This window comes from Methanospirillum lacunae (genome assembly GCF_003173355.1).
Classification (GTDB): Archaea; Halobacteriota; Methanomicrobia; order Methanomicrobiales; family Methanospirillaceae; genus Methanospirillum; species Methanospirillum lacunae.
The window spans coordinates 115,343-346,028 of record NZ_QGMY01000002.1; the positions used below are offsets into that span (position 1 = coordinate 115,343).

At 43.6% G+C, this 230,686-nt stretch carries 223 protein-coding genes, 3 tRNA genes and 1 pseudogene (2 of these 227 cut by a window edge); 118 read left to right on the plus strand and 109 right to left on the minus strand.

Features of this window, described 5'->3' with window-relative positions; translation table 11 throughout:
- The 6 genes from DK846_RS00865 to lonB all read right to left on the minus strand — a co-directional run.
- On the minus strand, positions 1 to 521 hold the 5' end (the start) of the coding sequence (locus DK846_RS00865) for a hypothetical protein (protein ID WP_109967034.1). 1,120 nt of this gene lie to the left of the window's left edge; only the first 521 of its 1,641 coding nucleotides appear in the window; its start codon is at positions 519 to 521; its stop codon lies beyond the left edge, outside the window.
- A 16-nt stretch (positions 522 to 537) separates the two neighbouring features.
- Positions 538 to 1,365, minus strand: a complete 828-nt coding sequence (locus DK846_RS00870; RefSeq protein ID WP_109967035.1) for a tetratricopeptide repeat protein — start codon at positions 1,363 to 1,365, stop codon at positions 538 to 540.
- 71 nt (positions 1,366 to 1,436) lie between these two features.
- Entirely contained in the window at positions 1,437 to 2,189 is a 753-nt protein-coding gene (locus tag DK846_RS00875; RefSeq protein WP_109967036.1) for a type I 3-dehydroquinate dehydratase, read from the minus strand.
- Positions 2,189 to 3,475 (minus strand): TldD/PmbA family protein, encoded by a 1,287-nt coding sequence (locus DK846_RS00880; RefSeq protein WP_181391562.1) that lies wholly within the window; start codon positions 3,473 to 3,475, stop codon positions 2,189 to 2,191. The genes DK846_RS00875 and DK846_RS00880 overlap by 1 nt, the downstream gene beginning before the upstream one ends.
- A complete protein-coding gene (locus DK846_RS00885; protein ID WP_109967038.1) occupies positions 3,465 to 4,799 on the minus strand; it encodes a TldD/PmbA family protein in 1,335 nt (444 codons plus the stop codon). The genes DK846_RS00880 and DK846_RS00885 overlap by 11 nt, the downstream gene beginning before the upstream one ends.
- Positions 4,799 to 6,844 (minus strand): ATP-dependent protease LonB, encoded by a 2,046-nt coding sequence (gene lonB, locus DK846_RS00890; protein WP_245926419.1) that lies wholly within the window; start codon positions 6,842 to 6,844, stop codon positions 4,799 to 4,801. The genes DK846_RS00885 and lonB overlap by 1 nt, the downstream gene beginning before the upstream one ends.
- A gap of 85 nt (positions 6,845 to 6,929) precedes the next feature.
- Between lonB and DK846_RS00895 the strand changes: the two genes are divergently transcribed.
- From DK846_RS00895 to DK846_RS17940, 7 genes are all read left to right on the plus strand, one after another.
- A complete protein-coding gene (locus DK846_RS00895; RefSeq protein ID WP_109967039.1) occupies positions 6,930 to 7,775 on the plus strand; it encodes a ribose-phosphate diphosphokinase in 846 nt (281 codons plus the stop codon).
- Positions 7,759 to 8,295 (plus strand): NOB1 family endonuclease, encoded by a 537-nt coding sequence (locus DK846_RS00900; protein WP_109967040.1) that lies wholly within the window; start codon positions 7,759 to 7,761, stop codon positions 8,293 to 8,295. The genes DK846_RS00895 and DK846_RS00900 overlap by 17 nt, the downstream gene beginning before the upstream one ends.
- 22 nt (positions 8,296 to 8,317) lie before the next feature.
- A complete protein-coding gene (locus DK846_RS00905) occupies positions 8,318 to 8,914 on the plus strand; it encodes an orotate phosphoribosyltransferase-like protein (protein ID WP_109967041.1) in 597 nt (198 codons plus the stop codon).
- Positions 8,915 to 8,993: 79 nt separating this feature from the next.
- On the plus strand, positions 8,994 to 10,583 hold the full coding sequence (thsA, locus tag DK846_RS00910; protein WP_109967042.1) for a thermosome subunit alpha: 1,590 nt from the start codon (positions 8,994 to 8,996) through the stop codon (positions 10,581 to 10,583).
- Positions 10,584 to 10,665: 82 nt separating this feature from the next.
- Positions 10,666 to 10,748 (plus strand) — tRNA-Ser (locus tag DK846_RS00915).
- 153 nt (positions 10,749 to 10,901) lie between these two features.
- Entirely contained in the window at positions 10,902 to 12,611 is a 1,710-nt protein-coding gene (locus DK846_RS00920) for a histidine kinase N-terminal 7TM domain-containing protein (RefSeq protein ID WP_109967043.1), read from the plus strand.
- Positions 12,612 to 12,756: 145 nt separating this feature from the next.
- Positions 12,757 to 17,550: a PKD domain-containing protein gene (locus DK846_RS17940; RefSeq protein ID WP_109967044.1), complete on the plus strand. Its 4,794-nt coding sequence runs from the start codon at positions 12,757 to 12,759 to the stop codon at positions 17,548 to 17,550.
- 48 nt (positions 17,551 to 17,598) lie between these two features.
- On the opposite strand, the gene corA is transcribed toward DK846_RS17940, so the two are convergent.
- A complete protein-coding gene (corA, locus tag DK846_RS00930; RefSeq protein ID WP_109967045.1) occupies positions 17,599 to 18,651 on the minus strand; it encodes a magnesium/cobalt transporter CorA in 1,053 nt (350 codons plus the stop codon).
- A gap of 50 nt (positions 18,652 to 18,701) precedes the next feature.
- Positions 18,702 to 20,258, minus strand: coding sequence for an amino acid permease (locus DK846_RS00935; RefSeq protein ID WP_109967046.1), 1,557 nt, complete (start codon positions 20,256 to 20,258; stop codon positions 18,702 to 18,704).
- A 507-nt stretch (positions 20,259 to 20,765) separates the two neighbouring features.
- On the opposite strand from DK846_RS00935, the gene DK846_RS00940 reads away from it, so the two are divergent.
- From DK846_RS00940 to DK846_RS00950, 3 genes are all read left to right on the plus strand, one after another.
- Positions 20,766 to 21,827 (plus strand): RMD1 family protein, encoded by a 1,062-nt coding sequence (locus DK846_RS00940; protein WP_109967047.1) that lies wholly within the window; start codon positions 20,766 to 20,768, stop codon positions 21,825 to 21,827.
- A 73-nt stretch (positions 21,828 to 21,900) separates the two neighbouring features.
- A complete protein-coding gene (locus tag DK846_RS00945; protein WP_109967048.1) occupies positions 21,901 to 22,809 on the plus strand; it encodes an ABC transporter ATP-binding protein in 909 nt (302 codons plus the stop codon).
- On the plus strand, positions 22,806 to 23,594 hold the full coding sequence (locus tag DK846_RS00950; RefSeq protein WP_109967049.1) for an ABC transporter permease: 789 nt from the start codon (positions 22,806 to 22,808) through the stop codon (positions 23,592 to 23,594). The genes DK846_RS00945 and DK846_RS00950 overlap by 4 nt, the downstream gene beginning before the upstream one ends.
- Positions 23,595 to 23,612: 18 nt before the next feature.
- Here DK846_RS00950 and DK846_RS00955 read toward each other — a convergent pair whose 3' ends face one another.
- Together DK846_RS00955 and DK846_RS00960 are read right to left on the minus strand one after the other, a co-directional pair.
- Positions 23,613 to 24,314, minus strand: a complete 702-nt coding sequence (locus tag DK846_RS00955; protein WP_109967050.1) for a hypothetical protein — start codon at positions 24,312 to 24,314, stop codon at positions 23,613 to 23,615.
- 192 nt (positions 24,315 to 24,506) lie between these two features.
- Positions 24,507 to 26,537: a M13 family metallopeptidase gene (locus DK846_RS00960; RefSeq protein WP_109967051.1), complete on the minus strand. Its 2,031-nt coding sequence runs from the start codon at positions 26,535 to 26,537 to the stop codon at positions 24,507 to 24,509.
- A 157-nt stretch (positions 26,538 to 26,694) separates the two neighbouring features.
- Here DK846_RS00960 and DK846_RS00965 point away from each other — a divergent pair, with 157 nt between their 5' ends.
- Positions 26,695 to 27,150 carry a hypothetical protein gene (locus DK846_RS00965; RefSeq protein WP_146201089.1) on the plus strand — a complete coding sequence of 152 codons (456 nt, stop codon included), beginning with the start codon at positions 26,695 to 26,697 and terminating at the stop codon, positions 27,148 to 27,150.
- A 96-nt stretch (positions 27,151 to 27,246) separates the two neighbouring features.
- Positions 27,247 to 28,611, plus strand: a complete 1,365-nt coding sequence (locus DK846_RS00970) for a P-loop domain-containing protein (RefSeq protein WP_109967053.1) — start codon at positions 27,247 to 27,249, stop codon at positions 28,609 to 28,611.
- Positions 28,612 to 28,654: 43 nt separating this feature from the next.
- Here DK846_RS00970 and DK846_RS00975 read toward each other — a convergent pair whose 3' ends face one another.
- The 3 genes from DK846_RS00975 to hcp form a co-directional block, all read right to left on the minus strand.
- Positions 28,655 to 28,930: an aldolase gene (locus tag DK846_RS00975; protein WP_109967054.1), complete on the minus strand. Its 276-nt coding sequence runs from the start codon at positions 28,928 to 28,930 to the stop codon at positions 28,655 to 28,657.
- Complete coding sequence (locus tag DK846_RS00980) at positions 28,923 to 29,306, minus strand: cupin domain-containing protein (RefSeq protein WP_109967761.1); 384 nt, start codon at positions 29,304 to 29,306, stop codon at positions 28,923 to 28,925. The genes DK846_RS00975 and DK846_RS00980 overlap by 8 nt, the downstream gene beginning before the upstream one ends.
- A 115-nt stretch (positions 29,307 to 29,421) precedes the next feature.
- The gene (gene hcp, locus DK846_RS00985; protein ID WP_109967055.1) at positions 29,422 to 31,038 is read right to left on the minus strand and encodes a hydroxylamine reductase; all 1,617 of its coding nucleotides are present in this window, start codon (positions 31,036 to 31,038) and stop codon (positions 29,422 to 29,424) included.
- Between the two features lie 85 nt (positions 31,039 to 31,123).
- On the opposite strand from hcp, the gene DK846_RS00990 reads away from it, so the two are divergent.
- Together DK846_RS00990 and DK846_RS00995 are read left to right on the plus strand one after the other, a co-directional pair.
- Positions 31,124 to 31,483 (plus strand): winged helix-turn-helix transcriptional regulator, encoded by a 360-nt coding sequence (locus tag DK846_RS00990; RefSeq protein WP_109967056.1) that lies wholly within the window; start codon positions 31,124 to 31,126, stop codon positions 31,481 to 31,483.
- Positions 31,484 to 31,548: 65 nt separating this feature from the next.
- Positions 31,549 to 31,809 (plus strand): hypothetical protein, encoded by a 261-nt coding sequence (locus DK846_RS00995; protein WP_245926420.1) that lies wholly within the window; start codon positions 31,549 to 31,551, stop codon positions 31,807 to 31,809.
- 1,094 nt (positions 31,810 to 32,903) lie between these two features.
- Here DK846_RS00995 and DK846_RS01000 read toward each other — a convergent pair.
- The 11 genes from DK846_RS01000 to DK846_RS01050 form a co-directional block, all read right to left on the minus strand.
- Positions 32,904 to 34,589: a serine/threonine protein kinase gene (locus DK846_RS01000; RefSeq protein ID WP_181391563.1), complete on the minus strand. Its 1,686-nt coding sequence runs from the start codon at positions 34,587 to 34,589 to the stop codon at positions 32,904 to 32,906.
- 20 nt (positions 34,590 to 34,609) lie between these two features.
- Positions 34,610 to 35,383 (minus strand): FHA domain-containing protein, encoded by a 774-nt coding sequence (locus DK846_RS01005; RefSeq protein ID WP_109967058.1) that lies wholly within the window; start codon positions 35,381 to 35,383, stop codon positions 34,610 to 34,612.
- 134 nt (positions 35,384 to 35,517) lie between these two features.
- A complete protein-coding gene (ppdK, locus tag DK846_RS01010; RefSeq protein ID WP_109967059.1) occupies positions 35,518 to 38,268 on the minus strand; it encodes a pyruvate, phosphate dikinase in 2,751 nt (916 codons plus the stop codon).
- A 47-nt stretch (positions 38,269 to 38,315) separates the two neighbouring features.
- Positions 38,316 to 38,513, minus strand: a complete 198-nt coding sequence (locus DK846_RS01015) for a hypothetical protein (protein ID WP_109967060.1) — start codon at positions 38,511 to 38,513, stop codon at positions 38,316 to 38,318.
- A gap of 149 nt (positions 38,514 to 38,662) precedes the next feature.
- A complete protein-coding gene (locus DK846_RS01020) occupies positions 38,663 to 39,970 on the minus strand; it encodes a CAP domain-containing protein (RefSeq protein ID WP_181391564.1) in 1,308 nt (435 codons plus the stop codon).
- Positions 39,971 to 40,115: 145 nt separating this feature from the next.
- A complete protein-coding gene (ruvB, locus tag DK846_RS01025; protein ID WP_109967062.1) occupies positions 40,116 to 41,147 on the minus strand; it encodes a Holliday junction branch migration DNA helicase RuvB in 1,032 nt (343 codons plus the stop codon).
- Positions 41,140 to 41,748, minus strand: a complete 609-nt coding sequence (gene ruvA, locus DK846_RS01030; RefSeq protein WP_109967063.1) for a Holliday junction branch migration protein RuvA — start codon at positions 41,746 to 41,748, stop codon at positions 41,140 to 41,142. The genes ruvB and ruvA overlap by 8 nt, the downstream gene beginning before the upstream one ends.
- Entirely contained in the window at positions 41,745 to 42,284 is a 540-nt protein-coding gene (ruvC, locus tag DK846_RS01035; RefSeq protein ID WP_245926421.1) for a crossover junction endodeoxyribonuclease RuvC, read from the minus strand. Before ruvC ends, ruvA begins: the two co-directional genes overlap by 4 nt.
- Positions 42,285 to 44,462, minus strand: a complete 2,178-nt coding sequence (gene ppk1 / locus DK846_RS01040; RefSeq protein WP_109967064.1) for a polyphosphate kinase 1 — start codon at positions 44,460 to 44,462, stop codon at positions 42,285 to 42,287. It lies immediately after the preceding gene.
- Between the two features lie 475 nt (positions 44,463 to 44,937).
- Positions 44,938 to 46,779, minus strand: a complete 1,842-nt coding sequence (locus DK846_RS01045; RefSeq protein ID WP_109967065.1) for an ASKHA domain-containing protein — start codon at positions 46,777 to 46,779, stop codon at positions 44,938 to 44,940.
- An 11-nt stretch (positions 46,780 to 46,790) separates the two neighbouring features.
- Positions 46,791 to 47,663, minus strand: coding sequence for a tetrahydromethanopterin S-methyltransferase subunit H family protein (locus DK846_RS01050; RefSeq protein WP_109967066.1), 873 nt, complete (start codon positions 47,661 to 47,663; stop codon positions 46,791 to 46,793).
- 534 nt (positions 47,664 to 48,197) lie between these two features.
- On the opposite strand from DK846_RS01050, the gene DK846_RS01055 reads away from it, so the two are divergent.
- Together DK846_RS01055 and DK846_RS01060 are read left to right on the plus strand one after the other, a co-directional pair.
- A complete protein-coding gene (locus tag DK846_RS01055; protein ID WP_109967067.1) occupies positions 48,198 to 48,833 on the plus strand; it encodes a cobalamin B12-binding domain-containing protein in 636 nt (211 codons plus the stop codon).
- 6 nt (positions 48,834 to 48,839) lie between these two features.
- Positions 48,840 to 50,096, plus strand: coding sequence for a uroporphyrinogen decarboxylase family protein (locus DK846_RS01060; protein WP_109967068.1), 1,257 nt, complete (start codon positions 48,840 to 48,842; stop codon positions 50,094 to 50,096).
- 98 nt (positions 50,097 to 50,194) lie between these two features.
- Here DK846_RS01060 and DK846_RS01065 read toward each other — a convergent pair whose 3' ends face one another.
- The 4 genes from DK846_RS01065 to DK846_RS01080 form a co-directional block, all read right to left on the minus strand.
- A complete protein-coding gene (locus DK846_RS01065) occupies positions 50,195 to 50,743 on the minus strand; it encodes a hypothetical protein (protein ID WP_109967069.1) in 549 nt (182 codons plus the stop codon).
- Positions 50,744 to 50,862: 119 nt separating this feature from the next.
- On the minus strand, positions 50,863 to 51,801 hold the full coding sequence (locus DK846_RS01070) for a DUF7544 domain-containing protein (RefSeq protein WP_109967070.1): 939 nt from the start codon (positions 51,799 to 51,801) through the stop codon (positions 50,863 to 50,865).
- Positions 51,791 to 52,534, minus strand: a complete 744-nt coding sequence (locus tag DK846_RS01075; RefSeq protein WP_109967071.1) for an endonuclease III domain-containing protein — start codon at positions 52,532 to 52,534, stop codon at positions 51,791 to 51,793. Before DK846_RS01075 ends, DK846_RS01070 begins: the two co-directional genes overlap by 11 nt.
- 23 nt (positions 52,535 to 52,557) lie before the next feature.
- A complete protein-coding gene (locus DK846_RS01080) occupies positions 52,558 to 52,794 on the minus strand; it encodes a hypothetical protein (protein WP_146201090.1) in 237 nt (78 codons plus the stop codon).
- Positions 52,795 to 52,974: 180 nt separating this feature from the next.
- Here DK846_RS01080 and DK846_RS01085 point away from each other — a divergent pair, with 180 nt between their 5' ends.
- A complete protein-coding gene (locus DK846_RS01085; RefSeq protein ID WP_109967073.1) occupies positions 52,975 to 53,727 on the plus strand; it encodes a coenzyme F420-0:L-glutamate ligase in 753 nt (250 codons plus the stop codon).
- Here DK846_RS01085 and DK846_RS01090 read toward each other — a convergent pair.
- Positions 53,724 to 53,885, minus strand: coding sequence for a preprotein translocase subunit Sec61beta (locus DK846_RS01090; RefSeq protein ID WP_109967074.1), 162 nt, complete (start codon positions 53,883 to 53,885; stop codon positions 53,724 to 53,726). The two genes, DK846_RS01085 and DK846_RS01090, sit on opposite strands and share 4 nt — an antisense overlap.
- A 52-nt stretch (positions 53,886 to 53,937) precedes the next feature.
- On the opposite strand from DK846_RS01090, the gene DK846_RS01095 reads away from it, so the two are divergent.
- The 9 genes from DK846_RS01095 (at position 53,938) to DK846_RS01135 (ending at position 62,201) form a co-directional block, all read left to right on the plus strand.
- Positions 53,938 to 55,017 (plus strand): amidohydrolase family protein, encoded by a 1,080-nt coding sequence (locus DK846_RS01095; RefSeq protein ID WP_109967075.1) that lies wholly within the window; start codon positions 53,938 to 53,940, stop codon positions 55,015 to 55,017.
- The gene (locus tag DK846_RS01100; RefSeq protein ID WP_109967076.1) at positions 55,010 to 55,438 is read left to right on the plus strand and encodes a universal stress protein; all 429 of its coding nucleotides are present in this window, start codon (positions 55,010 to 55,012) and stop codon (positions 55,436 to 55,438) included. Before DK846_RS01095 ends, DK846_RS01100 begins: the two co-directional genes overlap by 8 nt.
- 26 nt (positions 55,439 to 55,464) lie before the next feature.
- A complete protein-coding gene (locus DK846_RS01105; RefSeq protein WP_109967077.1) occupies positions 55,465 to 56,301 on the plus strand; it encodes a CBS domain-containing protein in 837 nt (278 codons plus the stop codon).
- 94 nt (positions 56,302 to 56,395) lie between these two features.
- A complete protein-coding gene (gene psmB / locus DK846_RS01110; RefSeq protein WP_109967078.1) occupies positions 56,396 to 57,025 on the plus strand; it encodes an archaeal proteasome endopeptidase complex subunit beta in 630 nt (209 codons plus the stop codon).
- A 46-nt stretch (positions 57,026 to 57,071) separates the two neighbouring features.
- The gene (locus tag DK846_RS01115; protein ID WP_109967079.1) at positions 57,072 to 58,961 is read left to right on the plus strand and encodes a beta-CASP ribonuclease aCPSF1; all 1,890 of its coding nucleotides are present in this window, start codon (positions 57,072 to 57,074) and stop codon (positions 58,959 to 58,961) included.
- 16 nt (positions 58,962 to 58,977) lie between these two features.
- Positions 58,978 to 60,123 (plus strand): MFS transporter, encoded by a 1,146-nt coding sequence (locus DK846_RS01120; protein ID WP_146201091.1) that lies wholly within the window; start codon positions 58,978 to 58,980, stop codon positions 60,121 to 60,123.
- Between the two features lies 1 nt (position 60,124).
- The gene (locus DK846_RS01125) at positions 60,125 to 60,793 is read left to right on the plus strand and encodes a class I SAM-dependent methyltransferase (protein ID WP_109967081.1); all 669 of its coding nucleotides are present in this window, start codon (positions 60,125 to 60,127) and stop codon (positions 60,791 to 60,793) included.
- A gap of 220 nt (positions 60,794 to 61,013) precedes the next feature.
- Positions 61,014 to 61,469, plus strand: a complete 456-nt coding sequence (gene nikR, locus DK846_RS01130; protein WP_109967082.1) for a nickel-responsive transcriptional regulator NikR — start codon at positions 61,014 to 61,016, stop codon at positions 61,467 to 61,469.
- Positions 61,470 to 61,607: 138 nt separating this feature from the next.
- Complete coding sequence (locus DK846_RS01135; protein WP_181391565.1) at positions 61,608 to 62,201, plus strand: tetratricopeptide repeat protein; 594 nt, start codon at positions 61,608 to 61,610, stop codon at positions 62,199 to 62,201.
- A 31-nt stretch (positions 62,202 to 62,232) separates the two neighbouring features.
- Here the strand turns inward: DK846_RS01135 and DK846_RS01140 are convergent, their stop codons facing one another.
- Complete coding sequence (locus DK846_RS01140) at positions 62,233 to 63,456, minus strand: DNA-methyltransferase (protein ID WP_109967084.1); 1,224 nt, start codon at positions 63,454 to 63,456, stop codon at positions 62,233 to 62,235.
- A gap of 157 nt (positions 63,457 to 63,613) precedes the next feature.
- Here DK846_RS01140 and DK846_RS01145 point away from each other — a divergent pair, with 157 nt between their 5' ends.
- From DK846_RS01145 to DK846_RS01155, 3 genes are read left to right on the plus strand one after another with little or no spacing between them, the layout of a single operon-like run.
- Complete coding sequence (locus DK846_RS01145; RefSeq protein ID WP_181391566.1) at positions 63,614 to 66,133, plus strand: ATP-binding protein; 2,520 nt, start codon at positions 63,614 to 63,616, stop codon at positions 66,131 to 66,133.
- A complete protein-coding gene (locus tag DK846_RS01150) occupies positions 66,114 to 66,596 on the plus strand; it encodes a response regulator (RefSeq protein WP_245926422.1) in 483 nt (160 codons plus the stop codon). The genes DK846_RS01145 and DK846_RS01150 overlap by 20 nt, the downstream gene beginning before the upstream one ends.
- Positions 66,593 to 67,159, plus strand: coding sequence for a CheB methylesterase domain-containing protein (locus tag DK846_RS01155; protein ID WP_109967086.1), 567 nt, complete (start codon positions 66,593 to 66,595; stop codon positions 67,157 to 67,159). Before DK846_RS01150 ends, DK846_RS01155 begins: the two co-directional genes overlap by 4 nt.
- Before the next feature lie 39 nt (positions 67,160 to 67,198).
- Here DK846_RS01155 and cbiQ read toward each other — a convergent pair whose 3' ends face one another.
- From cbiQ to DK846_RS01175, 4 genes are all read right to left on the minus strand, one after another.
- The gene (gene cbiQ, locus DK846_RS01160) at positions 67,199 to 68,017 is read right to left on the minus strand and encodes a cobalt ECF transporter T component CbiQ (RefSeq protein ID WP_109967087.1); all 819 of its coding nucleotides are present in this window, start codon (positions 68,015 to 68,017) and stop codon (positions 67,199 to 67,201) included.
- A complete protein-coding gene (locus tag DK846_RS01165; RefSeq protein ID WP_109967088.1) occupies positions 68,014 to 68,856 on the minus strand; it encodes an ATP-binding cassette domain-containing protein in 843 nt (280 codons plus the stop codon). The genes cbiQ and DK846_RS01165 overlap by 4 nt, the downstream gene beginning before the upstream one ends.
- Before the next feature lie 410 nt (positions 68,857 to 69,266).
- Positions 69,267 to 71,120: a response regulator gene (locus tag DK846_RS01170; RefSeq protein WP_109967089.1), complete on the minus strand. Its 1,854-nt coding sequence runs from the start codon at positions 71,118 to 71,120 to the stop codon at positions 69,267 to 69,269.
- A 68-nt stretch (positions 71,121 to 71,188) separates the two neighbouring features.
- Positions 71,189 to 71,557 (minus strand): winged helix-turn-helix transcriptional regulator, encoded by a 369-nt coding sequence (locus tag DK846_RS01175; RefSeq protein WP_109967090.1) that lies wholly within the window; start codon positions 71,555 to 71,557, stop codon positions 71,189 to 71,191.
- A 98-nt stretch (positions 71,558 to 71,655) separates the two neighbouring features.
- On the opposite strand from DK846_RS01175, the gene DK846_RS01180 reads away from it, so the two are divergent.
- From DK846_RS01180 to tpiA, 4 genes are all read left to right on the plus strand, one after another.
- Positions 71,656 to 72,471 (plus strand): nitroreductase family protein, encoded by an 816-nt coding sequence (locus DK846_RS01180; protein WP_109967091.1) that lies wholly within the window; start codon positions 71,656 to 71,658, stop codon positions 72,469 to 72,471.
- Between the two features lie 12 nt (positions 72,472 to 72,483).
- Positions 72,484 to 73,137, plus strand: coding sequence for a flavodoxin family protein (locus DK846_RS01185; protein ID WP_109967092.1), 654 nt, complete (start codon positions 72,484 to 72,486; stop codon positions 73,135 to 73,137).
- Between the two features lie 129 nt (positions 73,138 to 73,266).
- Entirely contained in the window at positions 73,267 to 74,112 is an 846-nt protein-coding gene (locus DK846_RS01190; protein WP_109967093.1) for an ATP-binding protein, read from the plus strand.
- A gap of 60 nt (positions 74,113 to 74,172) precedes the next feature.
- Positions 74,173 to 74,856 (plus strand): triose-phosphate isomerase, encoded by a 684-nt coding sequence (tpiA, locus tag DK846_RS01195; protein WP_109967094.1) that lies wholly within the window; start codon positions 74,173 to 74,175, stop codon positions 74,854 to 74,856.
- Between the two features lie 12 nt (positions 74,857 to 74,868).
- On the opposite strand, the gene DK846_RS01200 is transcribed toward tpiA, so the two are convergent.
- Positions 74,869 to 76,509 carry a response regulator gene (locus DK846_RS01200; RefSeq protein WP_109967095.1) on the minus strand — a complete coding sequence of 547 codons (1,641 nt, stop codon included), beginning with the start codon at positions 76,507 to 76,509 and terminating at the stop codon, positions 74,869 to 74,871.
- Positions 76,510 to 76,745: 236 nt separating this feature from the next.
- Here DK846_RS01200 and DK846_RS01205 point away from each other — a divergent pair, with 236 nt between their 5' ends.
- From DK846_RS01205 to DK846_RS01255, 11 genes are all read left to right on the plus strand, one after another.
- Positions 76,746 to 77,441, plus strand: coding sequence for a hypothetical protein (locus DK846_RS01205; RefSeq protein WP_109967096.1), 696 nt, complete (start codon positions 76,746 to 76,748; stop codon positions 77,439 to 77,441).
- A gap of 34 nt (positions 77,442 to 77,475) precedes the next feature.
- The gene (locus DK846_RS01210; RefSeq protein WP_109967097.1) at positions 77,476 to 77,937 is read left to right on the plus strand and encodes a TIGR00725 family protein; all 462 of its coding nucleotides are present in this window, start codon (positions 77,476 to 77,478) and stop codon (positions 77,935 to 77,937) included.
- Between the two features lie 160 nt (positions 77,938 to 78,097).
- Positions 78,098 to 78,727 carry a DUF47 domain-containing protein gene (locus tag DK846_RS01215; protein WP_109967098.1) on the plus strand — a complete coding sequence of 210 codons (630 nt, stop codon included), beginning with the start codon at positions 78,098 to 78,100 and terminating at the stop codon, positions 78,725 to 78,727.
- Between the two features lie 5 nt (positions 78,728 to 78,732).
- On the plus strand, positions 78,733 to 79,911 hold the full coding sequence (locus DK846_RS01220) for an inorganic phosphate transporter (protein WP_109967099.1): 1,179 nt from the start codon (positions 78,733 to 78,735) through the stop codon (positions 79,909 to 79,911).
- A 240-nt stretch (positions 79,912 to 80,151) separates the two neighbouring features.
- Entirely contained in the window at positions 80,152 to 81,651 is a 1,500-nt protein-coding gene (locus DK846_RS01225) for a DUF2193 domain-containing protein (protein ID WP_109967100.1), read from the plus strand.
- Between the two features lie 9 nt (positions 81,652 to 81,660).
- Positions 81,661 to 81,870, plus strand: a complete 210-nt coding sequence (locus tag DK846_RS01230; RefSeq protein WP_109967765.1) for a DUF2180 family protein — start codon at positions 81,661 to 81,663, stop codon at positions 81,868 to 81,870.
- A 5-nt stretch (positions 81,871 to 81,875) separates the two neighbouring features.
- Positions 81,876 to 82,616 (plus strand): MIP/aquaporin family protein, encoded by a 741-nt coding sequence (locus tag DK846_RS01235; protein WP_109967101.1) that lies wholly within the window; start codon positions 81,876 to 81,878, stop codon positions 82,614 to 82,616.
- A gap of 134 nt (positions 82,617 to 82,750) precedes the next feature.
- On the plus strand, positions 82,751 to 83,359 hold the full coding sequence (locus tag DK846_RS01240) for a 5-formyltetrahydrofolate cyclo-ligase (RefSeq protein ID WP_109967102.1): 609 nt from the start codon (positions 82,751 to 82,753) through the stop codon (positions 83,357 to 83,359).
- Positions 83,356 to 85,749, plus strand: coding sequence for a CDC48 family AAA ATPase (locus DK846_RS01245; protein ID WP_109967103.1), 2,394 nt, complete (start codon positions 83,356 to 83,358; stop codon positions 85,747 to 85,749). Before DK846_RS01240 ends, DK846_RS01245 begins: the two co-directional genes overlap by 4 nt.
- 243 nt (positions 85,750 to 85,992) lie before the next feature.
- Positions 85,993 to 88,710, plus strand: a complete 2,718-nt coding sequence (locus tag DK846_RS17945; RefSeq protein ID WP_109967104.1) for a CDC48 family AAA ATPase — start codon at positions 85,993 to 85,995, stop codon at positions 88,708 to 88,710.
- 15 nt (positions 88,711 to 88,725) lie between these two features.
- Positions 88,726 to 89,241 carry an Hsp20/alpha crystallin family protein gene (locus tag DK846_RS01255; RefSeq protein ID WP_109967105.1) on the plus strand — a complete coding sequence of 172 codons (516 nt, stop codon included), beginning with the start codon at positions 88,726 to 88,728 and terminating at the stop codon, positions 89,239 to 89,241.
- On the opposite strand, the gene DK846_RS01260 is transcribed toward DK846_RS01255, so the two are convergent.
- Positions 89,232 to 89,624, minus strand: coding sequence for a thioredoxin family protein (locus tag DK846_RS01260; protein ID WP_109967106.1), 393 nt, complete (start codon positions 89,622 to 89,624; stop codon positions 89,232 to 89,234). The genes DK846_RS01255 and DK846_RS01260 overlap by 10 nt on opposite strands.
- Before the next feature lie 54 nt (positions 89,625 to 89,678).
- Here DK846_RS01260 and DK846_RS01265 point away from each other — a divergent pair, with 54 nt between their 5' ends.
- From DK846_RS01265 to DK846_RS01275, 3 genes are all read left to right on the plus strand, one after another.
- Complete coding sequence (locus tag DK846_RS01265; protein WP_109967107.1) at positions 89,679 to 89,870, plus strand: hypothetical protein; 192 nt, start codon at positions 89,679 to 89,681, stop codon at positions 89,868 to 89,870.
- Positions 89,871 to 89,971: 101 nt separating this feature from the next.
- Entirely contained in the window at positions 89,972 to 90,874 is a 903-nt protein-coding gene (nifB, locus tag DK846_RS01270; RefSeq protein WP_109967108.1) for a nitrogenase cofactor biosynthesis protein NifB, read from the plus strand.
- Between the two features lie 87 nt (positions 90,875 to 90,961).
- Entirely contained in the window at positions 90,962 to 92,335 is a 1,374-nt protein-coding gene (locus tag DK846_RS01275; RefSeq protein WP_109967109.1) for a tetratricopeptide repeat protein, read from the plus strand.
- A 27-nt stretch (positions 92,336 to 92,362) separates the two neighbouring features.
- Here DK846_RS01275 and DK846_RS01280 read toward each other — a convergent pair whose 3' ends face one another.
- Positions 92,363 to 92,686 carry a hypothetical protein gene (locus tag DK846_RS01280; protein WP_109967110.1) on the minus strand — a complete coding sequence of 108 codons (324 nt, stop codon included), beginning with the start codon at positions 92,684 to 92,686 and terminating at the stop codon, positions 92,363 to 92,365.
- A 35-nt stretch (positions 92,687 to 92,721) separates the two neighbouring features.
- Positions 92,722 to 93,879: an NAD(P)/FAD-dependent oxidoreductase gene (locus DK846_RS01285; protein WP_109967111.1), complete on the minus strand. Its 1,158-nt coding sequence runs from the start codon at positions 93,877 to 93,879 to the stop codon at positions 92,722 to 92,724.
- 85 nt (positions 93,880 to 93,964) lie between these two features.
- Here DK846_RS01285 and pth2 point away from each other — a divergent pair, with 85 nt between their 5' ends.
- Positions 93,965 to 94,327, plus strand: a complete 363-nt coding sequence (gene pth2, locus DK846_RS01290) for a peptidyl-tRNA hydrolase Pth2 (protein ID WP_109967112.1) — start codon at positions 93,965 to 93,967, stop codon at positions 94,325 to 94,327.
- Positions 94,324 to 95,598 carry a tRNA pseudouridine(13) synthase TruD gene (gene truD, locus DK846_RS01295; protein WP_109967113.1) on the plus strand — a complete coding sequence of 425 codons (1,275 nt, stop codon included), beginning with the start codon at positions 94,324 to 94,326 and terminating at the stop codon, positions 95,596 to 95,598. The genes pth2 and truD overlap by 4 nt, the downstream gene beginning before the upstream one ends.
- Positions 95,599 to 95,610: 12 nt before the next feature.
- Here the strand turns inward: truD and DK846_RS01300 are convergent, their stop codons facing one another.
- A complete protein-coding gene (locus DK846_RS01300) occupies positions 95,611 to 96,291 on the minus strand; it encodes a RibD family protein (protein WP_109967114.1) in 681 nt (226 codons plus the stop codon).
- A gap of 95 nt (positions 96,292 to 96,386) precedes the next feature.
- On the opposite strand from DK846_RS01300, the gene DK846_RS01305 reads away from it, so the two are divergent.
- Positions 96,387 to 96,719, plus strand: coding sequence for a cupin domain-containing protein (locus tag DK846_RS01305; protein ID WP_109967115.1), 333 nt, complete (start codon positions 96,387 to 96,389; stop codon positions 96,717 to 96,719).
- 133 nt (positions 96,720 to 96,852) lie between these two features.
- Positions 96,853 to 97,485 (plus strand): CDP-alcohol phosphatidyltransferase family protein, encoded by a 633-nt coding sequence (locus DK846_RS01310; protein WP_109967116.1) that lies wholly within the window; start codon positions 96,853 to 96,855, stop codon positions 97,483 to 97,485.
- Here the strand turns inward: DK846_RS01310 and artA are convergent.
- Complete coding sequence (gene artA, locus DK846_RS01315; RefSeq protein ID WP_109967117.1) at positions 97,457 to 98,266, minus strand: archaeosortase A; 810 nt, start codon at positions 98,264 to 98,266, stop codon at positions 97,457 to 97,459. The genes DK846_RS01310 and artA overlap by 29 nt on opposite strands.
- A gap of 146 nt (positions 98,267 to 98,412) precedes the next feature.
- Here artA and DK846_RS01320 point away from each other — a divergent pair, with 146 nt between their 5' ends.
- Positions 98,413 to 98,727 carry a transcription factor S gene (locus DK846_RS01320; RefSeq protein ID WP_109967118.1) on the plus strand — a complete coding sequence of 105 codons (315 nt, stop codon included), beginning with the start codon at positions 98,413 to 98,415 and terminating at the stop codon, positions 98,725 to 98,727.
- A 137-nt stretch (positions 98,728 to 98,864) separates the two neighbouring features.
- The gene (locus tag DK846_RS01325; protein ID WP_109967119.1) at positions 98,865 to 99,653 is read left to right on the plus strand and encodes a tetratricopeptide repeat protein; all 789 of its coding nucleotides are present in this window, start codon (positions 98,865 to 98,867) and stop codon (positions 99,651 to 99,653) included.
- 93 nt (positions 99,654 to 99,746) lie between these two features.
- On the opposite strand, the gene DK846_RS01330 is transcribed toward DK846_RS01325, so the two are convergent.
- Positions 99,747 to 101,813: an acetate--CoA ligase family protein gene (locus DK846_RS01330; protein WP_109967120.1), complete on the minus strand. Its 2,067-nt coding sequence runs from the start codon at positions 101,811 to 101,813 to the stop codon at positions 99,747 to 99,749.
- A 231-nt stretch (positions 101,814 to 102,044) separates the two neighbouring features.
- On the opposite strand from DK846_RS01330, the gene acs reads away from it, so the two are divergent.
- The 3 genes from acs to DK846_RS01345 all read left to right on the plus strand — a co-directional run bounded on the left by acs (position 102,045) and on the right by DK846_RS01345 (position 105,011).
- The gene (gene acs, locus DK846_RS01335) at positions 102,045 to 103,913 is read left to right on the plus strand and encodes an acetate--CoA ligase (protein ID WP_109967121.1); all 1,869 of its coding nucleotides are present in this window, start codon (positions 102,045 to 102,047) and stop codon (positions 103,911 to 103,913) included.
- Positions 103,914 to 103,955: 42 nt separating this feature from the next.
- Complete coding sequence (locus DK846_RS01340) at positions 103,956 to 104,516, plus strand: TATA-box-binding protein (protein ID WP_109967122.1); 561 nt, start codon at positions 103,956 to 103,958, stop codon at positions 104,514 to 104,516.
- An 81-nt stretch (positions 104,517 to 104,597) separates the two neighbouring features.
- Complete coding sequence (locus tag DK846_RS01345) at positions 104,598 to 105,011, plus strand: hypothetical protein (protein WP_181391567.1); 414 nt, start codon at positions 104,598 to 104,600, stop codon at positions 105,009 to 105,011.
- Between the two features lie 3 nt (positions 105,012 to 105,014).
- Here the strand turns inward: DK846_RS01345 and rpiA are convergent, their stop codons facing one another.
- Together rpiA and surE are read right to left on the minus strand one after the other, a co-directional pair.
- The gene (gene rpiA / locus DK846_RS01350; RefSeq protein ID WP_109967123.1) at positions 105,015 to 105,716 is read right to left on the minus strand and encodes a ribose-5-phosphate isomerase RpiA; all 702 of its coding nucleotides are present in this window, start codon (positions 105,714 to 105,716) and stop codon (positions 105,015 to 105,017) included.
- Between the two features lie 27 nt (positions 105,717 to 105,743).
- Positions 105,744 to 106,544, minus strand: coding sequence for a 5'/3'-nucleotidase SurE (gene surE / locus DK846_RS01355; protein ID WP_109967124.1), 801 nt, complete (start codon positions 106,542 to 106,544; stop codon positions 105,744 to 105,746).
- Positions 106,545 to 106,624: 80 nt separating this feature from the next.
- Between surE and DK846_RS01360 the strand changes: the two genes are divergently transcribed.
- The 8 genes from DK846_RS01360 to DK846_RS01395 all read left to right on the plus strand — a co-directional run bounded on the left by DK846_RS01360 (position 106,625) and on the right by DK846_RS01395 (position 113,376).
- Positions 106,625 to 107,527, plus strand: coding sequence for an ATP-grasp domain-containing protein (locus DK846_RS01360; RefSeq protein WP_109967125.1), 903 nt, complete (start codon positions 106,625 to 106,627; stop codon positions 107,525 to 107,527).
- Positions 107,514 to 108,452, plus strand: a complete 939-nt coding sequence (locus tag DK846_RS01365) for a hydantoinase/oxoprolinase family protein (protein WP_109967126.1) — start codon at positions 107,514 to 107,516, stop codon at positions 108,450 to 108,452. The genes DK846_RS01360 and DK846_RS01365 overlap by 14 nt, the downstream gene beginning before the upstream one ends.
- A gap of 18 nt (positions 108,453 to 108,470) precedes the next feature.
- A complete protein-coding gene (locus DK846_RS01370; protein WP_109967127.1) occupies positions 108,471 to 109,388 on the plus strand; it encodes a tetratricopeptide repeat protein in 918 nt (305 codons plus the stop codon).
- Positions 109,385 to 110,017, plus strand: a complete 633-nt coding sequence (locus tag DK846_RS01375; RefSeq protein WP_109967128.1) for an HD domain-containing protein — start codon at positions 109,385 to 109,387, stop codon at positions 110,015 to 110,017. The genes DK846_RS01370 and DK846_RS01375 overlap by 4 nt, the downstream gene beginning before the upstream one ends.
- Positions 110,018 to 110,208: 191 nt before the next feature.
- A complete protein-coding gene (locus DK846_RS01380) occupies positions 110,209 to 110,712 on the plus strand; it encodes a hypothetical protein (RefSeq protein WP_109967129.1) in 504 nt (167 codons plus the stop codon).
- A gap of 213 nt (positions 110,713 to 110,925) precedes the next feature.
- A complete protein-coding gene (locus tag DK846_RS01385; RefSeq protein ID WP_109967130.1) occupies positions 110,926 to 111,486 on the plus strand; it encodes a hypothetical protein in 561 nt (186 codons plus the stop codon).
- 260 nt (positions 111,487 to 111,746) lie between these two features.
- A complete protein-coding gene (locus tag DK846_RS01390) occupies positions 111,747 to 112,391 on the plus strand; it encodes an ADP-ribosyltransferase family protein (protein WP_109967131.1) in 645 nt (214 codons plus the stop codon).
- Between the two features lie 361 nt (positions 112,392 to 112,752).
- Entirely contained in the window at positions 112,753 to 113,376 is a 624-nt protein-coding gene (locus DK846_RS01395; protein WP_109967132.1) for a tetratricopeptide repeat protein, read from the plus strand.
- Positions 113,377 to 113,754: 378 nt separating this feature from the next.
- Here the strand turns inward: DK846_RS01395 and DK846_RS01400 are convergent, their stop codons facing one another.
- The 14 genes from DK846_RS01400 to DK846_RS01470 all read right to left on the minus strand — a co-directional run bounded on the left by DK846_RS01400 (position 113,755) and on the right by DK846_RS01470 (position 126,368).
- Positions 113,755 to 113,967: a hypothetical protein gene (locus DK846_RS01400; RefSeq protein WP_109967133.1), complete on the minus strand. Its 213-nt coding sequence runs from the start codon at positions 113,965 to 113,967 to the stop codon at positions 113,755 to 113,757.
- Positions 113,964 to 114,518 carry a hypothetical protein gene (locus DK846_RS01405; protein ID WP_109967134.1) on the minus strand — a complete coding sequence of 185 codons (555 nt, stop codon included), beginning with the start codon at positions 114,516 to 114,518 and terminating at the stop codon, positions 113,964 to 113,966. The genes DK846_RS01400 and DK846_RS01405 overlap by 4 nt, the downstream gene beginning before the upstream one ends.
- A gap of 31 nt (positions 114,519 to 114,549) precedes the next feature.
- Complete coding sequence (locus tag DK846_RS01410) at positions 114,550 to 115,053, minus strand: hypothetical protein (RefSeq protein ID WP_109967135.1); 504 nt, start codon at positions 115,051 to 115,053, stop codon at positions 114,550 to 114,552.
- A 423-nt stretch (positions 115,054 to 115,476) separates the two neighbouring features.
- Positions 115,477 to 115,896 carry a DUF2085 domain-containing protein gene (locus DK846_RS01415; protein WP_219970599.1) on the minus strand — a complete coding sequence of 140 codons (420 nt, stop codon included), beginning with the start codon at positions 115,894 to 115,896 and terminating at the stop codon, positions 115,477 to 115,479.
- The gene (locus DK846_RS01420; protein ID WP_109967136.1) at positions 115,887 to 117,401 is read right to left on the minus strand and encodes a helix-hairpin-helix domain-containing protein; all 1,515 of its coding nucleotides are present in this window, start codon (positions 117,399 to 117,401) and stop codon (positions 115,887 to 115,889) included. Before DK846_RS01420 ends, DK846_RS01415 begins: the two co-directional genes overlap by 10 nt.
- The gene (locus DK846_RS01425) at positions 117,398 to 118,255 is read right to left on the minus strand and encodes a PP2C family serine/threonine-protein phosphatase (RefSeq protein ID WP_109967137.1); all 858 of its coding nucleotides are present in this window, start codon (positions 118,253 to 118,255) and stop codon (positions 117,398 to 117,400) included. The genes DK846_RS01420 and DK846_RS01425 overlap by 4 nt, the downstream gene beginning before the upstream one ends.
- A 37-nt stretch (positions 118,256 to 118,292) precedes the next feature.
- Positions 118,293 to 118,967, minus strand: coding sequence for a vWA domain-containing protein (locus tag DK846_RS01430; RefSeq protein ID WP_109967138.1), 675 nt, complete (start codon positions 118,965 to 118,967; stop codon positions 118,293 to 118,295).
- A gap of 116 nt (positions 118,968 to 119,083) precedes the next feature.
- A complete protein-coding gene (locus DK846_RS01435; RefSeq protein ID WP_109967139.1) occupies positions 119,084 to 119,401 on the minus strand; it encodes a hypothetical protein in 318 nt (105 codons plus the stop codon).
- Between the two features lie 446 nt (positions 119,402 to 119,847).
- Positions 119,848 to 120,321 carry a hypothetical protein gene (locus tag DK846_RS01445; RefSeq protein WP_146201092.1) on the minus strand — a complete coding sequence of 158 codons (474 nt, stop codon included), beginning with the start codon at positions 120,319 to 120,321 and terminating at the stop codon, positions 119,848 to 119,850.
- A gap of 660 nt (positions 120,322 to 120,981) precedes the next feature.
- Positions 120,982 to 121,086 carry a glutaredoxin family protein gene (locus DK846_RS18255; protein WP_109967142.1) on the minus strand — a complete coding sequence of 35 codons (105 nt, stop codon included), beginning with the start codon at positions 121,084 to 121,086 and terminating at the stop codon, positions 120,982 to 120,984.
- 514 nt (positions 121,087 to 121,600) lie between these two features.
- Complete coding sequence (locus DK846_RS01455) at positions 121,601 to 121,774, minus strand: exonuclease domain-containing protein (protein WP_109967143.1); 174 nt, start codon at positions 121,772 to 121,774, stop codon at positions 121,601 to 121,603.
- Positions 121,771 to 122,112 (minus strand): hypothetical protein, encoded by a 342-nt coding sequence (locus DK846_RS01460; protein WP_109967144.1) that lies wholly within the window; start codon positions 122,110 to 122,112, stop codon positions 121,771 to 121,773. Before DK846_RS01460 ends, DK846_RS01455 begins: the two co-directional genes overlap by 4 nt.
- Before the next feature lie 354 nt (positions 122,113 to 122,466).
- Entirely contained in the window at positions 122,467 to 123,627 is a 1,161-nt protein-coding gene (locus DK846_RS01465) for an MFS transporter (RefSeq protein WP_109967145.1), read from the minus strand.
- A gap of 410 nt (positions 123,628 to 124,037) precedes the next feature.
- Positions 124,038 to 126,368, minus strand: a complete 2,331-nt coding sequence (locus DK846_RS01470) for a PEGA domain-containing protein (protein WP_109967146.1) — start codon at positions 126,366 to 126,368, stop codon at positions 124,038 to 124,040.
- Between the two features lie 128 nt (positions 126,369 to 126,496).
- On the opposite strand from DK846_RS01470, the gene DK846_RS01475 reads away from it, so the two are divergent.
- The 5 genes from DK846_RS01475 (at position 126,497) to DK846_RS01495 (ending at position 132,863) form a co-directional block, all read left to right on the plus strand.
- Positions 126,497 to 126,865 carry a heavy metal-binding domain-containing protein gene (locus tag DK846_RS01475; protein WP_245926424.1) on the plus strand — a complete coding sequence of 123 codons (369 nt, stop codon included), beginning with the start codon at positions 126,497 to 126,499 and terminating at the stop codon, positions 126,863 to 126,865.
- Positions 126,866 to 127,003: 138 nt separating this feature from the next.
- Positions 127,004 to 128,110 carry a glycerol dehydrogenase gene (locus DK846_RS01480; RefSeq protein ID WP_245926425.1) on the plus strand — a complete coding sequence of 369 codons (1,107 nt, stop codon included), beginning with the start codon at positions 127,004 to 127,006 and terminating at the stop codon, positions 128,108 to 128,110.
- A 1,056-nt stretch (positions 128,111 to 129,166) separates the two neighbouring features.
- Positions 129,167 to 129,988, plus strand: a complete 822-nt coding sequence (locus tag DK846_RS01485; protein ID WP_245926426.1) for a flavodoxin family protein — start codon at positions 129,167 to 129,169, stop codon at positions 129,986 to 129,988.
- 157 nt (positions 129,989 to 130,145) lie between these two features.
- Positions 130,146 to 131,846 carry a SulP family inorganic anion transporter gene (locus DK846_RS01490; RefSeq protein ID WP_109967148.1) on the plus strand — a complete coding sequence of 567 codons (1,701 nt, stop codon included), beginning with the start codon at positions 130,146 to 130,148 and terminating at the stop codon, positions 131,844 to 131,846.
- A 180-nt stretch (positions 131,847 to 132,026) separates the two neighbouring features.
- Positions 132,027 to 132,863 (plus strand): ComEC/Rec2 family competence protein, encoded by an 837-nt coding sequence (locus DK846_RS01495; RefSeq protein WP_109967149.1) that lies wholly within the window; start codon positions 132,027 to 132,029, stop codon positions 132,861 to 132,863.
- A gap of 296 nt (positions 132,864 to 133,159) precedes the next feature.
- On the opposite strand, the gene DK846_RS01500 is transcribed toward DK846_RS01495, so the two are convergent.
- Both DK846_RS01500 and hypD read right to left on the minus strand, forming a co-directional pair.
- Positions 133,160 to 133,231, minus strand: a tRNA-Arg gene (locus tag DK846_RS01500).
- A 49-nt stretch (positions 133,232 to 133,280) separates the two neighbouring features.
- Positions 133,281 to 134,306 carry a hydrogenase formation protein HypD gene (hypD, locus tag DK846_RS01505; RefSeq protein ID WP_109967150.1) on the minus strand — a complete coding sequence of 342 codons (1,026 nt, stop codon included), beginning with the start codon at positions 134,304 to 134,306 and terminating at the stop codon, positions 133,281 to 133,283.
- A gap of 41 nt (positions 134,307 to 134,347) precedes the next feature.
- On the opposite strand from hypD, the gene DK846_RS01510 reads away from it, so the two are divergent.
- The 3 genes from DK846_RS01510 to DK846_RS17950 all read left to right on the plus strand — a co-directional run bounded on the left by DK846_RS01510 (position 134,348) and on the right by DK846_RS17950 (position 136,221).
- Positions 134,348 to 135,391 carry a mechanosensitive ion channel family protein gene (locus DK846_RS01510; protein ID WP_109967151.1) on the plus strand — a complete coding sequence of 348 codons (1,044 nt, stop codon included), beginning with the start codon at positions 134,348 to 134,350 and terminating at the stop codon, positions 135,389 to 135,391.
- Positions 135,392 to 135,462: 71 nt separating this feature from the next.
- Positions 135,463 to 135,535: transfer RNA gene (locus tag DK846_RS01515), tRNA-Thr, on the plus strand.
- A 527-nt stretch (positions 135,536 to 136,062) separates the two neighbouring features.
- A complete protein-coding gene (locus DK846_RS17950) occupies positions 136,063 to 136,221 on the plus strand; it encodes a hypothetical protein (RefSeq protein ID WP_245926473.1) in 159 nt (52 codons plus the stop codon).
- Here the strand turns inward: DK846_RS17950 and DK846_RS01525 are convergent.
- Together DK846_RS01525 and DK846_RS01530 are read right to left on the minus strand one after the other, a co-directional pair.
- Positions 136,195 to 136,323: a type II toxin-antitoxin system HicA family toxin gene (locus DK846_RS01525; RefSeq protein WP_245926464.1), complete on the minus strand. Its 129-nt coding sequence runs from the start codon at positions 136,321 to 136,323 to the stop codon at positions 136,195 to 136,197. The genes DK846_RS17950 and DK846_RS01525 overlap by 27 nt on opposite strands.
- A 67-nt stretch (positions 136,324 to 136,390) precedes the next feature.
- Positions 136,391 to 136,627, minus strand: coding sequence for a type II toxin-antitoxin system HicB family antitoxin (locus tag DK846_RS01530; protein WP_109967153.1), 237 nt, complete (start codon positions 136,625 to 136,627; stop codon positions 136,391 to 136,393).
- 93 nt (positions 136,628 to 136,720) lie between these two features.
- Here DK846_RS01530 and DK846_RS01535 point away from each other — a divergent pair, with 93 nt between their 5' ends.
- On the plus strand, positions 136,721 to 137,086 hold the full coding sequence (locus tag DK846_RS01535; protein WP_109967154.1) for a hypothetical protein: 366 nt from the start codon (positions 136,721 to 136,723) through the stop codon (positions 137,084 to 137,086).
- 88 nt (positions 137,087 to 137,174) lie between these two features.
- Here the strand turns inward: DK846_RS01535 and DK846_RS01540 are convergent, their stop codons facing one another.
- The gene (locus DK846_RS01540; protein ID WP_109967155.1) at positions 137,175 to 139,988 is read right to left on the minus strand and encodes a TrlF family AAA-like ATPase; all 2,814 of its coding nucleotides are present in this window, start codon (positions 139,986 to 139,988) and stop codon (positions 137,175 to 137,177) included.
- A 421-nt stretch (positions 139,989 to 140,409) separates the two neighbouring features.
- On the opposite strand from DK846_RS01540, the gene DK846_RS17955 reads away from it, so the two are divergent.
- A complete protein-coding gene (locus DK846_RS17955) occupies positions 140,410 to 140,682 on the plus strand; it encodes a hypothetical protein (RefSeq protein WP_245926427.1) in 273 nt (90 codons plus the stop codon).
- 687 nt (positions 140,683 to 141,369) lie between these two features.
- Here DK846_RS17955 and hepT read toward each other — a convergent pair.
- Both hepT and DK846_RS01555 read right to left on the minus strand, forming a co-directional pair.
- The gene (hepT, locus tag DK846_RS01550) at positions 141,370 to 141,855 is read right to left on the minus strand and encodes a type VII toxin-antitoxin system HepT family RNase toxin (protein WP_109967156.1); all 486 of its coding nucleotides are present in this window, start codon (positions 141,853 to 141,855) and stop codon (positions 141,370 to 141,372) included.
- Positions 141,856 to 142,572: 717 nt separating this feature from the next.
- Positions 142,573 to 142,752, minus strand: a complete 180-nt coding sequence (locus DK846_RS01555; protein ID WP_109967157.1) for a hypothetical protein — start codon at positions 142,750 to 142,752, stop codon at positions 142,573 to 142,575.
- 699 nt (positions 142,753 to 143,451) lie between these two features.
- Between DK846_RS01555 and DK846_RS01560 the strand changes: the two genes are divergently transcribed.
- The 6 genes from DK846_RS01560 to DK846_RS01585 all read left to right on the plus strand — a co-directional run bounded on the left by DK846_RS01560 (position 143,452) and on the right by DK846_RS01585 (position 148,755).
- A complete protein-coding gene (locus DK846_RS01560; protein WP_109967158.1) occupies positions 143,452 to 144,120 on the plus strand; it encodes a DUF6198 family protein in 669 nt (222 codons plus the stop codon).
- A 121-nt stretch (positions 144,121 to 144,241) separates the two neighbouring features.
- On the plus strand, positions 144,242 to 145,117 hold the full coding sequence (locus DK846_RS01565) for a universal stress protein (protein WP_109967159.1): 876 nt from the start codon (positions 144,242 to 144,244) through the stop codon (positions 145,115 to 145,117).
- A gap of 89 nt (positions 145,118 to 145,206) precedes the next feature.
- On the plus strand, positions 145,207 to 146,019 hold the full coding sequence (locus DK846_RS01570; RefSeq protein ID WP_109967160.1) for a dienelactone hydrolase family protein: 813 nt from the start codon (positions 145,207 to 145,209) through the stop codon (positions 146,017 to 146,019).
- A complete protein-coding gene (locus tag DK846_RS01575) occupies positions 146,020 to 147,174 on the plus strand; it encodes an anaerobic sulfatase maturase (RefSeq protein WP_109967161.1) in 1,155 nt (384 codons plus the stop codon). It abuts the gene before it with no gap.
- Positions 147,175 to 147,548: 374 nt separating this feature from the next.
- The gene (locus tag DK846_RS01580; RefSeq protein ID WP_109967162.1) at positions 147,549 to 148,028 is read left to right on the plus strand and encodes an OsmC family protein; all 480 of its coding nucleotides are present in this window, start codon (positions 147,549 to 147,551) and stop codon (positions 148,026 to 148,028) included.
- A gap of 298 nt (positions 148,029 to 148,326) precedes the next feature.
- Positions 148,327 to 148,755, plus strand: a complete 429-nt coding sequence (locus tag DK846_RS01585) for an OsmC family protein (RefSeq protein WP_109967163.1) — start codon at positions 148,327 to 148,329, stop codon at positions 148,753 to 148,755.
- A gap of 7 nt (positions 148,756 to 148,762) precedes the next feature.
- Here DK846_RS01585 and DK846_RS01590 read toward each other — a convergent pair whose 3' ends face one another.
- Entirely contained in the window at positions 148,763 to 149,125 is a 363-nt protein-coding gene (locus DK846_RS01590) for an ArsR/SmtB family transcription factor (RefSeq protein WP_109967164.1), read from the minus strand.
- A 266-nt stretch (positions 149,126 to 149,391) separates the two neighbouring features.
- On the opposite strand from DK846_RS01590, the gene DK846_RS01595 reads away from it, so the two are divergent.
- From DK846_RS01595 to DK846_RS01615, 6 genes are all read left to right on the plus strand, one after another.
- Entirely contained in the window at positions 149,392 to 150,033 is a 642-nt protein-coding gene (locus DK846_RS01595; protein WP_109967165.1) for a DUF1847 domain-containing protein, read from the plus strand.
- A 41-nt stretch (positions 150,034 to 150,074) separates the two neighbouring features.
- On the plus strand, positions 150,075 to 150,710 hold the full coding sequence (locus DK846_RS01600; RefSeq protein ID WP_109967166.1) for a class I SAM-dependent methyltransferase: 636 nt from the start codon (positions 150,075 to 150,077) through the stop codon (positions 150,708 to 150,710).
- Between the two features lie 246 nt (positions 150,711 to 150,956).
- Positions 150,957 to 151,229, plus strand: coding sequence for a hypothetical protein (locus DK846_RS01605; RefSeq protein WP_109967167.1), 273 nt, complete (start codon positions 150,957 to 150,959; stop codon positions 151,227 to 151,229).
- Positions 151,230 to 151,236: 7 nt separating this feature from the next.
- Positions 151,237 to 151,371 (plus strand): hypothetical protein, encoded by a 135-nt coding sequence (locus DK846_RS18095; protein ID WP_281269804.1) that lies wholly within the window; start codon positions 151,237 to 151,239, stop codon positions 151,369 to 151,371.
- Positions 151,372 to 151,723: 352 nt separating this feature from the next.
- The gene (locus DK846_RS01610; RefSeq protein ID WP_109967168.1) at positions 151,724 to 152,407 is read left to right on the plus strand and encodes a hypothetical protein; all 684 of its coding nucleotides are present in this window, start codon (positions 151,724 to 151,726) and stop codon (positions 152,405 to 152,407) included.
- A 59-nt stretch (positions 152,408 to 152,466) separates the two neighbouring features.
- A complete protein-coding gene (locus tag DK846_RS01615; RefSeq protein ID WP_109967169.1) occupies positions 152,467 to 152,943 on the plus strand; it encodes a pyridoxamine 5'-phosphate oxidase family protein in 477 nt (158 codons plus the stop codon).
- Between the two features lie 638 nt (positions 152,944 to 153,581).
- On the opposite strand, the gene DK846_RS01625 is transcribed toward DK846_RS01615, so the two are convergent.
- A complete protein-coding gene (locus DK846_RS01625) occupies positions 153,582 to 154,121 on the minus strand; it encodes a hypothetical protein (protein ID WP_109967171.1) in 540 nt (179 codons plus the stop codon).
- A 199-nt stretch (positions 154,122 to 154,320) separates the two neighbouring features.
- Between DK846_RS01625 and DK846_RS01630 the strand changes: the two genes are divergently transcribed.
- The 7 genes from DK846_RS01630 (at position 154,321) to DK846_RS01660 (ending at position 163,198) form a co-directional block, all read left to right on the plus strand.
- Entirely contained in the window at positions 154,321 to 154,785 is a 465-nt protein-coding gene (locus DK846_RS01630; protein ID WP_109967172.1) for a hypothetical protein, read from the plus strand.
- Between the two features lie 258 nt (positions 154,786 to 155,043).
- On the plus strand, positions 155,044 to 156,429 hold the full coding sequence (locus DK846_RS01635; RefSeq protein WP_146201093.1) for a COG1361 S-layer family protein: 1,386 nt from the start codon (positions 155,044 to 155,046) through the stop codon (positions 156,427 to 156,429).
- Between the two features lie 12 nt (positions 156,430 to 156,441).
- Entirely contained in the window at positions 156,442 to 157,119 is a 678-nt protein-coding gene (locus DK846_RS01640; protein ID WP_109967174.1) for an ABC transporter ATP-binding protein, read from the plus strand.
- 2 nt (positions 157,120 to 157,121) lie between these two features.
- A complete protein-coding gene (locus tag DK846_RS01645) occupies positions 157,122 to 158,303 on the plus strand; it encodes an ABC transporter permease (protein WP_109967175.1) in 1,182 nt (393 codons plus the stop codon).
- A 20-nt stretch (positions 158,304 to 158,323) separates the two neighbouring features.
- Positions 158,324 to 160,144, plus strand: coding sequence for a PEGA domain-containing protein (locus DK846_RS01650; RefSeq protein ID WP_109967176.1), 1,821 nt, complete (start codon positions 158,324 to 158,326; stop codon positions 160,142 to 160,144).
- A 118-nt stretch (positions 160,145 to 160,262) separates the two neighbouring features.
- Positions 160,263 to 160,544 (plus strand): DUF1294 domain-containing protein, encoded by a 282-nt coding sequence (locus tag DK846_RS01655; RefSeq protein WP_109967177.1) that lies wholly within the window; start codon positions 160,263 to 160,265, stop codon positions 160,542 to 160,544.
- Between the two features lie 89 nt (positions 160,545 to 160,633).
- The gene (locus DK846_RS01660; RefSeq protein WP_109967178.1) at positions 160,634 to 163,198 is read left to right on the plus strand and encodes a U32 family peptidase; all 2,565 of its coding nucleotides are present in this window, start codon (positions 160,634 to 160,636) and stop codon (positions 163,196 to 163,198) included.
- A 33-nt stretch (positions 163,199 to 163,231) separates the two neighbouring features.
- Here DK846_RS01660 and DK846_RS01665 read toward each other — a convergent pair whose 3' ends face one another.
- Positions 163,232 to 164,137 (minus strand): DNA-3-methyladenine glycosylase family protein, encoded by a 906-nt coding sequence (locus DK846_RS01665; RefSeq protein WP_181391568.1) that lies wholly within the window; start codon positions 164,135 to 164,137, stop codon positions 163,232 to 163,234.
- 18 nt (positions 164,138 to 164,155) lie between these two features.
- Here DK846_RS01665 and DK846_RS01670 point away from each other — a divergent pair, with 18 nt between their 5' ends.
- From DK846_RS01670 to DK846_RS01685, 4 genes are all read left to right on the plus strand, one after another.
- Positions 164,156 to 164,950, plus strand: a complete 795-nt coding sequence (locus DK846_RS01670; RefSeq protein ID WP_109967180.1) for a hypothetical protein — start codon at positions 164,156 to 164,158, stop codon at positions 164,948 to 164,950.
- Positions 164,951 to 165,072: 122 nt separating this feature from the next.
- Positions 165,073 to 167,598, plus strand: coding sequence for a CARDB domain-containing protein (locus tag DK846_RS01675; protein WP_109967181.1), 2,526 nt, complete (start codon positions 165,073 to 165,075; stop codon positions 167,596 to 167,598).
- A gap of 105 nt (positions 167,599 to 167,703) precedes the next feature.
- Positions 167,704 to 168,096 carry a tetratricopeptide repeat protein gene (locus tag DK846_RS01680; protein ID WP_109967182.1) on the plus strand — a complete coding sequence of 131 codons (393 nt, stop codon included), beginning with the start codon at positions 167,704 to 167,706 and terminating at the stop codon, positions 168,094 to 168,096.
- A 113-nt stretch (positions 168,097 to 168,209) separates the two neighbouring features.
- Positions 168,210 to 168,986 carry a PHP domain-containing protein gene (locus DK846_RS01685; RefSeq protein WP_109967183.1) on the plus strand — a complete coding sequence of 259 codons (777 nt, stop codon included), beginning with the start codon at positions 168,210 to 168,212 and terminating at the stop codon, positions 168,984 to 168,986.
- A gap of 72 nt (positions 168,987 to 169,058) precedes the next feature.
- On the opposite strand, the gene DK846_RS01690 is transcribed toward DK846_RS01685, so the two are convergent.
- On the minus strand, positions 169,059 to 170,042 hold the full coding sequence (locus DK846_RS01690; protein ID WP_109967184.1) for a hypothetical protein: 984 nt from the start codon (positions 170,040 to 170,042) through the stop codon (positions 169,059 to 169,061).
- A gap of 171 nt (positions 170,043 to 170,213) precedes the next feature.
- Here DK846_RS01690 and DK846_RS01695 point away from each other — a divergent pair, with 171 nt between their 5' ends.
- The gene (locus tag DK846_RS01695) at positions 170,214 to 171,230 is read left to right on the plus strand and encodes a hypothetical protein (protein WP_109967185.1); all 1,017 of its coding nucleotides are present in this window, start codon (positions 170,214 to 170,216) and stop codon (positions 171,228 to 171,230) included.
- A 194-nt stretch (positions 171,231 to 171,424) separates the two neighbouring features.
- Positions 171,425 to 172,417, plus strand: coding sequence for a hypothetical protein (locus tag DK846_RS01700; RefSeq protein ID WP_109967186.1), 993 nt, complete (start codon positions 171,425 to 171,427; stop codon positions 172,415 to 172,417).
- A 56-nt stretch (positions 172,418 to 172,473) separates the two neighbouring features.
- Here the strand turns inward: DK846_RS01700 and DK846_RS01705 are convergent, their stop codons facing one another.
- Positions 172,474 to 174,327: a PAS domain S-box protein gene (locus DK846_RS01705; protein WP_109967187.1), complete on the minus strand. Its 1,854-nt coding sequence runs from the start codon at positions 174,325 to 174,327 to the stop codon at positions 172,474 to 172,476.
- Positions 174,328 to 174,482: 155 nt separating this feature from the next.
- Positions 174,483 to 176,696: a NosD domain-containing protein gene (locus tag DK846_RS01710; RefSeq protein ID WP_109967188.1), complete on the minus strand. Its 2,214-nt coding sequence runs from the start codon at positions 176,694 to 176,696 to the stop codon at positions 174,483 to 174,485.
- A 295-nt stretch (positions 176,697 to 176,991) separates the two neighbouring features.
- Between DK846_RS01710 and DK846_RS01715 the strand changes: the two genes are divergently transcribed.
- The 4 genes from DK846_RS01715 to mobA all read left to right on the plus strand — a co-directional run bounded on the left by DK846_RS01715 (position 176,992) and on the right by mobA (position 180,566).
- Positions 176,992 to 177,387, plus strand: a complete 396-nt coding sequence (locus DK846_RS01715; protein WP_245926428.1) for a bacteriohemerythrin — start codon at positions 176,992 to 176,994, stop codon at positions 177,385 to 177,387.
- Between the two features lie 99 nt (positions 177,388 to 177,486).
- A complete protein-coding gene (locus DK846_RS01720) occupies positions 177,487 to 179,505 on the plus strand; it encodes an ATP-dependent DNA helicase (protein WP_181391569.1) in 2,019 nt (672 codons plus the stop codon).
- On the plus strand, positions 179,496 to 179,972 hold the full coding sequence (locus tag DK846_RS01725; protein WP_109967190.1) for a methylated-DNA--[protein]-cysteine S-methyltransferase: 477 nt from the start codon (positions 179,496 to 179,498) through the stop codon (positions 179,970 to 179,972). Before DK846_RS01720 ends, DK846_RS01725 begins: the two co-directional genes overlap by 10 nt.
- A complete protein-coding gene (gene mobA / locus DK846_RS01730) occupies positions 179,973 to 180,566 on the plus strand; it encodes a molybdenum cofactor guanylyltransferase (protein ID WP_109967191.1) in 594 nt (197 codons plus the stop codon).
- A gap of 13 nt (positions 180,567 to 180,579) precedes the next feature.
- Here the strand turns inward: mobA and DK846_RS01735 are convergent, their stop codons facing one another.
- Positions 180,580 to 181,827, minus strand: a complete 1,248-nt coding sequence (locus DK846_RS01735) for a hypothetical protein (RefSeq protein ID WP_109967192.1) — start codon at positions 181,825 to 181,827, stop codon at positions 180,580 to 180,582.
- Between the two features lie 110 nt (positions 181,828 to 181,937).
- On the opposite strand from DK846_RS01735, the gene DK846_RS01740 reads away from it, so the two are divergent.
- Entirely contained in the window at positions 181,938 to 182,204 is a 267-nt protein-coding gene (locus DK846_RS01740; protein ID WP_109967193.1) for a hypothetical protein, read from the plus strand.
- Positions 182,205 to 182,209: 5 nt separating this feature from the next.
- Here the strand turns inward: DK846_RS01740 and DK846_RS01745 are convergent, their stop codons facing one another.
- From DK846_RS01745 to DK846_RS01755, 3 genes are read right to left on the minus strand one after another with little or no spacing between them, the layout of a single operon-like run.
- A complete protein-coding gene (locus DK846_RS01745) occupies positions 182,210 to 183,064 on the minus strand; it encodes a CheR family methyltransferase (protein ID WP_109967194.1) in 855 nt (284 codons plus the stop codon).
- Positions 183,065 to 183,102: 38 nt separating this feature from the next.
- Positions 183,103 to 185,547, minus strand: a complete 2,445-nt coding sequence (locus tag DK846_RS01750; protein WP_146201095.1) for a chemotaxis protein CheW — start codon at positions 185,545 to 185,547, stop codon at positions 183,103 to 183,105.
- A 7-nt stretch (positions 185,548 to 185,554) separates the two neighbouring features.
- The gene (locus tag DK846_RS01755; protein WP_109967196.1) at positions 185,555 to 186,394 is read right to left on the minus strand and encodes a ParA family protein; all 840 of its coding nucleotides are present in this window, start codon (positions 186,392 to 186,394) and stop codon (positions 185,555 to 185,557) included.
- Between the two features lie 187 nt (positions 186,395 to 186,581).
- On the opposite strand from DK846_RS01755, the gene ercA reads away from it, so the two are divergent.
- Positions 186,582 to 187,748 carry an alcohol dehydrogenase-like regulatory protein ErcA gene (ercA, locus tag DK846_RS01760; RefSeq protein WP_109967772.1) on the plus strand — a complete coding sequence of 389 codons (1,167 nt, stop codon included), beginning with the start codon at positions 186,582 to 186,584 and terminating at the stop codon, positions 187,746 to 187,748.
- Entirely contained in the window at positions 187,732 to 188,250 is a 519-nt protein-coding gene (locus tag DK846_RS01765) for a DNA-deoxyinosine glycosylase (RefSeq protein WP_109967197.1), read from the plus strand. Before ercA ends, DK846_RS01765 begins: the two co-directional genes overlap by 17 nt.
- Before the next feature lie 17 nt (positions 188,251 to 188,267).
- Here the strand turns inward: DK846_RS01765 and DK846_RS01770 are convergent, their stop codons facing one another.
- Complete coding sequence (locus tag DK846_RS01770) at positions 188,268 to 189,425, minus strand: TIGR04083 family peptide-modifying radical SAM enzyme (RefSeq protein ID WP_109967773.1); 1,158 nt, start codon at positions 189,423 to 189,425, stop codon at positions 188,268 to 188,270.
- A gap of 155 nt (positions 189,426 to 189,580) precedes the next feature.
- Here DK846_RS01770 and DK846_RS01775 point away from each other — a divergent pair, with 155 nt between their 5' ends.
- Positions 189,581 to 190,051: a hypothetical protein gene (locus DK846_RS01775; protein ID WP_109967198.1), complete on the plus strand. Its 471-nt coding sequence runs from the start codon at positions 189,581 to 189,583 to the stop codon at positions 190,049 to 190,051.
- 225 nt (positions 190,052 to 190,276) lie between these two features.
- Here DK846_RS01775 and DK846_RS01780 read toward each other — a convergent pair whose 3' ends face one another.
- Positions 190,277 to 190,849 carry a flavin reductase family protein gene (locus DK846_RS01780; protein ID WP_109967199.1) on the minus strand — a complete coding sequence of 191 codons (573 nt, stop codon included), beginning with the start codon at positions 190,847 to 190,849 and terminating at the stop codon, positions 190,277 to 190,279.
- A 42-nt stretch (positions 190,850 to 190,891) separates the two neighbouring features.
- Positions 190,892 to 191,269, minus strand: a complete 378-nt coding sequence (locus DK846_RS01785; protein ID WP_109967200.1) for a MarR family transcriptional regulator — start codon at positions 191,267 to 191,269, stop codon at positions 190,892 to 190,894.
- 248 nt (positions 191,270 to 191,517) lie between these two features.
- Between DK846_RS01785 and DK846_RS01790 the strand changes: the two genes are divergently transcribed.
- Both DK846_RS01790 and DK846_RS01795 read left to right on the plus strand, forming a co-directional pair.
- Positions 191,518 to 192,618 (plus strand): response regulator, encoded by a 1,101-nt coding sequence (locus DK846_RS01790; protein ID WP_109967201.1) that lies wholly within the window; start codon positions 191,518 to 191,520, stop codon positions 192,616 to 192,618.
- Positions 192,619 to 192,762: 144 nt separating this feature from the next.
- Positions 192,763 to 194,472: an ATP-binding protein gene (locus tag DK846_RS01795; RefSeq protein ID WP_109967202.1), complete on the plus strand. Its 1,710-nt coding sequence runs from the start codon at positions 192,763 to 192,765 to the stop codon at positions 194,470 to 194,472.
- Between the two features lie 53 nt (positions 194,473 to 194,525).
- On the opposite strand, the gene DK846_RS01800 is transcribed toward DK846_RS01795, so the two are convergent.
- Complete coding sequence (locus DK846_RS01800) at positions 194,526 to 195,938, minus strand: hypothetical protein (protein WP_109967203.1); 1,413 nt, start codon at positions 195,936 to 195,938, stop codon at positions 194,526 to 194,528.
- 334 nt (positions 195,939 to 196,272) lie between these two features.
- On the opposite strand from DK846_RS01800, the gene DK846_RS01805 reads away from it, so the two are divergent.
- Together DK846_RS01805 and DK846_RS01810 are read left to right on the plus strand one after the other, a co-directional pair.
- Positions 196,273 to 196,938, plus strand: a complete 666-nt coding sequence (locus DK846_RS01805) for a DUF4013 domain-containing protein (protein WP_109967204.1) — start codon at positions 196,273 to 196,275, stop codon at positions 196,936 to 196,938.
- 141 nt (positions 196,939 to 197,079) lie between these two features.
- A complete protein-coding gene (locus tag DK846_RS01810) occupies positions 197,080 to 197,769 on the plus strand; it encodes a trimeric intracellular cation channel family protein (RefSeq protein ID WP_181391570.1) in 690 nt (229 codons plus the stop codon).
- Between the two features lie 24 nt (positions 197,770 to 197,793).
- Here the strand turns inward: DK846_RS01810 and DK846_RS01815 are convergent, their stop codons facing one another.
- The 7 genes from DK846_RS01815 to DK846_RS01840 form a co-directional block, all read right to left on the minus strand.
- Positions 197,794 to 198,612, minus strand: a complete 819-nt coding sequence (locus DK846_RS01815; RefSeq protein ID WP_109967206.1) for an SWIM zinc finger family protein — start codon at positions 198,610 to 198,612, stop codon at positions 197,794 to 197,796.
- A complete protein-coding gene (locus tag DK846_RS01820; RefSeq protein WP_109967207.1) occupies positions 198,612 to 201,764 on the minus strand; it encodes a DEAD/DEAH box helicase in 3,153 nt (1,050 codons plus the stop codon). The genes DK846_RS01815 and DK846_RS01820 overlap by 1 nt, the downstream gene beginning before the upstream one ends.
- Before the next feature lie 91 nt (positions 201,765 to 201,855).
- Entirely contained in the window at positions 201,856 to 202,116 is a 261-nt protein-coding gene (locus DK846_RS01825) for a hypothetical protein (protein WP_109967208.1), read from the minus strand.
- A complete protein-coding gene (locus DK846_RS01830) occupies positions 202,113 to 202,385 on the minus strand; it encodes a hypothetical protein (RefSeq protein WP_146201096.1) in 273 nt (90 codons plus the stop codon). The genes DK846_RS01825 and DK846_RS01830 overlap by 4 nt, the downstream gene beginning before the upstream one ends.
- A 114-nt stretch (positions 202,386 to 202,499) precedes the next feature.
- The gene (locus DK846_RS17515) at positions 202,500 to 202,667 is read right to left on the minus strand and encodes a hypothetical protein (protein WP_181391571.1); all 168 of its coding nucleotides are present in this window, start codon (positions 202,665 to 202,667) and stop codon (positions 202,500 to 202,502) included.
- A gap of 31 nt (positions 202,668 to 202,698) precedes the next feature.
- Positions 202,699 to 203,103: a hypothetical protein gene (locus DK846_RS01835; protein ID WP_245926429.1), complete on the minus strand. Its 405-nt coding sequence runs from the start codon at positions 203,101 to 203,103 to the stop codon at positions 202,699 to 202,701.
- A gap of 349 nt (positions 203,104 to 203,452) precedes the next feature.
- Positions 203,453 to 204,265, minus strand: a complete 813-nt coding sequence (locus tag DK846_RS01840) for a hypothetical protein (RefSeq protein ID WP_109967211.1) — start codon at positions 204,263 to 204,265, stop codon at positions 203,453 to 203,455.
- 192 nt (positions 204,266 to 204,457) lie between these two features.
- On the opposite strand from DK846_RS01840, the gene DK846_RS01845 reads away from it, so the two are divergent.
- Both DK846_RS01845 and yidD read left to right on the plus strand, forming a co-directional pair.
- Positions 204,458 to 205,153: a tetratricopeptide repeat protein gene (locus DK846_RS01845; RefSeq protein ID WP_146201097.1), complete on the plus strand. Its 696-nt coding sequence runs from the start codon at positions 204,458 to 204,460 to the stop codon at positions 205,151 to 205,153.
- Positions 205,143 to 205,382, plus strand: coding sequence for a membrane protein insertion efficiency factor YidD (gene yidD / locus DK846_RS18260; protein WP_109967213.1), 240 nt, complete (start codon positions 205,143 to 205,145; stop codon positions 205,380 to 205,382). The genes DK846_RS01845 and yidD overlap by 11 nt, the downstream gene beginning before the upstream one ends.
- On the opposite strand, the gene DK846_RS17520 is transcribed toward yidD, so the two are convergent.
- The 7 genes and pseudogenes from DK846_RS17520 to DK846_RS01895 form a co-directional block, all read right to left on the minus strand.
- Positions 205,303 to 205,467: a hypothetical protein gene (locus DK846_RS17520; protein ID WP_181391630.1), complete on the minus strand. Its 165-nt coding sequence runs from the start codon at positions 205,465 to 205,467 to the stop codon at positions 205,303 to 205,305. The two genes, yidD and DK846_RS17520, sit on opposite strands and share 80 nt — an antisense overlap.
- Positions 205,468 to 205,621: 154 nt before the next feature.
- Positions 205,622 to 205,852 (minus strand): type II toxin-antitoxin system HicA family toxin, encoded by a 231-nt coding sequence (locus DK846_RS01855; protein WP_109967214.1) that lies wholly within the window; start codon positions 205,850 to 205,852, stop codon positions 205,622 to 205,624.
- A gap of 4 nt (positions 205,853 to 205,856) precedes the next feature.
- Positions 205,857 to 206,078, minus strand: a complete 222-nt coding sequence (locus tag DK846_RS01860; protein WP_109967774.1) for a type II toxin-antitoxin system HicB family antitoxin — start codon at positions 206,076 to 206,078, stop codon at positions 205,857 to 205,859.
- A gap of 895 nt (positions 206,079 to 206,973) precedes the next feature.
- A pseudogene (locus DK846_RS01880) lies at positions 206,974 to 207,834 on the minus strand (DUF2099 family protein).
- 14 nt (positions 207,835 to 207,848) lie between these two features.
- Positions 207,849 to 208,880 carry a selenide, water dikinase SelD gene (selD, locus tag DK846_RS01885; protein WP_109967219.1) on the minus strand — a complete coding sequence of 344 codons (1,032 nt, stop codon included), beginning with the start codon at positions 208,878 to 208,880 and terminating at the stop codon, positions 207,849 to 207,851.
- Positions 208,852 to 209,112: a sulfurtransferase TusA family protein gene (locus DK846_RS01890; protein ID WP_109967220.1), complete on the minus strand. Its 261-nt coding sequence runs from the start codon at positions 209,110 to 209,112 to the stop codon at positions 208,852 to 208,854. Before DK846_RS01890 ends, selD begins: the two co-directional genes overlap by 29 nt.
- A 6-nt stretch (positions 209,113 to 209,118) precedes the next feature.
- Positions 209,119 to 209,475, minus strand: coding sequence for a DsrE/DsrF/TusD sulfur relay family protein (locus tag DK846_RS01895; protein ID WP_109967221.1), 357 nt, complete (start codon positions 209,473 to 209,475; stop codon positions 209,119 to 209,121).
- Between the two features lie 358 nt (positions 209,476 to 209,833).
- Here DK846_RS01895 and DK846_RS01900 point away from each other — a divergent pair, with 358 nt between their 5' ends.
- Positions 209,834 to 210,679 carry a helix-turn-helix transcriptional regulator gene (locus tag DK846_RS01900; protein WP_109967222.1) on the plus strand — a complete coding sequence of 282 codons (846 nt, stop codon included), beginning with the start codon at positions 209,834 to 209,836 and terminating at the stop codon, positions 210,677 to 210,679.
- A 118-nt stretch (positions 210,680 to 210,797) separates the two neighbouring features.
- Entirely contained in the window at positions 210,798 to 211,466 is a 669-nt protein-coding gene (locus DK846_RS01905; protein WP_245926430.1) for a cytochrome c biogenesis CcdA family protein, read from the plus strand.
- A 237-nt stretch (positions 211,467 to 211,703) separates the two neighbouring features.
- Here DK846_RS01905 and DK846_RS17525 read toward each other — a convergent pair whose 3' ends face one another.
- From DK846_RS17525 to DK846_RS01920, 4 genes are all read right to left on the minus strand, one after another.
- The gene (locus DK846_RS17525) at positions 211,704 to 211,844 is read right to left on the minus strand and encodes a hypothetical protein (RefSeq protein WP_181391573.1); all 141 of its coding nucleotides are present in this window, start codon (positions 211,842 to 211,844) and stop codon (positions 211,704 to 211,706) included.
- The gene (locus DK846_RS18265; protein ID WP_394339592.1) at positions 211,841 to 212,233 is read right to left on the minus strand and encodes a 3'-5' exonuclease; all 393 of its coding nucleotides are present in this window, start codon (positions 212,231 to 212,233) and stop codon (positions 211,841 to 211,843) included. The genes DK846_RS17525 and DK846_RS18265 overlap by 4 nt, the downstream gene beginning before the upstream one ends.
- 142 nt (positions 212,234 to 212,375) lie before the next feature.
- Entirely contained in the window at positions 212,376 to 212,594 is a 219-nt protein-coding gene (locus DK846_RS01915) for a hypothetical protein (RefSeq protein ID WP_109967224.1), read from the minus strand.
- 151 nt (positions 212,595 to 212,745) lie between these two features.
- Complete coding sequence (locus DK846_RS01920) at positions 212,746 to 213,150, minus strand: hypothetical protein (RefSeq protein ID WP_109967225.1); 405 nt, start codon at positions 213,148 to 213,150, stop codon at positions 212,746 to 212,748.
- 253 nt (positions 213,151 to 213,403) lie between these two features.
- Between DK846_RS01920 and DK846_RS01925 the strand changes: the two genes are divergently transcribed.
- Positions 213,404 to 214,546, plus strand: coding sequence for a cache domain-containing protein (locus tag DK846_RS01925; RefSeq protein ID WP_109967226.1), 1,143 nt, complete (start codon positions 213,404 to 213,406; stop codon positions 214,544 to 214,546).
- A 25-nt stretch (positions 214,547 to 214,571) separates the two neighbouring features.
- Here the strand turns inward: DK846_RS01925 and DK846_RS01930 are convergent, their stop codons facing one another.
- From DK846_RS01930 to DK846_RS01940, 3 genes are all read right to left on the minus strand, one after another.
- Positions 214,572 to 215,939, minus strand: a complete 1,368-nt coding sequence (locus tag DK846_RS01930; RefSeq protein WP_109967227.1) for an MATE family efflux transporter — start codon at positions 215,937 to 215,939, stop codon at positions 214,572 to 214,574.
- Positions 215,936 to 216,436, minus strand: a complete 501-nt coding sequence (locus DK846_RS01935) for a MarR family winged helix-turn-helix transcriptional regulator (RefSeq protein WP_109967228.1) — start codon at positions 216,434 to 216,436, stop codon at positions 215,936 to 215,938. Before DK846_RS01935 ends, DK846_RS01930 begins: the two co-directional genes overlap by 4 nt.
- 87 nt (positions 216,437 to 216,523) lie before the next feature.
- Positions 216,524 to 217,507, minus strand: a complete 984-nt coding sequence (locus DK846_RS01940) for a hypothetical protein (RefSeq protein WP_109967229.1) — start codon at positions 217,505 to 217,507, stop codon at positions 216,524 to 216,526.
- 104 nt (positions 217,508 to 217,611) lie between these two features.
- Here DK846_RS01940 and DK846_RS01945 point away from each other — a divergent pair, with 104 nt between their 5' ends.
- Positions 217,612 to 218,856, plus strand: coding sequence for a hypothetical protein (locus DK846_RS01945; protein ID WP_146201098.1), 1,245 nt, complete (start codon positions 217,612 to 217,614; stop codon positions 218,854 to 218,856).
- 49 nt (positions 218,857 to 218,905) lie between these two features.
- Here the strand turns inward: DK846_RS01945 and DK846_RS01950 are convergent, their stop codons facing one another.
- The 9 genes from DK846_RS01950 to DK846_RS01990 form a co-directional block, all read right to left on the minus strand.
- The gene (locus DK846_RS01950; protein ID WP_109967776.1) at positions 218,906 to 219,922 is read right to left on the minus strand and encodes a chorismate synthase; all 1,017 of its coding nucleotides are present in this window, start codon (positions 219,920 to 219,922) and stop codon (positions 218,906 to 218,908) included.
- On the minus strand, positions 219,919 to 221,322 hold the full coding sequence (locus DK846_RS01955; RefSeq protein ID WP_109967231.1) for a shikimate kinase: 1,404 nt from the start codon (positions 221,320 to 221,322) through the stop codon (positions 219,919 to 219,921). Before DK846_RS01955 ends, DK846_RS01950 begins: the two co-directional genes overlap by 4 nt.
- A complete protein-coding gene (gene aroA / locus DK846_RS01960) occupies positions 221,298 to 222,626 on the minus strand; it encodes a 3-phosphoshikimate 1-carboxyvinyltransferase (RefSeq protein ID WP_245926432.1) in 1,329 nt (442 codons plus the stop codon). Before aroA ends, DK846_RS01955 begins: the two co-directional genes overlap by 25 nt.
- Complete coding sequence (locus DK846_RS01965; protein ID WP_109967232.1) at positions 222,599 to 223,426, minus strand: prephenate dehydratase; 828 nt, start codon at positions 223,424 to 223,426, stop codon at positions 222,599 to 222,601. The genes aroA and DK846_RS01965 overlap by 28 nt, the downstream gene beginning before the upstream one ends.
- Positions 223,423 to 224,247 (minus strand): prephenate dehydrogenase/arogenate dehydrogenase family protein, encoded by an 825-nt coding sequence (locus DK846_RS01970; protein WP_109967233.1) that lies wholly within the window; start codon positions 224,245 to 224,247, stop codon positions 223,423 to 223,425. Before DK846_RS01970 ends, DK846_RS01965 begins: the two co-directional genes overlap by 4 nt.
- Entirely contained in the window at positions 224,247 to 225,233 is a 987-nt protein-coding gene (locus tag DK846_RS01975) for a 3-dehydroquinate synthase II (protein ID WP_109967234.1), read from the minus strand. Before DK846_RS01975 ends, DK846_RS01970 begins: the two co-directional genes overlap by 1 nt.
- Positions 225,233 to 226,006, minus strand: a complete 774-nt coding sequence (locus DK846_RS01980; protein ID WP_109967235.1) for a 2-amino-3,7-dideoxy-D-threo-hept-6-ulosonate synthase — start codon at positions 226,004 to 226,006, stop codon at positions 225,233 to 225,235. The genes DK846_RS01975 and DK846_RS01980 overlap by 1 nt, the downstream gene beginning before the upstream one ends.
- Position 226,007: 1 nt before the next feature.
- Entirely contained in the window at positions 226,008 to 226,802 is a 795-nt protein-coding gene (locus tag DK846_RS01985; protein WP_109967236.1) for a 2-amino-3,7-dideoxy-D-threo-hept-6-ulosonate synthase, read from the minus strand.
- Positions 226,803 to 227,154: 352 nt separating this feature from the next.
- Positions 227,155 to 227,655 carry a multiprotein bridging factor aMBF1 gene (locus DK846_RS01990; protein ID WP_109967237.1) on the minus strand — a complete coding sequence of 167 codons (501 nt, stop codon included), beginning with the start codon at positions 227,653 to 227,655 and terminating at the stop codon, positions 227,155 to 227,157.
- Positions 227,656 to 227,705: 50 nt separating this feature from the next.
- Between DK846_RS01990 and DK846_RS01995 the strand changes: the two genes are divergently transcribed.
- On the plus strand, positions 227,706 to 228,944 hold the full coding sequence (locus DK846_RS01995) for a proteasome-activating nucleotidase (RefSeq protein ID WP_109967238.1): 1,239 nt from the start codon (positions 227,706 to 227,708) through the stop codon (positions 228,942 to 228,944).
- Positions 228,945 to 229,087: 143 nt separating this feature from the next.
- On the opposite strand, the gene DK846_RS02000 is transcribed toward DK846_RS01995, so the two are convergent.
- Positions 229,088 to 230,686: the 3' portion of a histidine kinase N-terminal 7TM domain-containing protein gene (locus DK846_RS02000; protein ID WP_109967239.1), read on the minus strand. It continues 117 nt past the right edge of the window; 1,599 of the gene's 1,716 nt are visible here — the last part of the coding sequence; the start codon falls outside the window, past its right edge — the gene reads right to left on this strand; the stop codon is at positions 229,088 to 229,090.

Here is a 230,686-nt window from a genome sequence, read left to right on the forward strand (position 1 = left end):
GGTTCTGTTATGGGTTGTTCCGGCTCTTCCTGAACCGTGAGGTTTGTGAATTTTTGTTCAGTTGAATTTGCTACAGTCGTTATTTCTATCTCGTAACTTTTTGTCAGATTCTGACCTTTTAAATCTGAACCTTCAAACCAGGCCTGGTATCTGACGATTCCTGAACTGTTCACATGATCTGTTAATGAAAAATCACCGTTATCATCTGTTGTAAGATTTGCAACCGGAGCAGGGCTGGTGTCATTACCACGTGCCATAATGATGGGTGCATTTTTTATCGGGCCAAACATTGTGGTAATTTTACCTGAAATGTTCACCTCACTTCCCTGTGGGAGATAATACTGGTCAGGTCTTATATCAAGAGTAATCTGTAGCCCTGTAAGCATGGTGTTATTATCAGGAATTGCAAGTATCGATTGCCATTCTTCTGTTGTGTGTTCTTTCAGTGAGATTGCCGAAACAGTTCCTGAAACTAGAATCAACATTATCAAAAACAGGAGATGAAAGGATTTGATCTGCATGATTAGGTCTCGTTTTTTATGGGTTAATTGGCTTCTCACCCGGCTGTAGGTACCTGAACTCCTGGTACCGGTCCTCAAGTTCCTGTATAGTCCGGGCAACGAATTCGTCTGATCGCTTCTCCATCTTGACTTTAATTATTGCATCTCTGCCTGGATCGATCCTGACTGCCCGTTCATATCCATTAATTCCGGGTGTGTAGAGATCAGTCTGTTTTAGTGATAGGGAAGCGTTTGCACCAGCAGTTGGGATGGTAAGAAGTGCAAAGATTACATCTGATCTCTTCTCCCAGTTCTGTGCGTTATTTGGTGTGAGATTTACAAGTGTTGAGTAACGATCATATGCCTCTAGATACCGTGCCTTTTCGAGAGCAATATCTGCTATCGCTGAGAGATATAGTGGATTATTTGTCTGAATCTGGAGTATCTGTGAGAATACAGCATCTGCCTCACTTGTTTTACCAGTCTTCACCAGAAGTCGTGCTTTCTTGATCAGAAGTGAAGGATTAGATGGATCGAGAGAGATGGCCTGATTAAGTATTTTTATGGCTCCGGTATTATCCCCAGCAGCGATAAGGGCCTCACTTTTAAGCCGATATAGATCAGCCTGATCAGGGTGCTTTGCTATATAAAAGTCATATACAGAAACTGCAGTCATTGGACGTGCGGTCATTACTGAGAATTCTGCAAGTGCAGTTCCAGTATTCTGCAGGAGTTGTTCTGGAATCATATCCTGGTACTGTGCTGGAATAACAGTGAATATAGCCTGCAGAAAAGTCGCTGGCATAAGAACAATGAGCACAAGTATTACCAGAAGAATACCAATTGTCAGTCTTCCAAGATTCATTCGCTCCCCCCTTTACAGATCACTCGATACACGTTATCGATCATATGATTCCTGATCATTGTCATCCCTTTTTATGAACGATGCTCCCTTATCTCCCCAGCAAGCCGGTAAAAAAGCGATGGATCTCCTGAACGAACGGGTCTGCCCTGGAACCATGTGTCAATAACCCCCGGGGACAAGAGGTGGGCGAGCATACGCATCTCCCTCAGACTGTACTGACCGGGAGATGTCGGGCTGTCAATGTAGCAATAGGTATAAAGTGAACCAAAGAGGGGGAGAAGAGGTCGTGCATACCTGCAGACCATCCCGGTCACGCTCACAATGAGTGGTTTAGGTGCAGTGTTGGTGAACTGAAGCAGGGTTAGAAGATCTGCGGTGTCTTGTGGCTGTACTGCAATCTTGGGAATATCACCAAATGACCTGAGTTCCTTGTACAGGGTCATCAGGTTTTCAGGTGATAACATCTCATTACGGTGACAGGAAGCGATGGTTGTAATCCCCATCTCCTTGAGTCGTGGTGCATGCTCTTTGAATCTGATTTCAACATCAACCATTGTGACAAATGAAAGAAAAGGTGTTATCCTCTCTATCCATCCATCAGGATCACCTGCAAAGGCCCCCCCCTCTGCACTTGATCTGAGTGTCAGGATGATTGGTTTTTTAAATGAATTAGTGAGCAGGTCCAGTTGTTTCTCAATGGGTTCCGTGATGAGATCCAATCTTATTTCTACGGCATCTGCCTCTTTGATCTGTTCAGATTCAAATTGACGTGGACTTGAAAGAGAAACAACGGTCTGGATAATTGTAGTATTTTCATCTGCCATTATGCCCTCCCGACAATGCTCACCCCTGAAAAGCGGGTGGACGGAAGGATGAGAGATCCCATTGTTCGTGTCTCTTCAGAGCAGCCCTCAATATTTTTGAGCATCTCAAAAACATTGCCTGAAAGCATTCCGGTTTTTATAGGTGTACTCAAACTACCTCCTGATATATGATAAGGACCGGAGAGTTCGACCGAGAAGTCACCTGACATCGGGTTCGCAGTATGAGCTCCGATAAGATCATGGATGTAAACCGCATCTTTCTCCATGACGTTCATGGTCGGACCTGAAAGGATCAGATTATGGTTGCCGATGCCGGGTGCCCCGTTCATACCTGTTCTGACACCATGACCTGTGGGTTTAACACCATACCTATAGGCAGTCTTGAGGTCATAGGCAAATGATGAGAGAATTCCCTGGTCTATGAATGATGTTTTTTGAACAGGCATCCCTTCGCCATCCCAGTAACAGTTTGCGGCGCCCCTGGGATCAAAGGGATCATCAATAAGGGAGAATCTCCTGTCCATCACTTCTGTTCCCATTTTATCAGCAAAAAATGACCTGCCTGTATGAACATTTCTCCCTGATAATGCAGGAATAAAGGTGGCATCCAGCAAGTGTGAGAGGGCAGTTGGTGAGAGGACAATGTCATATGTACCGGTTTCTATCTCTTCTCCGTCTTTGCCGGTGGCTGCAAAGAAGGCTGCCTGTTCTCCAACATATTCAGGCTTTGCTGCCTTCAGACTCCATGAAGAATCATATTCAAACCCGGTTGACTGATCAGCAATCATCTCCAGTGAGAGACTTACATGCGTCTCTTCAGTTTCGTACCACAGACCAGTACTGTTTGCAATAAGATGGGATGCCTGGGAGAGTGAGACACCTCCACCGGTCACTTCAGCATCGAAGTTACCTGCTCCATCAAGCATCCGGGTGATGAGATCCCGTGCTATTGCCGGATCAGCTTTGACAGCAGAATCATATGCGAGCGGTTCTTTGGGAAGAGGAGCAGGTCCTGGTAGTCCCTTCCAATCCACGGAATCTGAAAAAACAGCACTGGCAATTGCGGCATCAAGACACTTTTGCCAGGCATCCTGGTTATCAGTTGAAGATATTCCTATCTTTCCATCCTTTATGGTTCTGATAACGAGCCCGGATCCCTCTGAAATTGTACCAATCTCGATCTGCTTTCGCTTGAGGTCTGCTGAAAGGGCATGGCCTGTGCCCATGCATATCTCAACCTCATCGACACGCTTCTCTGCCGCTTTCAGAATTTTCTCAACTGACATCGCATCCTCCAACGATAGCATCCCTTAGCAACAGATGTGGGGCTCCGTCAGTAACCGGAACAGTCTGTCCACCTTTACCGCAGTATCCCGGGTGAAGTTCCCGGTCATTTCCTACTAATTCTACTGCGTGAAGGGTTGAGAGGATCTCTCCAGAAAGGGAAACATCCCGAACCATTGAGGTGCATTCACCTCCTTCAACAAGGTACCCGTACTCGGCATTGAACTGGAACATACCCCTGCCTGGATCGACCTGCCCTCCACGAGATCCTTTAAGCAGAATACCATCTTTGCATGATTCCAGGATCTCCTCGTATGAGGCTTCACCATTCTCAACAAAGGTGTTACTCATCCGGACAATGGGGATTTCACCTGCCATGCCACGGCAGTGTCCCGAAATCCCATCACCAACTCTGGCCAGGGTCTCTTTTGAATGGAGATATGAATTCATAACCCCGCCTTTGATGATCTCGGTTCGGCTGGTTGCTGAACCTTCATCGTCCATCGGGCAGAATCCGAATTCAACAAGTGAAGGATCATCTACAATTGTTATTACCGGTGTTCCGATTGTCTGCCCTATCTTTCCTATCAGAACTGAATTCCCTTCTCTGACAAGATCGCCCTCTGCAGCATGGCCCACGGCCTCATGAGCAAACACACCCCCAAGTTCAGGGTCAAGGATTGCATGCATTTTTCCTCCTTTAGCCGGTTTTGCATCCAGAAGAGAATTTGCCCGGTGTGCTGATTCACGGGCAAGGTCCTGACGGTGTCTGATATTCAGACCCCTGATGGTATGATCTCTCTCATATCCCATCTGGACCACTCCTCCACGACTTGCAACCGCCAGAACAGAGAAACCACACCGGCAAAGTTCATACCTGTACTCATTACCTGAAGAATCGATAAAGTGAATCTCCTCGGCTTTCTCGATGTACGTTACTCTCCGGCTTACGATATTCTCTCCTGCAGCTGCCTTCTCAAGGTCCTGGAGAATTGCAACTTTTTCTTCAATCCCAACATTTCTGGGATCTTCGCCGGTTTTTGGGATACCATGTATCTTTGAGGGAACAGATGCAATATCAACCCGCTCGTTGGTTATCAGCGAGGCTGTCATCGCCTCAGCCACCAATTTTCGGCTGCAATCCTCTGTTCCTATCTTGTCACCTGAAACCGAGAGCACACCCCATCCGAGATCTCCTAGTGCCCGAATGGTTGCTTTATCGTAAAAAGAGGTACCTGCCTGTTCAACCCTACCGTTGTCGATATCAATCTGGGTTACTTCGCCCTTTACCCTCCTGATATCGTAATATCGTGGCTCTGAAGGCATCAGATAACCGTCCGTGGGACTGGTATCTCTGAACCAAGGATTGACTTGGTGGTTGCATGGGTTATCGATTTTATCCGGTGAAGGAAGGTATCACGGTCTTCTGGAACAAGGGCTATATCGAGAACCTCTTCGATAGAAGTGACTGGAATGATCTCAACCATTGACTTGTACTCCTCCTCGATGAGAACATCCTCAAGGTTTGCCTTTGGAATGATGATCTTTTTAATTCCTGCCTTTGCAGCAGCTTCTATCTTGTAAGTCACACCACCAATGGGCAATACATCTCCCCGAACTGAAAGTGAGCCGGTCATTGCGATATCCTGGCGTACCGGAATCTGTTCAAGGGCACTGATTGCTGCAGTTGCAACAGTGACTGAAGCAGAGTCTCCCTCTACCCCCTGGTATGTTCCGATAAACTGGATATGGATATCGATATTTCTGATATCCTTTCCAGTAAACCGTTTTAGAATTGCCCCAACGTTCTTTATTGACTCCTGGGCAATCTCCTTCAGCAAACCGGTTGCTATGATCTCTCCGCCATCACCCTGGGCCGGAGTGATCGCTGCCATGATTGGAAGGACTGAACCTGCATCGCTTCCCATAACTGCAAGTCCGTTTACTCTTCCGATCTGGGTTCCTTCAACAACCGCAAGATCATACTCCCTTGTTCTCTTGATTACCTGTGCAGAAATCTGGTCCTCAATCGAGCGGGCAGTCTTCTTAGCCTCAATGACATGTACACGGGTTGTCAGTTCAGAAGATTCCTGACGTGCCAGGTCACCGGCGACCCTGATAAGCCCGCCCATGTCACGCAGACGCAAGGTAAGGTGTCCTTTCCTGTTCGACCGTCTTCTGGCCTCATGGAGAACCTCCTCAATAGCACTCCTGTCAAAATGTGGGATCATACCATCGTTCTTGATCTCCTGAGCGATGAACCTGATAAATTTCTCCTGGTTTTCAGGATTGTCAGGCATCGTGTCTTCCATGTAGACTTCGTACCCATTACCCCTGATACGAGATCTGAGTGCCGGATGCATTCCTTCGATTGCATCAAGGTTTCCAGCTGCAACCATCACAAAGTCACATGGAACCGGCTCGGTTCTGACCATCGCTCCTGATGATCGCTCGCTCTGACCGGTGATTGAGAATTCTCCCTCCTGCATGGCGGTCAGAAGACTCTGCTGGGCAGCAAGACCGAGGGTGTTTATCTCATCAATAAAGAGAACTCCTTTGTGTGCCCGGTGAATAGCTCCTGCCTCTACCCTGTCATGAGCCGGGGTTTCAAGCCCCCCTGACTGGAAGGGATCGTGCCTGACATCGCCGAGCAGAGCACCTGCATGCGAACCGGTAGCATCAACAAACGGCGCCGTAGTCGTCTTGTCATGGGAAACAAGAAGTTTTGGAACCATCTGCTCTTCACGTGGGGTGGCATATCTGAGCGCCATGAACACAAATGCTGCTGCGATGATTCCCATCAGCCACTGGTATGTGATGAAAGAATATCCGATGATACCGAGCATCAGAATCATGATGAGGGTGTTACGCAGCTGTGCCTTTTTTCTGGCTTCAGTCTTATGGGCTGTAACAATCTCCTTTCCACGACCAGATTTCACCGTTCGGATGATTGGTTCATTGGAATCCTCTGAGTTCGGGTACACGAGGATATCCTGCATCTCTTCCTTTGGCAGGAGTTCTGCCATTGCTTTTGCAAGCATTGATTTGCCGGTACCCGGCGTTCCGATCATCATTACGTGCCGACGCTGTATGGCAGCTTTTCTGATGACCTCAACAGCATGATCCTGGCCGATAACCTGATCGATAAGACTCTCTGGGACCTGAATTATCCGAGAGGTTCCATCATCGACTACTGGAGTGGAATCTTCTGTTTTATTCTGCTGACCTGCCTCTTCCTGCGCAGGTATTGCGGATTGGGCATCTGCAGACTCCGGGTTCTGCTGACCTGCATCCGTTACCTGGGGCTCCGACAAATCTCTCTTATCTTCCGGAATATTGATATTTTGCGGCTTATTATCCTCGGGATCCATTATAGCGTGTACACCTGCATAGCGATTAATCAGTATTCAATCAGGGACAATTGTTTAAGTACTTTCAGCAAAAGTATAAGCCAGCATGAAGATCATCAGCACCCGGCGGTCCCAGGTCCTTGCCGGCAGAATAGCAGATTTCCTGCAAAAACCGCTGGTAGATGTCAGATGGACGAGGTTCCCTGATGGAGAAATCTATCTTCGTACTGATGAGATTTCGAATCAGATGGTGATCGTTGGCAGTCTTGTAGAAAGTGATGATCTCATAGAACTGCTTCTGCTCACAGATGTGTGTAATGGATCAGAGATCACGCTTGTTCTTCCATATATGGGATATGCCCGGCAGGACAAACAATTCAATCCAGGTGAACCATTATCGGCCAGGATCATTGCCAGAACTCTTGGTTCTGGCGTCAATAGGGTAATCACTATCAACCTTCACGAAAAGACGATCATTCCATACTTTGGGGTACCTACCACTGATCTCTCTCTTGCAGGAGTGATGACAGCAGCCATAAAGAATTTCTCATATAAATCCCCCCTGATTCTTGGACCTGATATCGGGGCTGCAAACCTTGCGCATGATATTGGAGCAGCCGGAGGCTGGGAGTCTGATCATCTCCACAAAGTCAGATTATCAGGTGTAGAAGTCAGGATTGAACCTAAAGAAATCCCGGTAAAAGGAAGAGATGTTGTAATCGTTGATGATATCATCTCAACCGGAGGCACCCAGGCAACCGCAGCCGCCATGCTTCTAGACCAGGGAGCTGCTTCTATATGTACCGTCTGTGTGCATGGTGTTCTTGCATCCGGAGCGTACACTCACCTGAAAAGCGTAGGGATAAATCAGATCATCAGCAGTGATACTATCGAAAGTGCCTGTAGTGGTTACTCTGCAGCCAGGACTATTGTCAATGCTCTCAACAGATAATATTGAAACAACCTCTGATTCTTCCGGTTCATCAGAACCTGAATCCGGCCGGACTGTTCTAGTTCTTGATACCTCGGCCTTTTTTCTCTCTATCCCCCTGGAGGGTATTTTACTGACTGTTCCCCGGGTGGAATCAGAACTTAAGGACCTGCGTGGAAAAGCAAGGTTTTCAGTTTTGCTCGATGAGGGAATGGAAATAAGGCCTCCACTTCAGAAATCACTGAAAGCTGCCAGGGAAGCAGCAGGGAAGTGTGGGGATATACGCGTTCTTTCTGAGACAGATACTGATCTGATTGCTCTCGCTTTGGAGGTAAAAGGAACATTGGTATCTGATGATTTTGCTGTACAGAACACCGCTCTATTACTTGGAATTCCCGTGCGTTCAATCATCCAGCGCGAAGCGGGTCCAAGGGTCTGGCAACTCAGATGTACTGGATGTGGCAAGTATTTTGATCAGGTCCCGACAAAAGCCGGTGACTGTCCGATCTGTGGTTCAGCATTAAAACGAAAGAATAAATAGCTCCCCGGAGATTTCTTTCAAGATGTCTACGATCGAAGATCTCATTCAGAAGGCACGTCACTTGAGAAGTGAAGGCCACAGCCCTGGTCAGATCGCGGACGAACTTTCCCTTTCCATGGAGACTGTGACCTGGCTCTTAACTCAGGAGAAAGGTGCCTCAACTCCGAAAGATGTCCATATCGATTGGACGAGTGTGAGTGGTGATGCGGTTCTGCTTCATGAAAGTAGCATGATGCTCATGTCCAGATACCGTATGATGCAGCCGGAAGGGCCAAGCCCGACAGCATTAGTCGGTATATCGATATCCGGAATTCCTCTGGCAACACTTATGGCAGCATCAGAAGGGAGTCGTCTTGCAATTTATCATCCATCTAAGCATAGCGCTGCTGAAACACCGATGGGTTCCATGAGTGGAAATTTCGGGATAACTCCCGGTGATACGTGTGTGGTTGTGGATGATGTTATCACAACAGGGGAAACCCTTCGTGAGGTTGTGGCATATTTAAAAAGCCACGGCGCAACCCCTCTTGCATGTTGTGTCCTCTTTGATAAGCGCGGAATCAGGGAAATTGAGGGAGTCCCGGTCTATAGCCTCTTCAGAATTTCCCGAATAGATTAATCCCCTCTTCTTTTTCCCGCGAATGCGGAATATATATATAGAACTTTAAATCCACCTGTATTCATACGGAGGATACTCTATGCTTGCGCAACAGCCTGTAATAATCTTACGAGAAAATGTAGAGCGGACGCACGGATATGAGGCGCAGCGCTCAAATATAGCGGCCGCAAAGGCACTCGCCGAGGCTGTCAGATCTACCCTTGGTCCCCGGGGTATGGATAAGATGCTCATTGATGGAACCGGGGATATTACCATCACCAACGACGGAATTACAATTCTGGATGAGATCTCAGTTCAACACCCCGGTGCCAAGATGGTCATTGAGGTTTCCCGGACTCAGGATGAAGAGGTTGGGGATGGAACAACAACAGCAGTGGTGATCGTCGGGTCCCTGATGGAGCAGGCCGAAATCCTTCTGAATAAAAAGATACACCCGACTGTTATCTGCCGTGGATATCGGATGGGAATGACAAAGGCTCTTGAGATCCTTGAGGGCATGGCAACGACTGTAGATCCTTTCAACAAAGAGATTCTTTCCTCAATTGTGCAGACCGCTATCACCGGAAAATCCATTGAGAACGTCAAAGAGAAGATCAGTGAGATTGCAGTAGGGGCAGTCACGGCAGTAGCAGAGAAGAACGGGAAAAAGGTCACTGTTGATGAAGACGACGTTCAGATCAAATCACATAAGGGTTCATCAATGGATGATGCTGAGCTGATTTGTGGTGTCGTTCTTGAAAAGACCCGTGTCAACCAGGCAATGCCAAAGACCATTAAGAATGCAAAAGTTGCCCTTGTGTCCAGTCCGCTTGAGATAAAAAAGACTGAAGTCAAGGCCAAGATCAAGATCAACAGTACTGAGCAGGTTGAAGCATTTGGTCAACAGGAACGGGAAGCTCTCAAGGCAATGGCAGATGCTGTCATTTCAACAGGAGCAAATGTTCTCCTCTGCCAGAAGGGAATTGCAGATGCAGCCCAGTACTTCCTCGCCAAGGCCGGAGTTATGGCAATTGAAGATGTTCCAGAAAAGGACATGAAATTTGCCGCCCGTGCATTGAATGCAACAATTGTCAACAAGGCAGATGATCTGACCAAGTCCATGCTTGGGTCTGCTGCAGGCGCAGAAGAGATTGAGGACACCGAGATGACCAAGATCTACGGCTCCAAGAATCCGAAGACTGTAACTATCCTTCTGCGGGGAACCACCACGTACCTGGTTGATGAACTTGAACGTGCAATGGTGGATGCTACCCGGGTCGTCATGGATACCATGGAAGACGGGAAGTATGTACCCGGTGGCGCAGCCATTGAGACTGAGCTTGTTGTGAAACTCCGTGAGTATGCAGCAACAGTCGGTGGCAGAGAACAGATTGCAATCGAGTCTTATGCTGATGCCTTTTCAATCATTCCAATTACCCTTGCAGAAAACTCTGGTATGAACTCGATTGATAAACTTGTTGAACTCAAGGCAGCTCATGCATCAGGCAAGAAGAACTATGGTCTGAATGTCTTTACTGGTAAGGCAGTTGATATGCTTGGTGAGGGAGTTATCGAACCGCTCCGTTGCAAGCGCCAGACTATTCAATCTTCAGCTGAGGCCGTTGAGATGCTTCTCCGTGTTGATGACATGATGGTATCACGCAATGATGCGCCTGGTCCAGGTATGTAAAAACCCCTTCTTTTTCTCTCGCATGATTAGGCTAATCCGATATCATTAAACCTGAATTGGATCCACATATGTTGCCATAAATGCCGAGGTAGTCTAGCCCGGGAAGGCGGTGGTCTCGAAAACCACTGGTGTTTCACCTCGGGAGTTCAAATCTCCCCCTCGGCGCTTTTCTGATATATCGTATTACAGTTTTAATTCTCGTTTAAATCAGGTATCAATCAGGTATCTAGATAAGCATGTCTGTGTAAATTTTCTGATGTTGTAATAGATCAGAATTAGTTTATTTATTATACTGATTAAAAAAGCCCTGGTTAATACATGGATTTATTTTCAATACTCGTTTGGTTTTGTCTTGTATCAGCATGTATAACCTATGGTCTCGGATTTTTTGTATTATCTAAAAATTCTTCCTCTCCTGTTAACCGTCTCTTCTTTGCAGTTATGCTTGGAGCGTCTTACTGGGCAGTAGGGGAATTTTTGATCTGGCACGTAAACAGTTATGAAGGGTCATGGTTCTGGCTGAAAGCAAGTTCATTCTGGACCCTGGTTATCGCCACGACTGTACATTTCTCACTTACTTTTACTAGTCACTGGCTTTCGAAACGGGAACATATCCTGAAGATTATCCTTCTGATCTATCTTCCATCCCTGTTTTTTGCAGCTCTTGGGATCTGTACAAATTCGACCTACATAATGTTGCATGCAGGAACCGGGTATCAATATTCTCCTGTTTATGGAAGTGTTGCATTTCAGATTGAATCCATATATTTTCTGTTCTTAATGCTCAGTGCACTATATTTCTGTGTCCAGTCCTGGATTCGATCACATAAAGAGCGGGTTCGAAGGCAGTGTGCCCTTGTAAGTACAGGGTTTCTCCTCATCATAGGCCTGGGTTCCCAGTCTGCTTTTTATCTGCCAAGAAATGGTATCATCCTTCCAAATCTTGTCTTTATTGGTATTGTTCTCTTTTCGTTCATAATTGCATACACAATACTGCGATACGGTCTGTTTACCTTAGGTCCAGAAGCAGTAGCATCCAATATCATTAGCACGATGCCGGATGGACTCGTTCTGACAGATATGAATGGATTGATTATATCTGGGAATTCTGCATCAGCAAAACTATTCCGCCTGAAACCCGGGCATATGGAAGGACTTCATGTAACATCCTGTATCTCTGTTGATGAGTTTTCCAGGATAACCCAGTTAGTATCAGAATCAGGCACACTTTCCGATTATGAATGTAATCTTAAGGGTTCTGAAGTTCCAGTTAGTATCGCCAGTTCTCTGGTCAGGGATCCTGAAGGTGACCCCGCGGGCATAATCCTTATATTACGAGATATTACTGCCAGAAAATCTGCAGAAAGAGCATTAGAGATTGCTAACGAGAAGGTCACTCTGCTAAGCAGACTTACGAGGCATGATTTGAGTAATCTGGTTACTTCCTTGCTAGGTTATCTGACCCTCATTAGAGAGGATGGCAGAGCTACAATAGATAACCCTCATTTTATAGCATGTATCGATCTCGCGGAGAAAATTTCTCAGCATCTTCAGTTCTCCCATGAGTATCATATGGTTGGTTCTCATGATCCAGTGTGGATTCACCTTCCTCATGCTATTCAGGCAGCCAGTCATGATCTTGCAACTGGGTCTGTTCAGATTTCAATGAATCTTCCCGAGGTTATGATCTATGCCGATCCCTTGTTTCGAAAAGTCATATACAACCTGTTTGAAAATGCAATCCGTCATGGGAACTCTATAACCGGAATTCTGATCTCATCCCTACAAAGCAAGAATGGTGATCTTGAACTTTTTATTGAGGACGACGGGGATGGAATCAGGGAAGATGAGAAAGAACTGATCTTTTATCACGGGTATGGAAAAAATTCAGGTCTTGGGCTTACTATGGTACGTGAAATCCTGTCCGTCACTGGAATTAGTATCACTGAAACTGGAATTTTTGGGCAGGGAGCACGGTTTAAACTCATCATTCCCTCTGACTATTGGAAGACAGATAAACCTGATTAATAAGGCAAGTGAAATAGATACCTCCTGAACTAATTTCTTCCTGATAACTAAAGAATGGAAGAAGTACGTAATTCAAAGACGAATAGATTTTATTTATAAACTCCCTATATTCAACACAGCCGGGTTTTTACTGGGGGGATATAATATGGGAGGATTCGTTCGACTTATTTTTCTTATCTGTTTTGTTAGTATTATTTCAGGAGTTTCGCTTGCAGACAGTTCTTCTATAGTAAGTGAAAATGGGCATCAGTCAGTGATAGCTGATTTCAGGGCTGGATCTTTATCGGGTGCCGTACCTGTGGCTGTTCAATTCAATGATGTCAGCCTCGGATCACCTGATGAATGGTACTGGGATTTTGGTGATGGTACACATGATACCGGGCAGAATCCCCTCCATATCTATACAAGTCCCGGTATCTATTCTGTCTCGCTCAGTGTTACGGGCCCAGCAGGCTCTGACATGAAGACCAGACTTGGGTACATAAAAGTGTCCGAGGCACTGGCATCACCCGTTTCCAAGAAACCGGTTCAGACCATAAGCCCTAAAATGTTGTCATTCCCTACTTTAACTCCCACTAATACTCCAACCGAACTTTTAACCCCGTTGACAACAGAATCTCCGGTTTTAACTCCAGATACCGGGACGTCAGAAACCCATCTTCTGGAGCTGTTAACTCCTGGGATCCTTGCTGACTTTACGCCGTCTGTCACTGGTGGACTTGCCCCACTTGCTGTCCGGTTTACTGATAATTCTTCGGGAAGCCCTAGTAGTTGGTCTTGGGATTTCGGTGATGGAACATCATCAGATCTTGCCTCACCTGAACATGTATACACACTCCCTGGAAAATACAAAGTCCGGTTGACTGTTAAAGGGAACCAGGGTTCAAATACAACGGAACATGTGGAACCGATAGAGGTTGCACTTATGCCTGAAGCATCAATCAAAGCTCAACCAAAAACCGGTTCAGCACCACTTATGGTTGCATTCACCGATAATTCCACAGGAAGGATCAATTCATGGCTCTGGACGTTCGGTGATGGTACTAGTTCTTATGAACAGAATCCTGTTCATACGTATAACCGGGCTGGGGTATATGATGTCTCGCTCACCATTTCGGGTCCGGATGGCGGTGCAAATGCTGCGATACCTGCAATGGTCACTGTCACTGACCTTATTGAGCCACCCGTGGCTATTATATCTACAGATACATCTGTTGGTGATGCCCCTCTTCTGGTCAGGTTTACTGACACTTCTACCGGTGATGTCACTACAAGAACATGGGATTTCGGTGATGGGAACAGCGGAGCAGAGTCTGATCTAACTCACACATTCTCAAAACCAGGGACGTACACGACCAGACTTACCATCAAGGGACCTGCGGGAGAGAGTCATACTGAAAAGGTCATTACCGTGAATGAACCGGTATCTGTGCCGAAAGCAGGTTTCTCAACTGATGCCGTATCCGGAGTTGCCCCTCTAGTTGTCTCATTCATGGATATGTCATCTGGCAGTATCACATCCTATAACTGGGCTTTTGGTGACGGTGGTAGTTCTCAAGAAACGAACCCAATTCACACGTACTCCTCTTCTGGTTCATACCTGGCAGTTCTAACGGTCAGTGGTCCCGGTGGTTCAAGTCACTCAGAAAAAGGAATCATTGTGAGTGAACCTGTTGTAGCCCCGGTCTCGTCATTTAGTACTGATATAAGTGACGGAGTCGCTCCTTTGAGTGTTTCGTTTACTGATGGCTCTACGGGTAATATCAGTTCCTGGAGCTGGTCATTTGGTGATGGCATTAGTTCGGTTGATAAGAACCCTGTACACACCTATCCCTCTCCCGGTTCATACCAGGTGGTCCTAACGGTCAGTGGTTCCGGTGGTTCAAGTCACTCTGAAAAAGGGATTATTGTAAGTGAACCTGCGGTGGTCCCTGTCTCGCTATTCAGTACTGATGTAAGTGACGGAGTCGCTCCTTTGAGTGTTTCGTTTACTGATGCTTCTACGGGCAATATCAGTTCCTGGTGCTGGTCATTTGGTGATGGCATCAGTTCGGGTGACAAGAACCTTGTGCACATCTATCCCTCTCCCGGTTCATACCAGGCGGTCCTAACGGTCAGTGGTCCCGGTGGTTCAAGCCACTCAGAAAAAGGAATTATTGTAAGTGAACCTGCGGTGGCCCCGGTCTCGTCATTTAGTACTGATGTAAGTGACGGAGTCGCTCCTTTGAGAGTTTCGTTTACTGATGCCTCTTCGGGTAATATCAGTTCCTGGAACTGGTCATTTGGTGATGGCATCAGTTCGACTGACAAGAACCCGGTACATACCTATTCCTCTCCCGGTTCATACCAGGCGGTCCTAACGGTAAGAGGTCCCGGTGGTTCAAGCCACTCAGAAAAAGGAATTATTGTAAGTGAACCCATAACTCCGGTCCCAACCCCATTGATAACCCCTGTCCCTCTGGTAACTAGTACTACACCTAATATATCAGAACAACACGAGCCTCTTGTCACACCGGCTCCGGTTGCAAAGAAAAAATCAGTTGCAAAGTTCAGGACCGCAAATAATGAAGGTTCTGCCCCATTAACTGTACGTTTCCATGATAGTTCTGTAGGTGAAATATCTTCGTGGAAATGGGACTTTGGCGATGGAACTGGAGCATCAGATCAGAATCCCTCACATACCTATACAAAACCAGGAAATTATGCAGCTTCTCTGACAATTACCACTCCGGAGGGTTCTCAGAAATCTGATCTCTCTATGATATTGGTAACTTCATCGACATCAATGCCGAAGGCTGTCATCACTGCTGACCCTGGATATGGAAATGCACCACTCACCATATCGTTCTCAGATGCTTCCACTGGAACTGTTTCCACGCGGACCTGGAATTTTGGCGATGGTGCAACTTCCTCTGATCTGAATCCTGTTCATACATACCAGAATCCTGGCATCTATACTGTATCATTAATTGTTAAAGGGCCGGCAGGAGAGAGCAGAACTGATGAGCAGATCGTCGTCAGCCTCAAACCAGAACCTACCCCATCTATAATTGATGAATCACCAACCCCTGCCCTTATTGTCCCGCACTCCGACAATGAAGTGCCTGAAACTCAGCCCGTTGAACTAAGCACTGTCAATCCACAGATTACTGAAATCCCGGTTACTCCTGAAATCATCCCAACAAAAATTCAGGAAAAGCCAGAACCAGTATCCGAGTCTCACGGTATCCTTATTACCACTGACAGGACCGTTGGATCTGCTCCGTTGACTGTGTCGTTTACCAGTAATTCAGCTATGAAAGCAGATCGATATGAGTGGCTCTTTGGTGATGGGTCCAGTTCAGAAGAGGAACATCCCACTCACACATATGATAAACCAGGAACATATGATCTCACCCTCCTCCTTGATGGTCCGGATGGTCAGGGAAGGAAGGTCCTTCCTGCATATATTACAGTAACTGAACCTGTATCCATGAGGTCTGAACAACCTATTATACCAACACCAATTTTACAGGCGACTTCCACGCCGAATATTCCTTCGGGGCCAACTGCAGCAATATCTGCAGATATAATAAATGGAACTGCTCCATTGAAAGTTTCATTCCAGGCAGTTCCTACCGGAAAAATTGATGGATATGCCTGGGATTTCGGTGATGGTGGAACATCATACGAACAAAATCCGATGTATACCTATGGTACTGCAGGAAATTATTCGGTAAAACTAGTGGTAGCCGGAGAGAATGGGTCAGATGAGATACGTCTGAAAAATACTATAACCGTCCTTGAAGGGATGAAGACTCCTGTCTGTGGTTTTACAGCAACACCTGTTAGTGGATATGCTCCGCTGAATGTATCATTCTCTGATACATCATCAGGTTCCATAGATCAGTATGAGTGGAGTCTGGGAGATGGCACAAGTTCATCGGAAAAGAACCCATCACATTTGTATTCCGAGCCTGGTGTATACACTGTAGGATTACAGGTCTCCGGGCAGGCTGGCAATGCAGCTGAGATAAAGAAAGATCTGATCACTGTTGATAATGTTCCTGCAGCACCTGTCGCCAGGTTCAAGTCTGATAAACGGAGTGGAACGGCTCCCCTTGAGATCCATTTCCAGGATCTTTCATCAGGTGTTGTAACCGGATGGAATTGGGATCTTGGTGACGGTACTATTAGCGAAGAAAAAGATCCTGTTATGACCTATACTCGGGCTGGTGTCTATGCAGTAACACAGACAGTTACCGGTCCGGGAGGAAAGGATGTAGCAGTACGGAGAGGATACATCACCGTATCTGAGCCTCAAATCCCTCCAATAGCAGTTATTTATGCAGAACCTGTAGGGGGCTCTGCCCCACTGACCGTAAAGTTCCTTGATATGTCAACCGGTCTTGTAACCGGATGGAACTGGGATCTTGGTGATGGATCCATATCGACAAACAAAAACCCGACCCACATCTATCAGTCTGAAGGAACCTACTCTGTAAATTTGCATGTCTCTGGACCTGATGGAGAGAACAGTACAACGACGGTGATCCGGGTCTCTCCACATGAAAAAGCCAGTGAAATACTTGAATTGAAAAATCAGACTGTAGATTCGCCATCAATTCCACCTGTATCTTCAGGTACGGTTATGAATGAGTCTTTTTCAAATGTGACTAAAGAAGATCAGGATCTTACACCTTCAGGCAGTGAAAAGCCGGTTGCGGCTTTCTCTCTCTCTGGAAGGAGCGGGAAGAGTCCGCTTACCATAACCTTCCACGATCGGTCAAGTGGTCATATCACAGGATGGGAATGGGTTTTTGGTGATGGAGAGACATCTGACCTCAAAGAGCCCACTCACACGTATGAGCAACCAGGTGTTTACACTGTTGCTCTTGCAGTGACTGGTCCAGACGGGACATCACAGAAACGGATTCGTGAAGCAGTCCAGGTATTTTAAGTCAAAATATTTCCTGGCACGGGAAATAAACAGGAAGATTAGTCCTGTTCAAATCCATTCTTTTCTTCTGAAATATAGGAGCATGGTAGCACTTACCATTGACATCACCAATAACACTGCAGGGTATCCGTATGGGCTCGTGAGTTCAGGCATGTATTCAAAATTCATACCGTATATGCCGGCAATGAATGTGAGGGGAATAAAAATGTTAGCGATGATGGTGAGCACTTTCATGATCTCATTGGTGTTGTTTGAGATCTTTGAAAGGTAGATCTCCATAAGACCCTCTGCCATTTCCCGGTATACATCAACATCTTCCGCAATTTTTATCGTATGATCATAGACATCGCGAAGATAGAGATGTGTTGTATTTTTGATCAGAAGTGAATCTGTCCTCTCAAGTCTGGTAATCAGTTCACGAAGTGACCAGATTTTTCTTCTAAACCATATTAGATCACGCCTGAAATCCTGCACGTGATTGATGGTATCTTTGCCCGGATTATTCACGATCTCATCTTCAAGATCCTCAACCCGCTCTTCTAGGTCTTCGAGAACAAAAAAATATCCGTCAACTATTGTATCAATGATGGTATATGCCAGATAGTCAATTCCGTTTGTCCTAAAACGACTGGTAGATCGTTTTATCCTGTTTTCGATATTAGGAAACATCCCGATTGAGTTACTACAGGTAATCAGGATGTTGTTTGTTAAAATCAGGCTCACCTGCTCTTCATGCATTTCATCTTCTGACCTCTGAAAATGCGTCATAACGATGAAGAGGTACTCATCAAACTCTTCAATCTTGGATCGTGTCCTGGTGTTGAGAATATCTTCAGTTACCAGCGGATGGATAGAGAAAGAATTCAAAACTTGTTCGATGAGAGCTACATCACGCAGTCCGGTTATTGAGATCCAGGCATTGCTTCCTTGTTGAATGTTGGTGGTAAGTTCCTCTGGAGATACCTGTTCAAACCCTGAAATATTCTGATCTGAATAGACAAGCAGATGAATCGTTGTTTCTTTCGGTGCCTCGTCGCCGATATATATCGGTGTTCCGGGTGGCATGCCGGTTTTACGCGAAATATTCTGCTCAAAGTGCATAATTTCAGGAGCCCTGTGGGGAGATTACCTTCCTGACTAAAAAAGTGTTGTTATTCTGACTGGCGGTTTCGCTTGTCAGGGAAGAGTTCATCAAAACTCTGTTCGTCTGGTTCAATAACCTTAATACCCTTGAATCTGCCGGTCCTCATGCCTATGTAGTAGATGATCATCGGAATAAGTATTGCAGGTATCGAGAGATAGAGAGAGCCTCTCAGATCCTCGTTGAAAGCAAGGATAACAAGTGCGAATATTTCAAGGATAATTCCTATGAAAAGTGGCATCCATGGAGAGAGTGGGGATGGACTTTCAATTTCTTCTTTTGTGTATCCACGCTGGTATACTCTCCGTCTGAAAGAAATCTGAGCCCAACAGATTGATATCCAACAGATTGCACCGGTGAATGCAGAGACCGAGAGAAGCCACACGTAGAGTTCGTTCTCACCGTTTGAGAACCACCATAACCCAAGCACTGCCCAGCAGATAACCAGGGTAAAGAGAGTGGCATACATTGGGGTACAATGCTTGTTAAGTTTAGCAAAGGTCTTTGGTGCCATTCCTTCAAGTGAAAGGCCATAGAGTGCACGAACTGCTCCGTAAAATCCTGAGTTGGCACAGGAAAACGCAGCAGTAAGCACGATAAATGAGAGGATTCCTGCAACCTCCGTGAATCCGTACTTAGCAAGTGCCATGGAAAAGACACTGTCCTGAAGATTTGCTTCAGAGTAAGGAAGAATCATAACCAGAAGGAGAATAGGTATGATATCTACACGGAGAATGCGGTATACAACATTTCTGCATGCCCTGGGAACCACTTTCTTTGGATTCTGTGTTTCAGAAGCTGCAAGACCGACGATCTCAGAGCCCTGGAAGTTAACCAGAATGAGGGCCATGTTGGCAAGAAGGATCATGAATCCTGCTGGAAATATTGCATCTGTCCAGGTAAATCCCGGTGGGAAGAGAACACTGAACCCTACTGCGGTTCCTGTACCGGCAAGACCAATGACAATGAGACCTGCTACGATACAAAACGCCACATTATGTATGATCTTTATAAGGGCAAGGGTACTTTCAACAAATCCAAACCCGCCTACATGTATCAGGTTTAAAATTGTTATCAGAATTAAGAACACAATCGCCCAGATAATTACCGGAACCCCATCAAAGAAAACATGCATAATAATTCCGCCTGCTACCGCTTCAGATGGGATATATGCACACCAGTTGAACCAGTAACTCCATCCTGTTCCAACCGCCCAGGTCGGTGATATGAATTCTGCTGAGTAACTTATGAAATTTCCATGACGTGGAACATTTACCAACAGTTCAGCAAAAGACTGCATCACTGTGTAAATTACTAACCCGCCTATAAAATAGAGAAAAATGACACTGGGTCCCATCTGGCTGATGAGATACCCTGAACCAAGGTAATAACTGGAACCAATAATGCCCCCGATCGCAATAAGACTTGCCATCCAGGGTCTTATTCCCCGGTTTAACCCCACTCTCCTTCCTGCAGGAGGCACTGGATTTTCTATAGTAGTATGTGCACAATTGCACTGTCCTTCACAAGAGTGTGAATTCTCATCACTATGCGAAGGCACTACCATCTCTCCATTGATAATTTCCCGTGATATTACATAGATTTGCTAAAAATCCTTTCATAATCGTCCTCGTATATCCTCTTTGAGTGTAATTACGCCCCAAAAAGTCTCCCTCTCTAATTAAAACAATTTCTATTAGGAATCGGCAGAAAATTAGGGGCTATTTTCATTTAATCCGCAATTTTTCAGGAATATTTTAAAAAAATTTAAAAATAGAGTTTAATTTTTTTTAAAAAATATTTTAAAAAATGGAGGTTATAATCCAGGGTCAGAGTTGTCTAATCCATCGCGCATGATTTTTTAAGTTCAATACTGATCAATTTTCAAAATAAAAATTTCATGACCCTGATTGAGTACTTGATACAAATTCAGATATTTTTAGATTATATAAAAATCCACTATTGCTATCAAGCACTTGTGTTTTGATCGATGTGAGTATCTCCTTTGCCAACATACTCATATATACAATTGAGTCCTGTTTCTCATAGGACGATCTGAAGGAGAGTTGTAAGAGTGATTTCACTCCGTTTTTACCGCATATATGATATTGGAAGGGAGATTGATCTCGATCAGCTCGAACGTGAACTTGCACGAAGTTACTTTACTGCCAGGGCCAGTTTTCTACGGGTCAATCCGAAATCCATTATGATGGAAGACCCCCCGCTCATGCTCAAAATGCATGAAGTGAGCGTTGAGCGTCAGGGTTATACGTTTAACCTGCATGTCATCGCCCGTTTATATGATATTGGGGCAATAAGTCTCTGTTTTTTGTATGACGATCCAGAGGCACCTTCATCTGCTCTTGAGGATACGGCTCTACTCTTTGCGGGACATGAAGGATTGTCTGATCTCTTTGGCACGTATCTAAAGAATCTGGGTGAGATTCTTGGGCCACATATCAAAAATATCTCGATCCAATCTGATTTCTTTGAAGACTATACGATCTATGTCACCGATCGTATTGACAAAAGTATTGATCCTGCAGTCCTCCTCAGTGGAGAGAGAACTCAGTTTTCATCACAGATGCGGGAGGAGATCGTCAGAAACACGCACAGTTACACTGCTGATGATATTGCTATCCTCTCGTATGACTCAGCGCTTCTTTGCAATCCTGAAAATCCAACAGACCTCATAGATCTCATTGAGTTTGCAAATGTGCAGGTACTAGAACTCAGATATTATGACCGGGTTCTCAACCGTCAGATGGAGAAGATGTATGATGATATTGAGCAGGCAGACCGGATGTCACGTTTTCGCAGGATGCGGCAATACCATCATATTATGTCCCAGTTGATGGAGACCTATGCTGAGATATCGGAAATAACAGAAAAAGTGAACAACCTGATCAAAGTCACGGAAGATGTCTATTATGCCAGGGTGTATGCCACTGTCCTTAAAGTGATGCGAAGCAGCCAGTGGAGTGACAGTGTGGACCGAAAAATTAAGGTCATTCACGAAAACTACTCGATGCTTTCTGAAGAGGTCAGAATTCAACACTCAAATTTCCTTGAATGGGTGGTTATTATTCTCATTGCCATGGAATGTGTTCTTGGTCTTTTGAGAAGTATAGAATAAGAATTGATACACTGTTACTTTCTCCAGAAAGAAGTCTTCTTATCGGTTCATTCTGCACACGTATAGGTATACAATGCCTGGAATAATTGAAGCCGTGGATCTCAGGAAAGAATATGGGTCCCTTACTGCAGTTGACGGTATCAGTTTTTCGGTAAAAAAAGGAGAACTATTTGGATTCCTAGGTCCAAACGGGGCCGGAAAAACCACAACTATGAAGATTTGCGAGTGTGTCTCTCCCAGAACTGCAGGTTCTCTGCATATCTTCTCCATGGATCCTGATCTTGCGGGAAGGGAGATTCGTAGCCGCCTTGGTGTAGTTCCTCAGGAAACCAACCTCGACAATGAGTTGACTGTTGCAGAAAATCTGCAAATTTATGCGTCATTTTTTAATATCTCACCTGTTGAGGCCCGTATAAGAACCGAAGACCTTCTGGATTTTTTCGAACTTACAGCCAAGCGAGACACACTCATTGAACAACTATCAGGGGGTATGAAACGGCGACTGCTTTTGGCACGTGCCATGATCAATCATCCTGAGATCCTGATTCTTGACGAACCAACGATTGGACTGGATCCCCAGGCACGTCACCACATCTGGGAACGCTTGCAGCAGATCCGTTCTCAGGGAAACACGATAGTTATTACAACCCATTATCTGGATGAAGCTGAAAGGCTCTGTGACCGGCTGGTGATTATGGATCACGGGAAGATCCTGGTTGAAGGTTCGCCAAGAGATCTGATTGATACTCATATTGGGATGGATATCGTGGAGGTTGAACATACACCTGAAGTAGTCAACTGCCTGAACTCGCTTGGAATTATCTTCGAGTCCGTTAGTGAAACAATTCAAATCAGGACTAAAACCCCTCGACAGGTTGCAGATCAGATCCTTTCAGAGTGCCAGGGCGTCAGGGTTGTTACAAGACCGGCAAGTCTTGAGGATGTATTTTTAATGCTTACTGGAAGGAGGCTTCGTGAATGACCCGGACCAATTATAACCTGGTAATGTTTCTTCGCAATTCATATCATGTGTGGTTCCGAAATCTACTGGTCTTTCGGAAGAATATCAGAGTAAACTTCCTCCCACCTTTTGTTGAACCTCTTCTTTACCTGGGGGCTATTGGATTTGGTATCGGTACTTATGTAGGAGAGGTTGATGGGATCTCGTTTGTCCGCTTTATTGCTCCCGCAATCCTTGCAGCTTCTGTTATGAATGCCTCATTTTTCGAATGTGCATACGGAACCTATGTCAGGATGTATTATGGGAAGGCTTTTGAAGCAATGATGGCTACTCCGATACGTTTGCGGGAGATTGTTATTGGTGAGATCTTTTGGGGAGCAACCCGGGGACTCATATCAGCTGCCGCTATTCTTTTGATCTTATCTCTTCTGGGTCTTGCTGATCTTCCCCAGAGTTTGGTTATCCTTCCTCTTGCTTTTTTGGCAGGATTCCTTTTCTCAGCGATTGCAGCATGTTTCTCAGCAGTTACACCTTCTATTGATACTTTAAGTTATCCATCGCTTCTCTATATTGCCCCGATGTTTCTTTTTAGCGGAACATTCTTTCCACTCAGTCTTCTTCCAGAGCCATTGCAGATTTTTGCATTTGTTGCTCTTCCGCTAACACATGTTGTCACTCTTACCCGGGGAATCATGGTTGGCGGAGCTATGCCGTTCTGGCCTGTCAATATTGCATGGATCATCGCAGGAATTGTGGTTGCCACATGTATTGCAGTCAGGCTTTTTGACCGCAGGTTAATCATTTAAAAAAAAATAGACGATGAGTTAGATTTTGAGCCCTGATTGGTATGAGAATGCTTTTTGGAAGGTTCTCATATCTCCTGCTACTTCTGTTTTGTCTTTCCACTGGTTTGTAGCAGAAACGTTGGTCTGATTATCCCTCGCCTCCATGATAGAACCACCAAATGTAGTTCTTACTATACCGTCAGCGCTTAAATATCCGGAATTTGTATCCGGGCTGATAGCCACCTGGTAATTCAGTCCGGCTGGCACCAGATCTTCACCAACCATCCGGAGATTACCGGATTCTGATATCTGGGCATGGTTTACATTCATAAAGGAGGTCTTTGACTGAACTGTATTACAGAATGCAGGGAGCCAGGCGAGGTCTTTGGCTGCATACACACACCGGATTAAGTCATCATCAGCTGGTTTGTATGATCCTGCAATATTCAGGAGATAACTCTCCTCGCCGAGCATGTGTGATCCATTGGTCGTATCATATGTCAGAATTTTCTGGGTCTGAATATTGTATGTATTTACAGCCTGGTTCTTAGAATCAAAATCAAAGTTCTTGTTTATGGCAAGTTTTCCCCCATTGGTCAGGAGATTATCTGACCAGGAAGTCTCCCCGATAACATCACCGGGATTTGTGATATGCTTTGTAATTGAATACTCCTGGCTATCAGCTGATGCTATTGTGATGGCAACAAGAGATACAAGGATAATACTTATTATTGTTCTCATGGATAATCTCAAATTGGGTTTCTGTTTTATAGGAGGCTGCAATATCTGATTACCATTGATAATATACAGCAATAGTGAGTACATGTCATGCCTTCATATTGAAGGCCTTTCTCTTTACTGTTCAAAAAAAAATGTGATTGATCTGTGATTCAATTCTACCATACAATTGTATGAATTTCCCTTTTTTTCTGATTACCATATGACCGGTCGCTGCTCTGGCGTCCGATAGAGGCTATTGTCAGGCCTGATTGATGGAAATGCTTCGTAAAACTCAGGAATATTAAATGATGGGCCATTTGCTCTAAACTTCACCCATGGATGAGGGTTAGTATATGAATCACTTCTGAGGTACTCATCTCTGGCAACTCCACTCCAGATCCGGACAAAAGAGAAAAAGACCTTTTGTTCCGGAGTAATATTGTCAGTACCTGACATCTTTGATACATCCTTTCCGTTCTTTTCCCAGGCATGAAAAGCCAGGGTCAAACCTCCGAAATCAGCAATATTTTCACCAAGTGTGAGATTTCCATTCACAAATACCCCGGGAATCACTTCGAAGTGATTATATTGATCAACTATGATATTTGCCTGCTTTTGGAATTTTGCTGAATCATCTGCATTCCACCAGTCACGAAGGTTTCCATCTTTATCAAAAAGGCGACCCTGGTCATCAAAGCCATGTGTCATCTCATGACCAATAACAGCTCCGATTCCTCCATAATTTATTGAATCATCAGCATCAGGGTCAAAGAAAGGTGGTTGTAATATTGCAGCCGGAAATACGATCTCATTGAGAGTTGGATTGTAATATGCATTCACTGTCTGAGGTGACATCAGCCATGCAGTTCTGTCAACTGGTTTACCAATCTTATCCAATCCGTTTGGCCCATGTATTTTTGAAAACTTTCCAGCATTTAGTACATTCAAAACATACGAATCTGATAGGCTTAAGTTAGAATAATTGAGCCATACATTCGGATATCCTATCTTTTCCTCTATGGCATCCAGTTTCTCTATTGCAGCCTGCTTTGTCGAATCACTCATCCAGGTCAGGTTGACGATCCTCTCTCTAAGCGTTTCCCGGATGGAATGGGATATTTTTCGTGCTTTTTCACGCTCCTCCGCGTTAAAATACATCTCAACATATTTTTTTCCTACCTCATCCTGAATTGCAGAATTTACAACTGTGAGGACACGTTTCCATCTAGGTTCTTGAGATTCGATACCATTCAAGATATGGCTGTAAAAATCAAAGTTCTCTTCCTCAAACGGTTCTGAAAGATAGGGTGATAACGAATCAACAAGTTTGTAAAGTAAAAAAATCTTCCAATCTTCGAGAGAAACTGAATCAACCATCTGATCAAATTTCTCTATTACAGTACGTTGGTGTAGGTTTATCTTATCAGAATATCCAGAACCATTGATGGCCGCAAGAGTCTCCCATTCGATATTCGGGTACTCTGACTGAAGGTCAGACCATGGAATAATGTGGGTAGTATTAATAGGATCCCTGTTTTCAACGGTTGTATAATGAGATGAGGCCATCTCCTTTTCAATATTATATATTGTCCCGGCATACTCTTTGGCATCTGATTCAGAATAATTGAGAAGAAGGAAGACATTTTTTATATGATTCTTATATGCTTCCTGAATAGAAACCGTCTCTGAATCATTTCTGAAGTAGTAATCCCGTTCAGGTAGCCCAATCCCACCCTGTTCTACCTGTGGTATCATCCAGGTAGAGTTGGTTGGATCCTGGTCAGCATAATATGAAAAGAATGGATCAATACCATACTCTATTAGATGTGAAGAGACATTGAAGAGATCATGCTTTGTGGAAATTGAATTAATTAAAGCAATTTCTCCAGCAATCGGGGTGATGGACTGGTTATTTATGGTTTCAGTGTCCATACCGCTTGAATAAAATTTTCCAATCAGGGTTTCTTTTCCAGATGTGTAGTTCGATGCTTCATTATCAAAAAGAATATGCAACTGATCTTCTGTTTTATCATTCACCTCTGTGAAAGTTGTGTACGAACTCTTGTTTGTTGGGAGTGGATGTTCTTTTATCCATGCAGTATTTACGTAATTGAAAAGGTCATCACCGGGTTCGATACTGGTATTTAGAATAAATGTATCTGATGGTGGTGTCAAGTTAGCACTTCCTGTCTGGAATAAACAGAATCCGAGAATAATAAATTGAATCATCCAGAATTTTTTCATAACAATGTACCATAATCTAATTCGCAGGTGAGACTAATACAATGTTCAATAGAGTTTGGTTTTCCTGATCTTCTATCATAGGTTATTTTAGATCTTGTTTATGGTCTGCTTTGCCGAAATGTTATTAGGAATAAAACCGAATTCCCGGGTACACATTATGACCACTATATCTTCAGCTGTATATTATCGATTTGTGTTAGTATTCATCGTGAGTTGTATTCTTGTTACAAACCAGACGATTTCTGCCTCAGTGTTTCTCATGAATGGTACTGAAATTTCACAGGATCAGATCCCTGATATCATAAATACAACTGTTCAGGGACTGATTAAAAATCCGTCCCCTCTTATTTTTTTCTATGATTATGAGTGCCAGTCATGCCAGCAGGCTCTTGACTCTGTCAGGTATTTTGAGAAACGTAACCCGAATGCCAGAATCACGTATTATGATCTTGGTGATTCACAAAAAAACCGCAGTATGTTCCTTCAATATAAGAGTAATTTTAATACCACAAAAATAAGATATCCTGCCATATTTTCCGGTGAAATAGTTATCTCCGGAAGTAGTGATATCATCCATCACATTGAATTGTTTGCCAAAGGATACAGGAAGTAGTGCTTAGATATAATCAGAGAAACATTTGTGTCTCTACACTTTCCGATGTACAATTCCTAAAGCAGATTGATTAATAATACGTCTTCCCTGAATCTCATGACATCTACCTGGAATTCATATCTCTCTGAAATACTGCACCATACCAGAACCCCTGATTTTGCAGCTGATACACATGCAAGGCCTATTACAGATGCTTATATTGTTCCCTCTCCTGATAAGCAGGATCTCCATTTTGCACTTCCGGTGGTCATTAAAACCGGAATATTTGATGAGATATCTCTCCCCCTCTCAGGTTCAATTGGAGGAATCCAGGCAGTCATTGAATACTGTAAACAGAAAGCACAATCTTCCCATGATCTTGGTGCTTTGTATGGGGTTGACACCGGGAACCAATCACGATATCAGGTTAATCTTGAGCCCTGCACTATTATTTCGTCTTCATCTTCAATCGCAACAAGTTTGTGGCATCCGGATGATCAGAATTATTTCAAAGATCAGAAGATACACCTGATTCTTCAGGGTGCATTCCCATATCGAGAACCTTCCTCATCACGAGTTCCAGAAATTGTGGATCGGCTTGTATCATATGCACAGGCTATAACGGATACTGTGAATGCAACTCCACGTGGAAAGATTAAGCGTACATGGGAGGTGGTCATCGATCAACAAACTCTTCAGGACAGACTTGGAGAACTCGGGCTGATATCATTTATCGGGGATGGTACAAGACCTGCAAGGGAATACACCCGTTATCGATGCTGGGAACGTGTTGCAGGGCCCAAGCGTGGTGTTCACATTCCTTTTATTTGTCCACGTGAATTGAATCCAGTCGAGGTTTATCTTCCCGGTTCCAACAAGACCATCACCGGACTTGGTATCAGAAGGGGCGAACTGTTTGCAATTACCGGATCAAATGCCCAGGGAAAATCATCACTCCTTCAGGCGATTTATTGCGGACAAGATATTCATGCTCATGGAGATGGAAGAGAACATTTGGTCACTCTCCCCGGTGGTGTTTCAGTTGATTCTACCAACATCGAATTGAAAGGAGTTGATCTTACGCCCTTCTTTGGCAGTCTTCCACCTGGCATGGATGGTACTCCGTATTGTGCCTCAGGTCATGGTAGTGGTTCAGCATCCATGGCGTTCAGAATAAAGGAAGCAATTAAAAAGAGATCTCCGTATATCATCATCGATGAAGATCGGTCTGCACAGAATCTGCTCAATCCATGCTATATGAGCATGGATTCCCAGGTTAATTCACTGGCATCCTTAATAAGCAAAGATCGTAAATGGCTGGATGACTCAAGCCTGATAATCGCTGGCTCCGGAATGGAACTGATGATTGCGGGTGCAGACCGGATAATCAGACTCTGTAACCATGCTCCGGTTGCTGTCTCACGTGATGAATGGCGGACTGGATTAAAACAGTATTATCAGGAATTAATCGAGATGGTGTGAGTCAGAATAGTGGAGTAAAAGAGGAAGAATTCTTTCAATCAGGTCACTGATACCGCTTTTTATATTCGTTGAACAGGGCCACTGCATACTTTTCAGTAATCTTCGTAGGAATATAGTTGAGAATTTTCGCACGGGTAATGAGTTCCTGTTTGATTTCATTCTCATTGTGGATCTGGTGGGCTGCAACTTCATTCAGGATAAAATCAAGTTGGTTTATGCCCGTGGCCTTGCCATCAATTTCTATTGATCCAATTGTTGTGTTCTGTGGTATAATTCCTCCACAGACTTTACAGTAGACCCCATCTTTATCATCAGTCATGTTCGGTATCCCGTATCATGGTCAGTGACATTTTGAACCGGGTCACAGCACTCAATGCATGTGGTACATTTGCAGGAAATATGATTGTATTACCTTCTTTCATCTGATGTGTTTCTCCCTGGATCCAGACTTCACATTCACCTTCAAGAATGGTTACAACAGCATCAAACGGAGCAGTATGTTCTGATAATCCTTCATTCTCATCAAACGAAAAGAGGGTTACTGAACCTGTCCTGGTACTTACAATCATTCTGCTGGATACCGAACCATCCTGATATCCCACCAGGTCTTTCAGGTTGAGAACCTTTGCACGAAGTTCATCACGTGCCCGACACTGTTTGCCGGATTCATTCAGGGTTTCTGAGTTGAATTCCATTCTCCACCATAATACCGAACGAATTGTCTTTGCTAGTTCTTTTGAAAATGACATTGTGAAAGAAAGATTCTCTCGTTGTCATTTTACCGCATCTCCCAATTGCTCCGCTTTTTACTTACGCTGGAACCATCCGTTTTATGTCTTCTTCAACAGTGCTGTTCTTACTGATGTTGAAGTTCTCAACCAGAACATTGAGTACTCCTGGTGATACAAATCCCGGAAGTTTAGGTCCGAGGGCGATATTCTTTACTCCTAGGTGCAACAGGGCTAACAGGACCAGGCAAGCCTTCTGTTCGTACCAGGCAATGTTGTATGATACTGGAAGTTCGTTGATTTCTACACCAAAGGCATTGGCCAGGGCCTGGGCTATCACAACAAGCGAGTATGAATCATTGCACTGTCCTGCATCGATGACCCGCGGTATACCGCCGATTGTTCCAAGATCCAGGTGATTGTATCTGAACTTGGCACATCCAGCTGTCAGAATGATGGTATCCTTCGGGAGGGCCTTGGCAAACTCAGTATAATATTCGCGTTCGCTCTGGCGTCCGTCACATCCTGCCATCACAATAAAACGCCTAATGTCACCTTTCTTTACAGCTTCGATGACAGTTCCTGCAAGGGCAAGAACAGCGTCATGACCACATCCGGTAATGAGATCGCGCCCATGTGAATGCAGATCCTGGGGAGGCTGACAGGTTTTTGCATATTCGATAACCTTAGAAAAATCTTTTGTTCCATCTGGAGATTTTTCAATGTGTTTTACACCTGGAAAACCAGCCGGACCGGTTGTATAAACCTTATCTTTGTATGAGTCCTTTGGTGGAACGATACAGTTCGTGGTGACCACAATCGGGCCATTGAACTTTTCAAATTCATCCTTTTGATGCCACCATGAAGAACCATAATTTCCTACCAGATGTGGGTATTTCTTAAGAGCTGGATATGCATTTGCAGGAAGCATCTCACCATGGGTGTATATGTCAACTCCACTGTCTTTTGACTGCTCCAGTAGCTGTTCCAGGTCCCGAAGGTCGTGACCAGTGATTAGGATTCCCGGTTTAGATCCCACCGTTGTTTTTACAGATGTTATCTCCGGAATTCCGTAGGTTTTCGTATTTGCAGCATCAAGGAGTGCAAGAGTGGTAACACCAACACCTCCGCATTCGAGAACCAGAGCAACCATCTGATCAGCTGGGAGTGTTTGAAGGGTTGAAGCAAGTCCTTTCTGCATAAAGTTTGTCACCTTTATGTCAGTGTAACCAAGCATCTCTGCATGGTGATAGTATGCAGCAAGCCCCTTCAATCCAAACAGAAGCAGGGCCCGGAGTGAATGAATATCATCGTTGACATTAGCTTCTGTTGCGATCTCCTTTGCTTTGGCTTGTATGTCAGCATCACTCTTCGGAGTCCAGGTACATGCATCAGGCTCATCATCACCGGATTTCGGGAGAGCATCCCGAATGGTGATAGCCTGTGAGATCATCCCCTTAAATCTCTGATCATCAAAATTTGTGTTGGTAAGGGTGGCGAAGAGGGCTTCTGTTATCAAAGTTCCTGCGTCTTTGTTCCCGCTCCCCTTTTGTATAGCAGGGTAGTTTCTAGCAGAGATTCCTTTGCAGATATAAATCAGGACATCCTGAACATCTGCAGTATGGCCTTCCTTTCCACAGACACCTTTTACAGTGCAACCGGTTCCCCGGGCAGTTTCTTCGCATTGATAACAGAACATGATTCCTCACCTTTCGTATGTAAAGGATACATGATACCTTATGTATATCTAGTTATTAATAGTGGTGAGTTTCAAAATCTATACTGTGGAAGAGATCTGCACTGTCAACATGACGGTAAAATATTTAACAAAAAAATGGACCCTCTTAATTATCCTGGAGCTCTATAAGGGAGAAAATTATACTCGCCGGTTTTCAGAGCTGAAAGAGTCACTGAGTGACATTACCCCGAAAATCCTTTCTGAAAGACTTAAAGAACTTGAAGAAGAAGGAATAATTATCAAGAATGTGGATGCCTCTGCATTCCCTGTCAGATGTGAGTACACTCTCACAAAAAGTGGTCTGGATCTCATCGAGATAATCAGGGCGATAAAGAGATGGGCTCTTATCTGGAAGATTGATAATATTCCCTGTGGGAACCAGGATTGCAGGGATTGTGTACTATAACCGTTGGATGCCTGTCATGGTGTGTGATGATGGAATATTTCCTCTTTAGTGTTTAGGAGAAAAAAATGATACTTGATCATTGTCCTGGTTCTGCTAATCTGAAAACGCCTACGCTTTCAATAAAAAAGTGCCCACAATGTGGTGAAGATGTTGAGATCTTTTCGAATGATACATCAGTTGCCTGCAGTTCCTGTGGTTTTGTCATCTACAATGAAGCTCTTTCATGTATTCAGTGGTGTAAATATGCCCGGGAGTGTATCGGAGAAGAGATGTACCTGAAATTATATCAAAAAAAGAGTGGAATGGGGGATTGTGAAAAGACATAATGTTATACCGGCAGATTTGAACCTTTCTTTGCTTAAGAAACAGTTGTAAGTGAATATTGGGATCCACCTCCTTCAGGCTCAATACTATAATTAATATGATAGTGTACGATTGCATTACACGAGAACTCAAGAAATACTTTATTAAAGATCTTGAAATCTGCGAAAATTGACTAGGAGGAATACTCAGTTCTTCTGAAAAGAGTTAAAGACAAACAATCGGGCTTCCGTCTCTTGCCGTCGAAGAATTTTCTATCTGTTTTCATTCTTTAGAAAATCATCACTGTTTCTGTGGCTACCTCTATCCAACCCACCTGAAGGTATTAAGAGAAATTTTAACAAAATAGGTGTAAGAAGCGATTAATTAATTTATCAAGGAGAAAGGGGAGGACCTTTCCCCTATTCGGATCTGCAGTTCTCTTAGGAGGTGGGTATACAGGATCATAGTACTTCCGCCCGTCATCAGCTTATTTACAAGCCTTGGTTCTTTGTGTCTCCTGTGGTAGGGTTGTGATACCATTCATACTGAATTCAGGGTATGTTTTTGCCAGAAATTTAAATAACATCTTTGTGCTGGAGAAGATGTTAACCAAATACACGAAGGATGACGAGCTATACCTGATCCTGTATTTCAACTCAATCATGGGTTACCCCATAGAAAGAGCAAACACTATTTGATCTCAATGTATATAAAATGGAAAACTATAGTTGGTAGAATCATAAACTGCTGGTAAATACATACCTCTGAACTTTCAAAAAAACCGTTAATAGTTCTGTTTCTAGTTCATACAAATCGTGATTAAATTTGATTAAAAAAAGGCTTTTTGAATATTTCTGGTAATTACCTTGAAAAGAACTGTCAGCCCTCTCATATTATACCTGGCTATCTTTCCCAACTTTTATCACTTCTATGTAGTTGTCCGGGATAATGAAAGGAATTTTAAATAATCAACAATCCCACCAGATTTTGTGAGTACATCATCTGACGAATTGTCTGGAATTTTTAGAGAATAATCTTAGTTACCAAAAGGTTGTCCTCTTCATCATCTAAAGGAGAACGAAAAAAATTTTCTTACCTGCCATTGAACGTATTAATGCTATCTCCCATTATTGTTCGTGATTTCAAGGCATGCGATAAATTCTTCGATTGATGCAAACCTTTCTGCTGGATCTGCTTTGAGTGACTTTTTTATCAGTGGATCAAACCGACTTAGTGATTCATTACATTCAGATGGCAATCGGAACTGGTTCTTCTGAATTGCAATGAAGATCTCTCCGATACCTGGTTTTACATATGGTGGTTCTCCACAGAGCAGTTCGTACAAGAGGACTCCGAGCTGGTAGATATCAGTCCGCTGATCTCCACTTCCATACATGTCTGGAGCTAACTGTTCCGGAGTTGCGTAAAAGAGGGAAAAACTAGTATTTTTTGTATCTTCTGCTCGATGGAGCGACCTTGAGAGACCCCAGTCTGCGAGTTTTGCTCTTCCTTCTCCCGTCAGAAGTACGTTACCAGGCTTTATATCACGGTGAATAACTCCCTTCCCATGTGCATACAAAAGAGCTGAAGCAATATCTCCAATAATTGAGATTGCCCGGTCAGGAGCAACCGGGTATGTGACATCCCGGAGTGATCTGCTCATGTATTCCATCTCTACATAAGGAATTGGGAAGATGTTCTGATCATAGATTGCAACAATACAGGGGTGATGGAGTTCACGCCAGACTGCCATTTCGTTCAGGAACGTTTTACCACTCGTCTCATCTGGAGAGAATGGAATCTTCAGTGCAACCAGTTTTCCGTCTCTCACTCTGACAGCCCGATAGACAACTGCCACTCCGCCGCTGCCAATGATACTTACGTCCTGGTACCGCATCCTCAGAGCCTCTGGAAATGAGGAAGTGATCTCCGTATGAATGATCGACTGATTTCTTGTCAATGTCAGGCTTGGATCAAAACCACCTATGTCTGTAGTACGTCTGATGATCTGGCTTGTCATAAGAGAAAGGACAGCTCCAGGTAAGAAAAAGATCGAGATAGCGAGGATGCTTGTTGGAAGGGGAGGGAAGAAAGGAACTCTTGACATCAAGATCAAACTGATTGCAATGAAGACAAAGAGAATATGGATGTGATATACTGGGGGAATTGGCCTGTTTTTAAATATCGATATTGCCTGGATAAGTGATGAAACAGCAAGATAAACCTGAACACCAAGAAATGCGTATAAGGTCGAGAGGAAGTAGGGGTCAGTTCTGGCATTATTATTCTGGCTAGTAAATATCCACCAGACAGCTATGACGATAAGCAGGGTACAGGCCACCTGTCCAATTCCTATCCACTTCCTTGTTTTTTCACATGATTCATATTGATATGATGCACCTATTCTTAGACCTGCAGCAGTGACAAGTATCAGAATAACCAACGAGATTCCTATAGAGAGTAGCATCTGTAGGAGTGGAGAGATAAGAAGGGATTGGTATGATGAAGGTTCAGGGTTATTTCTTTCTTCCCAGGATGGGACAAACGGCCTTGGATCTTCGGACCCATTTTTATATGGAGGGGTGAGGATTATCTCTGCCGATATTATTTTACTTTGATTTGGGTAAGGCTGATCAGATGTTTTCTGAAGTATTACAATAGGGGCAGATTTTCCATCGAGGATCCCTGTCAGAATATGCTGATCCATCCCAGGATTTATAGGATCTCCGATATTATCCCCATGTACAGATGCCCCTGCAAACAGAAGAAGTATAAACAGGAATAGTATTGTTTTTTGTATCATGCAGGTCGGCATACCTAGATCTACAATGTTGTGTCGTTTAGGAAAAGAAACCGTGCAGAGAAATTCCCAGTTCCCAGAATGATAATATCACCATCACGGATCTCATGTCGAGTTCTTGGAGGTATTGGTTCTGTGTTTACAAATGTCCCTGAAGTACTACCATAGTCTTCAATCTCCCATTTATCTGTATGCCAGATAATACAATGTGGTCTGCTCACCCGTGAGACTGACCTGTACTCAGAAGAGAGAACAATACGTGATGAATTTGGCTGTGAAGAAGCAGGATCTACCGGATCAATTCTGCCGATTGCTGTTTTTTCTCCCTCAAGGGGATAGATGTTCTTTTCTTCAGGACCAGTGGTGAGATATAGGCCTGGTGATTTTTGCCCGAATTGATCTGCAAGTTCCCCTCTGACTGTTTTGAGTTGATCTGCGAGTTCGGTATGAGTGATAGTGAGAGGGACCTTTGAGAACATGGAGAGATTGGTGATGATTGCTTCCATTCCTCCAGGTGCAAGTGAGTATTTCCACACCGGATGCACACCTGTCATGGTCTCTGAACTCATTCCAGCATCTTTTCTAACAAGTCCTGCCAGCACCAGTTTGTCCAGGTGTTTTCTAATATTTTCATAGCTGGTCTTGGTGATGGTTGTGATCTCTTTAAGTTCCAGTGGTTTTACCTCTAATGCAGCGAGGATCTGGAGCCGGGTTGGGTTTGCCAGCGCATTGAGATACTCAGACATCTCGATTAAGTACTCGGGATCTCTTTTTGCCTGAATTGTATTGTTTGTCATCACCAGGTCTGGTACTCAGTATGCCTCATATGGATATGGCTTTTCTCATTTCTGATTTTACCTACAGGACCCTCTTAAGAATGAGAAAAAAAGAAAATTATCGGAATAATTATCAACTGTGGCTTATTATGCCCTCATATCTTCTCTAACAATACTGCATGGGCTGCTGCCAGGCGTGCAATCGGCACCCTGGGTCCTGAACATGATACATAAGAGAGTCCAATTTTATGACAGAATATGATAGAAGCCGGGTGACCTCCATGCTCGCCACATATCCCGACTTTCATATCTGCCCTGACCTGGCGTCCCCACTTAACTGCCTGTTCCATCAGTCTGCCGACCCCCTTGACATCCAGTACCTCAAATGGATTATCCTGGAGGATATTACTTAAGTTATACATGGGCAGGAACTTGTTTTCTGCATCCTCGCGTGAGAACGAGAATGTTGCCTGGGTGAGGTCATTGGTTCCAAATGAGAAAAATTCAGCCTCTTCTGCAAGGTTGTCAGCCCGCATACAGGCACGTACAACCTCAAGCATTGAACCAAACTTGAACTTGAGGGCAAGTCCATAAGCCTTTTCAACGCTCTTTTGGATCTCCAGCACCCATTCTTTCACCCGCTTGAGTTCCTGGGCAGTGCATACCTGCGGAACCATGATCTCCGGATGAACCTCAATACCTGCCTTGAGACATTCAGCTGTAGCTTCAAGTACGGCTCGTATCTGCATCTCGTATATCTCCGGGAAGGTCAGACCGAGCCGTACCCCCCGGTGGCCAAGCATGGGGTTAACCTCGTGCAGAGCCCTGACTTTCTTGAGCATCGTCTCTTTCTTGGCAATAACTGTATCAACGAGTTCTGGATCAGTAAATCCCTGTATCTTGGATTTTATTTCAGAAAGATTCATGAAATGAGCAGCATCCGTGAGGACTCTCATCCCCCTGATAGTTTCACGAAGGTTTTTGAGTTCTTTAATCTCATCCACTAACTGTTTTTCTGTAGGCAGAAATTCGTGGATTGGTGGGTCCAATAGCCTGATGGTAACCGGACGGGGAGCCATCACCTCAAAAATTTGCTTGAAATCTTCTCTTTGAATAGGGAGCAGTTTTCCAAGGGCTGCAATCCGGTCCTCCTTGGTCTCTGCAATGATCATCTCCACCATGATCGGTAGCCGCTCAACTCCGTTGAACATCCGTTCTGTCCTGCACAGTCCGATACCCATTGCCCCGTACTTCAAAGCCCTCACTGAATCCTCGGGTGTGTCAGCATTGGCCATGACCTGTAACTGTGCAACTTCGTCTGCCCAGGAGAGAATTGTCTCAAGTTCTGGCGAGAATTCGGCTTCTATCATTGGAACTTCACCAAGGTACACAAGGCCGGTGGTTCCGTCAATGGTGATAAGATCGCCCTCATAGAATTCAGTATCACCGACCCTGGCTACCTTGAGATGAATATCAACAGTAATGCCTTCAGCGCCTGACACACAGGGTTTTCCCATACCGCGTGCGACCACTGCAGCATGTGATGTCTTTCCTCCCCTGCTGGTGAGGATACCCTGTGAAGCAAAGAAACCATGTATATCTTCTGGCTTGGTCTCTTCCCTGACAAGGATCACTCTCTCACCTGTCCGTCCTAGTTTTTCTGCCCGGTCAGCATCAAACACGGCTATACCGATTGCTGCACCGGGTGAAGCTGGAAGTCCTTTTGCCACTGGCTTACTTGAATTTTTTGGATCCAGCCGGGGGAAGAGGAGTTGGTTGAGCATTTCAGGATTAATCCTGAGAAGAGCCTGGCGCTTATCAATAAGGCCGGTCTTGACCATTTCTACTGAAGTGCGAACAAGAGCGGTTGCATTCATCTTTCCGTTTCTTGTCTGCAGACAGTAGAGGGTTCCTTTCTCAATGGTGTACTCAAAATCCTGCACTTCTTTGTAGTGAGCCTCAAGTTTGCGGCGGAGTTCCATCAGTTCATTAAACTGTTTAGGCAGTTCCTGGGCCATAGCAGCAACCGGCTTAGGTGTCCTGATACCCGCAACAACATCCTCTCCCTGGGCATTGACCAGGTACTCACCAAACATTACATTCTCACCAGTTCCGGGATCACGAGTAAACCCGACTCCTGTTGCAGAGTCATTACCCATGTTCCCAAAGACCATGGCGACTACATTTACTGCAGTTCCATTGGCCTGTTCTGGTGTGATCTTGAATTCCCGCCGGTAATCGATCGCACGTTTCCCCATCCAGGAGTTAAAGACAGCTTTTATGGCAATCTCAAGCTGTTCGTAGGGGTCTGTTGGGAATGGTTTGTGAGTAAAGAGTTGGACTACCTTGAGGAAGCGGTCACAAATATCTGTCAAATCACTGGTTGACAAGTCCACATCATGCTTGACACCCGCTTTCTGTTTGACAGCCTCAAACTCGGTATCAAACTTCTCCTCAGGCACTCCAAGTGCAACTTTACCGAAGAGCTGGATAAACCTGCGGTATGCATCATATCCAAACCGATCATTACCTGTTCCATTGATCAGCCCAAGCAGAGTCTGACTATTGAGACCGAGATTGAGAATGGTATCCATCATACCTGGCATGGATATTGCAGAACCAGACCTGACAGAGACCAGTAGTGGTTTTTCTCTTCCACCGAAGGTTCTCCCTGTTTTTTTCTCAACTGCTGCCAGATTTGCATGGACCTGTTCCATCACTCCTTCTGGGAGTCTGCGTTCTGGATCATCCAGATAGGCCAGACATGCCTCGGTCGTGATTACAAAACCTGGTGGGACATTCAGGTCTATCTGTGTCATCTCACAGAGATTGGCACCTTTGCCTCCGAGGAGTTTCTTGTTCTTCCCATCGCCTTCGGTAAAGTCGTATACCCATTTCCTGCTCATATTACTCCCTTGTCATCTGTAAGATCATGTAATTACATCTGGTCTGGTTAACTTGTCACTGGCAAGAAAGAAGGCTGAAGATATTTGTCTCCAGTTGGAGTTATTTCGTCAGCCATGATATCAGTTACCTGCGGCAGCACTGCAAAAAATTCAGTACCCCTTGTCTGCTGCAGGGAAGAATGCAGGGATGACGCCGGATGAAATACAGGTGTAATCCATATATCCGGCTGGGTGGGCCCCTGCATGGGCAGATATGCGATCGATCTGGATCTCACGTCTGCTATAGGCTCATCATAGAACCATATAACCCTTTCAATTTACAGGTCCAGCCTTTTATATGAAAAGACGATATTCTGTCAGATAGATGTCCGGGTTTAGGATCCAAAAAAAGTGTTTAAAAGAAATCCTGGGTTGCATAGAAGAACTCTCCATCATATGCAACGCCCACACCTATCCGATCTATTCCGCGATTAATCAGGTTTTCATTATGGTCTGGGCTGTTTATCCACTCGATCATCATCACATCGGCAACCTGTTGTGGATCGCTTGGGTCAACAAAACCTGAGTACCCTTTCCCAACAATATTTCCCTTGGCTATCTTGACGATGTTCTCTGCAATACCTGACCTGTTACTCCCATCAGAAAGCCGTTTAGTGGTATCGTACTTTGCCTCTGTTGCCCGACCGGTTGGAGTTATTCCCTCAGGGGTTTCGTGTGCAAAATAATTTCTTGCAGCCATATCAGTACTATGTGACTGTGCAATGGATGCCAGGGCTGGATCATAATTCAGAGTTGATAGTCCTCTGTATTCCCGATATTTATTTGTCTTTTCTGCGATGTAGCCTGCCACTTTTTCCAGAAATGCTTTGTCTACAGGTGGTTTTTGTGCTGTGATTGTAATAGGAGTATCAAATACTGCAGAATTTTTTTCCTCATCTGCTTCGGTTACCATATGGGTGAAGTCGATGACAGCACCCAGATAGTATTCACCAGGTTCGATGTCGTGAGGAATCAGGTTTGTACTGATACCGGGTTCCTTCATCCCCGGGTATGCCTGATAAAAGATAACATCCCAGAGTTTCTGATCTGATGGATCTACATCCGAATCCTTGGAGAGATAGAATCCGAGACGAAATGTACCTGCACTTCCCTTTCCGATATTGGAGACTGTGTAATTGATGGTAAGGGGATAATCAGGTGCAATCTCGGTTGGAGAGGCATTATCGAGAGTGACCACAAGATCCGGAAGATCTGATTGTGAGGGCTGAACTGACCGTTTTACTTCGATTGGAGCTGTTGATACATATTGATTATTGCTCAGGTTTCTGTCAACTGTTGAGGTTGAGATGGTTGACATCAGATAGTATTCTCCCGGATTAATTCCACCTGGCAGATCAACAGTGAATGGTACTTGATCTCTATAAAAAGCGGGAATCTCTTCTGTCGTCTTTTGGTGAATCCAGATTGGCTTAGCATCAGAAACATTCTGAATTAGGTAATAATCTATTTTTATCTGATCAGCAGCTGCAGGTCCGGGGTTTGCTACAACAATTGCTGCTGAAAATGGTGATCCCATCTCTGCCTCTCTTGGGGTGATGCTGGCAAGAATTTCAAGATCAGCAGTGCTTAAAAGTTCAGCATGAGCAGTTCCGGGAGAGCTGTTCAGAACCGTCGTGTTATTACTTATAGAGGAATCTGCCATACTGCACCCGGAAAAAACCAGGAGCAGGAATATAGAAAATATGAGATGGAAAGACTTCATCGTAATCATCGGTTATAGTCAATTACAGGTACGATACACAGACCAGTAAGTCTTCTGGTAACCTGCCTGCGAAAAGCAGGGTATGTCACACGATATAATCGTCAAGTGATGAGTTCGGTCTTCCTGAAAGACCAGATCCGGTAAGATGACTGATGGCAGCCTGTGTCGTCTCCCTGCCCTGTGGCGTTCGTTTCAAAAACCCGATTCTGATAAGGAATGGTTCATACACGTCCTCGATCGTCCGGGTCTCTTCCCCGATTGAGATAGCGATTGTCTTGAGTCCCACCGGACCGCCGTTAAAATCCCCTGCAATTACCTGAAGGATCCTCCGGTCCAGGTCATCAAGTCCAAGCCGGTCTATTCCCAGCGATGTAAGAGCCAGATCAGCAATTGGACCATCCACTGATCCGTCTCCCCGGACAATGGCATAATCATAGACTCGTCGAAGCAGACGGTTTGCTATCCTTGGAGTTCCACGGCTTCGTTTTGCAATTTCATCAGCCCCTTCTGGTGTTATTGGGATCTTCAGGATTGAGGCACTTCTGGTTACAATGGTAGCAAGATCTGATGGTTCATAGAGATCCAGTCTTAGGATGAGTCCAAACCTGTCCCTGAAAGGAGAACTCAATAATCCTATCCGGGTTGTAGCCCCCACGAGAGTAAACCTCTCAAGAGGGAGCCGTATTGAGCGGGCAGATGGCCCTTCCCCGATCATAACATCGATGGCATAGTCCTCCATCGCAGGGTAAAGGATCTCTTCAACAATCGGAGTGAGTCGGTGTATTTCATCGATGAAGAGGAGATCCTTCTGCTTTAGGGGGGTGAGCATCGCAGCAAGATCCCCAGGTCTCTCAATCACTGGTCCTGTTGTGGTCTCAATGGCTGATCCCATCTCCCTGGCAATAATATGTGAAAGGGTAGTTTTTCCAAGGCCGGGTGGCCCGGAGAAGAGTACATGATCCAGAGGTTCGCTTCGAAGCCTGGCTGACTCCATGGCGATAGAAAGGGTCTCTTTTATCTGATGTTGTCCGATGAATTCTGATAGGAGAGAAGGGCGAACCGATCTTTCTTCCCTGTCTTCTTCCTTTACTGTAGGTTCGAGGACCGGTTCACTCATTCTTCTCTCCCTTGTCTTTCAGGATCCTAAGAGCTTCCCTGATTATTCCTGCTGGAGTTCCATCATGAGTGGATGGATCAATTTTTCCAACGGCAGCCGCAGCCTCACCCTGACCATATCCAAGTGCCATAAGCCCTAGCACTGCATCTGCCTGTGCATTGTTCCCTCCTTCCTGTCCAAAAGTTCCCAGATCTGCTGCAAGAACTGCTGCTTTCTTTTTAAGTTCAAGCACAATCCGTTCAGCTCCTGTTTTTCCTACCCCGGGAACAGTTGCTAACAGTCGTGAATCTCCAGCCAGAACTGCCCCTGCAACCTGGTCTGGCCTGAGTCTTGAAAGGATAGCGGTTGCAAGTTGGGGACCTACCCGGGAGACTGATGTCAGCATCCTGAACACTTTTAATTCTGCAGTGGTCTGGAATCCGTATAGCAGAATTGCATCCTGCCTGACCACCATCTCGGTATGAATCACCGCTTCCTTTGATCCTCTCAATGCTGCAACTGAAGTCTCGGGAACCCGTACGCGATACCCGACCCCTGCTGCCTCAATGATAATGTAATCATCGCCTACATCAACAACGGGTCCCCTGAGCCGTGCTATCATCGACGACCCCGGGAACAGTTGATATGGCAGAGTGCAAGTGACAGACCATCTGCAGCATCGTCAGGTCGTGGAATCTCAGGAAGTCGAAGCAGTCTTGTGATCATCTCCTGCATTTGTTTTTTATCAGCGGATCCTGATCCGGTTATTGCGACTTTCACCTGGTTCGGCGTATACTCGGTTACCGGAATTTCGTGATGCACTGCAGCAAGGAGGATAACTCCCCGTGCTTCACTCACCTGAAGGGCACTGGTTGTATTCCTGGCAAAAAAGAGGCGTTCAATCGCCATACTTTCAGGGTTATACCGTTCGATCAGGTTGGTTATTCCTTTGTAGATGAGTCCAAGTCGTTTTGGTGGTTCTCCATCTGATTTACTGGTCTTAACACATCCCCATTCATCAGCACCAGGTGTCCGCCTATCATCAGATATAATTCCATATCCCACTGTTGCATACCCGGGATCGATACCCAGGACAGTCACCATATGATTTTCACTCTGTTCATTTGTTTCGTGCTGCCTGAAGGTTTTATCCAGCATCTAGATTCCATTGCGTTCAATACCTGTCTCCTCAGGCTCATCTGCCGCCTGTTGGTTCCAAATCCCCCTGTGCTTTAAGAACCATTCCTGTGCATTGATCAGCTCATCCCCGTTTGTTGATTTTCTGGGATGATAGATCCCGTCAGATCCCAAAACACGGGCTTTTGCAGTGTCACGCATGTGGATTGGTAAGATCTCAGAAATAATCTCCTTTTTTATCCCTGAATCAAGAACTGGGTACAAAACCTCAACCCTGCGGTTTAAGTTCCTGGGCATGAGATCAGAACTGCCAAGAAGAACGATCTCATCCCCCCCATTATGGAAATAATAGATACGTGAATGTTCAAGGAACCTTCCTACTATTGTGCTTACAGAAATGTTGTCTGATATTCCTTTAATGCCAGGCCGCAGGCAACAGATACCTCTGACTTGTAGTTCGATTTTTACGCCTGCCATAGAAGCACGGTAGAGTGCTTGAATCATCTCCTCGTCCTGGATGGCATTGAGTTTCAGAACAATGCGACCATCACGGTATTCCTGTTGTCTCTTGATCTCGCGCTCGATGAGTGAGATGATTCCACGCCTAATGTACTTAGGTGATACCAGCAGGTGATTGTATGCCATGTATCTCGAATACCCGGTCAGACTGTTGAAGAGGTTTGAAACATCAGATCCTATCTCCGGGTTCGCGGTGAAAAGGCCAATATCGGTATAAATTCTGGCAGTAGATGCGTTGTAGTTGCCAGTTCCCATATGGACATACCTTACAATCCCGTCCCGTTCACGTCTGACCACCAGACAAAGTTTTGAGTGAACTTTCAGGCCCATAATCCCGAATACAACATGGACACCTGCATGTTCCAGAGCTTTGGCCCAACCGATGTTGTTCTCCTCGTCAAACCGGGCTTTAAGTTCTACAACTACAGAGACAGCTTTTCCCATCTCCCTGGCATCTAAAAGAGCCCTCACTATCGGAGAACGGGTCCCTGTCCTGTACAGGGTCATCTTTATGGCGAGTACATCTGGATCCTTTGCTGCCTGATTGAGAAAGTTGACTACTGGCTGAAAGCTTTCGTATGGGTGAAAGAGCATTATATCCCGGGATCGAATGACGTTAAATATTGCCTTCTCATTTTCCAGGGCTTTCGGGATACTTGGGACAAACGGGGCATCTTTTAGATCCGGCCGGTCAAGGTCAAGCATACACATAAGATCAGCCATCCCGATAGGGCCGGCGATCCTGTAGAACATATGCGGGTGCTTAACGAGTTTCTCCCCCATCATACCACAGACCGTCTGGTCCATCCAGGATGAGACCTCAATTCTGGAAGGAACACCTACCCACCGTCTTCCAACTGATTCCTCAACAGCAGTCAGGAGATCGTCGGCTTCATCCTCCTCTATCTCTATATCAGCATCACGGGTAACCCTGAATGGGTATGATGCCCTTACTTCAAGACCCGGAAAGAGAAGGTCAAGATTTGAAGATATCACGTCTTCCAGGAAGATGAGTTCTATTCCTCCCGGGGCCCTCGGTCCATTATCAGTACCAGGGATCTTTAAAAGTCGTGGGAAGAGTTTGTTTGGAATTTTGATCCTGGCAAAGAGATCCTCCTCCCCCCCCCGTTCCCTGACAATGATTGCAAGATTGAGTGCGAGGTTTGAGATAAATGGAAATGGGTGCGATTTATCAAATGCAAGGGGGGTGAGAACCGGGAATATCTCCTTGATGAAGTATGTTCTGAGTTCACGTTTCTGCTGTTCGTCAAGTGTCTCGTATGTATGGATGACAATTCCATGCTCTCTGAGTTCTGGTATGATTTCATCATGCCAGACAGTCACCTGTTCTTCAAGCAGGGGGAAAAGGTCTTCATAAATCTTATCAAGAATTCGAGCCGGTGTAAGCCCGTCAGGAGGGGCCTTAAGGACACCCTCGTCAAGCTGGCGATGTAGACCTGAAACCCTGATCATGAAGAATTCATCTAAATTATTTGAGAAGATAGCAAGGAATTTGACCCGTTCAAGCAGGGGATGACTTTTGTCTTTTGCCTCGTCAAGCACATGCCTGTTGAACTGGAGCCAGGAGAGCTCCCTGTTGATGTAGTATGATGGATCTTGCAGGATACTATCATTGTCCAGGCTCTTTCCTTCAGCTAAAAGAGGCTCATCCCGATTCATTATCAGGATATAAGAGAGCAAATGGTGATAATTCTTGCGATAAAATGAGGATGATGCCTAACTTTTCCTGATATCCAAAAAGTAGAAACGAAATGAATTGAGACTAATTTTAAAAAAATCTTCACGTTTTTTTTTGATAATTACATTCGCACTATATGGGCAATATGTCGTTGATTCCTTTGAATAACTAAATTACGAAAATTTTCACTACCTCATTTCGGATAATTTTTTTTGGATTCAACCGCTCTTGTTTAGAATGTGCAATGATCATGGATAGTTGCCTCTGTCAGGCACGCTTATCACATTTTGATTATTGTGGAAATGAGTTTTCAGAATTACTGTACATATATTAAAAATAATCTTAAGGTTTTATGTTGGCAATCACCTGGACTACTCATGAATATGTTTAAAAATGGAGTTTAAAAACAAATTATATATTTTCCTAACGGTTTACCAATCGGGTTGGGATTCTCATTTATAAAATGGAATTTGAACTGATTGCATGATATATCGGGATAGACCGTAAGTACTCTCTATTGAACGATTTTTCCACTGATAATTCTACATATTTGACCTTCATGAGGATTTTTTTAATTGATTCTCGCTCTGAACCCGATAGTAAGGCGATTTTTGATCCCCCTACTGCAGTCTCACCTGCAAGGACTACCAGATCAGGGTCAACTTGTGGGATAAGTTCAAGGCTCATCGCATTTTCAATATTGATATGAGTTCCAAAAGAACCAGCCAGCCATATTCTGGAGATTTCTGATTGGGAGATACCAAATTTTTCTAACAGGATTGTCCATCCTGCCCGGAGAGATCCTTTTGCGAGCAAAAATTCATTAATATCCTTTTCTGTGATCGTTATATCCCGATCTGTATCTGTCTCTTCTTTTGGAACTACCAGAAATTCAGGAACTACTCTTTTTATTATCCTGGGATGAGAAAGGTCAGTAAATTTTCCATTCTTTGTAATGATTCCAGCAGAAAACAATTCAGCAACAAGATCAATAATTCCGCTACCGCATATCCCTTTGGGTTTTCGGTTACCAATGGTTGTGTAGTTGAGTTTTCCATCCTCTATTGAGATAGTCTCAATTGCTCCTCCAACAGCTTTCATCCCGGCACTTATATGAGCACCTTCAAATGAAGGTCCAGAGGGAGCAGAACATACGAGGATTTTTTCCGAGTTTCCTACCATTATCTCTGAGTTAGTCCCGATATCTATCAGAAGACTATATTCAGATTTTTCATATATTCTGGTAAGCATGAGATCAGCCACTGCATCTGATCCAACATAACCAGCAATAAGTGGAAGTGAGGTGACTTTGCCTTCAGGAAGAATTTCAAGACCAAGATCACGTGATGGAAAACTGACCTGAGATTTTAATCCCGGGAGAAAAGGAGAGACACCTATGAATTTAGGATTAATTCCCAGAAAGAGATGGTGCATTACTGTATTTCCGTCAAAGACAATCTCATAGATTTTATCCTTTTCAATCCCCGCTTTTTCTGACATCTTTATGATTAGCGCATTAATTGTATCGATTACAAGGGATTGGATTTTTTTAAGATTTTTCGGGTTTTTTGCTGCAAAGGTAATCCGTGAAACTACATCTTCTCCATACATTATCTGCGGGTTTTCTGCATGTTCTTCTGCGATTGTAACCCCATTTAAGAGATCTACAAGATGACAGATGATCTTGGAGGAGCCAATATCGATGGCAACTCCATACATTTCTGTTGTTGTGTTTCCGGACTCAAGGGCAATGAGATCATTATTGCAGAAGACGGCCGTAATATTCCATTCAGCAGCTCGGAGGATTGCCGGCAGATTTGTTAGGATCGATAATGGAATCTGGTTGAAAATTCTCCCGACTCCAATTGTGAGTCGTTCAAGATCCGGTAATGTGTCTTCTAGAGATGGCCGGGGGAGTTGACATTGAACTTTTTGTATAACTGGTGAAAGGCTGATTCTACCTTCTAATGCGGTGCCAGATATTTCACGTGCCTCGTTTCGGCTTTCCTTCGGTATATAAATCGTGGCAGTCCCTGACAGAATTTTTACCTGGCATGCAAGCCTGATATTTTGTGCTATTTCTTCTGCTGTCAGAAATTTCAGTTCTTTATCTGTTGGTGGTGAAATAGATCCGTATTTTTTTGCGATTTGAATCCGGCATTTCCCACATACTCCAATCCCACCACAATCACTTCTTAATGTGATACCGGCGTTTTGGGATATTTCTAGAACTGATCGAGGGGAATCTGTGATCATTTTCCCTTCTGGTTCAAAGGTAATGGTAACTTTACCTGTCATATCTGGGCTGATTACAATGTGATGTATTCCTTCATCCGGTAGGCATACCTATATGAGGTGTCTATCGTATAAACCGCTGGAAAAACGTAGGCACTATCTTCTACTGGTCCATAGAGGAGGAAATCTGAACCAAGAATTACTGGCATGAGGTTTGCAACAATGTCAGCAGATTTCACTGCATCTTTCCCAAATAAATTCTTCACACCTGACCAGGTTGATATTGCATTATGTGCTGCTGAGCCACAGGGAAGGCCAAACCTGTTTTTTATTTCGATTGCTGCTTTTCCTGATGGAGTGAGGCTTGGAACATCCATAACAAAAGTATCAACAAAAATCTTTGAGACTCCTAAATTAGCGAGTTGTGGTGCAAATCGTTCAACCACGGCCACCCGCTCTGTTGAACTCGTTATTTTTTTCGTATATGCAAGTAGAATTACCGCTTGTGTTCCATTCTTTTTAAGTGCATCCAATTCAGCATCTTTCGTCTCAATCGATACGGAGTTGTATATCATCCGGTCTTGCAGACCGGCTTCTTTTACGTATTCAACAGCAGCGATTTTTACATCTGCACTTGGAGAATCGATAAGAAATGGCTTTTCACTTGCTGCTGCCACAAAGTCGATATATTTTTTGATTGCTTCAGGTGTTGAACCCACGATATCAAGGAGTGCTGGATTTCCGGTTTTATCACCAAGTTCTGCCTGTTTTTTAATTAACGCATCAGCAGCTTCCTTATCAAAAATCCCTGCCCTTTCGTCATGAACAATTTTATGACGGGAATAAAATATGCTTCCAACCAGAGTAGTCGGTACCTCTCCTGGTTGCCCTCCAATTTTAACTCCGGCAATTTCGTATTTTTTCTGTTCGGCTTGAAATAAAAACATTGGATTCACATTACCTGTTGCTTTTTAATTCCACGTGGTTAAATCCCGTGTTGATTTCTACAACAATATCTCATACAGATAGTGCTGGAGAGAGGATGAATACCTTGTGTATACGTGATGTACATCACAGTTCAAAGATTGTAAAATAGCAGCCTCTGACACCGATAATCAAATATCTTACCTATGTGGTGAGTATAATGCAACCTATTGTGGAGGCATTTGTCATTCCTCTTGAATAACACAGTAACACACCGGACCTGAGAAAATAGTTTTGTGATAGATGGCTTAATGGGTATGTATGGGCCATATGTTTATTACCTAATTAATTAGTTATAGATTAAACGTTACGCCTGTCTGTTGACGTACTAATAAAATCTCTGGAGGCAGATAGATGAATTACAAGAGATTGCATTATTTTTAGAGTTCTTTTATAAAGACGGAGAATAACAGGTTGTAAATTATGGTAATGTTCCTGAAAAGAATGAGAGATAGTAAACCTTCGTACGTCGTGTATCCCAGTAGGAGAAGTGAATAATGACTAATTTAAATGAAGATTTTATCAATGCCCTTGTTGATCTTGATGAAACAACATGTATAGACCTCCTTAATCAGCGAATCGCTGCAAAGGAAAATCCTATGAATATCCTCGAAGATGTTCGAAAATCAACTGACATTGTAGGCAAAAGATTCGAGGAAGGCAGGTATTTTGTTTCAGATCTGATGATGGCAGGCGAAATTCTCTCCCAGATTATGGTGATATTAAAGCCTCTCTTTGGAGAACATAAAATTGCCAGTAAAGGTTTGATCGTAGTCGGAACTGTGCAGGGGGATGTGCATGACATCGGAAAAAATATTGTTGCTGCCCTCCTTGAAGCCGAAGGCTTTGATGTAGTGGACATTGGTGTAGATCAACCACCTGAAGAATTTGTAAAAGCTATCAGGGAACATCATCCGAAGGTCGTGAGTTTGAGTGGGCTTTTAACCGAGGCTATTGAATCGATGAAAACTACTATTGAAGCAATCAAGGCAGCCGGGCTCAGAGATCAGGTTAAGATTGTCATTGGTGGTGGAAGATGTGATGAGGAGGCTCGGGAATATACCACGGCTGATGCATGGGCTGATGATGCAGCGGTTGGTGTAAGGAAGATCAAAGAACTGGCAGGAGTGTGACTGGCAATGGATGGTACTCAAATTTACCATGAAAAACTGAGTCGGTTGGAAAACGTCATTTACGGTAAAGAACCGGACCGGGTTCCAATCACCGCGATGATGTCTCTTTTCCATGCCCGGTATGCAGGGTATACTGCAAAGGATATATACTTTGATTATACCAAGAACCATGATGCTGCGATAAAAACGGCAAAAGATTTTGATTTTGATTCTCTCCTGATATTGAACGGGCTTGAAGGCACCAACATGTCACTGACCTTCATGAAAAATGCCCCAGAACTTGCATCCGGTGCCCGTTTCATGCTTGCTACCTATCATGCTATTTTGAATGATGCCTATACCAAATGGCCTGGTTCAGAGCTCGATGATAATGCCCATCCCCAGTTTCTTGGCAAAGAGATCATGAAACAGGATGAATATGATCAGTTTATTGCGGATCCTGCAGATTTTCTTAATCGCGTTGCATTACCCCGGACTTGTTCAGCTCTTCGCGATCCCGGTTCACCTGAAGCTAACGCTGCGATGCTTAAATTTGGAGCTGAGATCGGGAAGGCCGGGGCTGCACAGGGAGCGCTTATCGGAGAACTTGGGAAGATGGGTATTCCCACCTTCCCAACTGCATGGAGTTATGCACCTCTCGATGTGATGAGCGACTTTCTGCGTGATATAAAAAATATCGTGCTTGACATGTACCGCAAGCCTGATTATGTAAAAAAATCAGCCGATGCACTTGTACCACTGCTCACAGAATCTGCAAAACTTACCGGGAATGTCCCACCTGAAGTAAAAAAGGCCCTTGGAACAAATATTGTTGAATGTTTCTTCCCATTACATCTCAACGAGTACCTTAACCCGAAGATGTACGATGAGTTCTATTGGCCATCCTTGAAAGCAGTCCTTCTGGAAGTTATTAAAATGGGACAGACACCATACATCCTCTTTGAAGGTCGCCACGATGCTCATCTTGAGACTCTGCTTGAACTTCCAAAAGGCAAAGTTGTTGGTGTCTTTGATAAAACAGATCCCCGAAAGGTCAGAGAAGTTCTTGATGACCAAATAATTCTGGTATCAGGTCCACCGAATTCCCTCCTTATTGGAAGCAATCCACAAAAGATCGATGATTATATGAAATCCATGCTTGGTGATTGTAAATCCGGAGGGATGATGATTTATCCGGGAGTTGATGGTGGAATTTCAGGAGATGCAAGACCTGAAAATGTTCAGGCATTAATCCAGGCGGTAAAAAAATACGGGGAGTACTGATACGCATATTCTGTTTGTGGTTTAATACAACCGCAAACAAATCTGTTTTGACTGGTTACCTGCTCAATTCAATTATTTTGTACAGAATACATAGTGAATTAAAGGTTAGGCCATGTATCCGCATTTTCTGGAGTATCTACTTTACTTTCGTAATGGAAATCTTTCTGGATAGTTTTGATATATCCGTTTGCACTGGTGTGGTCTTTCAGCGAGATCTCTGCCGATACATTGGTGTCATTGCCTCTGGCTTCCATGAGGTGTGCACCAATATCAATGCTCACTCCTCCAAGTGCATACTGGTTTAGGAGCGGATCTCCTGAAGGCGTGGAACTCTGAACATCAGTTGGTTCGTTCGGGTTTTCAGTGCCGCTGTACATCCCCTGGATGTTTCCCTGAATATTTTGTGTTGAACCTGTCGAATCTGCCTCTGTTTTCTCCATGGTCTCATTGGAGTCGACGGATCTGCTCAAATTTGTTTCCAGATTGGAACTGACGTTCACAGTACCGTTGATGGTATTATTGGTTGAATTCAAAGAGAGGTTCATACCTGATGGTGATGTGTTCCCATCGGCAGATGTACTTCCAATCAATACAGCAATGAAGACACCAAGCATAAGGAGTGTTATGAGTATTGGGCGGGTATCCATGATATTACACCTTTTTGACCTGAAGAACCTGCAGGTCGCTGTTCACACGTTGGTAGCCACCATATGAAGATTTTGTGGTGTTTGCCACATTCTGGGGTTTCATTCAAGAAAATTTGAATTCATTCAGGAAGAAGGTTGTAGTCTGGGTCAAGATCACGAAGGACTGCCAGAGAATAGTATCTAAAGAAGGTGATCACTGGGACCAGAAGAAAAAGGGAAATGAGAATCATTACCCCGGTACCGGCTCCAAACATAATGATTTCTGAATTGCCTTGGTCTGGGGTGAGCCCGGAACCAATAGAAATCGCCATATTGATGAGGCCGAGAGGGATACTAATCAGGAAGATGACAATTCCAAGAATTATCCCGGTAACAAAGATGAGTAGGATTTTAAGGCCTGTGTAGATTCCCGCCTCCCTCCATCGCCCTGAAAAGAGTCTGATGGTCTTGTTCCATCCGGAAATAATGCCTGAATCATCGACAATCATCACAGGAACGACGAAGTCACCAGTAAGAATGGCAATAATCCACACAGGGATGAGCACAATGAGCGATATAAGCAAGGTCTCTATCAGCAGGATCAAGAATCGTATAAGATCAAAGTACCCTCCCTGCATGCCTGGAATAAGAATTTGGATCATTAAAAAGATCATGGTTATTAGAATAACCAGAAGTAAAACCAGATAAAATCCGACGAGCCTGATCCCTTTTCCCCACCGCAACCGCATTGTTCTGGTGAGCTGGATATTACCTGATGATAAACAGTCCACAAAGATAAACTGAAGTATCGAACTGATCATCACATATATGGCTCCTGTCACAATTATCCCGGCAGCGAGTGTGATAAGGATATCCATATAACCAGAGACTGCAGCCGGGCTGGAAATATCTGTAATTTTTGATAATCCTGTGTCAGTTTTAAATGGATTAATTACAACTCCACCAAGAAAGAGTGCAATTATCGCAAGCCGTATCCAGACTCCAGGGCGTAGAGGCCAAAGCAGATTCCAGGTCCTGGTTAATGCCTCATCGATGACAGTTGCTATATCAGGTCCCATTTTTTCTTCTGCCCTTTTGGATATTATGGTCATCAGTGATGATATACCTGCATCGGAGCCGATCATCCATATCCCGGAGTGGGCAGGAATTACATTGTGGCCTGGTTTTACAGATAGAATTTCCCAGGTATACGATCTGGGCGTGAAAATCATTGAACAGGGCAGAATCTGGTTTTAGTCTTGAGGTAAAATAGTCCTGCATCTGCTGATACGATTCATCTCTAGTAAACCATCCGATCCTTGAACCTATCCTCCGGGTGTACGCGTCGACAACAAAGATCGGTTTGTTACAGGCATAAAGCAGGATAGAGTCAACGGTTTCAGGGCCGAATCCCTTGAGGTCAAGAAGGAGTCTGCGGAGGGTATTAGTATCCTCCCTGTTCATCCGGTCGATGTCCCCATTATACTGATCTAAAAAGAACCTGGCAAATATCTGCAGTCGTTCTGCTTTCTGATTATAATATCGTGAAGATTTGATATGGGCGGCGATGATTTCCTGAGGACTCGAGAGAATTTGTTTGGGATTTAGAAGTCCTTCATCTTTTAGTGCCTGAACTGCCTGTGATGCACCATTCCATGAGACATTTTGAGCAAGTACAGCACCAACTATGGTCTCAAACCACCCTTCTGCAGGCCACCATCCACGCTCGCCAAACGAAGAACGAAGAGTTTGGTAATATACACAAAGATCCTCTCCGGTAACTTCCCGTGAATGTTCTGCTTTAGTTTCCATTTAAGCACCGGTTAAAAGGATTCTCAAAACCAGCCTGATTGCCTCTCCCATGCTGCAAACCTTTGGCGCAGCATGTGTAGTTCCTCTTCGGTGAGGTCCTTTCCATGTCGCCTCGCAAAAATTCTGACCAGTTGTTCAGCAATATTCTCTGCAACTGCCCGTTCGCGGCAGGTAACATACACTCTGGTCCCTTCTAGAGCAGTGGTCACGCCACACACCGGGCAGAGCATATGATGCCGGTAATCGGGCGCAGTCATCATATGTGAGCAACCCCCGCACCTGATCACCAGAAACATGGTTTGAACCTTAGATCTTCAGTTCCTGATGAATCTTCCGGGTACTTCAGAGAATGAGTATAGGAATCATACCCCACCTCTGAAAGACATAAACAAAATTGATATATGAGATTACTGTTGCATCCCCTAAGAACAGGCATATTTATGGATTCTTCAATTTCTGTAACCGGCCTTAAAGGATTACCTCTCATACAAAAAGGGGACGATATTGCAGCATTGATCTGCAACACTGTCAGGCTTTTAGATGGTGACATACTTTGTATAGCCACCACGATTGTCTCCAAAGCAAACGGGTACTCCCGGCTACTTGAAGACGTCATTCCGGGAGAACAGGCATGCTCTATTGCATCAGTTACCGGTGAAGATCCAAGATTTCTCCAGGTCGTTCTCGATCAGGCCGTTGATATTATTATCGAGACTCCTTTCACGTTGACATCTCTTCCCTGTGGGCATGTAGGGGTCAGGTCAGGGGTTGATGCAAGTAATGTTGAACATGGCTATGCTGTCTATCTCCCACCTGATCCGATGGGCGAAGCTTCACGGATAGCTGAAAGAATTCGTGAAATATCAGGAGTTTCCTGTAGGGTTATCCTGACAGATACCTGTGGTCGTGCATTCAGGCGTGGGCAGACCGGCCATGCAATTGGATGGAGCGGTATGACTGCAATTAGAGATTTTAGAGGTGATTGTGATCTCTTTGGAAAAGTACTTGAGATCACAGAAGAAGCAGTGATCGATGAGATAGCCGGATTCTCTAACTTTGTGATGGGTGAGAGTAATAATGGAGTTCCTGTTGTACTATTCAGGGGCTGCCCTGCGTGGTCTGGCCACGATGAAATGTACTTCACAAAGCAGGAGGACATCATCAGACGTTCACTCCAAAAAGAAAAGTGTTAGAATTTGATCAGGTTAGCAGCGAAGATGATAACTGCAACACCAACTGCAACACCAAGCACTACATAGGGGCTGATATGGACTGCCCGCCGGTCTTCACTGTCATAATAATTGACGAGACCGGCAGAAGATATAAGTCTTCCACCCGCTTTCTTTGCCATACGTATAATTCGACGACTGATTATTTAAAAGGAGGTTCAGAGGTCTTCATTGATGGATGAGAAGTTCTATAGTGGAATGGCAATCCTTGGTGAGCCACTTGCTCCACGTCCTGTTACCATTGTTGTCAGGAACGGTATAATCGATAAGATAGAGGATGAGAAGCATGTCCCAAACCGATGGATCTGTCCGGCATTCTTTAACGCACATACTCATCTTGGTGACACAGTTGCAATGGATCTTCCCTGTTCAGGTGATCTTGAGTCTCTTGTTACCCCTCCGAGTGGTCTTAAACACAGGATTCTGGTAGAAACTCCTCCGGATCTTCTAACTAATGGAATGAAAAGTTCTGTCAGATCCATGGTTCGATGTGGTACTGCAGGATTTGTTGATTTCAGGGAAGGAGGTGTGGCAGGAGTGTCATTCCTCCGGGAGGCATGCAAAGATCTCCCATGCCGGCCGGTTATCCTTGGTCGGGAAGGTGGCGAAAGAATCAGCGATGGTGCAGGTATCAGTAGTGCCCGGGATATCAATTCGTATGCAGAAATAGTCACCCGGATGAGACGAGACGGAAAACTGGTAGCCTTTCATGCCGGTGAAAAAGATGGTAGTGATATCGATGCTGCCCTTGCATGTGAACCTGACCTTCTGGTACATTGTACCCATGCGGCACCCTCTCAGATAAGAGCAATTGCTGATGCCGGAATACCTATAGTTATCTGCCCGCGGTCTAACTTTCTCCTCAAAGTAACCGGTTCAGCAGATCACCCTCCGGTACGTGAGATGATTAAGCAGGGTGTTCGCATCCTTATCGGCACGGATAATGCCATGTTTGTTCAACCAGACATTATGCATGAGATTTCATTTGCACATACGATCTATCAAATCCCCCCTGTAGACCTCCTTGATTCTGCCACAACTGGTTTTGATGCTGCGGGAATAAATCACTCAATTAAGGAAGGAAATCCAGTAAATTTCAATATTTTTGATATTTCAGATTCTAATTTGCAATTCTCCCACGATCCTGTTGCAAGCATTGTAAAACGGTCTCCTGCTGACCGAATCTGCGCAAGAGTTTTTTATATAGAATCGAAATTAATTGAACAGCCTTTAGGAGGGGGACCACATGTATAAAACGATTCTTGTTGCGATTGACGGATCTGCAGTAAGTGAACAAGCGTTCGAAGCTGCCGTTGAGCAGGCTCGTGCCTGGAAAGCAAACCTGCATGCGGTCTACGTCGTCGAGACCGGCCTGTTTACCGATATCCCGGCAGACAGTAAACTCGAAGTGATGTACAGCCTGCTTGAGCAGGAGGGTTCCGGAGCCCTGGACCGGGTTAAAGAGATTGCGAAGAAGAAGAATATTGATGTACAGACCCACTTTGAACAGGGCCATGCAGGAGATACGATTATTTCAACAGGTCAGAAGCTGAATGCAGATCTGATTGTAATGGGGTCACACGGAAAGAGTAACGTGGATCGTCTCCTTCTTGGAAGTGTTAGTTCATTTGTGGTAGAACACAGTTCTGTCTCAGTTCTGGTGGTGAGATCATAACAACGGCTCATCTGGTATCTGACTACATGACGACTGATGTCGTCACTGTGGAAATTCCAGGAAACCGTGATGATGTTCTTAAAATTTTGAAACGAACCGGAATCAGTGGTGTGCCTGTTCTCAAAGAAGGGAGATTGGTTGGGATCATTACAAGAAAGGATCTTCTCCACAAGCCTGAAGAGAACCAGCTTGCCCTGTTGATGACTCCAAGTCCACTCACAATCCTGGCAGATGCAACAATCTTTGAGGCTGCAAAGATGATGTCAGACAACAACGTCCGCCGTCTACCTGTTGTAGATTCCGCGGGTGAATTGATTGGTTTGATTAGTGTTGCAGATCTGGTGCTGGCCATTGCCAGGATGAAGATTGAAGAAGAGATAAAAGATCGTCTGACAAGCCATACCTTTGCCCTCTGGGAAGAGACTCCTTTACCATTAGTTGGCAGGATCATGGAAATATCAGGCTTTGAAGCGATTCCAATATTAAATAAGGAGAGCAAACTGCAGGGAATCATATCAGAGCGTGACCTGATTCGGTGTGCTATGATAGAGGACTCTGTCGAGACTTCAGATCTCTCTACAACCGGGACCGATGATGATGAATGGACCTGGGAGAGTATCAGGGATGTCCATCATATCAGTTATGGTATTTCACGGGTACAGCTCCCGAACCGGCCAGTCAAGCTCGCAATGGTAACAAGTGTTGTCATGGTTCCCCCAAATGCAGAAGTTAGTGAATGTGCCCTAAAGATGAAACGGGCCCGTGTTGACCAGCTTCCTGTGGTGAATGGGGATAACCGGCTTAAGAGTGTTCTCTTTGATCGGGATCTCATCAAAGTTCTTCTTGATGAGAAATACCAATAACAATCTTTAAATTATTGCAGGATGCTCTTAGCATAGGCATTTTTGCACCCTGCAATCCTTCTGCACTGCATTTATATTATTCCTGGTGTTTGCTATGGCAGAACAGAATGAAACAATGAAAGGAACAACTACCGTCGGCATTGTATTTGAAGACGGAGTTGTGCTCGCCAGCGAAAGGCGGGCAACGATGGGCTTTTTGATCTCCAATAAGACTGCAAAGAAGATCTACCAGATTGGGTCCAGAATTGGTCTCACTACTGCTGGTGGTGTTGGTGATGCTCAGCAACTGGCAAGACTCATGACTGTCGAGGCAAATCTCTATGAGATTCGCCGTGGCAAAAATTTGTCTGTCAGTGCTGCATCAACACTTCTTTCTAACATTCTGCACGGAAACCGGTATTACCCGTATTATGTGCAGCTTCTTATCGGTGGTGTTGATGAATCCGGCCCGGTGCTCTTCTCTGTGGATGCTGTTGGTGGTTCTTCTCGTGAAGATAAGATCGTCGCCACCGGTTCAGGATCTCCAATGGCATACGGTGTCCTTGAAGACCGGTTCAAACCTGCCATGAGTGAGAAGGAAGCATCTGAGCTTGCTATACGTGCATTACGGTCTGCAATCAAGCGTGATGCAGGTTCAGGAGAGAGTATGGCAGTTGTAGTTATCACGAAAGAAGCTTATCGTGAGTTATCTGAAACTGAAGTCAGCCAGTTAATACCAAATTAAATATCCATTTTCAAGTTTTTTTACTGCTTTTTTTAGGACGGTTGTAATGTTAATCGAGGAACGACTCAAAGAACTGCACGAGAAGATCAAACGTAAGGTACCAAAAGGTATCACTGTTGCATCGGTAGAGTTTGAAGGACCTGAACTGGTCATCTACACAGATGATCCGAAAAGTTTCGCTGACCAGGACGATCTAATAAAAATCCTTGCCCGGGAACTTCGCAAGCGAATCGTGGTACGGCCAACGATTCTGGAAGATCCGGAACGGGCTGTTACTGCTATCAAAGAAGTTGTTGGAGATAACGCAGGTATCACAGACATATTTTTTGAACAGGATACCGGCGAAGTGCTCATCGAGGCTGAAAAGCCTGGTGTGGTCATTGGAAAGAATGGTGCTACACTCCGCGATATTACCAAGGAGATTGGATGGACTCCCAAGGTCGTACGGACACCTCCTATTGAGTCCTCAACTGTTAAGCAGGTCCGGCAGTATCTCCGTGCAGCCCATCAGGAGCGTAAAGAACTGCTCCGACGGATAGGGAGACGGATCCACCGTGATGTCATTGCCAAAGACCAGTGGATCAGAGTCACTACCCTTGGCTGTTGTCGTGAGGTCGGTCGTGCAGCCTTTCTTCTCTCAACTCCTGAGAGTCGTATCCTCATTGATTGCGGTGAAAATCCAGGGAATTCAACATCAACACCATATCTCTATGTTCCTGAGATTCACCCACTCACACAGCTTGATGCAGTGGTTCTCACCCATGCTCACCTTGATCATTGCGCTTATATCCCGCTTCTTTACAAGTACGGATACACTGGCCCGGTCTATTCTACTCCACCAACCCGTGATCTTGCAGCAATGCTCCAACTTGATTACCTTGATGTGATGAACAAGGAAGGGAACACCATTCCCTATTCATCGAACGAGGTTAAGGAGTACATCAAGCACTCGATTGTCATCAATTATGGCTGTGTTACTGATATCGCTCCTGACATTAAACTGACCTTCCATAATGCAGGACACATCCTGGGATCTGCAATAGCCCATTTCCACATCGGTGACGGACTCTACAATGTTGCATTTACCGGAGATATCCATTATGGCAAGAGCAGACTCTTCAATGCTGCAACAAACCATTTCCCACGACTCGAAGCTCTGCTTATGGAGTCTACATACGGTGGTGCAGGCGACATGCAACCACCGCGTGCAGAGGCTGAAGAGAAACTCTATAGTATTATCAGCGATGTGATCGGCCGTGGTGGCAAGGTTATTATCCCTGCATTCTCAGTCGGTCGTTCACAGGAGGTCATGCTTGCTATTGAAGAGGGTATCAGACTTGAAAAACTTCCAAAGATGAAAGTATACCTGGACGGGATGATCAAGGAAGCAACCGCAATTCATACAACCTATCCGGAGTATCTAAACTCTGATCTCAGAAACCTCATCTTCAAAGAGGGTCTCAATCCATTCCTTTCTGACTGCTTTGAACAGGTTGACTCACCTGATAAGAGGGAGAAAGTCATAACCGGGGATCCCTGTGTGGTTATTACAACCAGTGGTATGCTAAATGGCGGTCCGGTTATGGAGTACTTGCGTAGTCTTGGTTCAGATGAACGATGTGCCCTTGTCTTTGTAGGCTACCAGGCAGATGGGACACTCGGTCGTCGTATCCAGAAAGGATGGCGTGAGATACCGATTGGCAACAGAGAGACACTCGTTATCAACCTCGAATGTTTCACGGTTGATGGGTTCTCAGGTCACTCTGACCGGAGGCAACTTATGAACTTCGTCTCCCATATGCAGCCTAAACCTGAAAAAATTTTCACTATTCATGGAGAGGAGAGTAAGACTCTGGACCTTGCAAGTTCCATTTACAAAAAATACCATATCCAGACCATGGCTCCGATGAACCTGGAAACCTATCGCCTTGTCTAATAAGATCGGTGATGAGATGACCCGATCAAATCTCTTTCTTTTCAGTCTTTTTTTTGGTGTTGCCTCCCTGATGGCTCTTTCAAATGCGATAATTCCAATTTTGCCAAGTCTTAATGGTGCATTACAGATTCAGGCATTTATCTACTCTGCATATTTCTTTGGAGCCATGATAACCACTCTTCCGGGTGGTATCATCAGTGATCGTATCGGTCAGTTTCGGGTCGTCACTGCCGGTATGATACTAACTGTACTATCTGGTGTATTTTTGGCAATGGTTAGCGATCCGGTGTTGATCCTGCTCATCAGGTTGGCTGAAGGAGTCGGCGCAGGTTTGTTTGTTTCCGCATCACTCTCCTGGATAAATTATCAGAAAGAGCATGCAAGATTCTCCGGCATTTTCATGGCGTTGCTTAACCTGGGGCTCCTGCTTGGACTTGTGGGAGGAGGCTGGATCACAAGTATCTTTGGTGATCTCACTGCCGGAATAATTTTTTTCACAATAATCTCTGTGGTACCGGTTATCTCCCTGCTCTTCTGTTTCGGAATAAGAAACCCAGATTTTACAGACACATCAGCCTTGGCACGTGAGGATTCACAGCAGGGATGGCATCCCCTCTTCTCTGATGTCTCCAACATGATCCGAAGACAGGCACCACTCTGGTTCTCGGTCATTGTGCTCCTTGGAATTACTGGTTTTGTCCAGGCACTTTACCCGGATCTGTCAGGACTTCCGGCAGCAGAGGTTGGAACCGCTCTTGCGGTTATGAACCTTGCAACAATCATCTCATCAATAGCTGCTCCCTGGTTCAGAATTGAACCTGTGCTCTTGATCAGGATTTCTGCAGTTCTTATGGCAATTCTGGTACTGGTTTTTGTCCAGTATCCCTCATCAATTTTTATCATGGGTTTTGTTGCAGGCCTTGTCATGATATCACAGATAAGGTACCTTGCGATGGCAGAAAGGAAACAAGGGGTCGCGATGGGTCTTTATACCACAGCAAGTTATGCCGGTATGACTTTTCTTCCTTCAATTGGAGGGTATATTGCAGGTTTCTTCTCAGTATCAGTTGCAGCCAGTCTGATTGCCCTGCTTGCTGGCATTTGTGTCATAACAATCGGATCCTGCAAGTGCAGAGGATTTGACGGATCAAACGAGGCGTAATATGCCCTTCCTCCCATCTCCTGTTCCTCTTGATTCAAAATCATCTCTTGACAAACAACAGAGAGCATGGGATAAGAGGTACTGTGAGAAAGGGAGACAATGGGGAAATGCTCCTGTAGAATTTATTCAACCCCGCCCTTGTGGAACTGTCCTTGAACTGGGAGTTGGCGACGGGAAGAACCTTCGTGTCAGAGATAGTAACAATTGCTTCTGTATCGGGCTTGATTTTTCATCAGCAGCCCTACAGATCTGCAGAACTGATCCAGAACTTTCTGATGTTCATCTGCTACTTGGCGATGTATGCAGGATTCCGGTAAAAAATGCCTTAGTGAATCTTGTGTATGCCCATCACATTCTTGGCCATCTTTCTTCACCTCTTCAACCTCTTTTGATGGATGAGATCTTTCGTGTACTAAGGCCAGGAGGCACTCTTGCTCTGACAGTTTTTGCATCAGGTGATATGCGGGATGGCCAGGGTCTGGAAGTTGAGCATGCGATGTATCTTCGTGGAGATGGGATTATCACTCGGTATTTTACTCCTGATGAGATCAAATGTCTTGGGAAGCAATTTATTATTCTGGCAGTAAACCGGGAAGAATGGTATCTCTCAATCCGAGGCAAAAAGTTACTTCGAGCAGTACTGACTGCATTGCTTAAAAAGCCAGAATAGTACCTTACCGTAACACACGACAGTCTGCCCTGCATGTACCGGTAGCACCTCTAATACTCTAAAAACATGGCGTGTCGACACAGTCATAGCAGTATTGTTCTTGATCTATCTGTTTTCAACTAGATTTAATTCAGAAGAATCGTTGTTCACGTGTATGCCAGTTAGTCTGATGCATACTGAATAAGAAAAAATTATACGAAATGACACAAATAGTATCCTTATGCCTGACTTACTATCTGATCAAGAAGTTGAAGAACTTCAGGAACACGATCTTTCACGTATAGGTGTCTCTCTTCCTTCAAACCTTCTCAATAGCTTCGATCAGATCCTCAAGACCAGGGGTTATTCGTCTCGATCAGAAGGGATTCGAGACGCCATCAGATCATATATCCGTTATTATAAATGGATGGCTGATATAAACGGACCGCGTCAGGGTGTCATCACCATTGTATATGATCATCATCAACGGGGACTCATTGCCTCAATCACCGATATCCAACATGATTACATGGGATTAATTCAAGCGTCGCTGCATTCACATGTTTCACACAGCCGCTGTGTTGAGGTCCTACTTGTCAGGGGTGAGGCGAAAGAGGTCAAGGAAGTTGCAGAGCGTCTGATGGCTCAAAAAGGAGTCGAAACTGTCAAGCTCACAACAATTCCACTTGAGGGATAATCTTTCTTCTTTTCCGGATACTATATACCGGATTCGACTTTCCGTTTTGAGGATATCTGGATATGAGATCCTGATCAACATAATTCTATGATTCGATGCCCCACTCTGATCCTTATACTCCTGCTCCTGTGTATGGTCATGAGTATAGTCACACCTGCCTCTGCGGCAGGGATTCGTCACGATAATATCGGAGCTGTTCAGCTCTACAACCTGGCGGTGGATGAGGCAACTGCAGGCAACTTCACCCAGGCTGATAATCTTACTGCACAGGCCCTCTCGATCCAACCGAATTTTACCCTGGCTCTTGTCACCCGTGCAAGTGTACTCATGAACCTTCGAAACATGACCGGTGCAAAAGAAGTTCTTGACAAGGCAATGGCATTTGATCCTGAAGATGCAAATGTACTGGCAACTATGGCTTCGTTTAAACAACAGAACGGAGCAGATCGTGAGGCTCTCACATATGCATCTAAAGCTCTTGAGGCAAATCCAAACCTTACCGAAGCATGGATCATTAAAGGCACCGCTCATGGCTCTCTTGGAGAGTACGAAGAGGAGTTGAAGGCATCAGAGCAGGCTCTTGCCATTTCTCCTGATAATAAACTGGCCCAGTCTAATAAAGCATATGCAACAGGGATGTTAAACAATTCAAAGAAATCCCCTGTCAATCCTCTTATTCCTCTTGTTGCTCTTATATGTGGGGTTGTTCTGGCTATCGGGCGGCGCAGGTAACCAGGCAGGAATTTCTTTTATTTTTCATGATTCAGATCAGGTTTGACTGAATCCCGCTTTTTCTTTCTTTGGCAATACGCTCCCGTGCGGTAGCACAATATTCCTCTGATACATCGATGCCTATATAGCGTCTTCCAAGACGGGTGGCAACAGTTGCAGTGGTTCCAGCTCCACTGAATGGATCAAGAACGATATCCCCCTTATATGAAAAGAGTTTCATACATCGTTCAACGAGTTCCTCTGGAAACATGGCAGGATGATCATACTGTTTCATCCTTCGTTCAGGACCTATGGACCATTTTGCCACAACCCATGATTTGAACTCCTCGTCCGTGATATCGATATCCTCTTTCCGTCCTGTTTTTTTAAGGTCCCCTTTGCAGAATACCTCGATAAACTCCCATGTATATTTCAGGTACGGACTTGATGGGGATTTCCAACTGCCCCATGAAGTATATTTGCAGTTGTAGTTGTTCTTCTCCCATAGGATTTCGCCTTTCCAGATCATCTTCTGTTGCATAAAGAACGAGGAGATGAGGTGATGGAGAGGGATATAATCTGAAAAAAGGGGTTGGACATTGACAATAAATCTGCCGCCGTATGTGAGTACACGGATTCCTTCGGTAAATACTCTGAAAAGCTTGTCAAGGTATGCATTCCAGTCTACTCCATCATCTGTCTGATCGTATTCCATCCCGAAGTTGTATGGTGGTGATGTGACAATCAAATCGATGCAATTGTCAGGAAATGATCGCAGGACATCCTCGCTATCACCACAAACAATTGTATTCTCTCTTCCTTTTGGAATTGGATTTCGATCATGTGAAAACTGATGATCCCTGGTATAGTAATGGATCCCCCGTGTCGACTCTTTTTCTTTCCTGTCTGATACCTTTCGCTCGTCAGCATACCCAATATAGATCCGTTTTCCATATCTGATGCCATAACTACCGATTGAAAGGATCTCTTCGAGAAGTGAAGAGACCGGATCGGAGAGCCCTTCTCTCTCGTAAACCTTAGTTATACCTGTCTTTCTTCTGGCATCTTCTAAAATATCCCTGAAAGAATCAGGATCGAATGCTGCCAGGTATGCACAAAAGAGATCGTCTTCTATTGTGAACTTAAGATCTTGTGGAGAAAGAGAATGGTTCAGTGTCTGGATGAAATCTTTCTCATCTCCGCTAACCTGGTGTTTTACCTTAATAGTCAGTTTGAGAAATCCATCAACCTCTTCTATCTTCCTGCGACGACCCATAATTATCCTGTTCTGTACGTGTTAGAGTTCTGATCAGATATGTTCATGAGTCTAATTTTGAAATCCTGCGTAGAGTCTATAAGTGGGCAGGCTAGAATATTGAATAGATAACTTTTGATCAAGGATAGTTTGAATGGCCGATATGGTGAATTTTGAAATGACCACGTCGGCCCTACAAGAATGTTTCAATGCTCTGATACCCTTTCTTTCAAATCCGTTCTGTATTCTTGATATTGATCTGTGTGTAAAATACGCGAATCCCTCTTTCCTCGCACTCTTTCCTGAGAGTCTTTCAGATGTGATCGGTCAACCTGTAGATCAGGCTTTCAGGTGGGATAAGTCTATGATTGATCTCACCATAGTATTGAATAGGATTCTCACTTCTTCTGATTCAATTATTGAATATCCATTTAGATTAGGCTCTTCTTATTCAGGTAATAAGACCACTCTCACGCTTATTCCGATTAGGACTCTAGGTGAACAGTCACGCCAGGTAACTGGCGTTATACTGGCTGTTTCTGATATAACAAGTCACCGGGTTGTTGAGGATCAACAATCTCATGAGATTAGACTCCTCAATATAATTCACGAAATTGCGGCATCAGATCAAATCTCGTATCCAAACAGGATGGTCCAGCAGGTTGTTAGTAGGGTCGGCTCACTTCTTCAGATTCCATATATCTCATTTCTTGAATTCACCTCTGAATCTGATTATCAGGTACCCCTTCGTGAGGAAGTACTCTGGTCAAGACGGTACGGTTTCCTCATTGGTGAAGGATGGGACGACGTCTCGCCAATAGATCTTACCGGGTCCAGCCAGATTTCTGATGTATTCTGTAGTCTGCCATATCTGATCCACACCCTGGAGACTGTTCCGAATGGTCTAAATGCCACAATGCTTGAGAGAGGAGTCTCGACACTTCTTATTATTCCCGTTCTGTATGATAGGGAAGTATATGGGTGCTTTATCCTTTGGAATATGGGAGAGATCCTAGCAGAACATGATATTACGGCCCTCAAGGTCATAGGCCGGATTGTTGGAGCCGGTATGATGAACTTGAGGGTTGAGTCTGATCTTGCCCAAAGCCGGGAAAAATTCAGGGGTGTTATCGAGCATATCGGTGACATGTATTACCGTACTGATAAAGCCGGAATTCTTCTTGAGATCAGCCCCTCTATGGCGACGGCACTTGGGTATCAGTCTTCTGCCCCCCTCATCGGATTGAGCATGGAAACTATGCTGATGTACCCTGACCTCTGGCCGATCTTTCTGTCAGAGGTCCTGAATAGCGACGGGGTCAAGGATTACGAACTCATCCTGAAAGGTGCAGGAAGTAAAGTGATTACCGGTTCAGTCAGTTGTCGCCTTGTTTATACTGAAGATGGTGACCTTCTGGGTATCGAAGGTGTCATTCGTGATATCTCAAGAAGAAAGCAGTATGAGCAGCTGGTTCATGAGTCTGAGTGGAAACTCGAGCAGGCAGGAAGAATTGCCAGACTTGGTCTCTGGTCATATGATGGAAAATGTAAAACTTTCAAGGTATCACCAGAAGTCTTCTCAATCCTGGCTTTTCCATCTGACATGAATGTTATCACACTTGGTGACCTTATACATATCACTTCAGATCCTGATAAGAATCAACTTTTAAAGCATTTTCTGAATGAATCAGCTAAGAGCGGTGAGTTCGGTTTTGATATCAGGATAGATCTCCTGGCCGGGAAGTTTAAATACATAAGGATTCATGGACAGCCCAGGAAGAGGGAAGGTGTGGTAACAGGATCGTTTGGTATTCTCCAGGACATCACCGAACGAAAAGAGGTTGAACAGCATCTCCTCAGGTATGCAAATCAACTTGAACAGAAGACACTCGAACTTGATGCCATGCGAAGCCAGCTCCTTGATATGAACAGGGATTTAGACCAGCGGGTTCGGATTCGTACAACCCAGATTGAGGAGTTACTGCGACAGAAAGATGAGTTTATCATGCAGATCGGCCATGATCTCAAGACTCCTCTTACCCCATTGGTGGCTATCCTTCCATATGTACGCAAGAAGATCAGTGATCCTGAACTCATCGATCTTCTTAATGTCTCAATAGAGGATGTAAAGACGATAAGACGGATGCTTACCAAGATCCTTGAACTTGCCCAGATGAATGCCCTTTATTCGCTCTCTGATCTCCAGCAAATAAATCTCCATGAAGCTCTTGATCAGATCATTTCAGATAATGCTTATATGATCCATCAAAAAAGTCTGTTTGTAAGGAATGAGATCCCTGATTCATTCTCTCTTATGATTTCTCCAATGCATCTTGAAACATTAATGGGTAATCTCATAGGGAATGCGGTCAAATACTCATATATTGATGGTTCCATAATAATCACAGCAAAGGAAAAACCTGAATCGATATGCATCAGAATCAAAGACAACGGGATTGGTATTCCTGAAGATGCTCTACCCAGGATTTTTGATGAGTTCTATAAAGCAGACTCTTCCCGTCATGACCTGAATTCTCACGGGCTTGGACTTGCTATTGCCCGGCGTATTGTTGATATTTATGGTGGCATTATCAAAGCCCGGAGTGAAGGATCTGGGAAAGGATCAACGTTTCTTGTTAACCTAAAAAAAATACCTGAGTTCAGAAGTAGCACATTACATGAGCAAGGGAATTTTTAGGAGAGACACAGATTATTCAAAGGAACCAGTCCAGGATGTGTTACTGATGGAGGATGAGGAATCCAAAAAAAAGGTAATGATTGTCGATGATGATGCTCATATCAGGATTGCAGTCTGTACCATCCTGAAGGACGCTGGTTATGAGGTCGTGAACGCAGAGAGTGGCGCTGTTTGTATTGATCTATTACGTTCAGGGTTCTCCGGTCTTATCCTCCTTGATGTTATGATGCCTAAAATGGATGGGTGGGACACCATCTCCAAAATACTCGAAGAAGATCTTTTTCACAAAATAGTTATTGTCATGTTAACTGCAAAAGATGTTCCAGATTCTAAAATGATAGGACTTCAGGAGTGGGTGATGGACTATGTTACAAAGCCCTTTGACCCTGATAATCTGGTAAGTAGGGTCCGGTATTATACTGGGTTTTTACCGGTTGAATATGGTCAGGACCATAATTTATGAAGATAGCGATTATCGGCTCTTCTACCGGTGGACCGCATATCCTTGAAGAGATTTTTACTGGATTTCCTGTGGTTCCTATTGTTATCATTATTATTCAACATCTCCCTGAAGCTTTTACAAAAACCTTCAGGGGACATATCGCTGATTTGACTGGTATGGAGACAGTTATCGCAGAAGAAGGATTCAGGCTTGCAGAGGGCAGGATCATTATTGCACCTGCAGGTAGACACCTGGTTCTTGAAAAGAACCGGATGATACATCTTGATGATGGTCCGAAATTACACGGAGTAAAACCTTCTATTGATCGGACAATGCTTTCACTTCAGCATGTTGAGGGAGATCGACTCCTTGGTATTGAACTTACCGGGATGGGGCAGGATGGTGCTGCTGGGATCTCCCATATTCGATCCCTTGGCGGGTATACCATTGCACAGGATCCTGCGACTGCTCCGATAAAAAGTATGCCTCAGGCAGCTCTTGATACTGGACAAATACGAGAGGTATTGACCCCCAGAGGAATCACCAAAGTTTTGGTGAAATTTGGTTCTGGTCAACTAACCTGATTTTCTATGTGAAGTCCAAATCGATCCTAATTATCTGCTTCATCCATACAAAATAAAAACGGATACCGTTATTACAGGCATTGCAACCCCAAGTACTGTGAGCACGATAAGATCGATGTGGGTTAGGGCTTTCTTCTGGAGATGATCAAGTGCATGGCTGCCATATCCCCGGCAGAGCATTGCCGAATACGTACGTTCTCCCTGTTCATATGCTCTTAGAAAAAGAACTCCCATTGCATATCCCAGTGTGCGAATCCTATAGCGATAAGGGAGATTTTTTGCCCATGGGTCAAAATTTCTTCCCTGAAGGGCGTGATGTATTTGGGTATACATTGTTGCAAACAAAAAGAGATATCTGATCATCATTCCGAGCGAGAGGGCCATTACCGAAGGAAGGCCGAGTCTGCGTCCTGCCTTGAGTAATTCCTGCATCGGTGTGGTTGAGGAGAGGAGCAGGATGGCACTGATACAGAGAAGGAATTTGAGAAGCAACAGAGTGGCAAATTCAACTGATTCATAGTATACTGGAAAGAACGGGAATGGCATGGGTATTTCAGTTGCGGTCTGGTAGTGACTGTTTTTAAAAAATATCTGGAAAAATATGATAAAAAATCCAAACGGCAGGGTCATGACAAATCTGGTGAGGTAGGTCCTTACCGGAAGAGTCGATAAAGCCCATAAACCGGCAATGATCATGCCAAACGGAATTGCAATATATACAATTCCCCACGAAAGGGGATATGAGACAATCAGGATGATCATGAACAGGACAAGGATCAGTTTAACACGGGCATCCAGATTGTGAGTGAAAGAACTACGAGATGCGTCCCAATCGATAGATGTTAGTTCGTCTATCATCGCATTTCCGGTTTATCAGATATGAGCGAGTAGAGAGCCTGTTCGACATCTTCGAATCTGTACCCTGCCTTAATTGGCACTCCACGATTTTGCAGGGAGGTGACCAGCCTGGTGAGAATCGGAACATCCAGCCGTGCCCTTGAGAGAAGTGATACATCAGCAAATATCTCTTCAACTGTCCCCTGCCCGATCACCTCTCCGGCATGCATAACATAAACATACCTGGCCAGATCCGGAACAAGGTCAACGTGATGAGTTGAAAACATCAAGGAGATCTGTCTGGTTTGCACAAGTCTTCTTAAAAGCCCGACCAACTCCCTGATTCCGACAGGGTCAAGGCCGGATGTGGGTTCGTCAAGGACAAGGATATCAGGATTCATGGCAAGTATCCCTGCGATAGCAACACGCTTTTTTTCCCCTCCTGAAAGGTGATGAGGAGGCCTGTCTGCCAGATGCTCAACTTCAAGGAGCTGGAGCGATTGATGCACCCTCTCCTGAATTGCTTCAGGGGAGAGACCAAGATTGGTGGGACCAAAGGCGATATCTTCCCAGACCGTTGGGGCAAAAATCTGGTCGTCAGGATTCTGAAAGACCATTCCTATCTTCTGCCTGACTACACGCAGGTTTTCTTTTGAAACACGTTCTCCATCTACGAGTACTTCGCCACTTTTTGCAGTAATAATCCCGTTGAAGTGCTTCATCAGCGTGCTTTTTCCTGCTCCATTGGATCCCAGCAGTGCAACACATCCGTTGCGAGGCACGGTGACTGACACATTATGAAGGGCAGTAATGCCACCACGATATTCGTACGTGATCGCCCGTGTCTCAAGAATATTCATACGCTGTATCATGAGAATAGGTTGTCAGGATATTACTGTTTTACGGAATGTATGAAAAATATATTCGATTTATTTCTTTGATCAGTTGTTCATATCCACTAAAAATTTCGAAAGATGCGAACGGATATGTCTTACAATGTAGAAAACGGCAAAATTATGCAAAAAATTGATTTGTTATACTGATTTAGAAAACCTCAGTCACAGGTCTTTTAATAGGATCTTTCCCAGGGATCTTGCAATGCAGTATGGGTATTTAATCAGGATGTTACTTTGCCTCCATGTGATCAAGGGGTAATACGGATTTGAAAATCTGGTTACTCATTACATAGAATGTTTAATCGAAGAGACGATTACAATTGTTAATTACTCCTTGGACTGTCCCATTATCTGGTTCAGTTTTTTTCAGGATATCACAATTGAAGAATAAATGATCCCTTTGGAATACACATTTCAAAACAGGCTCCGGATCCTTGTATCCCGATCTCTTTGATTGATATTCCGGTAAGTGCAAGGATCTCCCTGATTAGAAACATCCCAAATCCTGTGTTTTTTCCATAACCCTTCGCAAAAATCTTATCTTTATCTTCTTTTGGTATACCAACACCATTGTCTGACCATAATAGACACATGGTCCCATCTCCTGCCAGTTCAGCAGTTACCCTCACCTCTGTGACCGTTTTGCCATGCCTCATTGAATTATCAAGGAGATTCTCAAAAACTTTTGGTAAAAGTGGGTCAGCAAATATGGTGAGTCCACTAACATCATTTCGAATAGTGATGTTCTGGGATGATAGGTCATCGATAATTTTCTGAGCGTTCTGCCACTCGGGCTTGTTTATCCCGAGATCCTGGTAACTCCGGGTAAATTGTATCTGACGGTGAATAATAGAAGTCGCATCCTCGATCTTCTTCATTATATCCTTTGGTACATGTGAAGAATTCTCTGATGACGCAATATCGAGATAATTAAGAATTATGTGAATCTGGTTGAGGATATCATGACGGGTGACATCTGATAGAAGGTTGAGTTTTTTGTTAGCTGAAGCCAGGGCATTTACAGTTATCTGCAATGTCTGTGCATACCTTTCAAGTGCCTCTTCTCCTTCCTTTCTTGAGGTAATATCTGAAAGAACAGCCATTATTGCATCTGAACCCTGGTAAGGAATTATCGTAGCTTTGACCATGACATCAAGAATGGTGCTATCATTTCTGACAAGCCGCACCTCATATGGGGGAACGTTTTCCTTATTGAACCTGCGTTCAATATTCTCTCTCACTATTCTGTGATGTTCTGGAAGAAGGTATTGATAGATCTGGTTTCCGATAGGGTTCCCCTTTTTCGTTGAAAGACTGATAATACCTGAAGAGTTTATATAAAGTATCTTTCCTGTCCTGTCATAGATGATGACATAATCGGGGAGATTATCAACAAGGCCTCTGTTAAATGCTTCACTCTCACGTAGGGCGTTCTCAGCATGAACTCGGTCTGTTAAGTCATGATAACTCCAGACCCTCCCCATTATTTTTCCTTCACAGATCTGAGGTCTGACATGTGATTCAATCACTCTGCTGTCTTTGAATGAAAGAAGGACTGGCTGATTCTTTCTTCCTGTTGTTGACCCCTGAATCGTACGCTTTGGTTCAGGTATAATCTGATCAGATATCAATGCCCAGATTTCTGCCCCCGATCTCCCTTCAACCTGTTTTTTTTCAAGATTGAATATTGTGAGAAAGCGTTCATTATAACCGACTATATTTCCTTCAACTGTTTCTACGAGTATTCCATCCTCCGTTGCCTCAAGTGTTGCCTTGAGGAGCGAAAGCATCTTTTTGTTTTCAGCCTCGCTAATTTTGAGGGCTTCATCAGCCTGCTTTCTGGCTACAATCTCTCCAAGGTTCTTTATTAGAACCATGAACTGTGGGGCGGGATCCTCTCCCTTTACTAAATAAAAATCTGCCCCTGCATTTAATGCATCGATTGCAACCGATTCACACCCCTCCCCTGTGTAGATAATAAAAGGAATAGAGTTACCCTGACTTCTCACTATTCGGAGTAGATCAAGACCATCTATCTCTGGCATGAGATAATCTGCGATGATAGCAGAGTAAGAGTTTTTCTGGAGCATTTCAAGAGCCTGCTGGCCTGAATCAACTGACTCTACTGAGTATCTCGGTTCTTCGGTAAGATAATGCGAGATTATTTTTTGAAACTCCTGATCATCATCGACCACCAGAACTCTGATATCAGTAGGCTCCGGATACATTGCTAGCCTGTAAGCTGATGAACTGTATAAAGGATTCTTCAGGATGGGATCATTTATCAGTAAATAATTTATTCAGTCGTTGCAATAACTCCCTCCGGTTCACATCCGGCTATTCCATCAGGTGGATGGCGAAATTTGCCTCCCCAGATAAGCATCTCATCAATTATTGGAAGTATCTCTTTTCCCTGTTCAGTGAGGGCATACTCCACCCGAGGCGGGACCTCTGGGTATACAGTCCTGGAAATAATAGCCTCATTTTCAAGATCACGGAGATGTTTAGTAATGGTCTTTGAGTTGATTCCACACATCCGATTCTGCAATTCAGAAAATCTCAATGTACTGGTACGGAGATGCCAGATGATCATGAGATTCCACTTGCTCCCAATAATGTCTACGACTGATTCTAGTCTACATTTAGTTACTTTTTCGCATTTCAATTATAATTCCTCAATACTTACTATTGGGTTATAGTATTACTAAATCTCTTCTGATATCTATAATAGAGTATAATGGAGATTCTTTGAGGAGGACCTTTATGGCAATAATAGTTCAAGATAAGAGTTGTAACAGGTGTGGGGTCTGTGCCGACATATGTCCCATGGGAATTATACACTCCTCATTAGATGGCGAGATCCCATTTGTTGCTGAATCACAGGCAGCATGGTGCGTGTCATGTGGACAATGTTCTTCGTTCTGTCCTACAGGAGCGCTTACCCTTGAGAAAGATCAAGGACTTACACCTGAACCGGCATGGAACGGCAACGGTCTTTCGCCTGAACTTTTGGTATCTTACCTTAAGAGTCGCCGTTCAATCCGAAATTTTAAAAATGAACCCGTATCCCGGGAGACTATCGAAGCACTGCTTGATGTGGCACGGTATGCCGCCTCTGGAGGCAATGGACAACCGGTTCAATGGCTGATAATCCATGATCCTGAAAAGGTACAAAAAGTTGCCAAAGCTGTCATTGACTGGATGCGAACACTCGTGGGAAGCAACCATCCATTGAGTAAATATATTCCGATCCTTATTACTGGATGGGAGAATGGGTTGGATCCCATCTGTCGGAACGCCCCTCATTTGTTGATCCCTCATATTCCTGAAGAGATACCCATTGCGCATGTTGATGGAATCATTGCTCTCACACATGTTGACATCGCTGCACCTGCATTTGGTGTTGGGACATGCTGGGGAGGGTTTGTGGCTCTGGCCTCCCAGGAATCATCAGAGATTCGTGATATTTATGCTCTTCCGGCGGGGAGAAAACCACTATATGCAATGATGTTCGGGTACCCGAAATACAGGTCTGCCTCTATACCGACGAGGAATAAGGCTGTGATCACCTGGCAGTGACGGTGTGTTAACATGGTCAAAAAAATTATTGCAATCAATGGAAGTCCCAGGAAAACCTGGAATACAGCAACACTTCTCCAGCAAGTACTGGATGGGGCAGCTTCAAAGGGAGCAGAGACTGAACTTGTACATCTCTATGACCTTGATTATAAAGGATGTACCAGCTGCTTTGCATGTAAATTAAAGGATGGGAAGAGCTATGGGAGATGTGCTATCAGAGATGAACTGACCCCTGTTCTTGATAAAATCAAGAATGTCGATGCCCTCATTCTGGGTTCACCTCTGTACTTTGGAACAGTCACTGGTGAGATGCGTTGTTTTATGGAACGCCTCATGTTTCCGTACATGGTCTATGCCAAACCTCCTCAGTCACTCTTTGGAAGGACGATACCATCGGCTTTTGTGTACACCATGAACGTTTCAGAAAATGTGATTTCTGAATATGGATATGATGTACATTTCAAAACCAATCAATCCGTACTTGAGCGACTGTTTGGCTCATGTGAGTCGCTGTTCTCGTATGAAACATTGCAATTTGAAGATTATTCAAAGATAGTGTTCAGCTACTGCGATCCTGCTGAGAGGATAGAGAGGAGAAAGACAGTATTTCCCAAAGATTGTGAAAAAGCGTATAATCTGGGACAACGACTCGTACAAACTGACTGATTATTGTATAATCAGATTTACCTTTTCGAATCTCTTTTTTTCATCCGTCTTGCTACTCAACAGTGAGTATAAGTAGAAGGTATCTACATTATCCAGTTATTCTGCTATTGGCATGAACTGGTGTGCATCATGAAAAGGAAGATAATTACCATCGATGAGGAAAAATGCACCGGATGTGGGCAATGCATACCTGATTGTCCTGAGGGAGCGTTGCAACTTCTGGATGGAAAGGCACGGCTGATAAGTGATCTTTTTTGTGATGGACTTGGAGCCTGTATCGGAACCTGTCCGGAAGGTGCAATTACAGTTATTGAACGTGAGGCTGGTGCATATGACGAAAAGGAAGTTATGAAGAATATTGCCAGACAGGGTGAGGCAGTCATACGAGCTCATCTTGAGCATCTTGCCGGACACAATGAGATGGATCTCTATCACCAGGCTTTATCTTCGCTCCAAGACATGAGAATCCCGGTCCCTAATCATCAGGTAAACCCTGGTCACACAGAGCATCAGCATTCCAAGAATCCGGTTGCAACCTGCCCCGGATTGGCAGCCCAAACAATAGAGCATGAACATCCATCAAATCAGACATTAGTTCATACAGAATCAGAACTTCGTCAGTGGCCTGTACAGCTCAGACTCCTGAATCCATTAAACCCATATTTTGATAATGCTCATCTGTTAGTTGCAGCAGATTGTGTCCCATTTGCATTTGCAGATTTTCATCTGAAGTTTCTTAAGAATAAAATTTTGATCATCTTCTGCCCAAAACTTGATTCAGATATTGGGGAGTACATCAGCAAACTTACAGAAATTTTAAAGAATCACACAATCAAATCCATTACTACTGTCCATATGACAGTCCCTTGTTGCAGCGGTATAAATTACGTGGTGAATGAAGCCTTGAAAAAATCAGGAAAAGAGATTCCTGTTCAGGATTTCATCATAACCCTGCAAGGAACTGTTGCCAAGTGACGTGGCTATGATCTTCTGATCTAACACGTATTTATACGACTCGGGTTCTAACGTATCGGTATGGCACACCATACAATCAAGTCCCCGGTGGTCCTTGTCAACCTCAAGTGTTATCAGGAGTCGGTGGGTCACGGTGCCCACCGCATAGCACAGGCTGCACAGGAAGTAGCAGAAGAGAGCGGGGTCTCAATTGCCCTTGCACCAATGTACATGGACATTCATCCGATCAAGCATCACTTTGGCATACCCGTTTTCGCCCAGCATTTTGATCCAATATCTCCCGGCGCTCATACCGGACGCATTCCTCTCACTGCAATAAAAACTGCAGGGGCAGTAGGGTCTCTGATAAACCACTCTGAATATCGCCTCTCGATTGCAGATATCGAAACAAACGTTCAGGCTCTGCGTAATGAAGGGATGATCTCCTGTGTCTGTTCAAACAACGTTGCTACAACATCTGCAGTTGCAACTCTGGGACCAGATTATGTTGCAATAGAGCCTCCAGAATTAATAGGCGGAAAAATATCTGTAGCTGAAGCGAATCCGGAGATCATAACCGGTTCAGTACAGGCAGCCTTGAAAGCAAATCCTGATGTAAAAGTGCTGACCGGTGCTGGGATTCATTCAGGAAAATGTGTGAAGACAGCCGTGGATCTTGGAACTGTAGGTGTACTGCTTGCATCCAGTGTGGTAAAGGCAGAAGATCCCGGTGCAGTGCTCCGTGATCTGGTCTCACTTCTGTGAGACTATTCCGTTCTAGTTCTGATAATGTTCATCAATGGTCAGGAGTACTTCTGTGACCCGATGTCCCTCGTCGTAGTAGGGCTGTATTGTATAATAGATGATCTTACCTAAACCATTTTCCGGGTTATATTCACATCGCCCATGAACCGGCTGCCCGATTGCCTGTGCTTTAGAGAAGTCTGTGAACAGGTCTTTATCTTTCAGCCCGGTAACCTGGTGAAGGTTCATGCCCTGTAGTGCATTCACTTTTTTCCCTAAAAGTTCTGCAGCCCGCACATTAGCCTCATGGATTACTCCATCAGGATTACAGGTCAGAAGGCCAATGTGAACATGATGAAAAATACTTGCATATCGTTTGCGTTCAATAATGAGTTCCCGGGTTGCCTCTCTTTCAGTAGTAACATCATGCCCAATCCCCACAGATCCGATGAGGTTTCCAGAATTATCAAAGAAAGGGACCTTTCTTATCTCCAGATGTATCGGCTTTCCATCAACGAGTACTGACTCATCGCGTGTTGCGTTCCCGCCTGATCGGCTTTCGTGGTCATAATTAATTGCATCTGTTCTTCGTGGAAGTTTCCGGGAAGCTTCTGTGTTCATGAATATGTACCTGCCCTGAAGATCCCTGGCCCACAACATGTCAGGAACTGTATCGCAGAGCTGATGCATCATAGAATACATGGATTCGTACTTTTCTTTTCCTGATATGAGTTCTGAATGCATCTCTTCATGATGAAGAGCTGATCCAACAATGGATGCTGCTGCCTGAAGTGCGTCAACTTCTACTACTGCCCATTGTCGCTCTGAAAGGCAGTCACAGAACCAGATCATTCCCCTTACTTTCCTGTCTGCTACAATGGGGAAAGCGGCAATAGATCTTATTTTTTCTTCCTCAATGAACACTTCTGCGACATCACAAAAGACATTTGCAGAACCCACGATAGGAGAACCCTGTAGCATCTTTTCTATCCAGGATGAATCGTTTCCCGGGTTAAGTACCAGTCCTTCTTCAGGTTCTGGATCTCCAAGCCTGCTCCAACTACAGAGACGTGAATATGTTTGAACTCCGGATTCCTGTGGTTCATCCCTGAAGATAAGGACCATATCCACTTCGGTTGCGAGACCAAAAAGTGCCAGAGATTCTTTTAAGGCCTTTTTGTATGTTTCTCCACCAAGAAAGAGGGTTGCAACCAGACTCACCGTCTCAAGGATGGCATCCCTTCTCTTTAAAGCCAGCCTTGCGTTATGTTTTTTTATTGCATAATCAACTTTATGATTGAGTTCTGCAAAGAGGGTCTTTGTATCTCCTCCTTTTGGTATAAAAAAATCGGCCCCTGTGTTGATGGCTTCAATAACCACAGATTCCTTGCCCCGACCGCTAAATAAGATAAAAGGTATATCAGGATCTAATGAACGGATTTCTTTTAAAAGTTCGATCCCAGTCATTGTGGGCATCTCGTAATCTGATATTACACACGAGTACGAGCCGGTTTTAAAACAGGCAAGGGCTTCCTCAGCACTGTGAACCACATCCACCCTGAATCGTCCACCCCGTTCAAGGCATAATCTGGTTATATCACAGATCATAGGCTCGTCATCCACATGAAGCACCCGTTCATGTGCAATCGCGGGTATCTCTACTTTATTATTCATCTATTTGTTGATCGTTTTTATTTACGGTACAAATTTTGATTTTATTCCCGAAAAGTCGGTTAAAAGCCTTATAATAGTATTTTGATAGATCCTACTTAGCTTATTGCGTTGCAAATATTAATAGTCAATGAGATATCAAAACAAGTCGCTCTTATTTAAAGTGTTTTTTTCAGTATATCTGGTTCTTATCATTTCATGAACGAGATATTATCTCACCTGACATCAACATACAAATAATGAGAATATTTTCGGTAATTTTCATTACATTCATATTATTTATTTCACTCACTGCAACCGGGTTCGCTGCGCCAATTCCCCAGCAGAACCAAACGGTTCAGACCACGACTTCTGTTGTAAATAACTCCTCTTCACACTCTGTACCGGTAGCAAATGTTACTGTAACCCCGGCCCCTGTGGCAGTGAATACTTCGAGTAAGAATCAGACAGTCCAGAAGAACTCTTCACAGGTCCAGGTATCTTCAGGTGATCAGCAGTTTCTCTTTCTGATGAATCAATACTGGATTCCTGATTTCTTTGATATCAAGGGACGAATGGATGGCTCTACAACATTTGGTTCTGACCTTCCGCAAATGATGAATCTGACCGCCGATTATGCCAGAATACGGCTCAACAAGAACATCAACGAAACAAACGGTTATTCACTCTCTCCTTCGGTGAGCAGTCTGCGAACCGAATACCAGACCGGTGCAACCAGATGCATCAAGGTCATTGACAGTGTCATGGCTCTGAATCGGAGTGTAGGATCATTTGGGCAGGATGTTCCAACGCGGACTGCGGCTCTCTCTTTATATGGAACCTGGCTCGAGTATCGGACAATGAAGGCCTATAATCTTCAGAATATCTCATACCCTGATATCGCTGAAGTACCTCCTGACCAGTTCATGCAGGTTATGGGAGCTATTACTAAGTAGGAAGAATTTTTTTTTCAAAACATGGGTGATCCGGATGAGAAGGTATCAGATTGCGGTTATCGGTGCAGCTGAAGCAAAAGAGTGGGAAAAGGAGCTTGCATTCAGTGTAGGCAGACTGATTGCAGCTGAAGGTTGTATCCTCCTGACTGGTGGCCGAGGTGGGGTTATGGAAGCTGCAAGTCAGGGTGCCAGTGAAGCAGGTGGTTTTGTTGCAGGGATTGTTCCAGGCTCAGAAGGAAACCAGTATCTTGATCTTATTATCAAAACCCAGATGGGCCAGGCAAGAAATGTTATCCTTGTTGAGTCAGCAGATGCAGTGATCGCTGTGTCAGGAAGTTATGGCACCTTATCTGAAATTGGAGTCTCCCTCAGAATTGGGACACCGGTGTTTGGAATTAAAACCTGGGATATTCCTGGTTTGATCCCCTGTCAAACCCCTGAAGAGGCTGTGTATAGTGCTTTAGAGTTTTGCAATTCTATGAGAATTTCTATCTGAATTCATATATCCGGGAGCGTTGTCTTTTTTTCTGGAACCTGCTCCTGACATATGTCCGTGGAAATTTTAATTTTGCATCAAACCTCAGGTCCGGGTTCTGTTTGTTTGATGAACAGAACGGAGCATATTTAGCCTATCAGAAGACATTTATTGCGATACCGTGGGGATCAAAGAGTGGCTCATACCGCAGGATAAGGTGTTTTTTGACCTCTTCGAGCGTTTAGCCCGCATTGTTGTCATATCCGCCGAAGAACTCGAGTCGATGGTGAACAACCAGCAGGATCGGGATATTGCCTTTAAGAAGATCAAAGACCTTGAGCATCAGGGTGACCAGATCACGCACGAGATATATGAGAACCTGAACCGGACATTTATCACTCCGCTCGATCCTCTTGAGATCTCGCGTCTTGCATCAGCATTAGATGATATTCTGGACTACATAGATGATTCAGCAGAGAAGATGATCAATTATGGAGTCCTTGAATTTGACAATTACATGCAGGACTTTGCACAGCTTATTCGGCTCTCGGTTATTCAACTTGAAAACGGAGTCAAATTAATCCGGTCGACCAAGGATCTGGTAAGACTGGATTCATGTGGGATAGAAGTTAACCGGCTTGAAAACCTCGCCGATGATCTACTCTCAAAATCAATCAAACATTTGTTCATGGGTAATGACCCGGTGACGATAATTAAACTCAAAGATATCTACGAATGCCTCGAAACAGCAACGGATAAATGTGAGGATGTCACCAATGTCCTCTCTGATATCAGCATCCGTCATTCGTGATTTAGATGGATCCAATCCTCATTATCGGCATCGCAGTGGCACTCCTTTTTAATTTTTTAAATGGGCTTCACGATGCTGCAAATTCTATATCAACGATAGTTGCAACCCGGGTTCTGACGCCGATTCAGGCAGTAACCCTTGCAGCCTTTTTTAACCTGGTAGGCCCTCTCTTTTTCACAACTGCAATCGCCAAAACAATCGGTAAAGGAATTATTGTTCCTGGGTGGCTGACTCTTGATGTTATCATCATCGGCATTCTGGTAGCTTCATTCTGGATTTACTTCACAGCATATATCGGGATACCCATATCATCCACGCATGCAATGATTGGTGGGCTCATAGGTGCTGCCGTTGCATATGGTGGACATACGGTTGTGATTCTTCCAACTCTTAAACTGCTGGAAGGGCTTGTTGGCTTCGGTCTTTTTGGTATTATCGCTGGAGCAGTAATCCTGACACTACTTGCACGGTGGTATCATGAAGAGAATCTGAAGCAGTACGCAGGCCTTGGTGCATATTTTGGTTTTATATTCACTATTCCGCTCTGTATCGCTTTGCACCTTCTCCCAATTTCTGGTATTGTCAGTATCATTCTTTTTATTGTGATCTCTCCTTCTCTTGGTTTTGCTCTTGCATTTTTGCTTGGCTGTATTGTGATTAGGATCTGCAGAAATAAAGATCAGAAGAAGATGAACCATGTCTTTAACAAGTTGCAGATCGTTTCATCTGCATTCTATAGTATTGGTCATGGCAGCAATGATGCACAACACGCGATGGGTATTATCACTGCCATGTTAGTAACCGCAGGAGTACTGACTGATTTTAGTGTTCCTCTCTGGGTTATTCTTCTTTCAAGTGCAGCTATTTCTCTCGGAACGCTAACCGGAGGGTGGAGAATTGTTCAGACAATGGCTAAACGTATCACCCATCTCCGTCCATATCAGGGTTTCTGTGCAGAGACTGGTGGAGGAATTGTCCTTCTCCTCGTGACTCTCTTTGGAATTCCTGTATCAAGTACTCATGCAATCAGTGGGTGTATTATGGGAGTCGGTGCAACTCAGGGAAGTTCGTCTGTCAACTGGGGTGTTGTCAGACGAATTGTGACTGCATGGGTTATTACAATCCCCCTGACTGCTGCATTCTCATGGATTGTATATGCCGGATATCTCTCAATTTGGGGTTGATTTTTCTTTTTTTCTTTTTTTCATGTAATGATTTTTGTTGATACTCTTATATGCCTGAAGACATAACAGTCAACTGACAGCGGGTACCTGCACCGTCTGGGCACAAGCCTGCAGGCGAATGAATTCTGATTCATTGCTATACGGCCAGCCCGATACTGGGGGCTTGAGATCTCCATCAATTTGGTCCAGTTTTGAAGAGAGCCTCCATCGAGGGTACTCCTGTTTGAGGAGTGATCCAGTGTGAAGGAATTATACGAGAAGATGATTCGGGAAGCGATGGCAGCCCAGAGGGCTGACGTCTCAACCGTTCAAAAGAAACGCGGCACAATATTTTCAATGTCTGATGCCAAGCCCTATCTTGATGCCGTTTCTGGAATGGAAGCAATAACCGGGCAAAGCAAAGCTGTAATCGATCTCCATAAGGAGTCAGTGAAATCACACTATACCATCCTCTCGAGTCTTACCAAAACTGTACGTCCGGAAGATGATCCTTTTGTTGAGCATTATCAGACCCCGGTAATTCTCGAAATACTCTGTGATGAAGATGCATCCTTTAAAGCGAGCATGGCTGAATTTGTCAAGCAGATTCAGAAGAGTGAAGCAATCATCGGGCTGGAGTCAGCGAGACGATATGCGGGGTTCTACGGCCCAACCTGTGTTGTAGACTTTGCATTGATCCCGGGAAGTACCAGCAATGTTGTGAACCAGATTCTCCGTGAAACCAAGATACCAGATGATCACAAGAAGGCGATTCTTGCTGCCAAATCATGGGGAATGAATACCAGTTACGGGATCGGTGATGTATTTGCTCATGCAGTTGAGTCAGGTGAGACTCTGGCAGCAGCAACTAAAAAAGAGATTGAGATGCTTGCTTCGATCTACACACATCCGGTATCTGCCCAGGCCGAACTCATGGATTCTCTCGGTCAGAACTCATTTGACTGCAGAAAGTACATGCAGGAGTACAGGGTTAAGATGGAACCTTTTGTCAAGGCAGCAATAGCGGATAAGGTTCACTATGCAAACATTGTAACGATACCGGCATACTGTGTTGGTGATGTCGCACACCATATCTCACAGTCCACATTCAACATGTGCAAGGATGACATGGTGATGGGTATTATCGAGGCTGTCACCGATGTAATTGAGAACTCTCTAATGGCGTCGGTTACCAAGTTCAAGACTCCTGAACAGCTGGTATCAGTTGCAACCGGTGCGAGTGCGGCTGCTGTTGAGTATATCCTTGAGATGGATGGGTTCAATGCCCTGATGATTGTTGACCTGCTCACTAAGCGGTATCACAATTATGTTCAGCTTAATCCGACAAGAGGAGCTGCTGCAGAACTGCACAATTGTGACTTTATGGATATGATCTACCGGGGTTGGGGAATTTTAGACCGGGCACGAAAGATCAGGAACGGCTCAGGAAAGGATCTGAAACTAACTGTATCCGGGCTTCCGATTGATCTGACACCGGTATACAAACATGAGATCATCAATAACCCCCAGTGGTATGCATATCCTGCCTGTGCAATTACAGTCCGTCTATCTGCATTGATGCGGCTTTCCGATTATCCATGTCTTCTCACGAGTGAGCCGATCACAGCAACCCTGATGACCAATGTCATCGCCCTGAAAAAAGAAATTCCAGCTGCACCAGCAAGGATATGTAAGAACTGTGCTTCTGCATCGTGTGCAGACTTCAGGCATGAATACTGCCAGTACCGCGAAGCGGTATAGGTGGCGCAGATGAAATGTTATGTCTGTGCAAAACAGGGAAAGACCACTGAGGCAGTAGGTATCTGCATTGTATGTGGAATGGGACTCTGTATGGAGCATGTGATCCGTGAGGAGCGTGAAATCTGGGAGGGAGGGTATCCCTTCCCTGCCCAGAAAATGAAAAAAACACTCCCACGAATACTTTGCAGGGATTGTGCAGAAGCAACCAGTGAGGGGTGATCCCTATGGTCTCACTCTTTAAACGATCGGTTACAGAAGGAATTGGAACAGCCCTGCTGGTTTATTTTGGTGCTGGATCAGCTGTGATCACACTGATGATCAGTCAGGGAACAAAACCCGCCTCATCATTTAACATTGGGATTGGAGCTCTTGGCGGGATGGGTGACTGGCTGGCCATCGGTCTTGCCTTTGCCTTTATAATTGCTGCTGTGATCTATGCAACCGGACGTATCTCTGGAGCTCATATCAACCCGGCAGTGACCATCGCCCTCTGGGCGACCAAACGGTTTCCGTCTGTTGATTGTGGTGCATACGTTATTGCCCAGTTGATAGGAGCAGCAATTGGAAGTTTTCTCTTTGCTGCTTCAGTTGGAATGGAGGCTGTAACGGTAGGCGGACTTGGGGCAACCGGACCGTTTCCTGGTATCAGTATGGGTCAGGCAGTCCTCGCCGAGTTTATCGGAACCTTCATCCTTATGCTTGTCATCATGGGTGTGGCGGTAGACAGGCAGGCAACACCTGGGTTTGCAGGTCTTGCTATTGGACTGACTGCTGGTGGAGTCATCACAACCACAGGTAACATTGCCGGAGCCTCGCTCAATCCTGCACGAACATTTGGGCCATATCTGGGAGATCTTGTTCTCGGGGGAACCAACCATTTCGGCAACTTCCCGATCTATATTATCGGCCCGATTCTCGGTGCTGTGGCAGCAGCGTTTCTGTATGACTGGTTACAGAAAGAATAATCTCAACCTTTTATCCGGTTTTTCATGGTCCGGTAATTATCAACTCAAACCTCTAAGTTTTTTTAGTCTGATATCGCATCATTACTTACGGCAGAGAAAACCATGACATCTTCGGTTTTCATTTGTTTCTCAATATGAATACTTCAGCACCGGCTGGAGGGGTGAATAACATACCAATCGGCAAGGAAGTTTTGCGAAATATTCTCAGGGAACGCAGATGGGCATTATCAGAGCAGGAGAGGCAGGAGAAGAGCCTGAAGATCTGTGAACTTCTCAGGGATGTTGTCACTCCCGGTGAAGAGATACTAGTCTACTGCGCCAAAGATCCAGAGGTTGAGACCTCCTCTTTCATCTCATATCTTCTTGAACATGAAATTCCGGTCATAGTGCCAATCATTCAGAAAGAGGATGTGAGCCTTCGTCTCTCATATCTCCAGGATCCCTCATGCCTGGTTTCAAGTACATTTCATGTGCCTGAACCGATAGGATCTGAGATTCCGGCTGATCCTGCTGTTGTCACAACTGCTATCATTCCAATGCTCGGGTTTGATCGATCAGGGGCCCGCCTTGGATACGGTGCAGGGTATTATGACCGTTTTCTCTCTACAAACAGACATATCAGAACCGTCGGGCTGGCTTACTCATGCCAGGAAGAGGCCGGACTCCCGACTAATGCAAATGACATCAGTATGACAATCGTTGTGACAGAGGATGAAATAATTAACATGGGTGGCGGGTCATGAATCAGCCTGGTGGTATCAGGCTCGAAGTGAAGCGTGCAGCTGAAGAGGATGCAGGAAAAGGAATTGCCCGCCTCCATCAGGCAGTCATGCGAGCACTTGGGATTGTGAACGGAGAGTTCATCGAGCTCCTGGGCGCTAAGCGGGCTGTGGCTGCTGCTTGGTGTACTCAGAATGCCGGTCATGGCAGAAATGAGATAGCAATAGATGGTGAGATACGGAGTAATGCTGGGTGCGGGATTGATGACAAGGTCCTGGTAAAACGAATTCTGGCCCATGATCTTCACAAAGTAGTTCTTCAGCCAGTAACCGGAGTCACTCTGAATAACCCTGAAATTCTGCTGGCAAAAAAACTGCGGGGCCGCCCTGTACTTGAAGGACAGACTGTCAGAATCGATCTGATTGGAAACACGGTCAACTTCATCGTATCCAGAATTGAACCAAAAGGTATCGGGGTTGTCACCTTCTCAACCGAGGTTATTCTACACGATGTCCCGTATCAGACCGAGGAGGTACGGCATGACGAGTCGGTCATTCACTACGAAGACATTGGTGGTCTTTCCCGGGAGATCAGTCTGATTCGGGAGATGATCGAGATTCCTCTCCGGTACCCGAAGGTCTTTGAACGTCTTGGGATTGATCCACCAAAGGGTGTTCTCCTCTTCGGTCCACCGGGAACAGGTAAAACTCTTCTTGCAAAAGCTGTGGCAAGTGAAGTGGATGCTCATTTTGTCCCTCTCTCCGGCCCTGAAGTTATGAGCAAGTACTATGGTGATTCTGAAAAGAAGATCCGCGAAATTTTTGATTCAGCCAGGGATAAGGCTCCATCAATTATCTTCATTGATGAGATTGACTCCATTGCACCCAAACGACAGGAGACAGCCGGTGAAGTTGAACGACGGGTAACAGCCCAACTCCTCACTATGATGGATGGGCTCGCATCCCGTGGTCAGGTGGTAGTTATTGCTGCCACAAATATTCCTGACGCCATTGACCCTGCTCTCAGACGGGGAGGGAGATTTGACCGTGAGATTGAGATCGGGATACCTGACCGGGCAGGACGGCTTGAGATTTACCATGTCCATTCCAGAACTATGCCACTTGCTCCGGACGTGGATCTCGAGTCATATGCCGAGCTCAGCTATGGTTTTGTTGGAGCAGATATAGCCCTTCACTGCAAGGAAGCGGCGATGCATGCCCTCCGTGGGATCATGGTGCAGATGAAGGAAGGTCAGGAGGTTCCAACCGATGTGATTGATAACCTCGTTATTTCTGACCGGGATTTCATTGAGGCACGAAAGTCTGTCGAACCTTCTGCGATGCGTGAACTCTATGTCGAAGTTCCGGAAGTTCCATGGGATATGGTAGCAGGCCTTGACCGGGTAAAATACGAGATCGAGAAGGTTATCGAGTGGCCGGTAAAACGCAGGGAGGCATTTGAGAAACTAAAGATTCGGCCTCCGAAAGGGATCCTGCTCTTTGGACCGCCTGGAACTGGAAAAACCCTGCTTGCAAAGGCAATAGCAGCTAAGTCCAGAATGAACTTCATATCCATCAAGGGCCCGGAGCTCCTCTCAAAATGGGTTGGAGATTCTGAAAAGCAGGTCAGGGAAGCATTCAGAAAAGCCCGACAATCTGCACCTGCCATTATCTTTTTTGATGAGATTGATGCCCTTGTTCAGAAGCGTGGTCAGCAATCAGGTACCTCACGGGTGGGAGAAAGTGTGCTTTCGCAGATCCTGACTGAAATGGATGGTATCGAGGAACTAAAGGATGTTATTGTGGTTGCAGCAACGAACCGTCCTGATATGCTTGACCCGGCGATACTGAGACCTGGAAGAATTGAAAAGCACATCTATGTTCCCGCTCCTGATGTTGTGGCAAGGGAGGCAATTCTCTCGCTTTATCTTGGGGATATCAGGGAACTTCTTGATCCCTCTATCAATCTCCACAGTCTTGCAGGGCAGATGCAGTATTTTGTGGGTGCTGATATCCAGGCATTTGTCAGGGAACTCAAACTTATTGTTCTGGAAGAGATCTTCTCGCTTGATGCAGAATCAGCTGAACAATATAGGATCAGGATTCTGGATGATCATATAAGCCGTGCTCTTGATGCAGTAAAAGGAACGCTTGGAAGTAAAACACTTGAAGGATTTGAGATCGGAGCCTGGGAGATCCTGTATCCAAGTTCACAGCGCAATATTCTCATGAGAGCAGCGATTGCTGTCAACCAGGCTGACAAGTTAAATCTTGTTTCACCATTGCCCGATGGTGTCAATTCGATGGTGGATGAACTCCGTGATCTTACCTTCTGGCAGGAGAAAGATTATTCAAAAATATCTGACCTGACCCGTGATCTTGATCTTTATCTCAAACAGATTCGTGAAGGGTAACAATACAATATCGTGCTAATTTTTCTCGAATTTTTCCTCTATTCTTTTTTCATTCCTGTCTAGTACTGGAGAAAAATTACTTTAAAGAAATTTTCGATTTGATTCTGCAGGCTATTTCTCAATATTTGGGCTTTATTACTCATTTTATTGTAAATTGAATAATAAAATAATTTTTAGTTATAAGATACTTTTATATATCATTGAATAGTAACTTTAGGTGAACACAAGAAAGAGGATTATCTTATGCCTACAACTCGTGACATTACACTAACAGTTCAGGAAGCACCGGTACAGGACAAGGGAAAAGATATTGCCCGGATTACATGGGAGACGATGGAGAAACTGGGACTCTCCAGAGGTGATGTGATTGAGATTGAAGGAACCAGTAAAACCTATGCTCTCGTCTCCCCGGCTAGTTCCCCATGGGCTGACGCGATATTTATTGATGGGAACATTCGCCGGAGAGCTGGTGTTGGAATCAGGGAACAGGCTGTCATCAGGAGAGCTGAAACAAGAGAAGCCAAGAAGATTGAGTTTCAGATCATCCAGGATGTCCAGGGACTTGATATCAGGGACCTGGAGCAGTTCCTCTCTGAGCAACTCCAGGGTACTCTGATCTTCCAGGGAAAAGAGATCGCTATCCCTGTAGAAAGTTCTGAGCGAAGCTCCTTTGATGACTTCTTCAGATCTCGTGACTTTGGGGGATCGTTCTGGAATACTCCGACTGCCTATGTTGTGGTGCGTATCACGGCAACCGATCCAAGTGGTGCTGCGATTCCATCGCAAAAAACCAGATTCTCGGTAGTCAGGGCCGGAAAACAGGCAACAGCACCTGCTGGCCGGGCAGGTTCACAAGGATCACCATCCGGAGAGAGTGGCGAGAAGGAGAAGTATATACCGGACGTTCATTACGAGGATATCGGAGGTCTGGGTCGTGAACTCTCACTCGTGAGAGAGATGATCGAGTTACCGCTACGAAATCCTGATCTCTTCAACCACCTTGGCATTGAACCGCCAAAAGGAGTACTGCTCTATGGTCCACCGGGAACCGGTAAAACCCTGATCGCCAAGGCAGTTGCAAATGAGGTGAATGCCCACTTCATCACCCTCTCAGGCCCTGAGATCATGAACAAGTATTACGGGGAGAGTGAGGGGAAGCTTCGTGAAGTCTTTGAAGAGGCCGAAGAACATGCACCGTCTATCATCTTCATCGATGAGATTGACTCAATTGCACCAAAGCGTGAGGATACTAAGGGTGAGGTCGAACGCCGGATCGTTGCCCAGCTCCTTTCCCTGATGGACGGGCTGAAAAGCCGTGGCAAGGTTATCGTAATTGCTGCCACCAACCTGCCTGATAACCTGGATCCAGCACTCCGCCGTGGAGGAAGATTTGACCGGGAGATCGAGATTGGAATTCCTGACATATCAGGGAGAATGGCGATCTTTCAGATCCACTCGCAGCGGGTTCCATTAGACGTTGGGGGTATCACCATCGGTGAGGATCAGTTGACTCGCGATGAAAAAATGCAGATCTCACGGCTCGATGAGGACATCTCAAGTCTTGAAGGAAAGATTTCCACTGACGAGAATGCCGAATCAAAGGCAGAGTCTGAACGAAGGCTTGTTGATATCAAGGCCCAGAAAGAGGAGGTTGAGAACCAGATACGTCGCCGGCTCTTCCTTCAGCCATTTGCCAATCAGACCCACGGCTTTGTTGGTGCAGATATCAGCCTGACGGTAAAAGAGGCAGCAATGCATGCCCTCCGCAAAGGCCTTGAAAAAGTCCCGCCAAAAGATCTGAAAGAAGGTAAGATTGACAAAAATCTTATCGCATCCATCCGTGTAACCCCGGGAGATTTCCAGGCTGCTTTGTCTCATGTCGAACCATCAGCCATGAGGGAAGTTCTCATTGAGGTTCCTGATGTCTCATGGGATCAGGTTGGAGGTCTTGAAGAGGTCAAGAAGGATCTCCGGGAAGCGGTTGAGTGGCCGCTCAGGTACCCGCAGCTCTTCAGTCACTTACAGACCAAGACACCAAAAGGAATCCTGCTCTTCGGTCCACCCGGCACCGGTAAGACCATGATGGCAAAAGCAGTTGCCCATGAGAGCGAGTGCAATTTCATCTCTGTAAAAGGACCAGAACTGATCTCAAAATGGGTCGGTGAATCAGAGAAGGGAGTCAGGGAAGTATTCCGAAAAGCCCGGCAGGCAGCCCCTTCGATCATCTTCTTTGATGAGATCGACTCCCTCGTGCCAAAACGTGGAAGTTATTCTGATGCAACCCATGTAACCGAGAGTGTTGTCTCACAGATCCTGACTGAGATGGACGGGATGGAAGAGCTCAAGAATGTTACCATCATCGCAGCCACCAACAGACCTGATATGCTGGATGATGCCCTGATGAGACCAGGACGATTGGAACGACATATCTTTGTTCCTCCACCGGGCAAGGAAGGGAGAAAGCAGATCTTTGAGGTGTACCTGAAGGATTCAGGCACCCTTCTGACGGCTGATGTCAGCATTGATGATCTTGCTCTCAAGACTGAGGGATACGTGGGTGCTGATATTGAGGCCCTGATCCGCGAAGCTAAGCTTGCAGCCATGCGCGAGTTTATCGCTCTGATGGTCGGGCGGACTGATCGGGAACTGGAGGAAGCAGTGGCAAACGTGCGGGTCACAAGCCGCCACTTTGATGAAGCATTCGGCAGAGTAAAGGGTTCACTTGATGAAACCACCCGTGAACACTATGTCCGCGATTCGTGGAAGATCCTCTATAATGAGGATCAGAAAAAGATCCTGGAGAAGGCTGCATTCATCATCGCATCAGCAGAAAACCTTGGAATACCGGAGAATGAAATCAGTAAACTCAAAGATGTAATCTATAGCGGAACAATAAAAGACTTTACAGGTATTGAAAAACATACACAGGAACTTGATAAGAAATACAACCCCACTAAGTAGGAGAGCACCACAATCATGAGTGATACCCCACCAGAAGAGTTTAAGAATATTGAGGAACTGCTAAAGAAAGTCCTCGGCCAGACACTGGGCTCTGGTCAGATACGACCTGGTGTCATCGGCGTCAACATTATCCTTGCAGGAGGAATGCCCCCCGGCTTTCCAGGAGGATATGGTGGAGGGGGTCCGGGACGGGATGTAGAACATCCTGATATCGAAGTTACCGAATGGGACGGCAGAGTAATGGCGACATGCGAGATGAAAGGTCTTGCAAACGAACACGTCAGCATTGCGTTTCAGGATAATACCCTTCATGTCATTGGGTATGATGGTACTACCCGGTACCGGAGTTCGGCCGTGCTCCCTCCTGTAATTGAATCATCATGTAACAGGACATTTTATAATGGAGTGCTGGAGTTGACCTGGCTTACACGGGATATTGAGACCCCTGTCCAGACGACTGTAGATGATGCAGTAGAAATCTCTGTTCAAGAGATGAGTGATCAGGAGAATGATACTCCTGATCACCCGTAACCACTAATTTCGTATTTTATTTCTGTAGATTTCATACGGCATTCTTCGCCGGTTTGTATCATTTCTTCTATCATTTTTTTGAGCATTGCAGGGAACACTGCACCAACCCTGCTCTGTACCGGCTTTCCTCCACAGAACCAGATAAAGGTCGGTGTCGCCATCACTCCGTATTTCTCGGCAATCCATCCAAATTCAAGGATATTGAGCATAAGAAAACTGACTGATGGTGAGAATTCCTGTGCTAGTTCCTCAATATATGGTTTCATCTGGATACAGTGCCTACAGGTCGGGCTGAAGAACATCACAAGTACTGGTTCACTGCTTCGTTCAACTGCATGTTCCCATTCATGGTCACCGATTTCACGTAGTTTGGCTTCTGTCATACGGTTGTGTTAGAACAGGAGACCTCATAAATCTGTGTCTGAAATGATAGATGTATGACTGACGAACTCGTGGAGATTACTATCGCTGCTTCACCTTCGCTTGTCGAAACACTTGATGCTGCAGCTGAATTGATGGAGATGAGCAGAGAGGACATGGTTCTAAAAATCCTTACACGATGGGAGAAGGAACAGACTCTACCCCTACATGGTAAGGATAAGTTATGTAATATTATCCCCGGGATATGATATTCCTGATTTATCTGTATCCCTGTAACAAAAACGAATTGTTCTGAGGTTTCCTGTAGGCTTTATCATAAATAGCTGAACGTCAGACGTAAGATATACGTATGGCTGATGAATCGTACCGGGAATCAGAGGTTGACGGCACCATCGTGAAATGGGATCCTGACCAGATGCGGAAGATTCAGGAACATCCCTGCTATAGTGAGAAAGCCAGTCACACCTTTGGAAGAGCACACCTCCCAGTTGCTCCCAAATGTAATGTCCAGTGTAACTACTGTGTCCGCAAGTTTGACTGCGTAAATGAGAGCAGACCCGGAGTTACCAGTGAAATTCTCAATCCGGAACAGGCACTCAAAAAGATCCGGGATATTGTCGCTGAACATCCGTACATCAAAGTAGTCGGGATAGCAGGTCCGGGAGACCCGCTCTACAACGAGGCAACCTTTGAGACCTTCAGGCTCATCCATGAGAATTTTCCAGACCTGATTCTCTGTGTGAGCACAAACGGTCTTCTCCTCCCAGACAAGATCGACCTTCTTGAGAAGTACGGAGTTTCCAACATTACAGTCACCATGAATGCCCTGGATCCTGATGTAGCAGCACAGATCTACCAGTTCATAAATTATCAGGGAAAACGGTATGATTCAGGCAGGGAGATGGGTGAACTCCTTATCGGAAAACAACTTGAAGGGATACGTCTTGCAGTAGAGCGTAAGATGCTCGTGAAAGTAAACACTGTGTATATTCCCGGAATAAATGACTCCCAGATTCTTGAGATCGCAAAGAAGATCAGTTCCATGGGTGTTTACATCCACAATATTATCCCGCTCATAGCCCAGGCAAAATTTGCCCACCTCAAACCACCGACGATGGAAGAGAAACTTGCGATGCAGGAACTCTGCAAACCATATGTGAAACAGATGTCACATTGCCAGAGATGCAGGGCTGATGCAGTCGGGTGTCTTGGCAAAGATATCAACCCCTGTACTGGTCACAAGAGTGAGTGACCCGGACTCAACCCAATATCTTTTTTGGTTCATACGCCGAACCAGATTCATACCATCCCCCCGGCTGGTTCACCTGGAGGTCTTTGAATGCGTTCTATCCTGCCTGTGGCAATTCTGATTGTACTTTTAGTTTTAACGCAGAGTTCTTTGGCAGACGATAACTCATCAGCGGGGGTAAATAATTCAGTTTCATTTGATGATCTGGTGCATGAGAATGATCTTGTCCTTGCCCAGAACCCGAAAAATCAGACTGCCCTGATGTATCGTGCGTTGATCTATTACAATGCAGAAAAGTATTCTGAAGCAATAAACGCATCCGAAATGCTCCTTTCTGTTAATTCAAGTTGTTCCTTTGCCTGGCATATCATAGGTTCATCCTGGGGAAATCTTGGAGACCAGGTAAAGGCTACTGAGGCATTTGGAAAGGCAGTATCATTTGCACCAGGTGATCCCACCGAGTATAATGGTCAGGGTGTTGCTTACTACCGGGTGGGTAAATACCCTGAAGCAGTAGTATCATTTCAGAAAGCTACCTCGATTAAACCTGATTATGCAGTGGCATGGAATAACCTCGGTGTTACATACCGGTCAATGAATGAGACTGATAATGGGATTGAAGCAATAAACAAAGCTATAACGATTGATCCTGGAACAGCCTCATATTATGCCAACAAGGGATTCTTGCTTCTGGATAAGAAAGATTATAATGGAGCTATTGTTACAGCATCAGCGGCAAAAAAGATCCAGATGACCAACGTTCCCCAGTGGTTTGTTGCTGGTGATGCATACTACGCACAAGAGGATTATAAAAGTGCTTTCTACTCTTATGATGGCGGCCTTACCACAATGCAGAAAAATGATATGTGGTACTACCAGGGCATAAAGAACTCCCGGATTACCCAGACGATGAAACCGGTAGATGCATATTATCAATCTGTATCCTCTAATGTCAGATTCACCGGTGAATGGGACCGGGTGACGGTGATAGATTATAAAATCCAGCGGTACCAGAATACCCTTGATGTGTATGATCAGGTTATGACAATAACCCCTGATCTTGGCGAAGCATGGCGGAGAAAAGGGTACACTGCTCTGAAGATCGATGAGTTCGAAAGCGCCAAGAATGCCTATACAAAAGCACGGGAGATGCTTCCGAATGATTCTGATGTCATTGCTTCGCTTGGATATGCAACTGGGAAACTCGGGGATTATCTTACCGGGATGAACCTGATTGATGAAGGCCTGAGGATAGACCCAAACAACGGAAGGGCATATATGCAGAAAGGGGAGATTCACTCGATGTACGGTGAGAAGAAGGAGGCAATAAGTGCCTTTAATTCAGCACTTGAAAAGAATCCCCATGATTCTGATATCTTTGAAGCTCTGGAAGGAGTTCAGTTATCCCAGGGTGATTACCTGGGTGCAGTAATAAGTTTCTTTAGAGGAGTAATAGGATATTAAATTCGGCTGATATCCAGCTGGTTTATTTCACTCGTGGTACCGTCCAATATCTGGATCAGTAATTCCTGCCTGTTTGTCAAGAGCTATAAGGAGACGATTCAGGGTCCGTTTCACCTCACTATACTGTTCTTTATCCATCGGACCACCAGCCTGATGCCACATGATCTGCTGCCTGAGTATACCGATCAGCTCTTCGATATCTGTCCCTTTAAACTGTGTAGGGATGATCAGATCTGAAAAGTAATCCTGTGCACCCATCCATGCCCGATCTGGTGGGAGTGAGAATTTTGTAACCAGATGGGAGATATTGATAAAGAATCCACGCCCGAATCTACTAGATGAGGATACCATGATTACTTCTCCTCCCCACTTCTCAATAAATATATTTACTCAGTCAGGGCCCGGATAGCAGATTTGATAACTACACCGCCTGCTCGATACATGGAAGGGTGGAGGAGAAGAGATCTGAGCAGCCTTCCCGGTCTGTCCATGTCCCCTTTTTGAACGATTAAATCTCTTATGTCCGGATTGCTCATCACAGAGACGATCTGCTCCATGTCCTGAGGGGAGATTGTCTGTCTGTACCTGAATGCTGCATACCCTATCTTCAGTTCTTTTCCTATATCGCTCCTCCATCGTTTCTCATATTGTGAAAGAAATGCAGGGTCGGTTCGTCCTGTTTCACAGGCAAGTGCAACGATAGCTCCCGCATGACGGGCAGCCCGGACTCCTGTGTATACTCCTCCGCCTGAGGTGGGCTTTGCCATTGCAGCGGCATCACCAACTGTCATGATTCCTTCTGCAACCGTGGTTTTAAGTGTTCCAAGAGGGATTGTTCCGGATACGAACTGAACACGTTGCGATCCAAACCCTGAAATGAAGGTATCGAACTTCTCCCTGACATGTGTTATACCACACATTCCGACACGAGCCCGCCCTTCGCCCATAGGGATCACCCAACCGAAAAACTCTGGAGAAGCATTGGGGTAAATAGTAACCTTGTCCTGATCTACTTCACTGGCAAGGTCGCACTGGAGCCCTGAAAGGTACACCGGAGCACGAGGCAGTCCTGCCATTCTTCCGATCGATGCCCGTGGTCCATCTGCAGCAATAAGGATCTGATACCGAATATGTTCATGCCCGTTTGATCCACGAACCAAAATCTTATGCTGGTTGATATTCAGGTCGTGTGCCTGCGTTTTAAGTTGTATCTCTGCACCGGCATCTGCAGCAGCATACCCCATTTCCTGGTCGAGCATTGAACGATCCACTACGTATGCCTTTGTCTTTCCTGCATCAAAGGAGAGCGAAGCATGACCTGCCTTGACAGTGGCACCTGATACCGTATTGAGGACTGACCTGGTGCTGACTTTGCACTCTTCAAATGCTGAACATGAGAGCAGTCCTGCACACTGAACCGGAACGCCGATGTGTGCCTGCTCTTCAATAAGTAGAACATTAAGGCCGGCCTTTGCACATGATTCTGCAGCTGCAGACCCTGACGGGCCTGCGCCAACCACGACAACCTCATAATTCCGGTCCATACTGCCTCAATATCTGATCCCCTGACCTATGAAACCTCTGAACTTCCTGTATCATTATGGTCAGGGATGCCTAACGGGTTAGGATATGGTCCGGGAACCCGAGTTCAGGTGGAAGCAGTGTATCATCATCAGAAATGATGTGAAGATGAGTTGTGGAAAAAAATGTGCCCAGGCTGGTCACGCGGCCATCGTTGCGTATGAAAAAGCTGATGCGACTTCTAAAAAGGCATGGATGAATGAAGGTCAGAAGAAGGTAGTACTGAAGGCGAGCGATGAACGTACACTCTTTGAATTGAAAAGTATCGCCGAAGCTGCAGGAATCTCAGCAGCGCTTATTCAGGATGCAGGGATGACTGAGATCCCGCCTGGTACAATTACGGCTCTTGGACTGGGACCTGCAAAGACTGAAGAACTTGATAAGATTACGGGAAATCTCTCCCTCCTATGAGAAAAAGCCCGTATCCCATTGACCATACGCTCGGCCTCTCCTGGTATATTTCAGACCTGGATGGTATCGGGGGGAGGCTTAAGGGAGATCCTGAAGATTTTGTTGTAGAAGAAATATCTGATAATCCTTCTTCAACAGGAACCGGGCCATACCTCATCTGCCGGTTAACCAAAAAAAACTGGGATCAACAACGAGCCATCAAGGAGATTGCAGGCAGACTCGGGGTGAGTCACCAGCGATTTGGTTTTGCAGGAACCAAGGATAAACGGGCTGTTACAACACAGTTTATCTCAATATATAAAGCAGATCCTGCGGTTATCCAGTCACTACACATCCCAGATATGACGATTGAACCGGTGGGCTTTTCTGATCATCAGATCTCACTTGGTGATCTCAAGGGAAACCGGTTCAGGATATCATTATCTGAATATGAATCTCTCAAGCCTGAAACAACCACTGACGATATTGTGGCTGGACTTGCAGGAGGGGTTCCGAATTACTTCGGGTATCAGCGGTTCGGTGTTCAGCGTCCTGTCACCCACCTGACCGGCCTTGATATTCTTCGTGGTTCGTATGAGGATGCAGTCAGAACCTTTGTGAGTACTCCTTCTACAGGTGAGAGTGAGGAGTATGCCGAGGGACGAAAATTCTATGCTGATACTGGAGATGCCAAAGAGGCCCTTCATCATATCCCTGTTCGTCTCTCTCTTGAACGCTCACTTCTGCATCATCTGGTAAGCAATCCCGGGGATTATGCTGGTGCGTTCCATACCTTTCCACGGACACTGAGATCCATGTTCGTAAGTGCGGTTCAGTCATGGCTGTTTAACCGTGCTTTGAGTATGCGGATAGAAGAGGGCAGAGGTCTTGCTGATCCTGTGGAAGGTGACCGGATTGTCTTTTCTGACGGGCGTTCGGACACAGTTACAACAGGAACATCCAGGATGGCAGCAATGCAGGTGAAACGGGATAGGTGCCGTATTGCAATCTTTATGCAGGGTTCTGAACCTGTCCAGGCAACAGGACCAGACGACAAAAACATGGCCTGGCTGATGGAACAAGAGGGAATTACCAGTGAGATGTTTGGGACTGCATCAACATTTCTGGAGACCCGGTTCTCGGGAGCGCCCAGATCGATCCTCCTCAATTCAGATGTCAGTATTGAGATGGGTGAAAACCGGATGAACTTCGCATTCTCGCTTCAGCCAGGTCAATATGCAACGACCCTGCTTCGAGAGATCATGAAAGCAGATCCTATCATGATGATCTGATCTTCACAACATTCAGGACCGGCGAACCACGTATTCGGTGATCAGGTTCTCGCCGGCGAGATAATTCTTTTTCAGTTCAAGTTTTATAAGGTCATCAACTGACCGGGTTGGAAGTCCGCCAACAAGGGAAGGTGTGTCTGTCCCACCAGCAATGAATGGGAGATGAATCAGTACAATCTCATCAATAAGACCAAGTGAGAACATCTGACCATTTAGCGTTGACCCCCCTTCAATCATCAGTTGTTTCACTCCATATTGTGAAGAGAGCCGGTTTAACAGGAGAGCGAGGTCGACTTTCTCCTCTCCTACAACCTCAATAATTGCACCTTTTTCTTTGAGTACTGCTATCTTTTCGCTCTCTGCCTCCTTACTCACTGCAATGATTGTTGGTGAATCTGCAGATAGCACGTTTGCGTCAGGAGAAATATCTGCATGTGACGAGGGAATTACCCTGATTGGGTTTTTCCCCTCAACATATCTCACAGTTAAAAATGAATTATCAATCCGTATGGTATTTGAGCCGACCATGATTGCATCAGAATCAGCCCTGATGCGATGGAGCAGGACCTCAGCCTCATGTGACATAAACTGCATCAGGAGTTTTGACGATGCACCCCGGGTCACGGTTAATTTTCCGTCAACAGTCACCTCAGAGACGAGTACGACATGAGGACGGTTCTGGTCTCCAGACATTCGTACCAACACTATTGGTGGTGAGCTCAATTTAAACTGGTCCCTGGTATCTCTGATCAAAGGGGTCAAATAGGATCCGGTTCTGATAACTCGGTATGGGAGAAGATTCTCTGGATCTCAAAGGCAAGATTATCAGACCTGCAGACCTGGTTAATTACCAGGATGGAAGCGTTGTGAGCAGGATGCTTACATATACGCCCCAGGGGACGATCACAATATTTGCTTTTGCTGCGGGATCCGGTTTATCTGAGCATACTGCCCCATTCGATGCTGTTCTCCAGGTTCTAGAAGGCAACGCAGAAGTAAGTCTTGCAGGAAAAAATTTTGATGTTGTTTCTGGTGATATGATTATTCTTCCTGCGAATATCCCCCACGCTGTCCACGCATCGATCTCGTTTAAGATGATGCTCACCATGATCCATGCATAACTCTCCTACAAATGTGACATGCGAAGACTCATGACAAAAAGCATAACAGGTCGGACTTCTTCTGAGTATTACCAATCCTGTTGCATCTGTTCAGGTTTTCTGAACAGGTGGACGGGGTGAGGGACAATATAGGATGAATATTACCGCTTTTCGTTACCGTTTCATCGGGTATGTCGAACCGTTATCTGGGATTTTTCTAAAATTTGGCATTTCCCCGAACATGATTACGATTCTCTCACTCCTGGCGGGAGTTGCATGTGCTGTCTGCTATTCGATGAGTGCTTTTCTTCCTGGTAGCATTCTTCTTTTCATATCAGCCATCCTCGATCTGGTAGATGGAACTGTAGCACGTAGGTCAGGAAGAGAGACCCGGTTTGGTGCAGTTTTTGACTGGATTGCAGACAAATACACTGATGCAGTTGTGATCATTGGTGTAGGAATATCAGCGATTCCAATAATTACCAGGATCATTCCCGGGCCGACAACCTGGGATTTCGCAATTGTGGCACTTGCTGTCACCGGTTCCCTGATGAACACCTTCATAAAACCGGTCACGTATGCTGAGATAGGTTTCACAGAACGACGGGATGGAAAGATAGAAGATCCCCTTGAAGGGGTGGGTTTTTTTGGCAGACCCGAGACCCTCCTGATTCTTGGACTTGGGGGTCTCGTCGGCTACATCTGGGTTTCAGTTATAATAATTGCAATCTGTACAAACCTTTCAGCACTTGAGAGGATTATCTACCTCTACCGGCGATATTCGTGATCTCAAGCCGGTATGCGTCAATCAGGTCGGCTGCAAAGTCTGCAAGGGTTGGAATCAACCTGAAGAGTCCGTAGGCGAGACCGACAAGAAACACCAGTGCAAGCCCTTCTGCAATAATATTGTGAGCCCAGAAGAAACTTGCATACCCTGGTTCAGGGCTTCCGGTAATGTCCGGGAGCCACGTAAACCACTGTTCTGTATACGCGATTACTACGCCCGTATTTCTGAATAGGTTGAGGATATAGATCGGGGGAACGACGAGCAGAAATGCCAGGGCTTTTTGTCTCCAGGTTGTCGGTACCGCTGCTGCAACCCCGAGCATAATAGCAATTGCCTGTATTCCCGTGCAGGCAAGGATGATCTCAACCCTGAAGTGCCCGTGTTGCAGTGTGTTCCATAGAACCTGATCAAATGGAAAGTTGAAGAAATTTAAAAACATCCCGGTGTTGCTAATTACAAGGCTGATTAGTGCATTGCCCAAAGGCTCGTAAAAAGCAAATGGAGCATAGATAAGGAATGAAACTCCAGCAGCCCGGGTAAGTTGATATACTACCTCCTGGTCATTGAGGAGCATTCTGATTGTTGCCCAAAGAAATGGAAGTGAAAGAAGGGCCATTACCGGGTATAAGAGATTTGTTTCTTCAATCCATGCAGGAACACCGCTTATCAGGACGCATACGATGGATATCCATGCGATGATTGCTGTATATTTGCGATGTCTGCCTGGAATCAGCGAAAGAAGAAAGAATACGCACGAGAGAGGGATAAACAATTCCAGCATTAGTCTCTTGTATATGTTTTGTCTCCAGATAATTATTCAGTCATTATTATCGAAAAAGTGCGAAAATGTCTCTGAATTATTCGTCAAATGAACGAAGCGCTATTGATCTTATAAAAGCCTAAAATACTTTCTGGTCAGATACCTATATGATGTTCTGTTTAAAGTGCGGAAGAATGCTTAAAAATCAGGGCGGTAGTTTTGTTTGTCCGGGCTGTGGATGGACAAAAGAAGATGCGCCCGGAAATCTGATGACCAAGGTTGATAAAAGAAAAGAGAAGGAGATTGTCATTGTCGATGACACCGAAAAGATCCATACTCTCCCGACCATTGCTATCCGATGTCCGGAATGTGGTAATAATGAAGCCGAATGGTGGCTCCGTCAGCTCAGGTCTGCTGATGAGAGTGAAGTCAGATTCTTCCGCTGCACAAAATGTTCCAAGACCTGGAGAGAGTACGATTAATCACCCTTTCAACCAAATTTCATCAATCTGATCACGGTTTGAAACAGTAATTATCATCCTTTTCTTTTTTTCTGATCGTGAATCGTTTCTATATCAATTCTGCTCATTATTAATAACAATAAATGAAATGAGGGTTTGTGAAGTCCAATTCATTGTTATTGATCATTCTCATTCTGGCCTGCTCCAGTATTGTTGTGCATGCTGACAAAACAGCCATCAATCTTGACACAGATGGTAATAATTTTATATCTGCAGGAAAGTACCAGGAAGCGCTTGATGCGTATTCAAAATCTGCAGAATTAGATCCTTCGTATGCACAGGCATGGAATGGAAAAGGTGTTTCACTGTTTTATCTCAGACGGTATGATGAGGCTCTTGAGGCCTATGATACAGCCCTTGCTCTTGACTCACAGTTTATCAGCGTATACAACAATCAGGGTCGCTCCCTGTCTGAAATTGATAAGAATGAGGATGCACTGAAATCATTTGATAAAGCGGTTGAACTAAATCCTAAATTTGCAGAGGCCTGGTTCAACAAAGGAAAAGTTCTTGAAAAGATGGGAAAGAATGAATCAGCGCAGGAGGCTTTTAATAAGTCTTTGGAGAATGATTCCCTGACTGGGAAACAATGGTCAGTAAAGGGACTGACATTTTATGAACATGGGATGTACCAGGCAGCAGTTGATGCTTTTGATCGTGCCATCCTGAAAGATCCTTCTGATGCAAATTCCTGGCATGCGAAAGGTGATGCTTTACGAGGACTAGGCAAAACTGATGAAGCAGGTGAAATGTACGAAAAATCCATTTCTCTTAACCCACAGTTATCAAATCCTCTGACCAAACACACACCGTTTCCGATCTTCAGTCTGGTCCTGAGTCTTTTTCTGGTTGTAGCAATTCGATCAGGAAAGATAAAGTTCAGGTAATTTTACAAGGGAGATCTCTCTCTTATTTGAAATTTTTATTTTACTGGTAAGATCTGACAAAAGACTGTATAACAGGTTTATAAAAAAAGAGGGTTAGTAAAGACCCTGTGCCTTGACACGATACATCTGCCAGAGAAGTCTGCCGACAACCCGGTAGGTGAAATCAAGTTCTTCAAAACTCGGGATGTTGTGAGCATGAAGAATCTTACGTCCTCTGTTCATCGACTCACCACCAAGTAATGTGGGAATGAGTCTTTTGTCTGTAGAACTTGAGAATTTCAGAATCTGGTTTGCCATCTGCTCTGAACTTAAGATGTTGTTTGGGAATCCTACGATGAAACACATATCCCAGAGTGCATCATTCTTTGCCAGAACCTCAAAGGTCTTCCTGAACCGTTCCTCACTTGCATCACCAAGCAGGTCGATTGGGTTGCCCTTATTCCAGAATTCTGGGAGGAACTCATTCATCTCTTTGATCAGGTAGTCTGGAAGATCAATGAGTTTGATTCCATACCTTTCGGCGTAATCCGAGGAGAGCACTGCGAATCCTCCGGCATTAGTGACCACAATTGCTCTGCGGCCTTTTGGATACCGTTTTGGATGTGACAGCATCTCTGCTGCATGGAATGCACCGGTAAGGGTGTGCACGACCAGCACTCCGGATTTTCTGAATGCTTCCATGTACACATCATATGAACCGGAGAGCGAGCCGGTGTGTGAGGCAGCTGCTGCCTGGCCACGTGCAGATGATCCTGCCTTCAGGGCAACGACCGGTTTATGCCTGGTGACTTCACTGACGACCTCCATGAAGGCCTTGCCGTTTTTGATCTGCTCTATGTAGGTGATGATAACGTCTGTACTTGGATCTGCTGCAGCAGCCCGAAGATAATCAAAGAAGTTCAGGTCTGCCTGGTTTCCGACAGAAACTACCATCGAAAAGCCGATATCCTTGGTCAGTGAGAAGTCAACCACTGTGTTGACAATTGCACCACTCTGAGAGATGAATGCAATATTACCCGGGTTTGGTGACTGAGCTACGTAGGTTGTATCAAGTCCGATTGGCGGGATGATCAAACCGAGACAGTTTGGACCAACGATCCTGGTCCCATACTTGTGGGCGATCTGGACAATCCGGTCCTCAAGCATATGACCTTCTTCGCTCATCTCCTTGAAACCGGCCGTGATCACAACAGCGATCTTCACGCCTTTCTTACCGCACTCTTCCATAACTCCTGGAACGTGCCTGGCAGGAACAGTGATAACCGCAAGATCTACTGTTTCTTCCGGCACATCAAGGATAGACGGAAATGCCTGGAGTCCCTGGATTGAATCACGTTTGTTGTTGATTGGATAGACTTTTCCCGGGAAGTGCAGGAGGTTGTGCATAACTGCGTACCCCATCTTGCTCTTCTCATCAGATGCACCGATGACCGCTACGGATTTTGGTTTAAAGTAATCTATCGGGACCTCCATCCTGGTATCACTTTCAAGCAGTTGGATGTTATCGTCCATGATAACACGGGCATCAACTGCACAGGCACCAGAATCGTAAAGTCGTATCGGGTTGACATCAAACTCACGGAGTTCTGTCTGATCCTGGAACATCTTGCAGATGTTCTTGATGATCTGGATGAGAACCTCTTCGTCTTTTGGTTTGGAGCCACGGTATCCGGTGATGAGCGGATATGAGTTGATCTCCTTGACCATCTCCCGAATTTCCTGCTCATCAATAGGAAGAATCCGCAGTGTTACATCCTTCATCAGTTCGACAAGGGTTCCACCGACACCAAAGGTGATAACTTTCCCAAACGTCGGATCAGTTTTTCCTCCGATGATTAGTTCAAGACCCGGAAAAGCCTGGTTCTCAACGATTACACCGGTGATCTCTGCCTGGGGATTATATGCCCTGGCACCTGAAACGATCTGGTTAAAGGCCGACTGGGCTGCTTCCTTGGTACCGACTCCGACGATAACGCCACCTGCATCACTCTTGTGAATGATCTGTGGTGAGATGATCTTCATTACTACCGGAAAGCCGATGGCCTCTGCAGCCTCTCCAGCATCCTCGGCACGGGTGACTATCCTGTACTTGGGGGTCGGAATTCCATACTTGTTGAGGAGATCGTACCCCTCAGACTCACTGAGCATCCATTCTGCCATGAATCAACCTCATATCATCAGAACTCTGCTGTCTTTCATAAGCAGCAAAGTTCTACAAATGACGAAGTTAACTTCGTCACTTTCGTACCTATTTTGTAAACCACCATTCCATATAAACAATTGTAATTATTGTTCATGATGAATGAATCGAGTCAGGAAAGGCTTTTAGGAATTGTCCATGATAAATGATGATAGTTTAGGAGTGCAGTTTTGCATCCAGGAGATGACCATATGTCGGGAAATATTTACTACCCGGATTCCTCCTACAAGGAGACGGCAAAGATCCATAATTACTCTGATAAATACCAGGAGTTCACGAAAGATCCTGATGCATTCTGGAGAAGGATCGCATCAGATCTCCTCTGGTTTGAGCCCTGGGATCAGGTGCGGGTCTGGGATCACCCGTTTGCCCGCTGGTTTACCAATGCAAAACTCAATATAACATATAATTGTCTTGAACGTCACCTGAACAATGATCGTCGCAATAAGGTAGCCATCTGCTGGGTTGGTGAAAATAACAGGGAACGTATCCTGACGTATTACCAACTTCACAAAGATGTGATGAGGTTTGCAAACGGGCTTAAATCTCTTGGAGTTACCAAGGGAGACCGGGTCTGTATTTACATGCCTGCAATTCCTGAAATGGTTGTAGCAATGCTTGCCTGTGCCAGGATTGGAGCAGTCCACACCGTGGTGTTCGCAGGTTATGGGGCAAAGGCACTCAATGAACGCATCACCGGTTCTCAGTCAAAGGTGGTCATCACAGCCGACTCAACAGTGCGACGCGGTGGAAGTATCCCGCTCAAACCTATTGTTGAAGAAGCAATCATCAATGCCCCAATGGTTGAGAAGGTTGTGGTCCTGCGGACACAGGAACCAAAAGTCGGACTTCTTGATGACCTTGAGATTGATTTTGAAGACCTGATGAGTTCTGTACCACGCCAGTGTCCGCCAGAACCGGTGGGGTCAGAGGATCCGCTGTTTATCCTGTATACCTCAGGAACTACCGGAGCTCCAAAGGGGATTGTACATGCTGCAGGCGGGTACATGGTTGGGGCATATTATACAACCAAGTACGTCCTGACGCTGCAGGAGAATGATTTGTACTGGTGTACTGCTGATCCCGGGTGGATTACCGGACACACCTATGGGACATATGGGCCACTCCTTGTAGGAGGGACGATCTTCATGACCGAGTACACGCCTGATTATCCTGATCCCGGGGTTTGGTGGAGGCTTATTGAGGAGTACGGAGTCTCTATCTTTTACACTGCACCAACTGCAATCAGGATGTTTATGAAAGTCGGAAGTGAAATCCCTGACAAATCTGATCTTTCATCACTTCGGATCCTGGGGTCTGTTGGAGAACCTCTGAACCCTGAGGCTTTCGAGTGGTTTTATCATAATATCGGCAAGGATCACTGCCCGATACTTGATACCTGGTGGCAGACAGAGACCGGTATGCATATGATCACGACGATGGTGGGTGAGCCGATGAAACCCGGGTTTGCCGGAAAACCGATTCCCGGGATAGTAGCCGATGTGGTTAATGATGAAGGTGATCCGGTTCCGTCTGGAACAACCGGGTTCCTTGCCATAAAAGAGCCTTGGCCGTCGATGATGCAGATGGTCCACCAGAATGAAGAGCGTTACAGGGGATACTGGAATTTTGGTAAATACCATTATTACAGCACCAACGATCTGGCAGTAAAAGATGATGACGGGTACATCATGCTTCTTGGAAGGTCAGATGACATCATCATTGTTGCCGGGCATAATGTGGGAACAGCAGAAATAGAAAGTGCACTTGTTTCACACCAGTCTGTTGCCGAGGCAGCAGCAATCGGCAAGCCTGATGATCTCAAAGGCAACCTGATCAAAGCATTTGTCATATTGCGCAATGGAGTAATTCCAACTCCAAAGCTCATTCATGATCTCAAATATCATGTCAGGATGATGCTCGGCCCGATTTCTGTTCCCGCAGAACTTGAATTTGTCGAAACCCTTCCAAAGACACGAAGCGGAAAGATTATGCGGAGAGTCTTAAAGGCACGAGAGATGGGGATGGATCCGGGTGATGTCTCAACCCTGGAAGAATAATCTATCCAACTCTTTATATACTGATTTATTACATTTATAAATATGACTGGCAGTCCAGAGAACTCTTTGCGGATAGAAAATATTGTTGCATCCGCGAAGATTAGCGATTCCCTCAACCTGCCTCAGATCGCCTCCAGCATCAAGGATGCAGAGTATAATAAAAAACGCTTCCCGGGAGTTGTAATCAGGATGCAGGATCCAAAGATTGCAGCTTTGGTTTTTGGATCAGGAAAAGTTGTCCTTACCGGGGCAAAGAGCATGGAGAGCCTGACCCGGGGTCTTGATATTCTTGGTGAACTGCTACGCAATCTAGAGATTGATATTACAACCGAGCTGAGTTATAAAGTTCAGAATATTGTAACATCGGCAGATCTGGGCGCAGGAATTAATCTTAATAAGATAGCAGTGGGATTCAATCTTGAAAAGATTGAGTATGAACCTGAGCAATTTCCAGGGCTTGTATACCGGCTTGATGAGCCAAAAGTTGTTGTTCTGTTGTTTGGATCTGGTAAACTGATCATCACCGGCGGGAAAGAACCGGAAGATGCCAGACGAGCAGTCCTTAAGATTGTTGATGACCTTAAAGGTCTCGGCTTGCTCTAAACTCTAATTTAATCCCTCTGTTTTTAAATAATCGTATTTGTATATTTATAAATACAATAAAAGAGACTTCAGTAATTGCATATGCATTTTTCTGCTGAAAATCAAATAGTGGATGCTGATCAGGAAGGTCTTTTTTCGACCCGAGAAGAAGAGATCACTCTGATGCTCACAAGGGCGGGAGTAAGGCAGAACCATGCACGCGTTCTTGTCTTTCTATTTGGTCGTTCAGATCAGACTTCACGTGATATCGAACGTGGAACATTGCTCAGGCAGCCTGAAGTGAGCATTGCCATAAATTACCTTATCGGTCAGGGATGGGCAAAAGTTGCAAGTCTTATTACGGAAAATAAAGGAAGACCTGTGAAACTCTACCAGCTTGCAGTCACTATTGACACTATCCTTGATGATATCAAAAAAGAGAAAGAAGAGGAGTATACTACCAGGGTTGATCTTATCGAGAACGTCAGGAAACTTGTTCACGAGTCAGGGTACTGATCTCTACTCCTCTTTGATTCCCAGGATCCGGCAATCATCATTCTCACCAACGATGACTGTCATGATATCGGAAAATTCGGCCATAATACCACACCCGACGACACCAGGAATATTGTTAATTTCTGATTCCAATGCCTGTGGGTCTTTGATAGGACCTGAATGGTAGTCCAGAATGATGTTTCCGTTATCTGAAAGAACCGGGCCGTCTTTTTTAACACCGTCTCTTACTACAACAACGCCACCCATCTGTTCGAGCTTTCGGGTGACATGTCCGAGTGCAAATGGTATAACCTCAACAGGAACCGGGCCTGAGAGCTGATCACAGAGTTTAGAGGAGTCAGCGACGATGATGAGGCGCTTTGATGCATCTGCAACGCATCGTTCCCTGACCTGGGCTGCACCCCGGCCTTTGATAAGCATCAGTGATGGATCGATCTGGTCAGCGCCATCAATGGTGAGATCGATCTGTGATACATCATCTAGTGAAGCCAGGGGAATTCCTCTTTCCCTGGCTTTCATTGCTGTTTGAATCGAGGTAGGAACCCCGGTGATCCGAAGACCGCCTTTTATCCGTTCTGCAAGGCGATCCATCGTGAACGCAACAGTTGACCCGGTTCCAAGCCCGACTATCATACCATCGCGTACATATTCGGCAGCCTTGTATCCGGCATTCTCTTTCGGATTTCCATTCCCGGATTTCGTCATTACCGGTCAGGTTTGAAGCAGAATGTCTTAAGTCTGCTGGCCCGGGCTGCCTGAAAAGAGTTCACCAAAACAGGAAGTTGCCTTGTACGAGGTGCAGTCCAGAGTTATCGGAGTGACAGAAATATTGCCCATTCTGACTGCATGAACATCAGTTCCATCTGGTGCGTCCTCAATCAGAGGTCCGTTGATCCAGTAATACGGTTTTCCCCTTGGGTCAAGTCGTTTTTCCACTCCAGTCTCAAAGAGCCGTTCTCCAAGAGTAGTCACTTCGTACCCTCCTTTGATAACTGATGGAATGTTTACATTGACCACATCGGTGTGCTTTGGGAAACCCTGCGTAAATATCCGTGAAATGACGTCCCTGACAACCATCTTAGATCCATCAAAACGTGATCCTGGAAACTTCGGATTGTCAAACTTCTCTGCCTGATCCTCTACCTGTAGTGAAAATGCAACTGCCTGTATCCCCTGGTTTGCTGCTTCCAGAGCAGCGCCAACAGTTCCGGATGTAGTTATTGCCTCTGCTGAAACATTTTCACCGATGTTTATCCCGGAAACCACCATATCCGGTTTAAGATTTAAAGCAAAAAGGCCGAGAATTACCGAATCAGTAGGTTTTCCTCCGACTGAGTATGCCTTCACTCCATTGTAGGATATTTCGTTAACCCTGAGGGGTTCAAAGATGGAGACTGACCTCCCAACTGCACTCTGCTGTGTTGCCGGGGCGCAGACGATAACTTCTGCAATATCTTTCAATACGTCGTATGCTGCCCAGAGACCTTCTGAATTAACACCATCATCGTTGGTCAGCAGGATGCGGGGTACCATTACCCAATACATTACCCGGAGAGAGTAAGAGGATGACTGATCAGGGGAATTATGCGTGATGAACTCTAACCTGTTCTACAATGAGAGTTCTCCTCGCAGAATATGCAAGTTATCATGATCCTGCCCTGGCACCAGAAGGTGAAGCGATGTTACGCACTCTACGTGACAGTTTTGTCCGGTCAGGATACGAGGTTGAAATGCCAACGCCAGGTGCCGATTTTGCGGATGAGCTTCGCCGACTGGCACCCTCATGCGAGGAAGCACTGGTTATTGCACCTGATCATCTGCTTGCACGGTATACGAAGATCGTTGAGGATCTGTCACGAAATATCGGGTGTAACTCTCTCGCGATTGCGGTCTGTGCAAATAAACGCCGGACAGCAGATACCCTCAAGGCCCATGGTATTGATGTCCCTGCAGAGGTCACAACAGGGAAACGGGTGATCAAGGAGATCTCCGGCTCCGGTGCGGTTCATATGAGACTTCGCGATGAGGAGCCCGGGACCGGAGAGTTTGGCCAGGAGTTCATCAAAGGCGAACATTTCTCTGTGAGTATGGTTGGCAGCAGGGTTGTTGGTGAGGTCTGTCTGTACTATACCGGTGAAGGGCCGATGATACTCTCACTAAACAGGCAGAATATTAGCATCGATCCAGACGGCAATTTTCACTATGACGGAGGAGAAACCCCGGTCGATCATCCACGGGCTCAGGAGATCATCAGCACTGCGAGAAAGGCAGCAACTGTCCTTGGATGTCAGGGATATATCGGGGTAGATCTTGTAGTTTCTGCTGACCGGATTGTTGTTGTTGACGTAAACCCACGCCCGACTGATAGTATTGTGGGTATCGCTGCAATCATGGAAGAAGAGATTGCCGATATCATTGTGAAAGCATCGTATGGAAGATCTCCTGATAAGGTGACACTTAAAGGAAAGGCAACATTTGGAAAGGATGGTGCGGTGACTGTCAGTGATCGGAATTGATGTTGGCGGGGCGAACCTGAAAGTCGTCGATAATGACGGTGTTCATATTCATTACTGTCCTCTCTGGCAGGAAGCACCAATTAAGGAATTACTTTCCCCATATGCCGGGTCAGAGAATGCAGCCGTAGTGATGAGTGGGGAGCTTGCAGACTGTTTTTCATCAAAGCAGGAAGGGATCGGGTTCATCGTTTCAGAAGTGCAGACCGTCTTCCCTGATGCTATCTTTTATGGTATGGATGGACGATTTCACACATCAGCAGTTCCGGAGCTTGCAGCTGCCAACTGGCTGGCCATGGCTGATATGCTCAAAAGCCGGTATCCTGATGCAGTGCTCGTTGATATGGGGAGCACAACAACTGACATCATCCCGCTCAATGCATTTGATTCAATGATTGGGCAGACCGATCTGACCCGTCTTCAGCAGGGATACCTGGTGTACTGTGGTCTGCTCAGGACCAATGTTGCCACATTGATTCATAATGCAGAAGTCAGCGGGATCAATACTCCTGTCAGTACTGAATATTTTGCATCAACCGGGGATGTGTATATTGCACTGAACCGGATTGAGGAAACTCTCTTTTCTGCTGATACTGCCGACCGGAAAGGAACTGACCGAACTTCCTGTTTAAGACGGCTTGCTCGTGTGGTCTGTGCTGATCTGGAAGAGATCGGAGAGAGCGGAGCACTTGATGTAGCCCGGTCTGTCTATAATGTCCAGATGAATCTGATTGGCAGTGCTGTTCAGAAGGTTGTCCAGTCCCACAATGCAGAAAAGATTATCACAGTAGGGATTGGTTCAGGGCTTGTTGCTGAATGGACTGGAGGAAGAGATCTATCAGCGGACCTTGGTGAATATACAGATGCTATGCCAGCGTATGCAGTTAAGGAAAAAGCAACATCTTTGAGTGAAGCAGATTTGTTGTGATGAATGAGATGAGATGAAATGGTCAAGGTTGAGAGTTTGTTTGGTTTTTGCTTAAAAGTATGGCGTCAGGATCTAATCCTGTCAGTTGTCTTGATTACCATCTTCATGTTGTTTCTTTTGCCGTGTGCTGATGCAGCACCGGCTGATGTCACCCCGGTTCATACCTATCAGACTCGTGCTCCTGTTGATTATGATCAGGAGGTTGAGACAGGAATCAAGGATTATAATACATGGGTTACTGCCGGAGAAGAACAACTCAGAGCATCCAAGTACCAGGAGGCTCTTGAGTCTTTCAACAAAGCACTTGTCGCCTGTAATCAGGGTCGGATCTTTGGATCTGATAAGGCCCGGGTTCTCACCGGAAAAGGTGCAGCATTTCTTGGTCTTGGGAGATCAAAAGAGGCTTTGACTGCATATTCTGAAGCTCATGATCTGGATCCCCTGAGTACTGCTGCTATCATGGGGCAGGGTAATGCCAACACCGGACTTGGTCAGTATGATGATGCTCTTTCAGCTTACAATTCAATTCTCTCACAGGATCAAACCAATCTCTCGATCCTCATTCAAAAAGGGAATGCTCTCAGCCTCCAGGGGCGTGCACAGGCAGCCATCAATGTGTACAAGAGTGTTATTAAGATTGATCCAGCAAATGCAGATGCCTGGGCTGGTGAAGGAAAGATGCTTGCTTCCTTAAACCGTCACAAGGAGGCTGTTGAGGCGTACAATTTGTCTGTAACATATGATCCACATAATGCAGATACATGGACCAATTATGGAAAGAGTCTCTGGATTCTTGGTCAATATCAGCAGTCACTTGATGCGTACAACAAGGCACTGGCAATTCTTCCCAATGATCCGTCAGCACAAGAAGGAAAAACAACCGTAACCGGGCTCATGTCCCGGTACCAGAAGGCAATGTCACAGGCATCAAAATGAAAACTCCAGATTGTCCTGAAGTGGCTGGAGATTTTATACGGGATGCAGGGGTAGAGGAAGTCCGGTCTTTTGTTTTGGATCGTCTTCATGCCCACGGAGCACATGGGCTTGACCACACAATGCGGGTCACTGCTCTTTGTGATCGTATTGGGAGAAAAGAGTCGGCAGATATGAAAATTCTCATCTCTGCAGCCCTTCTTCACGATATTGCCCGTCCTCTGGAAGAATCAGATGGCATTCCTCATGAGGAAGAAGGTGCGAGGATAGCAGAAAAATTTCTTCCATCTCTTCATTATTCACATGTTCAGATTCAGGGAGTAGTTCATGCAATCCTGACCCACCGGTACAGATCATCAAGACTGCCGGAGACTCTGGAAGCTAAGATTCTGTCTGATGCAGATAAACTCGATGCTATGGGAGCAGTGGGGATAGCCCGGGCGTTTATGACAGCCGGTGAGAGAGGCGGAGAGATGCAGGATGCCATGGATCATATCGATGATAAATTGATTAAGCTCAAGGATTTGATGTATACAAAAACCGGGAGAGAGATTGCTAGTGAGCGGCACCGGGTTCTTGAGAAATTTCGTGAGATCTATAATACAGAAACCCGGCCTATGTTACAACATTGAAACTGGTGTGTTAAGGTAATACTAAAGCGCTAAAGAGATGTGACTCAATTTGTGAAAGAGGAGTAATTGTTATCCCTACCTCGAAAGAGTTTGAATCAATTATTATCGATTTTCTTAATTAACTATCGCCCGATCACTTTCGCCCTGTTTACTAAACCTTTAGATAGAGAGTGCCATGATCAAGGTACGCCATGCCTCCAGTTTTACACCCGGTCATATCGGGATCATCAGGCTCCTTCTCGATAATTGTTTCACCATCCGGGATCTTATTGGAAGCGCTCAGTGCCGTACTCAGTTCGTATCTAACTCGGTCCCTCTACATATGCGGGAATTACCCGGTTTACCTCACAAAAAACATTGTAGATCATAACAAGATCAGGGTCAGGCGTGCTCTCACTGCATATCAGATTATCACCATTCTTGAGGAGGCCAACGAATCCCTGATTCTTTTTGAGCATGATCGAACCTGGTATCAGGATGCTCCCGAACTTATCCCGATTATTGGAGAGGTCTGTAAAAGAAAGGCAAATGAGCCACAGTTGATCATTCTGTTTTCTGATCGGTTAGATCAATGGCTCTCCCAGATTGATCCATATAGTAGCCGGGTTGTTTATTATTTGGATACCCTGGCAAAACCGAAGAAGAAACAGTCACAAGGAGTAGCTCACCAGAATACTCTCGAAGGACTCTGGTGATCAGAATTGATTCTTCATCTCCGGTCAGGGTTGAAGGGATAGCTCGTGGATCCATCATTCGATCCAATGAGATCGATATCAATTACTACCGGCAGTTATCGGTCAGGTGTGGAAAGAAATGGAATTTGTGTATCAGGTCTGCGAGATATAATGTGAGATCACTTTCGCGGTGTTTACCTTACCTTTACATACTCCTGATGGGATCATCTAGCGATGAGGGATCATACCAATCCGCTCAAGAATATTCCTCCAGAGGCTTTTTCAATATTTCAGGCATCCCATAAGGATTTTCTTACATGCCTGGCTGATATTCCAAGACGATACCCAACCGGTCGAATCACGTACATTAATAATCACGATTATGTTCCTTTACTTCAGTTTAAAGAAGAGGAACAGGATAGACTCGATCACCTGAAAATTGACAAACTCTCAGATTTACTTGAATATATTTCAACTGATACTTCAGCGATTCTTTTTATCGAGTATCATCTCTCCTGGTTTAAACCTGACAAGGAGGAGGAGATGAATCAATTCAGTGAGGTCTGTAAGATCCGGGCACGAAAGGGAGGCCCTGTTGTGGTGGTTACTGCAATAATGGACAGGAATCTGTTAGGCCTTGAAGGGAAAGCAGATCATTTTTTTCAGGTCCGGACGTGGGAGTTGAAAAAAGTTCGGGCGATCAAGGAGCAGACGTATCTTGACTCAATACCGGCTAGTCCGGTGGGGGTTATGGAGAAGGGGAGAATATACGGGCAGACGAAATTAGAATTGTGAAGAGAGAGAATATACCAAATTTCATCCCTGTGTTCTTTTCGAGATATTCCACGAACCAGCTAGGTGGTTGGGAATGGTTCCTGGCTTCGGTCCCAAGGTGTGTGTCGAACCATAGGCGTCCCCGTGTGATAGGTATTCCAACATTCCCCTTGGGCTTGGCGTGGGGTGAAGGATTGGGTGAGAGAGGTAAGGACGCAGGGGCGAGATCTTACTTCTTTTTTATATTATCCTATTATAAAAAATTAAGTTGATAATTATTAGTGAATGTTGTTGATCATGAGACTGTAGAATTTACGCAAAAAAAACAGATTCTACAAAACGATCTCTCAGGATTAGCATACATATCCCGTACTGATTTATCAAGTAAACAAAAGGATTCTATTACTCAATACAAGTCAAATTCAACAGACTACAACGTGTTTCTTCGCAACGATGACTCAATTTTTCAAGTAAATAGAACGGTTTATGATATTATCGCCAATATCGATAGGGCCTTCGAACTCGAACTGTCAAAGATACCATTTGAATTAGAACTTTTCAGGGGAATACCTTACAGTGTAGCAGAAAATATCGTTTCTAATTATGCATACCTTGAATCAGGGTTTATTTCAACAACTTTTGATTTAATGGAGGCATATAATTACTCTAAGTTTTTTCAAAATTCCCAACATCATGAATCATCTCCGGATGGATTTATTCCCATTTTACTCATTCTTTGTGAACCCGGAGATAAGGGGATATATTTAGGAAATTGGGAATTTGAAATATTACTTAATCGAGGACAAATATGGACTGTTTTATCAGATAAAAAATATTCATTAATTAGAATTATTCCAGAAGATGGAAATATAAATCAAATTGTTGAATTAAAGAGCGTTAGGTTTATTGCCATAAAACGAAAATAACTATCATATTATGAAAACTTCAATTAATGAACGATTAATGGTCAATATCGATAACCTAAAATTTCTATCTAGTATACCCCCACCAACTATAAGAGAAATTGATATTGCAAATGAACGAATAAACAAAATATTTATTCCTTCTACTCATACTAAACCAATAAATTCTGAAAGATATGGGAAATCTTTTTGAATAGTTAATAATCTAATTCTATTTTTGATTCATAAATATCATACAATATTGTTGCGGTTAATAATTCAAAAAAATTCAAACACCATAATTTATATTTTGATGTAATCTGTGATAGTTTTTTTATAAAGTTCAATCGAAAATTACAATATAATTATTATATCAGATGAGAATATGGAATTTGAAAACATAAATTTTATTGGCTCAATTTTTTTATTCATAGCAGTCTTTGCCCAAGGCACCCAATCTTCACTAGGACATTCCAATTATTTCATTTTAGCAATTGTTTGCCTTTTATTACTCTCACTTTATAATGGATATTATTTTAGAGGAACAAGATCATATCAAATGGCGTTAATATCACTGTGTTTTTTTTTAATATCAGTAAGTTTAATCATTATTTTACAAAATATAGGTGCAATAATTTTCATAATCTGGATGATTTTTACCGTATGGTTGGGATATGAAGCCAATCGTACTCCAATTAACACATCAAATAAATATTACATAAAAGGTATGGAGAGTTATAAATCTAAAGAATATGAGGTCGCAATTTATCGATTCAACCTAGCATTAAAACATTGTCCTAATAATCATGATGCATATTATGGAAAAGGAATTTCTTTATTTAAATTGAATAAAATAAATGAAGCGATAGAAGCATTTGATGCAATCATTAAATTTAATCCGAACTATTCAAAAGCTTATTTAGGAAAAGCTGCCGCTTTGAAGAAAAACAATAAATTAGAAGAGGCAAAAATTGAATATAAAAAATATAAATCTACTTCTAAAAAATAATCAGTTAGACTAAATTGGATTAATAACATTAACAATATTTTTTCAATATAGAATCTTGTAAATATCGAGTATAAATAAAAAAATACGTAATAAATTTAAAAAAGGGGGGAAAAGAGAGATGTTTGAGGTGATTTGGGATTATCTCTCAGGCGTGAGTGTCAACCACAGTTTGCAGAACATCAGAGATCTATACATGGCGTTCTGAGTTTCACAAGGAATTGCCGAGACTCAATTCCTCAGTCATAAAAGAAATAGGTTCGGCCCTATTTCTTTCCAATCTCCCCAGAAAGGCCAGATTACTCCGGCACATAGATATTCACACTGATCGTTTTTAACAGCAATGAATCAGAACCGGATCCATTTCAGGAGCCCGGATAATTAGCTGACATGATCCATTGATGAGGCTGCAAGTGACAGAGGATCGATTGATACAGATCCGTCTTCTGCTTCCTCAATACTGGTGATCACAAGCTCCGCAAACTCAACGGATTCATACGCGAGTTTCACATACTGGCGATAAAGAAGAATCGCCGCAATAGTGTTTATCACGCTCAGAGATCCAAGAAACCCGGTCAATATTTCCCAAATCATAATCTCCCTCCATACCTCACAAAGTCCCTCACGCTCATATTTCCAGATACGAACCCTCTGGTTCTCAGTGTGTCATTCCCTTCAGACTGTGATCCGAACCCAAGCATACCGGAACCGTTCACAACGGTTCCCCCGGTCAGTCCGGATCCAACAACCCGCGAGATCTCATAACTTCCATTCTGAAGCATCCCCGTAGTATACAGATCAGATACCTGGGCGGCCTGCACCCGGGATTCAGTCAGAAATGTACATGCGACTTCATCCAACACTGTTGGACGAGTCCGGGAATTCGCATAATCTGATGCTATGATCGGACCGTTTCCCCTGACTATCAGGTCAGTCTGAAATTCCTCATCTCCGGTAATGGACCTGGATAATTGAGATTGATCCACTGCCATTACACGGGAAGAGAACGATCCATTATCGTTATTCCCGGAGCTCGCGATCATCATTGTTCCATCAGTTGAAATGGACGTACTGACATAATCAGCACCAACGAAAGCCGCGAGGACCAGGAATATGCCACCGGATAAAATAAATTTCCAATTCATATTCCGCCTCGGTTGGAAAAGAAAAGGAAATTTAAGCGAGTAGGGCCACAGTGTCAGCCCAGGACTCGATACCGGTGAGGATCGAATCAGACTCGTAGCTTGAAATGGTCACGCTGTCACGCTTGAAAGTGACATTGAAGTTTTCACCATTTGAGCTGTGAGCTTTGAGTGTACAGCTGAATGAATCCTCAGAACTGTCATGTGAAGGAGTTCCACCCATCGCAGTCCCGAGTGCAGCGGTCCCCAGGATCGTGGTGATATCAGTGTTGAACGCTGCGGAAGTTGGAGCCTTCACTGAGATCTGACCGACCGTCTTGGCTTCTCCATTTTCATAGATGACCTTCCCTGAGTAATACTCAGAACCCCGGACAACAGCGGCAACGGTTTTTCCGGCTGAAGTGTATGAAGTACACCCCCAGGGGTTATTGTCGATCACATCCTGAACAAGAGCCAGGAAATTCGCAATGGTATCAATCGGACTGGTTAGCTTCCTCTCCGCTGACTTTACTGCACCTTTCGATACAAAATCTGCCATCTTTTTATCTCCACCCGGATTATACCGGTATAAATAGATATGCCGCGAGTATTTATATAGAAAAAATTGGGAGTGAAACGAGAAGAGAAAAAAACCGGGATTTAAAATTTAAGCCCGCCTATGTGTGGGTAGAGGATAATTTCCAGGGATATTAATGTTGTCTGGTAATACATGGAAAAAATGATTATAAAAAATTGAATGAAAGGATAATCTTTCAATTTATGGGCTTAATTACTCGATATAATTCATAGCAAACCCACAAAAATAATCCCATAATAAATAATGCGAAAGAACCAGATGAAAGACCATTTAAATAATCAGATAACCGTTGACATACCCAACTAATTCCTAAATATACTGTATATAATAAACCTATTATCAAAATGAGAGCACAACAAATAGCACCACCATCATTATTTGATGTCATATTTTTATCCCTAGGAAGATACCAAATCCAAATAAGAATCCAGTAATTATTCTAATATAATTATTGCTGGTCCGAATACCTATCGCCTGAGTTATTCCATCTATTATTAACGGAAGTGATAATATTAGCATATTCATTAAAGAGATAGATAACCCAAGATATTGAAAACTCATACCACAAATGATTCCAAATATTATGCCAAGGCATCGGGAACATAAGTATTTCTCGATTCCAAAAAACCGGATTGATCGTTCCGGGATTTTGTGGCAAAGACATAATGTTATTGAGTGATTACAGTACGTTAGTTTGATATATGGCCCAATATGGATATCATTACCATATAACATTTTAACTTTATTTGCCTCTTTAGGTGTCTTTTCTTTCAATAGCCCTTTATCTTTAAGCACTACTTCCATCCCATTTTTTCATAAGAGAAAACTCTTAAAGTCAGGATTACCCAGATCATATAAAAACACAAAAATAAACGAGAAAAATATGTAAATCCTTCTGGCGTATAATATTCTAATAAATAATCATTTGATAATAACGATAAAAACATTGACAAACAAACCAAACCCCAACAAATAATTCCTTTTTTGTCTTTGTAATAGAGATAATAATAAGAAACCAAAATGGCAATTATTGCAAATATATAGTTAAATGATTTAAAAAAGGCATAGTAAACTGTGACTGTTAATAATATTTGACTCCCAGATAATAGTTGGGTATAATATGTAGTATCTGAACATCGAGTATAAAAAAAGCCATTATTCGGAGAAGGATTTTTTTTGACAGTTGTTGTCTGTTTCTGTGGGTTTCTTGTTTGAACAGGAATTGGATTAATGTTTGGAGGGGATGGTTGCCAATTAACTTGGGCTTGATTTTTCTTTTGAGGATAATAATCTTCGTTTATATTGCACCAGGGACAATGAGTGAGATGATTTAGGTATTTATGATTAGTATTTCGATCGCATAATTTCAACCGTTTTCTGGTCTTATCAATAACAGTCACCCATTCTCTTGCAGATGGACGTCTTTTCTCATCTTTATGACCATATACAAAGCATCGGATAAATAACTCTTGAATTTCTGGGCTTAGTATATCCCAAGGGGGGACATCCTCAGGGGGTCTAACTGATGAGTTTATGTTTCCATAGGGGAATAATCCAAGTCTGATTTTTTCTATTGGAGAAGATGCACCATTTACGGCTGTACCTATTGCTTGGTATGGGAGTGCATTTTGCATTAAAAATTGAAAGATAATAGTTCCAAGCGCAAAAAGATCAGAAAATTTTCGATCAAATCCAATTTTTAAGTCTTTCCCAATTAACTCTGGAGGAGTGTATTCAGGAAGACCAACGGTGTTGTAGTATATTTTATTATTTACTCTATCAGTAACCTGAAATGAATCACAATCAATGTAAGCGACATTAGCTCTCAAATTCACTAAAATGTTATTTGACTGTAGATCACCAACACAATAGCCTTTGTCATGTAATGAATCAAGAACTGTGGCAATATTCCGACTAGTTACCAAGGCATGATCCCAATTCACCAAAACCTGATTATCGTCTCTATCTGTTGGACAATAGTAATAATGAGCTGGTTTGTATGATTTTACATCAATAAGAGGCATTATTATGCCTGCGAATGATGCCCCTCTATTATCATAATATAAAATATCATTCGGCCATGCTATTTGGACTCTACCCTTTGCAGTAAATATGTTAGAGGGAGGATTATTAACCATATATTTTAATTTTCTACACCTCTCCGGATTACGTTGAAGTTTATCTGTGTAAATTTTTGCACAAAGATCAGGGCTCCCAATGATTGGAAAAATGCCCCCCTCAGCGCCTCTCCCAAATTCGGGGCCTAATTCAACCTTATTTCCTTTTGAATTATAATAAATTGAATTCACTCCTTAACAAGAATTACCAGGGTTTTATCGTCACTTGATACTAAAGCAAATTTATTATTAAGGACACGCTCCATTTCTGCAATAGATTCTTCTTCATTGGTTTGAGATTTAGCCCATGAAAATAAATATTTAAACCCATTAGAATTAACAACCCATTTTCCATCAATTTTTTGCATTAAAGCATCTTGAACACCATCCGTAAAAACGGCAATATTGTTAAAATTCGAAGTTTTTCTAACAATAACAAATTCTTTCCATTGATCAGATGTTATTGGAATAACCTCATTCCGATATTCAAGGTTATTCGGTTCAGAAATTAGAAAAATATCATCACCATATGATGAAACCACTGCTCCATCACCGATTTGAGAAACTGCACAATTATTACCATCAATAAGGACAATGATTAACGTACAGGCTAAATCTTGGAGATTATACTTATTTATTAAAGAATAATCGACAAGATTAGTTCTTGTTTCCTCAATTACTTGAAAAACAATTTCTTCAATATTTATATCATCTAAGTAACTCTCAACATACATCTTCTGGATTAAATCAATAGCAGACTTAACACAAAACTTCGCTCCAATATCTGAAAAGGGTGCAGATCCTAACCCATCTGCAATGGCTATAATACCTTTATTTTTATCCAAAATCTTGTAGTTACAAGCATCTTGACAAGGGATATCTGAGGTAATATGCGAGGGTCCTCTAATTGAGAGTCCAAATATCTTTAAATTTATATTTTCTTCTAGATCTGATGTTTGCAGATTATTTTGATTTAGATCTGAGGTTTCTATTGTTGGGCAATTTGGTGCAAAAACTTTAAAAAAAGAGACTTTTTTAAAATCCATTTAATCATTTTTTATTACGAATATCTAAAAAATCTCATCAATCTGCAGTACCCCAGTCAGTCTGAGGAAGCGGGGTTGAGATTCCAGGACTACTTCGACTTAACGCTAAACTGCTTGCTGCAAACCAATCAAACATGTTATCCCAATTATTTGGCTTTAATCTTAATGGAGCACGTGCAGAGAGTGTCTTCAGAAAATCCATATTAACCTCATCACCGACTGCTACTTTATAAAAAGAAAAATGCTTATTTGCCTCTCCATCTTTTAATTCTTGGACTACTTGATTATAGAGTGATTTATCCATTGTCATATCATTGTCTGTGGCGTCAGTAATCAAGAAAATCCAGGGTCGAAAATAATCCGTTCCATTTTGAGCATATTGTTCTTTACGGCTTTTTATTAATTCAATTGATTTTAAGATTCCCATTCCCATTGTTGTCCATCCACCAGCGGATAGGGGTTTAATATCAAATTCTTTGATTGAAGAAAATGGATGTTCGACAGTGACATTATCGTTAAATGATACTAAGGCGAGTTCTACTCTCTTACACGCTAAAGAATCATTCAATATTTTATCCTGATATAATTTAATGCCACGATTTACTCCATCAATCCCTTCCCCAATCATCGAACCGGAGGTATCGACTAGTAAGACAGTAGCCACTTTAGGTTCCCGTTTATCTAAAATTGGCATCTCTTCTAATCCTGACATGAAGAGATCATTATTTTATTGGATATTTGTATATTTCGAAATCTCCCTTAAAGGGGTCTCTCTTATACGTCACCGTAATATTGGAGATTTGTCCAACTCAATGAAAACTATCTTTCTCACTCCACCGGAACCCACAAAGCCGCCTTCTTCCCCGGACTCGCAATCATCCCCAGAACCTGACGAACAATAGCACAGTACATCTGTCCACCAACCGGAATGTAAAACTTAATGGCGAGTTGACGCACTGAAAGACTGCTGATCCCTTCCTGTAAATTCACCGGATCGAGAGGAAGTTCTACAGCATTTGAAATGATATTCACCACATCTGATACCGGGATATCATGTGTTCCCTCACCATCAATCTCTATCAGAACACAATCCCCGACGATCCGCAATCTCCCCACTTTTTTGAATGTCTCATAGTACCAGACCATAAAAATCCTCCAGTGGGGAGAGAGGGAAGAAAAGGGCACAAAATTCTCAAATTATTAAAATTTATTTTATATCTTTATAATGAATATATTGAAAGATATCATAAAAAACTTTTGCATATCCCCAAAGCACTGATACTTTGAGACCTTTTTCAGAAATTTAACATAATAATATATGGTTTTCAACCTGAATTGACCTCTTGCTGAAATCTGTTTTGAGTTATGTTGCAACCCATTAAGAATTGATATAAAAGTGTACGCGTGTTGATAAGTGTGCCTGCTCCGATCAAACCCATTCTCACATCGGCCCGTGCTGGTCTTATCTAGAAGATAATAGAATTTCATGCTATTGAGGGACAGGGCTTTGTGTGACCGATATGAACGTATCGGATAGTGATGGGAGGGCTCATTCGTGTATATCTGTGCATTGTAATCTTTATGGAACAATTCTACCTCGTAATGCCATCAAAAATCATGAGACTGACTAGAATACCTCCAATGAAAAGAAAAGCCCAGAATCCGATGACAATTACCCCCATTATCCACGTTATTAATTGCGGGAATATCAAAAAAGGTGCTATAAACAATCCCACAACCATAACCACGAGCACAGCCGCCCATGATCCGTTGTGAGGGTTGTCAATGAGATACAGTTCCCCTGAATTTGTATAGCTATGTGCGACTAGAATCTTATCAGATGCATCCATAGCGATAACCCCATGAGGCCATTTCTTCTCCAAACGTTCCATACGGGCATGGGGCACTCTCCCTTTCCATCTATCAGAGATCCCATTATCCATACGTATTCCCCAGATATCATTGGGGGTAATATCCGGATGTTCCCATGCTGCCCGTAAGAGATCCATCAGGTCGTTTATATTCTTCCCATCCCATGCTCTAATGCTTTGCAAAAGGTAGTGCATGCGGTCCCCCCCATAATTGATCATTCTTTCTTATCGGAGATGATAAAAATGTTCACGGTCAGAAGTCTTTATCTTGATAAAACCTTTTTCGAAATCTCTGCCTCTTTTTCTCCAGCGATGAGAACCAAAATGACATCATTTCTGCACTCTTCGAAAAGGGTATCAAAGTGGAGGGTAGTATATTGAGAACTAATGCTCCACTCAACCTCTGACCGCATTCTGAACGTCTGCCTTCTCGTTTTTGGTAAATGAGCAAATCAGTTAATTCCGGAAAGATACGCTCTCTGTATGCCTCTGCCTCATTGATATTTCGAAAGCCCAGTTTGGATATGCAGTCGCAAACCACGACTACCATGTCTTTCTTGACGTTCGGACTGTTATTCTGTACTCATTGCCCCTCCCCGGTCCAGCCCGACGAAAAAGATCGCTTTTTTAAAAGTTTAATAGTACCAGACCATAATCTTCTCCAAGGGGAGATCGAAAAGAATAGATCTGAAAAAATCACACCTTCCCGGAGATGGCATGAATAATATGCCGGTTCACTGTTCCATCATCCGCGAATAATTTCGGTGACTCATAACAGGTCCGACCAAACCGGAGAACCGGAGCCTCCTGAGGGAAACACCCGAGAACCCGGAGATCAATAATCGACTCTTTCGTTTATAGGTCCTTCTCTTCAAATTCTATACCGAGCCCTTTCAAAGTCGCTTTTAATTTATCACAGTTCGGGCAGTTTTTCATTGTGTGGACAATAATCTGATTCATAATTCACCGATGCAAGTCGGGCCGTCGCTCCGCTCCGGCCCTCCCTCCATTCATTCATTCATTCATTTTTCTGCAATTCACAGGTATCTGGGTTATTCAGCGGATCGGGTATCGGAATGTGGTATTCATCGCAGCAAAAACCAGATCTTACAATCATCACGAAGGGGCATGTTTTACAATTTATAACGATAATAACCCGAGAGCCCATTACCGGAGAACCTCCATAGTGCAGATAGAATCCTCATTTGCATACCGCCAGATTTCCTGATCTATCCCGGAAAAGAAAATCTCCTTACAGGCTTCGGTATCCACAAGAGCATCATGTCAGTCGATGAGATCCGCTCTCACAATGATTTTGTATGCCTCTGCCAGTTTCGGAAATTTAAAGCCTCTACCGAAACCTCGTGACAGTTGACAAAAGGTGGGAGAGTTTACCATTGTGTAAAATTGTGGCTTCGACAGTTGATTACTGTTTATTTTAGCTCTCAAGCATTCACTTCTGATAACATTCCGGTCATACTGCAGAATCCGGGATTGTGAATCCATCCGGTTTTATAAACCTGCTATCTTCTAGAATTATCTCTCCGGCTGCGGTCGCAAGCAGCCAGGCGATTTCAACAACCCGATCTTTGTGTACATCAGTACCGGTCGTTTCAGTGTCAAAAATAAAAATGTGATTCGGCCTCATAATTTCTTCTTATCCATACGCAACCTCACCAGATCCACAATATGAGACAATCCAGAAGCCGGGCGTTGGCGATAAACCTCTGTTCCAGGTATCCGGTTTTCAACTGCAGTGATCACCATCTTGAGCGGGATATCATGCATCTTGCCAAGATTCAGGTATTTCTCCGGATGACTGGATATCTCCTCTTCTATCACATTTCTGGGGATGATCGTTTTTTCTTTAATCTGAATGGCTTCTATCGCGGCTTTTATTTCAAATGTAAATTTATCGGTATTTCTGGGTATTATTGCACCTCCACGTCTGCTATTCCATACATGATTTTTCCCTAACCAGAACAATACTGACAATCAGGAAAAAGTTATCATGAAGGGGTCTGAAGCTTTGTGAATGGAACTTGGTTTGTCTATCACAAAACCTGATAAAAGACTTTGTGAGGGGAGAACTGACAACACTTCGAATGCGTATCCGGCGGAAAGAGCAGGGAGTAGAAGAGGGGTTTCACTTTTATTTATTATCTTGTCCCCTCATTTCGGAAAATTTAGATTAGCCAATTCGCAATCCGTGGGGTTATGTAACGTACTCTTACCTCATCTAATAACATTAACCGACTTTTTCCCGGACTCTCAATCAAATTCAGAATCTTACGAATAATAAGGAGAGTTATTCGAAAAATTATTCTTTGCCATCTCAAATTACAGGGTATCAAACAAATATCTCATTCTATACGTCATCAATGCAATAATTAACCCGAAAACCCCTGCAGTGACAAAAACTATGGCAATACCTGAATATGCCAGAATTATACCTAAGATTATCGGAGAAAAACTTTGACCAATGTATCTCATACAACTATAAATGGAGATAACGCCGCCTCTTGCTTCAAGTGGAGATATCTGTATAATCTGTGCGTCAATGCATGTCTGTGAAATAACGAGCCCTAATCCAAAAAGAAGTAATAAAAGAACTACTCCGATTATTGAAGGCACGACGGACATTATTAACAGTGATAACCCGACAAGTACAAATCCCGCAATTATCACCCTGATCAACGAATACTTGCTTGCAAAATACCGCACCTTAGGTGCCATCACGACACAAGCCATGCCCGGGACAGCGAGCATGATTCCTGATACTCCTGAAGTAAAGTTGAACTCACCCTTGAGCATAAAGGGCACATATATCATCATGGCAAATAATAGAAAATATATCGAGAAACCCATAAAAATGGTATAAAGTATTGGCAAATTTTTGAGATATCTGAGAGCTTCAATGAGACCTTGGTAACTGCCCAGCTCCTTCTGCTTTCTTGTTTCAGGAAGAATCATCATAACAACCAAAGCAAATGGCAGGGAAAGGGCATAAAAGAGAAATGCATAATTCCATCCAAAGGTTGCCAGTCCTCCTCCGATAATTGGCGCAAACACAGAGCCCAAGGCAAATGATATGCTGATTTTACTCATTGCCCCGACACAATCAATACCAGTGTAAACATCGCCGATAATCAGCATGGCAAGTGAGGTTATCGCGGCTACTCCAATACCCTGGATGAATCTCATTACTAACAACGAGTTCACATCAGAGACAAAAAAACTGACAAGACCTGTACATCCATAGATTACAAGACCGGTCACGAGTATTTTTTTCCGGTTGATACAATCGATGAATTGTCCGATAATCAACGTGAATATTGCAGTAGAGATAGTGAAAACTGACATGAGCATCCCTACCCCCTGGGTAGTCGTATGCAGTGGTCCTACCATTTCAGGTAATACTGGTGTAATAAGGGCTCCTCCGGCCATTGCAAAAAAGGCAGTTATACAGAGCAGGACAAGGTGATGAGTTTTAAATTCCATGATAATTCTGATTATTTAACATAATTCTCGATATATTCTAAACCATATCAACTAAAGAATTCACGATTAAATTCCCATGGTATGAATCAAATTCCGATAAGAGTATATTATCCCATTTATGGGTAATCCCTTTTATATGAGGCGCTATCTGTCTTCCCGTTTCAGTTATATATATGAATGATTGTCTTATCCACTTTTTTGAAATACCTGGTGTTCGTCTGGAGAAACAAACGATTCCGTCATTATGATAAAAAAAAAGAATTAGAATATATCAAATAACTTGAACTAACAACTGAAAACTATGCAGAAGAGATAATTCGAATAGATTATCCGTGTTCAATATTTTTATTAGAAAGGTATTTTTTCTATTCTATATATCTTACCTGAAAAATGAGGTGTTATCGTTTTATTCAAACCGATACAACCACCGGGACAGCATCCATCATAACAATTATTTCATGACCTTTTTCAGTGGATGATGCCCAAATACCCCAGGAATCATCCACCATCTCCGCATATCCCAGCGTGAGTATGCTGTTGTCTGATCCATCAAACATAGGAACCCAGGCATAGCCACCACCGTCAACTGCAGCAGCAGTAAGAAGACCTGAAGTGCTTACCCCGTTCTGATCGATATCAGCAGTGCTGTTTGGATCAAATGAATGAAGCAGCATATTTGATGTTGAAGAGTATGAACCAGTCTCGATATCAGCCTCTGCCACTTCCCTGGTGAGATCCTTTGCATGGACAACCGCAGCATGAACACTCTCTTTCATCTGTGCTGGATCACCGGTAAAGACCGGGAGTGTCATTCCATCAACAGGGGTTACTGCTGATAGAATAATTCCGCTGATCGCTGGCCTGACATACAGAAGAGAGACCGGTTTTTCTCCTGTTGTCAGGTTTGTAACATACAAACTCCCGCCTCCCATTTTTGCTAGAGAGGAGATTAAAAGACCGGAAGATACTGGATCTGAATTCTGCTTTGATAGATTTACTCCAACCAGTTCAGGGTTTGCTACATCCGCAAGAACCGTGCCATTGAGATCCAGAGCCAGAATATATTTCGTGTCACTGGAAAATCCACTAGAAGGATTATTGAAGTCAGCAAGTGCCTGTGTTCTTCCGTGAATAGAGAGATACGATGCTGCATCATCTGATAGGGTTATTAAACCCGGGGTCAGGTTCTGCGTTGTGTATGGATTGAGTGATACCGAGAGCTGACTTGTTGTTCCATCCTGCACTGTTGTTGTTGTAGTAACAGGTTCGTATCCTGGATATGTGAGGATGAGAGAGTGCATACCGCTGGGTATATTCTGAAGAGTCATTGGAGTTTTACCCTGGGGACGTGAATCCAGAATCACTGAGGCGCCTGATGGTGTGGAGGTAACAGCAATTGATCCGGTGTGGATTACTGTCCCTTTGGGCGTGAGAGTTCCGTAGATAGATGTTTCTCTTCCTGCAATAACATCCACGATACCAATCCAGTCAAGATATCCGGGAATTGAAACTCTTACATTGTAACTATCTGGATTTAATCCGTAAATCCGTGCCGGGGTAACTCCCCGGGTAATGCCATCAAGAGTAACTACCCCACCACTTGGAAATGACCGGATGGATAATGTTCCGGTTGGTGGGAAGTACCTGGGAAGAGCGACTTCGACCTTGCTCTCTTTTCCTGAACTGATCTCAATGGTCTGCATTACTGGCTGATACCCAAACTTCGCCAGTTTCATTGTGTAGGTCCCGGTTGGTATGGCATCAAAGTGTGCGGGAGTGATTCCATAGACCACATCATTCAAAATGATAACAGCTCCCCACGGATATGTATTGACTGTGAGTGAGCCCGTCGTAGATACCTGGTTTAATACGGCTGATACCACGGATTCTGCTCCAGATGCAACAGTTACTGTTGTTGTGTAAGGTGTGTATCCATCTTTACTGATGGTAACAGTATGGGATCCTGGAATTATTTCCGGGTACGTATGAGGGGTTGTTTGAATATCAGATCCGTCAATTGCTACTGTTGCCCCTGACGGGGTTGACGTGACTGATATTGATCCATTTAGAGGGCTCGCCTGCAGAGTTGCTGTTATTGTCTCAGTTGTCCCCGCAGCCGGGTTATGATCAATGGTTGAAGTCCAGTCCTGGTATCCACTCTTTTCCATTTTCACCGTATGCGGGGTGCTGCTGCTTTCATCAACAGCCACAGTCACGGGTGTTGTTCCTGAAGAAGAGCCATCAAATGTTACTGTCGCTCCTGAAGGAGATGAAATAAAACTAAAGTTTCCTGAAAGAGCCAGGTTTGTTATTGGGGAATCGGCCTGGATATTCAGATTACTTATACCTGGTTTTAATGATATTACTGGTTTAATAGTCGGTTGTAATGATGGAAGGAGAGTAGGTGTAGCAGTCGGTGTGGGAGTGACAGTAATATTAGATACTATAACTGGCTCTTTTGGTGTTGTAATCGGCACGGTTATAGGCTTAAGAGAGGGGACGAGTGTTACCTCTTTTGTTGGTGTTACCGTTGGTTCTGTTGTTGTCGGTACCTGAGTAACCTCCATAGTAGGGCTGCTAGTTGGAACTGTGATCGTTGGCAGAATGACGACAGGCACCTGGGTAATAACCGGAGTTATATTTGTTGTCAGGTTAAACAGCAGGTTACTGGTATTCGTAGCCGCTGCAAAAGGCGAGTTGACAACGAGACATATGAGAAGTACTAGAATCCACAACCTCATAGATCCATACTACTCATGCTTTGTTGAAATGGTTATGGGTTCTTTCTATTATTTTATATATCATACCTTCTCTCTGATTGCCATGATGATCCATAACAAAAGCATGTTATCCTTCAGGTACCCACGTTATGCAGATGTCATCAGATATTCTCATAGTCAGCACTCCATATGTTCCGGGCTATAAGATCGTCAGGCAGGTCGGATTTACCTGGGGTCTGATTGTACGTAGCAGGGGTCTTGGTGGAAATGTTGTTGCCGGTCTCCGAACTATTCTCGGCGGAGAGATTCATGAGTATACACAACTCCTGAATGAATCACGCTCTCATGCTCTGGATAGAATGAAGGATCATGCTAGGGAAATGGGAGCAAACGCGGTCATTGGTGTTGCATTTGATTCATCAGAGATTGGACAGTCGATGACCGAGGTGCTCGCTTATGGGACTGCAGTTGTTGTGGAACCGGAACAAGAGGAAAGTAAACCTGTTCGGTTGAGTTGAGGATACTGTACACAGGTGTGTGGTTCCTGTGAGGTTAAGCATCCATTATTGAATCTTTTTTCTTTTGTGGTTGTCATTGTTGGTTTCTTACTGGTTAATTCTGGGAGAACACTAATAGTTCCAAAGATGAGATACTGTATGATGTCCAGAGTACTTGCGTCGCCTTCAAAATATATTCAGGGAGCAGGAGAACTTTCGCGAATAAATGATCATATTTCCAGATTGCATGGGCCGTATCTCTTTGTCATGGGAGGTTTTGCATACACTCATTTGAAAGGTATTATTGAGGAAAGTTTCAAAGGTTCCGGGGCAACGCTCGTCTTTGAAAAATTTAATGGAGAATGTACTCATAATGAAATTGACAGGCTCCGAACGGTATACTCATTAAATCATTGTGGAGTAGTTATTGGAGTTGGGGGAGGCAAAGCTCTCGATACTGCCAAAGGAGTATCTTATTATGAAGAATGTCCGGTCATATCCATTCCAACGATTGCATCCACTGATTCACCCACAAGTGCAATATCTGTAGTCTATACTGAAGATCATGAATTTGATGGCAACCTGATTCTTGCAAAAAATCCAGAAATAATTCTGGTAGATACTAAAATTATTGCTGAGGCACCGGTCCGGTTGCTTGTTGCAGGGATGGGTGATGCTCTCTCGACATATTTTGAAGCGATGGCAAACGTTGCTTCACATCATGAAAATTTTGTTGGGGGAACATGTACGAACTCATCAGTTGCATTGGCAAAACTCTGTTATGAGATTTTGATTCGGGATGGAGTTCAGGCAAAAAAATCTGCAGAAAATAAGAAATGTACACAGGAACTTGAAAACATTGTTGAAGCAAATATTTATCTGAGTGGTGTAGGGTTTGAGAGTAATGGGCTTGCCTGTGCCCATTCGATCTATAACAGTCTCACTATTCTCCCTCAATGCCATCATATGTACCATGGTGAACTGGTAGCATTTGGTACTGTTGTTCAACTGGTTCTTGAAAAGCGTCCGGATAAAGAGATACAGGAAGTATTGCAGTTCTGCTCAAGTGTCGGGCTACCGGTTACTATTTCTGGAATCTGTTCCGGTGAAATGAGTTCAGATGATATCATGAAGGTTTCTGAGACTGCATGCAAGCCCGGGTCATTCATGGATTGTGAACCATTTGCTGTAACACCACTCATGGTCTATGATGCCATGATGAAAGCAGATGCCCTTGGTCGTGAATTTGTTTTAAACAAGAACTGAGTTGGTGACCCCGGTAAATTTTTTTCAGTTATACAGTCTTTCGGGTTTTCTGAATTCAGGGGAAGTAATAAGGGGAGAATAAGATTTTGATCTGAATAAATTGGGCATCTGGAAAAAAAGTTTCAATAATCCCGGTCTAAAAATATCCTGATTGAAGGTTTCATCATTGAAGTACACTTGAAAAGTGTATCAACATGTTTAAGTTGTGTAGTCTGGAAAAGGCGATAAAATTGTGGATTTTTAAAGATCACCTGGATCATGTCCTTCATTGGTCAATTTATCAATGATTTAACCAGTTTTTTATCTGAAACCTCCCCTCTGGTTGGTATATCCAGGATCTAATTTTCAACCAGATGTCACTGGTGCTTATAAAAAGCCCTTTCTGCCGATATCCATTTAAAATTTTCAACCTTAAATTGGCATAATATACGCGGAGATATTCGTTTGCATTGACGCATCGAGAATAGCAGATCTCAATGGCAGGCAGGGTATTCATCAACCCATTTATCACGATTGATAAAAATACCTTGAGAAAACGATATGGTTGACTTAATTAAAAAATAAAGGCCAATACATGATTTTAAACAATGTGAGATGTTACCTGATCTAAATTTCGGTTAATTTTCAAAAATACTTGATTTAAGGCCGAATTGATCCACCCTATGATAGTACTGGGTAAATGGCAACATGCCTGCGATTTGAGTAATTGATCATGGAGAGAATATTGACCCTGTTTATACAAACCAAATTAGGGATCTCCTGATCTCCATGCATCTTCATTAAGATGGTACGTTTTTTCTGAATTCATCGTATCATTACAAAAAACCAATAACTTATGAAATATAGTTTCATATGGTACAATTTCTATCAATTTTATTGTGACGCAATGCTGGCAATAATAAAATCAGGGATATCTGTGATCATTGAAATCCAGCTAGAGACAATCAATCAAAGGAATTTTCAAATGATCTATTGACACAATCCCATGATTTGATCAAATACCTCTATAGAAATTTTACCGGTAGGTTTTATCACAACAATTAAGATGAGACATTCATGACCGTTTCAAATAATTATCAGACAATAACAGAAGAAAAGACAACCTGGAAGTGTACAGTTTGTGGCTTTGTGATGAACGGTGAAAAACCTCCGAAAGGATGTCCTAATTGCCACAGCCCCTCGGGAGAATTTATCCCTGCACATCATGACATAGCCTCTTACAATGGAGAACCATTTGATGTTCTGCTCATCAACGGCAGTTCACACAGAGCAGGAAACACCGGGATAATGACGGATGTTGCGGAATCCATGCTTAAAGAGTTGAATGTATCGTATCTCCGGGTTAACCTGAATGAACATTCCATAGATCACTGCTGGTGCTGTTATGCGGTACGTGCACAGTCCTGTGATTTTCCATGCCGGAATAAATCTGATGATATGCATACATTTCATCAGATGCTAACCGTTGCGAAATCCGTCATCGTCGCTTCACCTATCAACTGGAATAGCATGTCAGCGAGGCTCAAGATCTTTCTTGACCGGACGACCTGCTTACAAAATCTCTATCACCTGAAAAAACCCGGGCTGACCACGGGAAAAATTGTAGGGATTCTGGTGAACGGGCATGAAGATGGGGGAATAAAAACTGCTATGGATATATTCCTGAATTTTCAGCAGATGGGTTTTATTCTCGCTCCCTTTGGTATGTATTACCGGACTCATGGTGCTGAGTTTACAAGCAACGAAGATCGGGAATTTTTTGCTGCTGATCAGTTGCTCAATACCTATACTCGGGGAGTTGTATCAAACGTGGTTGAGATGATGAAGTTGGATCTTGAGAAGCAAATGAAAGAGAGGATCATACCGGTTTCAGAATAATGAATGATCTCAACAATTTTTCCTGCCAGATCGAACTAAAAAACCTAAAATAATTATTTTTCATAAGAAGGAGATTAGAGATATTTATACCGTAGAGCCATATGTTGATTCAGGATATTTCCATAGATACACTGCTCACCGTTTGACCGGGTGAATTATGTCAATTTCTGAAAAAATTCGTACATCTTTTCTGCCTTTACCGGTTTTAGAGGGAATCATTCCTGTTACCTGGAGTCAGATTCCCATGGAGATAATAGCCGGAATTTCTCTTGCAGCTCTTGCCATTCCTGAAGTTATGGGATACGCAAACATTGCTGGGATGCCTGTTGTAACCGGGCTTTACACCATCCTGATCCCTCTTGTAGTATTTGCAATCTTTGGTTCTTCACGGCACCTTGTTGTCGGGGCTGATTCCGCGACTGCTGCAATTCTTTCAACAACCCTGATCAGTATGGCAATGCCCGGATCTTCAGAATATGTGAACCTTGCAAGCATGGTGGCTCTCCTTGCTGCAGGATTTCTCTTCCTCTCCCGGATCTTCAGATTAGGATTTATTGCGGATTTTCTTTCACGATCGGTTTTAATTGGGTTTTTAACAGGTGTTGGTATTCAAGTTGCTCTTGGTCAGATTCCTGGAATGATTGGAGTTTCAGGCGGAAACTCCTCCTCAATAATTCAATTGATAAACCTCATATCTGCTCCTCAATTATCTTTAAACAGCATCACACTCCTTCTGTCTGGTGCTGTTCTGGCAATTATTATATGTGGGAATACATTTGCAAAACGAATTCCCTGGCCTTTTCTTGTTGTTATAGGTGGAATCGTTGTTAGTTGGGGGTTAAACCTTTCAGCCAGCGGTGTTGCGATGATCGGTGAGATCTCTTATGGATTTCCCGGGATAGGATTTCCCATCGTGCCACCGGATCAGATTCCAACACTCATCGGAACTTCTGCTGCATGTTTTGTGGTGATCCTTACTCAAAGTGCAGCGACTTCACGTGCATATGCTGCCCGATATGGGGAATCGTTTGATGAGAATGTAGACCTTGTTGGTCTTGCTCTTTCCAATGTGGCAGCGGGATTGTCTGGAACTTTCGTAGTGAACGGAAGCCCGACAAAGACCGAGATGGTAGATAGTGCGGGTGGAAAAACCCAGATTGCCCAGTTGGTGACATTTGGTGTTGTGTGTGTTGCATTACTCTTTTTCACCCGACCTCTGTCATTTTTACCAAGTGCTGTGCTTGCAACAATCGTTTTTGTTATTGGAATTCATCTCATTGATGTCAGAGGTATGAAAAACCTGTATTCACGGCGTCCTGTTGAATTTGTGGTTGCACTTTTCACAGCACTTACTGTTCTCTGTGTCAGTGTTGGTTGGGGTATTGCCGTCGCAATTGTTCTTTCGATGATTGCTCATCTTCGTCATAGTTACCGGCCGCTAAATTTCCTATTGATTGAGTCTCCAAACCGGGGATGGGCATTGCGATCAATTGATTCAGGCAGTCAGGCATCTCCCGGGCTTGTTGTCTATCAGTTCGGGGCAAATCTGTATTATGCCAACGAGGCTCGATTTACGAGTGAAATACTTGGTATTGTTCAAACCGCAAATCCCCCGTTACAGTGGCTCTGTCTATCAGCAGTATCAATACAGGATATTGATTTTTCAGGATCTGAAGCGATCAGGCAGCTTCATGGAGAACTTAAAAACCGGGGAATTGTGCTCGTCATGAGTTCAGTTGAAGATCCAGTCATGAAACAGCTGGAACGGGATCGTTTAATAGATCTTATCGGGAGAGATCATTTTTTTGAATTCAACAGAGATGTGGTCATAGCATATAATGAGCACCGGGATAGTTGATCACAACAAAACTTTGGGATATTCCCACACATTATTGTGAACAACTGATTTTTTCATTTTGGGTTTTTTAATCAAGTGTAGTATTGTAATTAAAACTTAAATTTCGTTGATATGAATGAGAACAAATATCACAAAAACAAAACAACATGTATATAATATCAGAGATCAATTCTCATCTTTATGCTTCGTTATGGATGGATCCTTTTAGTCCTCATCTTTTTCTCAACCGCCGTATCAGGACAACTCACCGTCTCATATATTGATGTTGGCCAGGGCGACTCTCAGTTATTGCAGTCTGGTAGCCACAATATGTTGATAGATGCTGGTCCTTTAGATGCAGGTCCCACGGTTGTGAATTATCTTAAAACACACGGAGTAACGAATCTCGATGTTGTCGTTGCGACGAATCCAGAGGAGGATCATGTCGGTGGAATGGTTGATGTGTTGAACGCTTTCCCTGTTGGTCTCTATGTTGATAACGGAGAATCAACAGCCTCTCAAACCTATGTGGATGTCAAGAGTCTTGTTCAGAAAAAGCAGATTCCTTATGAAGAAGTCAAGACTGGAAAGACAATTCCTTTTGCAGATGGGATATCTGTTGAGGTACTTAATCCTACATCTGACAAAAATGATCTTAATGAGGATTCTGTTGTTCTTAAAGTTACAGATGGGTCAGAAAAGTTCCTGTTTATGGGAGACTCCTCGACCTATACTGGTGATCCCTCGGCTCAGATTCTTAAGGTCACGAATCATGGATCTAAATCAGGGAGTTCTCCGTCTTTCCTCTCATTAGTTAACCCGAAGGTTGCTGTGATCGATGTTGGCGCAAATAATGCATTGGGATATCCTGCTCAAAAGACATTAGAAAACCTGAAAGATGCGGGAGCCGAGGTTTACCGGACTGATCGGAATGGAACTATTGTGGTTACCTCTACTGGATCATCATATTCCGCAACATCAGATAAGGGAACCAATTCATCAACATCTTCGGTTAAAACCGAAGCTGCCGTTTCGTAATCCGGGCTGCTGTAGATACAATTGAAAGTGACTGGGTAATCCAAGCCCTAGTCTCACTTTTTCCTGGGTTGAAGAAGATGGGCGCCGGGAAATATCGATCACCTTGTATGTGAAAGACATGATTGGACTAGAGTACACTTCCCAACTCATGTATATATCGTTAGATAGATAACAAAGAAGGGCGAAGTTCAAAGATCTTTTTTTAAGACATCATGTCTTGTAACTTCTATAGTGGAATATCTCAACATCAGAAAACAGATACATAAAAAAAGATGAAACTTTGGAAAAACTGACTACGCCCCGGCTGGGACTTGAACCCAGGTCAAAAGCTCCGGAGGCTTCTAGGATATCCTCTACCCTACCGGGGCAGCCTTACTTTATTAGATCTTCGAGCAAATAAAGGGATTGGGTACCCCTTTACTTATGGGTCGGATACGAATGCCAGATCTTGCATGCTCCTTCGTGAGAAACCATGCATGGTCCAACCGGTGTCCGTGGAGTACACACTTTCCCAAATAATTTACAGTCAGATGGATCTGCGATTCCTCTGAGCACCTTATCACAGATACATGCTGAATTTTTGCTGACCTTTTTATATACAATATTGAACTTCTTTTGTGCATCGTATTGTGAGAATTCATCCCTGAGTTTAAGTCCCGATTTTGGAATAACGGGAAACCCTCTCCATTCCACATCACAGGGCTCAAATACCTGGTCCATGATGGCTTTTGCTTTCGGGTTTCCTTCTTCTTGTACAGCTCTCGGGTATGCATTCTCTACAAACCCGGTTCCATCTCTGACCTGCTGGGCAAGCATACAGAGCCCAAGTAATATGTCATCAGCTTCAAACCCGGCAACGACCTGGGGAACCTGAAACTGCCTGTATTCCTCAATTCCTGCAACCGTCAGAACATGACCCGGAAGCATAAATCCGTCAAGACGTGCTTCACCCTGCGATAAAAGCCATTGCATTGCCGGGGGCACAATCCGGTGAAAAGAGAGTATGGAAAAGTTGGCAGGAGGATTTGTTAAAAGCATGGCTGCCACTGTGGGTGCAGTCGTCTCAAACCCTACTGAAACAAACACAACCTCTTTGTCTGTCTTTTGTGCTATCTCAATGGCTTTGTGAACTCCCTGAACAATTCTCACATCTCCGCCACAGCTCTCAAGAGTCCCTTCTGAACCGGGAACCCTGAGAAGATCACCATATGTTGCGATGATACATCCTTTTGCGGCGAGTTCGAGAGCTGCATCGATCTCACCCTGTGGAGTGATGCAGACCGGACAGCCTGGGCCCATAACGATCTTCAGATTGCCGGGGAGCATGCTCCGGATCCCGTTTTTTGCAATGGCAGCTTCATGCGTTCCACAGACATGCATGAATGTCATCGGACGATCGGTCAGCTCCGCAAGTTTCTTTGCAATCGGGTTATCATGAGCCATAATCCTGTATATATAAGTCCGTTGAGCATAAACCTGATCGTATGCCCTTTGGAAACATCCCGGCTGCTCTGGTGATTGTAGCAGGTTGTGTTCTCGCTGTGATTCTCTATTTCGCTGGATCGAAAATCCGTACACATCTTGAAGGATCAGAAAAGGGTATCAGTCGGGTAATCATATCAGCGCTCGGAATTCCCGCTGTAATTGCCATTTTAACAATAACCATCTTTCTGGCTCTCAGGTATATTGCCGACCTTCCTGAGCTCGCCCATCAGGTTATGGAGAGCACCTATGCACAGGTTTTGTACATCATCCTGGGCAGTTTAATTATTGCATTCTTTGTCAGGAATTTTTTGGATCTGTACGGGAAGAAAATTGCTAATCTGACAGATTCTGATTTTGACGACAAATTGGTTCATTTTCTTCAGAGTGTGTATGGGTATGTCATCGGAATCGGGGCTTTTTTTATGATCCTCTCCGTACTCAAGATAGATATCACTCCACTCCTTGCTACCGGAGGTCTCGTGGGTATAGTGGTGGGTCTCGCTGCCCAGGATACATTTGGCAACTTCTTTTCCGGAGCCATGATTGCTGCAGATCAGCCTTTCAGGGAAGGAGATCGGATCGAAATACAGGGGGTCATTGGAGATGTTGTATCTGTCGGACCACGAAGTACAAGGATTAAAACCCTGGACAGTCAGCTGGTGACTGTTCCAAATAAGATTCTGACTGAGAATATGCTGACAAACTTTGCTCTTCCTGACATCACTCTGAAAGTCAGAATTTCTGTAGGGACTGGATATGATTCTGACATTAATCTGGTGAAAAACATTTTGAAAACAGTTGCACAAAAGGGCATTGCATCCGGGTTTGTTCTTTCAACCCCTGCTCCTGAAGTATATTTTCTGGAGTTTGGCGAATCTGCGCTGATGTTTCAACTTCTTATCTGGACCGGGATGTATGACAAAACGTTTGAGGTCAGGGATTATCTCAACACGGAGATCTACACTGCTTTCAAGGCTGCAGGAATTGAGATCCCATATCCGCAGATGGACCTCCATCTCAAATCCTCACCAGTCCATATTTAAATGACCATTCAAAGGGCACTATGGGCAGCGTTAAATTTATATGTGCACCCGGAGTATATGTAAAGGCACAAGCCTCAGTGGCTCAGCCGGTAGAGCGCGTCCTTGGTAAGGACGAGGTCGCGAGTTCAAATCTCGCCTGAGGCTCTTTTACATTTTTCCAGTTTTTTTTACTGTTTTAGGGTTATTCAATTTATAAAAACCAAAATAGTAGATCACATAATCTATTTTTCATTGTAATGAAATGGACCAGATTTCAACCAGCATATGTTATGTCCATCAAATGATTTGATTATTTGATTGGATCCTGACCGTCATTCTAGGATATGTGATACCTGTTGTTCCCATCTCTATTAATCACCCGGGTGGCTGATGAGGAGCTCGTTTTTTTCTGTCTTCATATGATCCGGCAGTATCTCATCTACCGGTGGTATATGAATTTCCACTCGTGTGATTGGTATCTTCTGGAACGAAGGGTTGTTTCCGGAGGGTCTACCTGAGGCTGTCACGAAGACCGACTATTGAATCATGTATTCCGAAGAGATGCTCTCTTCTAATGTTTGTTTAATGTGCAGTCAGGAGGAACCGGACCTGTGATCTTGTAGGGAAAGGGACTGGTTATTTTGATCGCTGTCCGCTAGAGGAGGATCATAAATCTTGCTGAGTTTCTCCGGGTGATCGAGAGAGAGAACCAGGTTTCCAGGCACCGGAAAAATTCCCGTGCGTATTATCTTAGAAACCGTACCCGGATCCTGCAGAAGAGGAGAGAGAAGATGAGTCAACGGTTAAAGAATGCCAGGTATTCTTCAGGGGTAATCCTGTTGTCCGGATAACTTGCGAGGTAATCCGGGTCCAAGTTCTTTGCCTGAGTGAATGGGTATCGAGAGATGAACAGGACTGCCTTCTTTGATCAGGATGTGATGGCTACCGTCGATATGGTTTACCATCCATCCTGCCTGTTTGAAAGCAGCGACGTGGAGATATCCTGATGCCCGGGGTAATTTAGAACTGAAAAATTTCAGGAATCTCAAGTGAGAAGGAGAATGTATCTGAAGTATTATTCAGGAGGGTGCATGTGGCGGTCTTTACGTGGCTGGTGATACATCCGGCAATGGCCTCGTTGATTAACTCCAGAGCTTCTTCGAGGGTATCACCTTCAGAAGGGCAGCCTGGAAGTTCAGGGCATTCCATGACAAAATGCCCTTCTTCATCTTTTTCACAGAGGATTGTTAGTTTCATGATAGTCAGGATGATTATGAATTATTTTTTGGTATCTTACTTGTAAGGCAATAAACATCTTTGCCGTTTTATGAAGAGTCTGGTTTCAGTGATGTGGAACCGAAGAGGAGCAGGAGTGATCTGATGCCGGGATTTGGTGTGACCAGTGAACGGTCGTCTCATCCACTGGAGAAGGTTGGAAGATTCAGGATTGAGGGTGAGTTGGTTGTGATCTATCTAGAAGGGGTTGGATCGTTTCTTGTTAAGAAAGTTCAGGTGGTTTCTGTTGTTCTCGGGCTTTGTGATGAGATCATCCGGGATAGAGTAGAAGGAGAAGTAGGGGTGATGAGTCTATCTGATAGTGGACGAGGATTGAGAAAGGGGATTCTTGGGGAGCAGTATGTTGGTCTGGTGCAGAGGGTGAAGAGAGTATTGGAGGGAAAAGAAGGGAAATGGGCGGTGTTTGGAGTGACAGAGTAATACTTCACAAAATGTATAAATTACATATAAATATATGGTTTTCACATTTTATCGATTATATCTAACATATTTTCGATATTATGATAATTCAATTCATTATTCCAAGATTTCCATATTTATTTTCCCGCAATCTGAATGCTTCCTTTCCACCCTCTAAAACTGGAAGAATTTCATTTCGAATATCCATACTTTCAATCGCTCCTGGTTTGTAAGATATTACTCCATCTACATAAGAAGCCGAAATTATTTGTTCAGCATCAGCATTTACTACTAGATTAGCATTATTAGTAGCGATAATAATCTGTCGTTTCTTTTTTGCTTCTTTAATAGCCTTAACTAACTGCAAAAAAATAAATCGATTGTCTAAATTTTCTTCAGGCTGGTCTAATAAGAGGGGATAATCTCCTTCGGATAAAAATAATTTTAATAAAACTGTTGCCTTTTGACCCATTGAAAGTTTCTCCAAATGGATATTATTGAAAGAAATTCCGATTTTATCGTCAACATAATTTCCAAATAGCCAATTATAAAATTCATTTACCCCGTTCCCTTTCTTACTATAGGTCTTATTATTAATGAATTGAATTATTAATGTTATAATTGAATCTAAATTATCATTATCAGAGAAATATGACATTAATATGGTGTCATAAGTTGTTATGAATGACTCAATATCATGTTCTGTTACTTTTCTTAAATTGAATAAATCAAGTGCTTTTTCCCGAATCTTTTCTTTATTAAATATTGAAGAGGAAAAAAACTCGATATCATTTAGTATATCACTTTTACCTTGTGAAAATGAAGAGGAAATTTGATTGAAAAGATGAGTTTTTTCTTTATGGTATCCTAATATTTTTTTGAATGATAATTCTCTTTCATCTTCTAATTTTTTCTTAATTTGTTCATAATTATCAATTTTTAGTTTCTCTTGCTTTATTTCATCCAGTTGTTGTTTTAAGGTATGGATAGTCTCAAGAATTTTTACATGTTCTTCTTGTTCTTTCAACAACGGTTCTAATTTGTTATTAATTTCTTCTAATTTTTGTCCATTAGTAATCAAATCCAATGAGATCTTTTCTGATAATTGTGATAAATCTTTAGTTTGCCTTGAGATATCTAATGGAGTTATTGATGTATATCCATCAAATCTTTTGAGAGTATTATTCAATTGTGAAATTTGTGAGATTATTGGTTCAACTTCATCAATTATTTTTGAATGAATATCATCGACTTGTTTGTTTAACTGAATTATTGAAGCTTTTTGTGTCAGTATTTTCTCTTTTTTTGAAGATAACTCTTGAATAGAGATGAGTTTTTTTTCATCTATTTTAGACTCGATTTCTGTTAGAAATAGTTCTTTATCTAATAATTCAGTTTTTTTTATTGAGAGGCGGGATTCAATATCATTAAGAATGGCTTTTGATGTTTTTTCTTCCTGTTGAACTATATTTCCGTTTATTTGCCTGATACTTTCAGAGGTCTCAAGAATTTTTTGTTCTATCTCTTTATATTGTAGCAGATAATGGCTCTCACGAATAACCTCACTTTGAAAGATAATTTCCTCAATTTTTCGATTCAGGGATTCCCAGTCCCCACAATATTGATCGATTTTTCCTTGGGGAAAATATTCTATCCTTGAAAAATCACAAACATTATTATCTTGAATCTTTTTTGTTATGTGTTGCAATTTCGGATCAAGAAATTCGATATTTATAGTCAATTCAGTTGTTTCAGTTTCAATCCTTTGAACAAATGAGTTCTTATCGTCGTTATCCTTTGATTTTCTTCTATTTATAAAGCAATGGGCTATTAAGTCAATTAATGCCGTTTTTCCACTACCCTTCCCGCCGGTAATTGCAATAAAATTTTTATTAAGAGGAATTTGATTATTCTCAAGAGAGCATTTAGAATTAATAAACCCTTTTGATATTTTTACTGAAGATAGAGTATAACCTGGCTTTCTAGGATCAGGATTTTCTTTTTGAATATTTACTCGTTCCTCTGGTTCATATAGTATTTGTTTTAATCCTTCAAATGTTGGATTTGCCTTAATCCAACAGTTTTTCTCTTCTGCAGGTTTACATAAAAGGTCATATTTGTGAGCATCTGATCCATGAATACAAGGATAGTATTTTCCAAAAGCTTTTAAAAATGCACCTGGTTCTTCTTTTTTTCCTAAACAAAAATCGATTGTACTTTTTTGTGAAGAAAAAACTGCATGTGATTGATGTAAATGAAGACTTTTAATTGTATGTCCTTGACTATCCCATCTAATATTTTCCCAAATACGATCAGGGAGAACAAGTAAATATTTGCCGGAAAATATTGATTTTTTCTCATTTAGTGTGCTTATAATATTATCTAAAGAAACATATGCGTTTTTACATCCTGCAATATATTCTGAATCTCCTTTAAACTCTTGGTTTTTTTCTTGAACATATTTACCTAATTCAAGGATTGCTTCATAACTAAGTGGCCTTGATTCATTATTTGGAAACTTAATTTTTAGATCATTAAGAAAATATCGTTGTATAATATCTGGTGAAAGTTCATCACTAAATATTACATGATAATTTAATTTCTGTGTTGATCCATCAATAATTAAGGATTCTAAACGAAATTCAATATTCGGTAAGATTAAATCAAAATTTTTTAACCGATTATCTTTCCGGTATTTAAGAATTTTTTTATATCCTTCAATAGAGAAATAATCTGTAACACCAAGAACAGAGACATCTAATATTTTTTCTAATTCATCAGCATATTTATCCCAAATTGCGTTTTCTCCTAAATATACATCCCTTTCACTTTCTAAAATCTTATATTGGTGTTCAAAGGATGCAGGTGTGTGAACGTGAAGATCCCATCTCCTCCATTGTGATCCTCGTTGAATTTGATACATCAGATCACCGAATAATTAAATATCATCAATAAATGACTTTCTTCATTTGGATGTTTATTTGAATTTTTTTGATTATTAAAGTTAAACAAATTCTTATTAATCATAATTTTTCCACATTTTAGGTGCAAATTAAGTCTATATGGGTAGATGTTTTTGAATTCTATAAGACTTTGCAGTCTATGAAAATAATAATTATATCGTATTTTTATATGGATTTCGGTTTTTACCTAATAGTGAATAGGATTAATGGAGTTTAGATTGAAAATCATTAATTTAAAGTTTTTTTAATTGTTGCCTCTGTCACTCCGTTTCCCCATCCCTCTTTTCTCCTTCCCCCGTTTTAAATCCGCGTTCAACCATATATATACCCCGAATTTATTCTCTAATCAGCCGCATGCAATCGCGACAGGGGTCATCGAACATGGCAGATTTCACTCAGACTTCAACAGTGAGGATAGCTGTCCGGAACCTTACAAATCCGATCAATAGTCTGACTTCTTTTACTGCTCTGATCCAGGATATCCTGGATAATTACCCATGGGGCTGCACTACGTATGAGAGATCAGGAGTAACCCTTCCTGCTGTCTCAAAATCATCAGAGTCCTACTCCGGCCGGGTAATCTACGAAAACGCCGAGGCAAAGACCATCGGGTTTATCAGTGTCAAGGCTCCAACGTCCTCAGCCTATCACTGACATCAGCACGATCATTGCTACCACCACCCTGGACACTACTCATTAGAGGCACTCTGTCTCATGACAGCTCAGAGGATGGGTTCAGCTGATCCATCAAGTGTCATCACTTAAATGGTGAATTGTTCACGGTCAAATTTACCCGGGATACGGTAATCATCTCGTCCTATGAGGCAGATGTCATTCTCACCGCTATTGAATCCTGGGCTGATATGGTTGAACAACTCGCATAAACATCTCGTAATACTCCCTTTTTTCCTTTCCGAGGTTACGGGAATGAATTGGTATTACATTGGAACTGGAGCCCTTTTGATCCTCTGTCAGTTCTTCTCGAAAGTCTAACCGGTTTTAGAAACCGGGATATTTGAAACGATAAAATACGTATGTGCCGTGAGACACGGTACGGGGTTCATGGAAGACCGGCCCGATACTGGTTTTCATAGTACTGAAGGAGAGAATTTCGGACACCCCTCAACTCTTGGATAATTCACCACCACCTGATCGTTTAGATGTTCCAAAACCCAAGGTCCCCCACCTTTACTATAATTGATTCCCCCATATTCTATTATCTTGATGAGGTTCTCAATTCTACAGTTCTTATGAAACAGCCTTGATATTTATGATGGTTTTATATCTGCCCATCTTCCAAAAAATATCGACGGTATCCTGAATAAAAAATATAAAAAGTAATTAAATTCGAAGAATTGAACGCAGGACTGTCTTTACTCCCGCTCTGTCAAACATTTGAGAGATTACACTCCTCCCACTATGTCTTCTCTCCCATTTTAATGCGATTTCTTGAAATTCTTCTATATCTGGGAAGTCTTCAGAAAGAACCTTCTGTAATTTACCAACATCAACTCCGTCATAATCATGAACTAAATCATTCCTGAATCTTGCAAGGCGACCTAATCTATGGGCAAGATCATTATGAAGAATATGATGCTGTGAAAGAACCAAGAATACATCTGCATTCTTTTCAGGGTGAGGGATATTCATTGTATTCAGAATATACTTACCAATCTGTATTGATCCTTCGATACAGAGAATTATTGCATATTTAGAAGCAAAACGAATTTCTTCATTGTTTTTTAACGCAAAGTAATTAATCTCCGCTACATCAAACCAGTATTTTTTAGCATTTCGAAATTCAGCATTACCCACAGGAGTTGTCATTATTTTTACCCATTAACCGAAAAAACAACGATACTACTTGATTTTTATGATTTATTTGACAGGAAACATATCGGTATACAAATTACAATCTGACTTTCTGGTAAATAATTTATTCCTTAGATTTGAAGAATTTCGAACAATGAAAAAGTCTCTAAAATTTAATAGCCTTAACTAAATAACGCCATAATGTTGTTTTTTAAATCATGGCACATAGCATGGGTCTTGGCTCTCCTATTTCATGAATAGAGAGGAATTTTTCTACATATTCTCCGGATTACATATAATGAAAAATTCATAATCACGATTATAATTCCTTTTTAATCGTAAAAAACTCTAAAGAATCATATTTGTCATTGTATCTAAAATGAGAAGAACATATGAGAAATAAATGAGCCTCTGATTTGCTAAACCTGGACCTAAAGGAAGATGACCACCCCCTTTATGGGTTTCTCCTACGGTAAAATATCTTGTCTCGGTTGACTTAAAAGACCGGTACTTTGCTGGTCTGAAAGTTTCTGATTTCTTCTCTATATGCTATAAAATGATGATTTATGGCATATCTGGCTGATTGCTGCAACAGGTAAATCTGCCATAATTTTCCCTCTTGAGATATATCTCAGAGATAATATATCTGTGTATTGGAAGTTTTTCCTCAAATAATTGATTCTTCTTCACTTAGAACGAGAAATTCTTGATCATTACCTAAAAACCAAATCTCTAAAACTCGAGTTTCGTCTGACCATATACCCTCCCCTTCTCCATCACACCCGTCGGTCCAATGGTCAATGAGTCCAGATACGTCTGATCCTTGATGGGTCGGACTCGTTTGGGTTCCCATGTCCTGACCTGATGAAAGTGATCTGCCTCTCCATCCAGAGCGATTACATTTTGATCCATAATAGCAGTAACCACCACAACGGGTCCCCCTCTTCGTGCCCTGGTCTTACAGACATCACAGAACTAGTGCATCTCCTCCTTATTGTCTGGTTTAAACCAGGAGAGATGATATTCAATAAAGAGAATAACCGAGGTATTAGAGGTAATATAACCCAGTAGTTCAGAGAGGGTTTCTATCTTGAGGTGATCGAGTCAGTCCTGATCTTCTTCCTTAAACTGAAGTAAGGGAACAAAATCATGATTATTGATATATGTGATTCGACCGATTGGGTATCTTCTTGAAATATCTGCCAGGCATGTATGAAAAACCTTGTGTGAAGCCTGAAATATAGAAAAAACCTATGGGGGTATATTCTTGAGAGGATTGGTATGATCCCTCATCGCTAGATGATCCCATCATGAGTATGTAAACGTAAGGTAAACACCGTGAACGTGATCTCACATAATATCTTGCAGACCTGATACACAAACCCCGCCTCTTTCCACGTTCGAAAACCTGATACATCATTAGTGAATTAGGATTCTGCGAACCTAACGACTAAATCAAACCTGGATACACTCCAACCAAATTTTTCATTCTCCTGTTACCAATCCTTTATCAGGTTTCAGCCGTAACGGCAACCTGTCTTTATTCTAGTCACATGCGACCAAACATTCAATTTATTATGTGTATCGGCAGGAAACCAGTGAAGGCGTGAAATGGATAAAAAAATCACAATTCCCGGGGAAGTATCTTTTGTAGCCGGACTCCTCCTCGTCTCAATTGCCATCTCTCTCATGGTGATTGCGGGATTCGGCATATCGACCATTTCGTCTCTCCCCTATGTGTTGAGCTGCATTGTTAAACAGATCTCATTTGGCCTTTGGAACCCAATTTTCCAGATTGGCCTGCTCCTCGTGTTGGTTGCCATTACCAGGAGGTTCAAATCAGGATATATTATTTCGATCGTCCTCTCGCTCCTCTTTGGTATGATACTGGACTTCTTCATGAATGCCCTTTCTGGCCTGCCTACGGAGTTTTGGGAACGTATCCTTTACTTTGTCTCCGGTTACCTGATTATGTGTCTCGCTATTGCTTTGATGGTGGGGTCCAAGATTCCACTGATGATAATTGACACATTCCTCAACGACCTGACCATATTTTTTCATGTCACATATCGGAGGATTAAGACCCTGTTCGATATCATCTGCGTGGTCCTATCCGTAATATTTTCCATTGTTTTCCTGGATCAACTGGTTGGCGTCGGCATAGGCACGGTCATTTTGGCGTTCATTACCGGTATTGGTGTCCATGGGTTGAGCACTATCCTTAGTAAAGTGATCATCATAAAACCGTGGAGTTCGAAACTGGGCGAGATGGTAAAATGACCTATTGGTTGGTGATAGAGATGGCACAGAACGTGAGACCGGTTATAGAGATCAGGCAGATGTGTTGCAACGATAACAGGAAAGTACTGATTCAGAATGATGTACGGGGGATTAGACGATCATGATACCCTACAAAAAAATATTGATCCCCACCGATGGGAGGAGCGACGCCCAGGGTGCCATTGTGTTTGCCCTTACCCTGGGAAAGATCACCGGTGCAGAAGTTACGGCGATCTGCGTGAACGATGTCAGCAATTACGCAATCCCGTGGAATACCTCTTCGCCAGATTTAAATGAGCCTCACTATCAGGCTTGCGAGAAAGCAGTAAAAACTGTGGCGGATCGTGGTGAGCTGATGGGTATCAACGTCAGAACAGAGATAGTAACCGGTATCCCTCTCCAGGAAATTATCAAAGCCTCTAAAAAATATGACCTCATGGTTATGGGGACTGCCGGCCGGGCTGGAGTATCCCTCATGCTTCTGGGAAGTGTGGCACAGAAAGTCATTCGGTTTGCATCCTGCCCGGTGCTCGTGATCCGAGGTGATCAACAAGGTGGCCCTGCATGCAACCGGATCCTTATCCCTACTGATGGTACCGCCATAACCCGGCCCGCCATCATGCACGGGCTTGAGATGGCCCGGACCTTTAATGCCGAAGTAACCGCACTCTCTGTCAGTAGTGGCCGGAGTATACCGATCCCTCTTCACAGAAATGTTACACAATTTACTCCTGATGCCGCCCGGAATGCTGTAGATTCTGTGGTCGATATGGGCCGGGAGCTTGGCATTAAGGTAAATCCCACGGTCACTATGGGGTCTGTTGCAAATGAGATTATCCTGGCTTCAGCCGGTCAGGATCTACTTGTCATGGGAACCAATGGCAGGACAGGTTATGAATACTTACGTCTCGGTAGTGTGGCCGAGAAAACGGTCCGACACGCCCGGTGCCCCGTACTTGTCGTGCGGAAACCCGAAACAATGCCTCCGGAGATATGAGAGGATAGATCATTAAAAAGAATATTCTCCTTTATCCTTTTCCCTGTAATCACATCTATTATATTAATAAAACGTGAGAATCTACAGCAATGTCAATAAAGGGAGAATGGGTCGAGTATGATGATCTAAGAGGGTATTTTGCATTTCCAGAAAAAGCAACAGAGCCCCTTCCTGCTATCATCGTCATTCAGGAAATATGGGGAGTTAATGAGAATATTGAAGATATAACAAGGCGACTTGCAGCAGCAGGATATGCAGCCCTGGCCCCGGACCTTTACACCGTCAATGGGGTGACACCAGCTGCACTCTCTTTTGACCGGATTAAAAATGCAATGGCATTCATGAGAAAGTTACCTCCTACTATCTCCAATGACCCGGATGCAAAAGATAGAGAATTAGCAAAACTCCCGGGAGATGAGGGACAGAAGATAGGTAAAACACTCGGCCTTCTGTTTTCCGGTCCGAACCACCTTGACCAATACATTCCTCACCTCAAAAAAGCTGTTCGTTATCTTAAAACAAGACAGGACAAAACCAAAGATCAGAAGGTCGGCTGTGTAGGGTTCTGTATGGGAGGCGGTTTATCCGCATTACTTGCCTGTGAAGAACCAGAAATCAGTGCAGCAGCTGTTTTTTACGGTGTAACGCCCCCGGACGAAAAAATTCAAACAATCGATTGTCCGATAATTGCATTTTACGGTGGTAATGACCCGAGAATAAATCAGGGAATTCCAAAATTTGTGAGTGCGATGCAAAGCACTGAAAAATCGTATGAGCACTTTATTTATGAAGGAGCAAATCATTCGTTCTTCAACGATGATAGCCCGGCGTATAATGTACGGGCTGTGAGGGATTCATTCGCACGGCTCATGCCATTCTTCTGTAAAACCCTCTCTGAGTAGATGTCAAAAGTAGATAGTCGTTCAGACTGCCTTATCATGGCCAAACCCGCCGGGCCGGGTTGTAATATGTGCTGTGATTATTGCTATTATCTGAACAAGAAATCTCTTTTTCCTGTTGAATCATGGCAGATGTCCGAGTCCATTCTTGAAAGGTATATTGCAGAGCGGTTTGAAACTTCTCCTGGACTTCATACGCATTTTGAATGGCATGGAGGAGAGCCCACCCTCATGGGGGTTGAGTATTTTAGAACCATCACCCGTCTGCAGCAACATTACAAACCAGAAGGGCGGACGTTTTCCAATGGTCTGCAAACAAACGGTTTGCTGATCGATGATGAATGGGCTGACTTTCTATCACAAGAAAAGTTTTCAGTTGGAATCAGTCTGGATGGACCGAAAGACCTCCACGATAGGTTTAGAAAAACAGGAGATAACCGCTCCACATTTGATCAGGTCATTCAGGCATTCAAGATCTTAAAACAGAGGCGTGTCTTTTGTAATGTCCTTTGTGTACTTCACTCTGAAAATACAATTCAGCCAGATACACTGTATGATTTTTTCAAAACCATAGGAGTTCAATATCTTCAGTTCCTTCCCCTGGTTTCAACTGGAGAAGCCTCTGCTGATCCCGGAGATGTAGGGAAATTTCTCTGTAGGATATTTGACCGCTGGATAGCAGAAGACGTAGGCAGGATGGTTATTCAGATCTTTGATGAGGCTTTGCGAACGGTCTACGGCATTCCTCACGCATTATGCATACACCGCAAAACCTGTGGAGATGTCGTGGTTCTTGAACATAATGGAAATGTGTATGCATGTGATCATTTCACCGATACAGAACATCTTATTGGAAATATTCTAAATAGGAATCTTTCTGATCTAATTAATGACCCGGATCTGATTGCTTTTGGTAATGCAAAACGCGATACTCTTCCCCGGATGTGCACTGAGTGTGAGGTACTATCCTTTTGTAATGGTGGCTGTCCGAAGGATCGCATTTCCATCACATCTGATGGAGAAACCGGTCTGAATTCCCTTTGCTTAGCATATAAGTCAATCTTTCTTCATGCAAGACCTGAACTTATCCGGTTGGCTACACATATGAAAGCTCAAAAACCATTACGAACTTTTAAGAGTATTCAGTCCGAAAAATGAACCAATGGTGTTCGGATTCGACTATTTATAGAAAAACTGTAGAATTATTTATTATTATCAATCATATCTGGAAGTAAACGGTATTACGATGACTTTTTTGTAAATAAATCCGGGGCACACATTTCTTTATAATGGTGAATATGATCAGGTATTTTTGGTCATTGAATGATCTAGGATATCATATTTCCTGAACCATGCACCTGATAATTATCAATCCAATCTAATTTTTACATAATTTCGAAAAAGTTTGGTTTTCAAAGATTTTTGAAATCCAACTTTGAGATTATATACCTCTCACATCCACCATTGAATCATATCTTCTGGCATTTATCCCGGATTCAGGGATCATACCTGAAGATATATGGAGAAATCACATGAACACTGAACAAAGTACTAAAATTCATGCCGGTGCCCAGCCAATTGGAGCAAACATGATGAAGATAGATGCAACCTGGGATAAAGAAGCAGGATCCCTTGTGGCAACAACTCCCATTGGATGTAAAATCACCATGGCAACAACAGATCATCTTCTTGATTCGGGAAAGATCCCGGGACCAATGGATCTCTTTGTCTCTGCTCTTGCTGGCTGTGTGGTTTTTGAGATCAATGAGATCATGATGAATAAAGATCAAATTGAGGTAAAGGATATTAATGTCAAAATTAACGGAGTTCGTAGACCAACACCTCCAACCTTGTTCGACACGCTTCACATAACCATCACAATGACCGGAAAAATCGATAAGGATTATGCTGATCGGGTCATTCAGGAAATAATAACACGGAATTGTCCGGTTGCAGCGACATTTGGAAGAGCCTCATACCTGACATGGGAGCTGATCATTATTCCTTCATAGATATGAATTAACCAACTTACCCCTTCATTTCTTTATAATTTCAGAGAACTGTTATTATCTACCCTTGGATTTAATCAATGAAAATAAGGATACTTTCCATGAACATATATCAGATGCAATAAGGTACCAAAAATAATTGCCTGATATAAAACGATCTGGAATAATCAGGAACATTATACAAATATTATTATGAATTATGATGGACTGTTGGCTAACATATTTTGAGACAATTTCAATTTCAATTCGGTGATTTCAAGCATTATAATATGCAAAATATGTCTCTAATAAAAGAGAGATCATGACAGGAAACACATGGACATTTGTCAAGGCATCGTGGAAAGGTGGGACACAATTTGTTGTTGAAAATCGGGATGGAGACAGTCTTACCCTTGTTGCCCGGCCTCAAGACAAAGATTCTTCCCACTATTTTACTATGGTGGATGCTTTCATTTCGTCTCTTGCCTGTTGTACTGGCACGAATGTTCTCTTTATACTTGATGCCCAGGGAAAAATACCCCGTTCATTCACTGTTAAAGCTGAATGCGTCTTTCACCATGATGAACCCCGTTCGTTTGAGAAAATTCATCTGATCTTTCTTGTGAGTGGGGATATTGCTGAAGAGATTGTTCGTAATGCAATTGTACGGGCGGTAACTGCCGTATGTCCGATTGCAGTAACAGTAGGAAGATCTGTAGAAATCACCTGGGAACTCCAGATGATTAAGTGATAATATTTCATGGAAAAAGCACTTGCTTAAGGCATCTGATGAGCGGGGCACTTTGTTCAGCAGTCAAACGATACGTTTTATGACGCGAACGATAGTATGACTCCAGAAGACCAGCTTTTTTGAGAACACCAAGATTGTATGAGAGAAGGTTCTGTGGCTCCTTGAGGACATACATCAGTTCATACACTGAATGGTCTTTCTTCTCCAATAGGAAAAGGATCTTGATACGAAGAGGGTTTGCAATGATCTTCATCATCTCTGCAACATCATCAAAAACCGATGAGTTGATCTCACGGACTTCCCGTTCAAGATCATTTCGCCATGCATTCTCAAGATCACTATCAGCAGGGCAGCAGCCCGAAAAACCCATGACAGGAGTATCAGTTGATGCAGAAATAATAGTTCTCCCTTACGGTACCCCTGGGTTCTCTGAATAGTATTTTGATCAGGTTTACTTCATTTTCAAAAATAATTGAAAATCGACCCTGGATATATATTGAGTTCTTTCAGACATATTCTGTGTAATCTCCTGATGTAATTGCAAAGAGAATTGTCTCCGCAGGAGGTTGCAGGAATATTATGATATCATGAATAACAGGGAAATTTCAGGAATTAATGTGAGCCTTTGGTGAGTATATGCAAAACCAGTTTTTTGATTGCAGCACCTGCCACCGGCAGGCATGCTATACTTCAACGCCAGAAGATGGTCCGGATTATTGTCCATCAAAGACAAAACGTGAATCCATCGATCAAGCAGTGCATCTATATCAGGATCATCCTGATGTCCGGAAGATGGCGATTGCTGCAGCAAAGACCGAAGGAAGGAGTTATATGAAGTGGACCCGGGTCGAAGACACCATTGATTTTGCCCGGGAGATGGGATACAAAAAAATTGGAATTGCAACATGTCTTGGCCTGATAGAGGAGAATAGGACTCTACACAAAATTCTTACTGTTCATGGTTTTTTTGTGGTATCTGTCTGCTGCAAATGCGGGGCAATTCCCAAAGAAGATATTGGGCTTTTAGATAGTGAAAAAGCAAAGCCTGGAACTTTTGAACCTATCTGTAATCCTATTGCCCAGGCAAAAATTCTCGAAGAAGCCGGGACAGATCTGAATATCCTGCTCGGGCTCTGTGTCGGGCATGATACACTCTTTACCCGGTATTCGAAAGCACCAGTAACAACACTTGTAGCAAAAGATCGTATTACCTGCCACAATCCAAACGCCGTCCTCCATACTACGACTTTTTATTATGGTAGGTTGCTTCAGCCTTAAATGCTGAAAGGAATAGCCTGAACATAAATTATGGGATTATAATGAATGATGAAAAGAGAGATTTTGATTCTGAAGCTTTGACCAGGGATAAGGAACCTGCTCGGGTGAAACTGTCAAACGATGTGGTACAGGCGATCTGTGGGCTCATTTCCCTAACCTCGGATATGAATGTGCTGGACTTTGGGTGTGGAACAGGCCTGCTGACCCTTCAAATCCAGCCATTTGTAAGGAGCATTACAGGCATTGATAGTTCACAGGGAATGCTCAATGTACTTGATGCGAAGATATCAAAACTGGGCATCACAAATGTCAGAACCCATCTCTTTGATATTATCCGGGGGGTGCTGCCTTTTGGCGAATTCGACCTTGTTGTCAGTAGTATGACATTTCACCATATCAAAGATGTATCATTACTCCTCAAAGCAATGGCAGGAGTTATCCATTCATCCGGTCAGATTGTCATAATTGACCTTGATCCTGATGATGGCAAATTCCATGATTCAAATGAGGGCGTATTTCACTTTGGATTTGAACGGTCTATCATGAAGAAACTTCTGGAAGAGGCTGGATATGATTCTATAAGAGAGAAGACCGCTGCATCAATGCAACGGGTGTCGCCTACAGGAGAGACACGTGGTTTTTCGATTTTTATTATGGTCGGAAGAAAATCTACATAAAAATCAGATAAATTTTTTCAAAAGGAAAAATCCTCTTCTTTTCGAAAACACTGAATTGAAGTTATATAACCTGGTGTATAACTTCTTAGTAATTTGTATTATACAGGGGTCATTGTTGCTTTTGTCGCTTCGTTTACCCATCCATCATCTATCCTCCCCCTGTTTCAGATCCCGGTTCAATCATTTATATACACCCAACTAATTCTCTAATCAGGCGTATGCAATTGCGGCAGGAGTCCATCAAACATGGCAGATTTCACACCAACTGCGACAGTGAAGACAATTGTCCGGAAGCTTGCAGCTCCGATCAATAGTCTGACCTCCTTCACTGCTCTTGTCCAGGATATTCTGGACAACAACCCATGGGGTTGTACATCTTATGAAAAAGCCGGAGTAACCCTTCCTGAGGTCTCAAAATCTTCTGAGTCCAACTCCGGCCGGATCATCCACGAAAACACCGAGGCAAAGACCGTCGGTTTCATCAGTGTCAAGACTCCAACGCCTTTAGCCATTCACTGATTTCTGTATGATCAATGCAACCACCGCTCTGAACACCGTAATGGGTGGAACTCCCTCCCATGACAGTTCGGAGGATGGGTTCAACTGCACCATCAACGTCCATCACTCAAATGGTGAACTGTTCTCGGTCAGGTTTGCCTGAAATTCAGTAACCCTCTCGTCCTATGAGTCCGATGCCCTCAGGTTCGGAATTGAAACATGGGCTGATATGATCTCAACCTCCATTAGTTGTGATGGAGTGGCTCTGCTTTCAGGTAGTTTTTATTGGAACCAAATCCGAGTAGGATTATAATGAGAATTAGAAAAAACATGTCTGTTAGAAACCTTGATATGTAAAAATAAATGGGATTTCTTATATCGGCCAACCATATCTATCGTTCAACAGACAGTAATATACCAATAAATATTGAATATAAGAGAGTATAGATGATATCAGAGTATGTGTATTCTCTAAGTTCAGGGTATATCAGTCATCGTAAGGTGGGGTAAAATTCATGCAATTATCAGGTTACCGAATTTCGGTTGGATTATGTATCAGTCTCTTATGCATGGTAGTAGTGATACTTTCGGTTGTTGCTGATGACACGATCATTCCTTTGAACAATTCAAAGGAGAAGAATCTCTCGTCTAATACTTCGTTAAATTCAGTTGACATCTCAAATGTCAAAAACAGTCTGCCATACAGATCAAATCAGTCAGTCTGGGAGAATACCTCAAACCTTTTGCATGCAGCAAAATCAGCGATTGCTCTCAAACCAGTATATCCTGGAGGAGCGGGATATACGTGCAACTGCACCTATATTTCCAATAACTTTCCATATCGGTGTATCGATCTTCCTCGCTATAATATCAATGCTTCCGGATCCTACCTCGTGAATGCAGACGATATGAATACAAACTGTTCAATCACGGTTCATGCCCCCCATGTTTCAATTGATGGGAATGGTCAGTCATCGTCAGGCATCGTGTTGTCTTCAGGAGCATCCGATACAACGATAATTAATTTCAGTGTAATTACCGGGGATGGCATCAGTTCCTACGCTGATAATGCAACCCTCATGAATAACACGTTCTTTAATGTGAACAACCAGGGAATCTCAATATATGGGTCAAATAATATCCTTATTGGAAATAGTGTCAGTACCAATCGTATAACAATCAATGCCACAGAAACCTAGAAAAAATCACATATATCAGAGAAAAATATTGATACTAGTTGCTCAATTATGATACAAGTATGGACCCGATGAAAATTCCAAAACAATCTAAAGATGAGTATGATGAACTGATAAAAAGGCAGTTTGTCTCAAGGATTGCTTTTATCGGACCAGATAATCCGTATATCGCTCCATTCATGTATGTCTTTGACGGTAAGTATCTTTATTTCCTCTCTTCCCGATACGGAAGGAAGATGAAATACATGCAGATGAATTCTCGTGTATCTGTCGAGATAGAAGAATATTCATCTGACCTCTCGACATTCAGGTTTGTAAGTCTGCAGGGATTTCTTGAGGAAGTACTTAATGAGGAACAGATCATGAAGGTGAAAGGGATGTTTGTAGAGATGATACAAAAAAACAGTCTTTCATCTCATATCCTCACTGCTTTTGGGTATTCAGCAGACGATGATCCAATGGTTATTACCCGAGAGAATCGGTGTGCACTCTGGAAACTTAAAGGAGTTACAGATATTGTTGCTTTGAAGAATGGGTAACCAGGGCATCCATCATCAGGGGTGTTTATACAACCCTGGTAACATTATCCCCCCCATACCATTCCGGTATATCATTTTCATAATTTTTGAGCGATCGATTCTATTGACCGAAAGTTGTTTCCATTATTTTTCTCATTGGCATGGCAATTAGGAGAACAACATTCTTTTCTATATATATTTAGTAATTCAACGGGAACATAACCCTGTTTTATATCCGGTTACAAAGTCTGGAACAGATTTTGGGAGAAAGGTTTTTCCTGGATGAACAGTTTGTCCTCAGGGCAATATCCTGTTTTTTCACGAGATTTATGTTTCTTGTTTGCAGTTTTATTCAATGGATCTTTAGAAGGAGGTATGCTATTATTTGAGCTGTTGAGGTTAAGGTAGTTTTCGGACTCTTGTGCTTGAAGCTGCATATTAAAGATCATTTCATTAAGACCAGGTTAGAATCCAAGTCTGACTCTGCATCATTACTTGCAAAATCTCTTACGATACACCTTTTTCCCCTTTATAGAGTTATAAGGGTGGAATCATAATCAATAGCTAATAGCGAGGTTACTAAATAAAGCAATAATTACCTGCGACCGGTTTCAAGTAATAAAAAAATGATGTCTTCAGTCTTTCCCTGACTCCTGATATCAGGCAGTTACCTCTTGAACATCGTATGTCTGTTTAATCCCCGGCTTTACGCTATCAATAGAGATCTCATATACTTTCCCGGTTTTAAACATCCCGTCAAGCATTCCACTTACAGTGCTTGTTCCTCCCCGGAGCCGTTCACAGGTTGGATCTGCATAACAGGTTGTGAGATCAATAGAAGGATCTGACAATGCCACTTCCAAAACTAACTCATCCCGTCCTGTTGTTCCGCCAGCAGTCGGGAGTGAAATATATGTACATGCATTATCATTACAAGGGATCCACACCAGTTCCTGTCTATCGCGATCGAACTGAGTGGTTAAAACCTGGCGTGAATTTCCATCCTTGTAGTTCTCCCCAAACTTCATGAGAGAAACATGATCGATATTTTTTCCACCAGTATCTGTCAGTTTAAAAACCACCACCTGAGGTAATGGTGTCTGCTGCTCATCCCCATAAGCAGCAGACACCAGGCAGAGAAGACATCCGGCAATAATGAGAATTAAAGCACATGCTCTAGTCAACCGGTTTGATATCATATGGTAAGATTCTTCTATACTGCTATAAAAGGACGGTGCTCATTTGCAGTTGTTCTTTGATTAGTGTGGGTCAAAAACCATGAACCTCGCAGTTGGATATTTCACCTACCGGTTTAGATTTGTTTATTCCTCACGATGTGAATCGATATAATGCAACGAACATGATATCCCCCGGGATATGTGGTTAAGTGATGTAAGTATGATAAAAAAGTCGAATATCTGGATTATTGCACTGGCTTGTGTCCTGCTCAGTGTTTTTGTTGCTTCTGCCCTTGCTGACGACGCTCCTCAAGCTCCTCCGGCAGGAGGCGGACCTGGCGGAGATATGAGTGGTCTTTTAAAGAATCTCACAGCAAAGGGATATGACGTAACCGAAATTCAGGCTGCAGAAGATAAAGGAGATAAGGAAACAGCCAAAACTCTGCTTGATAAGTTCTTTGAAGCACATCCGGATGCGAAACCTCAGATGCCTGCAATGGATGCTGATCGCATGAAGAAGATGGTTGATGAACTTTCATCAAAGGGTAATGATGTTTCGCAGATTAAGGCCGCATTAGACAGTGGAGACACTGCAACTGCACAGAAACTCCTTGATGAATTCTTCAAGGCACACCCGGATGCTCGCCCAACTCCTCCGGCAGACGGTAAGAAACCTGCACAGTAAAAATTTTTGAACGATTAGAAATCTCAATTTTTTTAGAACCTGTTTCTCGTGTTATTATTCTAATATATTCATAAAATCCGGGTTGTTTATTTTTCTGATTGTTGAAGTCAGAACACATGTTATTACATTACCCGGAATATGATCCTATTTGGTTGCAGAAAGTATTAGTAATGGCAATGCAAGGATACTCTTAGGTCAGTGGGGTTGAATATGTCTTTCGGTAAGAAAAATCAAAAAATATTTAGGGGATCAGCAGTTGTGATTCAGAGATCAACGTGGGTATCCAGATTATCATCTAAAGCAGTATGCGCAACTTTTGGATTATTATTAATACTCCTGATCTGTACTCCGTGTTGTCTTGCTATTGCTACAAATGAAACCATTGATGCAGCCGGGAAGGTGACAGTTACTGACGCGGTTATTGAACCTTCAGTTTTGATGACCGGTGATGTCGGCCTTCTAACAGTTACAGTTGAAAATACTGGCACAAGTAATGTCGTTATCAGCGATGCACGTCTTATATCAAAGGAATTGACTGTCCTGAATCCTGAAACCTACCAGAGTACACGTACAATTGGTGCCGGGACCAAGATGCAGTTCTCCTTCTCGATTGTGGCAAACCAGCCTGAAAATATATACTATCCTGCGTTTTATCTCAATTATCAGGATGCAGGAAGTTTAAGATACAATATTCCTGTCCGGGTGGAAACTCCTGAACTACAACTCTTTGTATCAGGAATCCCTCAGAACTATGCAAAAGGGGTTAAAAGTTCAATTACCCTGCATGTTGGAAATGCGAAAAGCGTCAACATGACCGGTATATCCATTATCCCTTCAGGTGATGGAATCCAGTGCAATCAGACATCTTTCTTTATCGGTGATCTGTATCCACACTCTGAAAAATCAGTAATCTTTGATGTTACTCCATCAGAGACTGCAAACCTGAACTTTAATGTTACATACTCTTGTGGGATGAACTCACACCAAACCTCTTACTCTGTGCCAATTACCCTTGGAACTGATAAACTCGCAGCTGAACCACTTATCAATAATATCGAAGTGGGAACAGAGTCTGGGCAGACAACACTCTCTGGTGATGTCTCAAATGCCGGTATATCTGATGCTTATGGAGTAGTAGTTTCATTGGAGAGTGCTGTAGGAGAGAATGGGAATCCAAATGAAAAGTATGCCATTGGAACCATCACTGCCGGTGACTATGAGAGTTTTGATCTCAAGATCCCATCCGGCTTAAAAACAGTTCCAGTAGTAATCCAGTACAAGGATTCGTCAGGAAACCAGTTTTCAAAACCTCTCACTCTTGATATGGAAAAGATCTCTGGTGGAACTCAAGGATCTACAATAAATGGTGCAGGAATGCCACAAGGAGGGGCTCCGCCTGGGGCGGGAGGAATGCCATCTGGTGTATCGTCCGGTAGTTCCTCAAGCAGCAGGAGTGGTAGTTCTTCTTCATCACGGACCGGTGTAAATCCAATGAATCCCCTATCCGGAATGGGTCAGGGTATGAGCGGGGTTCCGGTTATGGAGATCCTCTATGGCATTATCATCCTCATCATTGTCATTGTCATCTGGGTGCTCTGGAAACGGAAGATGAAAGGGCGGAAAATTTCAATAAATGCAAAATAAATCGGACGAATCATGGCGGAAGATGAGATCGTCGTCCGATTAACTGATGTAAGCAAGATTTATCCCCTCCCATCCGGAGATGTGATCGCTCTCGATCACATCTCCCTCACTATTAAGAAAGGGGAATTTGTTGCGATAATTGGGCCATCCGGGTCTGGAAAATCAACCCTACTTAATCAGCTCGGATGTCTTGATGTGCCAACGCAGGGTGACCTTGAGATCGGGGGAAAATTAGTACGGGATATGACTGATTATGAACTCACTGATCTTCGTCTGGTTACAATCGGGTTCATTTTTCAGAAATTCAATCTCCTCCCACTTCTTTCTGCATATGAGAATGTAGAGTACCCATATACGCTAAAATATCGCAAAAAAGACACAACCGGAAGGGTTTCCAAGCTTCTTGCGATGGTTGGGATCAATGAGGATCGTGCGAGGCATAAACCACCAGAACTATCAGGTGGGCAGCAGCAGCGGGTTGCAATTGCCAGGGCCCTTGTAAATAATCCTAAAATTCTCCTTTGCGATGAACCGACTGGAAACCTCGATTCCAAAACTGGTATTCTGGTAATGAGTATGCTTAGAAAACTCAATGAAAAAGGAAAAACCCTGATCATTGTAACTCATGACCCGGGAATTGCTGAACAGGCAGATCGGATTATTACCATCAGAGACGGGAGAGTTGTGTAGCAATGAAGAATATCATCTTTGCGATGGCTTTGAGAAATGTTAAAATTAATTATCTCAGATCCATCCTTGCTGCATTAGGTATTACAATCGGAATCATCTCCATCGCCTCCATGGGCATGTTGGGGACAAATATGACATTTTCAGTGAAGGATTCCCTCTCCTCGATGGCTGATAAACTTACAGTCAATCCATACAGCGGAAAAGGAGGAGGTGGAGGTGCCCCTGGCGGTGGCGGGTCTACAGACAATCTTACAAAAACCCAGTATAAAAATATCGTTAAAATTGCTGATCAATACGGGTACGCATATGGAGTGCATTCTATCCGTGCTAAAGTTAAGAAAGGCAAAGATGAATGGAGTACTACGATATATGGCCTTGAAACCCCGGCTATGAAAAGGGTACTGGAAAACCTATCTGAAGGTGGTTATCCCAGTAGTGATGGCTCTGTGTTAATTGGTGCAACCTTTGCTTCTGATAATAGCCTTGGGCTTGGAAGTAAATTTACAGTTTCCGGCCAGGGGTTAAAGGTAGCAGGAATCATTGCTGCTCGTGGTATGTCCATGGATCTGAACACAGATAGTGCTGTTGTTATGACGAAATCCAAGTATGAATCTATGTTCGGTGCTACCGATGAGTACAACCAGGTCAATATTATTCTCGATAATATTGATGACTCATCCGCTGCAGTAGAAGCAATTAATAAACAGATGAATCGCAGGGAAGAGGTAGTAAGAGTTCAGGATAGCAGTCGTTTTGTAACAATGATATCTTCATCGGTTACAACGATTACCAGTTTTGCCTCGCTCATCGCCGGAATTTCTCTCCTAGTGGCAGCGGTCTCAATCTTCAACATCATGATGATGTCTGTGACTGAACGAATCAGGGAGATTGGAGTTCTTCGAAGTATCGGCACTCAAAAGAAAGAGATTCTCATGATTTTTCTTTATGAGGCTACCCTCATTGGAGTGATTGGAGCTTTGGCAGGAATGGCATTCAGCCTGTTAATAGGATATGTTTTTATACAAATCATGGTGGGTAGTACTAAGTACTTCTTCACGGTTGACAGTCTCATCCATCTTCCCTATGCTATGGCTATAGGTCTGGTGATCTGTATTGTATCTGGTATATATCCGGCATGGAGAGGTGCAAATATGGATCCGATTGAGGCACTTCGTGCAGATTAGAATTATAATTTAGTGATATCATGAATCATTACAAATTTTATGTGGGGTTTCTCATTTTTTTTATTATTACCCTCTGTAATACATACGCAGATGTCCCCTCACCATCAGGCGACCCCTCAAAAACGTTGCAAAGTCCTGGTACCCAGTCGTATCTTGTTGGAGAGGCGAATCAGTCATTGAACCAGAGCAAGGGAAATAGTCTGCCTACTCAATCCGGTGCAAATAAAAATCAGAATGATTCTTCAGAGATCATTGGTACTTCGCGAACTGCAGTGACACACCTGACCGGTGATAAAAAAACCCAATTATCAACTCCGGTTGATGGACAACCCACTCCCTCGTTCACTCCTGTTTCCGGTCAACCTACCGGAACTAATCCTGTTCCAGGATACGGTTCTCCAAGTCCTGTTCCTTCTCCGGTAAAGACCGCTCTTCAGACTGCATCATCCACACCGGTCTCTGTAATGCCAACCGGAACACATCCTGGTTCTGGATATAATTCTCCAAGTCCAATTCCTTCACCTGTAAAACCCATTGTACCTACTGCTTCCTCTACTCCAAAGTCAAATCGTCCTAATGAAACCCATTTTGGTCCAGGATATAATTCTCCAAGTCCCAGTCCTTCTCCTGTAAAAACTGTCATCCCTACTGCTTCCTTTACCCCGACAAACAGCCGTCCGAATGAAACTCATTTTGGTCCTGGCACAGGTTCACTAAGTCCAGTTCCTACTCAACAGGTATCTGGTATTCCAACTCCCGTATTAACTCCGGTATCTGGTCATCCAAATACACCTCAACCGGGACCAGGTCCGGTTTACCCAGGAATAACACTTACTCCGGTGATGACAGGTATTCCAACTCCATTAGTTACGCCGGTATTTGATCATCCTAATGGGACTTATCCAGGCCCAGGTAATAATAATCCAGGTCAGCCCCCTGTCTTCACAGGAATACCAACTCCGGTGATCACACAGAATCCGAATTACCCGGACGGTAGATTCTCTCCAGGTCCTCATCCGTCATTTACCCTTCCTACAACACCGGTAGTTACTCCTTCTCCTGACCAGCCATACTATACACCTACCCATGTTCCTGGCGATAATGATCCTGACCCAATAATGTCTGATATCCTGCTTCACCGAGGGGATCCTAACTACTATAATGACAGGTATTCATATCCGGATACGGGACACTACCGGTATGATTCAAGTCCCTTCTATGCACCCCGGTATGATCGCGATAGTGGTGCAATTCAGGTTATCAGCTCACCTTCTGGTGCAGTTGTATATTTGAATAATAATTATGAAGGAAAAACCCCTTCATCAGGGTACCTGGGAATTTCAAGTCTGACTCCCGGTGATTACCAGATAACCATATCAAGCGTCGGCTATTATGATTATACCTCGATAGTATCCGTATATCGAAATGAAGTAATTACCGTGAATGCAGTTTTAGATCCAGTTACTTCAGGTTCGGCACCATCAATAACTGATGCGGGGGCAATCGAAGTACAGTCATCTCCTTCTGAAGCAGGGGTTCTCCTCAATAATGTGTATCGTGGCACAACTCCGCTGAATCTTCAAAGCATCGCTCCGGGAGCGTATAACCTTACCGTCTTTAAAGATGGATATGCATGGTATGCTCGTGATATATCTGTTGCATCTGGTCAGACAACAGCGGTTTCTGCAATTCTGTCTCCCCTAAATTCTGTTCAGGAAGATCAGGGTCAGGCCAAGGCAGCTGAAACCGTTATTCCTGTTGCTACAAAGTCACCACTTCCGGTTTGGATATTATTCGTGGCACTGGTTATGGGAAGTCTGCTCGCAGCACGACGACAATAATCAGGAAAAGGATCAGAACGTGAAATAATCAACTCCTCCCTCTTTTTTTGTAACTGTTTTCCGGGATTTGTTGCTGGGAGTAATCTATAGGTCCATGCCCGGTAAATCATTGGGTACTATGTCGGATCAACTGTTACCATACCTGGAGGCTGTGTATGGTCTGGTAAATGTTGGCATTTTTATTCTTTATGGATTTGATAAAATGCAGGCACGTCGAGAAAAATGGAGGATATCTGAAAAGAATCTTCTCATTGGATCTGTCTTTGGTCCCTTTGGTGCCTTTCTGGCAATGCAGATATTCAGACATAAAACTCAGAAGATGAAGTTCTCTCTTCTGGTTCCTGCAATCATGATTATCCATGTGATCCTGATAACTTTACTCTTAATCAAGGGATGGTAAGTGTCAGTTATTGTCATTCTTCTTTTTCTCTGCTTTGGCCTGGAAATACCCTTACAAAGAACAATTTGTCGGTTCCCTGGTGATTGTAAGTGATTGAACTTTTAGCTCCTGCAGGGACACCGGAAGCATGCCGGGTTGCAATAGCAGCCGGTGCAGATGCGGTCTATCTTGGAGGAAACAGATTTGGTGCCCGCCATTTTGCAGGTAACTTTGATGATCAGGCTCTGGAAGAAATCGTAGCCTCTGCTCATTTACGGGGAGTAAAAGTCTATGTAACGGTCAATACCCTGGTCCATGATACTGAACTCGTGCAGGTGGTACGGTATCTTGAGTTTCTCTGCATGATTGGTGTCGATGCAATTTTGATCCAGGATTTAGGGGTTCTCTCTCTTGCATCTTCCTTGTTTTCAGGTAAACCCGGGACTCCGGCTCTTCATGCCTCAACCCAGATGGCAGTACACAACCGGGAAGGAGCCCTGTATGCTGTGGAGAAGGGGTGCACCCGGATTGTCCTTGCACGTGAACTGGCTGCACGAGAGGTTAGAGACATTGCTGAATCGCTGAAAGAGTCCGGTGCTGAAGTGGAGATATTCGGGCATGGAGCACTCTGTTATGCGTACTCTGGTCAGTGCCTGCTCTCTGCTGTCATCGGTGGGAGGAGTGGAAACCGGGGAATGTGTGCTCAACCCTGCAGAAAGCCATATGAACTCATCAAAGGTGTACGCGACAGATATGGAAGACTGACAAAGCCATACCCGGTTGACCACCCAGGTCAATTCCTTCTTTCAACCCGCGATCTCTCAGTGTATCCTGTTCTGTCCTCAGTTGCTTCTCTACCTATTTCAGCACTTAAGATTGAAGGGCGAATGAGAACTCCTTCATACGTGGCTACGGTGGTGTCTATCTACCGGAGAGCTCTGGATGCCGTTATGGCGGGAACATTTTCTCCGTCATCTGAAGAGGAGACAGAACTGGCTCTAGCTTATTCACGGGGATTCACAACCGGATACCTGAATGGAGAATCCTGTCAGACGGTGATGGGCCGCGGTCTTCCCGGACGGAGGGGTCTTTTAGTTGGAACAGTAACCGGAATCACGAGAGAAGGATGGATGAATATAAAGCCGGCACACGATCTGGTTCCCGAGCGAGGAGACGGCCTGGTCTGTATCAGCAATACCAGAGAGCAGGGTTTTGTGCTCCGACGGGACTCTGTAATACAAAAGGGAGAGGTTCTCCTTGATTCTAATATATCCTGTCATCGGGGTGATCAGGTATATCTCACAAGCAGGGGGAGAAACATCCGGCTTCTTGAACAACTCACATCTGATCCAGATACCCGGTATTATGGTTCAATTGGTCTCTCCCTTGAGCTCAATATTTCTCCGGATGGGGCGGTGGATATCACCGGGACTATCAGAACCCGAACCAAAGGTACTATACCCTTCTCTTTTAGATCAGGGTCACAGTTCAGCCCGGCCCGTTCCCGTCCCCTGACAGCTGATCTGATCAACGATGCAATCAGGAAAACGGGTGGTACTCTCTTTACAATCGATCATCTGGTAACCTCCTGCCCGGACGGATTGTTTGCACCAATCTCTGTTTTGAACGGAATCAGACGGGAGATTCTTGAGTTTGCTCAGTCCTGTATCATTAAATCCTATCTCCCTGAACCAGAACTGATGCAGGAGATCAAAGATTCTGCAGAGTCCTGTATTGAGCAATTAAATTATGATCAGGGAACACGGAAATCTAACACTAGATTTAGTGATCTTATCCTTATGATACTTGTATCAGATCCCGCTTCTGCCTTATCTGGAGTGGAGGCTGGTGCTAGCAGGGCATACATTGAATGGTACCCAACCAGTTTATCAAGCCATCCTTCGGATCAACTCGATGAAATTCTCGCCCTTTTTGTTGCTGACCCTTCACGAGCTGATGTTATCGGTATAAAATTGCCGAAAATTCTTCTCCGGTCTGAAATGGATCGTCTCATCCAGGCATTACCTGTAATACTAAAAGCGGGGGTGAGGTATCTGATGGTGGATGGCATTGGTGTTGCACAAGCAGTTCTAAAAATAGTTCCCAATATGCAGGTATGCGGGTACAGCGGACTTAATATTACAAACCATTGCTCACTTGAGGTTCATAGCCAGTTAGAATTCTGCACTCTGTCATGTGAATTATCAGGCGATGAGATTCGTGTGCTCCTTGAAAAGAGAACTGACCCTTCACGCCCAGTTGCAATCATTGTTCAGGGTTTGCTTGAGACAATTATTACCGAGGATCGATTGTGTGTTTCTCATCATATCCCTGAGTCGAATGCTGTATTTGCAATCAGGGATCAGAAAGACCAGGTTTTCCTAATAGTTCTTGATCCAGCCAACCGGACTCATATTTTTAATTCTGCGGAGACTTCACTCATCGATCATGTGAAAACACTGAAAGAAGCCGGGGGCATAATTGGGATTATCGATGCCAGATGGCGTGGTTCAGATTATGCAGGGGAAATGGCAGCGATATGGTCTGATGCCATCAATATGCCGAACGTAAAACAGGGAGAACTGGATTCTGTAAAGGATGCTATTAGAAATTATGCCTGGGGTGTGCTCACCTCTGCGACATGGAAACGTGGGATCTGCAGAAGTGACTCCTGAAAAAGATTCTCTCCTTCTGCGAGTATTATCTGTTTAAACCCTCTCTCCCTGTTTTACCGGGAGATTCTGTCGTGAGGCAAAGAAATACTGTTGGGCATATCCGGCATACTCTCCAAAATATTCCCTGCAAAAATCTGCAATATCATTGTACGAACATTCTTTCCTGTTACATCGGCGGCTACTGACTTCCGGGTAAAGAGTTGTAATGATATTCCTAATCCAGACATCAACCGGGACAACCTCGTACCTGTTATATGCGAAGAGCAGGATACAGTCAGCTACTTTTGGTCCGACTCCTGGAAGTTTCATGAGTTCATCTTTTGCATCCTGTGTTGAATAGTTGAAAAGACGAGATAAAAAGTCAGGGTCCCTGAGGACATATTGTGCAGTACCAGCCAGGTACGGAGCCCGATAACCTGTACAACATGTTCTGAGTTCCTCTTCGCCTCTTCTTGCAAGGTCTGCCGGAGATGGAAAACCAAAGATAGTATTTCCGATAGGCTTGCCATATCGTTCGCAAAGAAGAGAGATTCTTTTTGTTATAGTTGGGATATTGGAATTTTGAGAACAGATAAAACTAATAAGGCACTCCCAGGGATCCTGCCTGATGATCCGAAGGCCGGCACCTGCTGATGCGACAGACTCAAAGAGTTCATCAATTCTGATTCCGGTTTCACAAGCGTATTTTGAGATTGAATATTTGATCTGGCTGATAATCTCCTGAGCCTTAATCTCAAGGTTGAAATACCTGATTATCTCAGCCTCATTGATTCCATCATACGTGATGAGGTCACCATTTTGACTGATGGTTATCACTTTCCCTGCAATAACTCCTGCCCATTGGCCCCCGGCCCGATTCCATCTGAAAACCTGCCCACAGTCAAGAGTCAGATCCAGATCAAAGGGAAGTTGTTCTGGTGTGAGATGATAGGTTTTCATCACCTCCACAGGTTCTCTTTGTCTTATATCAGTCCTCCGGTTCATCCAATACAGATGAACAGAGCGACAAAGCCAAATAGTTCTGTACAAATACGGATAAATACTGATGTTGTGTGGTATTCTGGTGATAAAAAGATGAGAATCAGGTTCTGGATCCTGGGGATAACACTTCTTCTATCCCTTGCCCCTTTGTGTACGGCTGCCGATAATTATTCAACTGCGGCCATACCTGCCGGAAATGTAACTGCCACACTCACAGCGCCTCCAAGCGTAACTGGTAGCGGTAATGATTACAATTCTGGTGTGATAGATCTTCAGACCGGCTGGAATCTGGTTGGAATTCCCCGCAGACTTGCAGAAGATAAAAATTCGGCCTCTCTCTTTGCTCACATTGACTCAGCCGGGCGAAGTATCTGGACCTTTGATCCTGCTGGTAAAGGTTGGAAGGATCTAACTGCGCAAGATAAACTCTCACCCCTTGATGGATATTTTATCTACTCTGCAAAACCTGACAAAGTAACCCTCTCATACTCGGTAGATCCTCTTCAGGTTCCCCCGGTAAAGGACCTTCAGACTGGCTGGAACCTGGTTGGATTCTCTGGAGCGACAGATGCCTCGGCACGCGATTCCCTCCTTTCGATCAGAAAAACCTGGACCCAGGTTATCGGGTGGGATCCGGTAAAACAGCAGACTGAAGATTCAATCATCAACGGAGGTAATGATACTCACGCTGACTCCCGGATGATGATTCCAATGCGTGCATATTGGGTGTATGCAGACTCTCCCTGTAGTCTGGCTAGTATCGGAGCCTGAACTTCTCTCTCCTTTTCTTTTTTAATAATGACCGGGCAATATGGATCTGATTGGTATCTGCCATGTGCAAAGAGATATCAAGGCCAGAAGAGCAAGGTATGATGAGTATCAGGTGAATATCTGTGAAGACTGTCTGCAGGCATATTTTTCTTTTTCTCCTAATATTTGCACTTTCTATCGGGATGGGAAGTGCCGCGAATATCACTACAGATCTAAATTATCCCGAATACTGGGTCAAGGATGCGGTTGGACAATACTCACTTGGTCACTTTGATCGTGCTCTTACCCTTCTTGACAACGCAGTATATCAGGATCCAACACTCGCAAGTGCATGGATGTGGCGTAGCAAAACCCTCATAGAGTTAGGGCGAACAAAGGAAGCTCAGGAGAGTCTTGCTAAAGCAAAAGAACTTGATCCTCTTATTGATAATCCATATCTGAAAAAAGTTGGTTCACTTGCCAACCTGAAAGTGACGCCAGTCCCCACGGCACGACCTACAGAAAGTGAGGACGAACTCAAAAAGATGATCCAGTCTGACGTCAACGTGACGAACAGCCCTGATCCAACTGGTCCGGATATGGTGCTCTATGATCTTCAGGCTACGGTTAATCCTGCTACCCAGCAGGTTGAAGTCACAGCAGTCATAGGCAATGAGGGAGTGAAGCCAACAAGCAACTTCTTCATATCCTTCTATGGTTCGTACACCACACCGGTCTCATCATCAGATTCACCGATAGGATTTTACCTGGTGGATAACCTGCTTCCGGGAACCAAAAAGACCATTGTCGGTTATTTCCCTATAGCAGAGATACCCTCCGGTACCTATTATATCGGTGCGTACATTGATCCAAACGGTCAGATCCGTGAGATGAGCAAGGATAATAATGGAAAGACCGCTTCTGCGAAGGTAAGTATTCCTGAAGTGAATACAAGTGCAGGTACCCAGCGGGGCAGTATCCAGTTGGCTGTCCCGGTGACTCCTTCTGTAGAGCCAATATCCACAAAGAGGGCAGACCTGGTACTTGATGCAATATCAGGACCCAGCACTGCAATGCTCGGTGAAGAAATCCCAATCAATACCACCGTTCGAAATGCTGGTGATGCAGATTCAGAGAAGTTCAGAGTATCTGTCTATCTCTCCAGGGATGGATCAATTTCAGATGATGACATCGAACTGGGATATGGCGATGTTCCTGATCTTGCTGCAGGCAAAGCACGAGAGGGTACTGCGATTGCAACAATCCCCCTGAATGTGGCGGCCGGTTCATACTATCTGGTGGGATTCGCAGACAGCCAGGAAAAAATCCGTGAAAAGGATAAGACCAACAATGTCCGTTCAACCAACTCGGCGATTACCATAACCAAGCCTTCTGTACCTGGTTATGAGTCTGCATCAACACCTGCTCCAACTGGCACACCTACTCCGGTTCAGGTTCTGGTCACACCAAAAGGAACTCCAGTTCAATCAGTATCTCCGATACTGACGCAGGTTCCTGAGTCCAAGCCGACTGTTGTACCGACCACTCCAGTTAAAACACCCACTCCGGTAATCACTGCAGAACCTATAATTGAGGCATCTAAAGAACAGGTCTCGACAAGTCTTCCTGATCTTGTTGTTGACGCAATTACCTCTCCGGGAACCGCAGAACCAGGAGAGAAAATTCTCATAAATACCACTGTTCGTAATGCCGGGGATAGTGATGCCGGTACATTCAGATTATCAGTCTATCTCTCAAAAGACGGAACCGTATCTGACGATGATCTTGAACTTGGATATGGTGATGTTCCAGATCTTGCAGCAGGAAAAGCTCGTCAGGGTTCAGCAGTTGCAGTCATCCCTCAGAATACTACTGCAGGTTCATACTACATAGTCGCACTTGCAGACAGCCTTAGGGCAGTCAATGAGAGTGACAAAACGAATAATTCCCGTGCAATGGAGTCACCAATTACGATCTCCGCGACCAAGGTGGCATCTCAGACACCAACACCTACTCCAACAATTGCTTCAACACCAGCGCCAACCCGCATCTCAACTCCTGTACCAACTGCAACACCTACATCAGTACCGACTACAGCAGTCTCCACTCCAACGCCTATAGTAACCGCAACGCCAACTCCGAAACCAACTACGGTTTCTCCAACTCCTGCCCCGACCGTTAAACAGACGCCGGTGCCAACTACTAAAATAACCACTGTGCCAACAACTGCAGTCCCGACATCTCAAGCAACACGTTCAACTTCAGATGAATCACAGCAGGTAACTTCAAACCTCTCCGCACAATTACTTCCTGATTTGGTAGTTAAGGTAAGATCATCCGGAACCTCCGGAACGCCAGGTGGGAGTTTCAAAGCAACAACCACATTGCAGAATAATGGAAAAGCTGATGCAGAAAACTTCGATGTCTCACTGTATCTCTCTCCAGACAAAACATTTGACCCGAAGACCAGTTATCTTGTAGGCAAAGGAAAGATAGATAGTATTATTTCTGGAAAACAGATGGTTAGTGATACTGAAGTTCCGATCCCGGCAACGATTGAACCAGGTAGTTATTACTTTGTCATCTATGCAGATTCTTCAGAAGTGTTAAAAGAAACCAACAAAGAGAACAATATTGCAATGGGAAAAAGTCCGGTTGTGATTAAGTAACCCTGGATCTTGATATTCCCTCTGCAATATTTTTAAGCAGTTCATCATTGAGTATCAGGACGAATTACTAATCCCTCTCTGAAAAATTATAATTTCGTTAGTATCATGACCTCTGAACCAGACCTTCTCTTTCATGAAGGAAAAGCAGCGTGGCGGGCAGGCAATCTTCAGCAGGCTGCTGATCTTTTTTTTGAGATCCTTGAAGCAGATGATCAGTATCACCTAGCCTGGAATGCACTGGGTGTTGTGTATTCACAGGCAGGAGAGTATGAAGAGGCTGATACCTGCTTTAAAAATGCACTTTTTCTGACTCCTGATAATCCGGTATATCTTCAGAACAGGGGAAAAAACAACCGGAAACTCGAGGCTCTCTGGGAAAAGTCAGAACCTGTAAAACCAGCAGTAAAAATTCCACATATGTACATAATCATGGGGATAGTTATCGTTATTCTGATAATAGTGATCTCTTATTTTCTTCTTTTAAAGCAATCCATTTAATTTATCAGATATCAGATAAATATCGCTCAAAAATTCCTTCTCATGACTTCTCTTGATTATACAGAGAATATGATGAAATATTTGATGTCTGTTTATTAACTCCATCATCAGGAATGAGCGAGGAAAAAAGAATTTCTCCCGGATACCGGTGGCTGAGGTGCGATCTTCATACTCACACCCCTGTCTCCTGTGACACTCCTGAAATGAATGGAGTTTCAGAGACAGAATGGCTCACTTCTTTCATGAAGCATCGTATCGATCTTGTTGCCATTACTGATCATAACACTGGTAGGTGGATCGATTCCCTGAAATATGCCTACTCCAATATGAAATGTAATAATTCCTCATTTTTTCGCCCAATCATCCTTATCCCGGGAGTTGAAATTACCACCGCAGATGGTATTCACCTTCTGGCTTTGTTTGATCTCAAAGCGACGACATCATTTATTGAGGATTTCTTGACTCTACTTGGCTCTCCTGTTGAAACACGGGGTGACTCATCCTGTATTGCCGGAATAGGAACCTTTGCTATCATAAAACTGATCACTGCACATGGTGGACTTGCTATTCCTGCTCATATTGACCGAAAACGCGGGAAAGGATTACTCAATCTTGAACCCGGGTTACTGATTCCTATCCTTGAATCCAATGAGATACAGGTGGTTGAATCCCTTAGTGAAAGGGCTGGATGGCCACCATGTGGAAAAACCTGGAGGGTGGTTGCGGGATCTGATTCTCACATGCTTTCTTCTGAAGATCCCTATTCCCGGTTTCCCGGTTGTATCTATACAAAGATCATCATGAAATCTGGAACACTCCAGGACCTGGTTCAGGCATTAGGCCGCCCTAAGGGAATTCGCCGGGTAATACCTGAACATTATATTGAGTAAGAGATGTTCTCCGGCACCAGTTCTTCAGAACACAACCAAATGCTTCCTCTCTCTAAAATGGATGTGGATATATTACAGGCTGATATCAAGAGCTGCTTGTATTGATGTGACATTCATCCCTGTGCTGAGTCTTCCACCATACAGAAGTTCGATCGCCTCATTATCAAGTTCTGATAAATTTGAACGATAGTTTGACTTGGTATAAAAGAAACTATCAGTGTCAGCACTGGTTTCCCCGTGAAACCCAAGATTCCAGAGCAGGGATTTTATGAGATAATATCGTCGCTCCTGTCCTTCCAATCCATCCCAAAGGTAGACATATCCTGGTGCGATAATTCCTACCAGTGTTCCAGTATTATCTTTCAGCAGTTCTTCAGATGCGGATTTGTATTTGTCTTTTTTGTAATTATCAAGGAACTGCCGTGTAGTAATTTTAATCCGGTAATAATGATACGGGATCTCTTCGTAGTTGTTTTTTAGTTCGCCTTTGAGTACTGATTCGTCTTCAAACTGTGTGGTCGTGGAGAGATTGTTGAACGTTCGTGCAAACGCCAGAACAGTGTTTACATCATCCCTGGTATATCCTTCATCAAACCAGATCATATAATCTTTGTCACCCTGAAGAAGGGTAATATTAGCATTGTCCTTTCCGAATACTATCGCAAGCAGATGCTGAACAATTGAATCCTTGATATCTGTATCATTTCTCATTTGGAGCAGGTACTCATCAGACTGCAGATCTCCCCTGATGTAAAGAACTTCTGGAGTTGAGACTCCGATGGTCATTCCCGGACCAATTTTTAAAATCTGGTCCCTGGATCCCGTATTTGTCAGAATTGTTTTAAGCAGATCAGGGGATACAAGTTTAATCTCAAAAATGGGTTCAGAATCATTCTGTATATTAGTTTCTTGAGATGAAATCAGGCTTGAAGAATCGTAAATACTGCCATTACTGGCCTTCTGTGAGACCGGATTATCACCTGTACAATTACCTGCCACCCCCAAACATAACAGGAGGATAAGACAACAATATACCGGAAACCGGTAATTCCCCATACCAGAAGTGATTCATAAATGGATATAATATTTGTTTAAATTTAATATATGGCAGTATATTGCTCTATATTCTTGTTTTATCATCTCAATTATCTCTATTCTTATATTGCGTCAATATTGTTCTTTAGAGTGGCAAAATACTGAAATATAACTGAGATTAATAGATAAATTGTGAAGATCAAAGCCTTTTATCTGGTTCTTTTTACTCTGATATGTGCAGTCATGATGGCAGGATGTACCGGTCAGACCGGAGATAAAAACAGTGGAATGGTTTCCAACCATACAGTCAATGGATCAGTTCCTGATGTAAGCAGTTTAACAAGCACCGACGAATCAGCGAAAAAAACACTGGTCCATACGGGGCCCGCTGAAACCGGAGGTACCTATTACAATATCAGGATTGTACCGGCATCAGAACTGGATAAACTTCAGAAAGAGATGGGTCCGGATGAATATCTGATAAAGAACGATAAGGATTACGTTCTTGGAATTGTTTCATCACGTGGTCTGACTCTTCGTGGAGATCTGATGCAGATTGAGAAGGAAACCGGAAGCACTGGCAAAGAGTTTGATAAAGAGGATGTAGTGCTTCATCTGCTAGATATCACTTTCGGTCTTGACAATTCAAAAATTAAACTCTTTAAATCAGATAAAAAGTATCAGTTCTGGCTTGATGGTTATTATACAGACTCAGAAATTGCGTATGTGAAAAACCTCTCAACCATGTTCAACTCTCTCTCAGGTACAACTGAATTTGAGGATGAAGATGTTATACTTGGTTTCCTTCAGTCAAATTATGAAGTAATTCCATATAATTATTACAATATTAAAATCTTCACCGAAAAAATGCTCCAGCAGTACTATGATGACAAGAAGAAAGACAGTGATCACCTGATAAAAAATAAAAACGGGGTACTTATCGGGATCGTGAATGACGATTATATTTACCTGGTCAATACCCTGAGCGAAGAGGATCAGAGGTACTACATTCTGAAAGGGTTGCTGTATAGCATGGGGCTTCATGGCGTTTCATACAAAAATAAAGAAAGTATCTTTTACAGAAATGAGGGAATGAATCGTGAACTCAGTGACCTTGACAAGGAAGCTATTAAAATCCTGTATGGTGGGGGTCTTAAGACCGGTGACACACTTGAGGCTGCAAGAAAGACATTTGGGCTTTCAACCTGATCACCTGAAGGCAGCAGTTATCTGCTGGGTAAAATCCCTTTTTTCAATGATATTGTAATCCGAACCTTGGTCCCCTATACCCCTCTTGTCTCTCCATAGTTTCATGAGATAACGATTATGGCGATTACAGTCAGAAGAAAATTATCTTCCTCTCTTCGATTGCCATGCCGGAAGGAAGGTAAATTAGAGGAAAAATGAGGGACTCAGATTATTGCCTTTCACGGGTTACAAATCGTAAGCAAAGGATAATTCAAGGAATAGATGCTTCGAACCGTGCAATCCAGGTCATCAGGGTTATCAGTCTTGCCATCAGGAATGCAAAGAATCAACCCGTTTTAAACCTGGATGACTTAATGCAAAATGAGCATATACCGTTCACATATAGATCCACAATTATTGGTTCTCATAAAAGTCCAACCGGAAAAATAACTATCCCTGGTCTTTTCCGGCTCCTTGAGATCATTTCAGATCAGGTGCGGATCATAACGCATTCGGTTGATTCAGACCTGTATGAATCCATGCCTGGTTTACATGAGAAGATCTCCCGATTATATTCATTTCAGGTCACGCTGAAAAATCTTGATTTTATCTTTGATGAAGAAAGAATCGTGTGCTTTTTGGGTGATGATTACTCAGATGCCGATTCTCTTCTCGGGCAGATTAATTCCTGTAAATCCTCTTTCGAGACGATGCGAGACTGGTTTACTCCATGTTTAGAGTATGGTGCACTCTGCTACCGGCTTGATTTAGTTGACCGGTTTATTGTCCGGTCCTTTATGCAAGGGGTAAACAAAGTAAAATCTGGTGAAATGTATACAGAATATCCATTTGCCCTGGTTATACGTGATCTTGACAACCTTATCATTGGATACTTCCTTGATGATTCACCGGAAAAAATGTTCAGAATAGAGATCCAGGGGCTTTCAATAACACTCAGTCTGTATAGTCCGGCTTCACCCAATCTTATGCCATCTGCAGGATTTCTTACCCCATTCTCCCTCCTCTGGAGAATGCATCCGAGTGAGTCGTCATCAGGATTTGATTCATCGGCACAAAGTTCACCACTCCTCACCGGTTCATTCCATGCACGTTCGTCTGATGAAGTTATGCAGTTTCTCTCTGATATCGGGTATCAGATAAGCAGATACTTCCCTGATCTTTCTCTGTGCGAAAGAATAGCCGGCTAACATTGAATGGTAGTATTGAATAAGATCTTTTTCTAAAAGGGTCTAGATTTATTCTATTATTTTGCAGCAACCCTGAATGACCCGGCAGGAATGTGAATCTCAAACCTGACACCAACTCCTGGTATTCCAGTCTCCCTGATGGTAATACCGGTAAGAATCAGGATTTCTCTTATGATAAAGAGTCCAAGCCCGGTATTTTTACCAAATCCCTTTTTGAAGATCATATTCTTCTCCTTCTCATCGATACCAACTCCGTCATCGGTATAGTAGAGGATACAGTCTTCTCCTGAATATGTATGAGATAGTGCAATTTTGGTTATTTTCCCTCCATGTCTGAGAGAATTTTCAACAAGGTTGTAGAGGACCTTTTCAAGCATGGGATCGGCATATATCTCCAGTTGTTCCTCAGGAAGAGTAAGGGTGATATCAGTGATCAGGGAACCGATAACTTGTTTTTTCATGAGATAATGGATCGATTGCCACTTAGGATGAACTGCTCCAAGATCCTGGTATTCTTTGGTAAATCCTATAAGGTTCTGAATATCTTTTCCTGACTGTGAAATGATTTCAAGGGTCTCGATCACCGTAGTATCTTCAATATCTTCTTTGAGTATCTCACTATATCCTGAAATCAGCATCACCTTATTGAGAATATCATGCCTGGTTATACTGGTAAGAAGATTGATCTGGTTGTTAGCCAGGGCGAGAGCCTGATACGCCTTTTTTATTTCATCGATGTTGTTTATCAAAAGCAATTTTGCCTGTTCGCCACTGATTGTGATAGATTGAGTTGAAAGAATGGTATGGCGTTTACTTCCATCAGGGAGCGGAATCTGGGTCTCCACTTTTTCTCCTGGAGAAAGACTGAGAATGATCCCGGTAATATCCTGATCCTCGTCCTTTGTCTGAAAAAAATTCGCATCCTGAAGAAGTGTCCCGATGCAGGTCTTTTTATCAACTGAAAACCACTGTTCACACTGCCTGTTGAGATCAATTATTGTTCCATCAGGTTTGAAGATGAGAAGGGGATCAGGGACTTCCTGAAATATCGTGGTAAATCGCTCTTCATTCTCTTTGATGATCTTATCTGCCTCTTTTCTCCTGGTAATGTCACGGATAATATAGAGGATACTGTCCGGTCTTCCCTCCTCGTCCCTGATGACTTCTGCATGGCTTTCGATGTAGATGATAGTCCCATCCTTTTTCCATGCTTTGTACTCGCTTGGCCCGGTATTCTCTCCTGCCTTGAGTTTTCTGATATCATGTTTTGCCCTGCCTCGGTCTGACGGATGAATCATATCGAGAAAAGGTGTCCCGTATGGATAGTGATCATGTAGTGAGTACCCGAACATCAGAAATGCTGCAGGAGAGAGCATAAAGATCTTTCCAAGCATATCGACCATTGTTATGTTGTCTGGAGATGTCCGGATAATGGATTTGTACAGTTCCTTGTTCTTCAGAGTAGCTGTTTCAAGTTCTTTTTGATGGGTAATATCCGCAAATGCCATAAATACGGCAGAAGTCTCATCGATTGTAATCAGATTGGCAGAGAGAAGTGACCAGAACTCCCTTCCAAGTCGGGTAATAAGCCTGATCTCAAAATCTGTTATCTTTTCATCGTGTAAAAGTGCGGTAATAACTTTTTCCAGTTCTGTAGGTGTACTAAAGAAATCAACAGCATTAAGATGGTTGGTTGTGGCGGTCGGGGTTTCAAAAAGATGAGCTGCACGCTCATTAAACATGAGGATTTTTTTATCTGATATATCTAGTACAATAGCAGGAAATGGAGCGGCATTTAGAACTTTATTATAATACCGTTTTTCTTCATGGTGGGATGCAACTTGTCTGGTGAATACCAGATATGAAAAAAAAATGAGGACTATTCCCGTAAGGTAATATACTAAGTCCATAATTGAATCAGTTTTTCAGATAAGGTTTTTTCGTCTCTACGAAGTATCATCTCTCCTATATCACCTTCAAGACAGCCTCACGATTCTCTATTGATATCAGTTTACTCTAGTCAGGTTGCATCTGATAATAAGATTGGATTGTGAAAAGAGTTTTTTCAGGATATAAGGTTGAATAATGCAACAACATCCTGCAGATTGACCCTTCCATCATTACTGAAATCATAGGATGAGTCTGACATTGTTCCTGACACTATTCCCTGCATGAGTGCAACAACATCTTGCAGGTTTACCAGGCCGTTCTTATCAATATCGTATTTGGTATCGGATATTGAGAGAGTTGATATTTGATCTGACTGACTGGTACTATTCAGGACTGACGAACTGATTGGGTACTGATCTACTCCATTCAGACCCGGGCTATATGAGACATTACAAAATCCGTCTGTATTTGGAGTACAGATATCAGAGTATCCGGGCTGGGTCGGATTTCCCCAGTAGTTACCTCCGATTAGGGTATGGCCGGTGATTCCATTTCCTGTTTCAGGGGTAATATTCCATGTTGTATGAGAACTGTTTCCGGTCATCTCGACATTTCTGGTGTTGTTGAAATAGTTATTCCATATTTTTGTTTCAGTAACTGAGTCTATAATAAGGCCTCTCCCTTTGTTCTCCTGAATACTATTGCCCTGCATCGCCGAATAGTTGCCATAGATAAGTACTCCTCCTGCCCCATTGGCTGATATGGTAGAGTTAATTACAGTTATTCCTTCTGCCAGGGAGGCAATTCCTGCTATATCGTTTGATGAGAGGGTAGTTCCAGAGATAAGAGTATCAGGAGAGTCTTTGAGGTACAACCCGTCAAACTGGTTTTGTCTGGCTAAACTGTTTGTCACCGAGACATTTGTGCAGCCTGAAATAAGAAATCCCGATGGTCCACGCCTGCGAAGGCCTTGCTGATTGTGAGCATCACATTCCTCGAGTAGTAGTTTGTTTGTTTCAGAACAAAAGAAACCGACAAGATTGTTTTGCGCACTACACGATCTGAATGTGATATTCTGGCTGCCTGCAACTGCATACCCGGCGATAAGATTTGTCTCGGTACTACTGTCAGTTACAGTGATATCTCTACTTCCATATCCAATCCTGACCCCAAATGTATTATCTAGTGCTGATATCCGGGAGAGAATGGCCGAATCAGTATTAATCAGGAAGATGCCTGCACCATTTTTACTCAGCACCTGATCAACAACAGTCAGGTTCGTGCAGTTTACCGCATAGATGCACGAAGGATTGTCAGCGGCACTGATACTGGAATCCTTGTTTCCAAGCAGATACCAGATAGGCCTCCCGTCCGCTAGGTTGGTTTTGTCAATATGATGCCAGTACTCTAAAGGGCTGTTTCCGGTGATATCAAGGTTGATTTTATTATTTTTGATGTTATTGCCGCTTGCACTAAAATCTTCAGCATTACTGAGGCTGAGTCCGACCTGGTTTTTTTCTATCAGATTCCCAACTAATATCCCACTTTTTGCTGATGATATCTCGATACCGGTGAGTGTATTCTCGCGAACCTGCGAACCTGATATCTGTGGACCGGTGCATCCTTCAGTTAGTGAGATACCATTAGCATCGTTTCCTGAGATGATCGAATCACGAATGATAAGCCCTGATGAGTTGCCCTGTGTTGAGACTCCTGACCCTGCACTGGAAGTGATTGTCGATGTATCGAGAGTGACTGTGGATGACCTTGTAACTTTCACACCATCTCCTACTCCTCCACTTCCACTTCCTGTTACCTGAACAGACGTAATCGTTACAGCATCAGAATTAGTGATACTCATCCCGTCTCCACCGGTTTCATCACCCTTAACCTGGGTTGATACAATTTCAGATCCGTTGATGATAACTGAAGAGGCATTGATAAGGGCAATTCCTGAAATCTGGTTTACACTCAGTGAACAGTTCTGGATCGCTGCCACCTCGGTTTTATCCATTTTTATCCCTGTGTGAAAACCGGAAATTTTTACTGATGATATACTTACATTTTTCAAAGTCGAATCCTTGCCCTCAACTTTGATACCAACTGTCTGATTTTGATCTGATACATTCGCCTCCAGTTTGTGACCCATCCCATCTATGAACACATTCCCTGAAAGGATAGTGATTGCATCTGTTCCATTCATCATTTCAGCGTCTGAAGAAAGAACATACGTGCCCGGGGTTGTGATTGTCACAGGAGGTGAGAGAATAATTTTTCCCTGGTATGATTCATTCAGGGCATCTTCACCAAATACTGCCGGAATGCCTGTTGATATTACAAGAATATAAAAAAAACAACCGGTAATGAATATTATTGGGTGTGATGACATAGGATCAGGCTGTATTTATGTTTGGTTTCTGTTTATCATGAATCTGTGGGACCCCAGGGCAGTGTTGACAGATTATTTTGACTGTTTCATATCGAATGTTCCATAACCATAGATCTCATTTAACAGGTTTTTTCCACCGCGGTCTTTACCTCTATTATGATATTCGGTCGCTTTGTCAAAATTTTGATATCTTAAATATAAACGTTTTTGCGAACTATTCGGATATTATGGAGAGGTTTTTTTCCTCAATCAAATGTCTTATCCTCATAGCAGTTGAAACTCATTTATGTCGATTATGAAATGGTCTGACGATTTAAGCGTGCATGTTGCTGAGATCGATCAGCAACATCAGCGCCTTATCGATCTGATTAATAAGCTTCATGATGCAATGCTTGCAAAACAGGGAAAGCAGGTTGTATCTGAAATCATTGATGAGCTTGCTGCATATACAGTCTATCATTTTCAGGCTGAAGAGAAGTACATGGAGCAGTTTAAATATACCAAATACGTAGCTCACAAAAAGGAACATGGAGGTTTTGTTCAGGAGGTTGAAAAGTTCCAGAAAGATTTCGATTCAGGAAAACTCGGCCTTTCACTTGAGATTATGACCTTTTTACGTGACTGGGTTACAAAACATATCAAGGGAACTGATAAGCAGTATTCCGCCCTCTTTAAAGAGAACGGCCTATAGGATTTTTCATCATCTTCTGCTCTTTTTATCATCAGGTGTTGTGAAACAAGGAACTTTTTTCTTACAGAGATAAGAGGAAGAAAGACCAACAGGTATGGCATGACCCAGCTTGACCGGTGGTTTCCATATCCGGCATACCGACCAGGACAGGAGGATATGTTGAATGAGGCTGCCGCCTGTGCCCGTTCCGGTGGTGTACTCCTGATAGATGCACCAACCGGTTCAGGTAAGTCGAGCGTTGTTTCTTCACTCCTTGCAGAACGTGGAGATCGGCTGGTTGTTGTCGCCGTTCGCACCATCTCCCAGATGACCACATATATCAGGGAACTGGATTTGATCCGCAGGAAACAGCCAGGGCTTAAATATTCATATCTTGTTGGTAAAGGTTCACTGTGCCCGCTTGGAGGGATCGGTGATGTATACCGAAAGTGTGAGGCCGTCAAGGCCTTCTCGACCTCACTTATCAAAGAGCGGGCAGACCGGGGAGTATTGGATCCATCAAAAGATCCCTATATTCTTCAGCAGATCAAGAAAAACGATCCAGATCACCCCCTTTTATGTCCGTTTTTTATCCGAAGCAAGGCTGCGGTATACTCTGAAAAGAGTGGGAACTATAAGATTATTCCGTCTGAATCATGCCGACGGAAAGCAGAGATCATCTCATCAAAAGGAGTAGATCCCGGAAATGTTGGCGATCTCTGTGAAGGGCTGTGTCCTTACGAAGTGATGGTACAGGCGTCTCAACATGTCGACCTTCTGGTGCTCAATTATCATCATCTCTTTGATGATCAGATTCGTGAGCAGCTCTACCTGAACCTTCAGCGTGAGCCTTCTGAAATGATGCTTCTCATCGACGAGGCCCATAACTGTGGTGACGTCATGCAGGACATCCTGTCTGTGTCTGTCGATCAGCAGGCTTTGGAAGCTGCTGAAAGGGAATTAGGCACACTGAAAAAAGAGATGAAGAATCTCGAAGCTGTTCGTCATTTAATTCCCCAGATCAACAAATTTATCGACGGTCTCAAACGATCGATGGAGACCGAAGACTGGTTTGATCCCACCATTTTCTCCCGGATGGTCCTCAGAGAGTCATTTTATGGCAGCATGGAAGAGGTCGTGGATCAACTCATGGAGGTATCTGAAGTCGTTAAAGAGGACAGCTCCAAGAAAGGTGATTACAAGGCAACTGGTATCGAGCGGCTTTCTATGTTCCTCTCCCGTCTCAATCTTTCACTTCGAAACCCGTCATATCTCACAGTATACCAAAAAGATCAGGATAAGATAATACTCAAGGCCCAGAATATCGATCCTGCTCCTGCCCTCTCTGCCCTTGCCAAGGAACACTCCTGCATGATATTGATCTCAGGAACCCTGACTCCCTTATCAAGTTATCAACAACTCTACTTCCGTACATTGACAGACAACGTTCCTGTGAAAAGGTTTCAACTTCCCAATTCATTTCCAAGGAAAAACCGCCTCGTCCTTGCTTCTAACGATATTACATCTGCCTTCTCAATGAGACAGAACAAAGAACATTCACAGAGACTTATCAAATATATTTTGGCTTTTGCCTCAAGTCCCGGCAATCTTGCCGTTTATTTTCCGTCATACCAGGTGCTGGAAACCATTGTCAGGGATGTAGAAATCCACATTAAAAAAGAGGTGTTCATTGAACCCAAAGAGAGTTCTGAAGCCGGACAACTTCTCTCAAAATTTATGAATCTTCCAAGAACCGGTCGTTCAGGGATTCTCTTTGCAGTCTGTGGCGGTAAATTTTCTGAAGGTCTTGACTACCGCGGTGAGATGCTCACCGGAGCTATGGTGATAGGCCTTCCCCTTGCACCCTGGAACCGGGTCAGGCAGATGATCATGGACTACTATACCCAGCGGTATGGGGAAGAAGGTAAATTTCTTGCATACACTCTTCCCGCCCTCAATAAAGTGCAACAGGCTCTCGGACGTGTGCTGAGGACTCCAGAAGACCGGGGAGTGCTTGTGTTTGGAGAGAAACGATTTCTTGAGGATCAGATTCGTACCCGTCTTCCCGGATGGATTCAGGATGAACTTGTCCCCTGCACATACGAAGAATTCTCAAAACAGATCAGGGGATGGAAGTGAGCGAGGGGTCATGCCGGTTAGGACTCTGGTATGTCAATGTCACCTGGGATGGAAATATTGTCCATCGGATTCGGTTTCAGCGTACCGGAATACCAGGACCTGTACCTGAAGTCATAACCCGCTATCTCACTGGAAAAGTAACCTGTCTGGATCCACTTGTTTCTCATCTTCCGGATCAGCCAGGAACATATGGTCGAATATACAAGGCGGTACAGGCTATCCCCTATGGGTCTGTACAAACATATGGCGAAATTGCCCTGAAGGCTGATACTAGTCCACGGGCTGTTGGACTTGCCATGAGTAGAAATACAACTCCACTTCTTGTGCCATGTCACCGGGTAGTGGCGTCAAAAGGGCTGGGAGGTTTCACTCCTGATCTCTGGATTAAAGAGGAACTGCTGCGGATTGAGGCAAGTGTATCCAAAAAGATGGTTCAACAGAATTTGAGTTTCAGGGAGCAGGAGTGAATGGAACGGGCATCAAGGACCGCTCTCATTCTGCTTGGAGGGATGGCTACTCGGGCAGGAGGAAGGGCTAAGTATCTCTTTGAGTATGAGGGAGAGACCTTTTTACAAAGGCAGATAAAAACTCTGACTCTTGTAACTGATGAGATCATCCTCAGTTGTCGCGATGAAGAGCAGGCCCGGGAAGTCACTGCAATTTTTCCATATCCCTGTGTAATTGATTCAATTAAGGGGACCGGTCCCGTTGAAGGAATCAGAAGTGCTCTTTCACATGCAAAAGGCGATTTTATCATTATTGTCGCCTGTGACATGCCGTTCATCTCCGCGGCGGTTATTGAGGAACTATTCACCCGGATTGGAAATGCAGATGTTGCAATCCCGGAATGGGAAGCAGGTCATCTTGAACCCCTTCATGCAGTTTACAGACGAGAAGCTCTGATCTGGTTTTTTTCACATTACACAGCCCGGAGAATCAGGGATATAACCGACCAACTCTCGACTCTGGTTATCCCGGTCAATGAAATTCAAAAGATAGATCCTGAACTGAAAACATTCACAAACATCAACTATCTACAGGAATTCAATGCGTTAATTTAATAAAAAAGGGAGATTATCCTGAAGAATTCACTCTTGTGACGATAATTACACCATATCGCTGGAGATCTGGAAGTGACACTGCCGGAACTGAATAACTGGTCAACTCTATCAGGTACTGCCCCTGAACAAAAGCAACCTCTGTTTTACGGACGGTTTCAAACTGGTATCCTTCCTGACCAATAAGAGTTGCAGCCGGGTTTTCTGAAGCAGCCCCCTTCCTAAGCTCAGCGAGTGCAGTCAGGGCTTTATCTGTAGATTCATACTTTTTGATGTTCTGTTGGAGTTTGTATCCTGAAACCGGGTTTACAAAGATAGACTGGTACTGTGAAACAGTATGGATTACATCTCCTGAAACTTTCCAGTCAGCTGGAAGGTCAGAGAGAGTCAGATATACTGCCGGAATAAGTCCGGCCTCCTGTTTCTTCGTGTCAATAAGGCTGGTTATGTTCTGGTACTGTTCAAGTGCATCAGAACTTACCGGAACTTTTAGGATTACACTTGCGTTGACGTTGTTTCCAAGAAGATCAAACTGGTAAGAGCCACTCGATCTCAAAACAGCAGTTTTATTGGACTGGCTGTACGTTTTTCCGTATCCTTCTGTTAATACTTTAGATCCATCCTTGAGATCATACACCCTCATTTCAAACCAGGCATCTTTTGGTGGTCGATTTACTGTAACATTGATCAAGCCCTCTTTATCACCTGTTCTTTTATCATATGAGATAACATGTGTTTCATTTTCAGGCGCAATTTTCAGATCTATATACAGGGGAGGATTCTTTACAGTATAGGTATACGCAATTGCATCATTTGAGAAGGTGTGGTTGATATCATAAATCGTGACAAACTCTGCATTCGGGCCGATGGCAGACCGGTTATTGAGTGCAGAATATGACTGTGTCTCAGAGGGAGTTGGAAGACCCTGGAGGCTTCTTGGGGTAACTTTCACCACAGGAACATCAGGTGGAATGATCTGACTTGAATTAATACCCGGACCATTCTCTCCATTTCCCTGGGATGTTCCTGATCCAGAAACATTTCCCGGTGCTGAAGAGGCATTAGCAGATGCCGGGGTGGATGTTTTGCTCTCTAAACCCGAAGTCAGGTTTCCTGATGATCCAACTGATCCATATGCTGATGCGTTTTTCTCTCCAGATGGGGGTGTAACCTCAACACAGCCACATATCATCACACATATAACTGCAACTGATACTGCAAGAAGGAGAACTCCCGCTCTTGTATATTTCTCTCCCCTTTCCATACCTACTATTGAGTTCGTGAAAAAATATCTACTTACTTATGATCTGAAATGAACAGACACTTTTTCATAAGAGTATTTAATTAGATATCAAGCATAATGTGGAGTATCTGATGAAACTTCTGAACCTCAGACTGTGGGGTCCTTTTTACGTCATAGGTCTTTTAATAATCCTGCTGATGATGTGGTTGATCGAAGCGATACGTCCAAAGGGAATAGCACTTTGGGTAGGCAGCCTGTTAATCCTAATCGGAGTTGTTTTCAATTTTTATATGATGTACGGCGAGATCAAAGCTCATAATGAGAAACAGGACAAAAACAGGGAGTTATCTGGTCTTGAACCACTCCCGAAGAAACGAAGCATATTTAGAAGAGGATGATTGTTTTATTGTTCAACTTTCTGAAATACCTTTAGCATTGGTTTATACGGTTTGAAGAGGTGCTCCACATCTTTTGCCATGTACTCTGACATTCCCATGATGTAAAAACCGTCTTTTCCAAGGCTCTCATGCACGAGTTTTACAAGGTCCTTCTTCTGTTGCTCATTGAAGTAAATGGTCACATTTCTGCATGAGACCATATCCATCATTCTGGATACCGGACCAGCTGTCATCAGATCATGTGCCTGGAACCTGACCACCTGTTTAATATGATCCTTTACATAGTATTTGCCATCCTCTTTTTTATCAAAATGTTTGGCTATCTGCGTCTCGGTCATGTTTTCCAGAGCATTCTTTTCGTATGCACCAAGTCTGGCCCTCTTGAGCATCTCTTCATCAATGTCAGATGCAATAATTGAGCCATTAAATGCTGGTCCGGTCTTTCCAAGCTCATATAGAATGATGGCATACGTGTATGGTTCTTCTCCTGAAGAGCATCCAGCACTCCAGATTTTGATACTACGTTTATCTTTCAGGATAGTTGGGAAAATCTCCTTTTTAACCAGATCAAATACCTCAAGATCTCTAAAGAACTTGGTGACATTGATGGTGAGGGCATTTCGGAGTTTCTCCTCTTCCTCAGGGTGAGTGCGAAGATACTGGTGGTACTCAGCAAAATCCTTAGATCGTGTTGAGTTCATTCGTGAAAGCAGTCTTCGCTTAATATAATCCTGCTTGTAATTTGTCAGCTGAATCTTCAGGCGCTTTTGGACATCCAGAATCAGTTCAGGGAGACCTTTTTCACTTACTTGCGGTACTGATATCTGGGGAAAAACCGGGGTTGGGAGTTTTTTTTCCATAATTGTGCCTGATTAATATGAACGGGACTAATAACAATTCAGGAATATCCCTGAATATCGCGTAGTATTTTCTGGATGTCAAGCCAGATAATGAGCGTCGTTTCCTGGCTGGTTTCACTGCGTTTCTCTAGAACATCATTGTGCGTTATTTTTATGATTCCTTTTATATGGGTCTTAATCTGAGTTGTTATGTCATCACCCAGCATTGAGACATGTCGTCCCATGATCTCAGTGACGCTCTGGACATTATCCACAATGATGCCAACATGTTCTCCTCCTGTGACATCTGACGGAATAATGATTATCTTTTGTCCGGATCGATCACTTCGTGAACGTTGCCCGAGTAATATTGCCAGATCAATAACGTGGGTTACTTCTCCTCTCAGATTTATAATCCCTATTACGTATGGGGGGGTTCGTGGTAGTGGAGTGATTGGCTGAATCTCCACCACTTCTCTGACCATTGTGATATCTATTGCATATTTCTCTTCGTTTAGTTCAAATTCTACGATATCTATCTGTTCGCCTGAATCAAGCTGATTTGATGAAGAACTTATCCCCTGTTCTTCTTTGATTATTTTTATCTGTCCCTCAAGAGCCTGAATTTTCTTCTCTAATGCGTTGATACGTATGATCTCATTTGAGACATCCAGGTACCAAAAAGTCTGGTTAACCTCTTCTCCATTTTGATCCCAGGCTGTTTCCCTGAACCAGAATTCACCAGAGGGAAATGTGGCGTGAACTATACCTGGAGGTTCGAAAATCATGAGTTTCTGACGCATCTGTCCAATGAATAAATCAGAACCTGCTCCGGCCATCCTGGTGAATGCATCATTGACATTGATAATTGAGCCAGACAAGTCTGTTTGCAGTACCGGAATTGGGATATCATTAGCACCCGGCGTGCTCCTGACTGAACCGGATTGTGTGACTATTCCCACGTCTGAACTGGAAATAACAGATGATACACAAGCACCCGCTGGTGGAATTGCCTGAATCTGATTAGATGCAGACTTCTCTTCAGTCTTGGTTATCGGTTGCAGGATCAGGATGACTGAAACTCCACTTCCAGATGAACCAACCGGGACTACCATCCCAGAATTCTCCTGAACTCCCCAAGTGGTTTCAAGTCTGATGACTTCAGGGAGAAACTGAACTTCTTTGGCATCCTTAAGGAGAACTGAATCCGGAACGGTGATTCCGATATCTCTGGCATCAGTCCCGGTTAGATCAGCCGGACTGATACCTGTCAGTTCAGTAAATCCTTCATTGGCATAGATCACCCGTGCATGTTCATCCAGGAGTGCTGCTGCAGCTGGGTTGAGATCCAGGAGCATCTTCAGCATCAGGTCTCCACCTTGTGTGTGTGCTTTTACAGCCCCATCAGGTTCCTGTTCCTGATCTGCAGTAATTGGGACACCTGCAAGCAGAAGCAGAGGTTCATCCTCTGATATTCCTACCGGAGTGATCCCGAAGAATACTGACTCTTCAGTTCCATCCGGGTGGATTACCTGTGCTTCTATCTGGGATGGTTCTGGAGCCTGAAGAACTTCTGCGATGATCTCTATATCCTGGTTCCTTATGCCACAACTACCAATGTCGCGGAGGAAAACATTTTCTTTTGTTCTGCCGACAAGAGAGCAGAAGGCCTGATTACATGCCGTTATCGTGCGATACTGATCGACTACAACTGCCGGGAGAGGGAAATGTTCGAATGCCAGCAAGGCATGATTCAGGGAATCGTTTCTGACTGGAAGAGGATCTGGTTCTTCGGTTAACTCTCCGTTCTGTGCCTGGGTTGGTTGCCCTTTCTCAATCTTTGATCCAATTTCTGTCGGGTCCGGGTTTCGTGTGGTTTTTATGAGGATAACAAGAGATATTGCCTCATGATCAAACGGAACCACGGGAGGAGTCAGTGTGACAATTGAATATGCCTCTCCGTCAGGACCGGTTATGATAGGATCATCTGGGAAATATGTACTTAATGGTGGGTGTTGGGTGGTGATACTGCTTCGGGCAATTGAGAAAAGGGTGCAGAATGAATTATTAGCATCATACAGACTATTTTCAGAGCCGGTGAGCACCATTGGGATATCATGGTATTGAAAGATTTCAAGCGCCCTGTCAAACTCGGTATGAGAAGTAATCAAATCATTCAGATATGATTCACGTTCTGAAGAGAGCTGGACATTCTCAGATTGCAGGCCTGCAATCTGTTCACTCTTCTGCTGAAGGTTGGATTGTAGTTCTGCATTTTCCAAGTTCTGCTGGTTTATTGTCTTTACCAGGGTGATGAGCCGTGTGATGACCGGTTTGAAGACCTCTGGAATATCATCAGGTTCAGACTCCTGAGTTTCATTGATCTTTCGTACTGCCTCTACAACTTCTGAAACCGGTATTGAATCTACCCGGGCCGTTGAAACTCCGGCACCAGTAAACAGGGCACGACGACCCGCCCGGTTCTTTTCCTCTTCCTCTGTCATTCCCTCATCACCCCTGATCAAGAGCCTGCGCTATCTGTTCAAAAGCCTTTGCTGCAGGATCCTCAGGATGAGAAAACGCGAGTGGCATTCCCCGTCTGTTTGACAGCCCTACCTGCTGACTTTCGGGAACCTGAATCACTAGGCCCACTTCACGCTTCATCTGATCCTCAAGGATATGCTTTATTTCTTCAGTCTGATCCGATTTTGTCTGTCTTGTAAACCTGGCAGAGATTTTTGAAAAGAATGACTGTTCAGAAACCGGCAGGCTCCACCGGTTTAATACAGCCATTTTTATCTGGATCTTCTTGTTCAGTATCTCTTCAATGTCAGATAGGATAAGCCTGATATTCTCGTATCCATTCAGAGCAAAACTATCCGGAGAAAAGACAATAACAGTCCTATCTGCTGCAATAATACCATTTAATAAAAACTGACCCAGGAATGGAGGTGTATCGATCAGGATATGATCGTACCGGTCTTTAAGAGATGCTACCTCTCTGGCCAGGATCTCATACCGTTCAGGGTTCTGGTAGAGCAGAGATTCTGCACCAACCAGATCCAGGTGAGAAGGAATAAGATCGATGTTTGATATCGTGCGTATGATCAAACTAGCAAGTGAAACCGGGTCGGTGTCAGGACTATTTTGTGACGAGTAGTAGTGATAAATATTGCGAGCCGGCGTATCCGGATGAATCCCAAGCCCGAGGGTAGCATTGGCCTGGGGATCAGTATCAATAACCAGAACCCGGCGACCTGATTTCACCAGAAACCCAGCTACCTGAAGACAGGTAGTGGTTTTTCCAGTTCCTCCTTTATGATGAGCAAAGGCTGTGACAGTTATCAGGATCCCCTCTTATACCGTACATCCTGAGGCATTTATATTTATTATTACCGGACCTGTTGGCCATCTCTTGGATCCTCGGGAATGCCAATGTGAGATTGTGATCAGCCCTCTATTTTTATTCTCTGTCACTATCTTAAAAGATTCAGAACACGTGATCTTTTATACCTCATGTTCATATTACTCACATATCATGACCGATCCGTCAGTCTTTGAACTGAGAAAGTTCGTAGCGCCGGAGATCGTGTACGGAGACGGTGCCCGCTTTTTGGCAGGTAGATTTGCCTCGATTTTTCAGGCCGAAAAAATACTGGTTGTAACAGATCCTGGGATTATCGCTTCAGGAATTACTGCTGAAATTCTTGAGAGCCTAGATGAGGCAGGAATCAGGTACTCTGTTTTTTCTGATATTGTGCCTAACCCCCATGCCGAATCTGTTATGGAAGGTGCCAGGATTTATAAAGATAATCATTGCACCGGCATCATCGCTGTTGGTGGGGGCTCGCCTATTGATTGTGCCAAAGGGATCGGAATTGTCAGTTCAAACAACCGCCACATTCTGGAGTTTGAAGGGGTTGATATGGTAGAAATACCAGCTCCACCACTCATATGTATCCCCACTACCTCCGGGAGTAGTGCTGATGTCTCACAGTTTGCAATTATCTCTGACAAGGCCAGGAAAGTGAAGATAGCTATTATTTCAAAAACCCTGGTCCCCGATGTGGCACTGATTGACCCATCAACCCTCATGACTCTTGGGCCTGATCTGACCCTTCATACAGTCCTAGATGCCCTGACTCATGCAATCGAGGCCTATGTCTCAAATGCACATTCTTCAATAACTGATATTCACGCTCTTGAAGCTATCAGATTGGTCTGGTCGTACCTCCCGCTTGTTATGCAGGATCCAACTAACCTAGAGTATCGTTCCTATACGATGCTTGCAAGTATGCATGCAGGGCTTGCCTTCTCAAATGCAAGCCTTGGTGCTGTACATGCAATGGCACACAGCCTTGGAGGATTTCTCGATCTTCCTCATGGGATGTGCAACGCTATGCTTCTTCCTGCAGTAATCCGATTTAATTACCAGGGAGCACAGGAGCGGTATGATACTATTGCGAAGGTGATGGGGATTGATATGACTGGAAGTTCCGGAGAGGCACGAGGCAAGTTACTCATCTCTACCCTGCTGAATTTCTATCATGTAATCGGTTTTTCTAGTAACCTCTCAGAAGCCGGCGTGAAAAAATCCCATCTCATGGATCTTGCAGATAAGGCTATGACTGATGCCTGTATGGTTACAAATCCCCGCCAAATTGAACGTGAAGACCTGCTGAGCATTTATGAATCGGCTCTCTGACCGTCTTATTGGGTTTGAACCGGTAGTTGATATCACAAGCCGGGTCCTAATTGTCGGGAGTTTTCCATCCAAACTTTCTCTTCAGACCGGGCAATATTATGCAAATCCCAGAAATGATTTCTGGAAAATAATGGGAACAATCATCGGAATGCCTGTTGATCTTCCATATGATGACAGGCTTTCCTTCCTTCTTTCCCAGGGGTTTGGACTTTGGGATGTTGTATATTCATGTTCCCGGATGGGAAGTTCTGATTCAGCTATCAGGGATCCAGAACCTGCCCCGATTGGTTCACTTCTATCCCGTTATCCTGGAATCAGCGCTGTTTTCTGTAATGGGAGGCGTTCAGAAACAGGGCTTGAGCAGGCAATGAAACTGGGCCAGGAAAATAAAAAGCGAATGGTTCATACCGGGTATCTTCCATCAAGCAGCCCGGCCCATGCAGTTCGTTTTGAAGAAAAATGTCAATCATGGATGATTCTGCGTGATTATATCGTTCCATGATTTGCATGTTATCTGAATTATTTCATCACAATGCGATGAATCAGGGACATTATCCCTGGTTTTGTATCAGGTTTATGTGCTGATGAAAACGGACTCATAAAAGCCGGTGGAGCAGCAAACATCTCCTCGTTCATCCGGTCAGAGATCTCGTCAAAGATCCTCTTATAAGCAATGCAATGAGGATCAACTCCAGATAATCGTTCCTGATCTGGGGCAATAGCGTTGTATGGGCATCCACCGCGACAGTATGGCATATGCCGACATGAACTGCACGCTTTATCAACGTATTCCTTGAACTCATGCATTTTTTTCCAGGCATCACTGTGGGAGAGATCATCAATACTTGGGCTGTCATATACCGATCCCATCACCCACTGTTCCATTCCCACAAACCGGTAACAGGGATAGATACTCCCATCAGGCCCGATGGCAAAGGTGTTTGCCATACAATCAGCATATGTGCAGACCGTTCCCCGTCTTGTAAAAACACACCTGCAGAGATCGTTGATATTCATAATCTCAAGTTCGCCCTGATTCTCTAGTGCCTGATCAAGCAGGTAAACAAGAAGTTCTCCGTACTCTTCAGGAGGAAGGGCCCACTGCTGCGGCTCCTCGCTGCGAAGTGACGGGAGTGCCGGGTGAAGTTTCAGGGTAAAACCCTTTTCCCTGAAAAATCTGACGATCTCTTCTTTTTCTCTTACCGATTTATTGGTAAAGGTACAGATGAACCTTACTTCGAGCCCGTGAGCCCTGGCAATCTCATATCCTGCCATTGTCTTTTGGTAATATCCTTCACCACGCTGGGAATTAGTCAGGACCTCAGGGCCATCGATACTTGAACCGATTGGGATCTGGTATTGAGCAAGTATCTCTGCAATATCATCGGTCATTCTCCAGAGATTAGTTTGGATTGCAAATGACGGGGTATTTTTTGAAAGTCCTTCAGCTAAAATTGGCAGGGCAGATCTAAAGAAACCCGGTCCTGCAAGAAGGGGCTCTCCTCCATGGAAGGTGATGGTGAGAGGATCGTCGCGAAATCCACTAAGCCATGAGACCGTTGCCTTGACTGTATCCAGTGTCATGACCGGTGATCCTTCCTCAGAACTCCAACAGTAGTGGCACTGGGAGGGACAACCAAGGGTTGGGATGATCATGATATGGAACGGGGTCTTCATACTCATACATTATTCCCCTTTCTTCATAGGGTTACGTATGAAGATTCAATTGCAGATAATGGCTTCATTTGACAAGCTGAAGAAACCTTATAATTTGGGACACCGTAATTTTTTCAGCGTTTAATTTGATTTATCCGCTCAGCGTGGGGAAATCTATGAGCATTCATGTGAAATCATACAACTTTCAGACAATCTTGCTAGTCCTCCTGGCAATGGTAGCCCTTTCGGCATTCCCTGTCAGTGCTACAATCTTTTCAGAGAATGGATCCAATGTTACTGAATCAGATCTCTACAATCTGACTAACAGTACTACAACAGTTCCAGGTAACATTACTCCGGCCTTTTTTTATGATCCAAATTGTGGGGCCTGTGGACCGGCACATGAGTATATCGAAGCATATGTTGCAGATCACCCGGGAATCGATCTTCAGGTGGTAAATCTCTCTTCAGGCCAGGAGTCTAATGATCGGTTGAATGCCTATTATACGACATACAATCGGGAATGGATGAATATTCCTGTAGTTTTCATCGGCCCGATGGGCCTGGAAGGAACAGATGAAGTCATCAATAACTTTGATGGGTTACACTCCTGGTACGAAGGACATAAAGACCCTCAAACAACATAACCTCCCTTTTTTATTTTTCGCTTTGATGAGAGATGACATTCTTTTGAAGATCAGTCTGCAGCTAGAATTTGTTCATAGAATCATTGAATCTATGTTCGTTTGTGGAGGTACAAGGTGGTAGAACAGATTTTTGGTGTTGATTGTTGTTGTCCCTGGCTTATGTCATCCCATATGAAGGGAATTGTATTACTCTTGAATAAAATCGGTTATTGTGATCTTTACCCATTAATGTCCTTTCAACCTGGCACGATAAGCCCGGCCTTCTCCGAACGCCACACCGGCTAACGGACCGAGACAGCGATATGATGGCCCGGCAAGCACCATTGGATCTATTTTTTCAGGATCCGGTTTGTCGTTATCAAGACATTCTTTACTTGCATAGTATTCCACAATCTCCCCGATAAATACCTCGTTGTATGGAAGATCTACGATCCTGATGACTTTACACACAAAGTTAACAGGGCACTCTTCGATCATCGGGGCTAATCGTTCAGAGCCATAAAAAGTGGTAAATATTTTACTCTTATCTACATCACGACCTGATACAAGCCCGCAGTAATCAGCCTGCTGAACCAGATCGGCAGGTGGGACATTAACGCTGAAAAAACCATTCTCCCTGATTCCTTCATTTGAGTAATGAGATTTCATGGAAGAGATGTATACAATCGGAGGCTGAAGGGACATGATCCCAAAAGCTCCAAGTGTAATATAATTCTCCTTTCCATGTACAAAGGCTCCTGCGATAACTACCGGGAGAGATACTTCTGGCGGTTGTAGTGGAAGCGATATCTTTTCCATTATGTCTCCGTCTTACGGGATATCGGACAGAAGGGAAGAGTATTATTTTCTGATAATCTCCCTGATCCGGCTGAGCATCAGCATCTGCTGATCATGTCCTTCACATATTCCATCGCGGAGTTCATCAAGAATTGCATCGATTGGTTCAGAAAGTGAAAAAACTTTTACCGGTCTTCCTTTATTCTCAGTGATAAGGCTGGATACAACAACCCATTTCTTCTTAGTCAGACTAGTGATTGCAACACTTACCTCTGGCTGCCTGAGATCAGCAATTCGTTCCAGTTCTCTGGATGTCAGGTCTGGGCCCCTGAAGAAGACAACGAGGATACGTGCCTCATTCATTTTTAGCCCGACTTCGACGAGCAGACGGATGACCTCATTCTCCGTCTCAGTTAATTCTTGTATATAAGAAGACCCCATCAGCTTCCCGTGATTTATTCTTACTTTATTATTATAATAATTTTATCGATTTAGTCCTGACAAAAATTCGTCTGATTATTGATGTTAATAGAATTTTTGTTAGAATTTTATTGTTTTTCTAATAGTAGTGAAATAGGATCCCTAAGGAGCCATGTTCATATCCTTTAAATGTTTGTTTATATTTTCATAAGTTACAGATAACTGGTGGCGGTTCCTTTATGTACTAGCGGGAATCATACAATCCTATCGTGAAGACCGTTCTGTATGTGGATGATGAGCCTGCACTCCTGGACATTGCACGGTTGTTCCTAGAAAAAACAAGTGAATTCAAGGTTCTTTCAGCGGAATCAGCTAAAGAAGGTCTAGAAATAATTCGTACCGACCATCCTGATGCTATCGTATCAGACTATCAGATGCCGGGAATGGATGGCATTGAATTTTTAAAAGCAGTCCGTCGTGACTACACAACTCCCTTTATCATGTTTACTGGCAGGGGGAGTGAAATGATCGCAATGGAAGCGACGAACAGCGGAGCTGATTATTACATCCAGAAAGGGGGAGATCCGAGAGCATTATTTGCAGAACTAACATACAAAATCAGACTTGCTCTTTCAGATCGCAGAGATGAAACAGAGGAACAGCGCTCTAAAAAGACGATTCGAACTCTTATTGATAAAACATATAACGCGGTGATTATCCATAACGACGAGGGTCGTATTCTTGAAGTCAACTCAAAATTACTTGATATGTTTCAGATCACTCGGGAAGAGGCATTGAAATATTCTATTGATGATCTCTCCAGCCCCAATTCTCCTGTTGTAAATCGAACAGATATCATTAAGAAGGTCCTTTTGGGTGAAGATCAGTTCCTTATCTGGGACGCTCGAAGACCTCATGATGGCAGTATTTTTCCAATAGAAACATTTCTTACAAGAATAAACTTTGGGAAAAATTTTTATGTCCTATGCAATATAAGAGTTCTCTCAAATAAAGAGAAAAAAGATGAAATCGAATCGGTGATTGTATCTGCAGCTGAAAATGCACCTGATGGTATCATGTGTACTGATGGTGAAGGGAGGATCTTATATATGAATAAAACCTGGAGTAATCGGCTGGGAGTCACTCTTGATAAAATGACTGATCCGGTTATTTTTACAATTGATCATTCTATCACACCTGAAATTCTCTCTCAATATACTTCAGGTCCCGACGGGACAACAACGACAAATAGTTCGATTCATCAAGGTATCAACGGACAGATTCATGTTGATATCAGGTGTACCAAGCAGACTCAAAATGGACGAATCCTCTTCTTTTGGTATGCAAGGGAGAAAACCTCTTCTCCATGATTTTGTATTAAAAACCCCATTCTTACCTCGCTTTTTTCACAGTGTTAATGAATAATAATATATTCTCAAGTGGCAACTCAATCATGTGTTATTTTCCCACTTTTTCGGTCCCCTCCTTTTATCGCGAGGAAAACGAGGAAGGCAATGACCATCCCATCCCAGATAATCGGCATATATCATGACTTGATATTTAACATCAGTATCCTTGTCATGCTTATTTTATTATATGACCTGATTCCCGACCGGATTTATATTCAAAAGAAAATCCAATATTCGGTTTATGTTGGATTGATTTTTACATTCGTAGCTTTATCTGGGATCCTTATCCCTTGGAATGAAACAGCCCATCCAACTATGGGAATCAATGGAATTGTCCTTCCCTTATCTGGTATAGTCGGTGGCCCGGTTTCAGCTGGTATCATAGCATGTTTTCTGGTGTTTTTTAGATATATTTTTGATATGGGACCAGATTCAACCGCAGATCTTATTCTGATGGTTATCTCTGCTATTATTGGGATTGTTTTTTTCTACCTTAAGAAGAGACAATCCGTATTATACTCTTCTACCCTCATTCTCGTTTCATTTTCATTATTTGTTAGTGTCGTTTCCTTTTTTGTTTTACAATTTTTCCATCCTTATGGTCCTGAAATTGAGCCCTTGAGATCTGAACTTCTCATCCAGATCCCACTCATCATCTTCTTAGGGCTTTTCATCCTTGGTTCGGTAATCAATCTTATTGATCGGAAAAAAACCAGCGAGTTAGAGTTACTCTCTTACAAAGATCATCTTGAAGAATTAGTCGAACTCCGTACAATCGAACTGCAGAATATGAGTGCTCTGCAACAGGCCACAATAGAATCAACTGCAGATGGTGTGATTGTGGTGGATCTTTTGGGAAAAATTCAGAATTATAACCGGGTAGCTGCTCATATCCTGCATCTTGACAATGAAGGTGGAATTGATGATATAGGAATATGGGAGATTCTGAGCAGGAATACTGAATATCCGGTGCAGATGAATGTGTTACTTTCTCCAGTTTCACTATCTGAAGAACAACTGCTATCAACTGATCTGCTTTTCAAGTCAGGGAAAGTGTATGAGATTTATGTCACTCCTCATAAGGTACACGATAAAACAATCGGAAGCGTGATTAATCTTCGGGAAATTACTGAGCGGAAAAATTATGAAGATCGCCTAAAACTTGTAAATCAGAAACTTCTTCTTCTGTCTGGAATAACCCGGCATGATATTGTAAATCAGTTAACTGCCCTTCGCCTATACGGGGATATGATCAGACATGTAAATACGGTTCCTCTTATCACTGAATATGCCGAAAAGATGGATCAGATCATGGACACCATGCAACAACAGGCAGAATTCACAAGTGATTATCAGGATCTTGGATTATATGCCCCGGTATGGCAAAGTCCCTCAGAAACTTTTATTAACGCCTCATTATCATTTACCAAGCATCAGATCTCTTTTTCAACAGATGGGGATAATGTAGAGATCCTTGTCGATCGCCTTCTAGATAGGGTTTTTTATAACCTGATTGATAATTCAATCAGGCATGGTAGTCATGTTTCTATTATCAGGTTGTCTGTTTCTCTTTCATCCTCTTCTGTCCTCATTATGTACGAGGATAATGGATCTGGAATAGCACCTGAAGAAAAGGAACTGATATTTCAGAAAGGATTTGGCAAAAACACCGGGTTTGGTATGTTTTTAATCCACGAGATTCTTTCCATGACTTCTATTACAATCAGGGAAACCGGACTTTATGGAATCGGTGCCAGATTTGAGATGTCCATACCAGAAGGAAAATTCCGAATGGTATCTGAATCAATCACGTAGGTGGTACTTTCCGTAAAAAAATAAACCCTGCCGGTTTGTGGCAGGTCTGAACCTTAAGATGATTTTGGGGTCAGAGTACCACCATTTTTCAGGGAAAATGTCATTCCCTCAAGTTCATTATTATCAGCATTATTTTTATCATACGTTACGGTAAATCCGTTGCCGATGATGTTTGTAATGCTGCTGTCAACAATTCCCGCAGAATCTTTAAGTGAGGTGAGGGTTGAATCAGCGGTGACATTCCATGAACTCGTTTCATCCAGGCTGATCGCTGATGTATTTATAGCACCTGAAAGGGTAGAGCCATTTTTCAGGGTTGCAGAAATTGAACTTATTGCGTCAGTTTCTAGTGATCCGGTGAGCTGAACATTATCAGCATAAAAGATCACAATCCCACCATTCTTTCCCTGAGTACCCCATCGTGATGTCCCGGCTGCCTTGATCAACAGATCTGGCGTTCCTATCATCTTCACGTTCTTGAGGGTGATTACCGAATCAGTGTTTGTTACAAAGAAAGCAGGTCCTGCTATTGGCTCATAGGATCCACCATCCATTGTGAAAGTTCCGGTCCCGGTCTCTGCATCACCTGAAAAACTCTGGTAGATCATTGTTCCACCTGTCTTTTCAACACCACCAGAGAGTGATGTATTGACCAGATGTATCGAGTTAATTCCCTCTATCACGGCAGCTTCTGTGCCAACTGATTTTACTATTGCGTCGGTGACGTTGATTACTCCAGTTGAATAGAGTCCTGGTGAATCAATTCCAGAGGAAGAAATTGTTCCACGGGTCACTGTTACCGTTCCTGATCCCCGGTCAGTTGCGATTGGAGCTCCATTCTTTCCTGATGTGATAACATTTACATCTACAAGAGTCAGTGTTCCCCCAAGAGTTGCCATTACGCCATGACCACCATTTCCTGATGCAGTTATCGTGAGATTGTCAAGAGAGATAGAGGTCCCTTCCCCGGTTGGAATTGCACCATTTGCCCCGGTTCCGGTCGTAGTTATTGACCCGCCTGATATTTTTACTGTGCTTGCGTTATTTGCAAGAACTGCACCGTTAAGACCATAAAAACTACTGGCATCGTTGTTTGATGTGTTACCCGTTGTGCTGATAATAGGGTTTTTAAGGGATAATGAACCCTTGTTTGTTACATAAATAGCTGAAGTGTCAGTTTTATCTGACGTATAACTCCTGTCTGATTCAGATACCGTCTTTCCATCAACAGTAAAGTTTCCGGAAAGAGTAAATGATGTTCCCTGGTTTCCACCGGATCCTCCTGGTGGTGCCCCTGATGGCGGAGTTCCACCTGATGGTGGCTGGCCGTTGCCTATACCTTCTTGTCCTGGAGGCATTCCTGGACTGCCATCGGGAATATTATCGAGAGATGCACTGCAAATTGCATAGCCAAAGATAATGAATATGACTAGAAATATTGCAGAAAAATAACTGAATTGCCTCATACTATCACTTGGTATATAAGCAGCGGATCTCCTGCTCATTATATCGGGCAGGTGCCTATGCTCTCTATGTACCTTATCACCTGATTTCATTCAAAGTTTCATAAAGAATGGGTAACATTTAGGTTGGAGATCGGATAAGATAGTTTTTGAGTTAAATATTCGCGTTTCCTAAAGAAAAATATAAATTAAGTTTCTTTTTTCATTTTTCCTTATTTGTATAAGAATAAGGTGATATTGATACACCAGAGAGCACAGTAAATCCCGTAATTTATGGGTAGTATTATACACAGTATCTTATATCCGAACCGCAGATTACTTTCACCGAGTGATCTGTATGGATGTGATTGAAAGTATTAGCGATGCATTCAGGTATGCATCAGATGCGTTGGTCGGAAAGTGGGTCAGATGGATAATTCTCATTATCTCATCAATTATCTTCCCGCTGATCATGGGGTATACGCTTAGGATTATGAAGGGAGTAACACCAGCTCCAGAGCCTGGTGATTACCTGGGTATGTTTATTGATGGCATTAAGATGTTGATCATTGGATTTGTCTATATGATCATCCCCTGCATCATAGGTTTTCTGATCTTTTTCTTAAGTGGAGGCTTTGGTGCCCTTACCATGCTGACGATGAATGTCTCTAATCCTGCAGCATACGCAGGGTTGCTGGTTGGAACACTGGGGATTTCATTCCTGGCCTTTTTCATCATTATGTTCATCTTCAGCCTGTTTGAGATCATTGGTATGGTTCAGTTTGCACGAACCGGCAGTATGGGAGCAGCGTTTGCATTCAGTGATATACTTGAGAAAATAGGTAAGATTGGCTGGGGCTCGTACATCATAGCCCTGATTATCCTGAATATTGTTTTCTTTATCATTTATGGCGTTCTCTCTCTGATTCCGATCATCGGTTGGCTTCTTACCCTGATCCTGCTGCCATTCCTCTCTATCACCGGTGCCAGGTTTTACTCTGAACTCTACGACGCAGGCCAGTAATCACCTTTCCTGGTAACCCATCCCCTTTTTTAAAGCATCCAAAATGATAACCTCTTGTCAGACTGATATCTAATCTGTATCAACTCCTTCCAGACATCATGATACGTATCAATGAAGGCATTAGGAAGGAAAGGACATTTTATGGACACGGGAATTTCCGAATTTCTGCTTGTATTTCAGACCGTAGTACAGTGGATAGCAATCATCCTATCAGCTTCATCCGGTGTGTATGATGCACGAAGAAACGGGCTTGATTACTTTGGAGCGTTAGTTATCGCCGTGATTGTTGCAGTGGGAGGTGGAACATTGAGGGATATTCTTCTTGGGCGGTACCCACTTTTCTGGCTCCAGGACCCCATCTATCTGATCAGTATCTTAATCGTTGGTGTAATTGGGATTATTCTCGTTCCCATCAGTAAAGGATCCCTAATAACCGAAAATACAGTTCACAATGACCTCTTCAATGCTGTTGTAAGTTTAATGTTTGGAACATCAGGTTCTTTTGCACTGATTGATGCGATTTCTCTTGGTATGTGGGCATACCTTGGAACTTTCTATGCTCTGACCAGTGGCATACCACCACTGATCGCCCCGGTTATGGGAGTAATCACCGCATCATTCGGAGGGGTGCTCAGAGATGTCTTCTTTGTAAAAATTCCTGAGTTATTCAGACCCGGCCAGTTTTATGCATTAGCATCATTCGCCGGAGCTGCAGCCTATACTGTCTGCTGGACTTTTATGATTCCATACCCGACCGGATTTTTAGCCTGTATTATCATCACATTCCTGGTACGAATGATCTCGGTCAGATACAATATCACTAGTTTTTAGATAAATAATCCTGACTGAAACCTGTTACTCTTCTTTATCCGTACGTTCATACGCGTACTTTGCAGCTTTGGAATATGTTCCTGATATGTGATCAGAAAGGTTTACTTTTCCCAGTTTATATGGCGAAGGGCCGAGACGGCTAAAGCAGGCTGTGACGTCTTTTGAAGGCTGAACGTCCCGATATTGTACAGTCTCAAATTCTGTGCCGGGATCATAATACCGGGTCAGATCCGGTTTTACGTCTTCTTCGGTCTGATTTTTTTCGACCTGTTTGACTTCTTCCCTCACATCCGGATTTACGTACTGAGAAACCCCTGCGATAATCTCGTCACGGGTTTTACCCCTGAGCAGAAAGAGAAGGAGAGGATCTGCGTTCACCTGGTTTCCAAGTGCCAGGTACGTTGCAACGATATGGCTGCAGGTGTGGTGATCTGATTCGCAGTCGCACCGATAATCCAGGTCTTCAAGTGAGGCCGGTATAACATGAATTCTGGCTTCTTTCAGCATCTCGTCAAGTTCCCTGCAGTAATTGCCTGAAAGAAGTTTTGAAAAAAGGTCTTGGTTAGCAGCAAATATCCGGTATACAACCTCCCAATCATCTTCGAGGTCCATGAGCCAGATCGCTGTATGGTGAGAACCACCAATTGCCTCAAGCACCACAGATTCTGCACCTCCTTGATATATCCCTTTAATAATTACCTGACCACGTTCTGCAAGTCGTCTTCCTTTCACGAGTTGAGATGTGTCTTTTCCAGGTCTCATCATGGAGAGAAATTCTGCTGTCCACCAGGATTCTCCTAGAAGTTGCTGTCGGGTCTTCTCATACGTATTGTTCCTCATCATCAGATATCATCCCCGAACACCTGTTCACGCAGGCGGAGCACATCCATCAGTTCACCGTTAGGCAGTTCAGTAAGCCAGTTTTCTCCAGCAGATATGACCTGATCTGCGACAGTTCGTTTTCGTGCAATCATCTCATGTATCTGTTCTTCAAGAGTTCCTGCCGTGATCATCATGTGGACCTGCACGGTTTTTGTCTGTCCTATCCGGTATGTCCTGTCAGTGGCCTGATCTTCGACTGCAGGGTTCCACCACCGGTCTATGTGAAACACATGATTTGCCTGCATGAGGTTCAGGCCCGTTCCCCCTGCCCTGAGTGAGATTACAAAGAAACGGGGGCCGTCAGGTTTTGCAAACCTCGCGATCATTTCTTCCCGTTTCATCCTGGGTGTTGAACCGGTCAGGAGCAGCACTTCACGCTCCAGTGACTGGTGCAGAGTTCTGGCAAGATCTTTTGCAAATGTTGCATACTGGGTAAAGATAATTGCACCATCACCTTCATCCCTGACCTCTTCCAGCATCTCAACAAGACGCTGAACTTTCCCGGATCGCAGTGGTTCCATCGCGGGAACTGATCCATGGTCCGGATAATTGCAGATCTGCTTTAACCTGGTAAGAGCTGAAAGAACCCGCCCTTTTCTGGCTATTCCTGCAACCGACTGGAGATCCCTGGCAAGATCGTTTACGGTACTCTGGTAAAGTGCTGCCTGCTCATGAGTCAGAGTGCAGTAAACCTCCATCTCCATCTTCTCAGGAAGATCAGAAATGACTGTTTTATCGGTCTTTACACGTCTTAACAGGAATGGCCTGATGATCCTTCTCAGTTCCGCTGCCTTTTCTTCTGCTCCCCCTTTCTCTATCGGGTTTGCATACATCTTCTGAAATGCTGCAAATGAACCCAGATATCCCGGGTTTATCGTCTCCATCAATGCCCACAGTTCGGTAAGATGGTTCTCGACCGGTGTTCCAGTGAGGGCAATTCTGTGATCTGCTTCAAGTATTCTCACGGCCTGGAACTGTTTAGTCTGTGGGTTTTTGACATTCTGAACCTCATCAAGAATAAGCACGGCGTATGTAATCCCGGAAAGGAGTTCCATATCCCTGGGAATGAGTGCATACGAGGTGATTATCAGATCATATGATCGGGCCTTTTCAAGGTATGCTTTCCCTTTCAGCCGGGAGGATCCATGGTGAACAAAACAGGACAACCCCGGAGCAAACCGTGCCAGTTCACGTTCCCAGTTCCCAATGATTGAAGTTGGACAGATTATGAGAGAAGGCCCGGAGAGGCCCCCGTTCTCTTTTGCACAAAGCAGGTAGGCTATTGTTTGTGGTGTCTTGCCTAAGCCCATATCATCTGCTAAACATGCCCCGAATCCGAGCGAACGACACCTGAGCAGGAATGAAACTCCAATCTCCTGGTATGGCCTCAGTATCCCGTTGAAGGTTTGAGGAATCTGAACATTTGTATGACTCCAGCCTTCCCGTACTCCTCTGATTAAGTCTGTTGTCCAGTCATCTCCGGGATTGATTGAGAGATCTGCATCCGGACTTTCAGATCGTGCAACCATCTTCAGGAGTTCTGCAACCGAAGCACGGTGTTTTTTGTATTGCTTTTCGATGGCCTTTATCCTGAGATCCAGTGCAGGTCTGTCAATGGTGACCCACCGTTTTCCTGCTCTCACGGTTGTGATCTGTTGCTCAACCATCTGTCTGAATGCTGCAGGTTCGATGAAATCGTCTCCGACAGCAATTCGGTAATCATAGTGGAGCAGGCTTGCAAGTCCTACCGTTGAGTTGAAACCTTTTTCCTGCTGTCTCTGGAAAGAGAGGTCAATCCGGGCAGGCTCCAGCGGCCGTCCCCACCAGTCAGGACAGATAAATTCAATCCCACCCTCCCGAATCCGGGTAACGTCGTGACTTAAAAATCTGATAAGGTCTGATTCAGGAATCCTTATCACTGGATCGAAGTTGGTTCTGAATGTTATCTCTGACTTCGGCAGATTCGCAGTAGTTTGAACTTTTACCGCTGCATCATGTAAGAGTTTTATGAGTTCATCATCACCGGGTAAGGGGATTGGTGTTTTTTTTCCTTGTCCAAGTCGACTGGCAGGAACCAGAAGATCTGGATGATCTGCTGATCTCACCAGGAAGGTGATCACCCATTCGGGTGGTTGTTTCTCATTTTTGGATGAACTACTGGCTATGTCCTCATCAATCCTGGCAACCACTGTCCATGGAAGATCGTCAGGGATATCAATGTTTTCGGTGTCAGTCCACTGGTCAAACTTCCCTTTCCATCCATTGGTTATCTGTGGGTTTGTGATCGGCATCTTGTGCCTCTCATATCCCTGAAGATAATAGAGGGCAGTCAGTTCCTGGGAATATTTGAGCCTCTCTATCGGGGTAAACCTGGAGATGAGATCCTCTGGATCGGTCTGGGTGGTAAGGAAGATAATACGGGCGATTATTGATTCAATAAACAGAATTACGGAATCTTTTCTCCCGGATATTTTTGAGCCCTCTGCGTACCTAAGAAAACTCTGTTGAATTGGAGGCATTGCTCTCGCAAGAGAATCAATCCGGTGTTCATCATAAGATGAGGGGATAAGTTTCCACCTGGTGCAGACCCCTCCATTTTGATAAATTCCTGATGACGGGAGGTATCTTCCTCTGATCACCATCTCTCTTGCCAAGCCGGTACAACCCCGCCAGAAACGAAGACTTCCCCCGTCAATCCATGAACCTGATGCATTGCCTTCAGGAAGATATAGCAGGAATTCAGATTGGCAGACCACAACGGGGACTTCAAAGAAACCTGATGAATCAGGCTCTTTCTGGGTTGTTTCATACCGGGATGCGAATTCAGGAGATGCAACGATCTTTCCGTTTGCTGTTGGGAACTCGATTTTACATGAGCCATGAGATGGGACTGGTTGTTTTCTTCCCTCCTTATTCTGGCTTGATTGAATCAGGGCAAAGAGGTGCTCTGTACTACTGGCAAATGGATGGTTTGGCGCAGAATCTGTTCCTCCTGAAATCGGGATTGATCCTGATTCTCCAGTTTCTCCAAACAGGGTAAGTGAGAATGGCTGGTGTGGATTATACAGGGCATGCAGGATAATTGAGGTATCTGAACGATGAGAGGATGACAAGAAGGCCTCCAATATTTGCCTATATTATTATCTTCAGAGACTTTATGGTGTTCGGAGGGGCAGCATGGAAGCCAATATCTAATTGCTGAGATTATAACAGCAATGACTCAAAACGAATCCATTTCAGAAGTCCGGACAACTGGCTGATATGATCCATAGATGTAGCCGCGAGAGCTAAAGGATCAACTGTGACAGATCCGTCTTCCTTTTCTTCGATTGACTCAACCACCAATACAGTGAACTCCATTGAAGATGCAGCCAGTTTCATATACTGCCGGTACATGAGGTAAAGCCCAACTACATTTACAATCGTCGCGCCGCCGAGAAAACCACTTACAATCTCCCAGGTCATAACCTCCCTCCATAACTCACAAAGTCCCTCACGCTCATATTTCCAGATACGAACCCTCTGGTTTTCTGAGTGTCATTCCCTTCAAACTGTGATCCGAACCCAATCATACCGGAACCGTTCACCACGGTTCCCCCGGTCAGTCCGGACCCAACAACCCGCGAGATCTCATAACTTCCATTCTGCAGCATCCCCGTAGTATTCAGATCAGATACCTGGGCGGCCTGCACCCGGGATTCAGTCAGAAATGTACATCCGACTTCATCCAACACCGTCGGACGAGTCCGGGAATTCGCATAATCAGACGCTATGATCGGACCGTTTCCCCTGACTATCAGGTCAGTCTGAAATTCATCATCTCCGGTAATGGTCCTGGATAATTGAGATTAATCCACTGCCATAACACGGGATGCGAACGATCCATTTTCGTTATTCCCGGAGCTCGCGATCATCATCGTTCCATCAGTTGAAATGGACGTACTGACATAATCAGCACCAACGAAAGCCGCGAGGACCAGGAATATGCCACCGGATAAAACTAATTTCCAATTCATATTCCGCCTCGGTTGGAAAAGAAAAGGAAATTTAAGCGAGTAGAGCCACAGTGTCAGCCCAGGACTCGATACCGGTGAGGATCGAATCAGACTCGTAGCTTGAAACTGTCACACTGTCACGCTTGAATGTGACATTGAAGTTTTCACCATTTGAGCTGTGAGCTTTGAGTGTACAGCTGAATGAATCCTCAGAACTGTCATGTGAAGGAGTTCCACCCATCGCAGTCCCAAGTGCAACGGTCCCCAGGATCGTGGTGATATCAGTGTTGAACGCTGCGGAAGTTGGAGCCTTCACTGAGATCTGACCGACCGTCTTGGCTTCTCCATTTTCATAGACGATCTTCCCTGAGTAGTACTCAGACCCACGGACAACAGCGGCAACGTTCTTTCCGGCTGAAGTATATGCAACACAACCCCAGGGGTTGTTATCGATCACATCCTGGATAAGTGCCAGGAATGCAGTAATTGTTCCGATCGGAGTGGTAAGTTTCCTCTCCGCTGACTTTACTGCACCTTTTGCTACAAAGTCTGCTATCTTTTTTCTCCACCCGGACTTTTCCGGTATAAATAGATTTGCCGCGAGTATTTATATAGAAAAAATTGGGAGTGAAACGCACGAAGATTTTTAAGTGAAATTACATATCAGGCATGTCTATGTGTGGGCAAGAAATTATACTTGAATTTTTACATTAAATATCAACGATTTTTGTAATGGGATATATATTTTCAATTTCTATCTTGAGTAAATAGAAGTTTCTTAAAATATATCCTATTGTAATATTTTCTTAAATCAAGGATCCAGTTTTTTCGATAGAATATTCAAAGAAACCCTCATTTGATAAACCACTTAAAATGCAATCGCGCTTTGTGCTATCACTATCTAGGGATGGGTCTTTTAAAAATTCATTAAGGGACTCAATATTCGGCCAATTATCGTTAATAACTTTAATAGAAAAGATCTTTGATTCTGTAACTGCTCGAATCTCTTTTATTCTCTTTGTTAACCATAAATTTAAATCAACTCGTGAAAACGTAGAATCTTCACTTAGATGAGTATGTGTGCATATATTTTTCTCTAATTTCTTCCTTAGATCATCAGGTAAGTTTGATTCCTCTGGTAAATTAGACATAAATGGAAGTTTACTATTTATCAAATAAGCTTTCTCAATTTGATTAATATTAGAAAAAACCGCAACACATTCTATCAAGGTTCCATTAGTTGCAAAAATGTGAGAATTTAAATCATTATATTTAGGTAAAAATTTTTGTTGCAACCACTTTTCGAATTGATATATATCATTAAAGTCATCGGTTTCTTCAGGGTCTCCTTCAGGTTCTCCATCAACATTAAGAGGTGGATTGGGGTAAAAATCAATAGTAATTTTAACCATAACAAAATAATGCCTAAATAATATAAAATTCTTATTTTTGAATTTAGTAGCCGTATCTGAAAATATAGTAACTCTCGCCACTAAAATTTGTGGGTAAAATCTATAGAAATTCAATCCGAAAATAAAGTGGCCAAAGGCACTACTTATCCCTTCTAATAAATTTTGTAAATCGAGCGGGAATTCAACCACATTCGAAATGATTTTCACCAAATCTGATACCGAGATAGATTGAGGTTATACTAATGAAATATCTTTATTCTAAATGTGGGAATTTGATATCTGACTGAACCAATTATATTTTATTCTTTTTTAAAACAATGATAGAATTCGGATTACCAAGTCAAATAAATATCAACGAGACTATAATTCACCTGTTTTAGACATGCAAAAGGTCTATGCATGAATAGTAATAATTTAGAATTATTTCTAAAGTACTCTGGAGTATTCATGCTAGGTATATTATTAAAAAAACAAAATCCACGTGAACTTTATGATAATGGGATAAATGCGTATAAAAAGGGGGACTATAAAGTAGCTATTAAATTTCTCTCTAAATCATTAAAAAATGATAAAGAGAATCCAAAAATAATGAATGCTATGGCTCTATGTTACTCAAAAATGGATAATAATATAACAGCGAAATATTATTTGTTAAAAGCATGTAAAAAATCTCCTATCAATGAAACCTATAAAAAAAACCTTGCAATAATTGACAATATAGAAAATCAAAAGAAGGAAGCGGAAAAGAAAAAAATAGAGATTGATAAGCAAAATAAGGAGAGAGAATATCAAGAAAAAGTTTCAAAGAGATTGGAAGCAGAAAAGCGAAAATCTGGAAAAATAATTGATGAATATCGCCGAACATGTAATAAATGTGGAAAAGTTTGGCATTCTCTCGTTTCAAGAGAGAAGGAATTGGCAAAATTAAAAAGTGATTATGAGTGGAGATCAATACCGTGCTGTTCTGGATTATTAACAGCCCCTCAATACCAACGAAACCGAGATGCAGTTTCTTCAGATATTGAAATGTTAAAACAATGCCCAAATTGTAAATCAAAGGATTATAATGAGGAAATAGTTTCACATGAAGTGTAATTTTTTCTCCATTTTATCCATTAAATTGATTGAAAAAGTTTGGCATGGGAATTACGGAAGAAAATTTGTCAAAAATAATCATATTATTTGCAGATTTTATCCAACTTGCTCAAATTATGCAATACTGGCCATAAGGAAGCATGGATTTATCAAAGGCTGGGTTTTAGTTTATCGAAGATTAATGCGATGCAATCCATATAACACAGATTCTGCTGTTGATTTTCCTTGAATAATATCGCAGTGACGGTCCTGAATGGAGTAGTCAGTTTTCTCTCTGCTGACTTTACCGCTCCTTTGGAAACAAAGTCTGTCATCTATTTTTTCTCCACCCGGATTATACCTGTATAAATAGATTTTCCGCGAGTATACACAAAGAATAAAGAGAGAATAGACGGGCAGAGATATATTCGGTAAATTTAATTTTGAGTCAGTTTATGTGTGGCCAGACAAAAACCGAATGTTAGATTATCAAAATAGCAATAGAACCGACAACAGATCTTCAATATCAATTCCGGCTTGTTTGATTATGGCCTTCAGGGTACCCCGGTCAAGTTCATGATGATCAGGAACGACGATGGTTCGTTGATTATCATGACTTTTCAGAACAATATGACTTCCTTTCTGATGATCGATAGAGTAACCCAGCCGAACCAAAGCGTTAATTACTTTTCTAGCAGGAAGAAGAGGAAACTTTGTCATTCCGTTATACGTTTACCAGAACTTCTCTGACACAAACCTGACTTGCCCGAAGAGAAATCGCTTCATTCTGAGTTGATTCCAGGTATGCCTCTATTGCTTCCTTAGAATTTTCAGTAGCTTCCTCGATAGTCCTCCCCTGGGTGATACAACCAGGAAGACCTGGGACAGTTACTACAAACCATCCATCTTCTCCAGGTTCAATCACGACATTGAATTTTTGAAACATCATATTCACTTTTGTTTGGAATGGTATTATCTGTACCATATCTCTATGTTTGTATCATCTTTAAAATACCTAATAATGGTTGATGTCAGATAATCAGGATCTCAGGGAAATGGAAAAATTTACCGCAGCGTCCTCGGATATACCTGGTAATGCAAATCCTTCATATTGTTGTTCATTCTCACAACCTTGATAAAAAATGATCCTCACAAATATCATGGATGTAATCCCATACTCCCATAGCCGTAGGTCGTTTCCCGGGAATGGCTAAATCCCGCTCTTTGTATCGCAACCAAAACAAATTTCTGCATAACTCAGAATCGTACTGATACCCTGGTTCCACCTCCTTACCACAGTATTTACACTGGCTCATTTCTTCGGCAATTCACACGTTTTAGGAATAGTAATCGGATTGGTGATTGGACTAGGATTTTTATCACAGTAAAAACCACGGGTTCCAACCATGACCAACGGACAGGATTTACAGGATTCTACGATAATGACCCGGGTCATTATCTGATAATCTCCATCATTCCAATTGAGTTCTCATCTCCATACCGCCAGATTCCCCGCTCAAAACCGGAAAAAAAGATCTCTTTACAGGCCTCTGTGTCGACAAGAGCGTCGTGGCAGTCGATAAGATTCGCTTTAGCAATAATTTCGTATGCTTCTGAAAGCTTGGGAAATTTATATCCTGAATTCCCATTTCCCCGTGGTAACCTACAAAAGCGGTAGAGTGTGCCATCATGCAGAATTGAGGTTTCGATAGCTGATTGCTGTTTATGTTCGCCTGATATTCGTGATTAGTTAACCACTTTAAATGTTTCATAGTACCAAACCATAAAGAACCTCCGGGGAAGAAAGAAAAGAAAAAAGGATTTATGAAAGACTTTGGGATTTATATCATAGGATGTGGTTGTCTATCAGTTTCATCTTCCATATATAAATACATTTTGTTTGAATAAACCTTCGCCCCAGCTAAAATTATAGCCTTTCCTTTATCAGTTAACGCATAGATCGGTTTGATCTTACGTGTGGTAAATATCGATCTTGGCCCAATAACCTCATTGATATATTTGGATGCACAACTCCATACGAGATCCGTCTTCAATAAAATTTCGGCATCGCTTTTTTCAATTGCTCCCGTGCATACAGATAGTATTGTAATTTCACACATATTTTAAGATTCTATCTGGCGTATTGAATCAATTTGTGAGATATATCGTTCTGCTACAGTTACTGCAATCCGCTTATACCCAAGATCTATAGCCATCTGCACCCCTTTTACTGGATCGATTGCTGCAGTTTCCTCGTCAACAATATTCACACCTCGGTCTTTAAGTCTTGTTATCAAACCCGGAATAGGGGATGTTTTTATTATTCCTGACATCCATCCTCCTATTCCTTGAATAATGTCTGGATTATTACTGATAACTGTTCCAGCACCATCACAGACGATAATTGCTACATCAATGATTCCGATTTTTAGGCTACAATGAAGTAACTCAGAAGCTCCAAACGAAAAAATTAGATTTTGATTCTCAATCATCCGGTCAGACTTAAAAAGATGGGCTATATGTATACGCTTTTCAATTATCTCTTTAATAGTATCTTCGTTTAACTCACCAGATAAACCCAAAACTTTTTGCCATGTTGGACAAAATTCTATCTTTGGGCCAGTCAAAACTTTAATTTCATCATCTGTGATCTGAAGTGTCGCTTTTGCAACTTCAATAACATGTTCATTTGTTTTATCCATAATATTCTCACTTTTTACTCGGTTAATGATGAAATTTCTTGAATGTTAGGATTGTGTAAGAGAACAGGATTATCATGATATTTTGTCACAAACCCGACCTCATATGCGGGAATCTCCCTCTTTGATAACTCTGCAATGAGATCATTTTTTGCATCCGGCGCAATTGAGATCAGTAACCCCCCTGCAGTCTCAGATGAAATCCCTTTTTCTAATCCAAACCCAAAAAAATCTGATAAAATTGGTGCATTCTTGATAGATGGGATCGTGTGAATATTCAAGGTAACATGACTATTATCGGCTATTTTTGCTGCATGCCCATAAAGACCAAATCCAGTAACATCTGTCAGGGCATGAGCACCTGTAACCTGCACAGCTTCTGCGGCTTTCTGATTCGAGGTAGTCATGCAGGTTATTGCAATATCAACTGATTCCTGAAGATCACTAGAATCAACAATTGAATCAATTTCTTCAGGATTCTTCTCATATATTCTGGATGCAGACATTATAGGCTGAATACCAACCGGTTTAGTTAATAATAAAACATCTCCCGGTTTTGCACCTGAATTATAAATGATCTCTTTAGGATGTGCAACCCCAGTTACTGCTCCACCTATTATTGGCCACGGATTTATTATCGTGTGCCCCCCAACGAGAGGAGCCTTAATTGAATCGCAAAAATCACGAAAACCTCCCAGTAACTTTTTAGATTGATCAACACTTACCCCTCTAGGAAGACCCAGAATCGCTAAAACCCCAGCGATCACTGTTCCTCCCATCGCGAAAACATCATTCGTACAGTTACAAGCTGCAATCTCCCCCTGAAGATATGGATCATCAACAATCGGGGTAAAAAAATCAACGGTTTTAATTAATACAATATTTTCATTAATTTTGATAATTGCGGCATCATCTCCAGGTCCAAGGACATTTTCTGGGTATGATCCTCCAATAGCCTCTAATAATTTTTCCAACTCATTTTCCGGGAGTTTACAAGAACAACCGAATAAATCTACCATATCAGTCAAAGCCGGAAATTTTTGGCTCATTTATTTCCCCATTTTTTCTAATTAAGATATGATATTTTCCATCAATTTCTTGAATTTGACAAAGTTCATGCCTTTCACGGAGTATAAACCTGATTATATTATCTTTCGAAGGAGGGTATTCCACAATGATAAGTAATTCATCACCAATTGCCATTTCACGAATCTTTTTTCGTGTTTCTAATACAGGAATCGGGCAACTTCTCCCACATACGTTTAATTCCAATTTAGTCATTGATAGTCAGAAAAATATTACTTTATCACTTTTCATAACGAGATCAGTAAGATCGTGCATAGTTCCAAAGTGTATCCCATCTACAATTTTGTCTTTTGTGATACCCCTAGCCTGGCAACACGGACCACACATGATGATTTTAGCTCCGGATTCTATAGCCTCTCGGACTAAATTTTCAATATTGGCAAATTCAACCGGATTTTGGTCTTTTAATCCAACATAGGTTCCATTTTCTAGAAAGAATATATTGACCTTAATTTCTTCCAATAGTGCAGTAAGGACAAATCTCAATGCAGAAAAAGATCTTTCACTTCCGTATGGTGCGTCCCCAATGATAACAGTAACAGATTTTTGTGAACTCATAGTATCACGGCGTACTATTATCTGATTTGAACTGAATTTTAAGACATAATCTTATCAAGAATTGAATATCCAATTTTAATCGGTTTTCATAATTCATGACCTAATTTGAGATTGAAAGGCTTTCATTAATTTTGACGGTTATTTTTCTTCTATGACCTGAATATTAATCTTGAAGATTAATATTATGTGGATGAATTAACCATTTATCCGTCTTTAACCAAAAGGATAATAATCGATTGAATTTCAAAAGATAGAAAAGAATAAACCCGCCTTTTTTTTGTAATTACCTTGAGTATAAATAATCAATTCATAACTCTCTTAACGACTGAGAAGAAATATAAAGATTCAATGATCTCTCATGACTTCCCCAGTTGTATTGTATAATGATATCAGATGTGGATTAGACTCTATTCTACGATCTAGACTACAAATGCAAATTTTATTATCGCTTGGTGAAGGTTGCAAAACCCTGTCTGATCTAAGAGCGATCACCGGCAGCTCATCACAGGCATTGGTACCTAAAATTCGTGAGCTCGAAACCCGATTTATTATTTCATCAAAAAAATACGAATACTGTCTGACTCCGTTAGGACGGCTAATTCAGGAGAAACTTACGGACTTCACGAGGTTATTATCAGTCCTTTTTAAACATGATGATTTTTGGAATAGTCATTATCTTGATGGCATTCCCCCGGAGTTTATTAAGGAGATTAGCGATCTTTATGACTCTCGGATAATCGCCGACACGAATATTGAAGTTTTTCAGGTTTATTCATACTATCTAAAAATTCTCGAAGAGTCTGATAATATCCACTGGATATCATCTATATTAAACCCACATCACATCCAGGCTATTACCTCTAGACTTGCTTATGGAATTCATGTTGAAATGATTGTGAATTCTGAAATAGCAGAAATGATAAAAACTGAACCATACTGCTCACTACTTGGTTCAATTGATCCCAGTTCACATTTCAAATTATATCTCACTGAAGAAAGAATAAAAATTGGAATGATTGTGAGTGACACTAATCTTTTTTTGGGTCTTTTTAAAAACGACATGATTACTTTTGATGCATCCTCTCATTTTATCAGTGTAGATCCTGATGCACTTTCATGGGGAGAACGATTGTTTTCATATTATAAAGACCGTTCATCGGGATTATGTTTTCAAAAATCATGTAATAAAACAATATCAACCTGATCGATGAATATTCATTAAGTCCTTTAATTTTCATTATGGGAACTAATATGTGAATTCCTTATAATCTTATTTTGATGCATTGGAACACTATCAATGGGTATTTTCCTGGAGGCAAATTGTGACCAATTTTGATCCATCAATCTGGGGAATTTTTATATTTGGATTAATTGCAGGGATTTGCCCCTGCAATAGTGTCTTATGCCTGGGCCTAATTGGATATTTGACTAGTGGCAATACGAATCTCTCCCTAATTAACATTCTGAAACTTACAACTTCATTCTGTATTGGGACAATTATTGTTTTAATTCCCTTGGGGATGATTGCCGGGTTGATTGGGCATTATCTACTTTTTCTCAATGGTACGATCGCATGGTCAATTGGCGGGGTGCTTTTAATACTGATGGGATTACAACTCCTTCATGTATATAAGCCTCCAATTCGGAGCATTTTTAACTTTTTCAGACGCCCCTCTTCATATACAGTAATGGGAGCTTTTTTACTTGGACTTTCGTTTGGTGCTATAACCGTTGGGCGTGGGGCCCCTATGCTCTTGATAGTTTTGACTTACATCGCTTTATATCAGACAATGTTCCAAGGGTTCTTCACAATTCTCATCTATGCTATTGGATTAAGCATCCCGCTCATTATTATCAGTTCATTGGGTGGCGCATTAGGCAAAAAGATTAAGGGATATTCACGGATAAGTGGGGATGTCGCTGATAAAATTATTGGGTCTGTAATAATTATTATAGGGATATACTTTGTGTATTTGGCATTTACTCTGTGATAATATTGAGTAATCAAAATTATCTATTTATAGAAATAAATTAAATCAGATTTCGGTTCGGGTTCCACCTCCTTACCGCAGTATTTACACAGGCTCATTTTTCCGGCAATTCACACGTGTCTGGAATAGTCAGCGGATCGGCGATTGGACTAGAATTTTTATCACAATATAAACCACGAGTTCCAACCATGACTAACGGGTAGGATTTACAGGTTTCCACGATAATGACCCTGGTCATTACCTGATAACCTCCATCATTCCGATTGATTTTTCATCTGCATACCGCCAGATTCCCCGCTCAATACCGGAAAAAAAGATCTCTTTACACGCTTCTGTATCGACAAGAGCAACGTGGCAATCGATAAGATCAGACTTCACAATAATCTCGTACGCTTCTGAAAGTTTGGGAAATTTATAACCTGTGTCCCATTTCCCCGTGGTAACCTAAAAAAGACGGTAGAGTTTACCATCGTGTTGAATTGAGGCTTCGATAGTTGATTGCTATTTATTTTCGTTCGTAAGCACTCTCTTTTTATTATTTTCCGGTCATACTGCAAATTGTGACCTACCAGGAGATCGGCATCTTCCATATCACTGAAGAAGTCAGACAGAACTTTGGAGAGATCTTCACCTTCATTGATCGCCACTTCAGTAGTGATCCCATGAATCTTCGCGGATTCTTCCGGGATAATGAACCCGTCCGGCTTAATCATCCTGCTATCTTCGAGAATTATTTCTCCTTCTGTAGTTGCAAACAGCCAGGCAATCTCAACTACCCGGTCTTTGTTTACATCGGCACCGGTTGTTTCAGCATCAAAAAAATAAAATGTGTTTTGGTTTCATGTATTCTCCTTATCCATACACAACCTCATTAGCGTGATAATCAGTAACAATCCAGGAAGCCGGGCGTTAGAAATACATTTTAGTCCCCGGCATCCGGTTTACTGTTGCAGTGATCGTCATCTTACGGGGTATTTCATCCAATGTGGCTAGTTTCGGGTAATCCTCCGGATGAGCTTTAACATCATCTTCGATGTATCGCCTGAGAATTACCGTACAGCCTTGATCCTGAAATTTTTTTATCGTTTTTTGTATCTCATTCTGGTATATGGTCACATTTCTGAACATTATTGCACCTCAACGTCTGCAATCCCGTACATTATTTTTCCTGTGCTTGAGCAGTACTCACAGTATGGATCTGCCGGGAAGGGATGGCCAGCACAACAGACACAAGGGACAATTATATTTCTGTATTCAATCCCCAGACTACTTAGAATATCTAATAATTCTGGCATTCGTCCCCCTGGGGTGAGAGAGTCACACCGGAATTCACGTAACAAGAATCACAGACACAAGTCTGATTATCAGAATCTCTCCAGGTCGCTTTCCCGGAATGACAGATCTTACACCGACCAAGGTCAGTATAAACCCGTTTCATACCTGCAATATTCAGAACTCCAGGAAGGGACCTGAACGTTTCGGACTTTTTCTTTTTGGCTTTGCCTAAACATTTCTTGCAGATACGCCGGGCAGGAAGGTTATTCCGGTTTTTTCTCCGGTCTTCAGTCACCTTTTCGATATACTCAACATACCGAGAACCACAGAGATCGCAGGGACCTCGGATAGCCAGATCAAGTATTTTCAGATTCGGGAAGCGTTGAAATTCCCGGTATCTACTGCACACTGTTTATCTGAAAAAGTACGCTCAATGTGCCCAGGGCGGATTTTATCAGAGTTAGCGATTCGGGATCATTGGGAGGAGAACATCGGACTCGTCTACATATATAGATCCAGAACAAGCGGCCTACTTAAGAACAAAGAATTTATGAGTTGAGCGTCCTCTTCTGTTATTAATCAGGCTTTGAGCACTTTTGGTATAGGATCATTGAATTTTTTCCTATAATCATGAAATTGATCGCTCTCAGTCAGGGGGATATATGAGATCATCTTTCTATGAATATGTAAAATTTGTAACTTCGATAAGCAAGAATACTACCGGATTTGTAGTTCTGTCTGTAATAACTATACTGGTGCTCTTCTCCGGTGCCAGTGCCCAGACTAATGCTAATCCTGACTCCTTCTCCTTTATAGGGACAGTGGTGTATCAGGATCTTGAAGGGGGCTTCTTTGGGATTATTACTGATACCGGAGATCAACTTCTTCCAACGAACCTCCCAGCCCAGTATGAGATTGATGGCCTCAAAATCTCCGGGACTGCCACACCACAGACTGATATGGTCTCCACCCGGATGTGGGGTACCATGGTCTCTGTAGAAAATGTAACTCCACTGAATGGGGGAGGAGTAACTGAACAGGCCTGGTATGAATCTGAAACAACTGTACCGGTTTTATCTGACGATCAGATCTTCCAGGTACTTGGGAGGATCTCTGCAGATCTGCAGAAGAGACTTGATACAATTGATGGGGAACTGGCTGATGTTGCTGCAAACTTAAGCAGCAATGATGTCTCGAAAGAGAACCAGAACCTCCAACTCTCGTCTCTCGTAGAAAATCCTGCACTTAACCAGATCGGTCTGTATGAATCATCTCTTCTGGATAAGTCAGGGAGGATAACTGCCGTTTATCCGGATGTTTATCTGTCATCAATCGGGACAGACCTATCAAAAATGCCGCATATTGCCAGTATAATCTCATACCCTGCCCCTACTATGAGCACATACCTGAAAACTGTAGAAGGAAAAGATGCAGTTGTCATCACCTACCCGATTGTATCAAAACAAAAAACTGTAACCGGATATGTATCAGCACTCGTGGATCCGGCAGTGCTCGTCTCGCCTGACAAGATGCAGACACTCAAAGATTCCGGTTATTCTCTCATGGTCGAACAACCAGAAGGGACAGCACTCGCAGAAAGTGATTCAACCCAGATTGGCAGGTCAGCCTGGAATGATCCTCAGTTTAATGCTTCACCCTCACTTCTCAAATCTGCAGTGCACCTGCAAAATGCGAGGGCTGGTATAGATTCATATTCCGGATTGAATAAAGAGGATGTTAAGATTGCATGGACTACGGTATCACTCCATGGCATGCCATGGAGAGTTGCAGTCATGAAACATTAACATTCTTTATTCTTTTTTCCTGAAATCAGGCATATCGCATTAGCCGGCTGATATATATCCTGACCCAGATAAATCCAACAATTCCTCCAAGAATATCTCCGATAACGATCCCGTACCATACTCCGTGCTCACCAAGTCCGAAGACAACACCAAGCAGATATGCTGATGTGGCCATGAAGACCATGTTTCGGAGCACATTCAGTATCAGTGATGAGATCCCACGTCCTGTTCCCTGGAAAATAGATGAGGACATGATTCCTGGTGGAACAAACGGATAAAATATACACATCGTGGCGAGGAAGGAGGCAATTGCCGGTGCAAGATGTGCTCCTTCTGCTGAATATGTGAAAATAAATGAGATTTGAGATGCAAAAAGCCAGGTCAGGATGCTGATGGCTATTGCAATACCTATCCCCAATATGATTGAGAATGAATGGATTACCGGGAATTTTTCAAAGTGTCGCCCTCCATACGCTGCACCTGTCACAGATACGACTGAAGTTGATATTGCCACGAGTGGGATAATTGCAAAGAAAACAACACGCCATCCTGCAGTATATACCGCGACTGCATCTGTTCCTGAAACCATAACCAGCATTGCGTTGATAAAAATCGCCAGAAATGACATGAGAAAAAACTCGCAACTTGCTGGTAGTCCTACCCCGAGGATATCTCTAATATTTCTGGGTTCTTTGAGATTGACTTTCCATGACAGGTTTACGTACGTATCTTTTTTGATGAGGAACCAGTAGAGAAGAACTACAGTCACAAGTAACAATGAAACGATCATACCCCATGCAGCACCTGCAATTCCCATCTTGAAATAATAAATGAGAATCGGATCCAGGATGATGTTCAAGATTGATGAGGCTCCCATCACGTACATCGTCCGCTTGGTGTCTCCCTCTGCCCTGAGAATTGCGTACACTACATTGGTAAAGAGAATAAGGACAGTACCGGCAAAAACGATGTTTCCGTATTCAACTGCCAGATCAACAGTTTTCCCTGCACCAAAAAGGATCATCAGCGGGCGTGCCAGAGCAATCAGAAGTACTGTGATAACCACCGATATTCCGAGCACCAGTAAAATTGCCTGCATCGCTGCACCGTTTGCACCGTTCCTGTCTCCTGCACCTATTCTTCTGGCAATAACCGAGGTGGCGCCTGCTCCAAGCCCGTTACCAAGTCCGATGAGTACCATAAAAAGAGGGGTGATGAACCCTACTGCAGCTAATGCATCTGATCCAAGACCTGCCACCCAGACAGCATTGACCAGGTTGTAGGTTGACATCAGCAGCATTGCGATGATCATCGGGATTGAGAGCTTAAGGATCGCAACCTTTGGATCTCCCTTGAGGAGATTCACACCTTCAGTCTCTTGAGAATTATTCATGCACATTCACCTCCGGAGCAGCATGAAGTAAAGGAGTTTTCACCGATGTCATTGACCCCCTGGATACTGGCTGAAGCTACTCTCCAGAGAAGATCTTTGAACTGAGTTTTTTCTTCCTTATTCAATCCGGATGAAGCAGTCATTTCCCATTCGGTATCTATCCGAATCAAATCAGAAATAATGGACGTCCCTTTCTCTGAAAGGAAAAGTTTTACAGCCCTTCTGTTATCTGGATCGATCCTTCTGATAACGTAACCTGCATCTTCAAGTTTTTTTACCGACCTGGCAATTGTCCCTCTATCGATATGAAAGTGGCGTGCCAGTGTCTCCTGTGTAACATTCTGATGGTTCCTGAGAAACATGAGAACCGGGAACTGACCATAGGAGAGGCCGAGTGAACGAAGATGGTGATTCAGGAATATTGCCTGAGTTCTGAAGATAATTGATGTTAATCCCCCTATGGGAATATCATGAGGTAAGATAGATTTTGCTGTCACCTCAACAGATTAGCAGTGTTCCCATATAATGTTGTCAGTGCAATAGTTTTAAAAATAAAATATGGTCTATGCAACAATAACCCCGGTCTACCCGAAGATCTTTGTTATCATGAGATTAGATCTGCTTTTTTCTGGATAATTGATGTATGCAACATTTTTTTCTGATATTGCAGGCCATGCATCGTTGCCTGTATCATTTGTGACCCTGAACTCTGAACCTGATGAGAGATTATACCCATAGATATCCCACTGCCTGTTTCTTTCGTCTATCCATACGATGATATCTCCGGATATTACAGGAAGCCATTGTCGTGATGGATCGGTTGTTACCTGAATCTGTTTCCTTGTGGTCAGGTTTTCTGCCATAATATCAAAGTTACCGTGTTTACTTGATTGCCAGACTACCCATCCTCCTGAAACAGCCGGAAACCAGTCCTGTGTGGAGGAATTCGTAATTTCAATCTCCTGATTGAGAGGAATGTTATAGGCATAGATATCACCTTCCGATCTTGGCCCTCTCCTCCAGTCCTCCCATACAACCCAGTCCCCATCAATATCAGGCTGCCACTGAACGTCAGGAGATGTGCAGATCATATACTCTTTTCCGGTCGAAATGTTGAATAATGCAATGTCCTGAGAGATGTTTCTCTCAGTAACATACACGATCCTGTCACCAGAAATATGCGGAGTGGTCTCCCGGTCAGTACGATTCGTAATCTGGGTGAGACTTCCTGAGGTGAGATTTTTTAGGTAAATATTCCAGTATCCTGATCGTTTGTCCTGCCATACAACCCTATCTTTGTCAATATCTGGTCTGTACTGATTACCTTCTTCTTCTGAGAGATCTTCGTGTTCACCTGAAGAAGTATTGATAAACAGGATATCTGCATTATACAAGTTTGTTCGGCTCTCATATGTCACCAGATCCTGATATATTCTGGGAAAGACCGGTCCACCTGGATCTTTATCTGGTTCCTGCCCGGAATTCTGGATAAATAAGAGTAATACGATTACCGCAATTCCTGCAAGGGCAACAACCAGGTGTATCTTTGCTGGAGTAAATCTGCTCATATGAGATCTATTGCAGCCTTTCCCTCGATTGAAGGTCCAAAAAAGGACAGTCTGCTAAAAACCTGAAACATGGTCTTCAAATAAACCGTTATCAAATATCGTATATGAAAAGTTCCGTGTCTGTTAGCGGAATACGATACCCGCTCCCGGGCCCTGGGATACTCATTGCTCTTTCATCTAGTGGATGGCTTGGTCTGTTATCGCTTATTACTTTTGGGGCAGATGAAGGTTATACATTTCTTGGGATCATCGCTATCACCCTGCTGTTCAAGTATGCCCTGCTCACCGGTCTTGGCAGATATACACTTGCGACCGGAAAAGACATATTTGCAGGAATTGCAGAAATTCCAGGCCCGATGAACTGGGCAGTCTGGCTGCTCAATAGTATCTATTATGTAGAGATCTTCATGCTTGGATATTCTTCTCTTGCAATGGCCAGGCTTTTTACAGCACTGGTTCATGTATCCATTCCTCCAATTATCTGTGTCTTTGTCTTTTTTGCAGCAATATTTTTTCTAGTATCTGTCAACTCATACTGGTTTTTCAGAAAGATCCTGATGGGTGCCATAGGGATTATCATGGTTGGCCTGTGTGCCATGCTCTTTGCCATGCCACTCTCGGGACATGATGTGATCTTTCTGAAACTTCTGGACCTGAACACGTTCATGAGTGTGTACGAGTCCTCGATCATTATGAGTAGTGTCGGATCTGGTTTTTCACTCCTTTTCTATTCGGTCTGGCTTGTCAACCATCTCAAAGGTTCAACTGTAACTGGTCATAAAAGAGATTTTCTGGGACGGATAAGACTTGATGCCGCACTTGGTATGTCCTCACTCTTTATGTTATGCATCCTGTACCTCTCGGTTGGGTACGTCTTTTTATATGAACATGGTCTCGGTGCACCCGAATCAGATCTTACACTTGAAATCGTTCTCATGGTAACCAACCTCGGTGTCTTTGGTAACAGCCTGTTTGTTCTCGTCTGTTTTGTTGCCCTGTTCTGCAGTATGTTTGGTGGTGTCTATGGGAGGTCAAGGGTTCTTCAGGTAACACTTCCCCGAACGATTCCCGGGTTTGTGATGACCAGGAAGGTATATCTTTCAACGGTCCTGGTTCTCATAACATCAGCCTTTTTTTCCCAGTTTTTCTGGTCTATGGACCTTACCAGAAGTTTTGTATCAATAAGGCTCATGCTCTTCAGCTTGATCGTAGGGATTCTTATCTGGATAGATCGTTGCCTATCTTCTGATGATCGTGGGTCTGTATGGTGGTATGGGATTATGATAGCAGGAGCCGGTGTATCCTTTCTGATTGGAATAAGCCTGCTATCCTGGCTTATAGATTATTGAAAATGAGAAAAAATAGGTAATATGAACAGGCAGATTCAAATTATCAGATTTATAATTCCTGGCTACCCGGCTCTCTCCAGGCAGCATACTTATCCTGCTCAAGTAGGGTGTCAAGAATTACAAGAGCAGCCATTGCTTCAGCAACCGGCACGATTCTGAGGGCAATACAAGGGTCATGTCTGCCTCCTACAACTATTGTCCTGGGATTTCCTTCAAGGTCAATCGTGCTTTGTGGGGTGCATATTGACGGGGTTGGCTTTACGGCTAGTTTTATTGAAATGTCCTGTCCGTTAGAGATCCCCCCCAGGATTCCTCCGGCATTATTTGAGAGATATCCGCCAGGGATCATGGGATCGTTGTGTTCAGATCCAAACATTCGTGCAGCTGCATATCCTGCTCCTATCTCGATCCCTTTCACTCCTCCGATTCCCATGAGTGCACCGGCAAGCAGACCATCCAGTTTCCCAAAGACCGGATCTCCAAGACCTGACGGGCAGCCGGTGATGGTCAGGCTGATTATGCCTCCAACAGAGTCTCCCCGATCCCGGGCCTCCCGGATCTCCTGCTCAAACATTACAGGATCAGAATTTCCGTGAATTTCAACTATCTTTCCTACAATTGAGATATTCCGTCTCTTCAGGCAGATTGCAGCAACTGCTCCGGCTGCCACCCGTCCTGCTGTTTCCCTGCCTGACGATCGTCCGCCTCCCCGGTGATCCCTGATTCCATACTTTTCAAAATATGTCCTGTCTGCATGGCCTGGTCTGAAGAGATCCCGGAGATGTTCATAATCTGATGACCTGGCTGATTGATTTCTGATGATGAGCCCGATCGGGGTTCCAGTGGTCTTTCCCTGGAAAACACCTGAGAGGATCTCCACGAGATCTGATTCACGCCGTGGCGTTACCAGGTCAGAAGTACCTGGTTTTCTTCGGTCGAGAAATGGCTGTATATCTTCAACAGAGAGTTGTACCCCGGGTGGGCATCCATCAATGACAGCTCCGATGGCTGCACCATGACTCTCTCCAAATGTGGTAACTCTGAATGAGCGACCTAACGTGTTCAGAGTATCCACCTCCGCACGGTATCAGCCGGGATATCAATACCGGTCAAAACTTTAAACTGTTCTATAAGCTGGTGAATAAACATCTCAGTTCCCGGGATGATGCTACATCCCTTATCAAGAGCTCCCCGTAAAAGTGGTGTCTCTGCAGGAGTGTATACGAGATCAAATATGTGCATATCAGGTGTCAGTGATGAGACAGGTATTGGTGTCTGATTTGCTGCCGCTGTGTGGGATTTCATTCCGACAGACGTTGTATTGATGACAAGATCCGGATGATATCTGGTAAAGTCACTCAAAGCCCCGGTTTCTACACCAAAATGTCTTCCCATCTCTCTGGCTCTTTCAACTGTCCGGTTAAGGATGATCGGAGTAAATCCCCGCATTGATGTAGCATACACAGCAGATGCTGCTGCCCCTCCTGCACCAAGGATGACAGCCACCTCGCCACTTATTCCTTCAAGAGGGCGATAAATTCCCTTCCAGTCAGTATTGAATCCATATCGTTTTCCATCAAGGAGAAGGATCGTGTTCACTGCTCCGATGACAGTTGCATCCTTTCGTATCTCATCAAGGAGTGGCATAACTCGCCCTTTATGGGGAATGGTTACACTGAGGCCCCTTACTCCTGCCTTTTCAGCAGCCGGGATGAACCTTGCGGGGTCAGGACATTCGAACCAGGTATTTCTGGCTGGAATTTCGAGTTCCTGAAAGAGCCTGTTCCAGATGGGAGGAGAGAGGCTGTGCATGCAGGGGTTTCCGAGGATTCCATAGATCCTGATTGAGGGATCGGGAATCGTTGCCTGAAGTGGTTCATGGGCTGCAGCGGGAATCGGCGTTGTAAGCACCCAGTTCACAAGTTTCTGCCTGGCATTGATCTCATCTGAAAGTCGTTTTCCGGGTCTGATGATCTGAAGGATCTCAGATGCTGCCTGCCTGGGAGTTTTTCCGGTTGAGTCATACACAAGATCAGCAACTGCCCGGTACTGAGGCATCCGTTCGGTCAGGGTAGTATGGATCTCCTCTTCAAGTGGAAGCCCGGTAAGGGATGGGCGGGCGGTTCCCCCGATCCGCTTAGCTATCATTTCTTCGGTACTGGTAAGCAGAATGATCTGACTATTTCTTCGAAGGGATCTGATATTCCCGGACCTGAGAATCGCACCGCCACCGGTGCTGATTACTGCAGGTTTGTCTGACAGTTTTGCAATAATCCCTGATTCTATAGAACGAAAGAGATCTTCTCCTCCTTCAGCAAAGATCTCGGGAATGGTTCTCCCTTCTGTCTCTTCGATCAGGGCATCAAGATCAAGATGCCCAAATCCAAGCGTTGCTGCAATATTCTTCCCGATACTGCTCTTCCCTGTGCCACGATAGCCAATCAGCACGATCCTGCGGTCTTCCATACTGATCTGAACTCCTCCCAGAATTCAGGATATGATTTTGTCACGCAACCAGCATCAAGAATGGTGAGGCAACCTATTGCCGTTCCAAGAATTGCAAAACTCATCGCAGTCCGGTGGTCACGTTCAGGGTGAATTACGCCCCCTTTAAGTGTCCCCGGGATGATTCCGATCTCATCCTCTGATGCGTCGCATCTGATTCCAAGTTCCTGTAATCCGTTCACGATAGCTGCAATGCGGTCGCTCTCTTTAGCACGGAGATGATGAATGCCGGTAATCCTTGTTGGTGTCTCTGCTACGGCTGCAACAACTGCAACTGTCTGGACTACATCAGGACAGTCTGCCATATCCACGTCCACACCTGATAGTGCACCACTCCTGGAGACCGTGACTTCTGATTCGCCAGGTTTGCTGGGATTGCTCCAGGTGATGGTGCACCCCATCTTTTCCAGGATATCAAGCAACCGTTTGTCACCCTGTTCAGAATCAGGATTCAGTCCTTCTACCGTTACAGTCCCCTTTGTTACAGCAGCCAGGGCAAACCAGTATGATGAAGATGAGTAGTCACCTTCGACTGTATATGATGATGGTTTGTACTGCATTCCTCTTGGAATCTTCCAGACTAGAGGATCTGTACTCTTCTGTTCTGGTTTAATTCCAAATATTTCCATCATACCGGTTGTGATCCTGATGTATGGTTCTGATACAACCGGACCGATAAGGGAAATCGTGGCATCATATTCTGCATATGGGGCTGCAATCAGCAGTGAGGAGATGAACTGGCTTGATATGCTGCCATCGGCTCTGATCTCTCCACCTGTAAGTGTCCCGTCAATGATCAATGGCGGACATCCCGGGTTTTTAGTATAGGAAATCCTCGCTCCTGCATTGTTGAGTGCTTCAACAAGCGGGCCGATCGGTCTCTCCTGCATTCGTGCACTGCCGGTCAGGGTGACCGGTCCGTCAGCCAGCAGACATACGGCCGTAAGTAACCTCATACTTGTCCCTGAATCTCCGATATCGATTGGTGTGTCTGGAGCACGAAGTCTCCCTCCAGTGCCATACACCGTGATCAGGTCCTGTTCCCATACGATCCTGACACCAAGTGCTGCAAGAGCACGGGCTGTAATTCTGGTATCATCAGCATCAAGCTGACCCTTAATTGAAGATATCCCATTAGCGAGGGCAGCAATGATCAGGGCACGATGGGTATAACTCTTTGAAGGTGGGGCTTTTATCCTGGCATGAACCGGACCAGACCTGCCGATGTGCATGTCCATTATGAATTCTCCATCTGTTTTTGCCATCTCCCATAGCAGCCAAGATGTTTGATCGGTGCAATCTGCTGCAATTCTGTAACTGATGTCTTCCAGTTTCCCTCACACTGAATATCAAGAAAGAAGACATACGTGCCCATGCTCCGTTTTGATGGCCGTGATTCAATGCGGGTGAGGTTTACTCCTTCCCGCTTGAAAGGGGTGAGAAGATCATAGAGAAGTCCGGCCCTGTTCTCATCAGGATCAATGATCAGACTACACTTTTCGAGGCCCTGATCCATTTTTTTCTCTCCTGTAGCCTGTAATCCTTGTGAAGAATTGCCCGGACTTATCTGTACAAACCTCGTGATATTGCAGGCATTGTTTTCGATATTGGATCTGATGAGTGGGATCTGGTGCCGTGAAGCAAGCCGTTCTGAGATAATTGCTGCAGATCCCGGATCGCTCTTCTGTGCAATGGCACTTGCGGCATTACTCTCTGTATGGATTACCGGGACATTCAGGTCTTCTATTATCCTGCTGCATTGTTCATGACTCTGGGGATGAGCATAGATCCTTGTGATCTGCTCTGAGGTACCGGCAAGACAGTGATGGATTGGGAGGTAGGATTCAAGCGTAATCGTCACCGGGTATTGCATAAGACAGTCAAGTGTTGATGTAACTCCACCGGCCTCACTGTTTTCAAGAGGAACAAGACCTGTCGTTCCGGTTTTGACAACCTCAGCAAAGACTTTGCCTATTGTTGGAACCAGAACAATCTCGTCTGCACCGATGAGTGTTGCCATCTCGTGCGAGAATGTCCCTTCAGGCCCGAGGGTGACGATCTTCATGCCTTCACCATCGCCGCAATGAGTTTGTCAGTCATTTCCAGGGATCTGGTACAGTACTCGCCAAACCATTTGCGATCTGCCATGAAGAGTTCAGTAAACGCATCAGTATCTCCTGATTCTATGACATTCTTTAGATTGCCGGCAGCCTGGCAACATGTGTCAAGTACATGGGATACCTCAGGGTTCTGACTCAGAATGTCTGCATACAGCATGGGATCCTGCGCCAGAATCCTTCCTGCCACAGAGGTCTCTATCCGGTAGATTGGACTCATAAAAAGTTCTGTCTCTTCGGGCGTGATAGAGAGGAGTTTCATGGTTTCTGCCATGACAAGTGCCTTGAAATGTGTCAGTCCCTGGATGACAGCCATCATCCTGTCATGATGTCCGGGGGTGGTAACCGTCACCCGTGCTCCCTGATCTGAAAAGATACCAGAGACCATCTTGATCTGATCATCACTGCATCGTCCCGGTGTTATCACGACGGTCTGACCTTTGAGTGATTCTGCAGTTGGCCCGAACATGGGGTGCATTCCGATGACATCTGCTACACTCTCCATCATCGCTGTAACCGGTCCCGATTTGAGTGAGGTAAGATCACTGACGATCTGTCCTTTTTTGAGGAATGGTATGATCTCTTTGATCACCGGTATAGTGGAGTGGATCGGCACTGATATTATTATAAGATCAGACTGCTCTGCAAGGTCGCGGTTTGTGAGTTCGGTTTTTCGCCCACTCACCCTGACCTCATGACCGGCAGTGGTGAAAACACGGGCAAAAAAAGCTCCCATCTGCCCTGTGCCACCAATGATCCCGACCTTCATTACTTCTCCAGGATCGTCTCGTTGACAGCCATCCCAAAGTGTCTTCCTGCGGTATCAAGAGCACCTAGGACCACGTCACCGGGATTGAGCGCTGCAACTGATATTGCAGAACCATCTGGTTTAGCGAGCCGTATTGTCTCTGCATTCTGGAGAATGATGGTGACTTCTGCCCCTTTGTGTTCTGCCTCGATAAGAAGAAGCGGACGTTGCTCTATCTTAACTCTCCCGACTGTTGCTTCCCGGCAGGATCCTTTTGCCCCGTTTACCATGACCCGGTCTCCTGCCTTGAGATCAGCAAGGTAGGCAGTCTTCCCGTCTGCAAGTTTCAGGTAGGCATGTACAGCACCGGCATTAACCCTGAAGGGACGTGGAGCCACGTAGGGGTTCTCCAGGGTCTCGGCGTGAACCAGGAAGAATCCTGAAGAAGTATTGCCGACAAGCATCCCTTCACCGTCAGTCATCAGGGAACAGGTATCAACACAGACCCGGTCTCCCATTCCAGCCGGAGTAACCGCAGTAATCGTGAGAGGAATCAGATCCTGTCTGCATCCATGCCCCTGAACTGCTTTTGCAACATCGCGGATAACTGCTGGATCTTCAGTCTGAAGAAGTACTCCTGAAACACCTTTCTCAAGGATACCCAGAGCCAGTTCTGCTTCATGCAGGTTCTTTACAACTGCAATAACCGAGTCAGCGACAGCAACCAGGTTTTCAAGTGGGATGACGGTCCAGTCTGGTGTATGAACAATGACAGGCATCCGCTTTGCTGTCTCCATCGCCTTATCCTGGTCTTCTGTGCTTTTGATGATAATCTCAACGATATCTTTTCCAAGCACCAGATCCCCGTCCGGTGCGATGGTTGTGATCCGCCCGAGTTCCCTGACCGGTGCGGCAGAATCAGTAACAATTCCGTCTGCACCAGATTCAAGGGCTGTAATTGCAAGTTCCTTGTTCCATGGCCTGACATCGACCAGGACCTGTTTCATTACAGGTCCTCCGGTTTTGCCTTCCCATGAACTACCTTGCAGACTTTGTCTACAAAGATTGCAGTGTCTTCCCGCTGGAATGCATTTCTTCCCATGCAGACACCGGCACAGTTTGCTATGTGGGTTGCTTCACTGATGATCTTTAGGGTTTCAAGATCGCCTGCCTTTTCTCCGCCTGCAATAAATACAGGTATTGAACTTGCCTCAACGATCTTTTTAAAATTCTCTACATCCCCGGTGTAATTGGTCTTTACCATATCTGCGCCGAGTTCTTCAGCAACCCTGACTGCATGTCCGACATGCCTGGGGTCTGTTGGATTGATCCCTTTTCCTCGTGGGTACACCATTGCAAGAAGTGGAATTCCCCACCTGTTGCAGTCCCTGACAACTATTCCGGCATCTTCTATCATCTTTGACTCCTGCTGAGCTCCAAGGTTAATATGAATCGAGACTGCGTCTGCACCAAGTGAGATCGCTTCTTCAACCGTGCAGGTGATGACCTTGTCGTTGGGATCAGGATTCATACTTGTTCCGGTGGAAAGATGAATGATGAGCCCTATATCTCGGCCATGACGACGGTGTCCTGCTTTGACAAGCCCTTTGTGCAGAATGATAGCATTGGCACCGCCGTCAGATACGGCACCAATTGTCTCGCTCATATTGAGAAGTCCGTCTATCTGACCGAGTGTCATACCATGATCCATCGGGATGATGACAGATTTTCCAGTATTTCTGTCCATGATCCGTTCCATCCGGATCTGTTTGCCGATCATCTTACACACCCTTCAGGATCTCAAGCGCTTCGTGTGCACTCTTTCCTTCATGCACAATCAGGGCACAGGCACGGACGAACTGGGCGGGATCAGGATGCTGGAATGCGTTTCTGCCAATGGAAATTCCTGCAGCTCCTCCTTCCATTGCACCTTCGATAAGTTCCAGCGTGATTATGTCATCTGTCTTTGAGCCGCCTGCAACCACAACAGGGACCGGACAACCCCGTGTTACCTCCCGGAAGGTATCAGGATCTCCTGTGTAGTTTGTCTTTACAATGTCAACTCCAAGTTCTGCAGCAACCCGGGCTGCGAGCCTGACATGCTCGACTGCATGCTCATCCTTGATGTTTTTCCCTCTCGGGTACATCATGGCGAGAAGTGGCATTCCCCATTCCATACATTCAATTGAAACGCGTCCAAGATCTGCGAGCATCTGCGCTTCAGAGTCTGCACCGATATTCACATGAATTGAGACTGCGTCTGCTCCCATCTTTATGGCGTTGGTCACAGAGTTGACGAGAACTTTCTCGTTCGGGTCTGGTCCGATGGCAGTGGAAGCTGAAAGATGCATGATAAGTCCTACATCGTGTCCACGTTGTCGATGTCCGAATAGCGACAGTCCAATATGGCCGAGAACAGCATTAGCTCCGCCTTCTGCCACAGCATTAACTGCATCAGGGAACTCGATCAATCCTTCTATAGGACCCAGGGATACTCCGTGGTCCATCGGGACTATGATCGTCTTTCTCGTGTTACGGTTCATGATACGTTCCAGTCTTATATCTTTACCTCTCATAATCGATCACCATGATATGGTACAGGCGATCGTGCCTAGTACCAAAAATACCTAAAATAGCGAAAACCGCTAAACGGCCAAAAAGAATGATGCCAGACTCCTGTTGTCAGAAGAGCAGTAAGACTCTCTGAAACAATTAATAGCATCGTAGAAAGGCAACCGGATGTTCCACTCAGACAGGTTCCCTCAGGCCCCGCTGAAGTCCGGTTGCTCTTCATTATCAGAACGTCGCTCAGAAGAATATAAAAATATATCGGGATCATTGCCATGCTATTGCATGTCACGAAGAGATCAGCCTCATAAAATATGAAATTCTCTAATCCACGCATATCATTAGGAAAAAAAAGATGCGTTATCTCTTTACTTTCTTGATCTTGATGACGTCACCCATGGTTGTAGTCATCCTGGACTGATGAATATCAAGCGATTCTAATGAAGAATCCTCGATAAGTTTGATTCCAAGTTCTTTTTCGATCTTCTTCCTGACATCTTCTTCGGGAATCAGTTCTCCCTTCTCGATCTTCTTGATAAGGAGTTCCTTCTCCATCATGGCGAGAGCAAGATCTTTCTGGGAAAGACCGAGTTTTAACCGGGCATTTCTGATCTGATCTGCATAATCCTCTACCAGATCACCCCCGAGTTGATCAAAGAGGTCGCGTGAGCGACGAGCCTGGGGAACTGAAGCCTGAGTGTATCCTGTCGCTCTGCTAGCCAGAGCTGCAGGTGATTTTGCAGCCCCTGGCAGTTCTGTCCCGTATTTGGCACAGTTACTGCAGACTGAGAGTTCGGCCCCTTCAATCCGAACTCGTTTCAAAGGGCCCTTACTTTCTGCCCCACACATTTCACACTGCATATTTCGCAATCATCATATAGTCACTTTCCCCTATATAACTAATCAGACGGATGTCAGAGACTGGCCGCCAATCAGATGACCCGAAAACGCCCGAGGAGTTGTATCGCTACCTCGTTGAGCGCGTAGCAGGGATGGAGTCGCAGAACCAGGAGCTGAAGGAGCAGATACGTCAGTTGGAATCTGACAAGCGGTATATCGAGACTCAGAAGATCCGATATGAACGTGAGGTCAGAAAACTGAAGAGCGAGGTTGAACACCTTAAAACTCCGCCCCTGATTGTTGGGACGATCACTGATGTAATAGATTCCGGACGGGTTGTGGTACGGTCAAGCGCCGGGCCACGCTTCCTTGTCAGGGTCTCGCAGTCGGTGGATACTGAGCAGATGAAAGCCGGGGTCAGGTGCACCCTGAATCAGCAATCCCTGGCTATCGTTGAATTACTGCCAAGCAGTTATGACTCGCAGGTCTACGGAATGGAGGTTGTAGAGCTGCCAGGAGAAACATACGAGGATATCGGAGGGCTTGAAAAACAGATAACAGAGATCAGGGAAGCTGTTGAACTTCCAATGACACGCCCTGAACTCTTTGCCAACATCGGGATTACCCCGCCGAAGGGAGTGCTGCTCTACGGTCCACCCGGAACAGGCAAGACGCTGCTTGCAAAAGCAGTAGCCCACGAGACTCATGCAGCGTTTCTGCATACAGTAGGATCTGAATTAGTACAGAAGTATATTGGAGAAGGAGCACGGCTAGTCCGCGAACTCTTTGACCTCGCCAGGGAAAAAGCACCATCCATCGTATTTATCGATGAGATCGATGCAATAGGGGCATCACGAACAGAGGCAATGACCTCTGGTGACCGGGAAGTTCAGCGTACGCTGATGCAGCTCCTTGCAGCCATGGATGGATTTGAGCAAAGGGGTGATGTGAAGATCATCGGTGCCACCAACCGGATTGACATTCTCGATGCAGCCTTGCTCAGGCCGGGAAGGTTTGACCGTATTATCGAGATTCCGCTTCCAGATACCGAAGGAAGGTTTGCCATTCTTCAGGTACACACCCGGGGTATGAACATTGACACCAGTGTGGACATGATGGAGGTTGCACGCCTGACTGAAGGACGTAATGGTGCTGATCTGAATGCCATATGTATGGAGGCGGGTATGTTTGCCATCAGACAGGAACATACCAAGGTTTGCCAGAATGATTTCATAATGGCACTCAGTAAGTTCAGATATGACTTTGAACGGGAATCCCGCCTGCCAACCACCAGTGTCATGTTCGCCTGAACGGTTGACAGCAGATTCAGACTCCCTTTTTTAAAAATAATTTAGTAAATCCCTTATAAAATTTTAAAATTTTAGGTGTATGACTCTATTATAAAAGAAAAGAAGGGACCTGATCCATATTGGTGATAAAGATAGCCATTCGTCTATGTGGAATTGGCATCATCGGTTTGGAGATGATACTGGCCTCCCGGGATTCGGATTTCAAAACGGGCACCAACTCCGGGCACTCCGGTTTCAGTAATTAAACAGTCTGTGATGGAGAGGATCTCTCTGACAAGAAAGAGCCCAAGTCCTGTATTGTGTCCGTATCCTTTTTGGAAGATTTTTTCCTTGTCTTCGATGGCAATTCCTATTCCATCGTCTTCGATGATCCATTTCAGGGTTCCGCCATCGATAACATAATACGACCTGATGAAAGTGGTCTTCACACCATATCTGATAGTATTGTCAAACAGGTTGTACAGAACACGTTCAAGCATTGGATCTGCATATATTTTCACTCCATTGAGTTCATTGATAAAATTTAACGTAGTGGCTGGAATTTGATTTTTTACCTGTTCCATGAGTATTGAGAGATTGAACCACTTGGGTTCAAAAAGCCCGATATCCTGATATACAGAGGTGAATTCTATCTGCTGGTTAATCATCCAGGTCGCGGTTTTAATTTTTTCAAGATAAGTACTCTTGAACTCCTCTGAATCAATTTCATCTGCCAGGGAGAGATATCCGGTGAGTACTGAAAGCTGGTTCTTGATGTCATGTCTTGTGATACCTGAAAGGAGCTGGAGTTTCTGGTTTGCTCTATGGATTGATCGTACTGCTGTGGTCTGCTCATGTACATCATGAAGAGTAATCAGTTTGCCAATCAGAATTCCCCCATTATTTATCACCGGAATACATGTCATTTCAAAAAAACGTAAAAATCCATTCACTGGAAGTTCAATGGGGACCCCTGGGGTATTTGAACCTATAGTGCAGTTTTCAAGAACTTCCCTCGTAAATGGGAATACTGTAATGATTTTTTCACCCAGGTAGGATTTAACTCCGTCTGTCCGGTGTATAAGGGCAGCAGGATTTACATCGACAATGATATCCTTGGTGTCAATTACGATCAATGCATCTTTCAGGTTTTTTAAGAGCAGGTTGTGAGCCACCGGCTCCAGGTTTAAAAACTGGAAGAAGTAAGAAGAAATAAACAATCCAACTGCGGTAATAAAAAAGACGATTGGTGTGATATCTACACCTTTTACTGACCACATTCCTGAAACATACAGGATATTGAAGAAGAATGGGATCAGGCACACAATAAAAATTATAAGAAGTTGTTTTCGATAGATTGGACTTTTGAAAATAAGTTCAGACGCAAGAATTCCTATTCCGCTTAATATTAAGATATATGAATAAATTGTGTGAATCCAGAACAAGGGGCCGTGCTGATAGACCAGGTACGAAACCCCGTCGATTATTTCAGTGGTTATTGATGTGTAATATAACTGGTGAACCGGGTTTGTGATAACAGCTAACTCCACAATGGCTGGAATAATGAAGAACAACCAGATTTTTCTCCCCTGAATCCATTCATCCCTGCCTGTGTAGGTGAGGATGAAGAGAAACCAGGCAACCGGGACAAGCACAATTCCCAAGTATTCAAAGATGACAGCAGTATACCTGATACCTGGTTCCAGAAGTGCGTACTCAAAGATACTGCCAACCAGCCATATCGTCACCCCGAACATCAGGAA

Bases quoted from the DNA above. Each gene is read 5' to 3' on its own strand.
- DK846_RS01230 (WP_109967765.1), top strand. From the start codon at position 81,661: ATGAAATGTTATGTCTGTGCAAAACAGGGAAAGACCACTGAGGCAGTA.
- DK846_RS01565 (WP_109967159.1), top strand. From the start codon at position 144,242: ATGATACCCTACAAAAAAATATTGATCCCCACCGATGGGAGGAGCGAC.
- DK846_RS01540 (WP_109967155.1), bottom strand. From the start codon at position 139,988: ATGTATCAAATTCAACGAGGATCACAATGGAGGAGATGGGATCTTCAC.
- DK846_RS01895 (WP_109967221.1), bottom strand. From the start codon at position 209,475: ATGAGTTCACAAAAATCTGTTACTGTTATCATTGGGGACGCACCATAC.
- DK846_RS01205 (WP_109967096.1), top strand. From the start codon at position 76,746: ATGAGAATATTTTCGGTAATTTTCATTACATTCATATTATTTATTTCA.
- DK846_RS01045 (WP_109967065.1), bottom strand. From the start codon at position 46,779: ATGACAGGTAAAGTTACCATTACCTTTGAACCAGAAGGGAAAATGATC.
- DK846_RS01220 (WP_109967099.1), top strand. From the start codon at position 78,733: ATGGATCCAATCCTCATTATCGGCATCGCAGTGGCACTCCTTTTTAAT.
- DK846_RS01605 (WP_109967167.1), top strand. From the start codon at position 150,957: ATGGCAGATTTCACACCAACTGCGACAGTGAAGACAATTGTCCGGAAG.
- DK846_RS01785 (WP_109967200.1), bottom strand. From the start codon at position 191,269: ATGGGGTCTTCTTATATACAAGAATTAACTGAGACGGAGAATGAGGTC.
- DK846_RS00895 (WP_109967039.1), top strand. From the start codon at position 6,930: ATGAAGATCATCAGCACCCGGCGGTCCCAGGTCCTTGCCGGCAGAATA.
- DK846_RS01725 (WP_109967190.1), top strand. From the start codon at position 179,496: ATGGAAGTGAGCGAGGGGTCATGCCGGTTAGGACTCTGGTATGTCAAT.
- DK846_RS01085 (WP_109967073.1), top strand. From the start codon at position 52,975: ATGGATTCTTCAATTTCTGTAACCGGCCTTAAAGGATTACCTCTCATA.
- DK846_RS00905 (WP_109967041.1), top strand. From the start codon at position 8,318: ATGTCTACGATCGAAGATCTCATTCAGAAGGCACGTCACTTGAGAAGT.
- DK846_RS00970 (WP_109967053.1), top strand. From the start codon at position 27,247: ATGACATCTACCTGGAATTCATATCTCTCTGAAATACTGCACCATACC.
- DK846_RS01150 (WP_245926422.1), top strand. From the start codon at position 66,114: ATGAGCAAGGGAATTTTTAGGAGAGACACAGATTATTCAAAGGAACCA.
- DK846_RS01700 (WP_109967186.1), top strand. From the start codon at position 171,425: ATGAGGGACTCAGATTATTGCCTTTCACGGGTTACAAATCGTAAGCAA.
- DK846_RS01235 (WP_109967101.1), top strand. From the start codon at position 81,876: ATGGTCTCACTCTTTAAACGATCGGTTACAGAAGGAATTGGAACAGCC.
- DK846_RS01845 (WP_146201097.1), top strand. From the start codon at position 204,458: ATGAATAGTAATAATTTAGAATTATTTCTAAAGTACTCTGGAGTATTC.
- DK846_RS17515 (WP_181391571.1), bottom strand. From the start codon at position 202,667: ATGAATTGGAAATTAGTTTTATCCGGTGGCATATTCCTGGTCCTCGCG.
- DK846_RS01485 (WP_245926426.1), top strand. From the start codon at position 129,167: ATGACCGTTTCAAATAATTATCAGACAATAACAGAAGAAAAGACAACC.
- DK846_RS01480 (WP_245926425.1), top strand. From the start codon at position 127,004: ATGATGTCCAGAGTACTTGCGTCGCCTTCAAAATATATTCAGGGAGCA.
- DK846_RS01465 (WP_109967145.1), bottom strand. From the start codon at position 123,627: ATGGAATTTAAAACTCATCACCTTGTCCTGCTCTGTATAACTGCCTTT.
- surE (WP_109967124.1), bottom strand. From the start codon at position 106,544: ATGGTACCCCGCATCCTGCTGACCAACGATGATGGTGTTAATTCAGAA.
- DK846_RS00870 (WP_109967035.1), bottom strand. From the start codon at position 1,365: ATGAATCTTGGAAGACTGACAATTGGTATTCTTCTGGTAATACTTGTG.
- DK846_RS00950 (WP_109967049.1), top strand. From the start codon at position 22,806: ATGACCCGGACCAATTATAACCTGGTAATGTTTCTTCGCAATTCATAT.
- DK846_RS01135 (WP_181391565.1), top strand. From the start codon at position 61,608: ATGAGTATAGTCACACCTGCCTCTGCGGCAGGGATTCGTCACGATAAT.
- DK846_RS01490 (WP_109967148.1), top strand. From the start codon at position 130,146: ATGTCAATTTCTGAAAAAATTCGTACATCTTTTCTGCCTTTACCGGTT.
- DK846_RS01680 (WP_109967182.1), top strand. From the start codon at position 167,704: ATGACCTCTGAACCAGACCTTCTCTTTCATGAAGGAAAAGCAGCGTGG.
- ruvB (WP_109967062.1), bottom strand. From the start codon at position 41,147: ATGAGTGAACCGGTCCTCGAACCTACAGTAAAGGAAGAAGACAGGGAA.
- DK846_RS01595 (WP_109967165.1), top strand. From the start codon at position 149,392: ATGCAAAACCAGTTTTTTGATTGCAGCACCTGCCACCGGCAGGCATGC.
- DK846_RS01140 (WP_109967084.1), bottom strand. From the start codon at position 63,456: ATGGGTCGTCGCAGGAAGATAGAAGAGGTTGATGGATTTCTCAAACTG.
- cbiQ (WP_109967087.1), bottom strand. From the start codon at position 68,017: ATGATAGACGAACTAACATCTATCGATTGGGACGCATCTCGTAGTTCT.
- DK846_RS01590 (WP_109967164.1), bottom strand. From the start codon at position 149,125: ATGGGTTTTTCGGGCTGCTGCCCTGCTGATAGTGATCTTGAGAATGCA.
- DK846_RS17520 (WP_181391630.1), bottom strand. From the start codon at position 205,467: ATGACAGACTTTGTTTCCAAAGGAGCGGTAAAGTCAGCAGAGAGAAAA.
- DK846_RS01625 (WP_109967171.1), bottom strand. From the start codon at position 154,121: ATGATATCAAACCGGTTGACTAGAGCATGTGCTTTAATTCTCATTATT.
- DK846_RS01555 (WP_109967157.1), bottom strand. From the start codon at position 142,752: ATGGATCAAAATGTAATCGCTCTGGATGGAGAGGCAGATCACTTTCAT.
- DK846_RS01245 (WP_109967103.1), top strand. From the start codon at position 83,356: ATGAATCAGCCTGGTGGTATCAGGCTCGAAGTGAAGCGTGCAGCTGAA.
- DK846_RS01735 (WP_109967192.1), bottom strand. From the start codon at position 181,827: ATGGAAAGGGGAGAGAAATATACAAGAGCGGGAGTTCTCCTTCTTGCA.
- DK846_RS18095 (WP_281269804.1), top strand. From the start codon at position 151,237: ATGATCAATGCAACCACCGCTCTGAACACCGTAATGGGTGGAACTCCC.
- DK846_RS01050 (WP_109967066.1), bottom strand. From the start codon at position 47,663: ATGTTTTTATTTCAAGCCGAACAGAAAAAATACGAAATTGCCGGAGTT.
- hcp (WP_109967055.1), bottom strand. From the start codon at position 31,038: ATGTTCTGTTATCAATGCGAAGAAACTGCCCGGGGAACCGGTTGCACT.
- DK846_RS01780 (WP_109967199.1), bottom strand. From the start codon at position 190,849: ATGGAAAAGATATCGCTTCCACTACAACCGCCAGAAGTATCTCTCCCG.
- hepT (WP_109967156.1), bottom strand. From the start codon at position 141,855: ATGACAACTCCTGTGGGTAATGCTGAATTTCGAAATGCTAAAAAATAC.
- DK846_RS01470 (WP_109967146.1), bottom strand. From the start codon at position 126,368: ATGAGGTTGTGGATTCTAGTACTTCTCATATGTCTCGTTGTCAACTCG.
- DK846_RS01815 (WP_109967206.1), bottom strand. From the start codon at position 198,612: ATGATGAGGAACAATACGTATGAGAAGACCCGACAGCAACTTCTAGGA.
- DK846_RS01145 (WP_181391566.1), top strand. From the start codon at position 63,614: ATGACCACGTCGGCCCTACAAGAATGTTTCAATGCTCTGATACCCTTT.
- DK846_RS01430 (WP_109967138.1), bottom strand. From the start codon at position 118,967: ATGTCAGGATTAGAAGAGATGCCAATTTTAGATAAACGGGAACCTAAA.
- DK846_RS01065 (WP_109967069.1), bottom strand. From the start codon at position 50,743: ATGGATACCCGCCCAATACTCATAACACTCCTTATGCTTGGTGTCTTC.
- DK846_RS01200 (WP_109967095.1), bottom strand. From the start codon at position 76,509: ATGAATAATAAAGTAGAGATACCCGCGATTGCACATGAACGGGTGCTT.
- DK846_RS01435 (WP_109967139.1), bottom strand. From the start codon at position 119,401: ATGGTCTGGTACTATGAGACATTCAAAAAAGTGGGGAGATTGCGGATC.
- DK846_RS01800 (WP_109967203.1), bottom strand. From the start codon at position 195,938: ATGAGGCAATTCAGTTATTTTTCTGCAATATTTCTAGTCATATTCATT.
- DK846_RS01300 (WP_109967114.1), bottom strand. From the start codon at position 96,291: ATGTCTGGAGACCAGAACCGTCCTCATGTCGTACTCGTCTCTGAGGTG.
- DK846_RS01260 (WP_109967106.1), bottom strand. From the start codon at position 89,624: ATGACAGAAGCCAAACTACGTGAAATCGGTGACCATGAATGGGAACAT.
- DK846_RS01275 (WP_109967109.1), top strand. From the start codon at position 90,962: ATGCGTTCTATCCTGCCTGTGGCAATTCTGATTGTACTTTTAGTTTTA.
- DK846_RS01385 (WP_109967130.1), top strand. From the start codon at position 110,926: ATGAGGGATCATACCAATCCGCTCAAGAATATTCCTCCAGAGGCTTTT.
- DK846_RS01320 (WP_109967118.1), top strand. From the start codon at position 98,413: ATGATGTTCTGTTTAAAGTGCGGAAGAATGCTTAAAAATCAGGGCGGT.
- DK846_RS01115 (WP_109967079.1), top strand. From the start codon at position 57,072: ATGTTAATCGAGGAACGACTCAAAGAACTGCACGAGAAGATCAAACGT.
- DK846_RS18255 (WP_109967142.1), bottom strand. From the start codon at position 121,086: ATGAATCAGATTATTGTCCACACAATGAAAAACTGCCCGAACTGTGAT.
- mobA (WP_109967191.1), top strand. From the start codon at position 179,973: ATGGAACGGGCATCAAGGACCGCTCTCATTCTGCTTGGAGGGATGGCT.
- DK846_RS01510 (WP_109967151.1), top strand. From the start codon at position 134,348: ATGCCCTTTGGAAACATCCCGGCTGCTCTGGTGATTGTAGCAGGTTGT.
- DK846_RS00935 (WP_109967046.1), bottom strand. From the start codon at position 20,258: ATGGTAGTGCCTTCGCATAGTGATGAGAATTCACACTCTTGTGAAGGA.
- DK846_RS01155 (WP_109967086.1), top strand. From the start codon at position 66,593: ATGAAGATAGCGATTATCGGCTCTTCTACCGGTGGACCGCATATCCTT.
- DK846_RS17945 (WP_109967104.1), top strand. From the start codon at position 85,993: ATGCCTACAACTCGTGACATTACACTAACAGTTCAGGAAGCACCGGTA.
- DK846_RS01975 (WP_109967234.1), bottom strand. From the start codon at position 225,233: ATGAAACAGGTCCTGGTCGATGTCAGGCCATGGAACAAGGAACTTGCA.
- DK846_RS01915 (WP_109967224.1), bottom strand. From the start codon at position 212,594: ATGTTCAGAAATGTGACCATATACCAGAATGAGATACAAAAAACGATA.
- DK846_RS01925 (WP_109967226.1), top strand. From the start codon at position 213,404: ATGAGATCATCTTTCTATGAATATGTAAAATTTGTAACTTCGATAAGC.
- DK846_RS01685 (WP_109967183.1), top strand. From the start codon at position 168,210: ATGAGCGAGGAAAAAAGAATTTCTCCCGGATACCGGTGGCTGAGGTGC.
- DK846_RS01705 (WP_109967187.1), bottom strand. From the start codon at position 174,327: ATGGACTTAGTATATTACCTTACGGGAATAGTCCTCATTTTTTTTTCA.
- DK846_RS01070 (WP_109967070.1), bottom strand. From the start codon at position 51,801: ATGGGACCTGATATAGCAACTGTCATCGATGAGGCATTAACCAGGACC.
- DK846_RS01415 (WP_219970599.1), bottom strand. From the start codon at position 115,896: ATGGAAGTAGTGCTTAAAGATAAAGGGCTATTGAAAGAAAAGACACCT.
- DK846_RS00955 (WP_109967050.1), bottom strand. From the start codon at position 24,314: ATGAGAACAATAATAAGTATTATCCTTGTATCTCTTGTTGCCATCACA.
- DK846_RS01650 (WP_109967176.1), top strand. From the start codon at position 158,324: ATGAATCATTACAAATTTTATGTGGGGTTTCTCATTTTTTTTATTATT.
- DK846_RS01965 (WP_109967232.1), bottom strand. From the start codon at position 223,426: ATGAAGATCGTCACCCTCGGGCCTGAAGGGACATTCTCGCACGAGATG.
- DK846_RS01805 (WP_109967204.1), top strand. From the start codon at position 196,273: ATGGATGTGATTGAAAGTATTAGCGATGCATTCAGGTATGCATCAGAT.
- DK846_RS01120 (WP_146201091.1), top strand. From the start codon at position 58,978: ATGACCCGATCAAATCTCTTTCTTTTCAGTCTTTTTTTTGGTGTTGCC.
- DK846_RS01775 (WP_109967198.1), top strand. From the start codon at position 189,581: ATGAGCATTCATGTGAAATCATACAACTTTCAGACAATCTTGCTAGTC.
- DK846_RS17940 (WP_109967044.1), top strand. From the start codon at position 12,757: ATGGGAGGATTCGTTCGACTTATTTTTCTTATCTGTTTTGTTAGTATT.
- DK846_RS01100 (WP_109967076.1), top strand. From the start codon at position 55,010: ATGTATAAAACGATTCTTGTTGCGATTGACGGATCTGCAGTAAGTGAA.
- DK846_RS00975 (WP_109967054.1), bottom strand. From the start codon at position 28,930: ATGACTGATGATAAAGATGGGGTCTACTGTAAAGTCTGTGGAGGAATT.
- yidD (WP_109967213.1), top strand. From the start codon at position 205,143: ATGAAGTGTAATTTTTTCTCCATTTTATCCATTAAATTGATTGAAAAA.
- DK846_RS01580 (WP_109967162.1), top strand. From the start codon at position 147,549: ATGAACACTGAACAAAGTACTAAAATTCATGCCGGTGCCCAGCCAATT.
- DK846_RS01280 (WP_109967110.1), bottom strand. From the start codon at position 92,686: ATGGTATCCTCATCTAGTAGATTCGGGCGTGGATTCTTTATCAATATC.
- corA (WP_109967045.1), bottom strand. From the start codon at position 18,651: ATGCACTTTGAGCAGAATATTTCGCGTAAAACCGGCATGCCACCCGGA.
- DK846_RS01255 (WP_109967105.1), top strand. From the start codon at position 88,726: ATGAGTGATACCCCACCAGAAGAGTTTAAGAATATTGAGGAACTGCTA.
- DK846_RS01600 (WP_109967166.1), top strand. From the start codon at position 150,075: ATGAATGATGAAAAGAGAGATTTTGATTCTGAAGCTTTGACCAGGGAT.
- DK846_RS01000 (WP_181391563.1), bottom strand. From the start codon at position 34,589: ATGATACAAAAAACAATACTATTCCTGTTTATACTTCTTCTGTTTGCA.
- DK846_RS01360 (WP_109967125.1), top strand. From the start codon at position 106,625: ATGAGAGTTCTCCTCGCAGAATATGCAAGTTATCATGATCCTGCCCTG.
- DK846_RS01395 (WP_109967132.1), top strand. From the start codon at position 112,753: ATGGAATTTGAAAACATAAATTTTATTGGCTCAATTTTTTTATTCATA.
- DK846_RS01015 (WP_109967060.1), bottom strand. From the start codon at position 38,513: ATGCAGGGGCCCACCCAGCCGGATATATGGATTACACCTGTATTTCAT.
- DK846_RS01940 (WP_109967229.1), bottom strand. From the start codon at position 217,507: ATGAGCAGATTTACTCCAGCAAAGATACACCTGGTTGTTGCCCTTGCA.
- DK846_RS01375 (WP_109967128.1), top strand. From the start codon at position 109,385: ATGAAAACTCCAGATTGTCCTGAAGTGGCTGGAGATTTTATACGGGAT.
- DK846_RS01165 (WP_109967088.1), bottom strand. From the start codon at position 68,856: ATGAATATTCTTGAGACACGGGCGATCACGTACGAATATCGTGGTGGC.
- DK846_RS01530 (WP_109967153.1), bottom strand. From the start codon at position 136,627: ATGAAACTAACAATCCTCTGTGAAAAAGATGAAGAAGGGCATTTTGTC.
- DK846_RS00875 (WP_109967036.1), bottom strand. From the start codon at position 2,189: ATGGCAGATGAAAATACTACAATTATCCAGACCGTTGTTTCTCTTTCA.
- DK846_RS01210 (WP_109967097.1), top strand. From the start codon at position 77,476: ATGAGAAGGTATCAGATTGCGGTTATCGGTGCAGCTGAAGCAAAAGAG.
- DK846_RS01005 (WP_109967058.1), bottom strand. From the start codon at position 35,383: ATGACAAACAATACAATTCAGGCAAAAAGAGATCCCGAGTACTTAATC.
- DK846_RS01560 (WP_109967158.1), top strand. From the start codon at position 143,452: ATGGATAAAAAAATCACAATTCCCGGGGAAGTATCTTTTGTAGCCGGA.
- DK846_RS00965 (WP_146201089.1), top strand. From the start codon at position 26,695: ATGACCACTATATCTTCAGCTGTATATTATCGATTTGTGTTAGTATTC.
- thsA (WP_109967042.1), top strand. From the start codon at position 8,994: ATGCTTGCGCAACAGCCTGTAATAATCTTACGAGAAAATGTAGAGCGG.
- DK846_RS01495 (WP_109967149.1), top strand. From the start codon at position 132,027: ATGCTTCGTTATGGATGGATCCTTTTAGTCCTCATCTTTTTCTCAACC.
- ruvA (WP_109967063.1), bottom strand. From the start codon at position 41,748: ATGATAGCACGGCTCAGGGGACCCGTTGTTGATGTAGGCGATGATTAC.
- DK846_RS00995 (WP_245926420.1), top strand. From the start codon at position 31,549: ATGATACTTGATCATTGTCCTGGTTCTGCTAATCTGAAAACGCCTACG.
- DK846_RS01995 (WP_109967238.1), top strand. From the start codon at position 227,706: ATGTCAGAGACTGGCCGCCAATCAGATGACCCGAAAACGCCCGAGGAG.
- DK846_RS01060 (WP_109967068.1), top strand. From the start codon at position 48,840: ATGGATGGTACTCAAATTTACCATGAAAAACTGAGTCGGTTGGAAAAC.
- selD (WP_109967219.1), bottom strand. From the start codon at position 208,880: ATGAGCCAAAAATTTCCGGCTTTGACTGATATGGTAGATTTATTCGGT.
- DK846_RS01990 (WP_109967237.1), bottom strand. From the start codon at position 227,655: ATGCAGTGTGAAATGTGTGGGGCAGAAAGTAAGGGCCCTTTGAAACGA.
- DK846_RS01425 (WP_109967137.1), bottom strand. From the start codon at position 118,255: ATGGATTTTAAAAAAGTCTCTTTTTTTAAAGTTTTTGCACCAAATTGC.
- DK846_RS00920 (WP_109967043.1), top strand. From the start codon at position 10,902: ATGGATTTATTTTCAATACTCGTTTGGTTTTGTCTTGTATCAGCATGT.
- DK846_RS01240 (WP_109967102.1), top strand. From the start codon at position 82,751: ATGAATACTTCAGCACCGGCTGGAGGGGTGAATAACATACCAATCGGC.
- aroA (WP_245926432.1), bottom strand. From the start codon at position 222,626: ATGGCAAAAACAGATGGAGAATTCATAATGGACATGCACATCGGCAGG.
- DK846_RS01185 (WP_109967092.1), top strand. From the start codon at position 72,484: ATGGTCAAAAAAATTATTGCAATCAATGGAAGTCCCAGGAAAACCTGG.
- DK846_RS01615 (WP_109967169.1), top strand. From the start codon at position 152,467: ATGGACCCGATGAAAATTCCAAAACAATCTAAAGATGAGTATGATGAA.
- DK846_RS01770 (WP_109967773.1), bottom strand. From the start codon at position 189,425: ATGAAGACCCCGTTCCATATCATGATCATCCCAACCCTTGGTTGTCCC.
- DK846_RS01745 (WP_109967194.1), bottom strand. From the start codon at position 183,064: ATGGAAAAAAAACTCCCAACCCCGGTTTTTCCCCAGATATCAGTACCG.
- DK846_RS01825 (WP_109967208.1), bottom strand. From the start codon at position 202,116: ATGACCTGGGAGATTGTAAGTGGTTTTCTCGGCGGCGCGACGATTGTA.
- acs (WP_109967121.1), top strand. From the start codon at position 102,045: ATGTCGGGAAATATTTACTACCCGGATTCCTCCTACAAGGAGACGGCA.
- DK846_RS01955 (WP_109967231.1), bottom strand. From the start codon at position 221,322: ATGGAAGACCGCAGGATCGTGCTGATTGGCTATCGTGGCACAGGGAAG.
- DK846_RS01945 (WP_146201098.1), top strand. From the start codon at position 217,612: ATGAAAAGTTCCGTGTCTGTTAGCGGAATACGATACCCGCTCCCGGGC.
- DK846_RS01265 (WP_109967107.1), top strand. From the start codon at position 89,679: ATGACTGACGAACTCGTGGAGATTACTATCGCTGCTTCACCTTCGCTT.
- DK846_RS01080 (WP_146201090.1), bottom strand. From the start codon at position 52,794: ATGATGACTGCGCCCGATTACCGGCATCATATGCTCTGCCCGGTGTGT.
- DK846_RS01285 (WP_109967111.1), bottom strand. From the start codon at position 93,879: ATGGACCGGAATTATGAGGTTGTCGTGGTTGGCGCAGGCCCGTCAGGG.
- DK846_RS01690 (WP_109967184.1), bottom strand. From the start codon at position 170,042: ATGGGGAATTACCGGTTTCCGGTATATTGTTGTCTTATCCTCCTGTTA.
- DK846_RS01740 (WP_109967193.1), top strand. From the start codon at position 181,938: ATGAAACTTCTGAACCTCAGACTGTGGGGTCCTTTTTACGTCATAGGT.
- DK846_RS00900 (WP_109967040.1), top strand. From the start codon at position 7,759: ATGCTCTCAACAGATAATATTGAAACAACCTCTGATTCTTCCGGTTCA.
- tpiA (WP_109967094.1), top strand. From the start codon at position 74,173: ATGGCACACCATACAATCAAGTCCCCGGTGGTCCTTGTCAACCTCAAG.
- DK846_RS01765 (WP_109967197.1), top strand. From the start codon at position 187,732: ATGAATCGGCTCTCTGACCGTCTTATTGGGTTTGAACCGGTAGTTGAT.
- DK846_RS01310 (WP_109967116.1), top strand. From the start codon at position 96,853: ATGAATATTACCGCTTTTCGTTACCGTTTCATCGGGTATGTCGAACCG.
- DK846_RS01170 (WP_109967089.1), bottom strand. From the start codon at position 71,120: ATGTATCCGGAGCCTACTGATATCAGAGTTCTGGTGGTCGATGATGAT.
- DK846_RS00980 (WP_109967761.1), bottom strand. From the start codon at position 29,306: ATGGAATTCAACTCAGAAACCCTGAATGAATCCGGCAAACAGTGTCGG.
- DK846_RS01665 (WP_181391568.1), bottom strand. From the start codon at position 164,137: ATGAAAACCTATCATCTCACACCAGAACAACTTCCCTTTGATCTGGAT.
- DK846_RS01655 (WP_109967177.1), top strand. From the start codon at position 160,263: ATGTCGGATCAACTGTTACCATACCTGGAGGCTGTGTATGGTCTGGTA.
- ercA (WP_109967772.1), top strand. From the start codon at position 186,582: ATGACCGATCCGTCAGTCTTTGAACTGAGAAAGTTCGTAGCGCCGGAG.
- DK846_RS01125 (WP_109967081.1), top strand. From the start codon at position 60,125: ATGCCCTTCCTCCCATCTCCTGTTCCTCTTGATTCAAAATCATCTCTT.
- DK846_RS01455 (WP_109967143.1), bottom strand. From the start codon at position 121,774: ATGAGGCCGAATCACATTTTTATTTTTGACACTGAAACGACCGGTACT.
- lonB (WP_245926419.1), bottom strand. From the start codon at position 6,844: ATGGATCCCGAGGATAATAAGCCGCAAAATATCAATATTCCGGAAGAT.
- rpiA (WP_109967123.1), bottom strand. From the start codon at position 105,716: ATGACGAAATCCGGGAATGGAAATCCGAAAGAGAATGCCGGATACAAG.
- nikR (WP_109967082.1), top strand. From the start codon at position 61,014: ATGCCTGACTTACTATCTGATCAAGAAGTTGAAGAACTTCAGGAACAC.
- DK846_RS01475 (WP_245926424.1), top strand. From the start codon at position 126,497: ATGCAGATGTCATCAGATATTCTCATAGTCAGCACTCCATATGTTCCG.
- DK846_RS01930 (WP_109967227.1), bottom strand. From the start codon at position 215,939: ATGAATAATTCTCAAGAGACTGAAGGTGTGAATCTCCTCAAGGGAGAT.
- DK846_RS01405 (WP_109967134.1), bottom strand. From the start codon at position 114,518: ATGAATTGGAAATTTATTTTATCCGGTGGCATATTCCTGGTCCTCGCG.
- truD (WP_109967113.1), top strand. From the start codon at position 94,324: ATGAGAAAAAGCCCGTATCCCATTGACCATACGCTCGGCCTCTCCTGG.
- DK846_RS01640 (WP_109967174.1), top strand. From the start codon at position 156,442: ATGGCGGAAGATGAGATCGTCGTCCGATTAACTGATGTAAGCAAGATT.
- psmB (WP_109967078.1), top strand. From the start codon at position 56,396: ATGGCAGAACAGAATGAAACAATGAAAGGAACAACTACCGTCGGCATT.
- artA (WP_109967117.1), bottom strand. From the start codon at position 98,266: ATGCTGGAATTGTTTATCCCTCTCTCGTGCGTATTCTTTCTTCTTTCG.
- DK846_RS01345 (WP_181391567.1), top strand. From the start codon at position 104,598: ATGCATTTTTCTGCTGAAAATCAAATAGTGGATGCTGATCAGGAAGGT.
- DK846_RS01370 (WP_109967127.1), top strand. From the start codon at position 108,471: ATGGTCAAGGTTGAGAGTTTGTTTGGTTTTTGCTTAAAAGTATGGCGT.
- DK846_RS01400 (WP_109967133.1), bottom strand. From the start codon at position 113,967: ATGATTTGGGAAATATTGACCGGGTTTCTTGGATCTCTGAGCGTGATA.
- DK846_RS01645 (WP_109967175.1), top strand. From the start codon at position 157,122: ATGAAGAATATCATCTTTGCGATGGCTTTGAGAAATGTTAAAATTAAT.
- pth2 (WP_109967112.1), top strand. From the start codon at position 93,965: ATGGTCCGGGAACCCGAGTTCAGGTGGAAGCAGTGTATCATCATCAGA.
- DK846_RS01630 (WP_109967172.1), top strand. From the start codon at position 154,321: ATGATAAAAAAGTCGAATATCTGGATTATTGCACTGGCTTGTGTCCTG.
- DK846_RS01305 (WP_109967115.1), top strand. From the start codon at position 96,387: ATGGGAGAAGATTCTCTGGATCTCAAAGGCAAGATTATCAGACCTGCA.
- ppk1 (WP_109967064.1), bottom strand. From the start codon at position 44,462: ATGAATCGGGATGAGCCTCTTTTAGCTGAAGGAAAGAGCCTGGACAAT.
- DK846_RS01585 (WP_109967163.1), top strand. From the start codon at position 148,327: ATGACAGGAAACACATGGACATTTGTCAAGGCATCGTGGAAAGGTGGG.
- DK846_RS01090 (WP_109967074.1), bottom strand. From the start codon at position 53,885: ATGGCAAAGAAAGCGGGTGGAAGACTTATATCTTCTGCCGGTCTCGTC.
- DK846_RS01020 (WP_181391564.1), bottom strand. From the start codon at position 39,970: ATGGCAGATTCCTCTATAAGTAATAACACGACGGTTCTGAACAGCTCT.
- ppdK (WP_109967059.1), bottom strand. From the start codon at position 38,268: ATGAGCAGGAAATGGGTATACGACTTTACCGAAGGCGATGGGAAGAAC.
- DK846_RS01075 (WP_109967071.1), bottom strand. From the start codon at position 52,534: ATGGAAACTAAAGCAGAACATTCACGGGAAGTTACCGGAGAGGATCTT.
- DK846_RS01970 (WP_109967233.1), bottom strand. From the start codon at position 224,247: ATGAAGGTCGGGATCATTGGTGGCACAGGGCAGATGGGAGCTTTTTTT.
- DK846_RS01750 (WP_146201095.1), bottom strand. From the start codon at position 185,547: ATGACAGAGGAAGAGGAAAAGAACCGGGCGGGTCGTCGTGCCCTGTTT.
- DK846_RS01860 (WP_109967774.1), bottom strand. From the start codon at position 206,078: ATGTTTCAAAAATTCAATGTCGTGATTGAACCTGGAGAAGATGGATGG.
- DK846_RS01890 (WP_109967220.1), bottom strand. From the start codon at position 209,112: ATGACTAAATTGGAATTAAACGTATGTGGGAGAAGTTGCCCGATTCCT.
- hypD (WP_109967150.1), bottom strand. From the start codon at position 134,306: ATGGCTCATGATAACCCGATTGCAAAGAAACTTGCGGAGCTGACCGAT.
- DK846_RS01330 (WP_109967120.1), bottom strand. From the start codon at position 101,813: ATGGCAGAATGGATGCTCAGTGAGTCTGAGGGGTACGATCTCCTCAAC.
- DK846_RS00885 (WP_109967038.1), bottom strand. From the start codon at position 4,799: ATGCCTTCAGAGCCACGATATTACGATATCAGGAGGGTAAAGGGCGAA.
- DK846_RS01380 (WP_109967129.1), top strand. From the start codon at position 110,209: ATGCCTCCAGTTTTACACCCGGTCATATCGGGATCATCAGGCTCCTTC.
- DK846_RS01570 (WP_109967160.1), top strand. From the start codon at position 145,207: ATGTCAATAAAGGGAGAATGGGTCGAGTATGATGATCTAAGAGGGTAT.
- DK846_RS01710 (WP_109967188.1), bottom strand. From the start codon at position 176,696: ATGTCATCACACCCAATAATATTCATTACCGGTTGTTTTTTTTATATT.
- DK846_RS01575 (WP_109967161.1), top strand. From the start codon at position 146,020: ATGTCAAAAGTAGATAGTCGTTCAGACTGCCTTATCATGGCCAAACCC.
- DK846_RS01855 (WP_109967214.1), bottom strand. From the start codon at position 205,852: ATGACAAAGTTTCCTCTTCTTCCTGCTAGAAAAGTAATTAACGCTTTG.
- DK846_RS17955 (WP_245926427.1), top strand. From the start codon at position 140,410: ATGGCAGATTTCACTCAGACTTCAACAGTGAGGATAGCTGTCCGGAAC.
- DK846_RS01985 (WP_109967236.1), bottom strand. From the start codon at position 226,802: ATGAGAGGTAAAGATATAAGACTGGAACGTATCATGAACCGTAACACG.
- ruvC (WP_245926421.1), bottom strand. From the start codon at position 42,284: ATGCTGGATAAAACCTTCAGGCAGCACGAAACAAATGAACAGAGTGAA.
- DK846_RS00880 (WP_181391562.1), bottom strand. From the start codon at position 3,475: ATGTCAGTTGAGAAAATTCTGAAAGCGGCAGAGAAGCGTGTCGATGAG.
- DK846_RS01410 (WP_109967135.1), bottom strand. From the start codon at position 115,053: ATGGCAGATTTTGTATCGAAAGGTGCAGTAAAGTCAGCGGAGAGGAAG.
- DK846_RS01795 (WP_109967202.1), top strand. From the start codon at position 192,763: ATGACCATCCCATCCCAGATAATCGGCATATATCATGACTTGATATTT.
- DK846_RS01055 (WP_109967067.1), top strand. From the start codon at position 48,198: ATGACTAATTTAAATGAAGATTTTATCAATGCCCTTGTTGATCTTGAT.
- DK846_RS01610 (WP_109967168.1), top strand. From the start codon at position 151,724: ATGCAATTATCAGGTTACCGAATTTCGGTTGGATTATGTATCAGTCTC.
- DK846_RS01190 (WP_109967093.1), top strand. From the start codon at position 73,267: ATGAAAAGGAAGATAATTACCATCGATGAGGAAAAATGCACCGGATGT.
- DK846_RS00960 (WP_109967051.1), bottom strand. From the start codon at position 26,537: ATGAAAAAATTCTGGATGATTCAATTTATTATTCTCGGATTCTGTTTA.
- DK846_RS01095 (WP_109967075.1), top strand. From the start codon at position 53,938: ATGGATGAGAAGTTCTATAGTGGAATGGCAATCCTTGGTGAGCCACTT.
- DK846_RS01715 (WP_245926428.1), top strand. From the start codon at position 176,992: ATGAAATGGTCTGACGATTTAAGCGTGCATGTTGCTGAGATCGATCAG.
- DK846_RS01340 (WP_109967122.1), top strand. From the start codon at position 103,956: ATGACTGGCAGTCCAGAGAACTCTTTGCGGATAGAAAATATTGTTGCA.
- DK846_RS01105 (WP_109967077.1), top strand. From the start codon at position 55,465: ATGACGACTGATGTCGTCACTGTGGAAATTCCAGGAAACCGTGATGAT.
- DK846_RS01720 (WP_181391569.1), top strand. From the start codon at position 177,487: ATGACCCAGCTTGACCGGTGGTTTCCATATCCGGCATACCGACCAGGA.
- DK846_RS01445 (WP_146201092.1), bottom strand. From the start codon at position 120,321: ATGCACTACCTTTTGCAAAGCATTAGAGCATGGGATGGGAAGAATATA.
- DK846_RS01810 (WP_181391570.1), top strand. From the start codon at position 197,080: ATGGACACGGGAATTTCCGAATTTCTGCTTGTATTTCAGACCGTAGTA.
- DK846_RS01900 (WP_109967222.1), top strand. From the start codon at position 209,834: ATGACTTCCCCAGTTGTATTGTATAATGATATCAGATGTGGATTAGAC.
- DK846_RS00945 (WP_109967048.1), top strand. From the start codon at position 21,901: ATGCCTGGAATAATTGAAGCCGTGGATCTCAGGAAAGAATATGGGTCC.
- DK846_RS01980 (WP_109967235.1), bottom strand. From the start codon at position 226,006: ATGATCGGCAAACAGATCCGGATGGAACGGATCATGGACAGAAATACT.
- nifB (WP_109967108.1), top strand. From the start codon at position 89,972: ATGGCTGATGAATCGTACCGGGAATCAGAGGTTGACGGCACCATCGTG.
- DK846_RS01180 (WP_109967091.1), top strand. From the start codon at position 71,656: ATGGCAATAATAGTTCAAGATAAGAGTTGTAACAGGTGTGGGGTCTGT.